This window comes from Pseudomonas sp. LBUM1658 (assembly GCF_059716055.1).
This window is the reverse complement of the sequence record NZ_CP166798.1, coordinates 516,226-746,911: the sequence shown is the minus strand read 5'-3', so window position 1 is coordinate 746,911 and position 230,686 is coordinate 516,226. Positions and strand designations below refer to the sequence as shown.

Below are 230,686 nucleotides of genomic sequence, written 5' to 3'. Positions count from 1 at the left end.
TTTGTCCCGGACTTTATCAATTCACACTGCACCGCGACAGAGCGAAATGTCGCATTTATGAATTTAAATGGTGCACTGGATATAAATTTGTCGGTTTTTTGGGCTTTTTCGCACCGATTTGGTAACAGCTGATCCGGATTGTGCACCAGCAGATATATCGCCATCGCGAGCAAGCCCGCTCCCACAAAAAAACGGAGCCCCTAAGGGCTCCGTTTTTCATGCAACCAGCCCGATCAGGCCAGTTTCTTGTGCCGTACCCGATGCGGCTGGGCAGCTGCTTCACCGAGACGCTTCTTGCGATCGGCTTCGTACTCGCTGTAGTTACCTTCGAAGAACACCGCTTGCGAGTCGTCTTCGTACGCCAGGATGTGAGTCGCGACGCGGTCAAGGAACCACCGATCGTGAGAGATCACAATGGCGGCGCCCGGGAAGTCGAGCAAGGCTTCTTCCAGGGAACGCAGGGTTTCGACGTCGAGGTCGTTGGACGGTTCGTCGAGCAGCAGGACGTTGCCGCCCTCTTTCAGGGTCAGCGCCAGGTGCAAGCGACCGCGCTCACCACCGGACAGGTCCTTGACGAACTTCTGCTGATCGCCGCCCTTGAAGTTGAAGCGACCGACATAGGTCCGCGACGGGATTTCATAGTTACCGATGCGGATCTGGTCGGAACCATCGGAGATCTGCTGGAATACCGTCTTGCTGCCGTCCAGATCTTCGCGGCTCTGATCCACGCAGGCCAGCTGCACGGTTTCACCGACTTCAATGGTGCCGGAATCCGGCGTTTCCTTGCCCATCAACATACGGAACAGCGTCGACTTACCGGCACCGTTACCACCGATTACGCCGACGATCGCGCCTTTAGGCATGGAGAACGACAGGTTGTCGATCAGCACGCGATCGCCATAACCCTTGGAAACGTTCTTGAATTCGATGACTTTGTCACCCAGGCGCGGACCGGCCGGGATGTAGATCTCGTTGGTTTCGCTGCGCTTCTGGAATTCCTGCGATTGCATTTCTTCGAAGCGTTGCAGACGGGCCTTGGATTTCGACTGACGGGCCTTGGCGCCTTTGCGCACCCATTCCAGCTCGTCTTTCATGGCCTTTTCGTGGGCCGACTGCTGCTTGGATTCCTGGGCCAGACGATCGGACTTGGCTTCCAGCCAACCCGAATAGTTGCCCTCATAAGGAATACCGGCGCCGCGGTCGAGCTCGAGGATCCAGCCAGCGACGTTGTCCAGGAAGTACCGGTCGTGCGTGATCGCAACCACAGTGCCCGGGAAGTCGTGGAGGAAATGCTCCAGCCAGGCCACGGAGTCGGCATCCAGGTGGTTGGTCGGTTCGTCGAGCAGCAGCATGTCCGGCGCGGACAGCAGCAGACGGCACAGGGCCACACGACGCTTTTCACCACCGGACAGGAATTCGATCTTCGCGTCCCAGGCCGGCAGACGCAGCGCATCGGCGGCGACTTCCAGTTGACGATCAAGGTTATGACCGTCGCCTGCTTGCAGGATGGCTTCGAGCTTGGCTTGTTCGGCCGCCAGCTTGTCAAAGTCGGCATCCGGGTCGGCGTATTCGGCGTAGACCTGATCCAGGCGCGCCTGGGCGTCCTTGATCACGCTGACCGCTTCCTCGACCACTTCACGCACGGTCTTGGTCGGATCCAGCAAGGGTTCTTGCGGCAGATAGCCGATGTTCAGCTCGGGCATTGGCCGTGCTTCGCCGTCGAACTCGGAGTCGACGCCCGCCATGATTTTCAACAGGGTGGACTTACCCGAACCGTTGAGGCCGAGCACGCCGATCTTGGCGCCGGGGAAGAATGACAGAGAAATGTTTTTCAGGATTTCCCGCTTCGGCGGAACAACTTTGCTCAGCCGATGCATGGTGAAGACGTATTGAGCCATGGAGAACCTAGCGTCAGTGACTGATGAATTAAAGCGCGAGCGAAGCTCGGGCCAGGCCATGCGCGGCGCCAGCGATTGATTGCAATCGATACCTGCGCGTGGAAAAAGCCTGAGTTCAGGAGCTGGAACGCCCCCGCGTAACCGGCAAAGCTACCCTAATGTAGGAAACCAGTCCAGCCAGCAGGGGCTGGCACTTTGCCACAGCTCAAGGCATGCTAGCCGCCCTTCGGGCGTCCGGCTTATAGTGCATGTCGCGCCAGTCCAGCCAAACCGCAGGATCTCAGCTTGCCCAATATCAATCCGCCATCTTCCGTGAGCGCGTCGATCCCTGCGCCCGGCTCGCCCCTGCGCGGCACCCTTAAAGGCGGGTTGGCGACGCTGGTCCTGCTGCTGCTCGCCCTGCTGTTCTGGCAGTTACTGGATCAGCTGCGGGACACTCAGAAAAACCAGCGCCAATACACCATCGACTACAGTGCCGACCTGGCTGCGCAGATCAGCCTGAATATGGCGCTGAACGCGCAAATCGCCCTGAATCTGCTACCGATCGTCGAACAACCGCAAAATGATGAACAACAGCAGGCGTTACTGCGCAAGCTCCAGCAGTCCTTGCCTGATCTGCGCAGCATTGCGCTGCTGAGTCCCTCGGGAACCCTCCTCAGCGACAGCGCCAACGACAGCCAGGACGCTGACTACCTGGGCGAGTTGGTCCGGCGCAGCCACGTCCAGGCACACTACTTCAGCAACACCAATGACAGTTCAGTGATGCATTTGCTGCTGCGTCAGACCAGTGGCAGCAGCCGTGGTTATTGGGTATTACGCCTGACTCCAACGTTTTTCTCCTCGCTGACCCAACAGGGCGAAGCCCGCATCCGCCCGCTATGGGTGGTGGAAAACCGCCTGACTCACCAGATCATCAGTCGTGACGATGCGCTGCCATCGCCCAAACCCGAGACGCTGACGCCCGATGACGAGGCCAATAGCGCTCTGGTGGTGCCGCTCAGTAACAGCGACTGGCAGTTGCGCGGACTGTTCGATCGGCAACGGGTAATTGAACAGCTGCTACCGGCGTTTATCGCTAAATGCCTGTTGGGCCTGGCATTCTCTCTGGTGCCGGTGATTACCCTGCTAAACATGCGCCGACGCCAGCGCCAGTTGCACGAAGGCCGCCGGCGTTATCAGGACATTTTCGAGGGCACTGGCGTGGCCTTGTGCGTGCTCGACCTGTCAGGGTTGCACGCGCTCTTCGACAAAGCGCAACTGCATGACAGCCAACAGCTGCGGCGCTGGCTGGAGAGCCGGGAGCAGCGCCAGCAATTGTTGCAGGAACTGCGCATCACCGAGGTCAATCAGGTCGCCTTGCACCTGCTCAATGTTGAATCCTGCGAGCAGGCCTGGCGGCTGCTGATCGAAGGCCGGCCGCTGGACAACAGTGCCATCGGCGACCAATTGCTCGACGCCGTGCTCAATCAACAGAAGCAGCTTGAACTGGAACTCAAGCTCAAGGACGCCCAAGGCAATGATCAGCACCTGTGGCTGGTCCTGCGCCTGCCGGAAGATCAGCACGATTATCAGGCGGTGATCCTCAGCATCAGCGACATCACCAGTCGCAAACTCATCGAATTGTCCCTGCTGGAGCGCGAAGGTTTTTGGTCGGATGTGGTGCGCACCGTCCCCGATCATCTGTATGTGCAGGATGTAATCAGCCAGCGGATGATCTACAGCAACCACCACCTGGGCCAGACACTCGGTTACAACAAGACCGAACTGCAGCAGATGGGCGAGTACTTCTGGGAGATTCTGCTGCACCCGGAAGACTCCGATCACTATCACCGCCTGCGTCAGGAACAGCGCCAGTCCGGCTACGCGCAATTAATGCAATGCCAGCTGCGTTTCCGTCATCGCAACAATCAATGGCGGCGCTTCGATATCCGCGAACAGGCGCTGGCTCGCGACAAGCATGATCAGGTCACGCGCATCATCGGTGTGGCCAAGGACATTACCGACCAGATCGAAGCCAGCGAGTCCCTGCGCGACAGCGAGCAGCGCTACCGCATGCTCGCAGAAAGCATCAGCGACGTGATTTTCTCCACCGACAGCAAGCTGGCGCTCAATTACGTCAGCCCGTCGGTGCAGGCGGTACTCGGGTATGAGGCCGAGTGGTTTTTTTCCAACGGCTGGCAATCGATCATCGCCAACCCGCAACAGCTGACCGGCATCTACACCCTGATGGAACGCGTCAGCAAGGCCCTGGACCAACCCGAACAACTGGCTCAATTGCGCAGTCAGGTGCAAACCCAACTGTTCCTGTTCGACTGCCTGCGGGACGACGGACGCAAGATTCCGATCGAGCTGCGCCTGGTGCTGGTATGGGGCGAACACGGTGGCTTCGAAGGCGTGCTCGGGGTCGGGCGCGACATCAGCCAGCAACGCCGCGCGGAAAAAGACTTGCGCATGGCGGCCACGGTATTCGAACACTCGACCTCGGCGATTCTGATCACCGACCCGGCCGGTTATATCGTCCAGGCCAACGAGGCCTTCAGCCGCGTCAGCGGTTATGCGGTGGCGCAGGTCCTCGATCAGTTGCCGAATATGCTCACCGTCGATGAGCAGCAGGAAGCTCATCTGCGTTATGTGCTCAAGCAGCTTCACCAGAACAGCACCTGGGAAGGCGAAGTCTGGCTCAAGCGGCGTAATGGCGAACATTACCCGGCCTGGGTCGGGATCACTGCAGTGCTCGACGACGAAGGCGACCTGGCCAGCTACGTCTGCTTCTTCAGCGACATCAGCGAGCGCAAGGCCAGTGAACAGCGCATCCACCGCCTAGCCTATTACGACGCCCTGACCCACCTGCCCAACCGCACGCTGTTCCAGGACCGTCTGCACACCGCGCTGCAATCGGCCGAACGGCAGAAGTCCTGGGTGGTACTGATGTTCCTCGACCTCGACCGCTTCAAACCGATCAACGACTCCCTCGGCCACGCCGCCGGCGATCGCATGCTCAAGGAAATGGCTACTCGTCTGCTCGGCTGCGTCGACGATGACGACACCGTGGCACGCATGGGCGGCGATGAGTTCACCTTGCTCCTGCAACCGCGAGCGACCCGCGAAATAGCGCTGAACCGGGCAATCCACGTGGCCGAACAAATTCTCGCCAGCCTGGTCAAGCCGTTCGTCCTCGAAGGCCGGGAATTCTTTGTCACCGCCAGTATCGGCATTGCCTTGAGTCCGCAGGACGGCAATGAGCTGAGCCAACTGATGAAGAACGCCGACACCGCGATGTACCACGCCAAGGAGCGCGGCAAAAATAACTTCCAGTTCTACCAGGCCGACATGAACGCCAGCGCCCTGGAGCGCCTGGAGCTGGAAAGCGATCTGCGCCACGCCCTTGAGCAAAATGAATTCGTTCTTTACTACCAGCCGCAATTCAGTGGCGACGGTAAACGCCTGACCGGTGCCGAAGCCCTGTTGCGCTGGCGTCATCCGCGACGCGGGCTGGTGCCGCCGGGAGACTTCATTCCGGTGCTCGAAGAGCTCGGGCTGGTGGTGGATGTCGGCGACTGGGTGATCAGCGAAGCCTGTCGTCAGCTCAAAAGCTGGCACCAGGCCAAGGTCCGGGTACCGAAAGTCTCGGTGAACATCTCGGCCCGACAGTTCTCCGACGGCCAGCTTGGCACGCGGATCGCGACCATCCTCAGGGAAACCGGCTTGCCACCGGCCTGTCTGGAGCTGGAGCTGACCGAAAGTATTCTGATGCGCGAAGTCAATGAGGCACTGCAGATCCTCGCCAGCCTGAAAAACCTCGGCCTGAGTATTGCGGTTGATGACTTCGGGACTGGCTATTCATCACTGAACTACCTCAAGCAGTTTCCGATCGACGTGCTGAAAATCGACCGGACCTTCGTTGACGGCCTGCCGTCCGGCGAACAGGATGCCCAGATCGCCCGAGCCATTATCGCCATGGCCCACAGTCTGAACCTGGCAGTGATCGCCGAGGGCGTGGAAACCCATGAGCAGCTCGACTTCCTGCGCGAGCATGGCTGCGATGAGGTTCAGGGCTACCTGTTCGGCCGCCCGATGCCGGCCAGCCGCTTCGAAGCGCAGTTCAGCAATGATGCACTCTTCATATTCGATTGATTGGAGCCGCTTGCAGCGGCTTTAATCAATGGAACATGAAGAGCAGCTACAAGATTCAAGCGGCAAGCTACAAGCTACAAGCAGGAGCCAGTCCGCTTTTAACTTACAGCTTGTGGCTTGCAGCTTGAAGCTGAATCCCATTCGTCTGCGACATGACGTCCTTTCATATGCCATCTAAAACCCATTGGGTTAGAATACCCTCCTTTTCTGCCCCCGATCCTTGAGGACCGCCATGTTCAGCCGTGATTTGACTATTGCCAAGTACGACGCCGATCTCTTTGCCGCCATGGAGCAAGAAGCTCAGCGCCAGGAAGAGCACATTGAGCTGATCGCTTCGGAAAACTACACCAGCCCAGCGGTGATGGAAGCTCAAGGCTCGGTACTGACCAACAAGTACGCCGAAGGTTACCCAGGCAAGCGCTACTACGGTGGTTGCGAGTTCGTCGACGTAGTCGAGCAGCTGGCAATCGATCGCGCCAAAGAGCTGTTCGGCGCCGATTACGCCAACGTTCAACCACACGCCGGCTCCCAGGCCAATAGCGCGGTTTACCTGGCACTGCTGCAAGCCGGTGACACCATCCTGGGCATGAGTCTGGCCCATGGCGGTCACCTGACCCACGGTGCCAGCGTTTCTTCCTCCGGCAAGCTGTACAACGCCGTGCAGTATGGCATCGACGGCAATGGCCTGATCGACTACGACGAAGTCGAGCGTCTGGCGGTTGAGCACAAACCGAAAATGATCATCGCCGGCTTCTCGGCTTATTCGCAGATCCTCGACTTCCCGCGCTTTCGCGAAATCGCTGACAAGGTTGGTGCCTACCTGTTCGTCGACATGGCTCACGTAGCCGGTCTGGTCGCCGCTGGCGTCTACCCGAACCCGGTACCTTTCGCTGACGTCGTGACCACCACCACGCACAAGACCCTGCGCGGTCCACGTGGCGGCCTGATCCTGGCCCGTGCCAACGCCGACATCGAGAAGAAGCTGAACTCCGCGGTATTCCCGGGCGCCCAAGGTGGCCCGCTGGAGCACGTGATCGCCGCCAAAGCGATCTGCTTCAAGGAAGCGCTGCAGCCTGAGTTCAAGACTTACCAGCAACAAGTGGTCAAGAACGCCAAGGCCATGGCCGGGGTGTTCATCGAACGCGGTTTCGACGTGGTTTCCGGTGGTACCGAGAACCACCTGTTCCTGCTGTCGTTGATCAAGCAGGATATCTCCGGCAAAGATGCCGACGCCGCTCTGGGCAAGGCGTTCATCACCGTGAACAAGAACTCGGTACCGAACGATCCACGCTCCCCGTTCGTCACCTCTGGCCTGCGCTTCGGTACTCCGGCAGTCACCACTCGTGGCTTCAAAGAGGCTGAGTGCAAAGAACTGGCCGGCTGGATCTGCGACATCCTGGCTGACCTGAACAACGACGCCGTCATCGACGCCGTTCGCGAGAAGGTCAAGACCATCTGCGCCAAGCTGCCGGTATACGGCGCTTAATCAGCCCGTAAACCACAGCACAAAAAAGCCCGGCCAGTGATGGTCGGGCTTTTTTGTGCCTGAGATTTACAGACGAGCATATAAAAGACACTTGGTTATCCAAACTGTAAGACACCTTCACAGCATAACTATTAACGCCTTACCTTAAATACCCCGCCCTCGTGCCTACTGGTACAGACCTAAACTCGCAACAACTTGTAGAACTTGGCTTGAACATAAACCACTCATGCACCTCAAAGTCGCCCTATTCTAACAGGACAACTAACACTTCGAGCCCGAGGAGCCCTAACCCTCAAGCGACGAACTTCAACCAAACGAATACTGAGATGACACCATGAGTACCGATCGACAAAAATCATTTATTGCGACTATTGGCACTGAAACCAGCCTATTACACTTCCTTGACTTACTGTACGGTAAACCGGCAATCGTAACGTCCTCATTCGGCAGTGGCGGCTTCTTTACCGGGAGACCACAAAGTCGGGATGATTCACATTTTCTGGGCTTGCGCCCTGAAGTCCCGGTGGACGCCAAGCCCCGCCTGCTACTTTACTTCAGGTATACCGGCAGTGATTACAGGCTCTATATACGAACACCTGGTCCGCATTACGGAAAATGCCTCAGCATCAGCGATGAAGGACTTCTTGGAGCTTTTCCGCCCGCCGGTTCGACAACCTTTAACCTGATAGATAACCGAGGAAACGTCTTGACCCTTGATACTATAAAAGCAGAAACCTTGAGTGTTTATCTACAACCCAAAAACTCTGGACTTTTGCATACACACAAAGTGCATGACTCCAAATATATTTACATCGCTGACAAGGGTGGAGCCCGGTCAAGTTTCAACTTAATGATTCAAGAAAGAAACGCCCCCTACCTGAGTTACCCCGACGAAATTTAACTTTTCAGGCTCGCACCTTGGTACTTCGTCTGCCACTACTCAAAGCTGCAGAGTGCAAAAAACCGGCCGACTGGAGTCGCGACATCCTGGCGGACATGAACAACGACGCCGTTCGCGAGAACGGTCAAGGCCGTCTGCAAGAAGTTACCGGTATACGGCATCTGATCGGCAACACCGCAGCGAAAAAACCGGTCAATGATGGCCTATGCCAGTCGGTAAGGATTTTGAGACGTACATTGCACTTTTGTGGCGAGGGAGCTTGCTCCCGCTCGGCTGCGAAGCAGTCGCAAAACTGGCTACCGAGTTCTGCCTGACAAAACTCGGTAGCCGATTTCAGGGCCGCTGCGCGCCCCAGCGGGAGCAAGCTCCCTCGCCACAGGGAGCGCTGATGCTCTCAATTTTTCACCCGGCCTCGACCCGCGCAAACCCCGCACGAATCTTCTCTTCCGGCAACTCATCGGCAATGAACACGATCACGCTTTCCCGCGCTTCGCCTTCCGCCCACTCGGTATCCCAGTCGAAACCATAAAGTTTCAGCACCCCCTGAAACACCATGCGCCGTGGCTCGCCGACGATGTTCAGCACGCCTTTGTAACGCAGCAATTGCTTGCCGTGCTCTTCCAGCAGTTCGTTCATGAACTCGCTGAGTTTGTCGATATCCAGCGGCTTGTCGGTGCGCAGCACCAGGCTGGAGATGCGGTCGATGCTCGGCGCCTTGTTCACCGGCCGCAGGCTCAAACCACCACCCAGATCGGCGTTGAGGTTGAAACCGCGGACATCCAGCAGTTCGGCCAGATCGATCTTGCCATGCTCGACCACGCGAATGGGCGCTCGCCGGTTGATCCGGGTCAGGCGTTCACTGAGGGCGACAAAGCTTGGCTCGTCCACCAGGTCCCGCTTGCTTACCAGCAAACGGTCGGCGAAACCGATCTGCGCCTGGGCGATGGTCTGGGTCAGGTGGTGCTCTGCATGAGCCGCGTCGACCAGGGTAATGATGCCGTCGAGGATATAGCGCTCGCGCAGTTCTTCATCGATGAAAAAAGTCTGTGCAACAGGTGCAGGATCCGCAAGCCCGGTGCATTCGATCACCAGCCGGTCGAAGGCGATTTCGCCGCTGTCCAGGCGCTCCAATAACAGGTACAGCGCCTTGGTCAGGTCGGTGTGAATAGTGCAGCAGACACAGCCATTGGACAGTGTCATGACTTGCACAGGTTCGTCGCCCAATAGCTGGGTGTCGATACCGGCGTCGCTGAATTCATTTTCGATCACGGCGATTTTCAAGCCGTGTTCGGCCTTGAGAAGATGGCGCAACAGCGTGGTTTTGCCGGCGCCGAGAAAGCCGCTGAGGATCGTGACGGGGATGGGAGAGGACAAACTCGATTCTCCTGGTTCACATAAATAAAAAATGGGAGGGGGCTTGTGTGGGAGCGGGAAAGCCCGACGCTCACACAAGCCCCCTCCCACATCATTGCATCATATGACCATGCATAGCGTGCTCAGCAACACTTCGGACCACCCTTGCTGCCGTAGCGTGCCTCCTGGCGCTCCCGAAAGAACGCCTCGTAGGTCATCACCGGCTTGTCCGGGTGCTTGCTTTGCATATGCTCGACGTAGTTGTCGTAGTCGGGCATGCCGACCATCAGGCGCGCGGCCTGACCGAGGTATTTACCGAGGCGACTCAGGTCGTTGAACATGGCTGCAATCCTCGATCACGCATCCGGCACAGCCTGGTACGGCGCTTCTTTATCCGTGCGTTCTTTGGTGCCCCAGGCGGCGATACCGACCTTGAGCGCATAGAACAGGATGCTGAACACCACGAACAGGAACAGCGCCGTCAGGGTGGCGTTGGTGTAAGCGTTGTAGATCACGTGCTGCATCTGCTCAATGCTCTTGGCCGGTGCCAGCACCTGACCGTTGGCCAAGGCGTCACTGTACTTTTTGGCCAGAGACAGGAAGCCAATCGCCGGGTTGGCGTCGAACAGCTTGATGAAGCCGGCGGTGGTGGTGCAGATCAGCAGCCACACGGCGGGCAACATGGTGACCCAGACGTAGCGCTGGCGCTTCATCTTGATCAGCACCACCGTCGCCAGCATCAGCGCGATACCGGCCAGCATCTGGTTGGAGATACCGAACAGCGGCCACAAGGTGTTGATGCCGCCCAACGGGTCGATCACACCTTGATACAGCAGGTAACCCCACATCGCCACGCAACCTGCAGTCGCGATCAGGTTGGCGGTCCAGGATTCCGTACGCTTGAGCGCCGGAACGAAGGAGCCGAGCAAGTCCTGCAGCATGAAGCGCCCGGCACGGGTGCCGGCATCGACCGCGGTCAGGATGAACAGCGCCTCGAACAGAATCGCGAAGTGGTACCAGAACGCCATGGTGTTCTCACCCGGCAGTAGATGGTGCAGGATTTGCGCGATACCGACTGCCAGGGTCGGAGCACCGCCGGCACGGGCCAGGATGGTGGTTTCACCGATGTCCTTGGCCACTGCTTGCAGGGCTTCCGGGGTAATGAGGAAGCCCCAGCTGCTGACCGTCTGGGCCACCGCAACCACGTCGCCACCGACGATAGCCGCAGGGCTGTTCATGGCAAAGTAGACGCCCGGCTCGATCACCGAGGCGGCCACCATCGCCATGATGGCCACGAAGGACTCCATCAGCATGCCGCCGTAACCGATGTAACGGGCATGACTTTCGTTAGCCAGCAGCTTGGGGGTAGTCCCGGAAGCAATCAGTGCGTGGAAACCGGACACCGCACCGCAGGCAATGGTAATGAACAGGAACGGGAACAGCCCGCCTTTCCAGACCGGTCCGGTACCGTCGGTGAATTGGGTCAGCGCCGGCATTTTCAGCTCGGGCATGGTGATCAGAATGCCAATCGCCAGGGCGACGATGGTACCGATCTTGAGGAAGGTCGACAGGTAGTCGCGCGGCGCCAGAATCAGCCACACCGGCAGGACCGCGGCCACGAAGCCGTAGCCGATCAGCATCCAGGTAATCTGCAGTCCGGTGAAGGTAAAGGCTTTGGCCCAGACCGGATCGGCGGCAATTTGTCCGCCCAGCCAGATCGAACCCAGCAGCAACAGCACCCCGACAACGGAGATTTCACCGATGCGGCCCGGGCGGATGTAGCGCATGTAAATGCCCATGAACATCGCAATCGGGATGGTCGCCATCACCGTAAAGATGCCCCATGGACTCTCGGCCAGCGCCTTGACCACGATCAGCGCCAGCACCGCGAGGATGATGACCATGATCAGGAAGCAGCCAAACAGCGCGATGGTGCCGGGGACACGGCCCATTTCTTCACGGACCATGTCACCCAGGGAACGACCGTTGCGGCGGGTCGACATGAACAGGACCATGAAGTCCTGAACCGCACCGGCAAACACTACGCCGGCAATCAGCCAGAGCGTGCCGGGCAGGTAGCCCATTTGCGCCGCCAGCACCGGGCCGACCAGTGGCCCTGCGCCCGCAATGGCTGCAAAGTGGTGACCGAAAAGCACATGTTTGTTGGTCGGCACATAGTCCAGACCATCATTATTGAGCACGGCGGGGGTGGCCCGAAGCGGATCGAGCTGCATCACATGCTTAGCGATGAACAGACTGTAATAGCGGTAGGCAACAAGGTAGATAGCGACTGCGGCAACGACGATCCAAAGGGCGTTGATCGCTTCACCGCGGCGCAAGGCCACGACACTCAACGCGACCGCTCCAATGACAGCAAGCGCAAACCAGGCGAGGTGTTTCACCAGACGGGACATTGCGTCTCTCCTGCCGACAGCCGGTGGACTGCGGCGGTAATTATTATAAGAGTGCCGCGTTATGCGCAGCCCGCCTAATATCCGCGCATGTCCTCCATAACGAAATCCGCAGTACTACGTAAGATCTTTCTACGTAGTACTACTGAGACGGGTCGTAGCAACGTCGATACGCTTGCAGGATCGAAGCCTTTTTGACATATCATGCCCAATCCCTGATACCCCGCCGACAGCCCTGCCGCACCGCCGCCCGGTCTGGACAGGAGTAACCATGCAGCTCAAATACAAAATCGTAGCCTTGGGTATTTTGCCGCTGATATTGGCCGTTGCAGTCATTTGCGCGCTGGTGATTTTCCAGAATCGCCAACTGGGCGATCAACAGGCACAACTCATCGAAGACAGCATCCTCGCCAGCAAACGCGCGGAACTGAAAAACTACGTTGAAATGGCCAAAAGCCTGATCGACCCCTTGTATGCCGGAGGTCAGGGCGATGAGCTGGCGCAACAGCGAGTACTCGAAGAATTACGCAAACTCAGCTTTGGTATCGATGGCTACTTCTTTGTCTATGACCGGCAGGGCCGCAGTCTGATGCACGCCCGGCAATCGGAACTGGTTGGCAAATATCTGTGGGAGATGACCGATCCACACGGTTTGCCAGTTATCCAGGCATTATTGAAAAGCGCTGAATCCGGAGAAGGTTTCCAGCGTTACGCCTGGAAGAAGCCATCGTCGGGTCAGGTCACGGATAAACTGGCCTATGTCGTCATGCTTGAGCGTTGGGGCTGGATGCTCGGCACCGGCATCTACCTCGAAGACGTCGAACTGGCCACTCAGCAAGCTCGCGACGAAGTCGCGCAAGGCATTCATGCAACCATGCTGGCGATCGCAGCCGTTGCGCTGGTCGCTGTGCTACTGGTCTTCGCCAGTGGCATGACCTTGAACGTCAGTGAACACCGCCTGGCCGACAAAAAGCTTCAACGACTCAATCAACGAATCGTCAGCCTGCAGGAAGAAGAGCGGTCGCGTGTATCCCGCGAACTGCATGACGGTATCAGTCAGTTGCTGGTCTCGATAAAATTTCAATTCGAACTGGCAACCCATGTGCTCGAAGCTGGTCGCGATAATGGCCTGAGTATTTTGCGCGAGGCCACCGAGCGTTTGGGTAGCGCTATAGGGGAGGTCCGCACTATTTCCCACGACCTGCGCTCATCGTTACTCGACACTCTGGGGCTGCCCGCAGCCATTGGGCAGTTGACGGCCGAATTTGAAAAGCGCAGCGGCCTGCTCGTGAACTATGAAAGCAATCTGGTCGATTGCCATCTGGTCGACGGTGCCGCAGTCGCCTTGTTCCGCATAGCGCAAGAAGCACTGACCAATATTGAGCGGCATGCCCAGGCCCGCAATGTAACCATCACTCTGCACGGTTCTGCAGAGGCTTTACGCTTGATCGTCCTCGACGACGGTATCGGTTTTAATGTCACTCGAGTCGAGCGCCTGCATGGCGGTATCGGACTGCGCAACATACGTGAAAGGGTCGAACATTTCGGCGGCCGATTCGATCTTCATTCAGTGCCTGGAAGGAGTGAACTGGACGTCCTGCTGCCTATGGTCATAACCAACACCTGAAGTTGATCCTTGTGCGATAACAACAAGAGTGAATGCCCCTATGAGCCTGCCCTACCCGATCCGCATCGCCCTGGTCGACGATCATTCACTTGTCCGCGAAGGCATCCGCGCCTTGCTGGCGGTGATGGAACCTTTAGAAGTAGTGGGCGAAGCCGAGAGCGGCGCGCAGGCGTTGGAAATGGTCGGTCGGACCCTCCCCGACCTCCTGCTGGTCGACATCGGCTTGAAAGACATGAATGGGCTGGAACTGACCCGGGCGTTGCGACAGCAATACCCATCGATCAAGATTCTCATACTGAGCATGTACGACAACCAGGAGTACGTGAGCGAATCCGTACGTTCAGGGGCCAGTGGCTATGTGCTGAAAAATGCACCTTCGCGGGAAATCATCGCAGCGATCGACGCGATTGCCAGTGGCGGTACCTTCTACAGTGCTGAAATTGCGCAAAAACTGGCCGCGGAGAAACACCCCCATAACGAACTGACACCACGGGAAAATCAGGTACTGGCGAGGATGGTTCAGGGGCTGAACAATAAGGAAATGGCTCGGGAACTCGACATTAGCGTGCGCACCATCGAAACCCATCGTCTGAGCATTCGCCGCAAACTGAATATCGACAAGCCCGCCGCGTTGCTCAATTACGCGATGGAGCATGGGTTGATTGTCCGTTGAAAATGCCCGCCCTGCCTGACGATTCCAGAAAATGAAAAATGGAGCGGGCGTGTGGGAGCGGGCTTGCTCGCGATGGTATCACCTCGGTTTAAACGTTAAACCGAGTCGCCAGCATCGCGAGCAATCGAGCGTCGACCGGCTGCTCCTACAGGGGGGTCAGCAACACTTCGGCCCCCCTTTGCCGCCGTAACGAGCCTCCTGGCGCTCCCGAAAGAACGCCTCGTAGGACATCATCGGCTTGTCCGGGTGTTTGCTTTGCATATGCTCGACGTAGTTGTCGTAGTCGGGCATGCCAACCATCAGGCGCGCGGCCTGACCGAGGTATTTACCGAGGCGACTCAGGTCATTGAACATGTCTGCAATCCTCGATTACGCGTCTGGCTGGGCCTGGAATGGCGTTTCTTTATCCGTGCGCTCTTTAGTGCCCCAGGCGGCGATACCGACCTTGAGCGCATAGAACAGGATGCTGAACACCACGAACAGGAACAGCGCCGTCAGGGTGGCGTTGGTGTAAGCGTTGTAGATCACATGCTGCATCTGAGTGATGTCCTTGGCCGGGGCCAGGATCTGACCGTTGGCCAAGGCGTCACTGTACTTTTTGGCCAGAGACAGGAAGCCAATCGCCGGGTTGGCGTCGAACAGCTTGATGAAGCCGGCGGTCGTGGTGCAGATCAGCAGCCACACGGCGGGCAACATGGTGACCCAGACGTAGCGTTGGCGCTTCATTTTGATCAGCACCACCGTCGCCAGCATCAGTGCGATACCGGCCAGCATCTGGTTGGAGATACCAAACAGCGGCCACAAGGTGTTGATGCCGCCCAATGGGTCGATCACACCTTGATACAGCAGGTAACCCCACATCGCCACGCAACCTGCGGTCGCGATAAGGTTGGCGGTCCAGGATTCCGTACGCCGCAGGGCCGGAACGAAGGAGCCGAGCAAGTCCTGCAGCATGAAACGCCCGGCACGGGTGCCGGCGTCGACCGCGGTCAGGATGAACAGCGCCTCGAACAGAATCGCGAAGTGATACCAGAACGCCATGGTGTTTTCACCCGGCAGCACCGTGTGCAAAATCTGCGCGATCCCGACCGCCAGGGTCGGCGCACCACCGGCACGGGCCAGGATGGTGGTTTCACCGATGTCCTTGGCCACTGCTTGCAGGGCTTCTGGAGTAATGGCGAAGCCCCAACTGCTGACCGTCTGCGCCACCGCGACCACATCGCCACCGACGATAGCCGCCGGGCTGTTCATCGCGAAGTAGACGCCCGGTTCGATCACCGAAGCAGCCACCATCGCCATGATGGCCACGAAGGACTCCATCAGCATGCCGCCGTAACCGATGTAACGGGCATGACCTTCGTTAGCCAGCAGCTTGGGGGTAGTCCCGGAAGCAATCAGTGCGTGGAAACCGGACACTGCACCGCAGGCAATGGTGATGAACAGGAACGGGAACAGCCCGCCTTTCCAGACCGGCCCGGTACCGTCGGTGAATTGGGTCAGCGCCGGCATTTTCAGATCGGGCATGGTGACCAGGATGCCGATCGCCAGGGCGACGATGGTACCGATCTTGAGGAAGGTCGACAGGTAGTCGCGCGGCGCCAGAATCAGCCATACCGGCAGGACCGCAGCCACGAAACCGTAGCCGATCAGCATCCAGGTGATCTGGATCCCGGTGAAGGTGAAGGCTTTGGCCCACACCGGATCAGCGGCAATTTGCCCGCCCAGCCAGATCGAACCCAGCAGCAACAGCACCCCGACAACGGAGATTTCACCGATGCGGCCCGGGCGGATGTAGCGCATGTAAATGCCCATGAACATCGCAATCGGGATGGTCGCCATCACCGTAAAGATGCCCCATGGACTCTCGGCCAGCGCCTTGACCACGATCAGCGCCAGCACCGCGAGGATGATGACCATGATCAGGAAGCAGCCAAACAGCGCGATGGTGCCGGGGACACGGCCCATTTCTTCACGGACCATGTCACCCAGGGAACGACCGTTTCGGCGGGTCGACATGAACAGGACCATGAAGTCCTGAACCGCACCGGCAAACACTACGCCGGCAATCAGCCAGAGCGTGCCGGGCAGGTAGCCCATTTGCGCCGCCAGCACCGGGCCGACCAATGGCCCTGCGCCCGCAATGGCTGCGAAGTGGTGACCGAAAAGGATGTGTTTGTTGGTCGGCACATAGTCCAGACCATCATTATTGAGCACGGCGGGGGTGGCCCGAAGTGGATCGAGCTGCATCACATGGTTAGCGATGAACAGACTGTAGTAACGATAAGCAACCAGATAAATGGCCACTGCCGCGACCACAATCCACAAGGCATTGATCGCCTCGCCGCGGCGCAAGGCCACTACGCCCAGGGCGCATGCTCCCAGGATTGCCAGCAGCAGCCAGGGTAAGTGGCGGAGCAGGCTATTATTATTTTTCATCTTATTTATTCCAGCCAGGGTGGACTTGAGATAAAGCCATCCCGAGTTTAGCCCCGATTGCACCAAAGGCCATACCCTAGTGGCCTGTGTGGCCACTAGAGCCTTGTTTCGAGTACGTAGCTTTCGACGTCGCGAATGAACCGCGGTAGCGACTCTTGCAAATGCCGGTCTATAGTCAGCGCACATAAAGAGGATTGCGCCATGAGCGACCACACTGCAGATCGCCGCCGCTTCAAACGTATTGCCTTCGATGCCAGGACTGAACTGAGTCAGGGTGAGCATCGCTGGCCGGTGCAGTTGATTGATCTGTCCCTCAAAGGTCTGCTGGTCCAACGCCCCGATCCCTGGACGGGTGATGAAACGCAACCTTTCGCAGCGGATATACATTTGAGCGACGACGTCGAAGTCAGGATGGACGTACAACTGACCCACATCGATCACGGCCAGTTGGGTTTCGTCTGTCTGCACATCGGCCTGGAATCAATCGAACACCTGCGACGGCTGATCGAATTGAATCTGGGGGATAAAGAAGAATTGGAGCGGGAATTGGGAGCGCTGATCGAAGTTTGATCATCGCTCCAATTCGCCAAGTGTATTTATGCGAACAACGCATCCAATGCCTGCTCGAGGCGTGTCACCGCAATAATTTCCAGCCCGGGCGGCGCCTCTTTCGGTGCATTGCCCTTGGGTACGATGGCCCGCTTAAAGCCGTGCTTGGCGGCTTCTTTCAGCCGTTCCTGACCGCTGGGCACCGGCCGTACTTCGCCGGACAGGCCCACTTCGCCAAACACCAGCAGGTCATGGGGTAACGGCCGATTGCGCAAACTGGACATCACCGCCGCCATCAAGGCCAGGTCGGAAGCCGTTTCCAACACCTTGACTCCGCCGACCACGTTGAGGAAGACATCCTGATCGTGGGTCGGAATACCACCATGTCGATGCAGAACCGCCAAGAGCATGGCCAGTCGATTCTGATCCAGGCCCAAGGTCACCCGACGCGGGTTGGCCAGATGGCTATCGTCCACCAGGGCCTGGACCTCCACCAGCATCGGCCGGGTACCTTCCCAGGTTGCCATCACTACACTGCCCGGCACTTCTTCCTGCGCTCGTGTCAGGAAAATCGCCGACGGGTTGGAGACTTCCTTCAGCCCTTTGTCGGTCATGCCGAACACACCCAGTTCGTTGACTGCGCCAAAACGGTTTTTTACCGCCCGCAGCAGACGCAGACGACCATCCGATTCGCCTTCGAAATACAGCACAGTATCGACCATGTGCTCCAGCACCCGAGGCCCGGCCAGCGCGCCCTCTTTTGTGACATGACCGACCAGAAAAATCGCGGTACCGCTCTGTTTCGCATAGCGCACCAGCAACGCCGCACTTTCGCGCACCTGAGACACGCCACCCGGTGCCGATTGCAGCTGTTCGGTGAAGATTGTCTGAATCGAGTCGATCACCATGACTTTCGGCTTTTCTACCCGCGCCGTGGCAATGATGGTCTCGATGCAGGTTTCAGTCATGACCCGCAGCTTGTCCTGAGGCAGCCCCAGGCGACGGGCACGCATGGCCACTTGCTGCTGGGATTCTTCGCCGGTCACATACAGGGCGGGCATGCGCGCGGCGAGACTGCACAAGGTCTGCAATAAAATGGTCGACTTGCCGATGCCCGGGTCGCCGCCGATCAGCACCACCGAACCATCCACCAGACCGCCGCCCAAGACTCGGTCGAGTTCACCGCAAGCCGTGGAAAAACGCGGAATCTCTTCGACGCTGACTTCGGCCAGGGTCTTGATCTGAGCCTGCTGCCCGGTCCATCCGGTACGACCACTGGGGGCCGCTGCGCCCCCACTTTCAACCATAGTTTCGGTCAGCGTGTTCCAGGCGCCGCACTCGCCGCATTGACCACCCCACTTGGGGAAGGTTGCGCCGCACTCGGTGCAGCCGTACATGCGCTTTGCCTTGGCCATCGGAACTCCAACGAAAAACCGCGATGATAGCTCAGCTGGCGGCGATCAGTGCCCTTGACTGGCAAAGCGTCGAATATTGGCAGCCAAACGGCAGCAAACTGGCCGCTGTCATGACAACTTGCCTGATTAATAGAGGCGGATATGATTCAGTGCCATGCATCCAACTTTTTTGTTCATCCATACCCAGCGCCCAACGGATGAAAAACAAAAAACTTCTACATGCCTTGCCAAATCAGAAGTTGAATGTATAAGTTTTAGCCTCGGACAAACACCTTGATAAAAGTGCTACACCCAACAGCAGTCATATGCCAACCGTCCTCGCCCTGAATACTGGCAACTACTTCAGGTTCAAGATTATTGACACCTTATAAACTGTTGCAATGAAATCTATGTGACGCACTTCACCTTTTAATAGACCCATCCAGGCAGATAGAGCAACCGATCTCCCTGAAATCCGAACATGTACGCGGTACTTTGGTCTATGGAATAGAAATCGAATCGCCGTAAAGATGCACGCCCGCGGCGAAGCCCTTGGCCTTGCTCGAATCCTTGAGGTTTCGATCACGCACGAAGCTGGAGCGTCTGTGGCCGAGCTTCCATCGTGTAGCAGCACCGAATCGCGCAGTAAGTAGTTGTTTCGAGCAAGATGCATAATGCTGATTTACACTGCACTCACCAACCTCATCTGTAACAAGGAATAACCTATGGGCGTGATAAGTGAGTTCAAGGCCTTCGCGGTCAAAGGTAACGTGGTCGACATGGCCGTCGGGATCATTATCGGCGCAGCCTTCGGCAAAATCGTTTCGTCATTTGTAGGCGACGTGGTAATGCCGCCCATAGGCCTGATGATCGGCGGGGTGGATTTCACCGATTTGGCAATCACCCTCAAGGCAGCGCAAGGCGAGGCACCGGCGGTGATGCTGGCCTACGGCAAGTTCATCCAAAGCATGATCGACTTCGTGATCGTCGCCTTTGCGATTTTCATGGGGGTCAAAGCCATCAATCGTCTGAAACGCGAAGAGGCCATTGCGCCAACCCTGCCACCGGTTCCGACCAAGGAAGAGGAGTTGCTGGAGGAAATCCGCGACCTGCTCAAAGCGCAGAACAACAACAACAACAACAACAACAGACCCTGAACGGTTTTGTCGCCATGGTAAACGGCGTCCCCACGGTGCTTCTCTTACCAGTAGTTCTCCACCGCAACCTGCCCGGGCTTGCGGCTCAGGCTTAGCCGCATATCGCGCGCTTTAAGCAGTTTGCGCGTGTCATCGATCATTTGCGGGTTACCGCAGAGCATCACCCGCGAATGCTCGGCCGTCAGCTCCACGCCTGCGGCACGTTCCAGTTCACCATTTTCTATCAACCGGGTAATCCGCCCGTTCAACGCACCTGGGTGCTGCTCTCGGGTGACTGTCGCAATGAACTGCAGTTTATGTCCGTACTCAGCCAGGTATTCGCGCTGTGCCAGTCCGGCGATCAACTCCTGGTAGGCGAGTTCTATTGCTTCGCGCGCACTGTAGATCAGGATGATTCGCTCGAATTTTTCCCAGACTTCGAAGTCCTGAAGGATCGACAAAAACGGCGCAACACCGGTACCTGTGGCCATCAACCACAGATCACGGCCATCGGCAAAGCGATCCAGGGTCAGAAAGCCGAACGCCTGCCGGTCGACCAGTAACTTATCGCCCTCGACCAAACGACTCAACTCACTGGTGAACTCGCCACCCGGCACCACGATGGAAAAGAACTCAAGAAACTCGTCATGGGGCGAGGAGACCATGGAATAGGCCCGCCAGACCACGCTGCCATCAGCCTTGCAAACACCCAGGCGCGCGAACTGCCCAGCCCGAAAGCGGAAGCCAGGATCTCGCGTGGTACGCAAGGTGAACAGGCCTGGGGTCAATGGCTGAACGTCGAGCAGGGTTTGCCGGGTGAACTTTTCGGCAGTGGCTGTCATGGGGTACTCCTAGGGTCAGGTACCCCCAGTGTCGCGCAAAGCCAGCCAGATAAACACCGTGAGATTGAAGTGTTAAAGCAGCCAGGGAGCTGGGTAATTAACCAAATTAAACTAAAATACTCGAAACCCACCTCGCCGCTACATTAATATCTTAGAACAGTCTCCAGCTATACAATTATTCACAAATGCTGGCTTATCGCCATTGACCCTTGATCCTTACTTTGCATAGGTAAATATCTACGTACTATATGACAAGCGTCATTCAAAAAAACATGAATTCATCATACGGCTTAGAATCAAACAAGAACCAAATCCTCCACTTTAAGAATAAAATAATCATTAAGTCTTTGTAGGACCTGTCCTACACTGCACACTTCTCGAATTGGATCCAAAAACCAACAAGAACGCATGGAGAGTCGTATGGAGATCTGGACGGAGGCCCAGTTGAAACGGTTGAATCAAGAGCATGACTTACAGATCGTTTTTGAAATCGCCTTGAACTTGGCCCGTGACATAGGCTTTGAATTTTGTGCATTCACGATGAACGCTCCCACGTCCCATCACCAGACACATTCCTTGAGAATCAATAATTACTCGAGCGCCTGGAACGAAAAATACGAAACCTCCAACTATGTAGCGATCGACCCGATTGTTCATCACTGCAATCAATCGGTCGTCCCCATCGTCTGGAGCCGCCAGGCCTTCGCCAACACCCCGGCCTACTGGGAGGACGTGCAAAACCATGGTATGCACCATGGCATTTCGCAGTCAGTGCATGACCCTCGCGGGGTCTGCAGCATGCTGAGCCTTTCTCGAGGCCGTGAGCCCATCCGTGGACGCGAGCTCTATGAAAAATCCGCCCATATCATTTGGCTTTGCCATGCCTTGCACACTGCCGTTGTCGATCAGTTGTTGCGTGACTCTACTTTTCGCCCCTCCAACAAATTGTCGACCCGGGAAACCGAAGTCCTGAAATGGTCGGCCGAAGGCAAGACAGCCTCGGACATCGCCACCATTCTCAACCTCTCGGAACGGACCGTGAATTTCCACGTGAGCACTGCAATAAAGAAGATGGGGGTCAACAATAAGATCGCAGCCGTCGTACATGCGGTCATGGAGGGATTGCTTGACCCATACCGTACGACAGCTACAGCACCACGGAGGCGCACGTTGCAAACCGATAAAACCTGCAAGTAATCCAGAAGAAAAAAACGTACCATTTACCACCCTATCTGAGTGATGACGCAGGTTGCCCGGCACCGCGACGCAGTTTACTCAGACGGTCCTGCAAGCACCCATGCCGCCAAGGCACCTGCGGGACACCCGTTGATTATCCAGAGTCCCCGTCTCATGCCCCTGCTCGAAAGCCCTTTCACCCAACTCGACCTGATCCGCCAGCCTGAACAACAGAATGAACCCTTGCAGGCCTTTGATGCAGCCGATGAATACCTGCTCAATCATCTGGCCGAACAAACGCCGGCAGCGGATACCCGGGTGTTGGTGCTCAATGACAGCTTCGGCGCTCTGGCTGCCAGTCTGGTCGGGCATGTGCAAGTCAGCAGCAGCGGCGACTCGTTTCTAGCCAGGCAGGCACTGGAGAAGAATCTGCTGCGCAACGGCCGGGCCTTCGACGCCGTGGCGTTCGTTCCTGCCAGCAAAATACCGGTCGGGCCGTTCGACCGGGTGTTGATCCGGGTGCCGAAAACCCTGGCTTTGCTCGAAGAACAACTGATTCGCCTGCAAGACCAACTGGCTCCCGGCGCCCAAGTGATTGCCGGCGCCATGGTCAAGCACCTGCCCCGCGCCGCCGGCGATCTACTGGAACGTTATATCGGCCCGGTGCAGGCTTCATTGGCGATGAAAAAAGCCAGACTGCTGATTGCTACTGCCGAAAGCAAAAAACCGAGCGTATCGCCCTACCCGACTCGCTACACCCTCGACCAACCTGCGATCGAATTGTTGAATCATGCCAATGTGTTCTGTCGCGAAGGGCTGGATATCGGTACGCGGGCGTTTCTCCCACACCTGCCGAAAAACCTTGGCAGCGCACAGGTTGCGGATCTGGGATGTGGTAACGGCGTACTGGCCATCGCCAGTGCGCTGCAGAACCCTCAGGCCCGGTACACGCTGGTCGACGAATCCTTCATGGCGGTGCAATCAGCGAGCGAAAACTGGCGTGCCGCACTCGGTGAGCGCGAAGTGATCGTTCGTGCAGGCGATGGTCTGGCAGGGCAAGAATCGCAATCCCTTGATGTGGTGCTGTGCAACCCGCCGTTTCACCAGCAACAGGTGGTCGGTGACTTCCTTGCCTGGCGGATGTTTCAGCAAGCCCGTGAAGCGCTGGTGGTCGGCGGCGCACTGTATATCGTCGGCAATCGTCATCTGGGTTATCACAGTAAACTGGCGCGGTTGTTCCGTGGCGTCGAACAAGTGGCAGCCACTCCCAAGTTTGTGATTCTCAAAGCCCGGAAATAATCAGTCGCTCTTCATGGGTGTTCACCGAAATGCTCTTAAAAAAAACCCTCCATCAGGAGGGCTATAAATCCGTGCCGCAAGGCAACGGGATGGGATTGGGTGGGGCGAATCAGTGAGTGGTCAGGCCGGCAGCGTTCATGAACATACGCATCAGGCCGGCAACAATGGCCAGGGCCAGCACACTGCCGGTCCAGATCAGCGCCAGCCAGCCGAGTCGCTGCCAGAGAGGCTTTTTCTCGGCTTGTTCGATTTCTTGCAAGGAATGTTTGCCGGTCATTGTCTGGAATCCACTCTGGGGTTCGGTGGTGCCTATCGCGAGCAAGGCTAGCGTGGAAAAGATCTAGATCAAGATCAAGATCAAAAGATCGCAGCCTATCGGCAGCTCCTACCTAGTGATAACCGTCTTCGTGGGTGACCTTGCCGCGGAACACGTAGTAGCTCCAGAAGGTGTACCCCAAAATGAACGGGATGATGAACAACGTGCCAACCAGCATGAAGCCCTGGCTCTGCGGCGGTGCGGCGGCGTCCCAGATCGAGATCGACGGCGGCACGATGTTCGGCCACAGGCTGATGCCCAAGCCGCTGTAGCCTAGGAAGATCAGCACCAGGGTCAACAGGAACGGCGTGTAATGGGCATTGCGGGCCACGGCGCGGACCAGACCGTACATGGTCACCAGCACCAGAATCGGTACCGGCAGGAACCAGAACAGGTTCGGTAGGGTAAACCAGCGGGCAGCGATCTCGGCATGGGCCAGCGGCGTCCAGATACTGACGATTCCGATCAGCGCCAGCACCACGAAAGCCAACGGCCGCGCCAGGTCATGCATTTGCTCCTGCAACTTGCCTTCGGTCTTCATGATCAGCCAAGTGCAGCCGAGCAAGGCATAAGCCACCACCAGCGCCGCGCCGCAGAACAGCGTGAAGGGCGTGAACCAGTCCAGGGAGCCGCCAGCGAACTGGCGATTGACCACTGGAAAACCATCTATGAACGCTCCCAGCGCCACGCCCTGAAAGAAAGTTGCCGTGATGGAGCCACCGATAAAGGCCTTGTCCCAGAGGTGGCGTTTGTCGTCCCTGGCCTTGAAGCGAAACTCGAAGGCCACTCCGCGAAAAATCAGCCCGATCAACATCAGGATCAGCGGCAGGTACAGCGCCGAGAGCACTACCGAGTAGGCCAGCGGGAACGCGCCAAAGAGCGCTGCACCACCCAGCACCAGCCAGGTTTCATTACCATCCCAGACCGGCGCGACGGTGTTCATCATCACGTCGCGGTCGCGCTTGCCCTTGATGAAGGGGAAAAGAATCCCGATCCCCAGATCGAAGCCATCCATGACCACATACATCATGATGCCGAAGATGATAATCACGGCCCAGATCAGCGGAAGATCAATACCCATGACTCAATTCCCCTTGTTCAGGCTGTCGCTGTGATGGCCATCATCATCAGCGGCGGAAAGCGGACGGGCCGGCGTACGTTTCTGACCGGGACCACCGTGGCTCGGCTCGGCGCCTTCGTTGATCACCGGACCTTTGCGCACCAGGCGCATCATGTAACCCAGGCCCGCGCCAAACAGCGAGAAATACACCACGACGAACAGCACCAGAGTGATGCTCATCTGGGTAAAGCTATGCCCGGAGGAAGCGTCCGCCGTACGCATCAATCCGTAGACCACCCACGGCTGACGACCGATTTCGGTAGTGAACCAGCCAGCGAGGATCGCGATCAGGCCGGACGGCCCCATCCACAACGCCAGATACAGGAACGGACGGGACGAGTAGAGGGCGTCACGCTTGCGTAACCAGAGGCTCCACAAACCGGTGAAAATCATCAGCATGCCCAGCCCGACCATGATCCGGAACGACCAGAACACAATGGTCGAATTCGGCCGATCCTCCGGTGGAAATTCCTTGAGCGCCGGCACTTGCTTGTCCAGCGAGTGGGTCAGAATCAGGCTGCCCAGGTAGGGCACCTCGACGGCAAAACGAGTCTTCTCGGCCTTCATGTCTGGCCAGCCGAACAGGATCAACGGGGTCGGCTCATTACCGTGATTTTCCCAGTGGCCTTCGATAGCGGCAATTTTCGCCGGTTGGTGCTTGAGGGTATTGAGGCCATGAAAGTCGCCGATCACCGCCTGGATCGGCGCCACGATCAGCGCCATCCACATCGCCATCGACAGCATCGTGCGGATCGCCGGGTTGTCACGGCCGCGCAACAGATGCCAGGCGGCGGAGGAACCGACGAAGAAAGCAGTAGCGACGAAGGCCGCCGTGGACATGTGTATCAGGCGGTACGGGAAGGACGGATTGAAAATCACCGCCAGCCAGTCCACCGGAATCACTTGGCCATTGACGATTTCATAGCCTTGCGGGGTCTGCATCCAGCTGTTGGACGCGAGAATCCAAAAAGTCGAGATCAGCGTACCTATGGCCACCATGACGGTGGCGAAGAAGTGCAGTTTGCGCCCGACCTTGTTCCAGCCGAACAGCATCACTCCGAGGAAGCCGGCTTCAAGAAAGAATGCCGTCAGCACTTCATAAGTCAGCAGCGGCCCGGTGACCGAGCCGGCGAAATCCGAGAAGCGGCTCCAGTTGGTCCCGAACTGATAGGCCATGACCAGCCCGGACACCACCCCCATGCCGAAGTTGACGGCAAAGATCTTCGACCAGAAGTGATACAGGTCGCGGTAGGTATCGTTATGGGTCTTCAGCCACAGGCCTTCAAGCACCGCGAGGTAACTCGCCAGGCCAATGGTGATGGCCGGAAACAGGATGTGGAACGAGATGGTGAACGCGAACTGAATTCGGGCGAGATCAAGTGCCTCCAAACCGAACATAAGTCTTCCTCTGTCAGGTAATACCGGCTGCCGGCTAAAGGCCTGCACCCACTGCCCCCACGGATATGGAGTGCGGCGAATTCGAATTCGTTCTTTTTAAAACAGCACAACGCAGGGATTCTGGCCATCTGGCCGCCAGAGCCTTTCCGAAATGGAATTGATCTGGATCAAGTAACGATCAAAGAGTAGTCCCATTTTCAGGCATGGACTGTGTGGTCTTTTGTCGCGTGACAGGTTGCCTCACCGGCCACAGGGGATAGGGTTGCTGGTGAAATAGGTGCTTAGCTAACTAAATTTCCTGAGCCTGCAACTTCTGGTTACACCTTAATGATAATCTCGACCTTCCCCCACACCCAGACCTGCCTTCAGATGCCTAGCCCAGCCCCGCTGCTGTTGCGCCATCACCGCCCTTTCATTGCGTTCTGGCTGGCTCGGGTGTTTACCGCCAGTGGTTTCCAGATGCTCACCGTGGCCATCGGCTGGAATCTCTACCAACTGACTGGCAATGTTCTGGACCTCGGCTGGGTCGGGCTGGTGGAGTTCGCACCGCGGGTGCTGTTCATGCTCCACACCGGGCATGTGGCGGATCGTTATGACCGACGCAAGGTCGCGGCCCTCTGCCAATCCCTGCAAGCCTTGATCGCCCTGGCGCTGGTCATCGGCAGCGCCACCGACAACGTCACCCGGGAAATGATCTTCATCCTCGCCTTCCTGCTGGGGGCCGCCCGCTCGTTCGAAATGCCGACGACTCAAGCCTTGCTGCCAAGCATTGTCCCCAGCGCGCTGTTCCCCCGAGCCGTTGCCGCTTCACAGTCGGCCCAGCAATCGGCGACCATCGTCGCCCCGGCCCTGGGCGGTCTGCTTTACGCCTTCGGCAGCGTCTGGGTCTACGGCCCGACGGTGATTTTGTACCTCATCGCCTGCCTGCTGATGCTCAACCTGCCAGCCCGGCAAACGCCGCTGAACAAAGGCAAAGCCACGCTCGATTCGTTACTGGCCGGAATTCGCTTCATTCGCAGTCGTCCGGACATCCTCGGGGCAATTTCCCTGGACCTGTTTGCCGTACTGCTGGGCGGTGCGACAGCGCTGCTGCCGGTATTCGCCAAAGACATCCTGCTCACCGGGCCTTGGGGGCTCGGATTACTGCGCTCCGCCCCTGCGGTCGGTGCCTTGTTGATGTCGTTGTGGCTGGCGCGTTTCGCCGTGGAACGCCAGGTCGGGCGAATCATGTTCACCGCGGTCGGCGTGTTCGGTGTCGCAACTATCGCCTTCGGCCTGTCGACCTCGTTCTGGTTCTCTCTCGCGGTGCTGGTGGTGCTGGGCGCGGCGGACATGATCAGCATGGTGATCCGCGCCTCCTTCGTACAACTGGAAACCCCGGACGAAATGCGTGGCCGGGTCAGCGCCGTGAATGGATTGTTCATAGGCGCTTCGAACCAGTTGGGCGAATTCGAATCCGGGGTAACCGCCCATTGGCTGGGCACCGTGCCGGCGGTAGTGCTCGGAGGGATCGGCACCCTGGTGGTCACCGGGGTATGGGTCAAGCTGTTCCCGACCCTGGCCCGGCGCGACCACATGCATGTGCAGGCAGAAGAAGCGAAAGCTTGAAGCTGTCCATGCCTGAACGCCGCTAAACCAGCAAATCCCCTGCCACCGCCGCCCGTTTGCCCTTGCCGCACAATTGCTCCACCAGAGTCAGAGCCAACTCCAGCGTCGCGCCGGATCCCTGGGCAGTGATGCAGTTGCCGTCCACCACGATCGGTTGGTCGATGAAGGTGCAGCCGGACAAATAATGGCTAACCGTTGGCAGGCAGGTCATGCGGCGCTGGCGCAGAACGCCGTAAGTCTGCAACGCCACCGCCGGAGCTTCGGCGATGCCTGCGAACAGGCGTCCGGCCGCTGCCTGGTCCTTGACCAATTGCAGCAAGGGTTGATAGGCCGCCAGATGCTGCACGCCAACCATTCCTCCGGGCAATACGATCAAGTCGAAATGCTGTGCCAGCACATCCACCAGCATGCCGTCGGCGGTCACCCGGGTACCACGGGCGCAGGTGAGCATGCGCCGCCCCTCGATGCTGGCCACTACCACTTCTATCTTGGCGCGGCGCAACACATCGATCAGCGTCACGCTTTGCAGGTCGTCGATACCTTCGGCGAGGGTGATCAGGGCTCTAAAGGTCATGGGCTATTTCCACTCAATGATCGTTCAAGCTTAGTCAGCTTTCCCGACAAAGGTCCGGGCAGTTCGATTACTTGATGTAGATCTGCGCTGACAGAGTGTTTTGCGGCGCATTGATCGATGTGTTGCTGAAGGTAAAATGCCCTTGCTGCCTGCCGGCCAGATCGAAGATATACAGATAGCCGACGATTTTCCCTGTTGCCGAGCACTCCACCAGATTGTCGCTGGCGTTTGCGCAAACCCGCGTACGAGTACCGTCAACGCCACCCCCATCCAGTGCAACCCTCGGCTCGCGGCCATAGCCCTGCTCCAGCACATAGACCTTGATGCTCGGCCCCTGGTGATCGCAGCGCGTCTGCGCCTGGCCTTGCGCTATATCTTCAAAGCCACAGGCCGGCGATTCGACCTTGAGAACCCTGACCTCAGTCAAGGGCGCGGCCGAGGCCGCCGAAGCGGTTTGCCCGCCTGTCAGCAAGGCTCCCAATAGCCCAAGGCCGACAACCACGCGGTTGTGTGTGCAATACATAACTACCCCCAAAACCTGCGCGCAGTATGCCCCACTCCCCGCCATGGCAAAACAAAGCCGACGATCGCAGCCATTGGCCCACGCTGCTGGTATGATGCGCGGCTTTTTCCGACCCGCAGAAAATCCACAGGTGCTTCAGGCAGTCTGTGTTTTGCTGTCTAGGTCGATACATTCACGGCGCCCGGCGCGCCACGGGGAGCGGACATGCTGGAAAGGCTGTTTCAACTCAAGGAACACAACACCAACGTGCGGACCGAGATTCTTGCGGGCCTCACGACCTTCCTGGCCATGGCCTACATTCTGTTCGTCAACCCGAGCATCCTCGGCGAGACTGGCATGGACAAGGGTGCGGTGTTTGTCGCGACCTGTCTGGCGGCGGCCATCGGTTCGACCGTGATGGGCCTGATCGCCAACTACCCGATCGCCCTGGCGCCGGGCATGGGCTTGAACGCCTTCTTTACCTACACCGTGGTCCTTAACATGGGCCATACCTGGCAAGTGGCGCTGGGGGCGGTGTTCATCTCGGCGGTGATGTTTTTCCTGTTGTCGATCTTCCGCATTCGCGAATGGATCATCAACAGCATCCCGCTGGCGTTGCGCTCGGCAATTGCCGCCGGTATTGGCTTGTTTCTGGCGCTGATTGCCCTGCACAACGCCGGCATCGTGGTCAGCAACCCGGCCACCATGGTTGGCCTGGGCGACCTGAAACAACCGGCGCCAATCCTCGCCACCCTCGGTTTCGCCCTGATCGTCGCCCTTGAAGCACTGAAGATTCGCGGCGCGGTGCTGATCGGTATTCTCTCGGTGACTGTCGTTTCCATTGCACTGGGCTTCACCCCGTTCGGCGGCGTGATGTCGATGCCGCCCTCGCTGGCGCCGACCTTCCTGCAACTGGACATCATGGGCGCGCTGGACATCGGGCTGGTCAGCGTGATCTTTGCCTTCCTGTTCGTTGACCTGTTCGACAACTCCGGCACGCTGATCGGTGTGGCCAAACGTGCCGGGTTGATGGGCAAGGACGGCCACATGCCGAAAATGGGCCGTGCGTTGATCGCCGACAGTACCGCGGCCATGGCCGGTTCCTTGCTGGGCACCTCGACCACCACCAGTTACATCGAGTCGGCTGCAGGCGTCAGCGCCGGTGGCCGTACCGGTTTGACCGCCGTTGTCGTAGCGATCCTGTTCCTCTTGGCGCTGTTCTTTTCGCCACTGGCCGCCAGCATTCCAGCCTTCGCTACCGCACCCGCCTTGCTGTTCGTCGCGGTATTGATGACCTCCGGCCTGGCTGAAATAGACTGGGACGACATCACCGTCGCCGCGCCTGTGGTAGTCACCGCCCTGGCCATGCCGTTCACCTACTCCATCGCCAACGGCATTGCCTTCGGTTTCATTTCCTGGACCGCCATCAAGCTGTTGTCCGGTCGTGGCCGTGAACTGAACTCGGCGCTGGTGATTCTGTCGATTCTGTTCGTGATCAAGTTGGGTTGGTTCAACGCATGAGTGCTCCGTCTTTCGATTCCGGGTCCTACACCCTTCAGCTCGATGAAAAAGCTGCGCGCCTGCGCGAATTGCTGGCACCGTTCGATGCGCCCGAGCCTGAGGTGTTCGATTCACCGCTGAAAAATTACCGGCTGCGCGCCGAATTCCGCCTGTGGCGCGAGGACGGCCAGCGCCACTACGCAATGTTCGCCCCGGGGAACAATCGCACGGCGATTCTGATCGAAGAGTTCCCGATCGCCAGCCTGCGCATCAATCAATTGATGCCGCAGCTCAAAGCCGCGTGGCAAGCCAGCGCAGCCTTGAGTCACAAGCTGTTTCAGGTGGATTTCCTGACCACCCTGGCCGGCGATGCCGTGATTACCCTGTGCTACCACCGCACGCTGGACGAACACTGGCATGTGGCGGCCAAGCAGTTGGCTGCCGATTTGAATGTCAGCGTGATCGGCCGCTCCAAGGGCAAACGTGAAGTGATCGGCCGCGATTATGTGGTCGAGAAGTTTGATGTCGGCGGCCGCACCTTCAGCTACCGCCAACCAGAAGGCGCCTTCACCCAGCCCAACGGCACGGTCAACCAGAAGATGCTCAACTGGGCCTTCGACGCCCTCGGCGAACGCTCAGATGATTTGCTCGAGTTGTATTGCGGCAACGGCAACTTCACCCTGCCGCTGGCGACCCGCGTGCGCAAGGTGCTGGCCACCGAAATCAGCAAGACCTCGGTGAGTGCTGCTCTGAGCAACCTCAGCGAAAATGCTGTGGATAATGTCAGCCTGGTGCGTTTGTCCGCCGAAGAACTGACCGAAGCGCTGAACGAGGTTCGCCCGTTTCGACGCCTGCATGGCATCGACCTCAAGAGCTACGAATTCGGCAGCGTGTTCGTCGATCCGCCGCGCGCCGGCATGGACCCGGACACCTGCGAGCTGACCCGGCGCTTCGAGAATATCCTTTATATCTCGTGCAACCCGGAAACCCTCGCAGCCAACATTGCGCAACTGCATGACACCCACCGCATCAGCCAATGTGCGATGTTCGACCAGTTTCCGTGGACTCATCATATGGAGTCCGGGGTGTTGTTGACCCGGCGTTGAAACCGATCCGACAAACAACAACAGCCGTCGCAATGACGGCTGTTTGGTCTGGATCATCCGGGCTTTTCAAAGAGCAACATCGACTTTGCACGGGCGACCACCCTTCCTGCCATTGGCACGCGCCGCCTGCGCTTTGGCCTCACTGCTCTGACGACCATTACGCGAGGCGATCACGACCGCTGCCATGTCCATCAACGGCTTGCTGGCCGATATCAGGCCGGCAATGGAAACCTGTAAATCCCGCGTCTCATGACTGATCGCGGCACCTGCAAAACCGACCTCCAAGCCGTCGAAATCTGCGACTGAGAAATCATTGAATTCCGGGTAGTTCTTTATCGGCAGGAGAATTCTGCTGCCATCGGCAAAACCGATAGACAGGCACTGTTCCTGAAGTTTCACCGTGGTCGCATTCACCCCAGCGCTGCGGCGCGCCTGACCAGTTTTTCCACACTGCCAGGGTCTTGAGATTAGTTCTGGCAACAGCCAACGGTTCTCGCCTCACGCCGCAAAAGTAGTAAGCAATCCTTACAGCCTTGCTCTTGGCCCTGGAGCTGAATGTCCGATCAGCGAACACTTCTTTGCATCCTTCGCCATTTGCGGTCAGGTCTTCAATTGACCGAATTAACCAGTTAGTACATTTTATCTCCACAGGCTGATTTCCCCGGCCAAAGCCAAAAACAACAACGGAGATACCCCATGCCCCCTATCGTTCTGGTGCTCAACGGCCCCAACCTGAACCTGCTCGGCACCCGCGAGCCGGCGACTTATGGCCATGAAACCCTGGCGGACATTGCGGTTTTGTGCGGTCATGCCGCAGAGGAGTTGGGTCTGACCGTGGAGTTTCGCCAGACCAACCACGAAGGCGAGTTGCTCGACTGGATTCAGGGCGCCCGCAGGCGTTGCGCCGGTATCGTGATCAACCCGGCTGCCTGGACCCACACCTCGGTGGCGATCCGCGATGCCTTGGTGGCGAGTGAACTGCCAGTGATCGAGGTACATCTGTCCAACGTCCACGCCCGCGAGCCGTTCCGTCATCACTCGTTCGTATCAGCGATCGCCACGGCGGTGCTCTGTGGATTTGGCAGCAATGGCTATCGTCTGGCGCTGGCACATCTCAGCCAGCGGTTGAAAGGGTGATCGATATGTCACAGAACAATTGCGTACTGGCAGGACTGATTGGCGCCGGCATCCAGGCCTCACGCACCCCCTCGCTGCACGAACACGAAGGCGATGCCCAGGGCCTGCGCTACCTCTATCGGCTGATCGACCTGGATCAGTTGAAGCTCGACAGCAGTGCCCTGCCCGACCTGCTGCTGGCCGCCGAACGCATGAACTTCACCGGGCTGAATATCACATTCCCATGCAAGCAAGTGATCCTGCCATTGCTCGATGAACTCTCAGCGCAAGCCCGCGGCATTGGCGCGGTGAACACCGTGGTGCTCAAGGAGGGCAAACGCATCGGCCACAACACCGACTGCCTGGGCTTCGCCGAGGGGTTTCGGCGTGGCTTGAACGGCGTCGTCCGGGAGCGCGTGGTGCAAATGGGCGCTGGCGGTGCGGGGGCAGCGGTGGCCCATGCGTTGCTGAGCGAAGGGGTACAACAGCTGAGCATTTTCGATGTGGAAACCAGTCGCGCACAAAGCCTGGCAGATAATCTCAACAAGCACTTCGGTGCTGGCCGCGCCCGTGCGGGAAGCGACCTGCCGAGCACGATGGTGCATGCCGATGGCTTGGTGAACACCACGCCGATGGGCATGGCCAAGCTGCCTGGGATGCCAGTACCGGTGGAATTGCTGCGCGCGCAAATGTGGGTCGCGGAGATCGTCTACTTCCCGTTGGAAACCGAACTGCTGCGCAACGCCCGCGCCTTGGGTTGTCGCACGCTGGATGGCGGCACCATGGCGGTGTTCCAGGCGGTGAAGGCGTTTGAATTATTCAGTGGGGTGGTACCGGATGCGCAGCGGATGCTGGAGCATTTTCAGAGCATGAATGGTTGAACATACCTTGTGGCGAGGGGGCTTGCCCCCGCTGGGGCGCGCAGCGGCCCTAAAACCTGCAAGCGGGTTGCATCAGGCACACCGCGTGCACCGATTTTACGACTGCTTCGCAGCCGAGCGGGGGCAAGCCCCCTCGCCACAGCAAGCCCCCTCGCCACAGGTCCTGTCTTCACCCACGGATCAGGCCTGTAGATACCTCAACACCGACTCGCAAATCATCTCGCGATGGCGCTGTTTGATCGCTTCGTCCGGCAAGTCGATCTGAAAGATTTCGCCGAAAGTATGGCGGTTCGAGACCCGGTAGAAGCAGAACGAACTGATCAGCAGATGCACGTCCAGCGGCTCAAGCCCGCTGCGGAACACCCCATCCTCGACCCCGCGCCGCAGAATCTCGCCCAGTGCATGGAGGATGGTGTTGTTCATCGCCTTGATCGCGTCTGAGTGCTTCACATACTCGGCGTTGTGAATGTTTTCGATGCTGACGATGCGCACGAAATCGACATTGCGGTCGTGGTGATCGAAGGTGAACTCCACCAGCCGCCGAATCGCCTCGCGGGGTTCCAGTTCAGTCAGGTGCAGACGGCTCTCGGTGTTGCGGATATCACCGTAGAGTTTTTCCAGAACCTCGACGTAGAGCTGCTCCTTACTGCCGAAGTAGTAATAGATCATGCGTTTCGAGGTGTGGGTGCGCTCGGCGATGGCATCGACACGAGCACCCGAAAGCCCCTGCTGGACGAACTCGACAATGGCTTCTTGAAGAATGTTCTCGCGGGTCTTTTCCGGGTTGTTCTTGCGACTCTTGCGCGGCGCGAGAGCAGGCTCGGCGGGCGCTACAGAGAGCTCTGGGGTCATTGTCATTCCGGGCTCAAGGTCATCACTGTACTGACTGCCGATTATGGGCCGCACCGCCCCGTGAAAGAAAGCACGGAGGTGGCGGTTTACCACCTCCCATTACCAAACGCCTACAACTTGGCGTGACGTATAGCCCCACTGCGCGACTTGGCCATCGCAGCCAGACGCACCGCGACGTTGGCCGCGCCATAACCCGCGTAACCATTCTTGCGCTGGATAATCTCGAAGAAGAAACGCCCTTCGAAGGGTTCGGTGTAAACGTGGAACAGCTCGCCACCTTGTGCGTCGCGGTCATACAAAACGTTGTAGTACGCCAGTTGGCTGAGGAATTCGTCGTCGAAATCGAAGCGTGCTGCAAGGTCGTCATAGTAGTTGAGCGGGATGTCCAGCAGTGGCACACCCGCCTCCTTGGCCCGACTGACTTCGACGAAGATGTCCTCACAATCAAAGGCGATGTGGTGCACGCCGGAGCCGCGATAACTGGACAGAGCATGAGAAATCGCCGTGTTGCGATTCTCGGAGATATTCAGCGGCAAACGAATCGAGCTGCATCGACTGCGCAGCGCACGACTCTTCACCAGGCCATAAGGATCGGGCAGCACCACTTCATCATCGGCCTCGAAATCCAGCAGGCTTTTGTAGAACAGCACCCAACTGTCGAGGCTGTCGGCCGGCAGCGCCATGGCCATATGGTCGATGCGTTTGAGGCCACCGCTGGCAGTCAATGCTGGTTGCAGGTTGAAGTCAGTGTCATAGAGGGTTTTGCCGTCGGCGTCCCGATCCACCAGGTAAATCAGGCTGCCATCCGGCGCCCGCACCGCCACCAGCTCAAGCTCGTTCGGCCCGACCAGGCCGCGATAGGGTTGACCCTTGTAAGCCACTGCCCGGGTCAGTGCGCTAGCGCTATCCTTGACCCGGATCGCCGTGGCGCACAACGATGGGCCGTGGGCTTCGAAAAAGCTGTGGGCAAAGGAATAGGGTTCGGAGTTGAGGATCAGGTTGATATCGCCCTGACGCAGCAGGCTGACGCTTTTGGAGCGATGCTGACCGGCCTTGACGAAACCCAGCCGCTCAAGCCAATGGGACAGCTTGGCACCAAGGCTTTCATCCACGGCGAACTCAAGAAACTCGATGCCGTCGTACTCGCTGGCCGCAGGCGTGGCGAACAGCGTATCGAGGTTGGCCACAGGCGCTGCTTCTTGTTGCAGGCGTTCGCGAGTCTTTTCTTCCAGATAGAGCAGCGAGCGCAAACCATCGGCAGCATTGGCCCTGGGCGGTGCGGCGCGGAAACCGTCATTGAAGATTTCCAGCGACAGCGGTCCGTTGTAACCGCTCTTGATGATTGGTGCGAGGAAACCTGGCAAGTCAAACTCGCCTTGTCCAGGGAAGCAGCGAAAGTGCCGGCTCCACTCCAGAACGTCCATGGCCAGAATCGGTGCATCGGCCATTTGCACGAAGAAGATTTTGTCGCCGGGAATCTCGGCAATGGCACTCGGATCACCCTTGAGCGACAAGGTGTGAAAGCTGTCCAGCAACACCCCGAGGCTCGGGTGATCGGCCTGACGAACGATGTTCCAGACCTGTTGATAAGTGTTCACATGCCGGCCCCAGGCCAGGGCTTCATAACCGATGCGCAAACCACGAGCACCAGCGCACTCGGCCAGCAGATGCAAGTCGTCGATCAGAATCTGCTCATCGCCGACACTGTCTGCCGAGGCGTTGCTGCACACCAGCACCAGGTCGGTACCCAGTTCCTGCATCAGGTCGAACTTGCGCTCGGCCCGTTCGAGATTGCGTGGCAAGCGCTCGCGACGGCAGCCTTCAAAATCGCGGAAGGGTTGAAACAGCGTGATGGCGATACCGAGGTCCGCGCACATCTGCCTGATTTCGCGCGGGCTGCCATCGTAGTAGAGAAGGTCATTCTCGAAAATTTCCACCCCGTCGAAACCGGCGGCGGCAATGGCTTCAAGCTTCTCCGGCAGGGTACCGCTCAAAGAAACGGTGGCAATGGAGCGCTGCATGTTTCAACTCCCGATGAAATGGGCTGATCTTGTTAGAGGACCTGCACGCTTTTCGTAGCAGCTGGCGAAGCCTGCGTTCGGCAGCTGCTACGGGTTAGCGATGTGAATTATTGAGCCGGCCCATCCATACAGCAATCCAAAGTGTACGAACTGGTTAGTTTTATGGGCGATTATCGAACACAATGGCCGTTGATGAATTGACGATTTTTCGCCCACTGCTCAACATCGACAGCACATTGAGCCCGCTGGAAAAAGCGCGCCTCAATGACCAAGACCCAGAACAGACCATAAAAATTTCAAAAATCGGGTACACGCTCATGCTCACATTCAACGCCTTGCTCACTTCCTCTACTTACTCTGCGCCCCGCCAGGCGCCCACCCACAAACCTCATCCAGACGCTTCACATGCCTTGGGCTGAACCGTGCCTGTCTGCTGAATAAACCGCTTTCGTCCGCTCAGCCCAGGCTTGAGTCGACGAGAACACTCAGCCGATCAATCATTGAGTTCGCCCAGGGTTTGCCCGCGCACCCTGACGATTGATCACGCGCCCTTGAAGTCCCGACGAGCATCGCTCGTCAGTCATTGAACGGATGTCCCACATGATTCCTACTCAAAGCTCACGCATGGCCTCTGGCCTGGGTGCCACGTCCAGCAGCGTAGGTGACAAGATTCGCTCGGCAATGGCCGTCGGCAAGACCCGTTGGGGCATGCTGGCACTGGTGTTTTTTGCCACTACGCTGAACTACATCGACCGCGCCGCACTGGGTGTGATGCAGCCAATCCTGGCCAAGGAAATGAGCTGGACGGCGATGGACTATGCCAACATCAACTTCTGGTTCCAGGTCGGCTATGCCATCGGCTTTGTACTGCAGGGTCGATTGATCGACCGGGTCGGCGTCAAGCGGGTGTTTTTCTGCGCAGTGCTGCTCTGGAGCCTGGCGACCGGTGCCCACGGCCTGGCGACTTCCGCGGTCGGCTTCATGGTCTGCAGATTCATCCTCGGCCTGACCGAGGCGGCCAACTATCCGGCCTGCGTTAAAACCACCCGGCTGTGGTTCCCCGCCGGTGAGCGCGCCGTGGCCACCGGCATCTTCAACGCCGGGACTAACGTCGGGGCGATGTTCACCCCCATGCTGCTACCGCTGATCCTCCAGGTTTGGGGCTGGCAGGCAGCGTTCCTCTGTATGTCGGCGCTGGGCGGGGTCTGGCTGGTGTTCTGGGGTCTGAAATACTTCAACCCGGAAGAACACCTTTCGGTCAAACAATCCGAACTGGACTACATCCAGCAGGAAGTCGAACCGGAACAAACCCGCGTGCCCTTCTCGCGAATCCTGCGTATGCGTGGCACCTGGGCCTTCGCCCTGGCCTACTCGATGACCGCCCCGGTGTTCTGGTTCTACCTGTACTGGCTGCCGCCTTTCCTGAACCAGCAATACAGCCTGGGCATCAACGTGACCCAAATGGGTATCCCGCTGATCATCATTTACCTGACCGCCGACTTCGGCAGCATCGGCGGCGGCATTCTGTCCTCGTTCATGATCGGTCGCGGGATCAACCCGATCAAGGCGCGGCTGATGTCGATGCTGCTGTTCGCCTGCTGCATCATCGGCGTGATCATGGCGGCCGGTTCGAGCAACCTATGGGTCGCGGTGTTCGCCATCTCCCTGGCCATCGGTGCGCACCAGGCCTGGACCGCGAACATCTGGAGCCTGGTGATGGACTACACGCCCAAGCACATGATGAGCACGGTGTTCGGCTTCGGTGGCATGTGCGCCGCCATCGGCGGGATGTTCATGACCCAGTTGGTCGGCCATATCCTGACCATCACCAACAACAACTACACCGTGCTGTTCACCATGATTCCGGCGATGTACTTCATCGCACTGATCTGGATGTACTTCATGGCACCGCGCAAGATCCCGAAAATCGAAGACTGATCCAGCCTCCCGCAGGCCTGGTCCCAGGCCTGCGCATCTCTGCGGCGTTGATCCATCACTGACGCCGCTGCTGCCAGACCGCCGCCAGACCGCTGAGACAAATCACTCCGATGCCAAACACCGTGGTCAGGCTCGGCGTGTGGGAAAACAGCAGCCAACCGAGCAAGCCGGCAAAGACAATCTGGCAATAACCAAAGGGCGCCAGCAAAGCCGGTGCCGCGTGGCGGAACGCCTGAGTCAGGAACAGATGCGCGGTCATGCCAAAGGCACCCAGCGCCACCATCAGCAAACCATGTACAAACCCTGGCGCTTGCCAGAAAAACGGAACCAAAGCACTCATCACCAGGGTGTTGCACAGACCGGCAAAAAAGTTGCTGGTAGTCGGGCTGTCGATTTCGCTGAGCTTGCGCGTGAGCAATTGATAGAAGCAGAAAAACAGCGCCGAGCAGAATGGCAACAGCACCGCCGGCGTGAACAACTCGCCGCCGGGATGGACAATGACCAACACCCCGATAAACCCACAGATCACCGCCAGCCATTGGCCGCGGGTAACGTGCTCGCCGAGCAGTGGCACCGACAGCGCCGTGACTAATACCGGTGCAAGAAAGTTGACGGCCGTGGCTTCAGCCAACGGAATGAACAACAACCCCGTGGTGAATAGCAGACTGGTACTGAGCAGGCACAGCGCCCGCAAAAACTGCAACAGCGGACGTTTACTGCGCAACACCCGCAAGCCCGATTGCGGCAGGAAAATCCCGGCCATCAGCAAGGTGTGAACCAGATACCGTGCCCAGACCACCATTACTACCGGATAGAAACCGGAGAGGTATTTCGACAAAGCGTCATGACTGGAAAACAGAAAGGTCGCCAGGAGGACCAGCAGAATACCCTTGAGGGGCTGATTGATACCGGATAAGGGCGTGCTGACGGTCATAAGGGCTCTCTTGAGTAACGCATAAGGGTTATTTAGAACTCAGTTCCAATTTCAATCAAGAGACGAACAAAAAGCTGTGCGATCAGCGAACACTATCAGGAAGAACCGGATGATTTGTCAGGCGAAGGGAAATGGATCAATTAAACAACTCCGACGCCTGGCTCGCCACCGACAACTCGTCAGCAAACTTCAGCAGCAGCGGCGCCAGATCATGGAGCCTTGCCTGGGGCATCCGCGCACTTGGCCCGGCGATGCTGAGCACCCCGACCACTCGCCCATCCAGCGGATGGCGCACCACCGCGGCAATCGCCGAAGTACCGACCGCCGAACTTTCCTCGACCCAGGCATAGCCGTGTTCGCGGGCCAGACGCAGACGTTCGAGCAGCTCGATGTTGGAACGTGGCGCATTCGGGCCCAGCTCCAACGGAACATCCGCAGCCTGCCGTTCAACCAGCGACAGAGCTTCGGCATCGCTCAGACACGCCAGCCAGGCATGTCCGGAAGCGGTGTAGAACAACGGCGCATCGCGGCCCATGTCCGGATCGTAACGTAGGCCGGAACGAGCCCCCTGAGACTTGGCGATCCAGGTCTGGCGTTCGCCCTCGATCACTCCCAGGCGCACCAATTCACCGGTTTCCTGCGCCAGACGATCGAGCACCGGCTGAACGATATCAGCACCGCTGCTGGCCAGGTAACGAAAGCCCATGGCGACCAGCTTGGTCGACAAGTGATAACGCAGATTGTCTGGGTTCTGCCGTACGTAGCCCAGGCGAATCAGCTCGGCGAGCAGCCGGTGGGTAGCACTTTTCGGGATATCCAACTGCTCCGCCAGGGTCTGCATCGGCAGGCCCCGCGGGTCACTGGTGAGACTTTCCAGAACGCTGAAAACGCGTTCGATTTGACTGCCGGCCATGGGAGGGTCCAAAAATATTGGAATAAAGTTCCATAATATAACAATCCACTTCTGGCGAGTCGGCCTGTCAGCGGCCTGGCGTTATCTGCGATTACACATTTTTCCATCCTCGAAACGACATTCGGACTATCTATAGAACAAGGCGATTCACGCCGATCCCGCTATGGAGAGCACGATCAATGTTATGGAACAAAGCAAGACGCAGTGACAACGTGGAAGATGTACGTGATAACCGGCCAATGCGCCCATCGAGTGGTAAAAAACTGGGACTGGGTCTCGGCGCCATCAGCGTGCTGGGTATCGGCCTGTATGCCAGCGTCAACCCGCTGGTCGATGAGGGCAAACTGGACACCGCCTCCGTCGAAGTGCTCGACTCCCCGGCCATCGATTCGTCCGTTGTCGAAGATACCCGGCTGGCGTTTGTCGAGTCGGTGCTCGGTGATACCGAAGACACCTGGCGGCCGATATTCGAACAAATGGGTGAACGCTACCCGGAACCGACCCTGACCCTGTTCGACAATGGAGTGGTTTCGGGTTGTGGTTATGCCCGCTCCGCCATTGGCCCCTTCTATTGCCCCCAGGACCAGCAGGTGTATCTGGATCTTCAGTTTTTCCGCGATATGGCGCAGCGCTATGCAGTGGTCGGCGACTTCGCCCAGGCCTATGTGATCGCCCACGAGGTCGGGCATCATGTGCAGAACGTGCTCGGTCTGACGCAAGCTTTCAACGATGCGCTGGACGCCGGTCAGCCAGTGAATGGCGCCAATGGCCTGGAAGTTCGTTCAGAACTGCAGGCCGATTGCCTGGCTGGCGTCTGGGCCCACCATGCGCAGCAGCGCCTGAGCTGGCTGGAGCCCGGAGATATCGAAGAGGCACTGCATGCCGCAGCAGTATTTGGCGACGACTATGCTCAGCGCAACCCTAATCGAGCACAATCGCCAGAGACGTTCAGCCATGGCACCTCGGATCAGCGTGCAGAATGGTTCCAGACCGGCTTTGTCGAAGGTCGGATCAGCCAGTGCGACACCTTCGCCGCTGACCTGTAATACCATCACCGGGGCGCAAAACCTCCCGCTCGCTATGCTGAAGCAGTGGGATGCGGCCCGCGACTGAACTTTGTTCCCCGTCACTGTCTGACAACCGGACTGGCATCAGTCCCGCTCAGCAGCAACACTCATCAGCAAACCAACCAGAGGATTCCCACATGCTATGGAAAAAAGGCCGGCGCAGTGACAACGTGGTGGATGCTCGCGGTGACGATACTGGTGGCGGTGGTGGCGGGATGCGTTTCGGCGGTGGCAAGGGCCTGAGCCTGACGGCCATCGTATTGATTGTCGGCATTGGCTGGTTGACCGGTCAGGATCCGATGCAGATTCTCGGGGAGCTGACCGGGCAGATGACCGAGCAATCGGCACCAGCCACTCAACAGACTCGCAAGGCGCCACCGGCCAACGATGAGCAGGCGGAATTCGTCCGTTCCATCCTGGGGGACACCGAGGACACCTGGGGGCAGATTTTCCAGCAGGCCGGGCGCAACTATAAGAACCCGACGCTGATCCTGTTCAGCAACGGGGTGAACTCCGCCTGCGGCTTTGCCACCTCAGCTACCGGCCCCTTCTATTGCCCGGCGGACCAGAAGGTTTACCTGGACATGAGTTTCTTCCGGGAGATGTCCCAGCGCTTTTCTGCAGCTGGCGACTTTGCTCAGGCCTATGTGATCGCCCACGAAATCGGCCATCACGTACAAACCCTGCTCGGGGTTTCCGCTAAAATTCAAACCGCACGGCAACAGGGCCAACGCATGGAAGGCGACGGTGGTCTGCTGGTGCGGCAGGAACTGCAGGCTGACTGCCTTGCGGGTGTCTGGGCCAACAATGCGCAGAAACGTTTGAACTGGCTGGAGCCGGGCGACATCGAGGAAGCGCTGAACGCGGCCAACGCCATTGGTGACGACCGCTTGCAACAGCAGGGTCAGGGTCGCGTGGTGCCGGACTCGTTCACCCATGGCTCCTCGGCGCAACGGGTTCGCTGGTTCAAGACCGGATTTTCTCAAGGCCAGGTCAGCCAGTGCGACACCTTTGCCGCGAGGAACCTGTAATGCGTATTTGGCTGCTGGCTCTACTGATTATCTGCGCCAGCACCCAGGCTGCCGAGCCTGGAGTTGAGGCGATCAGCTCAGGGCGCCTGCAGTTGAAAGGCGGCGAGATGGCGGTGAGCGTAGGCCCGTCACCGTTGAAAATCGAGCGTATGCTGATCGTCATTCATGGTCGTTCACGGGACGCTGAAACCTACCGCAAGAGCGCTGAACACGCGGCCGACCAGGCCGGGCAAAGCATGACCACTCTGGTGATCGTCCCGCAATTTCTCAATGAAACCGATATCGCTCGCCATCAACTGCCTGAAAAGGTGTTGCGCTGGCAGGGCGATGACTGGATGGCCGGTGGCTTATCCGCAGGTCAAAACCCTTTGAGTTCCTACACTGTTATCGACGAAATCGTCGCCCGGCTGGGTGATCACCAACAGTTTCCGGACGTGAAGGAAGTCGTCATCGCCGGTCACTCCGGCGGCGCTCAGGTGGTTCAGCGTTACGCATTGTTGAGTCAGGATCAGCCAGCCCTCAAGACAGCCGGCGTGCAAGTGCGCTACGTGATCGCCAATCCTTCTTCGTACGCCTATTTCAATGAGCAACGGCCGGTGGCCTTCAATCATGCTGGTTGTCCGAATTTCAACCGATGGAAGTACGGACTGAAGGACTTGCCCGCCTATGCCGGGGGGCAAACACCTGCACAACTGGAAGAAATCTACGTCAAACGTGACATCAGTTATTTACTCGGGCAGCAGGACAACGACCCGAATCAACCGGCGCTGGATAAACGTTGTGAGGCTCAAGCCCAGGGCGCGAATCGGTTGATCCGCGGGCATAATTATTTTAACTATCTGAAGCGGCGCCACCCTCAAGGGCTCACTCAGCAGCTGATTGAAGTGCCCGGTGTCGGGCATGACGGGGACGGGATGTTTACCTCGCCTGAGGGGCAGAAGGCGTTGTTCAGGCAATAGAACCCAGGTGCCTGACCTGACGCCTTCGCGGGCAAATCGGATCGCCGCACCGCCGCTCCCACATTTGACCGCGTTCCCCCGTAGGAGCTGCCGCAGGCTGCGATCTTTTGATCTTCAAGCGGACAACATTTGCCGCAACGCCAGACAATCCTGCGCATGCCAATCGGTCAATTCCGGCCACGGATTATCCGGCAGATTGACCAACACGGTCCGCGCACCAGCCGCACGACCGCAGTCCAGGTCAAAGCGATAATCACCGACCATCACCAACTCGCTGGGCGCCACATTCCAGGCCTGGGCCAGTTTCAGCAATCCACCTGGGTGAGGTTTTGGCGGGGCTTCATCGCGGCCCAGCACATCCTCCACTGCAAAGCAGTCCGCCAGACCGATCGCCTCCAGGGTCACATGGGCCAGCTCACGGGCGTTGCGGGTCAGGATGCCAAGGCGATATCCACGCCCCGCCAACTCGCGCACCAACTCCACCGCGCCGGGTGCCGGCCGCGAGCCCAGCGCCAGATCCCGTTCGTGCTCAAGCAACCAGGCATGTTTGGCCGCCGCCTCATCGGCCGGCAGCGCGGCGAGGTGGGTCAGGATGTCGTGTTCAGCGGGGATCGCCAGTGCCTCGCGGATTGCCGCGAAGTCATGCACGGCAATCGTCAGCGTGCCGTCCATGTCGAACACCCAATACCGCACCTCACCCAGACTCATGCCCAATCCTTGCGATGACGAATCAAGCCTTCTTGAGTAACCGACGCCACCAGCTGCCCGGCGCGATTGAACACGCTGCCACGGGAGAACCCACGGGAATTTCCGGCCCAAGGGCTGTCCATCGCGTAGAGCAGCCAGTCATCGGCACGCAGGTCACCGTGGAACCACAAGGCATGGTCGAGGCTGGCGACTTGCATGTCTTTCTGCCAGACCGACTTGCCATGGGGCATCAACGAGGTGGTCAACAGGCCGAAGTCCGATGCGTAGGCCAGCAGATACTTGTGCAGTGCCGGCGAGTCGGCCAAGGCACCGTCGGCGCGGAACCAGACGTATTTGATCGGGTCGGTGGGTTGCGGGTTGTAGGGGTCTTTTTCCGTCACCGGGCGTACTTCAATCGGCTTGGCGCACAGCAGTTTATCGCGCATGTGTTCCGGGATCAGATGCGCATACTGTTGGGTGATCTCCAGTTCCGACGGCAGATTCTCCGGGCCGACCACTTGCGGCATCTGCTGCTGGTGTTCGAAACCTTTTTCGTCAAACTGAAACGACGCGCTGCAGGTGAAGATCGGATTGCCCTTCTGGATCGCCGTGACGCGACGGGTACTGAAGCTACCGCCATCGCGCACCCGATCAACCTGATAGACCACTGGCAGACCGGCGTCGCCGGGGCGCAGAAAATAACCGTGCATCGAATGCACATGACGCGCTTCTTCGACAGTCTGGCTAGCGGCCGACAACGACTGGCCAAGAACCTGGCCGCCGAACAGCTGACGGAAGCCCAGGTCCTGGCTGCGACCGCGAAAGAGGTTTTCTTCGATCGGTTCCAGGGTCAGCAGGTCGACCAGATCTTCCAACACGTGGCTCATTCAGACTCTCCTCACACAGAGCAATGCCGCGCAGTCTTGGCTGCGGCGGTCGATTCAGTTTTTGGCCCGAGCCAACATTGGACCCATTGTAAACGTCCAGGCAGGCTTATCCATGCAAGGTTTCCAGCCATTGCTCACGAGTGATGCGGTACAGCACATGATGGCGCAACGGATCATCGCTGCCGAGCTTCGGATGCTCGAAGTCGTGCACAGGGTCGTGTTGCATGCCAATCGCCTGCATGACTTTCTGCGACGGCAGGTTGCTCGCGGTGGTAAACGCCACGACATCCTTCAGCAACAACCGGTCAAAGCCGCAGCGCAGAGCGGTCCAGGCCGCTTCGCTGGCATAACCCAATCCCCAATGTTCGCGAGCCAGACGCCAGCCGATTTCGGTCGCTGGGGTAAACGGTGCATCGAATCCCACCTCGGCGAGCCCGGTAAAACCGATAAACGCACCGGTATCCTTGCGCTCCAGTGCCCAGAATCCGAAGCCATGTTCAGCAAAATGACCGCGTATTCGCCCGATCAATCCCGCACTTTCCAGACGACTCAAGGGCGCCGGAAAATAGCGCATGACCTGGGGATCGGCGCACATGGCTGCAAATTCCGGCAAATCACCATCTTGCCACTGACGCAACAGCAGTCGTGCGCTCTCAAGTTGCAGTATCGGCTCCATCGTTCCCCCCTCCCGTTTCCATGTCGCAAGTCTACATCGCTGGTAGGATCCTTCACTCATTCCTACACGAATTCGCCATGCCGCTGCCGCTGATCTATCACGAAGACTACAGTCCCGAGTTTCCGGCGGAACATCGCTTCCCCATGGACAAATTTCGCCTGCTGCGCGATCACCTGATCGACAGTGGACTGACCCGTGACCCAGAACTGTTGCGTCCGCAACTATGCCCGTCGGAGATTCTCGCCCTCGCACATGACCCGGGTTATATCGAACGTTATATGAGCGGCGAGCTATCCCGCGAAGATCAACGACGTCTCGGTCTGCCCTGGAGCGAAGCACTGGCCCGGCGCACCGTGCGTGCGGTCGGCGGCTCACTGCTGGCCGCCGAGCAGGCGCTGGAACATGGCCTGGCCTGCCACTTGGCTGGCGGTACTCATCACGCCCATTACGACCATCCGGCCGGGTTCTGCATTTTCAACGACCTGGCAGTGATCAGCCGCTACCTGCTGGAAAGCGGCCGGGTGGGCCGGGTGCTGATCTTCGATTGCGATGTGCACCAGGGCGACGGCACTGCACGCATTCTGGAAAATACACCGGACGCCGTGACCGTATCCCTGCATTGCGAAAAGAATTTTCCGGCACGTAAAGCCCAAAGCGATTGGGACATCCCATTGCCCATGGGCATGGGTGATGAGGACTACCTCAAGGTAGTCGACGATGCCTTGAACTACCTGCTGCCGCTCTACCAGCCGGACCTGGTGCTGTATGACGCCGGGGTGGATGTGCATAAGGATGACGCGCTGGGTTACCTGAAGCTGACCGACCAAGGCGTCGCCGCTCGTGATGAAAGCGTGCTGCGCCACTGTCTGGGGCGCGACATTCCGGTGGTCGGGGTGATTGGTGGCGGTTACAGCAAGGACCGCAAAGCGCTGGCGCGACGCCATGGAATTCTCCATCACAGTGCGCAACGGGTCTGGGTGTCATCAGGTTGTCATTGAGTTGTGGATGCTTTACCCACAATGCCTGTGGAACTGCCTGTGGATAACCTGAGCGAAAGCCCCTGCAGGCCAGAGTGTATATAGCCTGCAGACTGCTGGTTGTTTTTTGATCAGCCAAAAGCTTCGCAGGCAAGTCGGATCGCCGCAGCGCCGCTCCCACAGAAGCGGTGCAGCGCGATTGTGCTGATAGAATGCCCGCCCTATTCCGCCGAACCGCAGCTCACGCCATGACCCAGTCCTCCGCCAGCCTTCCCCATCACGCCACCATCATCGGCGGCGGCCCCGCCGGCTTGATGGCGGCCGAGGTATTGAGCCAGGCCGGGGTCAAGGTCGAACTGTACGACGGCATGCCCTCCGTGGGTCGCAAGTTCCTGCTGGCTGGCGTTGGCGGGATGAACATCACCCATTCCGAAGCCTACCCGGCATTTCTCTCGCGCTATGCCGAACGGGCGCCGCAGATTGCTCCGCTGCTGCGCGAGTTCGGCGCCGAGGCGCTGTGCCAGTGGATTCACGGGTTAGGAATCGAAACCTTTGTCGGCAGCTCCGGCCGGGTGTTTCCAACCGACATGAAAGCAGCTCCCCTGCTACGCGCCTGGCTCAAACGTCTGCGCGAAGCCGGCGTAGTTATCCACACCCGTCACCGCTGGCTCGGCTGGAACTCCGATGGCAGCCTGCGCATCGACAGCCCGGAAGGCGAAAAATCGCTGCAAACCGATGCGCTGTTACTGGCCCTTGGCGGCGGAAGTTGGGCACGCCTGGGCTCGGATGGCGCATGGATGCTGCCCCTGGAGCAACGCGGAATTTCACTGACGCCCCTGCAGCCGAGCAACTGCGGTTTCGACGTGACGGCCTGGAGCGATCTGCTACTCAGCAAATTTGCCGGCGCGCCGCTGAAAAACATCGCCATCGGCCTGAATGACGATGTCCCGCGACTGGGAGAATGCGTGATCACCGCGACCGGCATCGAAGGCAGCCTGATTTATGCGCTGTCTGCACCGATCCGCGAGGCCATCAATCAAAATGGCACCGCGACTATTCACCTCGACCTGCTGCCGGGCAAAACCCTCGACAGGATTCAAGCAGCGCTGGCCAAGCCTCGTGGCTCTCGTTCAATGAGCAAGCACCTGCACAGCCAGCTTGGCATCGACGGAGTGAAAGGCGCCTTGCTGCGGGAACTGACACCTGCCGCATGCTTTGCCGATCCGCTGCTGTTGGCCGGCGCAATCAAGGCCCTGCCCCTGACCCTGGTAAAAACCCGGCCACTGGACGAAGCCATCAGCAGTGCCGGCGGCGTGCCGTTCGAAGCGATGAATGAAGGTTTGATGCTCAAGCAGTTGCCCGGCGTTTTTTGCGCCGGCGAAATGCTCGACTGGGAAGCGCCGACTGGCGGCTACCTGCTCACCGCCTGCTTTGCCAGTGGCCGCGCGGCAGGATTGGGGATGGTGGAGTGGCTGAGGAGCAGCGGCAGGCTATAAGTTGCAAGCTGCAAGCTAAAAGCGCATTGGCTTGCAGCTTGCAGCTAGAAGCTTGCAGCTGTTTTCAGGGCTTTCGCTTACGCGGCCCGGTGTTGAACACCGGCACCTTGCGCACTGGCTTGATCGCTGGCGCTTCAACCGCCACTTCGCCGCTGTCCACCCATTTGCCCAGGTTGCGCTTGCCGCCACCCGATACTTTTGGTTTCTTCGGCTTTTTCGGTTTCTTGATCACCTGTCCGCTGGCATCGGTGTCCGGCACGCGGTGCTCAGGTTCGAAATCCTGCTCTTCGTGACGGGTCAGTGTCTGACGGGTCAAGGTCTCGATGGCCGACAGCAAATTCACTTCATCAGCACAGACCAGCGAAATCGCCTCGCCGGTAGCACCCGCACGACCGGTACGGCCGATACGGTGGATGTAGTCCTCGGCCACAATCGGCAAGTCGAAGTTCACTACCAACGGCAGGTCTTCGATATCCAGACCACGGGCCGCGACATCGGTGGCCACCAGAATCTGAATCTCGCTGGCCTTGAACCGATCCAGCGCACGCTGGCGAGTGGCTTGTGGTTTATCGCCGTGGATACCGTCGGCATTCACACTCAGGCCCTGGAGTTTTTCCACCAACTGATCGACGCCGTTACGGGTCTTGGCGAACACCAGCACCTGCTTCCAGCGATTTTTGCGCATCAGGTGAATGAACAGCTCCGCCTTGCGCTTCTTGTCGGCGGTCACCACCCACTGCTTGACGGTGTTGGCGGCGACGTTGCGCGGGCTGACCTCAATGGTCAACGGGTCATTGAGCATCTGCCCGGCCAGCAAGCGGATCGCATCAGAGAAGGTCGCGGAGAACAACAGTGTCTGACGTTGCTTCGGCAGGACCCGGTAAATGTTCCCCAGCTCTTCGGAAAATCCGAGGTCGAGCATGCGATCGGCTTCGTCGAGGATCAGGGTTTGCAGCTGGTTGAACTTCAGCGCTTTCTGCCGGTACAAATCCAGCAAGCGGCCCGGAGTCGCCACCAGCACGTCAACGCCCTTGCGCAGCTTCATCATCTGCGGGTTGATGCTGACGCCGCCGTACACCGCATAGGTGCTCAGTGGCAGGTGCTCGGCATATTGGCGAACGCTTTCGTGAACCTGTTCGGCCAGCTCGCGGGTCGGCACCAGGATCAGCGCGCGCACCGAGTTACTGGCGACCTTCGGCCCTTCCATGGCGAGCAACTGCAGCAGCGGCACGGCGAAACCGGCGGTCTTGCCCGTGCCGGTCTGGGCCGCGGCCATCAAGTCACGACCGGCCAGCACCGCCGGGATGGCTTGCACCTGCACCGGCGTCGGGGTCTGGTAACCGAGCGTCTCAAGGGCGCGCAGCAAGGGTTCGATCAAGCCAAGAGTGGCGAAAGTCATGGGGGTACCGTAGGGAAATGTCAGCGCATGTGAGCAATGCGCCGCAGTTTACCCTAATTCACTGCGGATTCTGCCTGCGCCACTGCGGCAAGCCGATCAACACCACGGCACTGATGATTACCGCCATCGCCAGAGCCTCTTCGATCCCGATGCTTTCACCGGCAAAGACGATGCCCAGCAATACGGCCACCGCCGGATTGACATAGGCATAGCTGGTCGCCGCTGCCGGACGGACATTTTTCAGCAGGTACATATAGGCGTTGAAGGCGATGATCGAGCCGAAGCCGATCAGGTAGGCCAGGGCAAGCCAGCCCTCCATTGGCGGCAGGCGGTCCAGGTGTTCGCCACTGAGCGTACTGGCAATCATCAGCACCACACCGCCGACCAGCATCTGCGCGGCACTGGCCATCGCTCCCTGAGGCAGCGGCAAATGCTTGCTCAAGACCGAGCCGAATGCCCAGGCTGCTGCCGCGAACACCAGCAACGCCGCGCCCAGCGGGCTCGACTGCAAGTTGGAACCGAGATTGAGCATGGCAATGCCGATCAGCCCGAGAGCAATCCCGGCCCATTCCAGTCGAGTATTACGCGCCCCCCAGAAGTAACCGCAGAGCAAGGTGAATAGCGGTACCGTCGCCACCGCCAGCGCCGCGACGCCGGAGGCCACGCCCATATGCTCCGCCACCGTCACCGCGCCGTTCCCGCAACTGAGCAGCAGGATTCCGATCACCCCCGCCGCCTTCCATTGCGGCCAGGTCGGCGCGGGCACCCCACGCCAACGCAGAAAGCCATACATCAAGGCTCCGGCAATAATGAAACGAATTCCGCCGAGCATCAGCGGCGGCCAATACTGCACGCCGATTCGAATCACCAGATAGGTGGATCCCCAAATCACATACAACGCAAAAAACGCAGAAATCAGCGGCAACGTAATTCGGCGTGGGCCAGGCATGGAAAGCTCGACGGCAGACATGGGAAGCTCGAATCTGGACAGGTGGAGCGCTAGTTTAGAAAGCAGTGGGGCAAAATTTAAGTTACAAAACCTGTTTATAGTGCCCGTACACTTTTCAAAACACAGAGATCACGGCTATAAACCGTGTTTTCGAAAGTCGCGCATTCCAGGAGCCGAATCATGGACAAATACGACCGCATGCTCCTCAATGCCCTGCTGGAAAACGGCCGTGCGACCTATGCGCAACTGGCGCGCAAGGTCAACCTGTCCGCCCCGGCCGTCGCCGAGCGCGTGGCCAAACTCGAAGCCTGCGGGGTGATCACTGGCTACCAGGCGAAAATCGACATGGCCAAGGTCGGCCTGCCGATCCAGTGCGTCATCGAACTGCGCCTGAGCCACCACGGCAGCCAGAAAACCTACGATGAGCTGATCAAGATCCCGCAACTGACCGAATGCCACCGAGTCACCGGCGACCCCTGCGTCATCATGCAAGCCGCTGTCGGTTCGATGGCGGAACTCGAAGACCTGATCAACCGCATCGCTCAGTTCGGGTTCAGCAAAACCTCGATCGTGCTATCGAGCGCGATTGAAAAACGCGTGCCTCTTGGGCATCTGGAAGGGAATGGCAGGAATGGTGGGTGACGCTAAAAGATCGCAGGCTTCGGGTAGGAGCTGCCGCAGGCTGCGATCTTTTGATCTTGCTTCTAGAAACCCCGATGGCGCTTCAAATGCTCATTGATCTTCGCCGCCGGCACCTTCTGCAGGCTGCACAACAGATCATGGGACAACTCCCGCAGACCATGCCGTTGCCGCAGTTCCTGAGCCAGATGCGTCGTCAGGTTGGCGGCCATTTCCGCGTCAGCCATGGCCCGGTGAGCCTGGCCGGTGTGGGGCAGTTGGGCGAAGGTGGTGAGGGTGCCGAGCTTGTGGTTCGGCGCGGCCGGCATCAGGCGCCGGGCGAGTAACAGGGAGCAGGCAAAGTTCTGCAGGCGTGTGCGCTTGATCCGCCCCAGTTCGTAGTCCCAGAACTTCTGGTCGAACGCGGCGTTGTGGGCCAACAGCGGCGTGGTGCCGACGAACTCGTTGACTTCGTTCATCACCTGTTCTGCCGAGGGTGCGGTGCGCAACATGGCGTTGCTGATACCGGTCAGGCTTTCGATAAACCCCGGGACGCGCACGCCGGCGTTCATCAAGCTCTGGTAACGCTCGACAATGCGCCCCTGTTCAAGGATCACCACGGCAATTTCCGTGGCCCGGCAGGAGCTGCTCGGGGAGATCCCGGTGGTTTCAAAGTCGATGACCGCTATCCGTTCCAAACCTGTTCCCACTCCATCAAAAATATAATCAGTTTCAGTTTTTAAGCAGCAGTGCGCCTTCGATCGGCACATAGCGGCTGGCGGCGCGTATCAACGAGTTGGCGGTCAGGCCCGGCACGCCGTAGGCGACTGCTTCAACTCCGTGCTTGCTGATGATGCGTTCAAGCAGCATGTCGAAATCACCATCGCCAGAGGCCAGCACCACCTCATCGACGTTCGCCGCGGCGTCCATGATATCGATGGTGATGCCCACGTCCCAGTCGCCCTTGGCCGAACCGTCGCTGCGCTGGATATAGGGCTTGAGCTTCACCGTGAAGCCGAGGTTGCGCAGGATCTGCTGGAACTGCTGCTGCTTGCTGTCACCGCGATCGATGGCATAGGCATACGCTTCGACAATCTGCCCGCGCTGACTGATGTCAGCCCACAGGGCCGCATAGTTGAAGTGACAGCCATAAGCCTGGCGCACGGTGTAGTAGAGGTTCTGGACATCGGCGAACACCGCGATTTTTTTCACCGCAAATCCTCAAGGCGCAAGCACGCGCAGGCTGGATCAGGCGCAAAGCCCGAAAAGTCGCCCAGTATGCCAGCCAGAAGGAAATTTCCGCGAATAATCGGACCGGAGCGCCAAGGCGCTCCGGACGAATGGTGCATCAGACGAAGGAATCGTCGTCGCTGAAGGATGAGCTGTCATCGCTGTAGTCGGCGTCGGCAAACCCGCCCTGGTCATTTCCGTAGGAATCGTTACCGACCATGCGCTGATCGTCATTGCCCACGTCATTGCCGCTGTCATTGACCGGGGCCGGCTCTTCCTTGGCGACTTCGGCGACTTCCGGCGGTTGCTGATTGCTGTGAAACAGACTGCTGATGCCTTGGGCCAGCATCACCCCACCGGCCACCCCGGCCGCGGTTCTTAATGCGCCACCAAGGAAGCTGTTGCCACCTGCCTGCTGCTGCGGTGCCGCATAGTTCTGTTGCGGGCCACCAAAGTTTTGCCGCGGCGCTACGCCCGGCTGGGCGTTGAACGACGGCCGCGCCGGCTCACGCCAGCCACCGGTCGAGGCCGGAGCGCCAGCGGCAGAAGCCGGTTGCGAGTCACGGGAACCACCGCCGAAGATGCTCGACAGGAAACCGCCGCCACCGCTTGGCGCGGGTGCAACCACCTGGGCCTTGGCTTGTTGCAGTTCGGCCTGCAGTTGCTGGTTTTGTTGAGCCAGTTGTTTGTTCTGTTCGTCGAGGCTTTTAAGCGCAGCCTCCTGCACCAGAATCGCCTGGGTCATGAAATACCCTGCCGCAGGCTGGCGATTCAGATGTTCCTTGATCCGTGTCTCGGCCTGGGCGTCGCGCGGGGCTGAATCCGCTTCGGCTTGCTGCAGCCGTGAAAACAGGCCATCGATCAGGGTTTGTTCTTCGCTGTTCATGGCGACCTCGTTAGATTGCCGAAAAAATCATCGCCCTTTCCGTTGTGGATAAGGTGCCCAGCAGTAATGGGGGGTGCTGCGCCGCCTTTCAATGGCCTTTACCCAACGTTTACGTTTGCTCCTGCGGGCCCTGCATCGGTTAAAGTGTCGAACTGCTTTTTACCTGCGATACCGACTGATGAATCCGTTAGATGTGCTCCGCGACTCTTTGTACTTCTTCAAGCGCAACCTGGGCCAGATCGTGCCGTTGTGCCTGCCGTTGGTGGTGCTCGAAGCGCTGCTGCAACAACTGGTCGAACACTCCCAGGGCCCGGATGCCTTTCCCGGTTATAGCGTGATCGTTGGGCTGCTGATTTATCCGTTGTACACCGCTGCGCTGATCCTTTTTCTGGATGCCCGCAGTCGTGGTGAATCACCGCGAACCCGTGATCTGCTGGCGATGTCGACCAGTCTGTGGCCGCGCTTCGCGTTGCTGACGGCGATCAATACCCTGTTGATACTCGTGGGGCTGTCTCTGTATTTCCTGCCGGGGCTGTGGCTGATGGTGACACTGGCCTTTGCCGAATACCTGCTGGTACTGCGAGGCCTGCAACCACTGGCTGCGATCAAGGAAAGCTTTCGCCTGACCCGTGGCAATTTCCTGCGCATCCTGATCTGCATTCTGTGCGTCATGGCACCGCTGTGGGTACTCAAGGGCGCAAGTCTTTCGGTGTATCCCGAGCCGCAGAACCCTGCATTCGCACTGTTGATCGACAGCGTTCACAGTTTTCTGCAACTCTTTACCAGCGTGGTGCTGTTCCGCCTGTTCATGTTGATTAGCGAAGCATCCGACAAAAATGATGGAAAGGTCTGACAGACCTGCCCTTTGGATCCGACACGGCTCTCGGGTATGCTCGAACTCAATCCTGCAACGCCATAAGCCGAGCCGATGACCCGTCTATTGCGCTACACCCTGCTGGGCCTGCTGATAATTACCGGTCTGTTGTCAGTCGTGATCTATAGCCTGACCTGGCGCCCGGGAGCCAAAGAGCCACTACCGGTCAGTTGTAGCGCCAAGGCACCGACTCTGGTGCCCGGCCAGGCGCTCACGGTGATGACCTGGAACGTCCAGTACCTGGCGGGCAAACGCTATGTATTCTGGAATGACCTGGCCAACGGAATCGACGAACGCCCCACTACCGAAGACATGGCTTTCAGCCTCGATGAAGTGGCGCGGGTGATCCGCGATGAGCAACCGGACATCGTCCTGCTGCAAGAGCTCGATGAAGGCGCCAAGGCCAGCGACTATCAACACCAGTTGAAACTGCTCCAGGAACGCGTGACCGATCTTTACCCCTGCAGCGCTTATGCGTTCGACTGGAAGGCTGACTTCATTCCAGATCCGCATATTTTCGGCAGCGTCGGCCGGCAACTGGCGACATTGAGCCGCTACCAGATCGAACACGCCGAACGTCTGCAACTACCCGAGGCACCGGCCAATATCATCAGCCGTCAATTCCAGCCGAAAAACGCGCTACTAGTGAGTTATCTGCCGTTGAGCGACGGCGGGCAAATGGCGGTGCTCAATACCCATCTGGACCGATCAATGCAGGCTGACGACACTCTGCGAGTACAAGTGAGCGCCGTCGCCAAGGTGCTCGACAAGTTCGAAGGTCGTGGCACACCCTGGTTGATCGGCGGCGACTTCAATCTGTTACCGCTAGGCCAGTATCAACGGCTCGCCCCCGAACAACGCTCCCCCTACTCCGCCGACAGCGCGCTGCATGTTCTCTGGGACAAGTACCCGATGATTCCCACCAACAGCGAAGCCAGTGGCATTGACCGCGCGCACTGGCTGACTCACTACCCCAATGACCTGACACTCACCGGCCCGGACCGGACCCTTGACTACCTGTTTTACAGCCCACGGATCAAACGGGTCGAGGCTCAGGTGAGGCAGGACGATACGCTGCGGATCTCCGATCACCTGCCGGTGATTGCACGGTTCCTGTTGCCAGCTGCGCTGTAGATCAAAACTGTGGCGAGGGAGCTTGCTCCCGTTCGGCTGCGCAGCAGCCGCAAAGCCTGTGAATGCGGTATACCTGACAAACTGTGATTGCAGGTTTTAGGGCCGCTGCGCGCCCCAGCGGCGGCAAGCCCCCTCGCCACAGCAAGCTCCTTCGCCACAAAATAGCTGGCTTACTTGCGCGGTTTGATCCGCGCCGTCGCTTCAGCCACCAACGGATCATCCGGCCAGTAATGCTTCGGATAACGCCCCTTCAGATCCTTCTTCACCTCGGCATAAGTACTGCGCCAGAAGTTCGCCAGGTCCTGGGTTACCTGCACCGGACGCCGCGCCGGTGACAATAGATGCAACTTGACCACTTGCCGGCCGCCGGCAATGCGCGGAGTTTCTGCCAGGCCGAACAACTCCTGCAAACGCACCGCCAGAATCGGCGGTTGCTCGCTGTAGTCCAGGCGAATCGACGAGCCGGAAGGCACCGTCAGATGATGTGGCGCCAGCTCATCCAGGCGTTGCGGCAATGGCCACGGCAGCAAGTTATGGACGATGCTGGACAGCTCCAGATTGGCGAAGTGGCTGAGTCTCGAGACCCGTCCCAGATACGGCAACAACCAATGCTCCAGACTCGCCAGCAACGTCGCATCGCTGACATCCGGCCATTCGCTCTGTCCTTTCCCCTCGATATCCAGCTGGCGCAGCAAAGCCACCCGTGCCTGCCACTGGCGCAATTCCGGCGTCCATGGCAGCAGCTCAAGCCCTTTACGCCGCACCAGATTAACCAACGCCTGGCTGCGTGCGGCCTCGTCCAGCCCGGTCAGTGGTTCGCGGCTCAGTATCAACTCGCCAACCTTGCGCTGACGCTCGGCCCGCAGCACACCTTCGCGTTCATCCCAATCGAGCTGATCGACCGTGCGCACTTGTTCAGCCAGCACCGAGTCGAACAGCGCCGGATCAAAATCAGCCGCCAGATAAATTCGTTCTTCGCGTTGCCCCTGACGACTGCCCAGATCGGCAATTACCAGCCAGGGTTGCTTCATCAGGCTATCGGCCTCGGCGAACAGCGCCGCGCGACCGTTGGCCAGGCGATATTCGGCACCACCGGCCCTTCGCTGCTGTGCGACGCGATCCGGATAGGCCAGGGCCAGCAGCGCCCCAAGCCAGCGCGGATGATCAGGATCGCTGACCGGTTGCTGTGCCTTGCCTCGCAGATAACCGCGGTATTGCCGAGCCAGTTGCCGGGCCCGCTGAACGCCACCCTGAGCACCGCGCGCCGCTCGCTCTTCACCGGACAACAGCACCAGCCGGCTGTGCAGATCCGCACCGGCGCCGCGCAAGATATCCCGCTCACCCAACAATGCGGCGACGTCGCAGGCCATGTCGGCCAACCCCAGCGCCTGCCCTCGCAACAACAAATGAGCGATGCGCGGATGAGCCGGCAGTTCCGCCATCGCTTGACCGTGACGGGTCAGTTTCCAGTCCTCGGCAGCCTTGCCCTCAAGTGCGCCCAAACGCTCAAGCAGATCCTGGGCCTGTGCATAAGCCGCCGCCGGTGGCACATCGAGCCAGATCAATTGGCCAGGCAGAACGCCCCAACGCCCCAATTGCAGGGCCAGGCTGGCAAGGTCAGCCGAAAGAATCTCGGCACTGGCGTAAGCCGCCAACTGCTCATGCTGGTCCTGGGACCACAGGCGATAACACACGCCTGGCTCCAGGCGCCCCGCTCGCCCGGCGCGCTGTGTCGCACTGGCGCGGGAGATCCGTTGCGTGTCGAGACGAGTCATGCCGCTGCCAGGATCGAAACGCGGCACCCGCGCCAACCCGGCATCGATCACCACCCGCACGCCATCAATGGTCAGACTGGTCTCGGCGATATTAGTGGCCAGCACCACTTTGCGCTGACCGGGCGGTGCCGGGTCGATGGCGGCGCGTTGCGCGTTCAGGTCAAGCTCACCATGCAGCGGACAGAGCAGCACTTCAGTACGCTCGCCCAGCGCCTCGACCAACTGTTGATGGACCCGACGGATCTCCGCTTGGCCCGGCAGAAACACCAGCAGGCTGCCGCTTTCGTCGTTCAAGGCCTCGAGGATGGTCTGCACCACCCGTGGTTCGATAAATTCCCCCGGCTGAAACGCTCGGCCCCAGCGCATCGTCACCGGGTACATACGCCCTTCGCTGCGCAGAATAGGCGCGTCATCCAGCAGGCTTGCGAGGCGCTCGCCTTCCAGGGTCGCCGACATCAAGAGAATTTTCAGCGGCTGCTCGTCACGAAACAGGTCGCGACCATTCAGGCTCAGGGCCAGCGCCAGATCAGCGTCTAGGCTGCGCTCGTGGAACTCGTCGAAGATCAGCAGACCGACACCTTCCAGTGCCGGGTCATCTTGCAGACGTCGAGTGAGAATCCCCTCGGTGACCACTTCGATACGGGTCTTGGGCCCCACTTTGCTGTCGAGACGAATGCGATAGCCCACCGTTTCGCCGACCTTTTCCCCCAGCTCGCTAGCCAGTCGTTCGGCGGCCGCGCGGGCGGCGAGGCGACGCGGTTCGAGCATCAGGATGGTTTGCCCGGCCAGCCACGGCTCATGCAACAACGCCAACGGCACGCGGGTGGTTTTACCGGCGCCGGGCGGTGCTTCGAGCACGGCTTCGTGGCGTGTCGCCAAGGCTTCACGCAACGCGGGTAGAACTTCATCAATCGGCAGAGAAATCATGCTGGCTCCAAAACAGAGCGGCGAGTATAACGGCGAACTGCGTGGCGTTAATCACGGTCTGTATTGATACCAAGGACGCCTTTTCACTTCGAATTTGTTCAGGAGATTTATATGCGTATTCCCTTCCGTGTTGTTGGCGGCGTTCTGCTCGCTACCCTGCTGACCCAAATGACCGCTTGCGGGACGATCTTCTTCCCGGACCGCCGCGGCCAGATCGAAGGCAAGATCGACCCGGTGGTGGCTGCCCTCGACGCCGTGGGTATATTGTTCTATGTCATTCCAGGATTGATCGCCTTTGGCGTGGACTTCGCCACGGGTGCCATTTACCTGGAACCCGGCAGGAACGCCCAGGTTGCCCCGGAAAAACTCCAGCAGGCCATCGGTGCCGACGGCAAGGTCGATAACGGCAAGTTGCAGGCTATTCTCGAAAGCGAGTTGGGCCGCAGCTTCCCACTGGATGATCCACGGCTGATCCAGCACAAAGGCAGCACACAGCAACTGGCCATGTACGGTCTGCAACCCGCAGCTTGAAGTGGCGTATTCGAAGGAACGTAAACGCCTATGACCAGTAGTCCCGAACACGCTCGCCTGTTGCGTCTGGCGACCCGCGCTTCGCTGGCGGTGGCGAGCATTCTGATCGTGACCAAGGCGATCGCCTGGTGGATGAGCGGTTCGGTCAGCCTGCTGGCCGGTCTGACTGACTCCCTGCTCGACGGTGCCGCGTCGTTTCTCAATCTGCTGGCGGTGCATTACGCGCTGCGTCCGGCCGACGAGGATCACCGTTACGGGCATGGCAAGGCCGAGTCACTCTCAGGCATGGCCCAGGCGCTGTTCATTGCCGTCAGTGCGGTTTTGATTGGCGTACAGGCGGTTGAACGTCTGCAGAACCCGGAACCCTTGGGGGCGCCGTGGGTGGGTATCGGCGTGATGCTGCTGTCACTGGCGTTGACAGTCGCGCTGCTGATGCTGCAACACCGGGTGGTCCGCGAAACCGGTTCGACTGCGGTACGTGCCGACTCGCTGCATTACCGTTCCGATTTGCTGCTCAATTCCAGCATCCTGGTGGCGCTGGCACTGGCCAGTTTCGGTTGGGAACAATTGGATGCCTGGTTTGGTCTGGCAATAGCGGCGTACATCCTCTGGAGCGCCGTGCACATTGCCAAGGAAAGTGTTGCGGTGTTGATGGACGAAGAATTGCCGCCGGACGTCAGCCAGCACATGCTCGAACTGGCCTGCAGCGTGCCCGGGGTGCTCGGCGCCCATGACCTGCGCACGCGGATCTCCGGCACTCACTGGTTCGTGCAATTGCATCTGGAGTTGCCGGGTGAGTTGACCTTATCCGTCGCCCACAGCATCAGCGATCGCGCCGCCGAAGCGATCACCGCCGCTTACCCAAGGGCCGAGGTGCTGGTGCACGCCGACCCGCAGGAAGTAGTGAACGCTGCAAAGACCTGAGGTTTTCGACCTAATAGCTGACCTGGTAACCGCGACTGCTCAGACAGTTGCCTTGGGCCTGGCGATAGATTTGCACCACCGCAGGCGCCGGTTGATAGGTGACCGCCGCCGGATCGAAGCCGCTCTGCTCGACCGCCCAGCGGTAGCACTCGTAGCCATCCTGATTAACCTGCTCGGGCGCCTGTCCGTTCGCGGGGTAGGCGACTACGTCGTAGCCATTGCTGACCGGTTGCGCAGCCACCGGCGGATCAACCACCACGTACTGTTGCGTACTCGCTTCGTACGCATAATAGGAGCCGGCCGCCAAAAACAATAACGCACTGCCGACCCAGACTTCCTGGGCGTAATCCGGCAGATAGCTGACGCGGATCCCGTGCGGAGGCCTGACCACTACATAACGCGGGCCTTGCGGGCGATACCAGTAGCCGCCGGAGTAGAAGTAGTCCTGACCGCGATACGGCACGCGGTAATTGCGATCCGGGAACCGATCGATCACATAGCCCGGACGATATTGCGGGCCCGGGCCCCAACCGTTGCCATGCCCGTCCGGGCGACCCGGCCAGCGATGGTCATTGGAATAGCCGTTGGAGCCTGAGCGCGAACCGGGGCCGCCTGTCTGCCGATGCTGGTTGTTATCGTTGCGCCGAGGAACGTCCTGGTAATAACCACGCTGTGGCTGCTGGGTCTGGCGGACGGTGTCCGGGTGGCTTTGAATCGGCAGGTTATTGCTCGTCTGCGATGCAGGCCGGCCCTGCCCATTGGCATCATGCTGGCCACGGCTCTGCCCTTGACCGCCCGGATTCTGGCCGTTGTACTCGAACTGTTGGCTGTTGTCGCCGCGAATAATCTGGTTCTGCGGGCGTGGTTGGTTATTTTGCGCACGTGGCTGATTGTTTTCCGGACGCTGTTGATTGTATCCCGACCGCCCTTCGGCATTATGATCACGCTGGCCACCGCTATTGGAATCATTGTGTTGGGGACGTTGCCCGTCATCCCGCTCATCGGCCAGTAACTGCGCGCCGACACTCATGCAAAGCAAACCAACACCTGCCAAACGCCAGATGCGCGACTTCATGGGACTCCTCACTGCGGTTCAGGACCTATCCATCAGACTGGAAACGCCTGGGGCGGTTCTGCAACAGGTTATCAGTCACCAGACTTATTTCGCAGGCATTAAAAAAGGGAGACCCGTCGGCCTCCCCTTGAGAACTTCGTCCGTGCTCGACGCTTATGACGCCGGCTCACCTCACTCCGTCTTCTGGACAGTGTGTAGCCCGGGGGCCGACTCAACCCTGTGGGGTTGGCGACCGCAGCTGGCCTGATTCGGCGAGCCGCACTGGACTGTTTGTCCGGGCAGTGATTCTGTTAATAAGAATAGGCTTGAGGCGCCGGCAGAGGATTGCGAAGATTGCTCAAACAAACATAGCTTGCGCAATTTTTAACTAAAGATAGATAATTAGCCGCAATAGTTATGACAAAGGACTGATCCATGAGCAAACTCGACCGATACGACCTGAGCATTTTGGCGGAATTGCAGCGGGACGCGCGCATCTCCAATCAGGAGCTGGCCGAGCGTATCGGTCTGTCTCCCTCGCCCTGCTCGCGGCGGGTCAAGCAACTGGAAGACGACGGCTATATTTCCCGCCAGGTCGCCCTGCTCGACCGCAAGAAGCTCGGCCTGAGCCTGACCGCCTATGTGCTGATCGGCATGGACCGGCATACCCCCGAGCGCTTTGAGAACTTCGAAGCGGCGATTCGCAACCTGCCTCAGGTGCTCGAATGCAGCCTGGTGACAGGTATGGATGCCGACTATCAACTCAAGGTGGTGGTACCGGACATGGATCACTACCAGAAGCTGTTGCTCGGCCACCTGACCCGCATCGAAGGCGTGACCAGCGTGCGCTCGAGCTTTGTACTCAATCAGGTGCTCAACAGCACCGAGTTGCCGTTGACGCACCTGCGCAGCTAAAAGATCGCAGCCTGCGGCAGCTCCTACGCCGACCGCATACATTCGCGCTCTCGCAGGTGGACGCAAATCCCGTAGGAGCTGCCGCAGGCTGCGATCTTTTCCAGCCGACACAGGTCAATACACCAGCAATCCCCCTTGGCGTATACTCCCCCGGCCTTTTTTTGCCCTGCCGCGCTGGAGAGTTTCAATGGATCCTGCAGTATTCGAAGAGTGGATGATGACCGGTCTGGTGACCATCCTGATCATATTCATGGGTTTTATCGTCTGGGATCTGGCGAAGAAGTCCAAGGCCGGGCGGTTCGGCTCTTTTATCCTGTTCTTCGTCCTGGGCCTGGGCGTTGCCGCCTTCGTGATCAAAAGCGTGGTCATCGGGCTGATCGAATCCGGCACCTTATAAACGCGCGGGGACTTCTTTCCACTGGCCCTGATCAAGCCCTTCGATAGACCAGTCGCCGATTCGCACCCGCACCAGACGCAGGGTCGGCAAGCCCACCGCAGCAGTCATCCGTCGCACCTGGCGGTTGCGCCCTTCGCGAATCACCAGCTCCAGCCAACTGGTCGGCACACTCTTGCGGAACCGCACTGGCGGATTGCGCGGCCATAGCTGCGGCTCTTCAAGCTGCCGCGCCTCGGCGGGCAAGGTCATGCCGTCATTCAACTCGACGCCGTCGCGCAACCGCTGCAATTGTTCAGCGCTGGGCTCACCTTCCACCTGCACCCAATAGGTCTTGGCCAGTTTGTGTTTCGGATCGGCGATCCGCGCCTGAAGCTGGCCGTCGTTGGTCAGCAGCAGCAAGCCTTCGCTGTCCCGATCCAGCCGGCCCGCCGGATAAATGCCGGGAATCTCGATAAAGTCCTTGAGCGTCGCCCGCCCTTCGCCGTCGCTGAATTGAGTCAGCACGTCAAATGGCTTGTTGAACAGGATCAGCTTCGGCTCGGCCGGTGGCGCTTTGGCGACACGTCGTGGGGCTGAGGAGGATTGCGGTTTATTCGCGCCAAGGGGGCGGGAAGCGGGACGAGGTGGACGAGGCATGGCGAAAAAACATCTAACGGTCAGGACTCACCATGCTAGTGGCCCAACCGTTAAATGACCATCCTGCAATCAGCGGAACGGCGGTTCGTCGAAGCTGCGCAGCTTGCGTGAATGCAGCGAGTTGAGCTCGGTGCGCAGCAGATCCACCGCGGCGATGCCGATCTTCAAGTGCTGGCTGACCGCACGTTCATAGAACGCGTTGGCCGAGCCTGGCAGTTTGATTTCGCTGTGCAGCGGCTTGTCCGAAACACACAGCAAGGTGCCGTAAGGCACCCGCAAACGATATCCCTGGGCCGCAATGGTGCCGCTTTCCATGTCCACCGCCACGGCTCGCGACAGGTTGATCAGCGGACGCTCCTGAGCCCAGCGCAGCTCCCAGTTACGGTCATCGTAGGTCAGCACCGTGCCGGTTCGCAGGCGTTTTTTCAGATCATCGCCTTTCTCGCCGGTTACGTAGGCCGCCGCTTGCTGCAAGGCCATCTGCACTTCGGCCAGGGCCGGGATTGGAATATTCGGCGGCACGACCCGATCGAGGATCCCGTCGCGACGCATATAGGCGTGAGCCAGTACGTAGTCGCCAATGGTTTGCGACTGACGCAAGCCGCCGCAGTGCCCGATCATCAGCCAGCAGTGCGGACGCAGTACGGCCAAATGGTCGGTGATGTTTTTCGCGTTGGACGGGCCGACACCGATATTCACCAGGGTCACCCCATGACCGTCACTGGCTTGCAGGTGATAGGCCGGCATCTGGTAACGGTGCCAGACAACTCCAGCGGCAATCGCCGAGGCTTCGCCGTGGTCCATGCTCTTTTCGATGATCACATTGCCCGGCAACACCATGCGCACGAAGCGCGGATCGCTACGCAATTGCTCGAGACCATGAACGATGAACTGGTCGACGTAGCGATGGTAGTTGGTCAGCAGGATCCACGGCTGCACATGCCGCCAGTCGCTGCCGGTGTAATGCACCAGACGACGCAGCGAGAAGTCGACCCGCGCCGCGTCGAACAGCGCCAATGGCAGCGGATCGGTGTTTTCCCAATCGTACAAGCCATCGGCGATGCCATCGGTGGCGGCCGACAGGTCGGTGCTGGGGAACACCCGCGCCAACGCCGCAGCAGTGACGCCGGAGCCGCCAAGCTCATCGCCCTGCTCGACCACATAGGGATAAGGGATGTTCTGCTCGCTGACGCCTACTTCCACTGTCACGGTGAAGTCGTGCATCAGCGGCACCAGTTGCTCCAGCAAATAATTACGGAAGGCTGAAGGATGGGTGACGGTGACGCTGTAGGTGCCGGGTAGCTGGACCTTGGCGTAAGCCCGAGTGGTCTGTGGGACCTCGCCCTGGCAGAGATAGGTCAAGCGCAGTTCAGGGTAACGAAACAGGGCGCGCTGCTCGGCGTCCGGTTCGATGCGATCCTTCATGTACTGCTTGAGGGCCTGGCTCAGCGCGGTGGTAGCACGTTCGTGCAGAGCGGCAAGCCGGTCCACGGCTTGCTCGGCGGTTTGAACGACAATAAAAGCTTCGGTCACGATAAGCATCCTGTGTTCTGATCTGCAGGCTTTCATCTTGCCTGCAACTCAGCCCGATCAGAAGCCCTGAGGTGTCGATCGCGCAACAATCGCTTCTACGTCCAGACCTCGTGGCAGCGTGCCATAGACCCGACCGGCGGTTCCCAGGCGACTGGCAATGAATGCATCGCTGACACTGGCATTGCCCGCCTCCAGCAACAGCTTGGCTTGCAGCCCCAGTGCGATATCTTCGGTCAACTGCCGAGCGCGGTACTGAATGTCACTGGTGTCCTTGAACGCCGTCTGCAATTGGCTGATGTGCGCAGCCAGGCGCTTGTCTCCATGGCCGTCGCCCAATTCGCTGAACAACACATCCAGCACCCCCGGCTCTTTCGACAAGGCCCGCAAGACGTCGAGACACTGCACGTTGCCGGAACCTTCCCACGTCGAGTTCACCGGCGCCTCTCGGTACAGACGCGGCAGGATGCTTTCCTCGACATAACCGGCACCGCCCATGCATTCGGCGGCTTCGTTGATCATCGCCGGCGCCCGTTTGCAGATCCAGTACTTGCCCACTGCCGTCACCAGCCGGGCGAATTTGGCTTCCTGGGAGTCATCCAGTTGATCCAGCGCCCGTCCCATGCGCAGGCTCAAGGCCAGGGCGGCCTCGCTTTCCAGGGCCAGATCGGCCAGCACGTTTTGCATCAAGGGTTGTTCGCTGAGCAGCTTGCCGCCAACCATCCGGTGCGCACAGTGATGGCTGGCCTGGGTCAGCGCCTGACGCATCAGGGCGCTGGAACCGACCATGCAATCGAAGCGGGTCATGGCGACCATTTCGATGATGGTCGGCACGCCGCGGCCTTCCTCGCCGACCATCCAGGCCAGAGCGCCGCGGAACTCCACTTCGCTGGAGGCGTTGGAGCAATTGCCGAGTTTGTTTTTCAGGCGCTGGATGTAGAACTGGTTGCGAGTGTCGTCCGGGCGATGGCGCGGCAGCAGGAAACAGGTCAAGCCCTTGTCGGTCTGGGCCAGGGTCAGGAAGGCATCGCACATCGGCGCCGAACAGAACCATTTGTGGCCGATCAGTTCATAAGCCTGGCCCGGCCCGGCAGCCCCCACCGGAAAAGCCTTGGTGGTGTTGGCCCGGACATCGGTGCCGCCCTGCTTCTCGGTCATCGCCATGCCGATGGTGGCGCCGGCCTTGTGGGCGATGCCGACGTTACGCGGGTCATATTCGGTGGCGAGAACTTTCGGTAGCCATTGTTCGGCGATGTCCGGCTGCAAGCGTAGCGCCGGCACCGAGGCGAAGGTCATGGTCAACGGGCAACCGCTGCCAGCCTCGGCCTGGCTATGCAAGTAGGTCATGGCCGCACGGGCCACATGGGCTCCGGACTGCGGATCGGTCCAGGGCAATGAGGTCAAACCATGTTCGATGGCGGTCTGCATCAGCTGATGGTAGGCCGGGTGAAACTCCACCAGATCGATGCGATGACCATAACGGTCATGGCTGACGAACACCGGCTTGTTCTGATTGGCCAGAAACCCTGCTTCCATCAACGGCCCACCCGCCAGCGCGCCATAGCCATCAATCCGCGATTCGGCCCAACCAGCGCCAAATCGCCGCGCCCATTCCTGTAATGGCAGGTCAATGCGATAGAGGTTGGTGCCATCCAGAGAGGGCGGCTGATTGGTGACCTCGTGGGTTTCGGCGAACTGATGCAGGTTCATGGCGGGCTCCTTCGGGGTGGACCAGATCCCCAGTTAAGCACCACCTCTGCGCCGAACAAAGTGGCATATACGCCTAAATATCGGCGCTTTCACCTTGTTTCGGACATAGCACTCGACGATACAAAATTGCCTGCAATTCTTCGAATTTTACCGGCTTGCTCAAATACTCGGTCATCCCCACCGCCTGACAACGCTCGCGTTCGGCGTTCGGTGTCACCGCCAGCACTGGCAGCTGCGCGTAACCTGGCAGCGCCCGCAATTGGCAGCAGAGCGAGACGCCGTCGAGTCGCGCCAGTTGGCTATCAAGCAACACGGCGTCGAAGGATTCGCGCTGAAGCAGATCCAGCGTCGCCCGAGCGCTGTCCACGGTGCGCACCCGATAGCCCAACTTGAGCAGCATGCCACGCACTACCAGTTGATTGATGCTGCTGTCATCGACCAACAACACACGGCACTCCTGGGGCGCACGGAGGGTTTTCGGCCGGTGTCCCTGGAAACATTGCTCGATCACCAAAGGTTGTGCGCTATCGGTATCGAACTCGACGTCCAGCTGGAAACAACTGCCGCGGCCGGGCTCTGATTGATGGGTCAGACGCCCACCGAGCAACTCGATCAGTTGTCGGCAAATTGCCAGGCCGACACCCAGCCCGCCGTATTCGCGAGTCATCGAACCATCGAGCTGGAAGAATCGTTGATACAGGGTGGCTTCATCCAGATGGGTGAAACCGATACCGGTGTCGATCACCGCGAAGCACAGCGCCACCCGGCCCTCACTCGCCGGCTTCCCGGTGACTCGCAGTACCAACCCACCCACTCGGGTAAACTTGATGGCGTTATCAAGCAAACATTCCAGGCATTGGGTCAATTTTTTGCTATCGCCTTGCAGACGATCCGGCAACCCCTTTGCCACCTCGACCTGAAAATCCAGCGCCTTGCCCATGGCATTTGCGGCGAACTGCATTTGCAGTGCATCGAGCACCCCCCGCAGGCTGAAGTCTTGCTGTTGCACCTTGAGCCTGCCGGCCTGCAACTCAGTCAGGGTGAGGATCCCATTGACCATGCGCATCATGTCCCGCGCCGAGCCCGCGGCGGTCTGCTGGTACTGCTCCAGCTCCGGGCTGAGGTCGACGGTTTGCATCAGTTCCAGCGAGCCGATCACTCCGTTCATCGGCGTGCGCAACTCATGGGTCAGGGTCGCGAGGAATTCGTCCTTGAGCCGGTTGCTGTGGGCCAATTGCTGGTTCAACACTTCGAGTTTCTGACCGGCATCGAACAAGATCTGGGCCTGCTGCTCGCGCATCGAGTTAATGCGATCGGCCAGGGCCAGTGACAGCAATGCCACCTCAAGTGCCGAGCCGATCTGGCTGGCATACATGGTCAGGAACACGTTCGGCAGATAGCCCAGCACCATCAGGGTGTTGATCACTCCACCGAACAGAAATGCCGACCAGGCGATGATGAAATACCGGGCCACCCGCAGACCGCGGCACCAGGCGAACACCCCGGCGGCAAATATCGTCACGGTAAAGGCCAGGGCCAACGCCGTCGCCAGCCGCAAGGCCAGGGCATAGCTGGCCATCAACGACAGTGCCACCACGACCGCGCTGCATGCGATCAGCACCAGCAGCAGCCGGTCGAGCCAGCGACTGTGGCTGGCGGTCTGCAAAAAGCTGCGGGCAAACTGACTGCCGAACAGCCCTGCGGCGCCGATGAAGAAGGGGGTCGAGGCGTTGGCCCACCAGGGACTGTCTGGCCAGAAATACTCGACCGCGGCGCCGTTCACCGACAGCTGGTACAAACCGAACGATGCTATGTAGAAGATGTAATAGAGGTAGCTGGTGTCACGGACGGCAAGGTAGATGAACAGGTTGTAGATCAGCATGCCCAGCAACACGCCATAGATCAAACCCAGTATGTACAGACGCTGTGGCTGGTCTTCCAGGTAGGCGGTACTCGACCAAAGGGTCAGGGGGGCCTGGATCGAACCCTGGCTTTGCAGGCGCAAGTACAGGGTTTTGCGTTGATCAGGGGCGAAATCCAGGTTGAATAGATAGTTGTTCTGGCGGATCTGCCGACTGGAGAACGGCAAGGCATCGCCCGTACGCTGGGCCAATTGATAGGCGCCAGTTGCATCAGGCAAATACAAGTCGAGATGATCGAGTGGTGGATAGGCCAGCTCCAGCAGCCAGGTGCGCTGGGCCGCCGGATCGCCCGGACGATAATGCAGGTCGATTTTCAGCCAGAACGCCGAGCGCGAGTAACCGGCATTGAGGGTGCTCTTATCATGAGTCTTGAAGCTTGCGGCCAAAGCCTGCGAGCTGACATCGGCGATAGTTGCCTCGCCGCTCACGTCTTCGAACACCTGCATCATTCGTCCCAACGGGAGGCTTTGAGTGTTCTCGTTAAACTCGGCTGCACCGGCCAGCATCGGCAAGCTCAGCAGCAACATCAGCAAATAGCGCATAGAGCCCCAGCATGGCCTGTCCGGTTGAGTCAGGAAGCCCCCCCATTTCCCTTGAGTAGACGCAAGACCGGCAATTCTGTTATCGATTTGGATCCACTCTAGCATAGCCGTTGATGGCCATTGAGCACCATCGAATATTTAAGTTTAAAGGCTCTAGTACAGGCGTCTCAGCGCCATCCATTGATCTAGAGCTGTTTGCCTGATTCAGGTCGGGCAATGCCATAAAAAGTAAACCCGCTGCGATGCGGACAGCCCCGAAAAAAAGCGTTTGGTGGTAAGCTCGCGCACCATGAATATCTACAGCTCTCGCCCCGTTGTCCTCTGTCTCTCCGGCCACGACCCAAGTGGTGGCGCCGGCCTGCAGGCAGATATCGAAGCCCTGCTCGCTCAGGGTTGTCATGCTGCCCCGGCAGTCACCGCGCTGACTGTGCAAGACACGGTCAACGTCAGCGACTTCCGCGTCCTCGACCGTGAGTGGGTATTGGCCCAGGCCAATGCCGTGCTCAACGACTCGACCGTCGCGGCGGTCAAGCTGGGCATGCTCGGCTCGCTGGAAATGGTCGACACCGTAGTCGAACTGCTCCAGGCGCATCCGCATTTGCCGCTGGTCTGCGACCCGGTATTGCGCGCCGGCGGCGGCGGGCGCCTGGGCAAGGATGAAGTCGGCTACGCCATGCGCGAACGCCTGCTGCCGCTGGCGACCATTGCCACCCCTAACCTTCCCGAAGCCCGCATCCTCGCCGAACTGCCTGAAGGCACCCCTGACGAGTGCGCAGAAAAACTCCTGCCTTACTGCAAACACCTGCTGATCACGGGCGGCCATGGTGATGAGCATGAAGTGCACAACCGCCTGTACAGCCGCGATGGCAGCCGCCAGACCTACACCTGCCAGCGCTTGCCGGGCAGTTATCACGGCTCGGGCTGCACCCTGGCCAGCGCACTGGCCGGTCGCCTGGCCTTGGGTGAAAACCTCGCCAGCGCCGTGCAATCGGCACTGAACTACACTTGGCGCACCCTGCGCGATGCCGAACAGCTCGGCAAAGGCCAGTTCGTTCCACGCCGGCTGCCGCTGGATTTTTGCTCGTAACGCCATGAGGCTTGCTCGATGAAACTACGTGGCCTGTATGCCATTACCGACAGTCAACTGTTGGCCGGCAAGTTCCTGCCTTTTGTGGAAGCGGCACTGGAGGGCGGTGTCACACTGCTGCAGTACCGCGACAAGAGCTCCGACGAAGCCCGTCGGCTGCGCGAAGCCGAAACCCTGCGCACTTTGTGTGAGCGCTACAACGCCCAGTTGATCATCAATGACGATGCCGAACTGGCCGCGCGCCTTGGCGTCGGCGTCCACCTGGGGCAGACTGACGGCCCGCTGACCCCGGCTCGGGCCCTGCTCGGGCGCAAGGCGATTATCGGCTCGACCTGCCACGCTCAACTCGAGCTCGCCGAACAAGCCGCCAAAGAAGGCGCCAGCTATGTCGCCTTCGGCCGCTTCTTCAACTCCAACACCAAGCCCGGCGCGCCGGCGGCCACCCTCGACTTGCTCGACCAGGCCCGCAGCAAATTGCACCTGCCGATCTGCGTGATCGGTGGCATCACTCTGGAAAACGCCGCCCCGCTGGTGGCCCATGGAGCCGACCTGCTGGCCGTGGTCCACGGTCTGTTCGGTGCCGCGACTACCCAGGAAGTGACGCAGCGCGCGCGCGCCTTCAAAGCCCTGTTTGATATCTAAATAGCCGAATCCTGATTCAGAGAACCCCATCATGTCTCGTTCCGAAACCCTGTTTGCCAATGCCCAGAAACACATTCCCGGCGGTGTGAACTCGCCCGTTCGTGCCTTCAAGAGCGTCGGCGGCACCCCGTTGTTCTTCAAGCACGCAGAAGGCGCCTATGTAACGGACGAAGATGACAAGCGTTACGTCGACTACGTCGGCTCCTGGGGACCGATGATCCTCGGCCATAGCCACCCCGAAGTGCTCGACGCGGTGCGCAAGCAGCTCGAACACGGGTTGTCCTATGGCGCCCCGACCGAAATGGAAACCCAGATGGCCGATCTGGTCTGCTCCATCGTGCCCTCGATGGAAATGGTCCGCATGGTCAGCTCCGGCACTGAAGCAACCATGAGTGCGATTCGTCTGGCCCGTGGCTTCACCGGCCGCGACAGCATCATCAAGTTCGAAGGTTGCTACCACGGCCACTCCGACAGCCTGCTGGTCAAGGCCGGCTCTGGCGCACTGACCCAAGGCGTTCCCAGCTCTGCCGGGGTACCCGCCGCATTTGCCAGACACACCCTGACCTTGCCCTTCAACGATATCGACGCCGTCGAACAGATGCTCAGCGAAGTCGGCCAGGAAGTGGCCTGCATCATTGTCGAGCCGGTGGCCGGCAACATGAACTGCGTGCCACCGGCACCGGGCTTCCTCGAAGGCCTGCGCACGCTCTGCGACAAACACAGCGTGGTGCTGATTTTCGACGAAGTGATGACCGGTTTCCGCGTCGCCCTGGGTGGCGCCCAGGCCCACTACGGCGTCATTCCGGACCTGAGCACGTTCGGCAAGATCATTGGCGGCGGCATGCCAGTGGGCTGCTTCGGTGGTAAGCGCGAAATCATGTCGCATATCGCCCCATTGGGGCCTGTCTACCAGGCCGGCACCCTGTCCGGCAACCCGCTGGCCATGGCTGCGGGCCTGACCACCCTGCGCCTGATCAGCCGCCCGGGCTTCCACGCCGAGTTGAGCGACTACACCAGTCGCCTGCTCGACGGCCTGCAACAGCGTGCCGACGCGGCTGGCATTCCGTTCGTGACCACCCAGGCCGGCGGCATGTTCGGCCTGTACTTCAGCGGCGCTGACGACATCGTCACCTTCGATGACGTCATGGCCAGCGACGCCGGCCTGTTCAAACGCTTCTTCCACCTGATGCTCGAGGGCGGCGTGTACCTGGCACCCAGCGCCTTTGAAGCCGGTTTCACCTCGATCGCCCATGGCGATGCCGAACTGCAACTGACCCTCGATGCTGCCGAACGTGCTTTTGCTGCACTGAAGTAAGCCTCTCTGGACTGATGCCGGTGGACGCCGGCGTCAGTTTTGCCTCCTGCCAAAGCCGATTTACCTGCCGCGCAGTGGCAAAATCGCCGAAAGCGGCAGATATAGCCCCCGCGTAGCAGAAAAACGAGTAAAGACTTTGTAAGGTTGGCCCTGCTTATTTCATAATGCGCGCTTATTGGATCCCCCAGTGGATCCACGCGCCCCTCAGAGGTACGTCGATTCCCATGAACCGCACCGGCCGCACCCTTGCATTGGGCTGCCTGTTGCTCCTTCAGCCCCTGCTCGCGCACGCACAAGCAGGTGGCAACTCGTTGTTGATCCCAGCGATGGGTCGTTGCACCCTCAATACTCAGCCGCAAGACTTGGCCGAGGCGCTCGCCGCCTGCAAGCAAGCGGCGGATGCAGGGGATGCACAGGCACAATACGAGTTGGGCGAATTCTATTACGACGGCAAAAATACGCCGCGCGACCTCAATCAAGCCCTGAGTTACTACGAGAAAGCCTCTCTGCAAGGCCACGCCCAGGCGCAATTCAAGCTCGGCAGCATGTTCTTCCATGGCGAAGGTGTGCCCGCGAACAACGTCCAGGCCTATATCGTGCTGAAGATGGCGGCGGTCAATGGCGCCGAAGATGCGCTGGACACCGCCGACGAAGTCGCCGAGCACATGCAGCGCGACGAACTGGAAGTCGCGACCCAGGTACTGGGGCAGATTTTCCGCAAATACCTACTGGAATTGCAAAGCGCCGATGGGCGTTCGCCTTTTGCGCCGTTGCCTTGAATCCTGCCTGATCGAACGCTTGGCGTGCTTTTGTGGCAAAGGGGGCGTTCTGTGGCGAGGGGGCTTGCCCCCGTTCGGCTGCGCAGCAGTCGCAGAGCCGGCGAATGCGGTCCGTCAAACAGAACTCGACTTCAGGTTTCAGGACCGCTTCGCGCTCCAGCGGGGGCAAGCCCCCTCGCCACTAGAAGGCTCCACTCACCACAAAGTACTGAGTGTTACTTATCCGGCATCGGCATCGGAAACGGCATGACATTACTCATACCGCGGGCTTCGGTGATCTTCGGCGTACCCAGACGTTCGACTTCGTCGATGCGCACGATCGAATGCATCGGCACAAAACTGCGTACCACGCCTTCGAACTGCGCCTTGAGCTTCTCTTCGCCAGGGTCGACGACCAGCTGTGTGCGCTCGCCAAAGACGAACTCTTCCACTTCCAGGAAGCCCCACAGATCACTTTGATAGATCTGCTTGGCGTACATTTCGAACACCTGGCCCTGGTTAAGGAAAATCACCTTGTAGATTGGAGCTTCACGTTTGGTCATGGTGGGCGGGCAACAAATCGGGGGATATATATGAGGGCGCGAACTATAGCATAGCCGCCGGACGCACAGCGGTAGGAACCTTGGGACATGTTCCCTATAATGCGCGGTTCTTTGAACCAGTTGATGAACCCCCATGGCCAAGAAGCTCTATATCGAAACCCACGGCTGCCAGATGAACGAGTATGACAGCTCGCGCATGGTCGATCTGCTGGGTGAACATCAGGCCCTGGAAGTAACCGCCCGCGCCGAAGACGCGGACGTCATCCTGCTCAACACCTGCTCCATTCGCGAGCGCGCCCAGGACCGGGTGTACTCCCAGCTTGGCCGCTGGCGCGAACTGAAACTGGCCAACCCGGACATGGTGATCGCCGTCGGCGGTTGCGTGGCCAGCCAGGAAGGCGCGGCAATCCGCGACCGCGCACCCTACGTCGACGTGGTGTTCGGTCCGCAAACCTTGCACCGCCTGCCGGAAATGATCGACGCCGCACGCTTGACCAAGCTGCCGCAGGTCGACGTCTCGTTCCCGGAAATCGAAAAATTCGACCACCTGCCGGAACCGCGCATCGACGGCCCGAGCGCCTACGTCTCGGTCATGGAAGGCTGCAGCAAGTACTGCACGTTCTGCGTGGTGCCCTACACCCGCGGCGAAGAAGTCAGCCGTCCGTTCGACGACGTACTGGCGGAAATCATCCACCTGGCGGAAAACGGCGTGCGCGAAGTCACCCTGCTTGGCCAGAACGTCAACGGCTATCGCGGCCAGACCCATGACGGCCGCCTGGCGGACCTCGCCGAGCTGATCCGGGTGGTTGCCGCCGTCGACGGTATCGAGCGCATCCGCTACACCACCTCGCACCCGCTGGAGTTTTCCGACAGCCTGATTCAGGCCCACGCTGAAGTGCCGGAACTGGTCAAACACCTGCATTTGCCGGTGCAATCGGGTTCGGACCGCATTCTGGCGGCGATGAAGCGCAACCACACTGCGCTGGAATACAAGTCCAAGCTGCGTAAGCTGCGAGCTGCTGTACCGGGCATCTGCATCAGCTCGGATTTCATTGTCGGTTTCCCTGGCGAGACTGAAAAAGACTTCCAGCAGACCATGAAGCTGATCGAAGACGTCGGCTTCGATTTTTCCTATTCATTCGTCTATAGCCAGCGCCCAGGCACCCCGGCCGCCGATTTGCCCGACGAAACACCGGAAGAACTGAAAAAAGAACGCCTGAATGCCCTGCAACATCGACTCAACCAGCAAGGTTTCGAGATCAGCCGACAAATGGTCGGCTCGATCCAGCGCATTCTGGTGACCGATTATTCGAAGAAAGACCCGGGCGAATTGCAGGGGCGGACCGAGAACAACCGTATCGTCAACTTCCGTTGCGACAATCCGCAACTGATCGGGCAGTTCGCCGACGTGCATATCGATGCCGCGCAACCGCACTCGCTGCGCGGTTCTTTGTTGCAATAAGTGTCGGCACGCGCTTCTGTGGCGAGGGGGCTTGCCCCCGCTCGGCTGCGAAGCAGTCGTAAAGTCAGGCAACTCGGCACTAACTGAAAGAACGTGTCGCCCAATTTGGGACCGCTTCGCGCTCCAGCGGGGGCAAGCCTCCTCGCCACAGGGGTAATCGTCGAACACAGCAAGTTATTTAAGAGCTTTCGCACCCGGCCCACTGGCGTTATCCTTGATTTCATCTTAATTGCCCCAGGGCGGCTAAAAACGACCTTGAACGCACCCATCGAACCACATCGTTTCATCCTCGAGCCCTTTGAGGCTCGCCGCTTCGCTAATCTGTGCGGGCAGCTCGACGAGCATCTGCGCCTGATCGAACAGCGGCTGACCATTGAAATCCGCAATCGCGGAAACCAGTTCGAACTGATCGGCGAACCCAAGCACACTTCCTCCGCGGAAAACCTTCTGCGCCGCCTGTATCGGGAAACCAAGAATACCGAGCTGTCGCCGGACGTGGTTCACCTGTTCCTGCAGGAATCGGCCGTGGAGGAACTGGACAGCCATACGGCCGAACCCGCCGTCGCGCTGCGCACCAAAAAAGGCATGATTCGCCCTCGCGGCTTGAATCAGCAGCGCTACGTGAAGGAAATTCTCGGTAACGATATCAACTTCGGCATCGGCCCCGCTGGTACTGGCAAGACCTATCTGGCGGTTGCCTGTGCGGTAGACGCATTGGAGCGCGAGCAAGTACGCCGCATCCTGCTGGTGCGTCCAGCGGTTGAAGCCGGTGAAAAGCTTGGTTTCCTGCCCGGCGACCTGGCGCAGAAAATCGATCCGTACCTGCGCCCGCTGTATGACGCGCTCTACGAAATGCTCGGCTTCGAACACGTCGCCAAACTGATCGAACGCCAGGTGATCGAAATCGCACCGCTGGCCTATATGCGCGGACGAACTCTGAACAACAGCTTCATCATTCTCGACGAAAGCCAGAACACCACCGTCGAACAGATGAAAATGTTTCTGACGCGGATCGGCTTCGGTTCCACGGCCGTTATCACCGGCGACATCACCCAGGTCGATCTGCCCAAAGGCACGCGCTCGGGGCTGTCCCATGTGATCGATGTGCTCAAGGGCGTGCCGGGCATCAGCTTTACGCACTTCATGCCCAAGGACGTGGTACGCCATCCATTGGTGCAGCGCATCGTCGAAGCCTACGAGCGCTTCGAGAATCGCGTCGACGACGATTCGACCCGACTCTCTACCGCCAGGGATACTCGCCGCGATGCTTGAGCTTGATCTGCAGCTTGCAAGCCAAAAAACCGCTCCCAGCGAAGCCGAGTTCCGCCAATGGTGCGAACTGGCCCTGCGCCAGCGCACGGCCGACTCGGAACTGACCATTCGTCTGGTCGACGAACCGGAAGGCCGGGAGCTGAACCACACCTGGCGGCATAAGGATTACGCCACCAATGTGTTGTCCTTCCCGGCCGATGTGCCAGACGAACTGCTGGACATCCCGCTGCTCGGTGACCTGGTGATCTGCGTACCGGTGGTCGAGCGCGAAGCCGCCGAGCAAGGCAAGGCACTCGATGCCCACTGGGCGCATCTGGTCATCCACGGCTGCTTGCATCTGCTGGGTTACGACCACATAGATGACGATGAAGCCGAAGAAATGGAAGCCCTGGAACGAACGTTGCTTGCCGAGCTGGGTCATCCTGACCCTTATGCGGACGACGAAACCGATTCCTCCCCCACCGATACAACAAAGGATTCAGAGTAATCGCTATGAGCGAAGATCGATCGAGCAACGGGCAAAAGTCCTGGCTGGGTAAACTCACCCAAGCTTTTGCCCACGAGCCGAAGAACCGTCAGGAGCTTCTGGAGCTGCTGCGCGAAGCCCACCAGAACAAGTTGCTGGACAGCGAAGCGCTGGCCATCGTCGAAGGCGCCATCCAGGTCGCGGACCTGCAAGTACGGGACATCATGGTTCCGCGCTCGCAGATGATCAGCATCAAGGCGACCCAGACACCTCGCGAGTTTCTCCCGGCGGTCATCGATTCCGCGCACTCGCGCTACCCGGTGATTGGTGAAAGCCACGACGACGTCATGGGCGTCTTGCTGGCAAAGGATCTGCTGCCGCTGATCCTCAAGGAAAACGGCGACAACTGTAACGTCAGGGACTTACTGCGTCCGGCAACCTTTGTCCCCGAGTCCAAGCGCTTGAACGTGCTGCTGCGTGAGTTCCGCGCCAACCATAACCATATGGCCATCGTCATCGATGAATACGGTGGTGTAGCCGGCCTGGTGACCATTGAAGACGTACTGGAACAGATAGTCGGCGACATCGAAGATGAACACGATGTCGAGGAAGACAGCTACATCAAGCCACTGCCCAGCGGTGACTTCCTGATCAAGGCGTTGACCCCGATCGAGAACTTCAACGAGTTTTTCGCCAGCGAGTTTTCCGACGATGAGTTCGACACGGTCGGCGGCCTGGTGATGAGTGCGTTCGGACACCTGCCTAAACGGAACGAGATCACCGAAATCGGTCCCTATCGCTTCCGTATCCTGAACGCCGATAGCCGGCGGATTCACCTGCTGCGCCTGACACCCATATCCCGTTAAGGATCGACATGCTGCGCTTAACCCGTCCCGGCTGGCCCGGTAATCTGCTGGCCGTGGCGGCCGGTGCACTCACCACCCTGACACTGGCGCCGTACGATATCTGGCCACTGGCGCTGCTCGCGCTGGGGATCTTCTATGCCGGCTTGCGCGATCTGACACCACGCCAGGCACTGGGTCGTGGCTGGTGCTATGGCTTCGGCCTGTTTGCCGCCGGCACCAGCTGGATCTACGTCAGCATCCACACCTACGGCGGTGCCTCTGCGTTGCTCGCCGGCCTGTTGATGTTTGCCTTCTTTGCCGCCATCGCCTGGTTTTTTGCCCTGCCTGCCTGGATTTGGGCACGCTGGCTGCGGCGTAACGAAGCGCCCCTGGCCGACGCCCTGGCCTTTGCCGCGCTGTGGCTGGCCCAGGAAGCTTTCCGTGGCTGGTTTCTCACGGGCTTCCCTTGGCTGTATTCCGGTTACAGCCAGCTCGACGGACCTCTCGCCGGCCTCGCACCGCTGGGCGGCATGTGGCTGATTTCCTTCACCCTGGCCCTGACGGCGGCGCTGCTGTACAACCTGCCGCGCCTGGTCCGCAACGGACGCAAGGCGTTCATCGCCGCCGGCCTGTTGTTGCTGATCGCGCCCTGGGGCATTGGCCTGGCACTCAAAGGTCACGCCTGGACCAGCCCCTCTGGCGACCCGCTGTCCGTCGCGGCGATCCAAGGCAATATCGAGCAAAGCATGAAGTGGGACCCGGAGCAGTTGAACTCGCAACTGGCCCTGTACCGCGACATGAGCTTCAGCTCCAAGCGTGTCGACTTGCTGATCTGGCCAGAAACGGCGATCCCGGTACTAAAGGAATCGGCCGAAGGCTACCTGAGCATGCTCGGCAACTTCGCCGCAGAGCGCAATTCCGCACTGATTACCGGGGTACCGATCCGCGAGGTGGTGCATAAGGAAAAGCGCTACTTCAATGGCATCACCGTGGTCGGCGAAGGCGATGGCACCTACCTGAAACAGAAACTGGTGCCGTTTGGCGAGTACGTACCGTTGCAGGATCTGTTGCGCGGGCTGATCGCCTTCTTTGACCTGCCGATGTCGGACTTCGCACGCGGCCCGGCCGATCAGCCAATGCTGCAAGCCAAGGGTTACCAGATTGCGCCGTTCATCTGCTATGAAGTGGTTTACCCGGAGTTCGCCGCCAGCCTTTCGGCCCGCAGCGACCTGCTGCTGACCATCAGCAACGACACCTGGTTCGGCACCTCCATCGGTCCGCTGCAACACTTGCAGATGGCACAGATGCGCGCACTGGAAGCCGGACGCTGGATGATTCGTGCCACCAATAACGGCGTCACCGGGCTGATCGACCCGTTTGGCAAGATCACCGTGCAAATCCCGCAGTTCCAGCGTGGGATTCTCTATGGCGAAGTGGTACCGATGCACAACCTGACGCCGTACCTGCAATGGCGTTCGTGGCCGCTGATCATTGTCTGCGTGCTGCTGTTCGGCTGGGCGTTGCTGGCCAGCCGGATCGCCAAGACGGTTTAGGGGTGCCGCAAAAAGATCGCAGCCTTCGGCAGCTCCTACACGGACCGCATTCACCCGTGATTTTCGGGTGTACGTAAATCCAAGGAGCTGCCGCAGGCTGCGATCTTTTGACTTTAACGGTAAAACAACGAATACCCGACCTGCCCCACCGCCTCATTCAGCAACTGCCCTGATTGCCAGATCGACTTGAACTCCGGCATCCAGCCACCCAATGGCCGGGCATTATCAACCCCTAAAAACCCCACTGGTGCCGCTACGACGGTGAACCCTGCCTGCTCGAAACTCCACACCGAACGCGGCATGTGCGAGGCATGAGTCACCACGACCACCCGCTTGATGCCCAGCGGCTGAAGCACCTCTGCGGTGAACCGGGCGTTTTCCCAGGTCGTGCGGCTGCGTCCTTCCTGCCACCGGACCGTCACGCCAAAATCGTCCTGCATCGACTCCGCCATCAGCGCCGCCTCGGTAGGCGGTGTTCCGTAATGCAAACCGCCACTGGTCAACACCGGCAGGCCCGAGGCCTTGGCCAGACGCGCCGCATAGCGCTCGCGCTCCAGACCGATACCGGTCGGCTGATCCGAGCCCCAAGCCGGGTCGCCATGTTCGCGCCCCGAGCCCAATACCACAATCGCATCCGCGCGCCCGGCCAGCGTCGCCCATTCGCTCCGCGCCAGTGGCGGCTCACGTTCCAGCGCGCGGGCACTCCACTCGACGACGATCGGCAAGCTCATCAGCCAGAAACCACCCACCCCCAGTACAAAGCACAAACCCGCGAGACGGGGTCGCGATCGCCGAAACCACCAGGCAAACAGAAGCAGCAGCAAAAGAATGCCGGGAGGCAGAAGAAGTTGTTTAACGAAATAGCGAAAAGGCATCGAGCATCTCCATAGATGCCCGAAGCCTAAGGGGGTTAAAGCCATGCAACAACAGTTGCTGAAGGCGTTTCTTTCGAAAGCCTTTACTTTTGATGTCATGCAGAGTGCCCGAAAGGGCTGCATACACTTATTTGAACTGCAGGGACCGGACCTTTACCGCGTCCCCGCCGGTTGCCTTGTCTCGCAACCAGATGATCTTGGCCGAACGTGGTGCTTCTTTATGTTTGATAGCTTCCAATACGCTGGAATGTGCTTCACGTTCACTACGGTCCAGATATGCCTTGATCAACTCGAACTCAGCGCGAGTCAAACCACGTAGTTCCAACTCGACAGGACGTTCATCGCGCAACCGGCCTGCCGTTTTTGCCACATCCAAGGCTAGACCCAAACGATCTATCAACCTTTCGTACAGCTCGGGTTTTGTTGCTTTTCGCTGCGACTCAACCATCCGCTCACCTCATTGAAGATAAGACTCGCTCCCCCTCTAAGAGCTTAGTCTCGCTGAAGCAACAGGTCCGCTGCCGCGACCAACGGCCCGCGCAGTACCCCGCAGGTGCAATCAGGGTTTCCCTCGGCAGAGCGCGGTCATGTATGCTACGGCGCTTCCTGTAACTCCACTTCCAGCTCGACTGGACACCGAAAACGCCACATTTGGCGTCGTCACCGTCCAGCGTCGCATCGAAGAGGATTAGGCCACCCCTATTCAGTTCAAAAGTAGCCATGCACGAACAATATCAGCCCCGTGAAATCGAAGCCGCCGCCCAGTCATTCTGGGACGAGCAAAAGTCCTTTGAAGTCAGTGAACAGCCAGGCAAGGAGACTTTCTACTGCCTGTCGATGTTCCCTTACCCCAGCGGCAAGCTACACATGGGGCATGTGCGCAACTACACCATCGGCGACGTGATCTCCCGCTATCAGCGCATGCAAGGCAAAAACGTCCTGCAACCCATGGGTTGGGACGCCTTCGGCATGCCGGCGGAAAACGCCGCGATGAAAAACAACGTCGCACCGGCGAAGTGGACTTACGAAAACATCGCCTACATGAAGACCCAGCTGCGTAGCCTGGGCCTGGGCGTCGACTGGTCGCGGGAAATCACCACCTGCAAACCCGATTACTATCGCTGGGAACAATGGCTGTTCACTCGCCTGTTCGAAAAAGGCGTGATCTATCGCAAGAACGGCACCGTCAACTGGGACCCGGTCGACCAGACCGTTCTGGCCAACGAACAAGTGATCGACGGCCGCGGCTGGCGTTCCGGCGCACTGATCGAGAAGCGCGAAATCCCGATGTACTACTTCAAGATCACCGCCTATGCGGATGAACTGCTGGAGAGTCTCGACGATTTGACGGGCTGGCCCGAGCAAGTCAAAACCATGCAGCGCAACTGGATTGGCAAATCCCGTGGCATGGAAGTGCAGTTTCCTTTCGACCAGGCCTCCATCGGCGAAGCCGGCGTTCTGAAAGTCTTCACCACCCGGCCGGACACCCTGATGGGCGCGACCTACGTCGCAGTGGCCGCCGAACATCATCTGGCGACCCTGGCCGCCAAAGGCAATCCTGAGCTGCAAGCCTTCATCGCTGAATGCAAAGGCGGCAGCGTGGCGGAAGCCGACATCGCCACTCAAGAGAAGAAAGGCCTGCCGACTTCGCTGTTCGTAGAGCACCCGTTGACCGGCGAAAAACTGCCGGTGTGGGTCGCCAACTATGTGCTCATGCACTACGGCGACGGCGCGGTCATGGCCGTACCGGCCCACGACGAGCGCGATTTCGAATTCGCCACCAAGTACAGCCTGCCGATCAAACCCGTGGTGCGTACCAGCACCGGCGATGAAACGCCCGCTCCCTGGCAGGACGCCTACGGCGAGCATGGCCAACTGATCAACTCCGGCGAGTTCGACGGTCTGGACTTCCCTGGCGCTTTCGATGCGATCGAAGTGGCACTGATCAAGAAGAACCTTGGCGCTTCCCGCACCCAGTTCCGCCTGCGCGACTGGGGCATCAGCCGTCAGCGCTACTGGGGCTGCCCGATCCCGATCGTCCACTGCGATAGCTGTGGTGATGTGCCGGTGCCGGAAGACCAACTGCCGGTGGTGCTGCCCGAAGACGTCGTCCCCGACGGCGCCGGTTCGCCATTGGCGCGCATGCCCGAGTTCTACGAATGCAGCTGCCCGAAATGCGGCAAGCCGGCCAAGCGCGAAACCGACACCATGGACACCTTTGTCGAGTCGTCCTGGTACTACGCCCGCTACGCCTCGCCACATTATGAGGGTGGTCTGGTCGACCCGGCCGCAGCCAATCACTGGTTGCCGGTCGATCAGTACATCGGCGGTATTGAACACGCGATTCTTCACCTGCTCTACGCTCGCTTCTTCCACAAACTGATGCGCGACGAAGGCCTGGTCAGTTCCAACGAGCCGTTCAAGAACCTGCTGACCCAAGGCATGGTGATCGCCGAGACTTACTTCCGTCGCGAAGCCAACGGCAGCCTGACCTGGTTCAACCCGGCGGATGTCGAGCTGGAACGCGACAGCAAAGCCAAAATCATCGGCGCCAAGCTGATCAGCGACGGTCTGCCGGTAGAAATCGGTGGCACCGAGAAAATGGCCAAGTCGAAGAACAACGGCGTTGACCCGCAATCGATGATCGACCAGTACGGCGCCGATACCTGCCGCCTGTTCATGATGTTCGCCTCGCCACCAGACATGAGCCTGGAATGGTCCGACTCCGGCGTCGAAGGCTCCCATCGCTTCCTCAAGCGTGTCTGGCGCCTGGCGCAATCCCACGTCAGCCAGGGCCTGCCGGGCGCGCTGGATCTCGCTACGCTGAATGACGAGCAGAAGGTCATTCGCCGGTCGATACATCTGGCCATCAAACAAGCCAGCCAGGATGTCGGCCTGCATCACAAATTCAACACCGCCATCGCTCAGGTGATGACGCTGATGAACGTACTGGAGAAAGCCCCGCAAACCACCGGCCAGGACCGCGCGCTGATGCACGAAGGTCTGGAGACTGTGGCCCTGCTGTTGGCGCCGATCACTCCGCATATCAGTCATGAGCTGTGGCACCAGCTGGGCCACACCGGCGCGGTCATCGATGCCAACTGGCCAGCGCTGGACGACAGCGCCCTGGTGCAGGACAGCCTGCAGCTGGTGATCCAGGTCAACGGCAAGTTGCGCGGTCACATCGAAATGCCCGCCAGCGCCAGCCGCGAAGAGGTGGAAGCTGCAGCACGGACCAATGAAAACGTACTGCGTTTCACCGAAGGTCTGACCATTCGCAAGGTTATTGTAGTGCCTGGCAAACTGGTCAATATCGTCGCTAGCTAATTGGATCAGGCGTCAGGTCCCGGACTTGGCGCCGAACAAAACCTCCAGGGCCGCGCAGTCGACCCAAATGGTTTCAAGGGGAGCAACAAGATGATCAAACGTAATCTGCTGGTTATGGGCCTCGCGGTACTGCTGAGCGCCTGCGGCTTCCAGCTGCGCGGTACCGGCACTACCGATCTCGCTATCAGAGAGCTCGACCTGAGTGCCCGTAACGCCTACGGCGCGACCGTTACCCAGCTGCGCCAGGTATTGCAAGGCAGTGGCGTCAAAGTCTATGCCGGCGCACCGTACAAGCTGACGCTGACCGATGAACAGGAATCCCGGCGCACGCTCAGCTATGCCGGCGCAGGGCGCTCGGGCGAGTATGAGATGACCACCGTGCTGTCCTATGAAATCCAGGGGCACGACAATCTGCCGTTGCTCAGTGACAATCTGCAAGTGCAGAAGGTCTTCGTCCACGACGGTAACAACCTGGTAGGTTCTGATCAGGAAGCCGCCCAAGTGCGCGAGGAATTGCGTCGCGACCTGGTGCAACGGATGATGCTGCGTCTGCAACAGCTGACCCCGACGCAACTGGATCAACTGCAGCAAACCGCCGATGCCAGAGCCAAGGCTGAGGCCCAGGCATTGGAAGCGGCCCAAAAGGCAGAAGCGGAAACGCCACGCCAGTCGCCTCTGCAACTGCAGAACCAGTAAGTCGTACGGGGCGCGCCAAGCGCGCCCCGCTCGCCTCTTCTTATGAAACTCGCCCCCGCCCAACTCGCCAAACACCTGCAAGGCAAGCTCGCGCCTGTGTACATCATCAGCGGTGATGATCCGCTGCTGTGCCAGGAAGCCGCCGATGCCATCCGTACCGCTGCCCGTCAGCAAGGCTTCGATGAGCGCCAGGTGTTCAGCGCCGACGCCAGCTTCGATTGGGGCTCGCTGCTGCAAGCGGGCGCCAGCATGTCGCTGTTCGCCGAAAAACGCTTGCTGGAACTGCGCCTGCCTTCCGGCAAGCCTGGTGACAAGGGCGCCGCGGCGTTCATCGAATACTGCTCGCGCCCTCCTGAAGACACCTTGCTGCTGATCAGCCTGCCCAAGCTCGACGGCAGTGCGCAGAAGACCAAGTGGGGCAAGGCACTGATCGAAGGTCAGCAGACCCAGTTCTTGCAGATTTGGCCGGTAGACGTCAACCAGTTACCGCAATGGATTCGTCAACGCCTGTCCCAGGCGGGGCTTTCCGCCAGCCAGGACGCCGTCGAGCTAATTGCTGCGCGCGTGGAAGGCAACCTGCTGGCGGCCGCGCAGGAAATCGAAAAACTCAAGCTGATGGCCGAAGGCGGTCAGATCACCGTCGAGACGGTGCAAGCGGCTGTTGCTGATAGTGCGCGCTTTGATGTATTCGGCCTGGTGGATGCAATTCTCAACGGCGAAGCCGCCCACGCCTTGCGCATGCTCGAAGGCCTGCGCGGGGAAGGCGTCGAACCACCGGTGATTCTCTGGGCGCTGGCCCGGGAGCTGCGCCTGCTGGCCAACCTGTCGCTGCAATACAGCCAGGGCATACCGCTGGACAAAGCCTTCAGCCAGGCCCGTCCGCCAGTCTGGGACAAGCGCAAGCCTCTGATGAGCAAAGCCCTGCAACGCCACTCAGCGCAGCGCTGGGGGCAATTGCTGCTCGATGCTCAGCGTATCGATGCACAGATCAAAGGCCAGGCGGCGGGCTCGCCGTGGATGAGCCTTAGCCGTTTGTCGCTGTTGATGGCCGGTCAGCGGTTGGCATTGCCGGCGGAATGATCGAACAATGTGGCAAGGGAGCTTGCTCCCTCGCCACAGGTCGTCATTTCCTACACATCGCAGGGTCTGGACAGATTCCCCGCGTTGTCCGATGATCGGCAGCGCAAAAACCCATCCACCAGCGAGACCTCATCATGAGCAAGAAGCCATCAACGCATGGCCCCAACAAGGCCAAATCCATTATCGCCCAGCCTCTGTTCCGCAGCCGTCAGGAACACCCAGGCAAGGGCAAAGGCAGCTACCGCCGCGAAGCCTTCCAGTCTAAAAGCTGGGAGGCTTCTTACTTTCAGACCGCCTGAAAGCAAGCAACCCCTCAACATGTTAAGGTCGGCACCTGATTCGTATTTTCTGGACCTGTGCATGCCCTTTTGTCTTTCCCGTCGTTGGCATTTACGCCAATTGATCGCTGCCTCCAGCCTTATTCTGTTAGTCGCCTGCGCGGAAAAACCCACCGCTGCCGACGCCCAACCGCTTCAGAATGTTGCTGTCGTCCCCGCGCCCGCGGTGATTCCTCCAGTCGTCCCGACTGGCGAGAACCTGGAAATCCAGCCGACGCAGACGTTCAATGAATGGCAGACCGCGTTTCGCCAGGACGCCCTGGTCGCTGGCATCAGCCCCAGCCTGTTCGATCGTGCGTTTGCCGGTGTTACACCGGATATGAGTGTGATCCGCGCCGACCGCAGCCAACCGGAGTTTGCCCGTCCGGTATGGGAATACCTCAATGGCGCGCTGTCTGCCATGCGGGTCCGCAAAGGCCAGGGGCTGCTCTACGAATACGCCGACACCCTGCAAAGCATCGAACAGCGTTATGGCGTTGATCGCCAGGCGCTGGTCGCGGTCTGGGGCATGGAAAGCAACTTCGGCAGTTTCCAGGGCGACAAATCGGTGATCCGCTCCCTGGCCACCCTGGCCTACGAAGGCCGGCGTCCAGGCTTTGCCCATGCCCAATTGCTGGCCGCGCTGCAGATTCTTCAGAACGGTGATATCGAACCCGAGAAGATGCTCGGTTCCTGGGCCGGCGCCATGGGGCAGACCCAGTTCATCCCGACCACCTACAACACCCACGCAGTGGACTTCGATGGCGATGGACGGCGCGATATCTGGGGCAGCCCGGCCGATGCCCTGGCCTCGACCGCCCATTACCTGCAAAGCTCCGGCTGGCAGAAAGGCCAGCCCTGGGGCTTTGAGGTGCAATTGGCGAGCGGTTTCGACTATGCACTGGCCGATGGCTCGATCCGCAAGTCCGTCGCCGAGTGGATGCAGCTCGGACTCAAGCTGCCTGAAGGGACGAGCATACCGACCGGCTCCGAACAGCTGTCCGCGGCCCTGTTGCTGCCGGCCGGTTATCGCGGCCCGGCATTCCTGATCCTCGATAACTTCCGGGCCATTCTCAAGTACAACAACTCGTCGTCCTATGCCTTGGCCGTCAGTCTTCTGTCCGAGCGCTTCAGTGGTGCCGGGCTGATCAGCGGTGAATGGCCCAAGGATGACCTGCCGTTGAGCCGCTCCGAGAGGATCGAGCTGCAAAGCCTGCTCAGCATGAACAACTACGATGCCGGCACTGCCGATGGCATCATCGGCGCCAATACCCGCAAGGCGATACGCGCGGCGCAGCAGTCGTTTGGCTGGCCGGCGGATGGTTATCCGACGCACAAGCTGCTGGAGAGTTTGCGTAGCCGCTAAGCAAAGATCGCAGCCTGCGGCAGCTCCTACACCGACCGCGTACACCCGTTAATCCCGGGTGTACGCAAATTCCGTAGGAGCTGCCGCAGGCTGCGATCTTTTCTGCTATGCCCACGCTCTCGCATGGGAATGATAACCTAGAAGCGAACCACCACATCCTGCTCCAGCACCAACTCTTGAGCCCCCGCATCCAACCGGACCATCGCCCCCATTGGCAGGGTCAGGTTCGGGTCGCAATGGCCACTGCGCCAGCCAGCCAGTACCGGAATCCACAGCGGTTCGAAGGTTTGCTTGAGCAACCCGGCCAATGCCTGCGAGTCCACCCCGGCAACATCGCCCACCAAGACCCCAGAGAGCTTGCTCAGCACGCCCGCGAGTCGCAGATGGGTCAGTAGCCGGTCTATGCGGTACAGCGGCTCGTTGATGTCCTCAACGAACAAAATGACGCCGTCGGCATCGATCTCGTAAGGCGTGCCCAGGGTGCCGGCAATCAGCGAGAGATTGCCTCCCAGCAAACGACCGCGCGCAACACCCGGCACAATCGTGGTCAATGGATAAGCCGGCGGATGGGGCAACACGCTCCCGGACGTTAAATCCCCTCTGAGCATGCCGAGCAACGAGGATTCGGTGGGCTGCTGTTTATCCCCCAGCAGATCGGCATTGAGCATCGGTCCATGGAAGGTCACGAAGCCCGCATAACGACTGATCGCCAGATGCAGTGCCGTGAGATCGCTGTAGCCGACAAAAGGTTTGGCATTGCGACGCAGCAACTCGAAATCGATCCGGTCCAGCAGCCGCGGGCTTCCATAACCGCCACGCAGGCACAGGATCGCGTCGATGCGGCTGTCGGCGAACGCCGCATGCAGGTCGTTCAAGCGGACCTCGTCACTTCCGGCCAGGTAACCGTCTTTCTGTTCGACACCGGGAAAGATCCGCAGCCCGTAGCCCCTGGCCTGCATCCATTGCACAGCCTTCTCGGCATCCAGCGCTGCGGGACCGGCCGGTGCGATCAAGCCGATCACGCCATTGGCTGGCAATGCAGGCACTGGCGTGTGAGCGCAGGCTTTGTCTGTTGATCGAATCGTCATCCATGGTTCTCCCTGCGTAGACTCTTCAACGCACAGTAGACACGAATGCAGGCAAATAGAAGGGGATAAGCACTACAGGACGCGAAGGAAAAGTCTGGTTTGCGGTGGCAATGTTGTTCTGCCCAGCTAAAAATCAGACCGCCCGCCAGAATGAAGATTCTGGCGGGCGGTTGCAGATCAGGACATCAAGCTGGCTTTAACCAGTTTCGCCTGTTCGTCGGCGTGGTACGAGGAACGTACCAGCGGGCCCGACGCAACGTTCTTGAAGCCCATCTTGTAGCCTTCTTCGGCGAACCAGGCGAACACGTCCGGGTGCACGAAGCGCTGCACCGGCAAGTGGCTGCGCGATGGCTGCAGGTACTGGCCGAGGGTCAGCATGTCGATGTCGTGTTCGCGCATGCGCTTCATGACTTCGATGACTTCTTCGTCGGTCTCGCCCAGACCCAGCATCAGGCCGGACTTGGTCGGAATGTGCGGCATCATCTGCTTGAAGCGTTGCAGCAGGGTCAGAGACCACTGGTAATCCGAACCCGGACGCGCAGCCTTGTACAGGCGCGGTACGGTTTCCAGGTTGTGGTTGAACACATCCGGCGGCTCGGCGGCGGTGATTTCCAGCGCCACATCCATGCGGCCACGGTAGTCCGGAACCAGGGTTTCGAGTTGCACGTTCGGCGACAGTTTGCGGATCTCGCGGATGCAGTCGGCAAAGTGCTGGGCACCGCCGTCACGCAGGTCGTCGCGGTCTACCGAGGTGATCACTACGTACTTCAATTTCAGGTCGGCGATGGCAATGGCCAGGCTTTCCGGCTCATTGACGTCCAGTGGCTTCGGTCGACCGTGACCGACGTCGCAGAACGGGCAGCGACGGGTGCAGATGTCGCCCATGATCATGAAGGTCGCGGTGCCGCCGGAGAAGCACTCACCCAGGTTAGGGCAGGAGGCTTCCTCACAGACGCTGTGCAACTTGTGTTTGCGCAACAACGCCTTGATACGGTCGACTTCCGGCGAAACCGGGATACGCACACGAATCCAGTCGGGTTTTTTCGGCAGTTCGGTGGTTGGAATGATCTTCACCGGAATGCGTGCAACCTTCTCGGCGCCGCGCAGCTTGACGCCGGCTTCTACCTTGGCACGCGGGGCCGGACGCTCGGTGACATCCAGCGTCGGGATCATGGTTTGCACTGCATCAGTAGTCATATCAGTCGATTCCGCCCGTTAGGGTCGTCTGCTCAGCATAGTCGAGGTGTTTGACGAGCTGCACGCGCAGCCGGGCACTTACCTCGGCAAATTCAATCGGTCCTGTGTGATCGCGCAGCTGGGTCATCGCCAGCCCCGCGTAGCCACAGGGATTAATTCGTCGGAACGGCTCCAGATCCATATCCACGTTCAACGCCAGGCCATGAAAGGAACAACCGTGGCGAATCCGCAGACCCAGAGAGGCGATTTTCGCGCCGTCGACGTAAACGCCCGGCGCATCGGCCTTGGCCAGCGCCGTGACGCCATAACTGGCCAGCAGCTCGATCAGGCACAGCTCCATCCGGCTGACCAGCTCGCGCACGCCAAATCCCAGCTTGCGCACATCCAGCAGCAGATAAGCCACCAGCTGACCAGGGCCGTGATAGGTCACTTGCCCGCCGCGGTCGACCTTCACTACCGGAATATCCCCGGGTAGCAGCAGGTGCTCGGGCTTGCCCGCCTGACCTTGAGTGAAGACCGGAGGATGCTGAACCAGCCAGACTTCGTCCGGCGCAGTGCTGCCGCGCTCATTGGTGAAGCGCTGCATGGCCTGCCAGACCGGCTCGTAAGCCATCTGGCCGAGCTCGCGAAAGCCCAGCGTGCCGGACATCACAGCACCATGTGCACGAAACCGGTAGCCCGCAACTCGCTGTTGATGTCGTACAGCTGCTCTTGACCGGTGGCGATGATGTGCAACTGGATGGTCGTGTACTTGCCGTTGGTACTCTGGCGCTCGGCGAGGGTCTGATGGTCAACGGTTGCGTGTTTTTCAAGGATCGCGATGATCTTGTCCTTGAAACCCACGCCGGTGTCGCCGATTACCTTTATCGGGTAATCCGCGCAGGGGAATTCGATTTTTGGCGCCTTTACTTCAGTATCTGTCATGGCGTAACGGCCTCGTAAGCCGTGGCGACGGACATACCCCCCGCTCCATGTCGGAGCGAGAGGCACGCTGGACCACAATAATCAGTTGAACAAGCCGTAGAAGAATAGACGGATGCTATCCCACATGCGGCGGAAGATACCACCCTCGTCGACGGCGTCCAGTGCGATCAGGTCGGCGCTGTGCACGACTTTATCGTCCAGTTTCACTTCGACTTTACCAATCACGTCGCCCTTGGCGATCGGTGCGATCAGTTGCGGGGTCATGCTCATGCTGGCCTGCAGCTTTTTCAGCTGGCCTTTAGGCAAAGTCATGGTCAGGTCTTGAGCCAGACCGGCCTTGACCTGATTGGTGGTGCCTTTCCAGACTGGAGCCTGAGCCAGCTCGGTACCTTTCTGGTAGAAGGTCTGGGTTTCGAAGAAGCGGAAACCGTAAGTCAGCAGCTTCTGGGTTTCAGCCGCACGAGACTGTTCGCTGTTGGTGCCAAAGACCACTGCGATCAAACGCATGCCGTCACGTACCGCCGAAGACACCATGCAGTAGCCGGCTTCGTCGGTGTGACCGGTTTTCAGGCCGTCGACAGTCTTGTCACGCCACAGCAGCAGGTTGCGGTTCGGTTGTTTGATGCCGTTCCAGAAGAACTCCTTCTGCGAGTAGATCGCGTAGTGAGCCGGGTCTTCATGGATGATTGCGCGGGCCAGCACGGCCATGTCATGAGCCGACGAGTAATGCTCCGGGTTCGGCAGACCGGTCGGGTTCATGAAGTGACTGTTGGTCATGCCCAGATCGGCGACGGTTTTGTTCATCATGTCGGCGAACGCGTCTTCGCTACCGGCGATGTGCTCGGCAAGCGCAACGCTGGCGTCGTTGCCCGACTGGATGATGATCCCGTGCAGCAAGTCGCTGACCGTTACCTGCGTGCCAACCTTGATGAACATCCGCGAACCGCCGGTACGCCAGGCGTTCTCGCTGACGGTTACCGGATCGTTTTCACCGATCTGGCCACGACGGATTTCCAGGGTCGCCAGGTAGGCGGTCATCAGCTTGGTCAGGCTGGCCGGCGGCAGACGCTGGTCACCATTGTTCTCGACCAGCACATTGCCGCTGCTGGCGTCCATGAGCACATAGGATTTGGCGGCCAGTTGCGGTGGCGACGGCATCATCTCGATCGCCCAGGCGGCAGGCGTGATGATCAGCGGGACAAGCAGGCACAGGCGTTTGGCAAAGGTGGTGATGTTCATCCGTCTCTCGAAATTGCTAATGGAAACTTGCCCTCGCGGGCAAAACTAATCAGACAACCGGTCCCGGTTGTCGCGTGTTCAGTTGTTCGCCTTGAACCCTATGTGGGCTTTTGTTCTTTGACGAGCCAACAACCGGAACCCGGCCCCCCAGGGCCAAGTCCTCAATCTGATGTCACTTATTCCGCTGTTACCAGCTTTGGCTGGCCGAGATTGGCCATTCGCACGCTGTTTTGCACTTGCTGGATTTCACCTGGCGTACCGATCGGCCCCAGACGTACCCGATGGAGTGTCTGTTGATTACGCACGATCGAGCTGATGAACACCGGAGCCTGCACCATCCCGCTCAGCTTCGACCTCAGCAGTTCGGCAGCGTCCGGGTTGGCGAAGGCGCCCACCTGAAGATACTGGCCAGAGGCTGTTGCAGAAGCGTTTTTTTTTGCATCCAGCGGCACTGGCACAACGGGCGCGGCGTGCTGCTGCGGTGGCGGCGTCCATTGCTCCACGGTGCCAGCCGAAGCCGTCATCACCGGAGCGGCAGCTTGCGCCACCCGCGGCTCGTTGAGCATCAGCGGTGCCGGCCGGCCGCGCTGGGCCCACCATTGCTGCGGATCGATCCCCTCGACCTTGACCCGCGCGGTACCGGTTTCGGCATAACCGAGCTTCTTGGCGGCAGCATAGGACAAATCGATGATCCGGTCCGAATAGAACGGCCCACGATCGTTGACCCGCAGAATCACGCTCTTGTTGTTGTCCAGGTTGGTCACCCGGACATAGCTCGGCAGCGGCAGGGTCTTGTGCGCGGCACTCATGCCGTACAGGTCATAGACTTCGCCGTTGGCGGTATTCTGGCCATGGAACTTGGTGCCATACCAGGAGGCCGTACCCGAGGCGACGTAATTCTTCGATTCGCTCAGCGGAAAGTAGCTTTTACCCAGCACCGTATAGGGGTTGGCCTTGTAAGGGCCGGTATGCAGGGTCGGCGTGGCATCGGGGATGCGCGAAACATCGACATCCCACCACGGCGCACCATCTTTATGGGCGCGGTTGATGTCCAGGCCAGGCGTTGCACGAACGACGGTCGGTGATTTCTGCTGCGGCGCGCGGCTGGTCGAACAACTGACCACCAACAACGACAGTGCAGCAACAGCCGCCAGCTTCAGGGGTTTATGTATCGGCATTGCCCGCATTACTTGACGCCCCGTGCTTGGACCAGCAAATCAGACAGCTGATGCACGGCCATGGCGTACATCACACTGCGGTTATAGCGCGTAATCGCGTAAAAATTATTCAACCCCATCCAGTACTCGGGGCCGTTGTCGCCTTCCAGTCGAAAAGCCGTGACCGGCATATCATCACGCAGCGCATCATGACTCGACCAGCCCAGCGCCCGCAACTCCCCGACCGTTTTGACCGGTTCGATTCCCTGGGTCAAACCTTCGTCGACCCGGTCACCACGCACCGTGGCCAGGCTGACCACCGGCTCGCGGGCTACCCAGCCGTGGTGCTTGAAGTAACTGGCGACACTGCCAATGGCGTCGTCCGGGTTGGTCCAGATATTAATGTGGCCATCGCCGTCGAAATCCACAGCATAGGCGCGAAAACTGCTCGGCATGAACTGCGGCAAGCCCATGGCCCCGGCATAAGACCCCTTGAGCGTCATTGGGTCGACCTGCTCTTCACGGGCCAGCAGCAGGAACTCACGCAGTTCCTTGCGGAAAAAGTCGGCGCGCGGCGGGTAGTCGAAGCCCAGGGTCGACAGTGCATCGATCACCCGGTAATTGCCGGTATTACGACCGAAAAAGGTCTCAACGCCGATGATCGAGACGATAACCTGGGCCGGCACTCCGTATTCCTGTTCGGCGCGGGCCAGCGTCGCTTCGTGCTGACGCCAGAAATCCACGCCACGGGCGATCCGCGCATCGGTGAGGAACATCGGGCGGTACTCTTTCCACTGCTTGACCCGCTCGGCAGGCCGGGAAATCGCGTCAAGAATCGACTGCTTGCGCTCGGCTTCGCGGAACACCCCCATCAGCTGTTCTCCGGCGAATCCGTAGTCGCGGGTCATTTCACCGACGAATTCGGCCACCTGCGGCGCGCCTTCATAATCGCCGGCCAGCGCCTCCTGCGCTGCACCAAGGATGCCTACCAGGCCGACCCACGGAGCGTATCGAGTCGCCCAGCCATGCATAACTTGCATTGAAATCTTCACCTTATTCAAACCTGCGCGATCCACTTACGATGGGTATGGACCGACATCAAAACCCCAAACGCTGACAGCAGCGTCACCAGTGAGGTTCCGCCATAGCTAATGAATGGCAATGGCACCCCTACTACCGGCAACAGGCCACTGACCATACCGATGTTGACGAAAACATAAACAAAAAACGTCATGGTCAGGCTGCCCGCGAGCAATTTGCCGAACAGCGTCTGCGCCTGAGCAGTAATGACCAGCCCGCGACCGATCAACAACAAATAGATCAGCAGCAAGGCACAGATGCCCACCAGCCCGAACTCTTCGCCCAGGACCGCAATGATGAAGTCGGTGTGGCTCTCCGGCAAAAAGTCCAGATGGGACTGGGTGCCGAGCAGCCAGCCTTTACCGAATACGCCGCCGGAACCGATGGCCGCCTTGGATTGGATGATGTTCCAGCCAGTGCCCAGCGGATCGCTTTCCGGGTCCAGGAAGGTCAGGACCCGTTGTTTCTGGTACTCGTGCATGACGAAATACCACATCGCAACGGCCACCGGCACTGCGGCAGCGATCACGCTGACGATCCAGCGCCAGCGCAGGCCACCCATGAACAGTACGAAGGCGCCGCCGGCGAGAATCAGCAGTGAAGTACCGAGATCGGGCTGACGCACGATCAGGATAAACGGGATCCCGATCAGCATCAGGCTGATGCCGACATGCTTGAGTTGCGGTGGCAGTGAGCGCTTGGCCAGATACCAGGCGATAGTCGCCGGCATGATGATCTTCATGAACTCCGATGGCTGGAAGCGAATCACCCCGGGAATATTGATCCAGCGCGTAGCGCCCATGGCGTTGTGGCCCATGACGTCCACCACCACCAACAGCACCACACCGCATACATAGGCCAATGGCACCCAGCGCGCCATAAAGCGCGGCTCGAGCTGGGCAATGATGAACATCGACACCAGGCCGATGCCGAAAGAAGTCGCTTGCTTGCCCAGCAGGTCCCAGCTCTTGCCGCTGGCCGAATACAGCACGAACAGGCTGCCCGCCGCGAGGGTCAGCAACAGAATCAGCAAAGGCCCGTCGATATGCATGCGTTGCAACAGCGTCGCGCGGCGGCGCATCACATCCTCACTGGAGAGGATGCGATCAAAATTACTCTTCACGGGCCGTAGCCTCCGCGCTTATAGGGCTGGCGAACTCAGGCTTGAGTCGGCCGTCCTGGTCAAGCAACCAGGCGTCCATGATCTGGCGAACCACCGGAGCGGCCACGCCGGAGCCGGACTCGCCGTTCTCAACCATGACCGCGACGGTGATTTTCGGGTTATCGGCAGGGGCAAAACCGACGAACAAGGCATGGTCACGATGGCGCTCCTGAACCTTGGAGCGGTCGTACTTCTCGCCTTGCTTGATGGCAACCACCTGGGCCGTACCACTTTTGCCGGCAATCCGGTATTGCGCGCCGATAGCCGCTTTGCGTGCCGTACCGCGCGCGCCATGCATCACCTGCTGCATACCGTGATTGACCCTGGTCCAATCGGCCGGATCGCGCAGGATGATGTCCGGCATCGGGTTTTCATCGAGCGGCTTCTCGCCTTCGATGGTTTTCGCCAGGTGCGGGCGATACCACTTGCCCTTGCTTGCCACCAGCGCAGTGGCCTGGGCCAGTTGCAGCGGGGTTGATTGCATGTAGCCCTGGCCGATACCGAGAATCAGTGTTTCGCCCGGGAACCAGGCCTGACGCCGGGTTGCGCGCTTCCACTCACGCGAAGGCATCAGCCCCGGCGATTCTTCGAACATGTCCAGCGAGACCTTCTGGCCGATACCGAACTTGCCCATATAGGCCGACAGCCGATCGATCCCCAGCTTGTGGGCCAGGTCGTAGAAATAGGTATCGTTGGAACGCATGATCGCCGTATCCAGATCAACAAAGCCGTCGCCGGTACGGTTCCAGTTACGATATTTGTGATCGTAGTTGGGCAGCTGGTAGTAACCCGGATCGTAGACCCGCGTCGAAGCGCTGACCACGCCCGAGTCGAGCCCGGCAATTGCCACTGCCGGCTTGATGGTCGAGCCAGGTGGATAGAGGCCGCGCAACACACGGTTGAACAGTGGACGGTCGATCGAATCACGCAACTCGGCATAGGCCTTGAAGCTGATGCCGGTGACGAACAGGTTCGGGTCGAAACTCGGCTGACTGACCATCGCCAGCACTTCGCCGGTGTTCGGGTCCAGCGCCACCACCGCGCCACGCCGGCCACCCAGCGCGAGCTCGGCGGCTTCCTGCAGCTTGATGTCCAGGCTCAGGACGATGTCCTTGCCGGGAATCGGATCGGTCCGCTTGAGCACCCGCAATACGCGGCCACGGGCGTTGGTCTCGACCTCTTCATAACCCACCTGGCCATGCAGCTCCGGCTCGTAGAAGCGCTCGATGCCGGTTTTGCCGATATGGTGGGTGCCGCTGTAATTGACCGGATCGAGGCTTTTGAGCTCTTTCTCGTTGATCCGACCCATGTAACCCACGGAGTGCGCGAAGTGCGCTCCTTGCGGATAATGCCGCACAAGCTGCGCGACCACTTCCACGCCCGGCAAACGGAACTGATTGACGGCGATGCGGGCGATCTGCTCTTCGTTCAGCTCGAACAGTATCGGCACCGGCTCGAACGGCCGGCGCCCCTGCTTCATGCGTTTCTCGAACAGCTGCCGATCTTCCGGCGTCAGCTCCAGCACTTCGACTATCACATCGAGTATTTGCTGCCAGTCCCCCGAACGCTCGCGGGTCATGCTTAGGCTGAAGCTGGGCCGGTTATCGGCCACCACCACGCCATTGCGGTCGAAAATCAACCCGCGGGTCGGCGGAATCGGCTGCACATGGACGCGGTTGTTCTCCGACAGCGTGGAGTGATACTCGTACTGGATCACCTGAAGGAAATACAGCCGGGCAATCAGCACCCCGATCAGACACACCACTGCTATTGCACCGAACACGACCCGGCCACGCACCAGACGGGCGTCTTTCTCGTGGTCCTTGATGCGGATCGGTTGGGACATTTAGTAGGGCGCGATGCTATTTGTGATAAGGGTGCCCGGACAGAACTGTCCAGGCGCGATACAGCTGTTCACCGATCAGAATCCGCACCAGCGGATGCGGCAACGTCAGAGGCGACAGCGACCAGCGCTGATCGGCCCGCGCACAGACTTCCGGCGCCAGCCCCTCGGGACCACCGACCATGAAATTCACCGTGCGCGAATCCAGCCGCCAGCGATCCAGTTCGACCGCCAGTTGCTCGGTGCTCCAGGGCTTGCCATGCACCTCGAGCGTGACAATCCGCTCATTCGGGCCGACCTTGGCCAGCATGGCTTCGCCTTCCTGACGGATAAAGCGCGCCACGTCAGCGTTCTTGCCACGGGTATTGAGCGGTATTTCCACCAGTTCCAGCGCCAGTTCGGATGGCAGACGCTTGGCATATTCATGCCAGCCTTCTTCCACCCATTTGGGCATGCGGGATCCGACGGCGATCAGACGCAGTCGCACAGCGATGATCCCTTATTGCTGGTCTTTGTTGAGCTTGATGAAGTGCTCGTGGGTGTTTTCCGGGCTGTGGTGCGCAGCGTTCATCGCACGGCTTTGTTCCGCACCCGACCACAGACGCTCCAGGTCGTAGAACTGACGAGCGTTGGCGGTCATCATATGAACGATGACAGTGTCCAGGTCCAACAGAACCCAGTCGCTGTCGCCCTTGCCTTCTTCGCCCAGCGGCTTGACGCCTTTCTCTTTGACCATTTCGCGGACCTTGTCCAACATCGCGCCGATCTGGCGGTTGGAGGTACCGGTAGCGATGATCATGTAATCGGTGATGCTCTGCTTTTCGCGAACGTCGATCACCAGAATGTCCTGGCCCTTGACGTCTTCCAGGGCCGTTACGGCAACCTTGACCAGTTCTTCGCCGGCGAGTATCAAGCCGGTTTCAGCCGCTACTGGCAGCGGGGCGCTCTTGAACGTGCCTTTGCGCTTTACTTTAGTTACGTCTTTGTCAGTCATATAAAACTCGTTTTGCTCGTATGTTCGGGCGCTTCAATACACGGTGATTCGTGCCTTGAAGCGCTCCTTTTCAGTTCGACGCACGGTAAAGACCGTGCGCATCTATGTAGGCCAGGACCGCGTCAGGCACCAGGAAACGTACCGACTTACCGCTGGCCAGCAGTTGACGGATCTGGGTAGCGGATACCGCGAGCGGTGTCTGCCAGACGAATGCAATCTGTCCGCTCGGCCCTTTGAGGGCCAGCGGGTCGCTCACCGAACGCGCTGCCAGCAGGTTGCGCAAGGCATCCGGCGGTTCGCTGTCGGCATCCGGGCGTTGCAGCACCAGGATGTGGCAATGCTGGAGCAACTCCTCCCAGCGGTGCCAAGTGGGCAGGCCGCAAAATGCGTCCCAGCCCAAAAGCAGAAACAACTGGTCATCAGCGGCCAACTCGGCTCGCATCAGCTCCAGGGTGTCGATGGTGTACGACGGTTTGTCCCGTTGCAGCTCACGGGCATCCACCACCAGCGGCGCAATACCTGCCACCGCACACTCGACCATCGCCAGACGATCGACGGCCGACACTTGTGGCGTACCACGATGCGGCGGCCTGGCACTGGGTGTCAGACGCAGCTCATCGAGCGCCAGCGATTCGGCCACCTCCAGCGCACTGCGCAAATGGCCGATGTGTACCGGATCGAAGGTCCCGCCCAGCACGCCAATGCGTCGAGGCTGGGGTTCGCTTGGGGTCACGGCAGCTGACTGGCGGATATCGGCCAAGTCAGACCGACTCCTGACCGCGCAACTGGCCATCACCGACCACGATGTACTTCTCGCAGGTCAGACCTTCGAGGCCCACCGGGCCGCGGGCGTGCAGCTTATCAGTAGAAATGCCAATCTCGGCACCCAATCCATACTCGAAGCCATCGGCAAAGCAGGTCGGGGTGTTGATCATCACCGAACTTGAGTCGACCTCAGCAACGAAACGCCGGGCTTGGCCCTGGTGCTCGGTGACGATCGAGTCGGTGTGATGGGAGCCGTAATGGTTGATGTGTTCGATGGCCTGGTCCAGCCCATCGACCACGCGGATCGACAAGATCGGCGCCAGGTATTCGGTATTCCAGTCATCGATGGTGGCCGCCACCGCCTCGATGATCGCCCGCGTGCGTTCGCAACCGCGCAGCTCGACGCCCTTGGCGCGGAATTGCTCGGCCATCGCTGGCAGGAAGTCGGCGGCTACCGCCTGGTCAACCAGCAGGGTTTCCATGGCGCCGCAAATGCCGTAACGGTAAGTCTTGGCGTTGAATGCGATGCGCTGGGCCTTTGGCAGTTCGGCGTGGGCACTGACATAAACGTGGCAGATGCCGTCCAGGTGCTTGATCACCGGCACCCGGGCATCACGGCTGACCCGTTCGATCAGGCCCTTGCCGCCACGGGGCACGATCACATCGACGTACTCGGGCATGGTAATCAGCGCGCCAACGGCAGCACGGTCGGTCACTTCGACCACTTGCACCACGGCGGCCGGCAAACCGGCCTCGGCCAGGCCCTGCTGAATGCAGATAGCAATCGCGCGGTTGGAATGAATCGCCTCGGAACCGCCACGCAGGATGGTCGCGTTACCCGACTTCAGGCACAGGCTGGCGGCGTCGATGGTCACGTTGGGCCGCGACTCGTAGATGATCCCGACCACGCCCAGCGGTACACGCATCTTGCCGACCTGGATTCCCGACGGCCGATAGCTCATGTCGCGGATCGCCCCAATCGGGTCCGGCAGGCTGGCCACCTGACGCAAACCGACAATCATGCTGTCGATCCGTGCCGGGGTCAGCGCCAGACGCTCAAGCATGGCCGGCTCCAGACCATTGGCCCGGCCAGCGGCCAGGTCCAGTTCATTGGCGGCGGTCAACTCGGCGCGAGCAGCATCCAAAGCCGCGGCGGCAGCGTGCAGCGCGCGGTTTTTCTGCGCGGTGCTGGCACGGCCGATCACGCGGGAGGCTTCGCGGGCAGCGCGACCCAGGCGGGTCATGTAGTCAAGAACGGACTCAGTCATGGTCTCAATGGTCTTGGCAAAGAGGAAAGCGGCAGATTATAGCTGTCGCGCTCTCCTACTAACAGCAGTGACGGGCGGATGGTCGAAATGGACAGCAAATAGAGGACGTTCAGCCGTAATTAAGCTTGAAATTGCTATCATCGCGACTCAATTAGCCGCAATTGCCGTTAGTCACCATGTCAAATCCGACCGCTCCGAGCATGCCCAAGGCACTGCCTGATGAGTTTTTTAACCGTGATGCCCAGGTGCTGGCCCGCGATCTGTTGGGCAAAATCATCCGCCATCGGATCGGCGATCTGTGGCTCAGCGCGCGAATCATCGAGACCGAAGCCTATTATTGTGCCGAAAAAGGCAGCCATGCCTCCCTTGGCTACACAGAAAAACGTAAGGCTTTGTTTCTCGATGGCGGCCACATCTATATGTATTACGCCCGTGGTGGCGACTCGCTGAACTTCAGCGCACACGGGCCGGGCAATGCAGTCCTGATCAAATCCGCCTATCCGTGGATCGACGAGGCTTCCGGCCCGGCCAGCCTGGCCCAGATGCTGTTGAACAATCCCCATTCCAATGGCCACCCGCGCCCGTCGCAGAAGCTCTGCGCCGGGCAAACCTTGCTCTGCAAGGCGCTGGGCCTGAAAGTACCGCGCTGGGACGCCAAACGCTTCGATCATGAGCTGCTGTTTGTCGAAGATGTCGGCATTCCACCGATCCACATCATTCAAACCACTCGCCTGGGCATCCCTAACGGACGCGACGAGCACTTGATGTACCGCTTCGTCGATGCCGCCTACGCCCCATACTGCACGCTAAACCCGCTGCGCCGCGGCCAGGTCGAAGGTCGCGACTATTTTCTGATCTGAACACGACCCCCCGGTCAATAAACAATGATGGAGTTGAATCTATGGGCCCATGGCTCGATGGCCTGACCGGATGGTTGACGGCAAACCCGCAATGGCTGGCCGCCGCGGTTTTCATAGTGGCCTGCGTCGAGTGCCTGGCAATTGCCGGGTTGATCGTGCCGGGTACGGTCTTGTTGTTCGCCGTCGCGGTATTGGCCGGCAGTGGCGCGCTGTCCCTGGGCGAGACCCTGCTGCTGGGATTTGTCGGCGGCTTACTGGGAGACCTGGTGTCGTATTTCCTGGGGCGGCGCTTCCACCAGAACATTCGCCGCCTGCCGGGGTTGCGCCATCACCCGGAATGGATGGCGGGAGCCGAGGCGTACTTCCAGCGTTACGGCATCGCCAGCCTGCTGGTCGGGCGCTTTATTGGTCCTTTACGCCCGATGCTGCCGATGGTTGCGGGAATGTTCGACATGCCGTTTCCGCGATTTGCCGCTGTCAGTTTGCTGGCGGCAGCGGGCTGGACCGTGGCGTATCTATTGCCGGGCTGGGCGACCGGTGCGGCAATCCGCCTGCCCCTGCCGGAAGGGTTCTGGCCGCAAGCCGGAGTCGTTGTCGGCAGCATCGTCGTGCTGATCGGGCTGAGCATCAACAGCACCTTGCGCCGTCACCGCAGTGCCACAGTACTGATCACGGCCCTGAGCTTCGCGATTCTGGCCGGGATGTTCATCGGCTATCGCTACCTCAATCAGTTCGACCAGGGGCTGATGACCCTGATCCAGGAACACCGCAGCAGCGCCGTAGACTCCGCCGCCGTGCTGGTGACCCGCCTCGGCGACTTCCAAACGCTGCTCTTTGCCAGCAGCCTTTTGACGATTTTGCTGCTGGTGGCGCGCCAATGGCGCCACGCGATCTTCGCCGGCAGCGCCCTGCTCTGCACGTCCCTGGCCAATACCGGGACCAAATGGTTTTTCGCCCGTATGCGCCCGGAAGTGCTGAGCGACCCGCTGACCACCTTCAGCATGCCCAGTGGCCACAGCTCCGGTTCGTTCGCGTTATTCCTGACCTTGGCGGTCCTCGCCGGCCGCGGCCAACCACCCCGGATGCGTCTGACCTGGCTGTTGGTCGGGTGCTTGCCTGCGATGGCGATTGCTATCTCGCGGGTTTATCTCGGAGCGCACTGGCCGACCGATGTGCTGGCCGGCGCCATGCTTGCGGCCTGCCTCTGCGCCGCCAGCCTGAACCTGAACCAACGCCAGACCTCCTTGAGTGCTATGTCGGCCAAGGTCTGGTGGCTGGTACTGCCGGCGCTGGTGGCGTTGTTCGGGTTCTTTGCACTGCGGCATTTGCCTGATGCGATAGTGCGTTATGCGTATTGAGCAAGTACTGATGTTTGCCCGCTAAAAGATCGCAGCCTGCGGCAGCTCCTACAGATTTTGCGTATATCCGCACATTCACGGGTGTACTCGCTCGGCGCAGGAGCTGCCGCAGGCTGCGATCTTTTCAAGGCCCACCCGGTTTTCTGTATACCCTCGCAAGACAACTCTCTTTCCTTTGAAGGACGTTTCCTAGAAAATCCCAGCCCGCTTGTGCCCACCCAATCTCGTGGCTAGTCTTCGGCCGTCGCTGCAAAACAGCGAACGGGTTTAGTCGCCCGAACTTGTAACATTGGGCGCACAAGCTCCACCTCCAGCAGAGCGTTTTTTACGCCTGCGCTTTATGGTGGCTGTGCGCAGGGCACTTTCGGGTGCGCCGGGTTCCCAATGTTCCGGTCGACTAACCTGCGTACGGCTGCCACTCCATCGTTTAGTCGCGATTTCTGGCAGCTCCTGAAAACTTACATTGGAGCTCCACAATCATGGACAAAATCACCCCCGACCCACCCATTCCACCCGTCACCCCATCAATGGACAACGCCTTCACCCGCGACCTGCTCAAGGACCGCGCCGCGCTGTACCGTGCCCTGGATCACTACCTGCCCGATGCCAACCCAACCTCGCCTGATGCCATGCGCTTTTACAACGTCAGCAAGGATGTGAGCATCGAAGACACGATGCTCTACACCGCCGACTTGCTGCGCTGCGCATCGGTCACCGCTTACGAGTGTGGGGAACACTTCAAAGGCACGGAGCGCGCCATGGTCTTCGCCGTGTGGCACCTGCTGGAAATCGCCAAAGCCATGGTCGACCAATCCATCGAACACATGTGGCCACATACCCGCTGAAGCGCCGTTCGATCGTTCCCATGCTCTGCGCGGGAACGATCTTTACAGTGCTGATGCACTCAGGCAAACAACTCCCCCTGCAACTCATCAAGCAACGCTTGAATCGCATCCAGGCGCTGTTGCGGATCATCGAGTTGCAGCAGGTCGATCTTGTCCAGTTCGGAGAATGGCAGCAGGTAAGCCAACTGATTGGCCAGGGATTGCTGGCCGGTGGCTTCGGTGCCCATGTTCAGGGCTTCGACCATCGGGTGCTCGGCCAGCGCCTTGAGCAAGGCCACCAGGTCGGCGTCTTCATCCTGCAGCGGTTGTTCGGGCACGTCGTCGAGCCACTCGACGTCGGCCACCATCAGCTGATCGCGCTGCACTTCGGTGCGCAGCACCCGGAACCTGCGTCCGCCCTCGACGCGAATGCCCAGCAGGCCGTTTTCCTGCTGTTTGAAATCACGGATCAGCGCCTCGCAACCGACCAGGGCATAGCCTTCAGGCGCGACGCCCACCTCTTCCCCCTCGATAATGCACACCACACCAAAACCGCCGTTCTGCTTCATGCAGCGGCTGATCATGTCCAGGTAGCGCGCCTCGAAAATCTGCAGATCGAGGGTGCAACCGGGGAACAACACCGTGTTCAGGGGGAAAAGCGCCAGGCTCATATAGGTTTCCTTAAACCATCATTGACACAGCCAGCGGCAGGAACACCGCCGTGGCCACGCCCATCAAACTCATCGCCAATGCGGCGAACGCGCCGCATTCCTCACTTTCCTGCAAGGCGACCGAAGTACCGACCGCATGCGCCGTCATGCCCAATGCCATGCCGCGGGCTTCAGGGCTATGGACACCCAAACGAGTCAAAATACTCGGCCCGAAAATCGCTCCGATCACTCCGGTGATCAACACGAAGACAGCGGCCAGCGCCGCCACACCACCAATTTGCTCGGCCACCAGCATGGCGATCGGTGAGGTTACCGACTTCGGTGCCATGGTCATTAGAATCATGTGCTCGGCACCGAACCACCAACCCAGCACCACGCCGAGACTAGTCGCCACCACACCACCTATCACCAGCGTAGTAAATATCGGCCAGAACAACTGCCGAATCCGCCGCAGATTGAGATAGAGCGGTACTGCCAGGGCGACAGTGGCCGGCCCCAGCAGAATGCTGAGAATCTCGGTGCTTTTGCGGTATTCGGTGTAACTCAGGCCGCAACCGACCAGCACGCCGATCACCAGCAGCATAGACACCAGCACTGGCTGCAAGAAAATCCAGCGGGTTTTCTCATACCCTATCAGCACCAGCTGGTAGGCTCCCAAGGTGATGCCGATGCCGAACAACGGATGATGAATCACTGCCGCCCACGCGCCCTGCCAATCGAAGGTCATTGTGCATCCTCGCGACGAGCCTGACGCTGGATCATCTTGTGCATCAGTACGCCAACGAAGGCCATGGAGATCACCAGCGACAACACCAACGCGCCGACGATCGCCCAGAAGTCCGCAGCAATGTCGCTGGCGTAAACCATTACCCCCACCGCTGGCGGCACTAGCAGCAACGGCAAATAACGCAACAGACTGCTGGCCGCCAGGTTCAGCGGCTCACCGACTTGCCCGCGACTAATCAGAAACACCAGCAATAGCAGGAGGCCGACAATCGGCCCCGGCAACACCGGTAAAAATAAATGGTTGATAGCCGTGCCGAGTAATTGAAACAGCACCAGCCAGGTCAAACCGCGTAACAACATTCGTCATCTCCCGCAAAATCGCGCCGGGCATTATAAGCATGCCTCACGCTATGAACCGCCATTCGCAAACACCATAAATGGTTGACCGCAGCCATTGGCCATGATGATCTAACGCGGTTGCCAGGGGGCTGGAGCCCCCACCCCAAAAACTATAAAACCGATGAACCCAAGGAGAGTCTCAATGCCCTATGTTCCAGTTGCAGAGCTCAAAGATTATGTCGGCAAAGAACTCGGACGTTCCGAATGGCTCACTATCGATCAGGAACGCATCAACCTGTTCGCCGAAGCCACGGGTGATTTTCAGTTCATTCACGTTGATCCGGTAAAGGCTGCACAAACACCCTTTGGCGGTACGATTGCCCACGGCTTTCTGTCTCTGTCGCTGATCCCCAAACTGATGGAAGACATTCTGGTATTGCCGGAAGGTTTGAAGATGGTCGTCAACTACGGCCTGGACAGCGTGCGCTTCATCCAGCCGGTCAAGGTCGACTCCAGGGTTCGACTCAAGGTCGATCTGGCCGAAGTCACTGAAAAGAAACCCGGTCAATGGCTGCTCAAAGCCACCGCAACCCTGGAAATCGAAGGCCAGGAAAAGCCCGCCTACATCGCTGAACCGCTGTCCCTCTGCTTCGTTTAAGCCTTCCCGGATGCGGAACAGCTCCCATGCTGTTTCGCTCGGCGCTATATATGCGACACATAGCTGCGGCATACTCGGTCGCCTAATTGCCCGGATCCCGCTATGCGCTCACTTGTACCCCTCGCTCTAATCCTGTTGCTCACCGCATGCGGCGACGGCGAATCGCTGTTGCCGCCCGATGCCCGCTTGCCGGACGGCGGACGTTATCGCGGTGATATGGTCGATGGATTGCTACAGGGCCAGGGTCGCATCGACTACCCGAATGGCGGCTGGTACGCCGGTCAATTCGACAAGGGGCAGTGGCATGGCCGGGGCGAATGGCACGGCAGCAATGGCGAGGTGTACCGCGGCCAGTTCGAGCACGGGCTGTTCCACGGCCAGGGCACCCTGACCACCAGCGGTAGCAGTTATACCGGCGGCTTCAAGCTCGGTCGGCGCGACGGTGAAGGCACGCTCAAAGAAGGCGGCATGACCTACCGCGGTGAATTCAAGGCCGACCAGTATTCCGGGCTCGGTCGTCTGGAACTCGAAGACGGCAGCCAGTACCAGGGTCAGTTCGCCCACGGCAAACCCAACGGTGAAGGCCAGCGTGGCGATGCCAGCGGTAATCTGTTCACCGGGCACTTCGTCAATGGCCAACTGGAGGGCAACGGCACCTTCAACAGCGCCGAAGGCGACCAGTATGTCGGCGCTTTCAAGCAAAACCAGTTGCACGGCAAAGGTCGCTACGAAAATGCTGACGGCGATGTCTGGATCGGCCAGTTCAAGGAAGGTGCGCTAACCGGCAAAGGTGAGCTGATCGGTGTCGATGGCAGCCATTACGTCGGTCAGTTCAGTGACTGGCGCCTATCCGGCCAAGGCCGCTTGAACCTCAGCGATGGCAGTTTCTATGTCGGCCAGTTCGATAATGACAACTACCAGGGCTCTGGCACCCTGGTGCGCCACGATGGCGCGGTGCAAAGCGGCTATTGGGTCAACGGCCAACGGGTGCGCGATGCCAGCGGCAAGCTGCTGCCAGACACCCTGGAGGTCGGCGTGTTGGCTCAGGGCCGCTTGCTCGAACAGGATCTGGCCAACGTGCCCGCGTCCACCCCGGCGGTGGAGCTGTACAGCCTGACGCTGGCTGGTGATGGCAAACAAAGTGTGTTCCTGCGCGAGGCTGACTACGTCAGCAACATGCTCGCCAGGCGCTTTGGCGCCTATGGCCAGATCCGCCTGGTCAATCATCGCGACCATATGGGCGACCGCCCCATGGCGAGCCGAGAGAGCCTGCGACGCGCAGCACTGACGCTGGCTGCGCGCAGCGGCCCGGAAGATTTGCTGTTCATCTACCTGACCAGCCACGGCACCCACCAGCATGAACTGGTGCTGGATCAGCCGCGCCTGGAACTGGCCGACCTACCGGCCGACGAACTGGCCTCCGTGCTCGCACCATTGAAAAATCGTGACAAGATCATTGTGATCTCGGCCTGTTATTCAGGTGGTTTTATCCCTGCACTCAAAGATGACCGGACGCTGATCATGACCGCCTCGCGGACTGATCGGGTGTCCTTCGGTTGCTCGGAAGAGGCCGACTTCACCTACTTCGGCGACGCATTGTTTGCCCAGGCATTGAACCAGACCGACGACCTGCAGCAAGCCTTCGTCCTGGCCAGGGCAACGGTCGCCGAACGGGAACTGGCCGACAACTTCGAAGCCTCGGAACCGCAGATCTGGGCACCCAAGGCGGTCCTGGCGCGCTGGCAGCTGTTACGCAAGCAACAAGCACGAAAGGCACTCGAAAACGCCTCGTTGAAAGGCCCGCAAGCACAAAAAGAACTCGAAAGCGTCCCGATGAAAGGCACACATGCAAAGAACAACTAAGCTGAACAGTATCAAGGGAGAAACACTATGTACTTGACGCCTCAGCATGTCTTGCTTGCCGGAGCCACCGGTCTTATCGGTGAACATCTACTTGACCGGCTGCTCAACGAGCCGACCATCAGCCGTGTATTAGCCCCAACTCGCAGGCCACTGGCCAAACATCCTCATCTGGAAAACCCGGTGGGCGACCCCGAAGTCTTTCTTCCACAGCTCAGCGGGCGCGTCGATATCGCTTACTGCTGCCTGGGGACCACGATCAAAAAGGCCGGCTCCGAGAAAGCCTTCCGTGCGGTGGACTTCGACATGGTCGTGGCCTTCGGCAAGCGTGCCCGGGAGATGGGCGCGCGACACCTGATCGTGATCAGTGCCATCGGCGCCGATCGGAGGTCTTCGGTGCTCTACAACCGGGTCAAAGGCGAAATGGAATATGCCTTGAAGGATCAAAACTGGCCGCAGCTGACCATCGTCCGCCCTTCCCTATTGCTGGGCGAGCGTCGGGAGCCGCGCCTGGCCGAACAACTGGCAGCGCCGTTTTCCAAACTGTTACCCGGCAAATACCACGGCATCGAAGCCTGCCAACTGGCCCGAGCCATGTGGCGCCTGGCGCTGGAAGAACAGGATGGAGTGCGAATCGTCGAGTCGGATGAGTTGCGCAGGCTGGGCAAGTAAGATCAAAAGATCGCAGCCTATCGGCAGCTCCTACAGATGTACGTAGGAGCTGCCGAAGGCTGCGATCTTTTAGCGGCTACAACCCACCCGTCGCCTGAAACTCAACCCCAATTACCGTCAACAACGACAGTGGCAACAGCAAGGTGTCGAGCAAGGCGCTGGCCGGCAGGTCGACACCGGGATAGCTCGGCGCTTCGGCGCCGAAACGGTCCATGGCACAACACCCGCCCTGCATCGCATACAAATCCAGACGCGTGCCCGCGTACACGATCGGCGCCCCCGGTTTGGCAGCGTCCAGGGTTCGGGCCGTGGCGCAACCGGCCAATTGCAGGGCCAGGACCAGGCTCAGTAGTTTATTCATCGCTGCTCAAATGGTGTTCGCCCCAACGCGGCAGCATGTCTTGCGGGATGTTCAAGAGATTGAGAATCCGCGCCACTACGAAGTCGACCAGGTCGTCGATGGTTTGCGGCTGGTGATAGAAACCCGGCGAAGCCGGCAGAATGGTCACGCCCATGTTCGACAGCTTGAGCATGTTTTCCAGGTGGATGCTGGAATACGGCGCTTCACGAGGCACCAGAATCAGCTGCCGACGCTCCTTCAAGGTGACGTCCGCGGCACGCTCGATCAAGTTGTTGCAGGCGCCGCTGGCGATCGCCGACAAGGTCCCGGTGGAACAGGGCACCACCACCATCGCACTCGGCGAGCCAGAACCGGAAGCCACGGGTGACATCCAGTCTTCCTTGCCATACACGCGAATCTGCCCGGCGGCAGCCCCGGTGTATTCGGTGAGGAAGGCCTGCATCATCTGGGTCTTGGGCGGCAGCGTAACGTCGGTTTCGGTGGCCATTACCAGTTGGGCGGCCTTGGAGATCAGGAAATGCACCTCGCGGTCCTCACGCACCAGACAGTCAAGCAGGCGTAAACCGTATTGCGCGCCAGAGGCGCCGGTCATTGCCAGGGTGATGCGTTCCGGACCGTTGTTCATAGCAGCGCCTCGGCCAGTTTGCCGTGCAGGCCGCCGAAGCCGCCGTTGCTCATGATCACCACGTGGGTGCCGGGTTGGGCCTGGCTTTTTACCCGAGCGATGATGCCTTCCAGCGAATCGCTGACGATCGACGGCACAGTGCACAGCGCCGCGGTCGCACCCAGGTCCCAACCGAGGTTGGCCGGCGCGTACCAGATTACCTGATCGGCATCGACCACACTTTCCGGCAAACCATCACGGTGCGCGCCGAGCTTCATGGAATTGGAGCGTGGCTCGATGATCGCAATCAGCGGGGCATCGCCGATGCGTTTGCGCAGGCCATCAAGGGTGGTGGCAATCGCTGTCGGGTGGTGGGCGAAGTCGTCGTAGATGGTAATGCCGCGGACTTCTGCAACCTTTTCCATTCTTCGCTTGACGCTTTTGAAAGCGCTCAACGCGGCGATGCCGATGGCCGGCACTACGCCGACATGCCGCGCGGCCGCCAGGGTAGCCAGGGCGTTGGCGACGTTGTGCTGACCGGTCATGTCCCAGTCGACCACGCCTTGAGCCACACCTTCGAACATCACTTCAAACTTCGAACCGTCTGCGCTGAGCAGCTTGACCTGCCATTGGCCGCCTACGCCAGTGGTTTGCACCGGGGTCCAGCAGCCCATCTCGATCACTCGCTGCAAGGCCGCCTCAGTGGTCGGATGGATCACCAGGCCTTCGCTCGGGATAATCCGCACCAAGTGGTGGAATTGACGCTCGATGGCTGGCAGATCGGGGAAGATGTCCGCATGATCGAACTCAAGATTGTTCAGAATCGCCGTGCGCGGGCGGTAATGCACAAACTTCGAGCGCTTGTCGAAGAAAGCGCTGTCATATTCATCGGCCTCGATCACGAAGAACGGTGTATCGCCCAAGCGCGCCGATACCGCGAAGTTCTGCGGCACTCCGCCGATCAGGAAGCCCGGGCTCATACCTGCGTATTCCAATACCCAGGCCAGCATACTGCTGGTGGTGGTCTTGCCGTGCGTACCGGCTACCGCCAGCACCCAGCGACCTTGCAGCACATGGTCGGCCAGCCATTGCGGACCGGAAACGTACGGCAGGCCTTTGTTCAATACGTACTCGACCGCCGGATTGCCACGGGACATGGCATTGCCGATCACCACCAGATCCGGGGCCGGATCGAGCTGAGCAGGATCATAGCCTTGAGTCAGCTCAATGCCCTGCGCCTGCAACTGGGTGCTCATCGGCGGATAGACATTGGCATCGGAGCCGGTCACGCGATGGCCCAGCTCTTTGGCCAGAACTGCCATCGAACCCATGAAGGTGCCGCAAATACCAAGAATATGAATGTGCATAGTCGACCTCGTAAAACATCGAGGCAGGTTAGCGTAGGGTGGGGAAAATCGCACTCTTTAGTAAGCGTGACGCGATCCCCACAAAAGCGAATCCGGCTCCGTTAGCGGGCGATCCCATGCTTGCGCAGCTTTCTATAAAGCGTATTACGGCTGACCCCCAACTGCTCGGCGGTATGGGTCATGTGCCAGCGCTGTTGCTCCAGGGTGTTAAGCAACGCCAGGCGTTCGGCGTCGTCCAGCGGGCGTTCGGAAGGTTCGTCGACGGCCATCAGCAGCGGAGCTGGCCGGCGCTGGCGAATCATCACCGGCAAATCCTCAAAAACGATCCGCTCGTCCTCGCACAGCGCTGCCAAAGTCCGCAGCACGTTGCGCAATTGCCGCACATTGCCCGGCCAGGCGAAGTCCAGCAGCGCCTGGCGCGCCGCCCCGTCGAGCAGGACGTTTTGTTCACCGGCTTCTTCGGCCAGCAGGAAGTCCAACAACTGCGACTTGTCGCTGCGATCGCGCAACGCCGGCAAGGCGATTTCCAGGCCGTTGAGCCGATAATATAAGTCCTCGCGAAAACTGCCGTCCTGCACCCGATCGAGCAAATTCCGGTGGGTCGCGCTGATGATTCGCACGTTGACCGCCTGGGGCTCGCCGCCGATGGGCACCACCAGCCGATCCTCCAGCACCCTTAATAGACGGGTCTGCAAGGCCAACGGCATATCGCCGATTTCATCAAGGAACAAGGTGCCGCCATCGGCCTGTTGCAACTTGCCGCGCATGCCCTCTTTGCGGGCCCCGGTAAAACTGCCGCCGCGATAGCCGAACAGTTCACTCTCGATCAGACTTTCCGGGATCGCCGCGCAATTGAGCGCAACGAAGGCTTTATTCGCCCGTTGGCTGGCGTGGTGCACGGCCTTGGCAAAGGCTTCTTTGCCGGAGCCGGTTTCGCCATTGATCAACAGCGGCACATCACGCTCGAACACCCGCAAGGCTTTGCGGAAGTCGTTCTGCAGCGCCGCATCGCCCAGACAGATGCCGGACAGCCGTGGACGCTCGGTCACCAGCGGAGTTGGAATAACCGGCACTGGAACACTTCGCGGCTGCCCCCGCAACACTGCGAACAAGCCGCGCCCATCGCGGGTGCGCAGTGGCCAACTGGCGCTGGCGTTCACGCTGGCACGACCCAGCAGTTCATCCAGAGAGCAATCGAAAAAAGCTTCCACAGGTTTGCCCAGCAGCCCGCCGCGCACATGCCCCAGCAGGTTCAAGGCACTCTGGTTGACCGCACTGATCCGCCCGTCGCCGTCGAACGCCAGCAATCCTTCGCTGAACAGCCCCACGGACTCGGCTTGCAAGTGAAAGCGCAGCAACCATTGGTTGTCGAAGTAACGCAGGAAATAACAGCTCTCGATCATCTTCGCCGAGAGATTGACCAGTGCCATGGTGTGGAATTGGCTCTGCCGCGAGACTTCATGGCGCGCCGATGACACATCGAGTACCGCCAGCAGCTCGCCATGGGGATCGAACACCGGGCTCGCCGAGCAGGTCAGCCCGGTGTGACGACCGCGAAAATGCTCGTCCTGATGGATGGTCAGCGACTGGCGCTCCACCAGGCAGGTGCCGATACCGTTGGTGCCTTCGCAGGCTTCACTCCAGTCCGCACCGAGCCAGAGCCCGGCGCGTTCGAAAATCTTCCGTTCGGCGGGCGCGGTGACGCAGTTGAGGATCACCCCACGGGAGTCGGTCAGCAACACGGCATGGCCGGCACCGGAGAGTTGCTGATGCAGGCTGGCCATTTCGTTGCCGGCGATCTGCAGCACTTGCTGCAAGCGCTCGCGGCTTTCCAGCACCCGCCCATGCTCCAGCACCGTCGGCGCGATGCTCAGGGCCGGGTCGAGGTGATAGTCCTCAAGACAGCGCAGCCAGGAACGGGCAATGGATGGATCGCTGCCCGGGCCCTGCAAGTGGGCTTTGCCCTGAGTCACGGTCAACACCTGCTGGGCGTGTCGACTCAGATGATTGTTGTGCATTTCTTATCGTTCTCCGCGCGGGGCTGCTTGGCGAAAGGTGATGCCCAGCATCCTCCAGCCTCTGGTGCATTGCAATCCCGGCTCGAGCGGCGAGTCACAGGCCGTACCGCTTATGGCACAAAGTGTCACTCAGGTCGTGCCACAACTGTCACAACGCAGGTCCGCTCACCTCCCGATTAATTCGTAACCCATTGATTTACTTGACCTGCAAAGCACTGGCCCAACCTTTGCTCTAAGCTTATATAAGCGCTACAGCGCGTCCTCCCCAATAACAAAAGCCAGGAGATACCCACCATGCGTTACGCTCACCCCGGTACTGAAGGCGCAATCGTTTCGTTCAAGAGCAAATACGGTAACTACATCGGCGGCGAATTCGTCGCGCCTGTCAAAGGTCAGTACTTCACCAATACCTCGCCGGTAAACGGCCAACCTATTGCAGAATTCCCGCGCTCCACCGCCGAAGATATCGACAAAGCGCTGGACGCCGCCCACGCTGCTGCGGACGCCTGGGGCTCGACCTCGGTGCAGGCCCGCTCACTGGTGCTGCTGAAAATCGCCGATCGCATCGAACAGAACCTGGAAGTCCTCGCCGTCAGCGAATCCTGGGACAACGGCAAAGCCGTACGCGAAACCCTGAACGCCGATATCCCGCTGGCCGCTGACCACTTCCGCTACTTCGCCGGCTGCATTCGCGCCCAGGAAGGCAGCGCCGCGGAAATCGACGGCAATACCGTCGCTTATCACATTCATGAACCACTGGGCGTGGTCGGGCAGATCATCCCGTGGAACTTCCCGATCCTGATGGCCGCCTGGAAACTCGCTCCGGCCCTGGCCGCCGGTAACTGCGTAGTCCTCAAGCCTGCAGAGCAAACCCCGCTAGGCATCACCGTGCTGATGGAACTGATCGGCGATCTGCTGCCGCCTGGTGTGCTCAACGTGGTGCAAGGTTTCGGCCGTGAAGCCGGTGAAGCCCTGGCCACCAGCAAACGCATCGCCAAGATCGCGTTCACCGGTTCCACCCCGATCGGCTCGCACATCATGAAATGCGCGGCTGAAAACATCATCCCGTCGACCGTTGAGCTGGGCGGCAAGTCGCCGAACATCTTCTTCGAAGACATCATGCAAGCCGAACCGACCTTTATCGAAAAAGCCGCCGAAGGCCTGGTGCTGGCGTTCTTCAACCAGGGCGAAGTCTGCACCTGTCCATCACGGGCACTGGTGCAAGAGTCGATCTACGACGACTTCATGAAAGTGGTAATGAAGAAAGTCCTGGAAATCAAACGTGGCGACCCGCTGGACACCGACACCATGGTCGGCGCCCAGGCGTCCGAGCAGCAATTCGACAAGATCCTGTCCTACCTGGAAATCGCCAAGGGTGAAGGCGCCGAGCTGCTGACCGGCGGCAAGGTGGAAAAACTCGAGGGCAACCTGGCGACCGGGTATTACATCCAGCCGACCCTGCTCAAGGGCACCAACAAAATGCGCGTATTCCAGGAAGAAATCTTCGGCCCAGTGGTGAGCATCACCACCTTCAAGGACGAAGCCGAAGCCCTGGCGATTGCCAACGACACCGAGTTCGGCCTTGGCGCCGGTCTCTGGACCCGCGACATCAACCGCGCCTACCGCATGGGCCGGGCGATCAAGGCCGGTCGCGTCTGGACCAACTGCTACCACCTGTATCCGGCTCACGCCGCGTTTGGTGGCTACAAAAAATCCGGCGTCGGCCGTGAAAACCACAAAATGATGCTCGATCACTACCAACAGACCAAAAACCTGCTGGTGAGCTACGACATCAATCCACTGGGCTTCTTCTAAGCAAGCCCGCACCCCTGTAGGAGCGAGCTTGCTCGCGATGGACGTTAACGATAACGCGTGTTTTCTGAATGAACGCGCCGTCCTTGGGTCCATCGCGAGCAAGCTCGCTCCTACATAGGGCTTGCCCGCGAAAGCGGTCTTCCAGGCAACAAAGATTCAGCCCCGCTACACCGATCCGCCCAAAAGGTCGGACAAAAAATAAAAACAGGTGAACTGCTATGCCTAGCGAACCTATCGGCGCCCCGGCGGCCGGCTCTTCCGTCGACTTCGAAAAAGTCGGCTCCGAATACTTTCAGCAACGTGAATTGAAAAAAGGTGCCGCTGGCTGGGTCCTGCTGGTCGGCCTGGGCGTTGCCTATGTGATTTCCGGTGACTATGCCGGATGGAACTTCGGCCTGGCGCAAGGCGGCTGGGGCGGGATGTTTCTCGCCACCCTGCTGATGGCTACCATGTATCTGTGCATGTGCTTCTCGCTCGCCGAATTGTCTTCGATGATTCCCACTGCAGGCGGCGGTTACGGCTTTGCCCGCAGCGCCTTCGGCCCTTGGGGCGGTTTCCTGACCGGCACCGCGATACTGATCGAATACGCCATCGCGCCCGCGGCGATTGCGGTTTTCATCGGTGCCTATTGCGAGTCGCTGTTTGGTATCGGCGGCTGGATGATCTATCTGGCGTTCTACATCATCTTCATCGGCATCCATATTTTCGGGGTCGGTGAAGCGCTCAAGCTGATGTTCATCATCACCGCCGTGGCGGCCATCGCCCTTGCGGTGTTCCTGATGGCGATGGTTCCGCACTTCAGCGTCGCCAATCTGCTGGACATCCCGGTCACCAACGCCAAAGGCGCCAGCAGCTTCCTGCCTTTCGGTTATGTCGGCGTGTGGGCGGCGATTCCCTACGCGATCTGGTTTTTCCTGGCTGTCGAAGGCGTGCCACTGGCGGCCGAAGAAACCAAAAACCCGAAACGCGACCTGCCACGCGGCTTGATCGGCGCGATGCTGGTGCTGGTGAGCTTTGCCTTGCTGATTCTGGTAATAGGTCCCGGCGGTGCCGGTGCCAATGCGCTGATGACGTCCGGCAATCCGTTGGTGGAAGCCCTGTCCAAGGCCTATGGCGGCTCGACCTGGATGGGCCATTTCGTCAATCTGGTGGGCCTGGCTGGTTTGATCGCCAGCTTCTTCTCGATCATTTACGCCTACTCGCGGCAGATTTTTGCCCTGTCCCGCGCCGGTTACCTGCCGCGCAAGCTGTCCGAGACCAACAAAAGCAAAGCGCCGGTATTGGCACTGATCATCCCCGGCATCATCGGTTTCGGCCTGTCGCTGACCGGCCAGGGCGATTTGCTGATTCTGGTGGCCGTATTTGGCGCAACCATCTCCTACGTGCTGATGATGGCCGCCCACATCACCCTGCGCATTCGCCGCCCCAAAATGGAGCGTCCATACCGTACGCCGGGTGGCATCTTCACCTCCGGCGTGGCCTTGGTGTTGGCCTGTATCGCTGTCGTGGCAGGCTTCCTGGTCGATCCGCGGGTGGTCATTGGTGCAGCGGTCATCTATGGAGTATTAATTGCTTACTTTGCTTTCTACAGTCGGCATCACTTGGTAGCAGGCACGCCGGAAGAAGAATTCGCGGCCATTCAGAACGCTGAAAAAGCCTTGCACTAATCGCCGAAAACCACGACGCAGGCATTGACTGCGTCGTCATGGAGAACCTGTATGGCAAGTTTTTCCCACTCGGTCGGCACCCAGACCTATCGCTTCGACAGCCTCAAGGAGGTCATGGCCAAGGCCAGCCCGGCCCGCTCGGGGGATTTCCTGGCCGGTGTCGCCGCGCTCAACGATGGCGAACGGGTCGCAGCGCAGATGGCCCTGGCCAATATCGAACTCAAGCACTTCCTCGAAGAGATGCTGATCCCCTATGAAGCCGATGAAGTGACCCGGCTGATTATCGACAGCCACGACTCAGCCGCTTTTTCCGTGGTCAGTCACCTCACTGTCGGCGGTTTTCGCGACTGGCTGCTCAGCGACGCGGCCGACGAGCAAAGCCTGCGTGCCCTGGCGCCGGGCCTGACCCCGGAAATGGTCGCTGCCGTGTCGAAAATCATGCGCGTACAGGACCTGGTACTGGTGGCGCAAAAAATTCGCGTGGTGACCAAATTCCGCGGCACCATGGGCCTGCGCGGGCGCCTGTCGACCCGCCTGCAACCGAACCACCCGACCGACGAACCGGCCGGGATCGCCGCGAGCATCCTCGACGGCCTGCTTTACGGTAATGGCGACGCGATGATCGGCATCAACCCGGCCACCGACAGCACCGCCTCGATCTGCGCGATGCTGGAGATGCTCGACGCAATCATCCAGCGCTACGAAATCCCCACCCAGGCCTGCGTGCTGACCCACGTCACCACCTCCATCGAGGCAATCAATCGCGGCGTACCGCTGGATCTGGTATTCCAATCGATTGCCGGCACCGAAGCGGCCAACGCCAGTTTCGGGATCAATCTGAATGTCCTGCAGGAAGGTTACGACGCCGGCTTAAGCCTCAATCGCGGGACGCTGGGGCAGAACCTGATGTACTTCGAGACCGGCCAGGGCAGCGCGCTGTCGGCCAACGCCCACCATGGCATCGACCAGCAGACCTGCGAAACCCGCGCCTACGCCGTGGCACGGCACTTCAAGCCGTTTCTGGTGAACACCGTGGTCGGCTTCATCGGCCCGGAATACCTCTATAACGGTAAGCAAATCATCCGCGCCGGGCTGGAAGATCACTTCTGCGGCAAGTTGCTGGGTGTACCCATGGGCTGCGACATTTGCTACACCAACCATGCCGAGGCCGACCAGGACGACATGGACACCCTGCTGACCCTGCTCGGCGTAGCGGGGATCAACTTCATCATGGGTATTCCCGGCTCCGATGACATCATGCTCAACTACCAGACCACCTCGTTCCACGATGCGCTCTACGCTCGGCAGACCCTTGGCCTCAAGCCGGCACCGGAATTCGAGCAATGGCTGGCGAAAATGGGCATCTTTACTCAGGCGGATGGCAAGGTGAAGTTCGGCAACAGCCTGCCGCCGGCCTTCCGCCAAGCCATGGCGCAACTGGGATGAGTGATCTATCGATGGATAAACCCCTTACCGACAGCCAGAACCCCTGGCTGGAACTGCGCCGCCTGACCCCGGCCCGGATTGCCCTCGGCCGCACCGGCACCAGCCTGCCGACCGCTGCGCAGCTGGATTTCCAGTACGCACATGCGCAGGCCCGGGATGCGGTGCATCTGCCCTTCGATCACGCGGGCCTGGGCACGCAACTGGCCGAGCGTGGGCGCGACAGCCTGTTGCTGCACAGCGCAGCTACCGATCGCAATAGCTACCTGCAGCGTCCCGACCTCGGCCGACGCCTGAGCGACGACTCGGCGCAGAAGCTGCGCGAGCATGCCCAGGCCAATCCCGGCGGCATCGATCTGGCGGTGGTAGTGGCCGATGGTTTGTCGGCGTTGGCGGTACATCGCCATACCCTGCCCTTCCTGGCACGCATGGAAGAACAGATCCAGGCCGAAGGCTGGTCGCAGTCGCCGGTCATCCTGGTGGAACAGGGCCGGGTCGCGGTGGCCGATGAAATCGGCGAACTGCTCGGCGCCAGGATGGTAGTGATTCTGATCGGCGAACGCCCCGGCCTCAGCTCGCCGGACAGCCTCGGCCTGTACTTCACCTACGCGCCCAAGGTCGGCCTGACCGACGCCTACCGCAACTGCATCTCCAATGTGCGGCGGGAAGGGTTGAGTTATGGCATGGCCACCCATCGTCTGCTGTACTTGATGCGTGAAGCCTGTCGCCGGCAGCTGTCGGGGGTCAATTTGAAAGACGAAGCGCAAGTTCAGACACTGGAATCGGATACTGCCACTCACTCAAATGGCAACTTCCTACTCTCGAAACCGCTGTAATGGCAGTATGCTGATTGTGCTTTTTGCAGGCTTTAGGCAGCATCGGATCACAGCTGCACGAGTAATGATCCGTTTTGCCGTACCCACTTCAAGTTGAGGCCAATCATGCGGATTACTCAAGCGACCCTGGAACACCTGGACTTGCTGACCCCCTTATTCGTCAAATACCGCGAATTCTATGGTGCGCTGGCGTATCCCGACTCCTCCCGGACCTTTCTCGAAAAGCGCCTGCGACGCAAGGAGTCGGTGATCTACCTGGCCCTGTCCGATGAAGACAACGGCAAGTTGCTGGGCTTTTGTCAGCTGTACCCGAGCTTCTCCTCCCTGTCGCTGAAACGCGTGTGGATCCTCAACGATATTTATGTCGCCGAAGAATCCCGTCGACAGTTGGTGGCCGACAACCTGATCCGCACCGCAAAAAAAATGGCCAAGGAAACCCATGCCGTGCGCATGCGGGTGTCCACCAGCAGCAATAATGAAGTGGCGCAGAAAACCTACGAATCCATCGGCTTTCGCGAAGACACCGAGTTCAAGAACTACATACTGCCTATCAGCGACGAGTAGTCATCCCGCGAGCTGTGGCGAGGGGGCTTGCCTTGATGCCATGTAGGAGCGAGCTTGCTCGCGATGGACGTTAACGATAACGCGTGTTGCCTGAATAAACGCGCCGCCCTTGAGCCCATCGCGAGCAAGCTCGCTCCTACACAGGGCGTATGTCCAACCCCTTCAGATCCCTGAAAGCCCCACCTCGCCTCCCCCAGGCGAAATCCCCCGCTACAATCTCGGCACGCAATTCACCTCCCAGCCCGTATAATGCCGACCGTTACAGCCTGTAAGAAAAACTACACCACGCTGTAGCCATTTTATTTCGAAGCCTTCGCACGGACCTGCCGAGTCGGGTCATCACCACAGGTACCCTCATGGATTTCAACCCGCTCGACCTTATCTTGCATCTCGACGTCTATCTCGATTTGCTGGTAACCAACTACGGGTCATGGATCTACGCCATCCTGTTTCTGGTGATCTTCTGCGAAACCGGTCTGGTGGTGATGCCGTTCCTGCCTGGCGATTCGCTGCTGTTCATCGCTGGCGCCGTGGCAGCAGGCGGCGGCATGGACCCGGTATTACTGGCGGGCCTGCTGATGCTGGCGGCGATCCTCGGTGACAGCACCAACTATGTGATTGGTCGAACCGTGGGCGAGCGCCTGTTCAGCAATCCCGACTCGAAAATCTTCCGCCGCGACTATCTGCAGCAAACCCACGATTTCTATGACAAGCATGGCGGCAAGACAGTGACCCTCGCGCGTTTCATGCCCATCATTCGGACCTTCGCGCCGTTCGTCGCCGGTGTCGCGAAAATGCCATACCCGCGGTTTCTGACTTTCAGCGTAGTCGGCACTCTGCTTTGGGTTGGCGGGCTGGTGACACTCGGTTACTTCTTCGGCAACGTACCGTTTATCAAGAAGAATCTGTCGCTGCTGGTCGTGGGCATTATCCTGGTGTCGCTGCTGCCGATGATTATCGGCATCATCCGCAGCCGTTTGGCCAACTCAGCCTCAAAAGCCGGATCGCGCTGATCGCCCATGTGGTCACTCAATGCCTGGCGCCGCCAGCGCACGCTGGCCAAGCATCCCGTTGCTGCGCAAACCTGGCAGCGAGTGCGTGAACACCTGAGCTTTCTCGATGGCCTGAGCGACGCCGAAGACCAATGGCTGCGCGAGTCCAGCGTGCTGTTCCTGCAAGCCAAGCACCTCACCACACTGACCGGTGTTGAACTTCACCAAGAGGAGCGGCTGTTGCTGGCGGCACAGGCGCAATTGCCGCTGTTGCATCTGGGGGAACTGAACTGGTATCAGGGATTTCACGAAATCGTGCTGTATCCGGACGACTTCGTCAGCCCCCAGCGGCATCGCGATGCCAGCGGCGTCGAGCATGAGTGGAACGGTGAACACAGCGGCGAAGCCTGGCAACAGGGCCCAGTGATTCTGGCCTGGCCCGGAGTCCTTGCCAGCGGCGGCTGGGAAGGTTACAACTTGGTCATCCACGAACTGGCGCACAAACTCGACATGCTCAACGGCGACGCTAATGGCCTGCCGCCACTGCACAGCGACATGCGCGTCAGTGAATGGTCAGCGGTGATGCAACAGGCCTATGACGACCTCAATCGCCAACTGGATCGCAATCCGGACGCCGACACACTGATCGATCCATACGCCGCGGAAAATCCCGCCGAGTTCTTTGCCGTCACCAGCGAGTATTTCTTCAGCGCTCCGGACCTGCTCAATGGCGCCTATCCGCAGGTCTACCGGCAATTGCAGCTGTTTTATCGTCAGGACCCACTGGCCCGACTCAAGCAACTGCAGGCAGTCCATCCGGACTACCGGGTACACGACTAAGGTCTACACGACCTCTGGTACGTGGCATCGACGGCGGAATATGCCTATAATCGCCGCCACTTTTAGGTCAATCCGGCCAAGTCCTTTGGCCAATCACGGGGGCACCGCCCAATGAGCTACAGCAAGATTCCGGCTGGCAAAGACCTGCCGAACGACATCTACGTCGCCATCGAGATTCCGGCCAACCACGCGCCGATCAAATACGAAATCGACAAAGACAGCGACTGCCTGTTCGTTGACCGTTTCATGGCCACCCCAATGTTCTACCCGGCCAACTACGGTTTCATCCCCAATACCCTGGCCGACGACGGTGACCCCCTCGACGTGCTGGTCGTGACCCCTTACCCGGTTGCTCCGGGCTCGGTGATCCGCGCACGTCCAGTCGGCATCCTGCACATGACCGACGATGGCGGCGGCGATGCCAAAGTGATCGCAGTTCCACACGACAAGCTGTCCCAGCTGTACGTCGACGTCAAAGAGTACACCGACCTGCCAGGTCTGCTGCTGGAGCAGATCAAGCACTTCTTCGAGAACTACAAAGATCTCGAAAAAGGCAAATGGGTGAAGATCGAAGGTTGGGGCGACGCAGAAGCCGCTCGCACCGAGATCATGAAGTCGGTTGCAGCCTATAAAGGCTGAGTCTGCCTTCACTCGCAAGCGTCGCAGCATTAAAAAACCCCGGTTATCCGGGGTTTTTTATTGGCTTGAATAACACCACAACCCACCCAACCCTCGGCAATTAAACACAAATAGTACTACCCGTTTATATCGCAGTTAATACCTTCAAAAACAGCTTAAACTTTACTAACTAATTCCTATAAAAATTGAACGCTTTGTTTATTTAAACAATTATCGCTCCTCCGTAAAATCCGTGGTCATGAATACATCCGGCGATCGCTTCAAGGCACTCCTCAAAGAGGTCAACCTCAAGCCCACAGAATTTGCAAAGTTTTGCAATGCAAAGCCTCAGCACGTGAACAACTGGTACAAACGCGGCGTCCCTCTCTGGCGCATGGACGAATTTGCCCGGCTGTTATCCGTCAACAGCAAGTGGCTGTACAACGGCGAAGGGCCGAAGTACCCAACTAAATTTGCAACAACAGAAACTATCGGCGTTTATAACGACAACCTGCAATACACGGATGTAGACATCCCTTGTTATAAAGAAGCTTCCACCCAAGCAGATTCAAACACCATCGAAATAACCGGTCACTGCGTGCGATTGCCGAGGCACTATCTGGAATCACTGGAGGTTGATCCGGATAAAGCCGTTTGCGCACCAATGATCGGCAACAACATGGCGGAAAAGATTCAGGACGGCTACACCATCGCCATTGACCGGGGCCTGACCCAGATCGTGGACGGCGAAATCTACGTCCTCCAGCACCAGGGCAGGCTGCGCGTGAACTACCTGTACCGACTCCCAGCTGACGCGCTTCGACTGTGCAGCCACAACAACTCCGAATACCCGGATGAAATATTCAGCGCCGAACAGATCAAGGCGCAGAACATCCAGGTCCTGGGCTGGGTATTCTGGTGGTCGACACTCAACAAACGCCGCCCGAACCTACTGTCCAAGTGAGCCTTGGGCCGGTTGTTCATCACGCGATAGCTCTGGATCGCCCTTTGGGCTGGGAATTTTTCAAAAAAATCAGTATGCTGCGCCCCACATTTGCGAATCGACCGTCCAGCACGGCCAGATCGCCCCGACGCGGCAGATGATTTTCTCGCCAAGTCCCACAGCCGGACGCAAGATCCGGGTGTACGTTTTGAAGGCTGGCGCGGCTTACCAAAAATGAGCCAAGCCAGTCCCCGAGAAGCCGGCCACAAGCCGGCTTTTTAATGCCCGAAATAAAGTGATTCACGACGTGAAATCGCTCAGACCTCATCTGCATTCAGCGCATAAAACTCATGCAACTTGGCCTGCAACAGCTTCTTGTCCGGCAGCTGAGTTTGATATTCTGCGATCAATGCTGGCGAAAGTGAACGGTTGAGAGCGTACTCGACGACCTCATCATCTTTGCTGGCGCACAGCAAAACCCCGAGCGCCGGGTTTTCATGGGGTTTGCGGACATTACGATCCAGAGCCTCAAGATAGAAATCCAGCTTGCCCAGGTACTCTGGCTCGAAGCGACCGACCTTTAGTTCTATCGCCACCAGGCAATTCAGCCCTCGATGGAAGAACAGCAAATCCAACGCAAAATCGCGACCTCCCACCTGCAACGGATACTGCGAGCCGACGAAACAAAAATCCCTTCCCAACTCGATCAGAAAATCCCTGAGCCTTCGCAGCAACCCACCATGCAAATCAGCCTCGACATGCCCATGCGCCAGGTCGAGAAATTCGACCATGTACGTGTCCTTGAACACACTCAAGGCTTCTGGATGCATTTGTCTCACCAATGGCGAGACTTTTGCCGGACTTATGACGGAGCGCTCAAATAGCGCGGCCTTGAACTGGCGCTCAAGCTCCCGGCTCGACCATTTCTCCTGAATCGCCATCCGCAGGTAAAACTCGCGCTCTTCCGGGCGTTTGCTTTGGTTGAGGATGATCAGGTTTTGGGTCCAGGGTAATTGTCTCAGCAGTGCTGAGACTTTTGCGTCATGCCTGTACGCCTCGTAAAACTGGCGCATACGGAAGAGGTTAGGACGTGTAAAGCCACGCAATCCGGGCTGAGTGCGCGCGAGGTGAGTAGCCAATTGAGCTACCACGCCATCGCCCCACTCCGCGGCCTCGATCTTGCCGCTGATATAGGCCCCTACCTGCCAGTGCAGCTCGATCAACTCCGTATTGACAGCCTGCACCGCTCGCTGCCGAGCGGCAACAATCAGCTGGGTGATTTCGTTAAAGCTTGCATCCGGGGACGGGGTATTGGAGCTGAGGTCATTCACGTGAGGGCGTTCCTGTTCAGAAGACAACGCCCTTTCTAGTACTCCCACCCCTTACAAAATGAAAATCACAAAGTGTGTCGAAGTGAAACGATCCTACAAAGAACCAGGATTGGAAAGTGTAAATCCAGGGCGACCGGTCATAAGCACTTATAACGACTTGAAAAAAAAGACCATCAGTGAAATTCACTGATGGTCTTTGGCGATTCGAAGCTCTGCCTATGAAAGTCTTTTTATTAGACTCCAGGGCAGGCTTTAGTCGCATACTTCGCTGCGCCACTGTACTTGCAAACCCAATCACCAGTGGTGGCGGTTCGCGTCCAGGTAATATTACCTGCCGCTGCCGCGGCATTTTTAAGGGCACATGCGATTGTGCCGGCACCAGTAGTTGCCCCGGTAGCCGTAATGTCGCAGTTGTCGGTACTAGATTTCAATCCAATTATTTCGGCAGCGGTGGCACCGGTGATAGTAGCCCCATTCCCTTCAATGACCACGGCTTCATACATGGCCTTGCCAGAAGAAATCTCCGCAAGCCCGGCTACGACTTTGGCTCTGGCCATGTAATCCGAGTAAGCCGGGATAGCAAAGGTAGCCAAAATGCCGATGATCGCAACAACGATCATGAGCTCGATGAGCGTAAAACCTTTCTGCATGGATTTCAAAGGGACTTCCTTCTAGGCGACGATTTAATGGTGTAGAGCATTTTATTTATTTTCGGCGCAAGCGTCATGCCAGCTTCGGCTGAGCTTTGGGATCTCGCGGGATGACACAATCTGACCGGCAATGGCACTGACGTTGCGCAATCCTGCCGGCAATCGTAGTCCGAAAATGGAAGGGGTAAATCCAGCGCTGCCGATCTTAAGTACTCATGACGACTTGAAAAAAAGACCATCAGTGAAATTCACTGATGGTCTTTGGCGCTTCGAAGCTCTGGCTATGAAAGGCTTTTTGTCAGTCTTAAGGTACAACAGGTCCAGGGCAGCCTTTAGTCGCATACTTCGCCAGGCCACTGTACGCGCAAGACCACGCACCGGCGGTGGCGGTTCGCGTCCAGGTAATATTACCTGCCGCCGCCGCGGCATTTTTAAGGGCACATGCGATAGTGCCGGCACCATCAGCTGCCCCGGTAGTCGTAATGGTGCAGTTTTCGGTACTAGCTTTCAATCCAATCACAGGGCCGGAGGTGATAGAAGCCCCATTCCCTTCAATGACCACGGCTTCATACATGGCCTTGCCAGAAGAAATCTCCGCAAGCCCGGCTACGACTTTGGATCTGGCCACGTAATCTGAATAAGCAGGGATAGCAAAGGTAGCCAAAATGCCGATGATCGCAACAACGATCATGAGCTCGATAAGCGTAAAACCTTTCTGCATGGATTTCAAAGGGACTTCCTTCTAGGCGACGATTTAATGGCGTTGAGGATTATATTTATTTCCGGAGCAAGCGTCATGCCAGCCTCGGCTGAGTTGTGAGATCTCGCGGAATGACACAATCTGATCGGCAATGGCCATCCTGGCATGCGTCAGATCGTGCCTGGCCACGTATTGGCCCAGCCTGGCCCATGCCAGATGGTCAGCGCGCATTTGCGTTGGGAAGGGCCGAAGAGAGTTCATTAGCGTTCCTGCTACAACATGCCCAATGGACGCAACCTTGGCAAGCCCATAAACATCGTCGCGCCGTGCAAGGATCTTTTTATCCTCTCCTCGTGTCGCCACGCCGAAAGATCCTTAGCAACGGCTGAGCCCCCCTCGCCTATGAATCCCTAGACGATGAGCCAAATACCCCACACAATCGGCTCACAAAATGAGCCGAATAAACCCCTTATTCGGCTCATCGTTCAGAGTACGAGCCCATGAAACACCCACGCTGGATCTGGCAACAACCTGACTGGCCGCGTTTCCACTCGCAATCGGAGCGCCTGGCGCCCTTGTTGCGCGAGTGCGGGCAGGCGCAAGGACGGTTGTTGGGCATGTCCGGTTCAGCAGGTAGAGACTTCAGCGCGCAAAGCGAGCTGGACGCGCTGTTGCAGAACATCGTGACCTCATCCGCCATTGAAGGCGAGCAGTTGAACGTCGGTTCGGTGCGCTCCTCTCTGGCCCGTCGCTTGGGCATGGAACAGATCGACGGCAATTACGTGAGCAAGCGTAGTGAGGGACTGGCGGAGTTGATGCTGGACGCGACCCAGCATGTCGACCCGCCACTGACTCTCGCGCGCTTGTTGCATTGGCATGAATGGCTGTTTCCCGCTGAAGACGACGGAATCATTGCGCGACACATTCGAGTTGGCGCACTGCGTGGCGATGAACCGATGCAGGTGGTATCGGGTCGCCTGGACAGGCCCACTGTGCATTTCGAAGCCCCTGCGCGCCAAGGCCTGGAACAGCAGCTCGACGTCTTCCTTGACTGGTTCGAAACCAGCCGTAGCCAACCCCAGCTCGATCCCCTGTTGCGGGCAGGCATCGCTCACTTCTGGTTCGTCACGCTCCACCCCTTTGACGACGGCAACGGTCGCCTGACTAGGGCTATCACCGACCTGGCCCTCGCCCAGGCCGAAGACGAGGCCATCCGCTTTTATGCCATGTCGGCGAGCATTCTCGACGATCGTTCCGGCTACTACCGTGTATTGGAAACCAGCCAGAAAGCCACCCTGGATATCACTGACTGGCTCGAATGGTTCCTGCAGACGTTATTGCGCAGCCTGCAACAAGCCATGGCCCGTATCGAGTTGGTACTCGGCAAGGCCCGCTTCTGGCAGAACCACCGGAGTCAGGCTCTGTCCTCGGAACAGGCCAAGGTGCTCAACCGCCTGCTGGATGGTGGCGAGAAAGGATTTGAAGAGGGAATCAGCGCCGCCCAGTACCAGGCCGTGGCAAAAGTCTCCAAGGCCACTGCAACTCGCCACTTGGCCGACCTGCTGGACAAGAGTTGCTTGATCCGTTTGCCCGGCGGCGGCCGTAGTACCCGCTACCAGATCAACTATCCGGGCGATGGAAAACGCTGAATCGGTGAGCCGCGCGCAAGGCACTCCAGGTCCATCTATACGTCCACTCATTTGCCCAAAAAGCCTCTCTCTGCTAGTGTCGCGCCGGTTTACCGTCAACCGGAATTGCCGCCATGGCCCGCAAAAAAGCTGCACTGGATTTCGAACAATCCCTCGCTGACCTGCAAACGCTGGTTGAGCGGCTGGAGAACGGCGAGCTGTCGCTGGAAGACTCGTTGACGGCCTTCGAGCAAGGCATCGGTCTGACCCGCGATTGCCAGGCGGCGCTGGCCCAGGCTGAGCAGAAGGTGCAAATCCTGCTGGAACGCGATGGCGAGCTGGCCGAGGAACCCTTCGACCCGGAACAGCCGGAATGATTGCCGCTTATCAGGCCAGCAGTCAGGCCCGGGTCAATGCTGCACTGGAAACCCTGTTCCGCGCGCCAAGCCCCGAGCTGGCCCGTCTCTATGAAGCCATGCGCTACAGCGTGATGAATGGCGGCAAACGTGTGCGGCCGCTGCTGGCTTACGCGGCCTGCGAAGCCCTCGGTGGCGCAGCGGAACAAGCCAATGGCGCCGCCTGTGCGGTGGAGTTGATTCACGCTTATTCGCTGGTGCATGACGATTTGCCAGCGATGGACGACGATGATCTGCGTCGCGGCCAGCCGACTACTCACAAGGCTTTCGACGAAGCCTGCGCGATTCTCGCCGGTGACGGCCTGCAAAGCCTGGCGTTCAGTGCCTTGCTCGACCCGCAGCTGAGCGTTGTGGATAGTGATACCCGTTTGCGCATGGTCAGCTCCCTGGCGTTGGCGGCGGGTCCGGCGGGCATGGTTGGCGGTCAAGCCATCGACCTCGGTTCGGTCGGTCTCAAGCTCGATCAGCAAGCACTCGAATACATGCATCGGCACAAGACCGGCGCGCTGATCGAAGCCAGCGTCAAGCTCGGCGCCCTGGCCAGTGGTCGTGCGCAACCAGACGAACTGAAATCCTTGCAGACCTATGCCCAAGCCATCGGCCTGGCGTTTCAGGTGCAGGACGACATACTCGATGTCGAGAGTGATACCGCGACACTCGGCAAACGTCAGGGCGCCGATATCGCCCGGGACAAACCGACCTACCCGGCCCTGCTCGGCCTGGACGCGGCTAAAGCCTATGCCCTGGAGCTGCGCGATCAAGCTTTGCACGCCCTGCGACCGTTCGACGCGGCGGCCGAGCCGTTGCGGGGCCTGGCGCGCTATATCGTTGAACGTCGCAGCTAAAACCGTGGCTACGCCCGAATGCATATTGTTGGCCAACTTCCGAGCTCTGCGTGGGCAGCTTGCGATCCATAAGGTAAACTGCCGCCTCTTCTATACCTATAACGATTCGCCTGATGCCCACGACGTTTCATGAGATTCCACGCAAACGCCCGACCACGCCCCTGCTCGACCGTGCCGACACGCCGGCCGGCCTGCGCCGGTTGGGTGAAGCCGAGCTCGAAACCCTGGCCGATGAGTTGCGCCAGGAGCTGCTCTATACGGTAGGCCAGACGGGCGGGCATTTCGGTGCCGGCCTGGGCGTCATTGAGCTGACCGTTGCGCTGCACTACGTCTTCGACACCCCGGACGACCGGCTGGTGTGGGACGTCGGCCATCAGGCTTATCCGCACAAGATCCTCACCGGCCGTCGCGAGCGCATGGGCACCCTGCGCCAAAAGGACGGCATCGCGGCATTCCCGCGTCGTTCCGAGAGCGAGTACGACACCTTTGGCGTTGGCCACTCCAGCACCTCGATCAGTGCAGCGCTGGGCATGGCGATTGCCGCCCGCCTGCAAAACAGCGAGCGCAAGGCCATCGCGGTGATCGGCGACGGCGCATTGACCGCGGGCATGGCCTTCGAAGCGCTGAACCACGCGCCGGAAGTCAACGCCAACATGCTGGTGATACTCAACGACAACGACATGTCGATCTCGCGCAATGTCGGCGGCCTGTCCAACTATCTGGCGAAAATCCTTTCCAGCCGCACTTACGCGAGCATGCGTGAAGGCAGCAAGAAAGTGCTGTCGCGCCTGCCCGGCGCCTGGGAGATTGCCCGGCGTACCGAAGAATACGCCAAGGGCATGCTGGTCCCGGGCACGCTGTTCGAAGAGCTGGGCTGGAACTATATCGGCCCGATTGACGGCCATGACCTGCCGACGCTGATCGCCACCCTGCGCAACATGCGCGACCTCAAGGGTCCGCAATTCCTGCATGTGGTCACCAAGAAAGGCAAAGGTTTCGCCCCGGCGGAAGTCGACCCGATCGGTTACCACGCGATCACCAAGCTCGACCCCCTGGACGCTCCGGCGGCTGCGCCGAAAAAAGCCGGCGGGCCGAAATATTCCAGCGTGTTCGGCGAGTGGCTGTGCGACATGGCCAGCGCCGATCCGCGGCTGGTCGGGATCACCCCCGCGATGAAGGAAGGCTCCGACCTGGTGGCCTTCAGCGAGCGTTTCCCGCAGCGCTACTTCGACGTTGCGATCGCCGAGCAACACGCCGTGACCCTCGCCGCCGGTATGGCCTGCGAAGGCGCCAAACCCGTGGTGGCGATCTATTCGACTTTCCTGCAACGCGGTTACGACCAGTTGGTACATGACGTTGCGGTGCAGAACCTCGATGTGTTGTTCGCCATCGACCGAGCGGGCCTGGTAGGCGAAGACGGTCCGACCCACGCCGGAAGTTTCGATCTGTCGTTCCTGCGCTGCATTCCCGGCATGCTGGTGATGACCCCGAGCGATGAAAACGAACTGCGCAAAATGCTCAGCACCGGCCACCTCTACAACGGCCCGGCCGCAGTGCGCTACCCGCGCGGCACCGGCCCGAATGCGACGATCGAGAAAAACCTCGAACCGATCGAGATCGGCAAGGGCGTGATTCGCCGTCAGGGCAGCAACGTCGCCCTGCTGGTGTTCGGTGTGCAACTGGCCGAAGCGCTGAAAGTCGCCGAGAAGCTCGACGCGACAGTGGTCGATATGCGCTTCGTCAAACCATTGGACGAAGCCCTGACTCGCGAAATCGCCAACAGCCATGAACTGCTGGTGACCATCGAAGAAAACGCGATCATGGGCGGCGCCGGTGGCGCGGTCAGCGAATTCCTCGCTCGCGAGAACATCCTCAAGTCGATGCTGCATCTGGGGTTGCCGGACGCCTATGTCGAACATGCCAAGCCGGCACAGATGCTGGCCGAATGCGGGCTGGACGAAGCCGGGATCGAAGCTGCGGTTCGCGAGCGCTTGCAACTTCTAGGGTTGTAACCCAATCCCCCGTAGGAGCTGCCGCAGGCTGCGATCTTTTGATCCTGCCCTTCGGCAGCTCCAGAATCACCATAAGATCAACATCAAAAGATCGCAGCCTGCGGCAGCTCCTACAAGGGGCAGCGTCGCATTTGAAAGTAGTGCCCATGAGTCTCTCCCGCATCGCCCTGACGTTGACCCTTTTGCCTGCCGGACAGCTTTTGGCTGACACCTTCGAACGCGAACAAGCCCTGAAACTGCCCGACGTGCTGATCAGCGCCAATCGCCAGGTTGAAGCCCGTAACGACAGCAGCGCCGCCAATACGGTGTTCACCCGTGAAGACATCGACCGCCTGCAACCGAGCAGTGTGACTGAGTTGCTGAGTCGGGTACCCGGTGTACAGGTCGCGCAAGCGGGCGGGCGTGGCAGTCTGCCGGGGATTTTCATCCGCGGTACCAAATCGGCGCAGAGCCTGGTGCTGGTGGACGGCCAGCGCATCGGCAACTCGACTTCCGGCGACAGCAACCTGCAACACCTGAACATCGATCAGATCGAACGCGTGGAAGTACTGCGCGGCTCGCGCTCGGTGATCTACGGCAGCGACGCAATTGGCGGAGTGATTCAGATCTTCACCCGCCGTGGCGCCGAACAAGGCCTGCAACCGCGGATGCATGTGGGCTTTGGCAGCAATCAGACCTGGGAACGCAGCGTGGGGCTGTCCGGCGGCGATGAACAAACCCGCTTCAATCTCGGCGCCAGCCTTGACGAAACTGCCGGGATTAATCGCACTCATGAGTCCTTCCCCAGCGACAGCGACCACGACGCTTACCGCAACAAGTCCCTGAGCCTGAGCCTTAGTCACGCCTTCAACGATGACCTTGAAGCAGGCCTGAATCTGCTGGATAACCGTGGCAAGAGCGAGTTCGACAGCCCGTTCGGCCGCTTTGACATGAACACCTTCGAGTCAGTCCAGCAGCAGCCCTACAGCGATTTCACCGTGAGCAGCGTCAACAGCTACGTCGACGCGCGTATCAATGACATCTGGAAATCCCGTGTCGAGTTCGGCCACAGCGAAAACCGCGAGAAAACCATCGACAAGCTCAGCGACGAGCGCAGCGTATTCAACACCTATCGCGACTCGCTCAACTGGCAGAACGACCTGACGCTCGATGAGCGCAACAGTCTGATTCTCGGCGCCGACTGGTACGAAGACCGGATCAACAGCAGCACCCGCTTCGACGAAGACAGCCGCTGGAACCGCGCCGCGTTTATCCAGCATCGCTTCCAGGCAGAAAACTTCTCAACCGAGCTGGGCCTGCGCCGTGACCAGAATCAGCAGTTCGGCAGCCAGAACAGCTGGAGCGGCACCTTCACCCTGCCGCTGAACCCGGACAACGATGTGCTGCTGACCTACAGCGAGGGCTTTCGCGCACCGACCTTCAATGACCTCTACTACCCCGATTTCAGCAACCCGGACCTCAAGCCCGAGACCTCGAAAAGCTATGAGTTGCAGTGGCGCAGCCAGTTGAGCGATACCCGTCGCCTGGAAGCTTCGCTGTACCGCACCGACCTTGAAGACGCGATTATCTTCGGCCAGAACTCTCGCCCGGAAAACGTCGCCTCGGCACGGATCAATGGCTTCGAAGCCGCGCTCAAACAAGAGTTGTTTGGCTGGCAGAGCAACCTCGGCCTGGCGATCATTGACCCGCGCGACCGCAATACCGGCCATACCCTGAGCCGCCGCGCCCGACGCACCTTGAGCCTGGACCTGGATCGGCAATTCGATCGACTCGGCGTCGGCGCCAGCTGGCAAGCGGTTAGCAGCAGCTACGACGACGAGGACAACCAGGAGCCGCTGGGCGGTTATGCCTTGTTCGGCTTGCGCAGCAGTTGGGCGGTGAATCGCGAGATCCGGCTGGAGCTGAAAGTCGATAACCTGCTGGACAAGGCCTACAGTCGGGCGCTCTACAGCTTTGACGGGAATAACTATGGTTATCGCGAAGAAGGTCGGGCGTGGATGTTTGGGGTGACTTGGACGCCGGAGATCTAGCCACGAATTGTTGGTGTCTGGACTGGCCTCATCGTCGGAACGCCGTCCGGAGCAAGCCCGCTCCCACAGGGTATGAGCCTGACATCAATTCCGTGAACGCCAGATAACTTGTGGGAGCGAGCCTGCTCGCGATGAATTCACCTCGGTCTCACCGACCCGGCGCTATCAACTCACACAGCTTGGCCGTAGCATTGATCATCTGCCCACTCGGCCGCTCCAGCCCCTTGTCCGCCACCAACAACAATCGCCCCTGAGCCACTGCCCGCACCTGCGGCCAGGCTTTCCAGGCATCGAGCTGCGCCTGATCGCCGGCCAGGATGACCTCGGGATTGCGCTGCAGAACCGACTCCAGATTGACCTGCGGTGCCGGCAGTTGCAGCTCGGCAAACACATTGCGGGCGCCGCAGGCTTCCAGCGCATCGCTGATGATCTGCCCGCCGCCGACGGTGTACAGCGGCTGATCCCAGACCTGATAGAACACCTGCAACGGCTCATCCCGCTGATAACGCTGGCGCAGGTCTGCCAGCTGCTTGCGCAAGTCCCCAGCGAGCTTCTGGCCGCGCTGCGGCCGCCCGAGTTGTTCGGCAATCACTTCGATCTGGCTGGTGAGTTGTTCGAGGCTGTGGGGTTCGGCGACGTAGGTGGGAATATTCAACCGCTTGAGTTGCTCGCGCTGCGCCGGACCGACACTCCCAGGCCAGAGCAGCAACAAGTCAGGCTTGAGGCTGAGCAGGCGCTCCATGTCCAGCTGACCGTAGCGCCCGACCGAGGGCAGGCTTTTCAACTCGGGAGGTCGTTCGCCGGCGTCGAGCACGCCGACCAGCAGATCGGCAGAGCCCAGCTCTACGACAATTTCAGAGAGCGATGGCGCGAGGCTGACTACCCGCTCCACCGCCAGCGCCGAACCACTGACGGCCAGCAGCAGGAGCGCCAGCCAAACGCGCATCAACCGAGCTGACGCGGGATACGGTAGAGGTAGAACAGCACCGTCGTCGACAGCGCCAGCAGAATCAGCGGCAGCGCTTCCAGGCCGACGAACACTGCTAATGCAGCGATCCAGGCAGGGAGCCCGGCAGCCAGGAATGCCGTGCGCCGCTTGGCCGCCAAATTCACCCAGGCGGCAGGTTCTTCAGGGGTGTCGAGGGCTTTCTGGGTAGCGATCAAGCCGTGCTTGTAGCCACCAAAGAAACGCAGACTGACAAACATCGACGCCAGGCCGGCGATAAAGAATGGCATGGCCAGCACCGGCAATACGGGCTCGGTCTGGCCGAATACCGCATTGATCACGAACAGCGGTAGCAAGGCCATCGCCAGATACTGCCACCAGTTGACGGACAGGCGCCGCTTTACTTGACCGCGGGTCACGCCCGATCAGCCTCGCCCTGGTGCTCGTTACCCATCATGTGGTCGAGCTTGCTGGCCTTGGTCGCCAGGTAGAGTTTGTTGTGCGGGTTGTGGCCGGTGTGCAGCGGAACGCGCTCGGCGACCACGATGCCCATGTCGGTCATGGCCTTGACCTTGCGCGGATTGTTGGTCATCAGCCGCAGGGATTTCACCCCCAGGTGCTCGAGCATCGGCAGGCAGATGGCGTAGTCACGCTGATCGGCGGCAAAGCCCAGGCGCTCATTGGCCTCGACCGTGTCAGCACCGCCATCCTGCAATTCATAGGCGCGGATCTTGTTCAGCAGGCCAATGCCACGGCCTTCCTGACGCAGATACAGCAACACACCACGGCCTTCGCGGGCAATGGCCTGCAAGGCCGCCTCGAGTTGCGAACCGCAGTCGCAGCGCTGGCTGAACAATGCATCGCCGGTCAGGCATTCGGAGTGCAACCGGCCGAGCACCGGTGCACCATCAGCGAACTCACCCAGGCTGAGTACAACGTGCTCGCGGCCAGTGGCTTCATCGAGGAAGCCATGCATGGTGAATTGCGCAAAAGGGGTTGGCAGCTTGGAAGCAGCGACGAAAACGACGGGCACCGTGTGCTCCTGATCTGTAAGAGGACTGGAGATTCGCAGAGGCGGCATTGTAACAGCAGGTTCCAGCAGACGCTTAGGCTGAATTATCGGCCATAAAGATCAAGATGTTCGATCACTGCCCCATAGGCGGGCTGGTTTCTTCGAATGGGTAAGGCTGTTTCCAGCGCTCGAAGATCGATCGCAACTGCCCGCTTTTCACCAATAACTCCATGCGCCGATCGAACAACACCAAGAGTGCCCGCCCCCCGGGAGTGTCGGAAAACCCCAGAAACAGCGGCAATCGAGCCAGGTAGGTGCGTTTGTATACCGAAGGATCCGGCGCTTCGCTCAGCACGTAGTCGATCTCGCTCCGGGCGTCGAGGTAGTAGTCGGCCCGACCATGCTCGAGCATCGGCAAAATGCCAGTGCGGCGCTCGATTTGATTGAAGCCGTGGATATTCGGCAAGTACTTCTCGTACTTGTAGCCGCGGACCCAGGCCAGTCGGTATTTGCCCAGAGTGGCCAGCGTCGGCGCCGGATTGCTGGCAAGACCCAGTGCGTAGATCGGGTCGGAATCGTAATGCCAGTGTGGATACAGAACATCGCCGACCTCATCGCGGTAGGATCCAACCACGGCATCCGTCTCGCGGCGCTGCACCAGCCCGATCGAGCGAGTGTAAGGCACAATGCGAATCTGCAGGGTGACCCCGGCCGGCTCGAAGACTGCGCGCAACACATCCCAGGCCAGACCACGGCCATCGGCGCCGGTGTAGTCGATCCACTCCTCACTGGCCAGGCGGATCTGGGTGGGCATCGACGGCGATTCATTCGCCCGTGCCGCAGTGCACGACAATACGCAAAACAGTATCAACAGCCAGCGGCCACTCATCCTTGATCCCTCAGACGAAAAACCACACCAAGCCTTGCATTGCCAACCAGGCAAATACCCCTGCCAAAACATCGTCGAGCATGATCCCGACGCCACCGTGTACATGCCGATCGATCCAGTGAATCGGCCACGGTTTCAGAATGTCGAAGAAGCGGAACATCAGAAAACCCGCCAGCAGCCAATACCAACCTTCCGGGACCAGCCACAGGGTTATCCACATCCCGACCATTTCGTCCCAGACGATGCCTTCGTGGTCATGTACCCGCAGGTCATCCGCCACCTTGCCGCACAACCAGAAGCCGAACAGCATGGTGATGCCCAGCATCAGCCAGTAACCCCAGTCCGGCAACATCTGCCACAACGGGATAAAGGGTAGCGCCACCAGAGAACCCCAGGTGCCCGGTGCTTTGGGCAGGGTGCCGGAACCGAAGCCGAACGCCAGGAAATGCCAGGGATTACGCCAGACCGAAGGCGGCACGAACTCTGCGGGGACCTGTTTGGGGTGATCTGTCACGGTGTCTCCCGAAAATGTTGATAACCCCGATTTGCCGGGGTGATATCTCGCCCATCGGCGGCCAGAAGCGTTACGCCCTGTCCGCACACGACCCGACCGAGCACATGCACCGGCCAGCCATCGGCCAGTAAGAGCGGCAGCTCGACGGGAGGCAAAGTAAAGGCCAGCACGTAATCGTCACCACCGCTCAAGGCGGCCTCTTCGGCGGCTTGCTGGCCGAGAAACGCTACCAACGCCCTGGACAGCGGCAGCTTGTCCCGCTCGACCTGCAAACCGACGCCGGAGGCGAGCGCGATGTGCCCACAGTCCGCCAGCAATCCGTCCGAAATATCCAGTGCCGAGGTCGCTTTGCCACGCAGTGCCAGGCCCAACGCCAGCTGTGGCTGCGGCGACCAGTAGTGCGCCAGCAACGGCTCGGCAACAGCAGGTTCGGCTGTACGCTGCCCCAACACCAGCGGCAAGGCGCCCGCCCCATTCCCCAGTTCGCCACCGACGCACAACAGATCCCCCGGCTGCGCGCCGCTGCGGGTCAAGGCCAAACCGGCAGGCACACGGCCGAAGACGGTCATGGTCAGGCTCAGCGGGCCACGGGTGGTATCGCCGCCCACCAGACGCACACCGCAGTTTTGCGCCATGGTGTTCAAACCGCTGGCAAAGGCTTGCAGCCAATCGGCAGCAACCGTCGGCAAGGTCAGGGCAAGGGTAAACGCGAGGGGTGCTGCACCCATGGCTGCCAGATCACTGACCGCCACCGCCAGCGAACGCTGGCCGAGCAGAAAAGGCTCACAGGGGTCTGCGAAATGTACACCGGCCACCAGGGTGTCGGTGGAGACAGCCAACTGTTCCCCCGGGGAAACAGCCAGCAGGGCGCAGTCATCACCGATCCCCAATGCCACGCCAGCGCCGACCAGCGCACAAGGCGCGGTGGCGAAGTAGTTACGGATCAGCTCAAACTCGCCCATGGCTTTGTGTCCTGTCTCACCAATACTGTTCCTTTTGGGCGGCAGGACACTCCAAGCGCGAATCAGCGCTTGAACGCCTTCACTTCAGCTTCACGCAGACGCGGAGCCAGCTTGTCGAGCACACCGTTGACGAACTTGTGGCCATCGGTGGAACCGTAGACCTTGGCCAGTTCGATCCCTTCGTTGATCACCACGCGGTACGGCACGTCGACGCGCTTGAGCAGCTCCCAGGTGGACAGGCGCAGAACCGCCAGTTCAACCGGATCGAGCTCGTCGATGGTGATGTCCAGGCATGGAGCGAGCGCAGAATCGATCTCGGTCTTGTGCGCCGGCACGCCGTGCAGGATGTCGTGGAAGTAGGCGGCATCGACATCGCTGAAATCGTTATCGACCCGGAACTGCGCTTCGATTTCGTTCAGCGAAGTTTTAGCCATGTGCCATTGGTACAGCGCCTGAGTCGCGAGCTGACGGGCTTCGCGACGCTTGACGCTCTTGGATGGCTTGCCAGCGTCCGCAGGTTTCGGATCGCGCGGGTTGAAACGATCGCTTTCGTCGCTAATCACTTGGCCTCCAACTGCGCCAGCAGGCTGACCATTTCCAGAGCGGACAAAGCCGCTTCGGCACCTTTGTTACCGGCCTTGGTGCCGGAACGCTCAATGGCTTGCTCGATCGAGTCGACTGTCAGCACGCCGAAGGCAACCGGTACACCGAACTCCATGGACACCTGGGACAGGCCCTTGGTGCACTCGCCCGCCACGTATTCGAAGTGCGGAGTGCCGCCACGAATGACCGCGCCCAGGGCGATGATTGCCGCGTATTCGCCCTTCTGAGCGACTTTCTGCGCCACCAGCGGAATCTCGAAGGCGCCAGGCGCACGGATGATGGTGATGTCGCTTTCGCTCACGCCATGGCGAACCAGGGCATCAACGGCACCGCTCACCAGGCTTTCGACGACGAAGCTGTTGAAGCGGCCAACCACCAGGGCATAGCGGCCTTTAGGGGCGATGAAGGTACCTTCGATGGTCTTCAGGGTCATTCGATAAATCTCTTAAAGAGCCAGAGCGCGCTCAGTACGCGCTCTTTAGTGATATTTGAACCGCGAATCAAAGGCCGGAACAGCCGGTCTTTATTCGGAGGGCACGTATTCTACAACTTCCAGATCGAAACCGGATATCGCATTAAATTTCATCGGCGCGCTCATCAGGCGCATTTTGCGCACTCCGAGGTCACGCAGGATCTGCGAACCGGCACCGACGATGCTGTAGGTGGTCGGTTTTTTTGCCGGAATGTGTTCCGCGGTTTCGCGGATATGCGCCAGTACCACGTCACCATCGAGCGGGTGGCCGAGCAATAGCACCACACCGCTGCCGGCTTCGGCCACTGCGCTCATGGCGGCCCGCAGGCTCCAGCGGCCGGGCTGTTTGACCATCAGCAGGTCACGCAGCGGGTCCATGTTGTGCACACGAACCAGGGTCGGCTCATCGGCGCAAATGGTGCCCAGGGTCAGCGCCATGTGCACGTCGCCTTCCACTGAATCACGATAGGTCACCAGGTTGAACTGGCCCAGTTCGCTGTCCAATGGCTGCTCGGCAATCCGCTGAACGGTACGTTCGTGGATCATCCGGTAATGAATCAGGTCGGCGATGGTGCCGATCTTGATGTTGTGTTCGGCGGCAAAGGCTTCCAGCTCGGTGCGACGGGACATCGTGCCATCGTCGTTCATCACTTCGCAGATCACCCCGCTCGGCTCGAAACCGGCCATCCGCGCCAGATCGCAGGCGGCTTCGGTGTGACCGGCGCGAGCAAGGGTGCCGCCGGCCTGGGCCATCAGCGGGAAGATGTGGCCGGGGCTGACGATATCTTCGGCCTTGGCGTCTTTCGCGGCAGCGGCTTGAACGGTGCGCGCACGGTCGGCTGCGGAGATGCCGGTGGTCACGCCTTCAGCGGCTTCAATAGAGACGGTGAACTTGGTGCCGAAGCCGGAACCGTTGCGCGGAGCCATCAATGGCAGCTTGAGCAGTTCGCAGCGCTCGCGGCTCATTGGCATGCAGATCAGGCCGCGGGCGTGCTTGGCCATGAAGTTGATGTGCTCGGGCAGGCAGCACTCGGCGGCCATGATCAGATCGCCTTCGTTCTCGCGGTCTTCGTCATCCATGAGGATGACCATCTTGCCTTGGCGGATGTCTTCGACCAGTTCTTCGATGCTATTGAGCGCCACGCGGCACCCCCTTGGGTCAGGATTTGAGGTAGCCGTTGGCGGCCAGAAAGCTTTCGGTAATGTTACCAGCGCTGGGCTCTGCGGCCTTGTCGCCGAGTAGCAGGCGTTCCAGATAACGTGCCAGCAAGTCGACTTCGAGGTTCACCCGGCGACCTGGCTGGTAAGACGCCATGATCGTTTCGCTCAGGGTGTGGGGAATGATCGTCAGCAAGAACTCGGCGCCATCGACCGCGTTCACGGTCAGGCTGGTGCCGTCGACGGTGATCGAGCCTTTATGGGCAATGTACTTGGCCAGGTCTTTCGGAGCACGGATGCGAAATTCCACGGCGCGAGCGTTTTCGGTACGGGCAACCACTTCACCCACGCCATCGACGTGACCGCTGACCAGATGCCCGCCGAGGCGAGTAGTCGGTGTCAGGGCTTTTTCCAGGTTCACCGGGCTGCCGCTTTTCAAGTCATTCATCGCGGTGCAGTCGAGGGTTTCGCGACTGACGTCTGCCGCAAAGCCATTGCCTGGCAGCTCGACCGCGGTCAGGCAGACGCCGTTTACCGCAATGCTGTCACCCAGTTTGACGTCGCTCAGATCGAGCTTGCCGGTTTCTACGTATACCCGTACATCTCCGCCTTTCGGGGTCAATGCACGGATACTGCCGATGGATTCGATGATGCCGGTAAACATGGAGTCCTCCTCGAGAACGGACCGTCGCTTAGCGAAAGCCGGGAATTATACGCCTGCTGATGGCACAGGAATCGCTGTGACTCGCCAATCATCGCCAACCGCGCGCATTTCAATGATTTTCAACTGTGGCGCCTCGCTCATCAGCTCCAGCGGCCAATCCAGCAATGGACGTGCCGATGATCCGAGAAACTTGCCGGCGATGAAGATTTGATATTCGTCCACCAGCCCCTGATGAGCGAAAGCCCCCGCCAGACGCGGGCCTGCTTCCACCAACACATCGTTGACGCCACGGGCCGCCAGTGCGATCAGCAGCTTGCGCAGGTCAACCTGGCCATCGTCACCGGGCACGATCAGGCACTCGGGGCCATTGGCGTACTGCTCTTCCACCGCGACACAGGTGGCAACCAGCGCCGGTCCGGCCTTGAAAAACGGCGCGTCGAGGGGTACCCGCAAGCGGCCGTCGATCAGCACGCGCAAGGGCGGCCGGCTCAGTGCCAGCGCGGTTTGCTCGGTATCCAGCCCCAGTTCAGCAGCACGCACCGTCAACCGGGCACCGTCCGCCAACACCGTGTCGGCGCCGGTCAGAACCACACTGGCCCGGGCTCGCAGACGCTGCACCGCAGAACGCGCGGCGGGGCCGGTGATCCATTGGCTTTCACCGCTGGCCATGGCCGTACGACCGTCCAGGCTCATGGCCAGCTTGACCCGCACAAAGGGCAGGCCGTGTTCCATGCGTTTGAGGAAACCCTGATTGATCGCCCGAGCTTCGCCTTCGAGCACGCCGCTGTGGATCGCGATGCCGGCCCGAGCCAGACGCTGCATGCCCCGGCCGGCAACCTGAGGGTTGGGGTCCTGCATGGCCGCGACAACCCGCGCCACGCCGGCATTCACCAGCGCATCGGAACACGGCGGCGTACGGCCGTGATGGCTGCAAGGCTCGAGCGTCACATAGACGGTAGCACCCCGGGCGTTTACCCCGGCAGCGCGCAAGGCGTGGACTTCGGCGTGTGGTTCGCCGGTGCGCACATGCCAGCCTTCACCGACGATCTGCCCGTCACGCACGATCACGCAACCGACCCGCGGATTCGGGTGGGTGGTGTAAAGGCCTTTGCGCGCCAGTTCCAGGGCTCGCGCCATGTAGTGGGCGTCGAGAACGGCCTGTTCTGAGGAAATAGTCATTCTTTGGCGGGCTCACGGGCGAGGCGGTCGATCTCTTCGCGGAACTCGTTGAGGTCCTGGAAGCGTCGATACACCGAAGCGAAGCGGATATAGGCGACTTCATCGAGCTTTTGCAGCTCAGCCATCACCAGTTCACCGACAACCAGGGATTTGACCTCGCGCTCGCCCGTGGCTCGCAGTTTGTGTTTGATGTGCACCAGCGACGACTCCAGGCGCTCGACGCTTACTGGACGTTTTTCCAGGGCGCGTTGCATACCGGCACGCAGTTTTTCTTCGTCGAACGGCTGACGGCTGCCGTCGGTTTTGATCAGGCGCGGCAACACCAGTTCGGCGGTTTCGAAGGTGGTGAAACGCTCACCGCAGGCCAGGCATTCACGCCGGCGGCGCACCTGTTCGCCCTCGGCGACCAGACGCGAGTCGATGACCTTGGTGTCGTTGGCACCGCAGAAGGGACAGTGCATGGTGGCAGGCAACAAAAAAAGGGAGGGCCATGGTAGCGCATCCCACTGGCAAGACAAGCCATAGGCTTTACGGTATATAGACTGGCTACTATGTATGCACACGGAACTTAGCCTTGCTGGAGCTACACATGCCGCTACGACCGCTCGTTTTGCTCAGCCTTTTCAGCCTGCTGGTCGCGTGCAGCAGCGCACCCAAACCTGCGCCACCGGTACCGGGGCCCGCGCCAGAGCAGGCGCAGAAAAAAGCCCGGGCGTCGGCGGATCTCGGTCCGCTGCCAGCCTATCAACGGGAATTGAGCGGCAGCCTGCAAGGGGTGCCGGCCGACGCTGAAGTCGAACTCGCGCTGCTGGTGATCGACGAACGCGGCCGACCACAACAATTGCTCGCCAGCTCCAGCCTGATCGGCAACAACCAGGTGCTGGCGTTTCGTCTGCGTTTCAATCCGGAATCCTTCCCGGTCGGTGCTCGCGTCGAATTGCGGGGGCGCGCCAGCCAGTCCGGGCAGCTGATTCTGCACCTGCCAACGCAACGTATCAGCCAACCGACCACCCAGGCCCTGGGTCAGCTGCAATTTGTCAAAGCGCCATGAATGCACCGCTCGACCTGCAACGGGCGCTGGGCGAATTGCTCGGTGACGCGAAACTTGTTTCCTGTCCGTTGCCAGAGACCGAGCTTCGGCTCTGGCTAATCGATGCCGAAAACATGGATCGCGCCTTCACCCCGGACGAAACCCGGCGAATCCTGCATGAACCGCCCTACTGGAGTTTCTGCTGGGCCAGCGGCCTGGCGTTGGCCCGTTATCTCGCCGAACGTCCGCAGTGGGTCGAAGGTAAACGGGTGCTGGATTTCGGCGCCGGTTCCGGGGTTGCCGGCATTGCTGCGGCCAGGGCCGGTGCGCTGGAGGTGGTGGCCTGCGATCTTGATCCCCTGGCCATTGCCGCCTGTCGGGCGAATGCCGAGCTCAACAATGTGCAACTGAGCTATTCGGCGGACTTTTTCGCCGAGGCGGATCGTTTTGATCTGATTCTAGTGGCTGACGTGCTCTACGACCGCGCCAACCTGCCATTGCTCGATGAGTTCTTGAGTCGTGGGCGGGAGGCATTGGTAGCAGATTCGCGAGTTCGGGATTTCCGACATCCGCTGTATCAGCGACTGGAAATGCTCGAAGCCATGACCTTGCCGGATCTGGCCGAGCCGCAAGAGTTTCGGCATGTGAGCCTGTACCACGCGCGGCGTGGCTGAAACCGCAAAAGATCGCAGCCTGCGGCAGCTCCTACGCCGACCGCGATCTTTTTCGGTATCTGCGTGTAAACCCGATCCGTAGGAGCTGCCGTAGGCTGCGATCTTTTGCGCCAACCTTTATAGTGAGCGAATTCACGCTCCCAAGAGATCCCCCATGAGTCAGGACACGCCGTATATCTTCGACGCCAGCACTGCCGATTTCGACCAGTCGGTGATCGAGAGCTCTTTCCACAAACCGGTGCTGGTGGATTTCTGGGCCGAATGGTGCGCGCCATGCAAGGCGCTGATGCCGATGCTGCAGCAGATCGCCGAGAGCTATCAGGGCGAGTTGCTGCTGGCCAAGGTCAATTGCGACGCCGAGCCGGACATCGTTGCCCGCTTCGGCATTCGCAGCCTGCCGACCGTGGTGCTGTTCAAGGATGGCCAACCGGTCGACGGCTTTGCCGGTGCGCAACCGGAGTCCGCGGTCCGGGCACTGCTCGAGCCCCATGTACAGATGCCGCCGCCAGTGGCTGCCGATCCCTTCGAGCAGGCACAGGCACTGTTCAGCGAAGGTCGTTTCGCTGACGCCGAAGCGGCACTGAAAACCCTATTGAGCGAAGACAACAGCAACGCCAAGGCACTGATTCTCTACGCCCGCTGCCTGGCCGAACGGGGCGAGCTGAGCGAAGCACAGACCGTGCTCGACTCAGTCCAGGGCGACGAACACAAAGCCGCGCTGGCCGGGGCCAAGGCGCAGCTGAAATTTCTCGGCCAAGCCGCTGACTTGCCGGATGTCGCCGACCTGAAAACCCGGCTGGCGCAAAACCCGCTGGACGATGAAGCGGTCTACCAACTCGCTATCCAGCAACTGGCTCGTCAGCAGTACGACGCGGCGCTGGACGGGTTGCTCAAGCTGTTCATCCGCAATCGCAGCTACAACGAAGGCCTGCCGCACAAGACCTTGCTGCAAGTGTTCGACCTGCTGGGCAACGATCACCCTCTGGTGACCACGTACCGCCGCAAGCTGTTCGCCGCGTTGTATTGAGCGGATTTACACGCGGACGGCGTAGGAGCTGGCGTAGCCTGCGATCTTTTGATCTTCAGGCGATTCAACCGCCGCAAAAACAAGATCAAAAGATCGCAGCCTGCGGCAGCTCCTACGTTGGCTCGCGCCAGCTGTAAATCGGCGTATCCCCGCCGCTCACCACCTTGACCTCGGCGCTATGGCGCAAGCGCACCAGCAAGCGTTTGCCGGCCGCTGCACTGCCGGTCAGGGCCTCCATCTGCTCAAGCAGGTCCGGCCCGCTCATTTGCCCGGCCTTGCGCAGCAGGTCCTTGGCGGTCTGCAACAGGGCTTCGTCCTGATTCGCCGGTCTGGCCGCAGGCAGAGCACTCTCAGGCTTGGCCGCCTGCAACTGCGCACCCAGCTGCGCCCAATCCCCTTCATCGAGCTCCAGGGTCAAGTCCACCGGCCATTCGCCGATATTTCCACGAATCCGCAACATAGGTTTTCCCTCAAGTTTCTGATGAGCATGCTCCCATGCGCCTTGCATAACGCCAAGTAGGCGGTCAAACTCTCGCCGATACTGTTATAAGATCACATAACAAAATCTTCATCTTCCATCCCGGAGACTTGCCATGCGCCGTCTGCTTCTCGCCTTGCCGTTTGCCCTGTTGCCGCTGGTTGTCGCCCATGCCGCCGAGGTCCATGACCATGATCACGAGCATGAACATGGCAGCCTCGGCGCCCACGAACATGGCGTCGGTCGATTGAATGCAGCGCTGGACGGTCAGACCCTGGAACTGGAACTGGAAAGCCCGGCGATGAATCTGGTGGGCTTCGAACATGTGGCCACTTCGGATGCCGATAAGGCCAAGGTCGCCACCACCCGTGCGCAACTGGAAAAACCCCTGGTGCTGTTCAACCTGCCGAAAGCCGCCGGGTGCGTTTTAGCCAGTCAGAAACTGGAAAGCCCGTTGTTCGGTGGCAAGCCGGATGCCGATGACGACCACGACGAAGATGCCAAGGGCTCCGACGGCCATGAGCATCACCATGACCACAGCGAAATCCACGCTCATTACCAATTCACCTGTGCGGAACCAGGTGCGCTGAAGACCCTGGACCTGGCGAACATCTTCAATACCTTCCCGGCGACCCAGAAAATTCAGGTACAACTGATCAGCCCAGGCGGGCAGCAAGGAGTTGAAGTAACAGCGAAGGCTGCGGCACTGAAATTCTGATTCCACCCCAATCCTGATGGGTTCACTTTCATCCTGACCGGTTTCACATGACCCAAGCACTTATCGAACTGTCCGACCTGGGCTTCAGTTGGCCAGGACATCCGCAATTGCTGGACATCCCGGCGTTTCGCCTGGAACCCGGTGAAACGCTGTTCCTCAAAGGGCCCAGCGGTAGCGGCAAGACCACCCTGCTCGGCCTGCTCGGCGGGGTGCAGAAGCCCGATCGCGGCAGCATTCGCCTGCTTGGCCAGGAACTGACCGAACTCTCGGCCGGTGCCCGCGACCACTTTCGGGTCGATCACACCGGCTATATCTTCCAGCAGTTCAACCTGCTGCCGTTTCTCTCGGTGCGCGAGAACGTCGAGCTGCCCTGCCATTTTTCGAAACTGCGCACCAGCCGCGCGATCCAGCGCCATGGCAGTGTCGATCAGGCCGCCGCCACGCTGCTCGCCCACCTGGGTCTGAAAGATCCGGCACTGCTCGGCCGACGTGCGGATTCGTTGTCCATCGGCCAGCAACAACGGGTTGCCGCGGCCCGGGCGCTGATCGGCCAGCCGGAACTGGTGATCGCCGACGAGCCGACTTCAGCCCTGGACTATGACGCTCGCGAGGCGTTTATCCGTTTGTTGTTCGCCGAATGCCGCGAGGCCGGGGCCAGCCTGCTGTTCGTCAGCCATGATCAAAGCCTGGCGCCGTTGTTCGATCGCAATCTGTCGCTGGCCGAACTCAATCGCGCCGCCACGCCTGCAGAGGTTTGAGATGTATTTGTTTCGTCTAGCCATGGCCAGCCTGGCTAATCGCCGCTTCACCGCGATCCTCACTGCGTTCGCCATCGCCTTGTCAGTGTGCTTGTTGCTGGCGGTCGAACGTGTGCGCACCGAAGCCCGCGCCAGTTTCGCCAGCACTATCAGCGGCACTGACCTGATCGTCGGCGCCCGTTCCGGCTCGGTCAATCTGCTGCTGTACTCGGTGTTCCGTATCGGCAACGCCACCAACAATATCCGTTGGGACAGCTTCGAACAGTTCGCCAACAACCCGAAGGTGAAGTGGGCGATCCCGATGTCCCTCGGCGACTCCCATCGTGGTTACCGGGTGATGGGCACCACCGACGCCTACTTCCAGCATTACCAATACGGTCGTCAACAAAGCCTGCAACTGGCCAGCGGCCGCGCCTTCGCCAGCGACCCCTTCGAAGTGGTACTCGGTGCCGAGGTGGCTGATGCGTTGCATTACAAACTCGGTGACAAACTGGTGCTGGCCCACGGCGTGGCGGTGATCAGCCTGGTCAAGCATGACGACAAGCCGTTCACCGTGGTCGGCATTCTCAAACGCACCGGCACTCCGGTGGACCGCACGCTGCACATCAGCCTCGGCGGCATGGAAGCCATCCACATCGACTGGCAGAACGGCGCGCCGGCCCGGGGTAATGGTCGCATCAGCGCCGATCAAGCACGCAACATGGACCTGACGCCGCAAGCCATTACCGCATTCATGCTCGGCCTCAACAGCAAAATTTCGACCTTTGCCGTGCAGCGCGAGATCAATGAATTCCGTGGCGAGCCGCTGCTGGCGATCCTCCCGGGCGTGGCCCTGCAGGAGCTCTGGAGCCTGATGGGCACGGCTGAAAAAGCCCTGTTTGTGATTTCCTTGTTCGTGGTGCTGACCGGATTGATCGGCATGCTCACGGCGATTCTCACCAGTCTCAACGAACGTCGTCGAGAGATGGCGATCCTGCGTTCGGTCGGCGCCCGGCCGTGGCACATCGCAACATTGTTGGTACTGGAGGCCTTCGCCCTGGCGCTGTCCGGGGTGATTGTCGGGCTCGGCCTGCTTTACCTGAGCATCGCCGTGGCGCAAGGTTATGTGCAGGCGACTTACGGTTTGTACCTGCCTTTGGCCTGGCCGAGCGAATATGAGTGGACGCTGCTTGGCGGTATCCTGCTCGCCGCGTTGCTGATGGGCAGCGTGCCGGCCTGGCGCGCCTATCGACAATCGTTGGCCGATGGCCTGTCCATTCGTTTATGAGCATCCGTTTTATGGCTCTTTGTTTATGAGGAAGCACGTCATGTCACGCGCCCTGCTTGCGCTGTTATTGCTGGTCGCCATGCCGTCGTGGGCCGCCGAGCCGATCGACCTGACTTGGCAGGAGATGATCCCGCCGGATGCCGCACCGGAAGTCCCGAACATGACGCCGCTGCACGACCTGTCAAAGCTCGGCGACGCCTTGGCCGCCGAGGCTGCCCCGGTGGCCAAACAGGACATGCCCAACGCACCGGTGGTGAAAAGCCTTGATGGCAAAGAAATCAGACTGCCTGGCTATATCGTACCGCTGGAAGTCAGCGAAGAAGGCCGCACCACGGAGTTTCTGCTGGTACCGTATTTCGGCGCCTGCATTCACGTGCCGCCACCGCCATCGAACCAGATCGTCCACGTCAAAAGCGAGGTCGGGGTAAAACTCGATGAGCTGTATCAGCCGTACTGGATCGAAGGAGCGCTGCAGGTCAAGGCCTCTACCAGCGAACTGGCGGATGCGGGGTATCAGATGGATGCCGAGAAGATTTACATGTACGAATTGCCGGAGTAAGACCGTCAGTTACGCGTCGCCAGCGATGACGCCAAGATCGCAGCCTGCGGCAGCTCCTACAGAGTGCGCGTACACCCATGAGTCAGCGGTGGTACTCAATCGGCGTAGGAGCTGGCGCAGGCTGCGATCTTTTTTGGCCATCACCGTTTCATTGAGCTGAGTCAAAGCCTCGTTCCTGATGCTCTCTACCATTGGACGCAGATAACTTGAATCGTCCTTCGGAGCCTCCATGCACAAGTCTTTGCTTAGCGCTTCCCTGTTTGCCCTCGCGCTCGCAGCCCCGCTCGCTCACGCTTACCAGTCCGGTGACTTCATCGCCCGTGCTGGTGCGATTACCACCGCGCCTAACGAAAACAGCGGTGAGCTAAAGCTTGACGGTGCGAAAATTGCCGGTACCAAAGCGACCCTGACCAGCGACACCCAGTTGGGTCTGACATTCGCCTACATGATCACTGACCACGTCGGTCTCGAACTGCTGGCGGCCACACCGTTCCAGCACGAAGTCGGCGTCAAAGGCCTTGGCCCGGCGCTGGACGGCAAGCTTGCCGACGTCAAACAACTTCCCCCGACCTTGTCGTTGCAGTACTACCCGCTGGACGCTTCGTCCAAGTTCCAGCCCTATGTCGGTGTCGGTATCAACTACACCCTGTTCTTCGATGAAGAACTGACCAGCCAGCGTAAAAACGAAGGTTTCAGCAACCTGAAGCTGAAGGATTCGGTGGGGATCTCCGGACAATTGGGCTTCGACTACCTGCTCACCGAGCACGTGCTGGTCAATGCTTCGGTCTGGTACGTCGATATCGACACCGAAGCCAGCGTTGACGGCCCGACTGCCCTGGGCGTCGGCCGCACCAAGGTCGACGTTGATGTCGATCCATGGGTCTACATGGTAGGTATCGGTTACAAGTTCTGATTCAAACGACAATAAAAAAGGCGCCTCAACCGGGCGCTTTTTTCATGTTTTCAATAAAGCCTCAACGCCCCAGCAACCGCGCCAGCCCGACACTCATCGGTGTCTGCTCCGGAAACTTGAAACGTTGCAGCAGCCGTTGGTTATTCGCCCGCGAGTGACGGATATCACCGGAACGCGCCGGACCATAGGTCACCGGCGGCAACTCTCCCACCACCTCGGCCAGGGCTGCAAGCATTTGCTTGAGCGTGGTCGCCTGGTTCAACCCGACATTGACCGCGCCCGCTTCCACCTGCGGCGCTTCAATGGCTTGCACCAGTACGTCCACCAGGTCTTCGACATACACGAAATCGCGAGTCTGCTCACCGTCACCGAACACAGTGATCGGCAGTCCTTTTTGCGCCCGCTCGCTGAAAATGCTGATCACCCCGGAATACGGCGATGACGGATCCTGGCGCGGACCGAAGATATTGAAGAAACGGAACACCACTGGCTCCAGCCCGTGCTGACGGCGGTAGAAGTCCAGGTAGTACTCACTTGCCAGTTTGTCCGAGGCGTAAGGTGTCAACGGTGCCTTGGGCGTGTCTTCGTCGATCGACGCACCCTCGCCATTGTTGCCATAGACCGCTGCACTCGAGGCGAACAGCACACGCTTGACCCCGGCCTGACGCATCGCTTCGCAGACATTCAGGGTGCCAATGAAGTTGCTCTGATGAGTCCGTACAGGGTCATCCACCGAGGCCTGCACCGACGCCACGGCCGCGAGATGGGCGACTGCCTGGCAACCGAGCATGGCCCGCGCCACCAGCGCGGCGTCAGCGACATCACCTTCGAGGAGTTCGAGCCGAGGGTTGTCCAGCGCCAGGTTGCTGCGTTTGCCGGTGGACAAATCATCGAGGATCCGCACCGAATGCCCCTTGGCGAGCAAGGCGTCGACCAGATGCGAACCAATAAACCCGGCACCGCCGGTGATCAAAACAGGGCCGTCAGCCATGGCGATAAAACCTATCCAGTAAGCCCGGGAGTGCCGCACGCCAGGCGCGGGGCTTGATCCCGAAGGTGTGGAGAATCTTCTTGCAAGCCAAAACCGCGTGCTGTGGCTCTTCGGCAGCATCCGGGCGCGCGGCATGGGCTTGTGCAGTCGGCGACTCAATCGCTAACGAGTGTAGCTGACGCGCCTCGGTCAGGATCGCCTGGCCCAATGCCAGCGGCGTGGTCGCCTCCTGCCCGGCGTAGTGGTAGGTGCCCCACAGCGGTGCCGAGCAATCAAGTTGCTTGAGCACTGAGATAATCACTCGCGCCGCATCATCCACCGGCGTCGGGTTGCCTCGCCGGTCATCAGCCATCAGTAATGCTTCAGGTTGTTCGGCACGCGCGAGGAAACGCCCGAGGGTCCCGTCGGAGCTGTCATCAAGCAGCCAGCCAAATCGCAACAAGACATGTTGTGGACAGGTCGCACGGACACTCTGCTCCATCCGCCACAAGGCCTGGCCACGCGAGCCTAGCGGTATCGGCTCGTCTTTTTCGCTATAGGCCGTGGCTCGCGAACCATCGAACACCCGGTAGCTGGAAGGTTGCATCAAGACGATGTTGTGATGCTTGCACAGCTCGGCAAGGCGTTCGATCGCCCGTTCCTGGCCGGCCAGACGCGCCTCGGGTACCGACTCCGCCTGAAACCAGTCGAAGTAGTACGCAAGGTTGATCAAGGCATCCGGCCGGGTGTCGTCGAGCAGTTGCGTCAGGCTCGCGGCATCCCAGCCGGTTTCTGGCGGGCGGGGGGCGAGGAAACCGATATCTTCCTCCGCACCGAGGCGAATCAGCGCCTGCCCAAGGGCATTTCCGCCGCCCAGTAACATAAGGCGCATTCGCATAAAGTCAGCAGGCCCAGTCTGTGTAGAACGATGGTTTTTATCACAAAGCCTTGGGGCCTTGCCGTTGATAATTACCAGAATCGTTGCATTTTGCGGGTTTCCAGCGCAACCGTCACTTATAAAGTGCTGCAGAGCATCCCGGCTACGGGACTCTCTAGCCTTAGGGTTGCAAGTTCTGCCCATCGGCCGCATAAATCTCTGCATGAATCTTCCCGAATCAGCGGACAACGCCCTGACGGGCTTTCACCCCGCCGTCAGCGCCTGGTTCAACGCAACTTTCCCGTCGGTCACCGCCGCCCAGGCCCGGGCGTGGCCGTTGATCCGCCAGCGCCGCTCGACTCTGGTCGCCGCGCCCACCGGCTCGGGGAAAACCCTTACCGCGTTTCTCGCGGTGCTGGATGACCTGGTCCATCGCGCACTGGAGCACGGCGGCCAACTGCCGGACGAGACGCTGGTGGTCTACGTCTCACCGCTCAAGGCGCTGTCCAACGACATTCAGATCAACCTGCAAAACCCGCTGGCGGGGATTACCGAGCAATTGCGGCGCATGGGTTTGCCTCAATTGCAGATCAACACCGCAGTGCGTACCGGCGACACCCCGCAAAAAGACCGCACGGCAATGCGCAAAAGTGCGCCGCATATTCTGGTGACGACCCCGGAATCGTTGTACGTATTACTCGGTTCGGACTCCGGCCGACGCATGCTCGGCAGCGTGCGCACGTTAATCGTCGACGAAATTCACGCGATCGCTGGCAGCAAGCGCGGCAGTCATCTGGCCTTGAGCCTGGAACGTTTGCAGGCGCTGTGTGGCGAACCCTTGATGCGCATCGGCCTGTCGGCCACGCAAAAACCCATCGAAACGGTGTCGCGCTTTCTGGTGGGGCGCGAGCGTCCTTGCGAGATTGTCGACATTGGCCACGCCCGCCCCCGGGATCTGGCCATCGAGGTGCCGCCGGTGCCGTTGTCGGCAGTGATGGCCAATGACGTCTGGGAATTGGTGTATGACCGCCTCGCCGCGCTCGCCCGCGAACACCGGACCACGCTGATTTTCGTCAACACCCGGCGCCTGGCCGAACGCCTGAGCCGGCACTTGAGCGAACGCCTCGGCAAACAGGCGGTGGCGGCCCACCACGGCAGCCTGGCCAAGGAGTTCCGCCTGGACGCCGAACAACGGCTCAAGCGCGGCGACTTGCAAGTGCTGATCGCCACCGCGTCGCTGGAACTGGGCATCGATATCGGCGATGTCGATCTGGTCTGTCAGATCGGTTCGCCACGTTCGATCGCCGCCTTCCTGCAACGGGTCGGTCGCTCCGGGCACCAGGTCGGCGGCACCCCCAAGGGGCGGTTGTTTGCCACCACCCGCGATGACCTGATCGAATGCACGGCCCTGCTCGACTGCGTGCGCCGTGGTGAACTCGACACCCTGTTGATCCCCACCGCACCGTTGGATGTTCTGGCTCAGCAAATCGTTGCCGAGGTCAGCTGCCAGGAATGGCAGGAGCAACCGCTGCTGGAGATGATCCGCCGTGCCTGGCCCTATGCCGATCTTGATGAAGAGCACTACCAGGCCATCTTGCGGATGCTCGCCGAGGGCTACAACAGTCGGCAGGGCATCCGCAGTGCCTACCTGCATCGCGATGCGCTGACCCGCACCCTGCGTGGCCGGCGCGGCAGCAAGCTGACCGCCGTGACCAGCGGCGGAACCATCCCGGACAATGCTGACTACAGCGTACTGCTGGAGCCCCAGAGCCTGAACATCGGCAGCGTCAACGAGGACTTTGCCGTTGAAAGCATCGCTGGCGATATCTTCCAGCTGGGTAATACCTCGTACCGGATCCTGCGGGTCGAAACCGGCAAGGTTCGGGTCGAAGACGCTCAGGGACAACCACCGACCATTCCCTTCTGGCTCGGCGAAGCGCCGGGACGCAGTGCGGAGCTGTCGTTCGCCGTGGCGCGCTTGCAAGCCCACCTCGATGAAATGCTCAGCGCCAAGCCCGGCGATTTACAGAGCAGCCTCGACTGGTTGACCGACAGCCTCGCCCTGAATGTCGCCAGCGCCGAGCAGTTGGTGGAATACCTCGCGCGTGCACGTACGACCCTGGGCGCCTTGCCGTCCCGGGACACGCTGATCATGGAGCGGTTTTTCGATGAGTCCGGCGGTACCCAGCTGATCATCCACAGCCCGTTCGGCAGTCGGATTAATCGCGCCTGGGGCCTGGCGCTGCGCAAGCGTTTTTGCCGCACCTTCAACTTCGAGTTGCAGGCCGCCGCCAGCGAGGACGCCATCGTGTTGTCGCTGTCCAGCGGCCACAGCTTTGAGCTGGAGGAGGTCTGGCACTACCTCAACAGCAACAGCGCCGAGCACATCTTGACTCAAGCCGTGCTGGAGGCGCCGCTGTTCGGCGTGCGCTGGCGCTGGAATGCCGGAGTCGCGCTAGCGCTCCCACGCTATAGCGGCGGACGCAAAGTCCCGCCGCAGATCCAGCGAATGAAAAGCGAAGACCTGATCGCCAGCGTATTCCCCGATCAGATCGCCTGCCTGGAAAACCTCGCCGGGGAACGGGAAATTCCCGAGCATCCGCTGGTAGAACAAACTCTCGACGATTGCTTGCACGAGGCAATGGACAGCGAAGGCTGGCTCGCCTTGCTGCGACGGATGGAGAACGGCGAAGTCCGGCTGATCAGCCGCGACCTGCCGGCCCCCTCGCCCCTGGCCGCGGAGATTTTGAGCGCTCGGCCCTATACCTTTCTCGATGACGCACCGCTGGAGGAACGGCGCACCCAGGCCGTGCTCAACCGGCGTTGGAGCGATCCGCAATCGACCGATGACCTCGGTGCCCTGGATACCGAGGCGATTCAAGCGGTGCGCGACGAGGCCTGGCCGGCACCCACCGGTGTCGATGAAATGCACGAAGCGCTGATGAGCCTGGCGTGCATCACTGATGCCGAGGCGCAAGCCAATGAGCAGTGGCTGACCTGGCTGCAGGCACTGGCCGACACGGGCCGCGCCAGCCGCTTGCAGATCAATGCCAAGCAGTCGTTATGGCTGTCACTGGAGCGGCTGACGCTGCTGCGGGCGCTCTACCCTGAGGCCACGTTACACCCCGAGTTACAGGCCTTGCCCGGCTTCGATGAAGCCTGGGATGTCGATGAAGCATTGGTGGAAGTGCTCCGCGCCCGACTCAGCGGGTTCGGGCCGCTGCCATTAAGCGAGATCGCCGAACCACTGGCATTGCCGCCGGCCCGCATCACTCAGGCCCTGGCGCAACTGGAAGGTGAAGGATACGTGCTGCGCGGACACTTCAGCCCCGGCGTCACCCAGGAACAATGGTGCGAGCGACATTTGCTCGCGCGCATTCATCGCTACACGATCAGACGCCTGCGCCGGGAAATCGAACCGGTGGCATTGCAGGATTTCATGCGGTTTCTATTCGACTGGCAGCATGTGTCCAATGCGACCCAGGGCCAGGGCAGTGCCGTTTTGCCAGAAATCGTCAGCCAGTTCGAAGGCTATCCGGCGGCGGCCTCGGCCTGGGACAGCGATATTCTGCCGGCCCGGCTCAAGGGTTATAGCGCCAGTTGGCTGGATGACCTGTGCCGCAGCGGCAAACTGGTCTGGAGCCGTTTGACTGCCCACAACAAACCGGCGAGTGCGGCGCTGCGCAGTACTCCGATCGTGTTGCTGCCGCGTAGCCAGGTGGCGCTCTGGAGCAGTTTGACTGAGCAGACCGACAACAGCGAGTTGTCGCCAAAAACCCAAAAAGTCCACCAGGCCTTGAGTCAACATGGCGCGTTGTTTTTCGACGAACTGCTGCACGAAGCCCATCTGCTGCGCAGCGAACTGGAAAGCGCATTGCAGGAACTGGTGGGCGCCGGTTTGGTGAATGCCGATAGCTTCGCCGGGCTGCGCGCGCTGATTACTCCGGCCAGCAAACGCCAGGCCCGCAGCGGTCGTCGTGGACGCGGGGCGTTTATCGGCGGCATGGACGATGCCGGGCGCTGGGCCCTGTTACGTCGTCCAACGCCGACTGCGGTGAGCGAAGTCACTCGTCCCGGGCAAACGCCCGCGGCGACCCTGGAGCATGTCGCAATGACCTTGCTGCGGCGTTATGGCGTGGTGTTCTGGCGCCTGCTGGAGCGAGAGGCAGACTGGCTGCCCAGCTGGCGCGAGCTGCTGCGCACCTTCCATCGACTGGAGGCCAGAGGCGAGATTCGCGGTGGGCGTTTTGTCAGTGGCCTGGCGGGCGAGCAATTCGCGTTGCCAGAGGCGATTCCTCTGTTGCGTGAAGTGCGTCGACGGCCCAATGACGGCAGCCTGATCGGAGTCTGCGGTGTCGATCCATTGAACCTCGCTGGCACGCTGCTGCCAGGCAACAAAGTCCCGGCGCTGGCCAGCAATCGGCTGGTATACCGCGACGGCCTGCCCGCTGCAGCGGAAATTGCCGGCAAGCAGTACTACTGGCTGGAACTGGAGCAACAGGCCAGTGCTGAACTGCGCAACAAACTGATCCAGCATCGCACCTGAGAACAACATCGCTCCTACAGGGTCGCAGCTTTGACTTAACTGACTGGCAATTGGGCAAGCCCGCTCCCACAGGTGTTGCGCAGTCCTGATTATTGCGTGCTTGGCCGATCCGGCAGCAACAGCGTATGACTGTCCGCCGGCGGCCCCTCAACCTCAGGCTCATCCACTTGCCCGCCTCGGACCGGCAGCAAAACCTGCTGTGGATAAGTTTGCGCGAAATGCACCCAAGGGCTGTTATCCACAAGCTTTTTCAGGCGCTGGTTGAATGCCCGGTTCACCACGTATTGTCCACCCGACACCGTGCGGAACTGCGCGGTCAGCACCACGCCGTTGAGGTCCATCTTGTCCACGCCGAATACCTCCAGCGGCCCTTGCAGATTGTATTTGAGGAATGGATCTTCACTGATGGAACGCCCTGCCTCATGGATCAGTTCAATAGCTTTGTCGACATCGGTATCGTAGTTGAACTGCACCGAGAAGAACGCATAGGCGAACTGCCGCGACTGGTTGGTGACCGCCTTGATCTGACCGAACGGCACCGAATGCACGAAACCCTTGCCATCACGCAGACGCAGGGTGCGAATGGTCAGGCCCTCGACCGTGCCGGCGTGGCCGGAATCGAGCACCACCCAATCGCCAATCGACAGCGTGTCTTCGATGATGATGAACAGCCCGGTGATCACGTCCTGCACCAATTGCTGCGAACCGAACCCGATCGCCAGCCCGACCACCCCGGCACCGGCCAGCAGTGGCGCGACGTTAATCCCCAGGTTGGCCATGGTGGTGATCGCACAGATCACCACCAGAATGATTTTGATCGCGTTGCGCAGCAGCGGCAGGATGGTTTTCACCCGTGTGCTCGGCTGACGCGCCGAGCGCTTGCTGACCGGTGGTTTCAAAGCCTCCTGAATCGCCGTATCGAGTACCACCCACAACAGCCAGGTCACCAGCAGGATCAACCCGATGCTGCTCAACGAGTCACTGATGGCGCGGCCCATCGAATTGCGCTCAGCGAACTCGAACAATGACACGCCCCAGATCCGCCCCAGCGCTTCGATGAACGCGATGGCCAGGACAATCCTCAGCAACGCATGCAACAGGCTGAGGAATCGCTCCCTGTAAGCGCTGATTCGCTGAACAGTCGAGGCACTGCGAGGTTTGAACAAATGCTGGAGCAAGGTGCTCAAGAACACCATGGCGATCAGCAGTACGGTGGTCATCAACGCACAGCGCAGCGCCTTCTGGCTGTCTTCACCGGCGCCGATCACGTTGATTGCCGAGACCAGCACCATCAGCAGGATCGGCCAGTACCAGAGCCCGGAAAAAATCCGTAACGACTCCTGTAACGCCGGCTGCTTCATACGCTGGGACAGCGATCGATTGCGAATCAGATGGGCGACCGGGCGACGCAGACGGATCACCAGCACACCGAAGATTATCGAAGCGAAAAACCCGGTGAACACCGCGACGCTGCTGGTGATATTGCCGCCTACCTGACGGGCGATCTGCGGGCTGGTCAGGGCATCGCTCAGCGCGGCGAAAAAGCCGATCAGGAACAACGGCAGCGCCGAATAGCCACGGATGATACGCACGGCCGGGCGCTTGTGTCCGACGTTGAACATCACGATCAGACACAGCAATGCCGAGGTCGAGAAAATACCGCTGCTGGTGGCGTAGGCAAAACACAATGCCAGCGCCTTGCCGATCGAGGCTTGCAGAAAGTGGCTGACGAACAGCATCAATGGCAGGCAGATAACGGCCGGCAAGGTGTACGGCAGCAGGTAGCGGAGCAGCGCCCGGCTGCGCGCACGGGTACTCAGCCATCGATGCTGGTTGAGGCGCTTGACGAACATGCCGCCGAGCAGGCTGAGAAGCGCAAAAGCGCCGGCCCACACACCGGACAACAACAGGAAATCACCGACCAGACTCCAGGTCGAACGCGACGAGGGCTGGTTGACCAGCCGGTCCACCTCACTCACGGCCCGATCGGCCCGCAGGCGCCAAGCGTCCACCAAGTCCTCATTGAGGTCGAGTTGGTCCTGGACTTCATCGATGCTTGAACTGATTGCCCCGAGCAACCCGCCCTCGACCAACAGTTCCGGTTTTTCCGGTGGTGGGGCAACGGTCGGGGTCGTTGCCGCCTCCATTTCGCCGCTGCCGAAGATCAGCAGCGTTCCAAGCAGTAACGCGGTCCTGAACTTGGACAAAATGCAGGGCTCCTTCAGCTGAGTGGGTAAAGAACTGATCGGGAAAAGCCAGACAAGTTCGCCTTAGCGACGCCATTGCCTGAAAAACCCGACCATCTTCACCCTTTAAGCACCTGTCAGCCCAGTCTTTATGCCCTCACATCAGAATTCGATCCGTACATCACCCTTCGGCACGCTGCAGCACGAGAGAATAAAACCTTCGGCCTCGTCCTCTTCGGTAATCCCGCCGTTGTGCTCCATTTCGACTTCTCCGCCGAGTTTCATCACCTTGCAGGTGCCGCAGATGCCCATACCGCAGGCTTTGGGAATCAACAGGCCAAGCTTGGCGGCGGCGGCATGGACGGTTTCGCCCGGTGCGACGCGAATGCTTTTGCCGGAGGCAGTGAATTCCACCTGATGCAGGTCGGCCACGTCGATTTCCGGGGCGTCGGCTGCCTGTTCGGCTTGTTCCACCGCATCGGCCCGCGCTTCCGGCGGAGTCGCGCCGAAGGATTCTTCGTGATAACGCGACATGTCGAAGCCGTTGGCTTCGAGCATGCGTTTGACCGCGTTCATGTACGGCGTCGGGCCGCAGCAGAACACTTCGCGCTCAAGGAAGTCCGGCGCCATCAACTCGAGCATCTTCTGGTTCAGGTAACCGCGATAACCGGCCCAGGGCTCGCCCAGACCATGTTTCTCGCAGATCAGGTGCAGGCTGAAGTTGTCGATTCGCGATGCCATATGTTCCAGCTCGCGGTGATAAATGATGTCTTTGGGCGAGCGGGCGCTGTGGATAAACACCATGTCGACATTGCCGTTGGTGTCGTAGAACCAGCGGGCCATGGACATCACCGGGGTGATACCGACGCCGCCACTGAGGTAGAGCACTTTCGGCGCGGTGAAGTCCATGGCGTTGAACAGCCCGACCGGGCCGTGCACCGCCAGCTCCTGGCCTTCATGCAAGGTGTCGTGCAACCAGTTCGAAACCTTGCCGCCGGGCACACGCTTGATGGTCACGGAAAAACTGTAAGGTACCGAAGGCGAGCTGGAAATGGTATAGGAGCGCATGGTCGGCACACCGTCGATTTCCAGCTCCAGGGTGACGAACTGCCCGGGCTTGAAGAAGAACAGGATGGGCTGATCGGCCATGAAACAAAAGGTGCGCACGTCCCAGGTTTCCTGGATGACTTTGACGCAACGGACGATGTGCCGACCATTGGCCCAGGTCTGGGTTGTTACCGGGTTCAGGAAGCTGTTGGACATGCGGGTCTCCACGGCCGACTGTCGGCCTCATGTTGTCAATTCTGCGTAAGGCGCAGTGCGACCACTTACCTATCTACGACATTCACATACTTATCGCGACCAGCCCCCAACCACCGGGGCTTGCGCGTCGGGAACAGATTGGGCCATGTCGCCCATGGATAAGGTTCCGGACGCGCGCGACCGCACACTCGATGCCACATAAAGACACTTTATTTACGCCTTGCGTCGCAACCCTGATTAGCCACTTTCGCCGGCCACACAGAATGGCCATGAGGACTTAAACGATGGACGTCACCGCAACCCTGAGCTTGGGCGATCCGCTGGAACCCGCACGCAAGGCCACCGCAGAGATGCTGCAAAGCCGCGAGCGGACTTTCTCTCTGCCGCAGCCGTTTTACTCTGATGAGCGGTTGTTCGATATCGATATGCAGGAAATCTTCCAGAAAGAGTGGTTGATCGCCGGCATGACCTGCGAGATCCCGACCAAGGGCAACTTCCTTACCCTGCAGATCGGCAAGAACCCGATCATCGTCATTCGTGGCGCCGAAGGTCAGGTGCATGCGTTCCACAACGTCTGCCGCCACCGCGGTTCACGGCTGTGCACCAGCGAAAAAGGCAAGGTCGCCAAGCTGGTTTGCCACTACCACCAGTGGACCTACGAGCTGGACGGGCGCCTGCTGTTCGCCGGCACCGAGATGGGCGCCGACTTCGACATGAAGCAGTACGGCCTCAAGCCGGTGAACGTGAAGACGGCCGGCGGTTACATCTTTATCAGCCTGGCGCAGAACCCACCGGCCATTGATGACTTCCTGTCGACGCTGAACCATTACATGGAACCGTACGACATGGAGAACACCAAGGTGGCGATTCAGACCACCTTGTTCGAAAAAGCCAACTGGAAGCTGGTGCTGGAAAACAACCGCGAGTGCTACCACTGCAACGCCGCGCACCCGGAACTGCTGAAAACCCTGCTGGAATGGGACGACGTCACCGACCCACGCGCCGACCAGGCGTTCAAGGACCACGTGGCCGCCTCCGCTGCCTCCTGGGAAGCCGAGAAGATTCCTTACGCTCATGCCAGTTTTGGCCTGCGTAACCGCATCGTGCGCATGCCGCTGCTCAAGGGCGCCGTATCGATGACCATCGATGGCAAGCAAGGCTGCAAAAAACTCATGGGCCGTATTCAGAACCCGGACCTGGGATCGATGCGCATCCTGCACCTGCCGCACTCCTGGAACCACTGCATGGGCGATCACATCATCGTCTTTACTGTGTGGCCGATCAGCGCCCAGGAAACCATGGTCACCACCAAGTGGGTCGTGCACAAGGACGCGGTCGAGGGTGTGGATTACGACGTCGAGCGCATGCGTCAGGTCTGGGATGCGACCAACGATCAGGACCGTCGTCTGGCCGAAGAAAACCAGCGAGGTATCAACTCCACCGCCTATCAGCCAGGTCCGTACTCCAAGACCTATGAGTTCGGTGTGGTGAACTTCGTGGACTGGTACAGCGAGCGTCTGCTGAACAACCTGGGCGCCGAGGCTCCGGCCTACCTCAAGGGCGTCGCGGCGCAGTAAAAGCTTCGCGGGCGAGCCCGCTCTCACAGGGATATCGAACGGTCACAATATTGCGGCCGGACATTGACCTTGTGGTAGCGAGCTTGCCCGGTACAAACCAGGGGTTTGCGGCGCGTGCCAAATCGCCAAGATCGCAGCCTGCGGCAGCTCCTACGCCAAGCCAGTTCACCTTTGAGATAACAGGTGATATGCAAAACCTGTAGGAGCTGCCGCAGGCTGCGATCTTTTTGGAACACCCCGGGCCTTAGAACTGTACGAAATATGATCTATCGCTGCCGAGCCTATACGCAGCACAGCTCCTGACGCTTCGCCAACAAGTTATCCACAGAGCCACCCACAGTTAATGTGGGCAAGTCGAGATTCACCCTCTATTTTATTCACACAAACCGAAGAAAATCCGTGACTTATCCAAAAGCAGGGTTTTTACCAGGAACTGGCTGTTTTTTGATCATATCGCGCAAAGCCACGCAGAACGTGGCCTGTAGAGGAAGGCAAACACCTTATCCACAGAAGCGCCAACAGACTTTGGGGGCAACTTTGGATAAATCGCTTTTGCTTGTGGAAAAACGCTGCGAGCCGCGAAAAATCTAGGTTTCAATGGTGTTCTGGAGGTAAAAAGGCCTGATTGGTCGTTTTTTAATCAAATCTCTGAAAGCGACGTTTTACTTGGGCTACAGGTGATAGCGAACATCTTATCCACAGAACCGCCAACAGACTTTGGGGGCAAGTATTCACCGGAAGAAAGCCTGTGGATTTCCTTATCCACAGGAAAAAGCTCGGAAAAACGGGAAGTTAAGCTGGTCGATTTTCGTACAGAGGGCTGAGAGGGTTGATTGCCGTGGTGTGCAGAGAAGCGCGAACATCTTATCCACAGAAGTGCTAACAGAGATTGTAGATAACTAGTCCCGAGCACATGCTAAATATGGATCGAATAGGGATCCCTGCGGTTTAGCTCTGGAGCTCTTATGTCGTTGCGAGATACCACTGCGATGCTTTCCAAAGGCACGTCTGGAGTAGGGATCCTATGCGGAACCTGACCTATAAGCTGCCCTCGGACCAAGTTGTAGCCAGTGACCTCCTTGACTGTTTCAAAAGCCACCCGCCCTAAGGATTGACCCGTTTCGCGAGCTTTTGTCAGCGTTGTCCGAGCCAAATTGAAGTTCGAGATGGACCCACCTGCGAAGGTTAAACCCTGGCTGACAGCATTGCCCCCGACGGAGGTAGTCTGCATTAGATTGGGTATTGCTGCGGATAGAGCAGCAGGAATTCCTAGTGGACGAGCGCCGACGGCCGAAACGCCGCCATAAAAACTCAATACGTTGGACAACCGTGTACTGAAAGCCGGTGCTAGGCGGTGTACAACTGCATTTGCCGTTCTGGTCATCGCTGCGAATGTAAAAAGCCCACCCACAGCAGTGCCTATAGCCTGCCCTACGACCGAAACCCACCACGCTCCGGAGGGATCAACCCGATTCATGGGAGAGCCACCACAGTATGCGTAGGCATTGACGCCCCCCTTACCAAACGGACTCAACCGATCCGGGCTGTGAAACCGCATCAGCACCGGGTTATACACACGATGACCATTCCCGAGGTGATACCAACCAGTATGACGCTCTCTAAGCTGTCCATTGAATCCCAGGTGGCTACCCGCTGTACGCTGGCCGCTTTGCGACCCATAGGCGGTATAAGCAAGACGGTTCGGCCCGCTACGGTCCAGTTCGGCGAGGATGCTTTGCTGCAGATCGGGAGCCAGCAACAAGGTTCGCGAGAGCGCGATATCCGCAACTGGAGGGTGGGCAGGATCTTGAGTTTTACGGGATGCGGGCATCAACAACGTCCTTATACAGACCTGATTGACCCGCAGCGTTATGCGTTTTTCGCGGGCTGAACCTGTGGTCAACCCCGCTCACGACAAGCGGGCATCACCTGTTCAATACCCTAACAAACAGCCGATGAAACCAACACTAGCAGTTCTGCTAGGGTCTCCTCAGGCCTGGCACACCGGGTCTCCGTCAATCAACAATCGGGAAACAATCCCGGAACTAGCGAACCACCCCCTCTTCGATCAGCAGCTTCAAGATCGCCTCGGCGCCCTCTTGGGCACTTACGCCTTTGAGCACCTGCCCACCGCCGCCACTGGCCTTGGCCGTCGCGGCTTTCATGCGATCAGCACCGCTCTTGGACTTGATCACTTTCAAGCGTTTTGGCCGTGGCTTGGCCGGTTGCAGCGTTGCGACTGCGAGCAGCTCATCGTCGACGACTTCAACTTCATCGGCCTGCAATACCCCGCGTCGCGCCGGGCCATAGGCGCTCTGCCGAGGCTTGGGCGCAGCGTTATCCACAGTCGCGAGGAACGGCAGACGGACTTTCAGGCGTCGACGCTGGCCCCGCGGCAAGGCTTGCAGTACCAGCGCCACGCCACCGTTGATGGACTCGACCTGGGCCAGGCCTACCACCAGCGGCCAACCCAGATTCTCGGCCAAGAGGAACGGCAGCATGCCCGAACCTTCACCGGTTTCTGCCTGGCTGCCGGTGAGCACCACTTGAACTCCGGCACCGCGCAAATACTCGGTCAATGCCGGCAGCGCATCGGCGCCCTGTGGTTGTTCCAGCACGTGCAGCTGCTCCAGGCCCATGCCCAGATAGGCCCGCAGCGCCGGTTCGGCGATATCGCCGGCGTGCAGCACTTGCAGCTTGTCTCCCGCCAGTTGCAGACCCAGCTCAACCGCCCGGGCATCCTGTTCGGCACGCCGAGGGCGGCCGGAGGCCGGGTGGGCGCCGATGGACACCAGACTGATCACATTGGTACTCATTAGCTAAGTCCTTTCCTTAAGCCGCATCGCGCTTGGCTTCGTTGCGGTAAGCCTCTACCGCCGCGATCAAGGCTTGAAGAATCTCTGCACTCTCGCCGATCACCGACAGGTCGGCGCGTTTGATCATGTCGCAACCCGGGTCAAGGTTGATCGCCACCACCTTGTCGCAGGCACCGATGCCTTGCAGGTGCTGGATCGCCCCGGAGATACCCACGGCGACATAGACCCGCGCCGTGACCCAGGTGCCGCTGGCCCCGACCTGACGGTCGCGAGCCATGAAGCCATCATCCACCGCCACCCGCGAAGCACCTTCGGTCGCGCCGAGGGCCGCTGCGGTCTTGTGGAACAGCGGCCAGTCCTTGACCCCGTTGCCACCGGAGAAAATGAATTCGGCTTCGGCCATCGGAATCGCCGCCGGATCGACCGCCACCGCTCCGAGGTCTTCGATACGCGACAAACTGCGCGCAGCCGCTGTGGATAACTCCACCGGCAAGGCTTCGTGACGGGTTTCGCTGACCGGTTCGGCGCACTCGGCAGCCGCCAGAATCAAGCGTGCCACCGGCCGTGCCAGGTCCTGCAGGCCGGCACCGGCGCGGCCGATACATTCCTCGCCCTTGACCTGCCAGACCCGAGTCGCCGGGCGTTCGCCCAGGGCAGCAGCAAAGCGCCGGCCCAATTCGCCACCACCGCTGCGACTGTCCGGCAACAACCAGTGCCGCGGATTGAACTGGTTATCCACAGACCGCAGTCCCTGGACCCGCTGTTCCGGTGCATAACCGCTGAATTCATCGCCTTCGAGCACCAGCAAGCGGTCGACGCCAGCCGTGGCGAAAGCGTTTTCTTTGTGCTCGCCAAAGACCACAGCCAGCACCGCGCCCTCCTTGCCCGCCAATTGATGGGCCAGCCCCAGCAAGTCGCGGTCGTGGCTGCTCAAGCGGCCGCCGACCATATCCGGAACGACGCTGATGTAGAACGCCGGTTGCACCACTTGATGCAGCGGCAATTGCACTTCGACCGTGGCCGAACGCTTGGCCGCACCGCCCTGCTGGGCGCCGCTGCGGTCGATGCGCTTGATGCCGTTGGGGCCGATGAAGCCAATGCCGTGGGGATTCTTGCGAATGATGCCGTTAGGTCCCATCCAGCTGTGTTGCACCGGCTGCATGGCCGCATGCAGCGGGTGCAGGCGGTTGCGGGCGATCCATTCAGCGCGAGGGTCGCGGCGGATAATATCGCTCATCAATGCACCTCCGCAGGTTCACGTTTGGCCGGTGCCGATGGCTTTCCCGGCGTTGCGTCTTCGAGCAACGCATCGGCTACCAGTTCGGCGATGTCCTTGATCAGCGGCCGTGGCTCGACCACGCCTTCCAGCATCGCGGTGCACTGTGGGCAACCCACTGCCACCAGCTCGGCGCCGGTTTCGCGGATGTCTTCCATGCGCATGTCGGGGATCCGCTGCTTGCCGGGAATATCGGTGATCGGCGCACCGCCACCGCCGCCGCAGCAGCGCGAGCGGAAACCGGAGCGTTGCATTTCCTTGATCTCGATCCCCAGTGCCCGCAGCACTTCACGGGGCGCCTCGTATTCGCCGTTGTAGCGGCCGAGGTAGCAAGGATCGTGATAGGTCACGCTGCTGCCTTTGTGCTGGCCGAGGTTGAGCGCCCCTGCACCGATGATTTCCGCCATGTAGGTGCTGTGGTGCTGCACCACATAGTTACCGTCGAAGGCGCCGTATTCGTTTTTCAACACATGGAAACTGTGGGGGTCGCAGGTGACGATGCGCTTGAAGCTGTACTTGGCCAGGGTCTGGATATTGCGTTTGGCCAAGGTCTGGAAGGTCGCTTCATCACCCAGGCGTCGCGCCACGTCGCCGCTGTCGCGCTCTTCGAGACCCAGCACCGCGAAGTCGACCTTGGCCGCTTTCAGTACTTTGACGAAGGCGCGCAGGGTGCGCTGGTTGCGCATATCGAACGCACCGTCGCCGACCCAGAACAGCACGTCGGTGGTTTTCTTCTCGCTGAGCAGGCTCAGGTTCAAGTCCGCCGCCCAGTTCATCCGCCCGCCCGGAGCGAAACCGCCAGGGTTGTCGGTGGCAATCAGGTTTTCCAGGACTTCGGCGCCCTTGTTCGGTGTGGCGCCTTTTTCCAGGGTCAGGTGACGACGCATGTCGACGATCGCATCGACGTGCTCGATCATCATCGGGCACTCCTCGACGCAAGCGCGACAAGTGGTGCAGGACCACAGGGTTTCAGCGTCCACCAGACCATTGACGATCGGTTGATGCGGATTGCCCGCGTGTTCGCCAATGGCCTTGCCCGGATACGGGCTGCCAGCGAATTTGGCGTCGGTGCCGCCGGCGAGGCCGACGACCATGTCCTGTATCAGCTTTTTCGGGTTCAGCGGCTGGCCTGCGGCGAACGCCGGGCACGCGGCCTCGCACTTACCGCACTGCACGCAGGCGTCGAAGCCGAGCAGCTGATTCCAGGTGAAATCCTTGGGTTTCTCTACGCCCAGCGGTGCGTTTGGATCGTTCAGGTCCAGCGGTTTCAAACCGGTGGAACGACCACCGCCGAAGCGTTCGGCGCGGCGGTGCCAGGCCAGGTGCAAAGCACCGGCGAAGGCGTGCTTCATCGGCCCGCCCCAGGTCATGCCAAAGAACATTTCCGACACGCCCCACAGCACACCCAGACCCAACACGGCGGCCAGCAGCCAGCCGCCGAAGTCGGCAGGGAGAATCCCGGCCACCGGCAAGGTCACCAGGAAGAAGCTGACGGAAAACGCCATCAGGCTTTTCGGCAGACGCATCCACGGGCCTTTTGACAGCCGTGCCGGCGGGTTGCGCCGACGCAGGGCAACGAAGACCGCGCCGACAAACATCAGCACCGAGGCGAACAGCAAGGCGTAACCGAGGATGCGATTATGCAGGCCGAAACCGTGGACCAGAATCGCCAGCACAGCCGCCAGCACAAAACCGCCAGCAGTGGCGACGTGGGTGTTGGCGATGTATTTGTCCCGCGCGACGACATGGTGCAAGTCGACCATGTAACGCTTGGGCATGGCGAACAGGCCGCCGAGCAGGTCGACTTTCGAAGCCCGGCCCCGGCGCCACATAGCCACCCGCCGCAACGCGCCGAGGACAGCCAGGCCCAGGGCAGCGAACAACAGGATTGGAAGAAGGGTGTTTAACATGGTGAAGCTCCCACCAGTACATCTCGGAAAAACACGGTCGGCGTAGGAGCTGCCGAAGGCTGCGATCTTTTGAACTTCATGACGCACGAAACATCAAGATCAAAAGATCGCAGCCTACGGCAGCTCCTACACAGGGGGTTCGCCAGGCTTAGAAATCCTTGCACAACCGCAGCGCGTCGTAGATCGCCGCGTGGGTGTTGCGCTGGGCCACGCAGTCGCCGATGCGGAACAGCAAGTAGCCGTCACCCGCCTGGCTCAGCGAAGGCTGTGGTTTGATCGCGAACAGGGCTTCGATGTCCATCTGGCCCTTGTTGCGCGAACCTTCCTTCAGCGCGTAGTAGATTTCTTCGTCAGGACGCACGCCGTTTTCCACCACCACCTGGTCGACCACCCGCTCCTCTTTGGCGCCGGTGTATTCGTTTTCCAGCACCGCAATCAGCTTGTCGCCTTCGCGGTAGACCTTCTCCAGCATCATGTCGCCGGTCATGATCACTTCTTTGGGGTACATGCTGCGGTAGTAAGTCGGGAACGACGTACCACCGATGGCCACGCCCGGCTTGATGTCGTCGGTGACGATTTCGACCTGACTGCCTTTGTCGGCCAGGAAGTCGGCGACCGACATCCCGGTGAATTCACAAATGGTGTCGTAGACCAGCACGTTCTTGCCCGGCGCGACTTTGCCGTCGAGCACGTCCCAGCTGCTGACCACCAGGCCTTCAGCGGCGCCCCAATGTTCGTTCTGCTCCAGGAATGGATGACCGCCATTGGCGAGCACCACCACATCCGGACGCAGGTCGAGAATGGTCGCGGCATCGGCCGCGGTGCCCAGGCGCACATCCACTTTCAAACGCGCCAGTTCCAGCTGGAACCAGCGGGTAATACCGGCAATCTGGTCCCGTTGCGGGGCTTTCGACGCGGTAGTGATTTGCCCGCCCAGGGTGTCTTTCTTCTCGAACAGGGTCACGTCGTGGCCACGCTCGGCAGATACCCGTGCGGCTTCCAGACCGGCAGGACCGGCACCGACCACCACCACCTTGCGTTTCACACCAGTCGATTTCTCGATGATGTGCGGTACGCCCATGTATTCACGGGAGGTCGCGGCATTCTGGATGCACAGCACATCCAGGCCCTGGTACTGACGGTCGATGCAGTAGTTGGCGCCGACGCACTGTTTGATCTGGTCGACCTGGCCCATCTTGATCTTGGCGATCAAGTGCGGGTCGGCGATGTGGGCGCGAGTCATGCCGACCATGTCGACGTAGCCGCCTTCCAGAATCCGTGTGGCCTGGTTCGGGTCCTTGATGTTCTGCGCGTGCAGCACCGGGGCCTTGACCACTTCTTTGATACCGGCGGCCAGGTGCAGGAACGGCTCCGGTGGATAACTCATGTTCGGGATAACGTTGGCCAGGGTGTTGTGGGTGTCACAACCCGAACCGACCACCCCGATGAAGTCGACCATGCCAGTGTCGTCGTAGTACTTGGCGATCTGCTTCATGTCCTCATGGCTCAGGCCATCGGGATGGAACTCGTCGCCGCACAGACGGATGCCGACGCAGAAGTCCGGACCGACTTCCTTGCGCACCGCCTTGAGGACTTCCAGGCCGAAACGCATGCGGTTCTCGAAGCTGCCGCCCCATTCGTCGGTACGCTTGTTGACGCGCGGGCTCCAGAACTGGTCGATCATGTGCTGGTGCACCGCCGACAATTCAACACCATCCAGGCCACCGGCCTTGGCCCGCCCGGCAGCGGTGGCGTAGTTGCCGATCACTCGCCAGATTTCTTCCGGTTCGATGGTTTTACAGGTCGCACGGTGCACCGGTTCACGAATGCCCGACGGCGATAGCAGGGTTGGCCAATGCTCGCCATCCCAGCGCGAACGACGGCCCATGTGGGTAATCTGAATCATGATCTTGGCGCCATGCTTATGCATGGCATCGGCCAGATTCTGGAAATGCGGAATGATCCGGTCGTCGGCCAGGTTGACCGACTTCCACCAGCCTTGCGGGCTGTCGATGGCCACGCTGGAAGATCCGCCGCAAATCGCCAGGCCGATCCCGCCCTTGGCTTTCTCTTCGTAGTACTTCACATACCGATCGGTGGTCATCCCGCCGTCGGTGGCGTAGACCTCGGCGTGCGCGGTGCTGAGCACGCGGTTGCGGATGGTCAGTTTGCCGATCTGGATCGGTTGGAACATTGCTTCGAAAGCCATGGCGGGGTCCTCGACTTACAACGGCTTGACGGTGAACAAACCGTCGTCGTGGCCTTCTTCGGAGCCACCGTAAACCTGTTCTGCTACGGTACGGATCGAGCTGCCGCGGGCCTGGAGAATCTGGTCCATGGCGCCGGCGAACCAGCCAGTGAACATGTAGTCGACCTTGCGCCCGACCTTGCCGTAGACGTAGACGAACGCCGAATGCTCGAGCTTGACGCTGGCAGTGCCTTTTTCCAGGTCGATGTCCTGGATCTTGAACAACCCCCAGCCGCGTTGCGACAGGCGTTTCATGTAGTGTTCGAATACTGCGACACCTTCCAGGCCGTGGCATTCAGCCTCTTTCTCGCACCAGTGCCAGGCGGATTTGTAGCCGGCCTTGTAGAGGATTTCGGCGTAGGCGTCGGCGCCCAGTACTTCTTCGATACCCATGTGGTTGTTAACGAAGAAATGACGTGGCACATACAGCATCGGCAGGGCGTCAGAGGTCCAGACACCGGTCTCACTGTCGACTTCGATAGGCAATTGCGGGGCGATCTTGGCCATGGAAACTTAACTCCAGAAAATTCGGTTTGTTGCCCCCTGCGCGGACGGCAGGGGGAAATGGATTAGGTGGAGGGCTTATTCGCCCCAGACATCCTTGAGGACGCTGACCCAGTTTTCGCCCATGATCTTGCGCACCACGCGCTCAGGGTGACCGCGCTTGAGCAGGGTCTCGGTGAGGTTCGGGAACTCGCCCACGGTGCGGATGCCCAGCGGGTTGATGATCTTGCCGAAACTGGTCAGACGGCGGGCGTAGCCCTTGTCGTGGGTCAGGTACTCGAAGAAGTCCTGGCCATGGCCTTGGGTGAAGTCGGTGCCGATACCGATGGCGTCTTCGCCGACGATGTTCATGGTGTATTCGATGGCTTCGGCGTAGTCGTCGATGGTCGAATCAATACCCTTGGCCAGGAACGGCGCGAACATGGTCACGCCGACGAAACCGCCGTGGTCGGCGATGAACTTCAGCTCTTCATCGGATTTGTTGCGTGGGTGCTCTTTAAGACCCGACGGCAGGCAGTGGGAGTAGCAGACCCGCTTCTTGGACTCGAGAATGACTTCCTCGGAGGTCTTGGAACCGACGTGGGACAGGTCGCACATGACCCCGACGCGGTTCATTTCGGCAACGATCTCGCGACCGAAACCCGACAGGCCGCCATCACGCTCGTAGCAACCGGTGCCCACCAGATTCTGGGTGTTGTAGCACATCTGCACGATACCGACGCCCAGCTGCTTGAAGATCTCGACGTAGCCGATCTGGTCCTCGAAGGCGTGGGCATTCTGGAAACCGAAGAGGATGCCGGTCTTGCCCTGTTCCTTGGCCTTGCGAATATCGGCGGTGGTGCGCACCGGAATCACCAGGTCGCTGTTCTCGCGGATCAACTTCTGGCTGGCGGCGATGTTGTTGACGGTGGCCTGGAAGCCCTCCCACACCGACACGGTGCAGTTGGCCGCGGTCAGACCGCCCTTGCGCATGTCTTCAAACAGCTCACGGTTCCACTTGGCAATGATCAGCCCGTCGATAACGATGCTGTCGGCGTGCAATTCGGCTGGGCTCATCAGGCTGTCCCCTTATTAGCGATTCATGCGCCGAATCGTCTGCCGGCGCTTTGGGGTCAGCATATGCCTGAGGGCCGGGGCAGCCGGGTGCAAAAACGACAGGGGAATTGCCGAAAGCGTCAATCAGCGACAAAGGGTCTCGAGACAGGACTAAAGCTCATCTGTTCTTTGCCTTGCGCTTGGGCCAGAATTCGTCGCATCAACGAATTTGGGGCGGCGCAATGAAATCGATCTTCCTGGCTTTGGCACTGATAGCGACCGGCGTACAGGCGGCTGAAGAAGCCGAAAACACGCCATGCGATGACGTGGAACATGACCAACAGACGCTGGAATGCGCGACATTCAACAAGACTACCGCCGAACAACTGCTCAGCGACAACGTCCAGGCCCTGCTCGAGCGGCTGAATACCCTGTACGGCAACGACAAGGCCCAGCTCAACGACATCACTGGCAAGATCAAAACCGCCCAGCAACTGTGGCAAAAACAACGCGATGCCGACTGTGCCGTGGAGTCCTTCCCCGCCAAACCCGGCAGCAAGGCCTACACCATTGCGCAAAATGATTGTGTGGCGCGGATGAGTGACGAACGGTCGGAGTTTCTGGAGTCGATCGGGCAGGAGTAGTTTTGCGCATTACCTGCGGGATCGGGCTTGTGTGGGAGCGGCGGTGCGGCAATCCGACTTGCCCGCGAAAACGATAGAGCGAACAACGCTCCATCCAACGAATTCAAAGGATTTACATGAAAATCTGCGGCATCGAAATCAAAGGCAGCGAGGCAATCATCGCCGTCGCCTCCCTCGACAATCAGGTCCTGACCCACGTCGCCCTGGCCACCAGGAAAATCGCCCTCGACGACGATGACGAAGCCGCCAACGTCAAAATCTTTGCCGCTCAGGTAGGGTCTTTTGTTCGCGAAAACAGCATCGACCGGATCGCCATCAAGAAACGCAGCAAAAAAGGCGAATTCGCCGGCGGGCCGACCACGTTCAAGATCGAAGGGATTTTCCAGTTACTGGAAAACTGCGAGGTCACCCTGCTTTCCCCGCAGACCATTAACGCACAGAACAAGAAATTCGACTTCGAACTGCCAGCGACGCTGCACAAGTATCAGCATGAGGCGTTTAAAGCGGCGTGTTCGGCGCTGATGAAGAAGTAAGCCTAGCGGCCCTTCTGCCCGTGATAGTGCTTGAGCCAGTCGGCAAACGATTTGTCCTCAAGCGCATAGGCCCCGCGATTCGACTTCCAGACCAGCTCCTTGTCGCGAAGGGCGTCAATACAGGACTGAATCGTCTGGGTACCAGGCACCACATCACTGCCCATCGCCTCCAGAGTTTTGCCCACTGCCAACACGGTCGCGTCGGTAAAGGGAGCAAAGGGTTCGTTGCTCTGCGAACGGTCTACCATGACTTCCAGCACCGCTCGCTGAGGAATGGTCAGGGCATTCCAGGCGCTTTCGAACTCGGTCCAGACACCAGCGCGTAGCAATTGGGCGCTGTTACGCAATAACTCACTCAAATTGCTGGCTTCACCCAGCTCCAGAGCAACCTCACCGATGATGCTTCGCAGCATTTCCGGACGACGCCCTACCAACTCAAAGGCTTCATCAATGTCTTCGGCGGTGAACTGGTTGGTCTGCGCCAAGTGCGCGTTCAGATGGACGGTATATGCTTTAGTGAATTCTTTGCCCAGCAGCGGGAACGGCGTAATGCTCGATCCATAGAACGGCTGGTTTCGGCTGAGTACCAAATGGGCGAGCTTGTCGCGATTGGAACCCGTGAACACCAGACGCAAGCCGCTCGTGTCGCCTTCGCGGCCCTGATTAAGCTGGTCCCGCGCGGCCTTGAGGGCGAACATCGCGTTGACCCCTGCGTCGGTCGTCAACGCATGCTGTGCTTCATCAATGATCAGCACCACCGTCTTACCGGCGACGCTATGCAGAAGCTCCAGAGCTTGAGTCAGTGTTGCGCCTTCCGGCAATTGAGGCTTGCTGAAGTCCCAGGACAGCGTTCGCAAGAAGCTGAGCTTTTCGATGCCCATAGACTTGGCCAACTTGCGAATGCCTTTCTCATAGGACACCAGTGCACCGGCGATGGCCGCAGCGATCAGATCTGCGGGATCTTTTTCCTTGTTGGCCCAGAGATCGACGTAGACCGCCAGCCAGCCACGATTTTCGCACTCGGGCATCAGGTCTTCGCGCAGGAAGGTACTTTTACCTGTGCGCCGCGGCGCGGCCAGAAATAGACCCGAGGTGTAATCCTGAATTCCGGAACCGACCAATCCATCGGCAATGTTGAGAGCCAGACCTGGACGACGGAACACAAAACCGGTGTTTTTCGACATGGTTTTATACTCAATTATTGCGACGACTATAATTTATAGTAGCGAGTATAATTGACTATAAATGACTGTCAAACCACCTCTCGTCCATCCCCTAAACGCCGCCGATCCTCCCGCGGACACCGTGCAAACCTCGCCCGATAACTCCTGGTGAAATACGACGGCGACTCAAAGCCGCAGGCAATACTCACCTCCAGCACGCTCATGTCGGTCTGGCGCAACAACTGCTGTGCCTTCTCCAACCGCAATCGCAGATAGAAATTGCTCGGCGTGTCGTTGAGGTGCAGCCGGAACAGTCGCTCCAGCTGGCGACGGGTGACCTTGATCGAGTCCGCCAGCTCCAGAGTGCTCAAGGGCGGTTCGCTGTGTTGTTCCATTTCACCAATCACATGCACCAGTTTCTTGTTGCTGATGCCGTAACGGGTAGCGATCTGCATGCGCTGGTGGTCTTTGCGCGGACGGATGCGCCCTAGCACGAACTGTTCGGACACCTGGATCGCCAGTTCCGGGCCGTGGGCCTGGCCAATCAGGTCGAGCATCAGGTCGATGGACGCGGTGCCGCCAGCGGAGGTGATGCGCCGGCGGTCGATTTCGAAGAGTTCCTGGGTAACTTCCAGCTGTGGATAAGACTCCTTGAAGGCATCGATGGCTTCCCAGTGCAGGGTAACCCGATGGCCTTCGAGCAACCCGGCCTCGGCCAACAGCACACTGCCGGTGTCGATCCCGCCGAGGATCACGCCTTCATGGTCGAGACGGCGCAGCCAGTGTTCCAATGCGGGCGTGGCGAATTTAAGCGGCTCGAAACCGGCCACCACCAATAAGGTCGCGCCTTTCTTCAACGGCTCAAGCGCTGCATCGGCGTTGACCGACATGCCATTGCTGGCCAGCACCGCCCCGCCGTCGGCGCTCAGCACATGCCAGCGGTATAGCTCGCTACGAAAGCGATTGGCCACGCGCAGCGGCTCGATGGCCGAGATAAAGCCGATGGCCGAGAAACCCGGCATGAGCAAGAAGTAGAAATCCTGGGACATGGAGCGCACTCGGTTGGCGGGTAGCGTGTGGACGTTGATACGCCAGTTGCAAGCGGCATTCAAGAGCGCAGGTCGCTGCAGTGCAAGAGCTGGTCGCCGCTGTGCGCTTTCACGAGCCTTGAGCTGCGTAACTTGGCATCACCGGCGCACGAAGATGCCGGAACCCACAATAACGAACTGCCGAGGAACCCACCATGAAACGACTGATCAGCAGCTGTGTTCTTGCACTCAGCGGTACCGCTTTCTTGAGCTCCGGCGCCATGGCGGCCGACGCCGCCGCGTGCCAGAACGTGCGCATGGGCGTGGTGAACTGGACCGACGTAATCGCCACCAGTGCCATGACTCAAGTCCTGCTCGACGGCCTCGGCTACAAGACCAAACAAACCAGCGCCTCCCAGCAAATCATCTTCGCCGGCATCCGCGACCAGCGCCTGGACATGTTCCTCGGCTACTGGAACCCATTGATGACCCAGACCATCACCCCGTTCGTCGAGGGCAAGCAAGTCGAAGTCCTGGCCGAGCCAAGCCTCAAAGATGCCCGCGCCACCCTGGCGGTACCGACTTACCTCGCCGACAAGGGCCTGAAAACCTTCGCCGACATCGCCAAATTCGAGAAAGAACTGGGCGGCAAGATCTACGGCATCGAGCCCGGCTCAGGCGCCAATACCCAGATCAAAGCGATGATTGCCAAGAACCAGTTTGGCCTGGGCAAGTTCCAGTTGGTCGAATCCAGTGAAGCCGGGATGCTCTCGGCAGTGACTCGCGCAGTGAAACGCAATGAAGCCATCGTGTTCTTCGGTTGGGCGCCGCACCCGATGAACGTCAACCAGAAGATGACCTACCTCACCGGCAGCCAGGACGCCCTTGGCCCGAATGAAGGCATGGCCACCGTCTGGACCGTCACCGCGCCTAAGTACGCCGAGCAATGCCCGAACGTCAGCCGCCTGCTGAGCAACCTGACCTTCACCGCGGAAGACGAGAGCCGGATGATGCAACCGCTGCTCGATCACAAAGACGCGTTCGAATCAGCCGTACAGTGGCTCAAGGATCACCCGCAAGACCAGCAGCGCTGGCTTGAAGGCGTGACCACCTTCGACGGCAAGCCGGCTGCTGAAAACCTGAAACTGACCAGCAAATAACCCGAACCAAATCAATCTGCGCAGCGCCAAACGGCTGCGCAGTGACTCACAACGCCTGAAGGAAACCGCCTCATGAACCACGACGTCATCATCACCTGCGCACTCACCGGTGCTGGCGACACGACCGGCAGAAGCCCACACGTGCCAGTCACTCCGAAACAAATCGCCGCTGCTGCGGTGGAAGCCGCCAAGGCCGGCGCCACTGTAGTCCACTGCCACGTTCGCGACCCCGAGACCGGCAAGTTCAGCCGTGATGTGGCGCTGTACCGCGAGGTGATGGAGCGCATTCGTGAAGCCGACGTCGACATCATCGTCAATCTCACGGCGGGCATGGGCGGCGATCTGGAAATCGGCGCCGGTGAAAACCCGATGGAATTCGGCCCGAACACCGATCTGGTGGGTCCGCTGACCCGTCTGGCCCACGTTGAAGCACTGCTGCCGGAAATCTGCACCCTGGACTGCGGCACCCTGAATTTCGGCGACGGCGACACCATTTACGTCTCCACTCCGGCGCAACTGCGCGCTGGCGCCAAACGCATTCAAGAACTGGGCGTGAAGGCCGAGCTGGAAATTTTCGACACCGGTCACCTGTGGTTCGCCAAACAGATGATCAAGGAAGGCTTGCTGGACGATCCGCTGTTCCAGCTGTGCCTGGGTATCCCATGGGGCGCACCGGCCGACACCACCACCATGAAAGCCATGGTCGACAATCTGCCGGCCAATGCGGTCTGGGCCGGGTTCGGCATCGGCCGCATGCAAATGCCGATGGCGGCTCAAGCGGTACTGCTCGGCGGTAACGTGCGGGTCGGGCTGGAAGACAACCTCTGGCTGGACAAAGGTGTGCTGGCGACCAACGGCCAACTGGTTGAACGCGCTTCGGAAATCCTCAGCCGCCTGGGCGCCCGCGTCCTGACCCCGGCCGAGGGCCGGACAAAGATGGGCCTGACCAAGCGCGGTTAAACCGAACTTACACCTCACCTGTGGGAGAGGGCTTATGTGGCGAGGGGGCAAGCCCCCTCGCCACACAAGCTCGCTCCCACAAGGGAATCACCGAATTTCTTCAGGAAGTCACCATGAGCTTTATCACCGAAATCAAAACCTTCGCCGCGCTGGGCAGCGGTGTCATCGGCAGTGGCTGGGTGTCCCGCGCCCTCGCCCACGGCCTGGATGTAGTGGCCTGGGACCCGGCGCCGGGTGCCGAAGCGGCCTTGCGCAAACGAGTCGCCAATGCCTGGGGCGCGCTTGAGAAACAAGGGCTCGCACCGGGCGCTTCGCAGGATCGTCTGCGCTTTGTCGCGACCATCGAAGAATGCGTGAAGGACGCCGACTTTATTCAGGAAAGCGCCCCGGAACGGCTGGAACTGAAACTCGAACTGCACGGTAAAATCAGTGCCGCGGCCAAGCCCAATGCACTGATTGGCTCCAGCACCTCGGGACTGCTGCCCAGCGAATTTTACGAGGGATCTACCCATCCGGAACGCTGCGTGGTCGGTCATCCGTTCAACCCGGTTTATCTGCTGCCGTTGGTGGAAGTGGTTGGCGGCAAAAACACCGCGCCAGAAGCCGTACAAGCGGCGATGAAAGTCTACGAATCCCTCGGTATGCGTCCGCTGCATGTGCGCAAGGAAGTTCCTGGATTCATTGCCGACCGCCTGCTCGAAGCCTTGTGGCGTGAAGCGCTGCACCTGGTCAACGATGGCGTGGCAACCACTGGCGAAATCGACGATGCGATTCGTTTTGGCGCGGGTCTGCGCTGGTCGTTCATGGGCACGTTCCTGACTTACACCCTGGCCGGTGGCGACGCCGGCATGCGGCACTTCATGGCCCAGTTCGGCCCGGCGCTGAAACTACCCTGGACCTACCTGCCCGCACCGGAGTTGACCGACAAACTGATCGACGACGTGGTCGATGGCACCAGCGATCAACTCGGAACACACAGCATTTCGGCGCTGGAGCGCTATCGTGATGATTGCCTGCTGGCGGTGCTTGAGGCGGTGAAGACCACCAAAGAGAAACATGGCATGGCGTTTAGCGAATAACCCCCAGGCTTATCGGCCAGCAGGTCTGGCCCCATCGCGAGCAAGCTCGCTCCCACAGTTGATTTGTGGTGTGAACACTCTCAATGTCACCCAGCCGATCCCCTGTGGGAGCGAGCTTGCTCGCGATAGCGGCAGTCCAGCCACCACCAACATCGGACCCCACATCATGCCCGCCCTCACCACTTACCAAACCCAAATCATCCCCGACTGGGTCGACTACAACGGCCATCTGCGCGATGCGTTTTATCTATTGATCTTCAGCTACGCCACCGACGCGCTGATGGATCAACTGGGCATGGACAGCAACAACCGCGAAGCCAGCGGCAACTCGCTGTTCACCCTCGAGCTGCACCTCAACTACCTGCATGAAGTGAAACTCGATGCCGAGGTCGAGGTACACACCCAGATCATCGGTCACGACCGTAAACGCCTGCACCTCTATCACAGCCTGCACCTGGTCGGCGAAGAACAGGAACTGGCAGGCAATGAGCAAATGCTGCTTCATGTCGACCTCGCAGGGCCACGTTCCGCGCCATTCAGCGAAGCGGTGCTGGACAAGCTGCTGGCCATCACGGCCCGGCAAGTCGACTTGCCAAAACCCGCCTACATCGGCCGGGTAATCGGCCTGCCCGCGGAAAAATAACCAATTGAAATCAAGGAGATCGAATGAACACCGCCGCCGCTTTTGCCGACTTCCGCAGTTATCCGCTGATCAGTGCCCTGACCGCCGCGCAAACCCTGGCGGACCACGTTCAGGTGCAGTGGGCCGATGGCCGATTGAGCCCGTTTCACCATCAGTGGCTACGGGACAATTGCCCCTGCCCGGTCTGCGTCTACAGCGTGACCCGTGAGCAGGTCCTGGAAATCGTCGACGTCGCCGAAGACCTCGCGCCCGTCCTGACCCATATCGATGCCGACGGTTGCCTGTGCATCGATTGGCAGGACGGCCACGGCAGCCGCTTCGATCCCGGTTGGTTGCGAGCCCATGCTTACGACGATGAATCTCGTGCAGAACGGCGCGCCAGCAGGCCAAAAACCCAGCTATGGAACAGTGACCTGAAGCTGCCAGTGTTCGACTATCAAGCCGTGATGGACGATCCCCGGGCGCTGCTGCAATGGCTGCTGGCGCTGCGTGATATCGGCCTCACACAAGTACGTGGCGTGCCCACCGAACCAGGCTCGCTGACGCAGATCGCCAAGCGGATTTCCTTTATTCGCGAGAGCAACTTCGGCGTGCTGTTCAACGTGCAATCCAAGGCTGACGCCGACAGCAATGCTTACACCGCTTTCAACCTGCCACTGCACAGCGACCTGCCGACCCGCGAGTTGCAACCGGGGCTGCAATTTCTGCATTGCCTGGTCAACGAGGCGGACGGTGGCGAGAGCATTTTTGTCGATGGTTTTGCCGTCGCCGAAGCCTTGCGCCAGGAAGATCCGCAGGCCTTTCGCAGCCTCTGCGAAATCCCCGTGGAGTTTCGCAATAAAGACCGTCACAGCGACTACCGCTGCCTGGCGCCGATCATTGCGCTGGACGCACTTGGCCGGGTCAGCGAGATCCGCATGGCGAACTTCCTGCGCGGACCGTTCGATGCGTCGGCGGAGCAAATGCCTCAGCTGTATCACGCCTACCGCCGCTTTATCGCCATGACCCGTGAAGCGCGTTTCCGCCTGATGAGCCGGCTCAACCCCGGCGAAATGTGGTGCTTCGACAATCGCCGCACCCTCCACGCCCGCAACGCCTTCGACCCCGCCACCGGCGCCCGGCACTTCCAGGGCTGCTACATCGACCGTGATGAGCTGTTGTCGCGGATATTGGTGTTGCAGCGCTAGACCCTGTGGGAGCGGCGGTGCGGCGATCCAACTTGCTCGCGATAGCGTCCTGCCAGACAACAGAGATCGACCTGCCCCTCCCCAATCCCCAGACAAAAAAAGCCCCGATCAAGCCGTGACAAGATCGAGGCAGAGGTTTGTTGCTGAGGAGCTTTGCGCGGAGGGTGACCAAACCGTTCGACACATGAGCTGAGGTCCAGTGTGCCCACTCATATCCCCTGTGAGTTAGCCGAAAACGACCTGTTCATAGGTATTGCGGCCATAACGACAAATCGCCCTTGCCGACGCCCCCGAGTGCCAACCAGAATCGAGCCACGACCACACTCCCTGAATAAGGATAAGCGTCATGATGCACGCGGATTTGATTGACCAGGACGACCTGCTGAGCCAGTTGAGGGCCCTGGGGTTTGAAGTATCCAGCGGTTCGACCGCCGAGCAAGCCTGCGAGTGCGCAGTACGCGGTTTGAGCGATGCACGAGCCCAGGCACTCAAAGGAATGGTCGAGCAGATGTACACCGGCAGCGCGACGATTCTACCGGCGGTGCGTCAGGCTATCGACCGGCAATTGTTGCCAGCTTTGGCGCAATACAAACAAAGTCGTAGCGCCTGATGGATCGCCTCTCCCGCTAATACTGGAGCAGAAGATGACACCGACCTGTGGCGAGGGGGCTTGCCCCCGCTCGAGCGCGCAGCGGTCGTAATCCGGCTGATGCGTTTCATCTGATAAAAATGCATCAGCCGATTTTAGGTCTGCTTCGCAGCCCAGCGGGGGCAAGCCCCCTCGCCACAATGGGCTATAGCCTCACACTGGCAAACGTCGACTCATTCCTCGCCTGGCTCAACGCCGACAACGGTCCGGACAACGGCGCCAATACCAGTGCCTGCGGAATCGGCATCATCGCCACCTGTTGGGCGGTGTTGGAGCCGACGCGCTCATCCCGTGGTGGAATGCCGAAGTATTCGCGGTAGCACTTGGAGAAGTGTGGCGTTGAGACGAAGCCACAGACCGAGGCCACTTCGATGATCGACATTGGCGTTTGCTTGAGCAGCTGCCGGGCGCGAATCAGGCGCAGTTTCAGGTAGTAACGCGACGGCGAGCAGTGCAGGTATTTCTGGAACAGGCGCTCCAGCTGACGCCGCGACACGGCGACATATACCGCCAGCTCGTCGAGATCGATCGGTTCTTCCAGATTTGCTTCCATCAGCGCGACGATTTCCTGCAACTTCGGCTGGTTGGTGCCAAGCATGTGCTTGAGCGGCACGCGCTGGTGATCCTGCTCGTTACGGATACGCTCGTAGACGAACATCTCGGAGATCGCTGCCGACAGCTCACGACCGTGATCGCGACTGATCAGGTGCAGCATCATGTCCAGCGGAGCGGTGCCGCCGGAACTGGTGAAACGGTTACGATCGAGGGTGAACAACCGGGTGCTCATGGAGACCCGCGGGAACGCTTCCTGCATCGACGCCAGGCATTCCCAGTGCACGCTGCAATCAAAGCCGTCCAGCAGACCGGCGCAGGCCAGGGCCCAGCTGCCGGTGCAGACCGCACCGAGGCGACGGGACTGGCGCGCCTGGCTTTGCAGCCACGACACGTGCTCACGGGTTACGGTGCGTTGAATACCGACTCCGCCGCAGACAATGATAGTGTCCATGGCGGGCGCTTTGTGCATCGAGGCGTCCGGGGTGATCTGCAAGCCATCGCTGGCCCAGACCTGGCCGCCGTCGGCGGTGAGAGTCGTCCAGCGATACAGCTCGCGACCGGACAATTGGTTGGCCATGCGCAGGGGTTCTACTGCGGAAGCCAGAGAAATAAGCGTGAAATTGTCCAGCAGCAAAAAGCCGATGGATTGAGGCGCACGGTTCTGGGGTTGGGCCCCGGAGTTGAACGACGTCATCGCGGTATCTCCTCACACAAAGCGGGTGATGGCCTCAGGCGGAGGCTCTTGTTATTGCCATCGTTCTCGCGTGGGAGACGGGCTTTGTTATGACAGAGCAATTGCCATGCCTAAAGTTGAATGGCCATTCAATAACTCCTGAAAACGACGTCGCGATGTCTCTATATAAGCCTGCGTCGAGTGGGGAGATATAAGTGCCATTAAGGCAGGCAAGTGCTCTAGCCCGTTGCATGTGAGCAAATCGGTAGCACTTTTGGGAACGGTGTGAGAACCGTCGTAAAAGAGTGTCACCACAAGCACGGGTGACCGACGGTCAGGGTCGAATTCGAGCCCTGACCCGAGGATGATTCACGTATCTGTAAGCGACGCGCCAAAAGGTGGCGCGCTTGAAAGCGGGTGTTCACTTAGCGCGCAGTTTTGACTGGTCCTGTGGCGAGGGGGCTTGCCCCCGCTGGGGCGCGCAGCGGCCCTGAAACCTGCAACCGCGATCTACCAGACAGAACGCATCAGCTGATTTTACGACTGCTGCGCAGCCGAACGGGGCGATGCGGCGTTCCGACAAGCCCCCTCGCCACAGAATTTTGCTAATCCCTCAACACTCCACCGCACTCACCGCCAACCCACCGCGCGATGTCTCTTTATATTTATCATGCATGTCGGCACCGGTATCGCGCATGGTGCGGATCACCCGGTCCAGGGAGATAAAGTGCTGTCCGTCGCCACGCAAAGCCATTTGCGCCGCGTTGATAGCCTTCACTGCGGCAATCGCATTGCGCTCGATGCACGGCACCTGCACCAGGCCACCGACCGGATCACAGGTCAGGCCCAGGTTGTGCTCCAGGCCGATTTCCGCCGCGTTGCACAGTTGCTCGGGCGTCGCGCCGAGAATCTCCGCGAGCCCTGCCGCAGCCATGGCACAGGCCGAACCGACCTCGCCCTGGCAGCCGACTTCGGCCCCGGAAATCGAGGCGTTCTTTTTACACAGGATCCCTACCGCCGCCGCGCTCAGGAAGTAGTCGACGACATTGGCGTCAGTCACCACTTCGCTGAATTTCATGAAGTAGTGCAACACTGCCGGAATGATCCCGGCCGCACCGTTGGTCGGTGCGGTGACCATGCGCCCACCGGCGGCGTTTTCTTCGTTGACCGCCAGGGCGAACAGGTTGACCCACTCCATGGCGCTCAAGGTCGAGCCGATCACATTGGGCTTGTTCAGCTCCTGCAGGCTGCGATGCAGTTTGGCTGCACGGCGCCGCACATTCAGACCGCCAGGCAGAATGCCTTCGTGCTTGAGCCCTTGCTCGACACAGTCTTGCATGGCGCGCCAGAGCGTCATCAGACCGCTGCGAATCTCTTCTTCCGAGCGCCAGACCTTCTCGTTGGCCAGCATCAGTTCGGCAACTCGCAGGTTGTGCTTGCGGCAGAGGCTGAGCAATTCGACCGCGCTGGAGAAATCGTACGGCAGCACGGTGCGATCAAGGTCCGCTACACCACTGCTGGCCTGCGCCTCATCGACGACAAAGCCGCCACCGATCGAGTAATAAGTGTCGCGATGCAGCTCGCCATTCTCGCCTTCGGCAACCAGGGTCATGGCATTGGGATGGAACGGCAGGTTCTCATCGATCAGACGCATGTCCCGCGCCCAAACGAAGGGGATCGGTAAACGACTGTCGAGCAGCAAGGTGTCGGTTTCGCGCAGGGTCTCGATACGCACGCCGATCTGCGACGGATCGATCGCGTCCGGCCATTCGCCCATCAGGCCCATGATCACTGCGTTGTCGCTGCCGTGACCGATGCCGGTGGCCGACAGCGAACCATAAAGCTGAACTTCGATGCGCTGCACTTGTTCCAATACATTACGGTCACGTAAAACCTGCACGAAGAGCGCGGCTGCGCGCATCGGCCCAACCGTATGTGAACTGGACGGGCCGATACCAATCTTGAACAGGTCAAACACACTGATAGCCATTACCGCGAACCTCCTGATGAGCACACTCCAGACGCCAAAGCGCCCGGTGACGGAGCTGCTACGCTCAACGCCGAGACCACCGCATCATCAGGCTTTTGCAGCAAGGCACGACGTCTGACACCGACTCACTCATGCCCACTAACGTCGCTATCTGCCAACAGCAGGTTCCGGCCGTTTTTTGCGGTGCAGATGGGCAAAAAGTGCGGTTGTCGGGCTGAAAAAATCTGTAAGCGACGTCACCGACACTGGATGCGACCCTCCCTGTACTGGATACGACGCACCCTGTAGGCGTTTGAATTTCACTGTTACATGATCAGTGTCGACTCGATTGCAAGGCGCCGTGGTAGAGCTGTTTTCAAAACGCCATCCAACCGCAACATATAAGCGCGGTCGTCCAGTCGGAACACCGCCGAAAAAAACACCAAGGAGTCCACCCATGAAAGGTTCCCCGTCGTTGTTGTTGGCCGCCATGCTGAGTCTGCCGGTTCTGGCTCAAGCCGCAGAACCGGCTCAATGCAGCACCGTAAACTTCTCTGATGTCGGTTGGACCGACATCACGGTCACCACCGCGACCACCAGCGTCGTCCTCGATGCGCTGGGCTACAAAACCAAAACCACGATGATTTCCGTGCCAGTGACCTACAAGTCCCTGGCCGACGGCAAGAACATGGACATCTTCCTTGGTAACTGGATGCCGACCATGGAGAACGACATCAAGGCCTACCGCGATGCCGGCACCGTGGACACCGTGCGCGCCAACCTGGAAAACGCCAAGTACACCCTGGCGGTGCCTGAAGAGCTGTACAACAAGGGTCTGAAGGATTTTTCCGACATTGCCAAGTTCAAGAAGGAACTCGACGGCAAGATCTACGGCATCGAACCGGGTAACGACGGTAACCGCCTGATCCAGAGCATGATCGACAAGAACGCCTTCGGCCTCAAGGACGCCGGCTTCAAGGTGGTCGAGTCCAGCGAAGCAGGCATGCTTTCGCAGGTCGATCGCGCCCAGCGCCGCAACACCGCGGTGGTCTTCCTGGGCTGGGAGCCGCACCCGATGAACACTCGCTTCAAGATGAAGTACCTGACTGGCGGTGACGACTATTTCGGCCCGAACTTCGGTCAGGCAACCATCTACACCAACACCCGCAAGGGCTATACCCAGGAATGCAGCAACGTTGGCCAGTTGCTGAAAAACCTGTCGTTCACCCTGAACATGGAAAGCACCCTGATGGGCAACGTCCTGGACGACAAGATGAAGCCTGATGTGGCAGCCAAGGCCTGGCTGAAGAAAAACCCAGAGGTGCTCGACACCTGGCTGGCTGGCGTCACCACCATTGACGGTAAACCAGGCCTGGAGGCCGTTAAAGCCAAGCTGGCGCAGTAACCGCAGGCTCCCGGCGGGCTAGCCCGCCTGGATACGTACTTTTCCTTGCATGTGGACATTCAATACCATGCTGACTGATCACAAAATCCCCTTGGGCCAGTACATCTCTGCCTTCGTTGAATGGTTGACGCTAAACGGCGCCAGCACCTTCGATGCGATCGCCGTGACACTGGAAACGATGATCCACGGCGTGACGTTTGCGCTGACCTGGTTCAATCCGCTGGCTTTGATCGGCCTGATCGCGCTACTGGCACATTTCATTCAACGTAAATTGGGGCTGACGGCCTTTGTCGCACTGTCCCTCCTGCTGATCCTGAACCTGGGTTACTGGCAGGAAACCATGGAGACCCTGGCCCAGGTGCTGTTCGCGACACTGGTCTGCGTGGTCATCGGCGTGCCGTTGGGCATCGTCGCGGCGCACAAGCCCATGTTCTATACTTTCATGCGTCCGGTACTCGATCTGATGCAGACCGTACCGACCTTCGTTTATCTCATTCCTACCCTGACCCTGTTCGGCCTGGGTGTGGTACCCGGTCTGATTTCAACGGTGGTGTTCGCGATTGCCGCGCCCATCCGCCTGACTTACCTGGGTATCCGCGATGTACCGCAAGAGTTGATGGACGCCGGCAAGGCCTTTGGCTGCTCGCGCCGTCAGTTGCTCTCGCGCATTGAACTGCCCCACGCCATGCCAAGCATCGCTGCCGGCATCACCCAGTGCATCATGCTCTCACTGTCGATGGTGGTGATTGCGGCACTGGTGGGTGCTGATGGCTTGGGTAAACCCGTGGTCAACGCACTGAACACTGCCGATATCGCCCTGGGCTTCGAAGCCGGCCTGGCGATCGTATTGCTGGCGATCATGCTCGACCGTATCTGCAAACAACCCGACGCTAAAGTAGGGGGTGACGCATGAGCATAATCCGCTTCGACAAGGTAGACGTTGTCTTCTCCAAAGATCCGCGTGAGGCCCTCAAGCTGCTGGACAAGGGCATGACGCGTGACCAGATCCTGAAACAGACCGGGCAGATCGTCGGTGTCGAAAAGGCCAGCCTGGACGTCGACAAAGGCGAAATCTGTGTACTGATGGGCCTCTCCGGTTCCGGCAAATCCAGTCTGCTGCGCTGCATCAACGGCTTGAACACCGTCAGCCGCGGGCAACTGTTCGTCGAGCATGAAGGCAAGCAAATCGACATCGCCTCCTGCACCCCGGCCGAACTGAAAATGATGCGCACCAAGCGCATTGCCATGGTCTTCCAGAAATTCGCCCTGATGCCTTGGCTGACGGTGCGCGAGAACATCAGCTTCGGCCTCGAGATGCAGGGCCGGCCCGAGAAGGAACGGCGCAAGCTGGTCGATGAAAAGCTCGAACTGGTGGGCCTGACCCAATGGCGCAACAAGAAGCCCGATGAACTCTCCGGCGGTATGCAGCAACGAGTCGGCCTGGCCCGTGCGCTGGCGATGGACGCCGACATCCTGCTGATGGACGAACCCTTCTCGGCCCTCGATCCGCTGATCCGCCAGGGCCTGCAGGATGAATTGCTGGAACTGCAAAACAAGCTGAACAAAACCATCGTGTTCGTCAGCCACGACCTCGATGAAGCCCTGAAGCTGGGCAGCCGCATTGCGATCATGAAAGACGGCCGGATTGTCCAGTACAGCAAACCGGAAGAAATCGTCCTGAACCCGGCCGATGACTATGTACGGACCTTCGTCGCCCATACCAATCCGCTCAACGTTCTCTGCGGTCGCAGCCTGATGCGCACCCTGGACAACTGCAAACGCATCAACGGTTCGGTATGCCTGGACCCGGGCGGCGACTCCTGGCTCGACCTGGCCGAAGGCAACACCATCAAGGGCGCACGCCAGAACGGCGCCAGCCTTGATCTGCAGAACTGGGTACCGGGTCAGGCAGTGGAAGGCCTGGGCCGTCGGCCGACCCTGGTGGACTCCAACATCGGCATGCGCGAAGCGCTGCAGATCCGCTACCAGACCGGCAACAAACTGGTGTTGCATGACAACCAGCACGTAGTCGGGATACTCGGCGACAGCGAGCTCTACCATGCGTTGCTAGGGAAGAATCTGGGGTAAGGACAAGACACACAAAAACGCCGCGAAGATCGCGGCGTTTTTGTTTTATCTGTCATGGACGATTACGCCGCATCAAAAGATCGCAGCCTGCGGCAGCTCCTACACCGACCCAGTACACCCGCCGATCCGCAGGTGAACACATTTCCCGGAGCTGCCGAAGGCTGCGATCTTTTAAGGAGCAACGCGGTGTAACTGATAGACACCGCGCCCACTCAAACCTCAGCTATACACCCGGCCAAGGAGCTGCCGATGGCTTTCAAACTGATCGAGCACGTCACGGGTGATCTGATCCTGAGTGAAGCCCATCAAGTCATAGTCCTGGCTGCCGTTGTGCAGATACACCTCGGCGCGGTAGTAACGCTGACGCGCCTCATCGGACTGAGCCGACTCGGTCGGTGTAGCAAGGTAACCTTCCAGGCTCACTTCGTAGACAAAAGGGTTGCCCTCTTCCATCTCGAGCCGCATGCCCATGCAACGCTTGGCTTTGCCCAACAACGTTTGCACGTCCAGCCCCTGAGCGCGCAGTTGAGCAGCGGCATCTTCCAACGCCGGGCTGACTTGCTTGTCCATGAAGCGCTGAACAATCGATTGGCTCGGTTGCAAGTCCAGCTGAGTCAAACGCTCGCTGAAACCACGGCGACCGCGAGCGGCCAGTTCCGCTTGCTCCTGTTCGACCTGCACGTCCTGGCGCATGGCCTTGTGCAAGCCGAACATGAACAGCACCAGCACCACCGAGAACGGCAGCCCCGCCAGCACCACCATGGTCTGCATGGCTTCGAAGTTGCCGGCGAACAACAGACCGATGGTCACCAGAGTGATCACCATCGACCAGAAGATCCGCAACCAGTGCGGCGCGTCTTCGTCGACATTGCCGCCCTTGCAGGAAAGGTTGGCCATCATTACCGCGCCGGAATCCGCCGGGGTCAGGAACAGCACGAAGCCGACAAAGATCGACACACCGATCACCACCTTCGAAGCCGGGTAATGCTCAAGCAGCTGGTAGATCGCCATGGACGGTTGCTCCAGGGCTGTTCGCCCGAGCTCCACCGCCCCATGGTTCATGACCAGGTCCAGTGCCGAGTTACCAAAGATCGACAGCCAGGCCAGGGTGAAGCCCAGCGGGATCAGCAGCACGCCGGCCACCAGCTCACGCACGGTACGACCTCGGGAAATACGTGCGATGAACATGCCGACGAATGGGGCCCAGGAAATCCACCAGGCCCAATAGAACAGGGTCCACAGGCCCAGCCAGCGGTCGGACTTGTCGCTGTCGCCTTCGTACACATAGAGGTCGAAGGTCTTCAGCACCACACCGTTGAGGTAGTCACCGATGTTCTGCACGAAACCGTTGAGCAGGTGCAGGGTGGGGCCGAACAGCAGCACAAAAATCAGCAAGCCGCTGAACAGCACGATGTTCAGGTTGGACAGCCGGCGGATGCCGTTTTCGACCCCGGACACGGCAGCGATGGTCGCCACGGTGCTCATCACAATGATCACGATCAGCAGATTGGTATTGCTGTGTTCCATGCCGAACAGGTTTTCCAGCCCCGACGACACCTGCAGCGAGCCTATCCCCAGGTTGGTCACCAGACCCAGCAGGGTCACGAACATGCCGAAACCGTCAACCGCGTGACCGGCCGCGCCCTTGACCCAACGCTCGCCCACCAGCGGGTACAGCGCCGAACGCAGTGCCAGCGGCTGGTTGTGACGATAAGCAAAGTAGGCCACGGCCAGACCGACCAGGGCGTAAATCGCCCAGCCGTGCAGGCCCCAGTGCAGGAATGTCAATTGCACCGCCTGACGCGCAGCGAGGTTGCTGCCCGCGACACCTTCCGGCGGATTGAAATAGTGGTCCAGCGGCTCGGACGCGCCGAAGTACAGCAGCGAGATGCCGATTCCCGACGAGAACAGCATCCCGGCCCAGGCGCCGTAACTGAAGTCCGGGGTGTCGTCCTTGCTGCCCAGCTTGAGCTTGCCGTAGGAGGAGAATGCCAGACCAACGACGAACACCAGATAGGCGGCAATCACCACCATGTAGTACCAGCCGAAGCTGCGGGACAACCAGGCCTGCGCCATTCCGAGCATTCTGCCGGCCTCTTGCGGGGCGATGATCAGAATGGCGGTCAACAGCAGGATCAGCGCGGTAGAGGTGTAGAACACCCAACCGTTGACCGTCACCTTCTCGGGTGGGGTCTTAATGAGAGAGGCAGAACTCATGGCACAGATGCTCCAGGCAGTGCGAGAGAAAGACACAAGGCAGTGCATCACCCGACCAATCGCTTAGTTGGCGGCCGACCGACGGGTGATATAAAGACACCCCGAAAAAAGCCCGAACCCACAGAGACTGCGTGGAGAACCGACTACGAAGACCTGGCACGAACAATTGCCAGCTTTTTGGGCCGCAGTGTCCAACACCTCGGTCTTCGGCGGTTCACGCCATGCCCTGCTTGGGTTTCGAGCTTTTCGGGATGTCACTTTTTCGCCATTTACACGTAGGAAAAAGCTGTAAGCAGCGACGAATTGTCGCAGATCTTATTCTTTGTTGATTGAACGTTCAATCAAAACAAAATAGACTGGCCTTCACGCCGGTAGCCGTTTGACGACTGCTGGCAGGCCTAAGGAGATGTGCAAGATGCCCAAGGTCGGTATGCAACCCATACGCCGCCAGCAATTGATCGAAGCCACATTGCAGGCCGTCGATCAGGTCGGAATGGGGGACGCCAGCATTGCGCTGATCGCCCGTTTGGCCGGTGTCTCGAATGGCATCATCAGTCACTACTTTCAGGACAAGAACGGCCTGATCGCTGCCACGGCGCAGTATCTGATGAGTGTCCTCAGCGAGAACGTCACCGCGCGCCGTCAGGCGCTGGAGGACAACAGCCCACGGGCCCACCTCCAGGTGATTATCGAAGGCAACTTCGACGCCAGCCAGGTCAATGGCCCGGCAATGAAAACCTGGCTGGCCTTCTGGGCCACCAGCATGCACCACCCGTCTTTGCACAGGTTGCAGCGGATCAACGATCACCGCCTGTATTCCAACCTGTGCTGCCAGTTCCGCCGTGTGTTGCCGCTTGATCAAGCGCGCAGCGCCGCCCGCGGCCTGGCAGCCCTCATTGACGGTTTGTGGTTACGCGGCGCGCTGTCGGGAGATGCTTTCGACACCGAGCAGGCGCACCAGATCGCTTACGAATACATGGATTTACAACTGGCCAAGCAGGTGAGTTAGAGCACACATAACCGCTCAGCCCCTGAACTGCCACTGACCGGCGCCGCCCGAGCTACACGGCGCGACCAGTGGTCAACGCCAACCACTTATGCACTTGCGAGGACACTATGGCCCGTTTCGAACTGCAAAAACTCTACATCGATGGCGGTTACTCCGACGCCAGCAGCGACGCCACCTTCGAAGCCATCAACCCGGCTAACGGTGAAGTTCTCGCTCAAGTGCAGCGTGCGTCTAAAGAAGACGTCGAGCGTGCAGTGGTCGCTGCCGAAAAAGGCCAGAAAGTCTGGGCTGCGATGACGGCCATGGAGCGTTCGCGCATCCTGCGTCGTGCCGTTGATATCCTGCGTGAACGCAACGATGAACTGGCCGCTCTGGAAACACTGGACACCGGCAAGTCCTACTCCGAAACCCGTTACGTCGACATCGTTACCGGCGCTGACGTGCTGGAGTACTACGCAGGTCTGGTGCCGGCCATCGAAGGTGAGCAAATCCCGCTGCGCACCACTTCTTTCGTCTACACCCGTCGCGAGCCGCTGGGCGTCGTGGCCGGTATCGGCGCGTGGAACTACCCGATCCAGATCGCGCTGTGGAAATCCGCCCCAGCCCTGGCAGCCGGTAACGCGATGATCTTCAAGCCGAGCGAAGTCACTTCCCTGACGACTCTGAAACTGGCCGAGATCTACACCGAAGCCGGCGTTCCGGCTGGCGTGTTCAACGTCCTGACCGGTAGCGGCCGTGAAGTCGGCACCTGGCTGACCGAACACCCACGCATCGAAAAAATCTCTTTCACCGGCGGCACCGACACCGGCAAGAAAGTCATGGCCAGCGCTTCCGGCTCTTCGCTGAAAGATGTGACCATGGAACTGGGCGGCAAATCCCCGCTGATCATCTTCGACGACGCTGACCTCGATCGCGCCGCCGACACCGCGATGATGGCCAACTTCTACAGCTCCGGTCAGGTCTGCACCAACGGCACTCGCGTTTTCGTGCCGAGCCACCTGAAAGCCGCTTTCGAAGCCAAGATCGTTGAACGCGTTGCGCGCATCCGCGTCGGCAACCCGCAAGACGAGAACACCAACTTCGGCCCGCTGGTCAGCTTCGCCCACATGGAAAGCGTACTCGGCTACATCGCCAAAGGTAAGGAAGAAGGCGCTCGCGTTCTGTGCGGCGGCGGTCGCCTGACCGAAGGCGAGTTCGCCAAAGGCGCATTCGTCGCACCGACCGTGTTCACCGATTGCACCGACGAGATGACCATCGTTCGCGAGGAAATCTTTGGCCCGGTGATGAGTATTCTCACCTACGAAACCGAAGAAGAAGTCATCCGTCGTGCCAACGACACCGACTTCGGCCTGGCCGCTGGCGTCGTTACCAAAGACTTGAACCGCGCTCACCGCGTGATTCATCAACTGGAAGCCGGTATCTGCTGGATCAACGCCTGGGGCGAGTCCGACGCCAAGATGCCGGTCGGCGGTTACAAGCAGTCGGGCGTGGGCCGTGAAAACGGCATCAGCTCGCTGAACAACTTCACTCGCATCAAATCGGTACAGGTCGAACTGGGCGATTACAGCTCAGTGTTCTGAGCAGTTGCAAGCGGCAAGCTACTAGCTTCAAGTTAGAAGCAAGATCAAAAGCAGCAAGTGCTTGCCGCTCGACTCAATCGCACAGACACCGCTCGCTGCTTTTACTTGCAGCTTGAAGCTTGGAGCTTGCAGCTCCCGGAGATCTCATGACCACAGAATATGATTACATCATCATCGGGGCCGGTTCTGCCGGTAACACCCTGGCGACCCGACTGACTGAAGACGAAGGCGTCACCGTGCTGCTGCTCGAAGCAGGCGGCCCGGACTATCGCCTGGACTTCCGCACGCAAATGCCTGCGGCTCTGGCGTTTCCGCTACAAGGCCGGCGCTACAACTGGGCCTACGAGACCGATCCGGAGCCACACATGGACGGTCGCAAGATGGAATGCGGTCGCGGCAAGGGCCTGGGCGGCTCGTCGCTGATCAACGGCATGTGCTACATCCGCGGCAACGCCATGGACTACGACAACTGGGCCAAGCTTCCAGGACTTGAAGACTGGGACTACCTGAACTGCCTGCCGTATTTCAGAAAAGCGGAAACTCGGGACATCGGCCCGAACGACTACCACGGTGGCGATGGCCCGGTCAGCGTGACCACGCCAAAAGCCGGCAACAACCCGCTATTCAGTGCCATGGTCGAAGCCGGCGTGCAAGCCGGTTACCCGCGGACGGAAGACCTGAACGGCTACCAGCAGGAAGGTTTCGGTCCGATGGACCGTACCGTGACACCCAACGGCCGTCGCGCCAGCACCGCTCGCGGTTACCTGGACATCGCCAAGAAGCGCTCGACCCTGACCATCGTCACCCATGCCTTGACCGACAAGATCCTGTTCGAAGGCAAGCGTGCAGTCGGTGTACGCTATCTGGTGGGCGACGCTGAAGAGCGCGTTGAAGCCAAGGCCCGCAAGGAAGTGCTGCTGTGCTCCGGCGCCATCGCTTCGCCGCAGATCCTGCAACGCTCGGGTGTCGGCCCAGCCGAGCTGCTGAACAAGCTCGACATCCCGGTGGTCCACGACCTGCCGGGTGTCGGTGAAAACCTGCAAGACCACCTTGAGCTGTATCTGCAATACGCCTGCACTCAACCCGTCTCGCTGTACCCGTCGCTGCTGATGCACAACCAGCCGGCCATCGGTGCCGAGTGGCTGTTCAACGGCACCGGTATCGGTGCCAGCAACCAGTTCGAAGCTGGCGGCTTCATCCGCACTCGTCCGGAATTCGATTGGCCGAACATCCAGTACCACTTCCTGCCGGTTGCGATTAACTACAACGGCAGCAATGGCGTGAAAGAACACGGCTTCCAGGCGCACATGGGTTCCATGCGTTCGCCAAGCCGCGGGCGCATCCAGGTCAAGTCCAAGGACCCGCGCCAGCACCCGAGCATCCTGTTCAACTACATGGCCACCGAGCAGGACTGGCAGGAATTTCGCGATGGCATCCGCCTGACCCGGGAAATCATGCAACAGCCGGCTCTCGACGCTTACCGTGGTCGTGAGATCAGCCCGGGCATCGAGGTGCAATCCGACGAGCAGTTGGACACCTTTATCCGCGAGCACGCCGAAACCGCGTTCCACCCGTCCTGCTCGTGCAAGATGGGTACCGACGAGATGGCCGTGGTCGATGCCGAAGGTCGTGTGCATGGCATGCAAGCTCTGCGCGTGGTCGATGCCTCGATCATGCCGATCATCACCACCGGCAATCTGAACGCACCGACGATCATGATCGCCGAGAAAATCGCCGACAAGATCCGTGGCCGTAAACCACTGCCACGCAGCACCGCCGACTACTTCGTCGCAGGTGATGCGCCGGTGCGCGGCAAGCCGCTGCGGGAAGTGAGCCGGACTGCGCAATAACCGTTACACCGCGGCGCGGCCATCGCGAGCAAGCTCGCTCCCACAGGATATTTGGCGGATCACAAATTTGTGATCCGCCCGGATACTGTGGGAGCGAGCCTGCTCGCGATAGCGTCCTCCCAAAACACCACATCACTCCCTGCCTGACACCTCATAAACCCACCCCACACCGCTTCACCCTTGATCCTACCCCCTGTGCAGGCCTAATCTAGTGCCGCGCAATCGTTTCACCCCCGCCCCAATCGACAAGCCGCCACTAGACTGGCCACGAGGCTTTCTCATGTTTGATGTCGTATCTTCGAGCAAATGGCCCACCGGCTACATGATCAATCCAAACGCTGAACCCCTCGACCCAAAATGGCTCAAGGAATTCAGCAAGATCCCCGCCGCTGCCGTCAGCGACTGCCTGGGCCGCAACGTCGGTGGTCTGGGCCTCAAGGCCTTCCATGGCAACGCCCCGATGCTCGGCAGCGCGCTGACCGTACGCGTACGCCCTGGCGATAACCTGATGATCCTCAAAGCCATGCAGATGGCTCGCCCCGGCGATGTGCTGGTGATCGACGGCAGCGCCGACCTGACCCGCGCCGTGTTCGGCGGCATTATGCGCGCCATGGCCCTCAAGGCCGGGATCGTCGGCGTGGTGATCAACGGCGCCCTGCGCGACCTCGACGAATGGCTGACCGGTGAGTTGCCGGCCTACGCCATCGGCGGCGTACACCGTGGCCCGAGCACCGATGGTGGCGGCGAAATCAACGTGCCGATTTCCTGCGCCGGGATGCTCGTTGCACCGGGCGACCTGATGATCGGCGACGGTGACGGCGTGGTCGCGGCTTCGCGCTCCGAGCTGCCGGAACTGCTGATTCGCTGCCACGACCTGCTGGCCCGCGAAAAAGCCACGCTGGCAGCGATCGAAGCCGGCACCCTGGACCCGGATCGGTTTGATGCGATTCTGCGAGCCAAGGGTTGTCCGGTCTAAGCCCAAAGCAAAAGCTTCGCGGGCAAGTCAAGCGAAAGGTGCGCCCCTACAATAGAAACCTCTTTCCTTAACTGACTGGCATTGGGGCTTGCCCGCGAAGAGGCCCTCAAGGCCACCGCGTATTCACAAGGAGGTTCTCCGAATGTTCGATTTCCACCCCCAACTCAAGCAGCGCTTTGCCGCCTTGCGCACAGGCGCCGAGTTCTTTTCGCTGCGCTATGTGCGCGAGTCGGGCCAGTACCTGTCGGTGCGCAAGAACGTTGCGGAGCCTCCACACCTTGGCCGTGACGAAGGCGCGATGCTGACCGCGCGGGTCAATGGCGTCGAAGCCTACGCCGCGACCAACGACCTGTCCCAAACCGGCCTGCAAGCCGCCCTCGAACGGGCCGAACAGCAAGCCCGGTTGATTGCCGCCCACGCCCTGCTCGACCTGCGCCAACAACCAGTCTCCAGCGAGCGCGCCGATTACCTTTCGCCAAACCTCGAACAGCCCTTCCCTTCCCTCAGCGACTGCTACCAAATGCTCGGTGACGAGTCCGCCGCCGTGCCGAAAGACGAACGGCTGGTGAATTGGGAAGTGAGTATCGGCATCACCCACGTCGAACAGATCTACCTCAACAGTGCGGGAGCCGAACTGCGCCAGGCGCAACGCTTCGTCTACCCGAGCCTGGAGGTCACCGCCTACGACGGCAACGACAGCCAGACCCGCAGCCTGGGCCGCGAGAACTTCGGCCAGCAAGGCGGCTTTGACGTAGTCAGCCGCTGTGGGCTGGTGGGTGCCGGCCCCAAAGTCGCCGACCAGGCCCTGCAACTGCTGCTGGCGCCGAATACCCCGAAAGGTCCGCTCGACCTGCTGCTGATGCCGGACCAGATGATGCTGCAGATCCACGAGTCCATCGGCCACCCGCTGGAGCTGGACCGAATTCTCGGCGACGAACGCAATTACGCCGGTACCAGTTTCGTCAAAGCCAGCGACTTCGGTGGCCTGCAATATGGCTCCAAACTGCTCAACGTCACCTTCGACCCGGATATCCCCGAACAGCTCGCCAGCTACGCCCATGACGACGACGGCACAGCCGCGAGCAAACAATTCCTGATCCGCGAAGGGTTGTTGCTGCGCCCATTGGGTGGCGCGCTGTCGCAATACCGTTCGGGCCTCGACGGCGTCGCCAACAGCCGCGCCTGCGGCTGGAACCGTCCGCCGATCGATCGCATGGCCAACCTGAACATCGAGCCAGGTGATCAATCGCTGGAGCAGCTGATCAGCGGCATCGAGCACGGTGTGCTGATGTCGACCAACCGCTCCTGGTCTATCGACGATGCGCGCAACAAATTCCAGTTCGGCTGCGAATGGGGCCAGCTGATCGAAAACGGAGAACTCAAGGGCGTGGTAAAGAACCCCAACTACCGGGCGATTTCCGCGCAGTTCTGGCGCAACCTCAGCGCCGTTGGCGACGCCAGCACCTTCAAGGTCCTCGGCACGCCGAACTGCGGCAAGGGCGAACCGAATCAGGTGATCCGCGTAGGCCACGCGTCGCCCGCCTGTGTGTTCAGCAACGTTGATGTGTTTGGAGGAGATGCCTGATGAGTACTGCCATGAGTCAGGCCCAACAATTTCAGACACTGGTCGATTGGCTGCGCGGTAACCTGCGCGAGCCGGAACAGTTCACCCTCGGCTACGATGCCGAGTCCTCGGACTTCATCCGCTTCAACCACGCCAAGGTGCGTCAGGCCGGGCATGTGCAGCAGGCCAGCCTGAGTTTCAAGCTGATCAACGACGGACGTCATGCGGACCTTGGCATCACCCTGGCAGGCGACCCGGAAGTCGATCGCCAACGCTTGGCCGAGGGTCTGCAGCAGCTGCGCGAAACCTTGCCATTGTTGCCGCAGGACCCGTACCTGCTGCTCAATCACAACGGCTGGCAGAGCAAGAATGTGCAGGATCACCCGCTACCGGACACCGAACAGGTGGTCGCCGAAATCGCTCGCGCCGCTGAAGGACTCGATCTGGTCGGTTTTTATGCCGCCGGCCCCATCAGCCGTGGTTTTGCCAGTTCTGCCGGAGCGTTCGGCTGGCACCAGGCCAATAGTTTCAACTTCGATTTCAGTCTGTTCCACACCAAAGGTCAGGCGGTGAAAGCCAGCTACGCCGGGCATGACTGGAGCAGCGAGGGTTTTGCCAAACGCTTCGAGCAAGCCCGCCGGCAGCTGGACTACCTGAGCCGGCCACTGCGCACCCTGGCACCGGGACAGTACCGCGCGTACCTCGCCCCGGCCGCCCTCGAGGAAATCATCGGCATGCTCTGCTGGGGTGGTTTCTCGGCGCAGTCGATTGCCAGCAAGAACAGCCCGCTGCAACGACTGTACGGCGGCGAAAGCCATTTCAGCCCCTTGGTATCCCTTGATGAAAAAGTGACGGGGTCGTTGAGTCCGGCGTTCTCCAATGAAGGTTATCCGCGCAGCGATCTGACGCTGATCAACGCCGGCAAGGCCGATGCCCAACTGGTCAACTCCCGCAGCGCCGCCGAATACGGCCTCAGCGCCAACGGCGCCAGCGGCGGCGAATCGCCCAGTGCGTTGAACATGGCGGCGGGTTCGCTGGCGCAGGAAGAGATTCTCAAGCAACTGGGAACCGGCCTGTATATCAGCAACCTCTGGTACCTGAACTACTCGGACCAGCCGGCCGCACGCCTGACCGGCATGACCCGCTTCGCCACCTTCTGGGTGGAAAACGGCGAGATCCAGGCGCCGGTCAGCACCATGCGTTTCGACGACAGCGCCTACAGCCTGCTCGGTTCGCAATTGGAGGCGCTGACCCGCGAGCGGGAACTTATCCTGTCGGCCAGCACCTACAGCCAGCGGCAAACCGCCTCGGCGCTGCTGCCGGGAGCGCTGGTCAGCCGACTTACCTTGACCCTGTGACACCATGAAAGATCGCAGCCTGCGGCAGCTCCTACGCCGGCCGGGTACACCCGCAACGGGTGAGTGAACGCAGAACCTGTAGGAGCTGCCGCAGGCTGCGATCTTTTCAAGGCACACACGAAAACAACAGACTCACACCCACAAGAGGTCCCATGCCCGACCGCCCGGCTCTCGACGCAACAACCGCCTACTGGGTGCCCTGGGTGGTGGCCATCGCGTTTTTCATGCAGTCCCTCGATGGGACGATCCTCAACACGGCGCTACCCGCCATGGCCAGTGATCTGGCGGAAGACCCGCTGCGCATGCAAGGCGTGATCATCGCGTACATGCTCACCGTGGCCCTGCTGATCCCCGCGTCGGGCTGGATCGCCGACCGCTTCGGCACCAAGAAGATATTCTTCAGCGCGATTCTGCTGTTCAGCCTCGGTTCGCTGCTCTGCGCGCTGTCGAGCTCCTTGAGCATGCTGATCGGCGCCCGGGTCGTACAAGGTCTCGGCGGCGCGCTGATGCTGCCGGTGGGCAGGCTGGTGGTGCTGCGGGCCTACCCACGCTCGGAACTGGTGCGGATCATGGGCTTCATCACCATCCCCGGCTTGCTCGGTCCGCTGCTCGGCCCGACCATGGGTGGCTGGATGGTGCAGTACCTGACCTGGCACTGGATCTTCCTGATCAACCTGCCGGTCGGCATGATCGGTTGCTATGCCGTGTGGCGCTTCATTCCCGACTTGCGCGGCAGCGAGCGCACACGCTTCGACGGCGTGGGCTTTGTGCTGTTCGGCGCGGCGATGGTGTTGATCACCATCGCCATGGAAGGTCTCGGCGAACTGCATTTGCCGCACCTGCGGGTGATGCTGCTGCTGTTCGCCGGCATGGCCTGCCTCGCGGCGTACTGGCTGCGCGCCGGGCACGTCGACAACCCCTTGTTCGCTCCCTCGCTGTTCAAGACCCGGACCTTTGCCGTGGGCATTCTCGGCAATCTGTTCGCTCGCCTGGGCAGCGGCGCCTTGCCGTTCCTGGTGCCGCTGTTGCTGCAGATCGCCTTGGGTTATTCACCGTCCCAGGCCGGGATGAGCATGCTGCCGCTGGCGGCGGCGGCGATGATCGCCAAATCCGTCGCCCGACCGCTGATCGAGCGCCTCGGCTATCGCATCGTGCTCACCGGCAACACCCTGGCGCTCGGCCTGATGCTGGCAAGCATGGGTCTGGTCAGCGAGCAGACGCCTTATTGGTTGCTGTTGTTCCAGCTCGCCATATTGGGTGCGATCAACTCCTTGCAGTTCACCGCCATGAACACCGTGACTCTGATCGACCTGGACGACGCCAGCGCCAGCAGCGGCAACAGCCTGCTGTCGGTGGTCGCGCAATTGTCCCTGAGCCTGGGCGTGGCCTGCGCAGGCGCCCTCCTGGGGGGCTTTACCGCGCAGGACGGCAACGACGGCGTGAACAGCGTGCTGGAGGCGTTTCAGCTGACCTTCGTGACCGTCGGCGTCATGGCGATGCTGGCCGCGGCGATCTTTTCCCAGCTGTCGCCCACGGACGGCAGGCGGGTTCGGCGCCCGCAGGAGCACATCGAACCCTGATTTCTGACAAAAGGTGCCTGACCTGGCTACTTTTCGTCCAGAACTTGCAGGGAAAATGCTGGGGGCTGGTACACTGCGCGACATTTTGTTTTGCAGGCCAGTCCCGTGACCACCATTGCCACCGCTTTTAATACTTTGCCGCTGTCCGCCGCCATGCTGGCTAACCTCGACTCCCTCGGTTATGCCCAGATGACGCCGATCCAGGCGCAAAGCTTGCCGGTGATCCTCAAAGGGATGGATCTGATCGCCCAGGCCAAGACCGGCAGCGGCAAGACCGCGGCCTTCGGTATCGGCCTGCTGAACCCGATCAATCCGCGCTTCTTCGGTTGCCAGGCGCTGGTCATTTGCCCGACCCGTGAGCTGGCTGACCAGGTCGCCAAGGAAATCCGTCGTCTGGCCCGCTCCGAAGACAACATCAAGGTCCTGACCCTGTGCGGCGGCGTGTCATTCGGCCCGCAGATCGGCTCGCTTGAGCACGGCGCGCACATCATCGTCGGCACCCCAGGGCGCATCCAGCAGCACCTGCGCAAGGGTTCGCTGGTGCTCCACGGCCTGAACACCCTGATCCTCGACGAAGCCGACCGCATGCTCGACATGGGTTTCTACGATTCTATCGAAGAAATCATCGCCCAGACCCCGGAGCGTCGTCAGACCCTGCTGTTCTCCGCCACCTATCCGGTGGGCATCAAGCAACTGGCATCGAAGTTCATGCGCAACCCGCAGCAAGTGAAGTCCGAGGCGATGCACGCCGACAGCCAGATCGAGCAGCGTTTCTACGAAATCTCGCCGGAAGAGCGCATGGACGCAGTAGTCAAAGTCCTCGCGCATTTCCGTCCCCAATCCACTGTGGCGTTCTGCTTCACCAAGCAGCAGGTCCAGGAAACCGTTGACCATCTGACCGCCAAAGGCATTTCCGCCGTCGGCCTGCATGGCGACCTGGAACAGCGCGATCGCGATCAAGTGCTGGCGATGTTTGCCAACCGCAGCACCTCGGTACTGGTCGCCACTGACGTCGCCGCTCGCGGCCTGGACATCGATGCACTGGACATGGTGGTCAACGTCGAGCTGGCCCGTGACTCGGAAATCCACATCCACCGTGTCGGCCGTACCGGTCGTGCTGGCGAGAAAGGCATTGCGATCAGTCTGGTCGCGCCGTCCGAAGCCCATCGCGCCCAGGCCATCGAGCAGCTGCAGAAATCGCCACTGAGCTGGGACCAGCTGGACAACCTGAAATCCCAGGGCGGCGCCCCGCTGCTGCCGGCCATGAGCACCCTGTGCATCGGCGCTGGCCGTAAAGACAAGGTTCGCCCAGGCGATATCCTCGGCGCCCTGACCGGCGATGCCGGCATCCCGGGTGCCCAGGTCGGCAAAATCGCCATCTTCGACTTCCAGGCCTACGTGGCCGTGGAACGCAGCATGGCCAAGCAGGCGGTGCAGCGTTTGAGCGAAGGTAAAATCAAAGGCCGCTCGTTGCGCGTGCGGATTTTGTAAGGATTCTTCGCCCCAACGAAGATCCCCTGTGGGAGCGAGCTTGCTCGCGATGGCGGACTGTCAGACAACATCTATGTTGAATGTGCAGGCCTCATCGCGAGCAAGCTCGCTCCCACAGTTAGTTTTGTAGTGAAACATTAAGAGGACACCGTTTTGCGCTCTACCGAAGTCGTGATCATTGGCGCTGGCGCCGCAGGTTTGATGTGCGCACTGACCGCTGCCGGGCGTGGACGCAAGGTGATGCTGATCGACCATGCGAACAAGGCCGGCAAAAAAATCCTGATGTCCGGCGGTGGACGCTGCAATTTCACCAACATGTACACCGAACCGAACAATTTTCTCTCGCAGAACGCGCACTTCTGCAAATCCGCCCTGGCCCGCTACACCCAATGGGATTTCATCGGGATGGTGGCCAAGCACGGCGTGCCCTACCACGAGAAAAAACTCGGCCAGTTGTTTTGCGATAACAAATCCAGCGACATCCTCGGCATGCTGCTCGAGGAGTGTGATCAGGTCGGCGTCAGCCTGCACCTGGACACCTCGGTCCAGAACATTGAAAAACTCGAAAGCGGCTATCTGCTGGAAACCACTTTAGGCCAGTTGACCTGCGAGTCCCTGGTGATTGCCACCGGTGGCCTGTCGATCCCGACGCTGGGTGCTACCGGCTTCGGCTACCAAGTGGCCAGGCAATTCGGTCACGAGCTGCTGCCAACCCGCGCCGGGCTGGTGCCGTTCACCATCACCGATCAGCTCAAGGAACTGTGCACCGAGCTGTCCGGTACTTCGGTGGATTGCCTGGTGAGCTGCAACGATCAGAGCTTTCGCGAGAACATCCTGTTCACCCACCGTGGCCTCAGCGGCCCGGCGATTCTGCAGATTTCCTCGTATTGGGAATCGGGCGACTCGGTGGAAATCAACCTGCTGCCGGATCATGACGTACCAAACTGGTTGCAGCAGCAACAGGCCGAACGCCCCAATAGCGAGCTGAAAACCCTGCTCGGCGAGATCTTTACCAAGAAGATGGCCAACTTGCTCGCCGACACCTGGTTCGTTTCCAAGCCAATGAAGCAGTACACCCATGCTGAATTGGCCGCTATCGCCGAAAAACTCGCGAGCTGGCAGCTGGTGCCGGCGGGTACTGAAGGCTATCGCACCGCGGAGGTGACCCTGGGTGGCGTCGATACCCGCGAGGTCTCGTCGAAAACCATGGAGTCGCTGAAAAGCCCGGGCCTGTACTTTATCGGCGAAGTGCTGGACGTCACCGGCCACCTCGGTGGTTTCAACTTCCAGTGGGCCTGGGCCTCGGGCTACGCTGCTGCGCAATACGCCTAACCCAAGGATGTACACAAATCAAATGTGGGAGCGGGCTTGCTCGCGATAGCGGTCTGACGGTCAACATCGATGTTGAATGTTATGGCCTCATCGCGAGCAAGCCCGCTCCCACATTTGACCTGCGGTGTTTTTATAGATCGCATTTCAAATGCCAATCTCACCATCGACGGAACAGATTTTGCTGTCAGATGTGATCGACGCCATTGCGTCGACGTCATTACTGGCTCAATTTAGCTGCATTGCCCCGGAAGGCCCGCGTACTTCATGTCATCGACCTCGCTTCATCAGTCTCTGCGTCGCCTCTGGGCGCTGGATAAATTCAGCTACAGCGTTCGGGTATTCATCGCTCTGACCGGCAGCATGGCGCTGTGTTGGTACCTGGATGAAATGGCGCTGCTGATCCCGTTGTTCCTGGGGATTATCGCCAGCGCCCTGGCCGAGACCGATGACAGTTGGCAAGGCCGCCTGAATGCCCTGGCCGTAACCCTGGTGTGCTTCAGCGTCGCGGCGTTTTCCGTCGAACTGCTGTTCCCCTACCCGCTGATTTTTGTCGTGTTCCTGGCACTGGCCAGTTTCGGCCTGACCATGCTCGGTGCATTGGGCGAACGCTATGGGGCGATTGCTTCGGCAACCCTGATTCTCTCGGTCTACACCATGATCGGCGTGGAGCAGCGCGGTGGCGAGGTCACCGACCTCTGGCATGAGCCGGTGCTGCTGGTGGCCGGGGCAGCCTGGTACGGCTTGCTGTCGGTGCTGTGGCAGGTACTGTTTTCCAACCAGCCGGTGCAGCAGAGCCTGGCGCGACTGTTCCGGGAGCTGGGGTACTACCTGAAACTGAAGTCGTCGCTGCTCGAGCCGATCCGCCAACTGGATGTCGAAGCACGGCGTCTGGAACTGGCCCAGCAAAACGGTCGGGTCGTCGCCGCACTCAACACCACCAAGGAAATCATCCTGCACCGGGTCGGCGACGGCCGGCCGGGGGCGAAAGTCAGTCGTTACCTGAAGCTGTACTTCCTCGCTCAAGATATCCATGAACGCGCCAGCTCCTCCCATTACCCCTACAACGCCCTGGCGGAAGCGTTCTACCATAGCGACGTGATGTTCCGCTGCCAGCGCCTGTTGCGCCAACAAGGCAAGGCTTGCCGAGCGCTGGCGGAATCGATCCAGATGCGTCAGCCGTTCGTCTACGATGCCAGCTTCGCCGAAGCCCTGAGCGACCTGCATGCCTCCCTCGACCACCTGCGCACCCAGAACAACCCGGCCTGGCGCGGCCTGCTGCGCTCTTTGCGTGCACTGGCGGCGAACCTGGGTACCCTCGATCGGCTGATCGGCGACGCGAGTAACCCGGACACCCTCGCCGACGCCACCGACAGCAGCCTGCTGGACCGTTCGCCACGCAATCTCAAGGACGTCTGGACCCGCCTGCGGACCCAGCTGACGCCGACGTCGCTGCTCTTCCGGCATGCCCTGCGCTTGCCCCTGGCGCTTAGCATCGGCTACGGCATGGTGCACTTGATCCATCCGTCCCAGGGTTACTGGATCATCCTTACCACGCTGTTCGTCTGCCAACCGAACTATGGCGCCACGCGCCTCAAGCTCGGCCAGCGGATCATCGGCACTGCTATCGGCCTGATCGTGGCCTGGGCGCTGTTCGACCTGTTCCCGAGCCCCTTGGTCCAGTCGCTGTTCGCGATTGCCGCCGGGGTAGTGTTCTTTATCCACCGCACTACCCGCTACACCCTGGCGACCGCCGCGATTACCATCATGGTGCTGTTCTGTTTCAACCAGGTGGGCGACGGCTACGGCCTGTTACTGCCACGGTTGTTCGATACTCTGTTGGGCAGTCTGATTGCCGGCTTGGCGGTATTCCTGTTCCTGCCGGACTGGCAGGGTCGCCGCCTGAACAAGGTGCTGGCCAATACCCTGACCTGCAACAGCATCTACCTGCGGCAAATCATGCAGCAATACGCGGCCGGCAAAAGCGACGATCTGGCCTATCGCCTGGCCCGACGCAATGCCCACAACGCCGATGCAGCGTTGTCGACCACCCTGGCCAATATGCTGATGGAGCCGGGGCATTTTCGAAAGGAAGCCGATGTCGGCTTCCGCTTCCTGGTGCTCTCCCACACCTTGCTCAGCTACCTGTCGGGCCTCGGTGCCCACCGTGAAACCCAGCTACCCGGCGAGGTGCGCGAGCATTTGATCAACGGTGCCGGTGTCAGCCTGGCAGCAAGCATCGATGAGATCGCGCAGGGGCTGGCCAGCAAACTACCGATAGCGATTCAGAGCGATGCCGAAGAAGCGCTGGCCAATGAGCTTGAGCAGATGCCCGATGAAGTCGACGAAGGCCAGCGGCTGGTGCATACCCAACTGGCGCTGATCTGCCGCCAACTCGGCCCGTTGCGGACCCTGGCGGCGCATTTGATCAAGGAAACAGACGAGGCGTAGTACTGGCCTGCAGATCTTTATCGACTGCCAGGCTGCCTTATCGCGAGCAGGCTCGCTCCCACATTGGATTGTGGTGCTCTTCAAACCATCTTCACTACATCCCATGCCGCCTGAGCAATTTGTCATAACTGCCATCGGCCTTCATCGCCGCTATCTCGCGGTCGAAACCGGCGACGATCTGTTGGTGTTTGGGGTTCTTCAGGCTGACCAGAATGTGCAGGCTGTTTTCGCTCAGTGGCTTGGGCAAAAATTCCACCGAATCGCGCACCGATGGCGACTCGCGGGCCAGGTAGTAGCGCGCGACGTATTCATCTTCCAGAGTCAATTTCACTCGTTCGGCAGCCAGCATGCGCACGGCCATTGAGAAGTTGTGCACCGGGATTTTATGCAAGCCAGGATCATCGTCGAACGCCGACGAATAGGCATAACCGCGCACCACGGCGATCGGATACCCATGCAATTGCTGCAAATTGTCGTATTCGATCGGCTCATCCTTGCGCTTGATAAAGCGCACACGGTTGAGTAGATACTCACCGGAAAATTGGCCCAATTGGGTCCTGGCCTCGTTGAACCAGGCATTCACCAGTACGTCGTAACGCCCCTCGCCAACCCCAAGCAAGGCTCTGGCCCAAGGCACTTGCTCGAATTCACTGGCATAGCCGGCGCGCGTCAGAGCAGTACTGACAATATCAGTGGCTAATCCGCCATTGACCAGCGTGGAGTCGGTGAACGGCGGCCAGGCATCGGCTACCAGACGCAATTTTTCCGCAGAAGCGCTCTGGCCCAGCAAGAGCAATCCAATCAATGCAAAGGCTCGAAGCAATCGCGGCATGCTAAAACATCCTTGGCGGGCGGACTGCCCAGCGTGTTTTTAGCCAAAACTCGAAGGTCCGGGCGCCGGTCAACGACAACAATCCGGTCCTGACTTTAGCTCATGAGAGCCATTGCGAAGAGCTACAAAGCAGATTACACAAAGAAGACAGCGCCGAGCAAAATGAATGATGTCAATTTGACTGCGTTCACATAAACAACATTTGCCGCCAGCAGAAATCCATTTGGATGGCATTTAGTATCAGAACCAGAGTTCTTACAGGGTGAAGTGATGACAATCGATTGGGTTTGCAAACACCACAGCGATCTGGGCAAGGAGCAGTTGTACGCCATTCTGCAACTGCGTACGGAAGTCTTCGTTGTCGAGCAAAAATGCGCTTACCAGGATGTCGATGGCCAGGACCTGGAGGGCGACACCTGCCATTTGATGGGCTGGGAGGGGGATCGGCTGGTGGCTTATTTACGCTTGCTCGACCCGGCTTCCCAAGGCGGTGATGTGGTCATCGGGCGTGTAGTGATTGCGCCAGAGGCGCGAGGCAAAGGCCTGGGTCATGAACTGATGGCCAATGCCTTGAAACAGGCTGAAAAGCACTGGCCTGAATTGCCTGTTTATCTTTCGGCGCAGGCGCATTTGCAGAACTATTACGGGCGATACGGGTTTGTCGTGGCGGGTGAGGAATTTCTTGAAGATGATATTCCGCATATCGGGATGCGTAAGCCTTAAAAATGCTTTCAGGTGAACGCTAAACCTGTGGCGAGGGAGCTTGCTCCCGCGCCACAGGTGGTCGCCAGGCTTCAGGGATACCCTAAAACCGCCTTTACCTGCCCCAGATGTTGGGTAATCCAGCCCTTGTCGATCGCCCCCCAACTGTGGATCTGATAACGCCCGGCATGGTTGCGCGCGCCATCCTGCTGCTCGAACTCGCAAATGATATCCAGATCCGCCAACGCGGCAATCGTATCCTGCGCCGTGCGCCGAGGCATGCCGGTAAGCTCGGTGATTGCCGGAACGCTGCTGGCCAGCTGGCTGTCGATCAGATAAGCCACGTACAAACGCCGGTAAAAGCTGCTCTTGGTCTTGCTCACGTCCATTCACAAACTCCTTGTCGGTCACAGCTACAGGGCCACGACAGCCTTGCCCTGCATATCCCGATAAGTCAGGTAGATGCGCAGGTCGAATTCCAGTTGGTGGTAGCCCGGCAGCATGTGCTCGCAGAGCTGATAAAACGCCTTGTTATGATCGGACTCTTTGAAGTGCGCCAGTTCATGCACCACGATCATGCGCAGAAATTCCGGCGCCGCATCCTTGAACAATGCGGCGATGCGGATTTCCTTCTTGGCCTTGAGCTTGCCGCCCTGCACCCGGGAAATCGCCGTATGCAGGCCAAGAGCACGATGAGTCAGGTCCAGACGGTTATCGAACAACACTTTGTCGATGGTCGGCGCGTTACGCAGGTGTTCCTGCTTCAAGGCCAAAGCATAGCTGTATAGCGCCTTGTCGCTCTGCACCGCATGTTTATCGGGATAACGCTGGCTCAGATAGTCGCCCAACCGATCCTGCGCGATCAGCTGGTGCACTTGCTCTTGCAATGCAGCGGGATAAGCCTGGAGGTACTTCAGCGCGGTCATGGGAGCGGCAACACAGTCACGAAAGGTCACCAGTGTAGCGAATTCAGCCTCTCAGTGCGCTCCAGTCAAACGGCTGTGCGAAGCGGCTGGCATCACCGGCCATCAGCGGTTGCGCCACCAACAAACCTTGCACGTACTCGCAACCATGTCTGCGCAACCAATGGAATTGGTCGAGTGTTTCCACGCCTTCAGCGATCACCTGCAAACCGAACTGCTTGCACAACTCAATAATGCTATGGACCATCGCGGCATCGCGTGGCGAGTCGAGCAGACGGGCGATCAACTGCCGATCGAGCTTGAGGGTGTCGAGCTCCAGGTCACGCAGGTGAGCCAAGGAGCAGTTGCCCACACCAAAATCATCGAGAGCGACTCGCACCCCTAGATTACGCAGCAGGCGTAACTGTTTGCGAGACTCCTCGAAATTCTGCATCAGCGCTTCCTCGGTCACTTCGACTTCCAGCTGGCGCGCCTGCAAGCCATAACGCTCAAGTACCTGACGAAACTCGGTGACCAGATTTGGCATGCTGAACTGAGTCCCGCTCAGGCTTACACAGAGCACCATGTCGTCACCGAACACCCCTTCCCAGGCGCTGCGCTGAGCCGCACTCTGCTGATAAATCCAACTGCTCAGACGGCTGATCAGCCGTGCCTCTTCCAGCAATGGCAAAAACAGTCCAGGCGGTACGTCCCCGACACTCGGGTGCTGCCAGCGCAGTAATGCTTCGAAGCCGCGCAGCCGGCCATCGGCTATCGCCACCTGAGGCTGGTACACCAGATTGAAATCCTTGTTCTCAATCGCGGAGCGCACGCTTTCTTCAAGCATCAAGCGCGAACGGGCGCGGCCGTTCATTTCGTGATCATAGAACCGATACTGCTGACGTCCCGCGCGCTTGGCTTCGTACATGGCTATATCGGCAGCCCGCAGCAAGCCATCAAGATTGAAGCCGCAGTCCGGGTAGGTGGCGATCCCGATACTCACGCCGAGCGTCATGTCCAGACCCTCGATCTGCTGACAGATTGACACTCGCTCTATGAGCTTTTCCGCTATTTTCGCCGCCTGTTCGGGGAATTCCAGATCGAGCAGCGCGGTGAACTCATCACCCCCCATGCGTGCCAGAATATCGGCGGAGCGCAAGCACGCTTTCAATTGCTCGGACACCCAGCGCAGCACCCGATCCCCGGCATCATGCCCCAAGGAATCATTGACCCGTTTGAAACCATCGAGGTCCAGATACAGCAGCACCGGCGTGGTGTCCGAACGCTCGGCGCGCAAGAGAAGACTCTCAACTGTCTGGTAGAACCCACGGCGGTTGAGCAGCCCGGTCAAGGGGTCGGTGACAGCCTGGAATTCCAGTTGCTGATGCAGATGGCGCACCACCGACATATCCAGCACCGTTACCACCATGGCTTTCTGTTCGGCCGGCAACGGCGCGCATGAGAGTGCCACGGGCACCTGCTGACCAGGGACGGTGCGCAACATGGCATCATGCAAGCGCCAGGTTTCGCCGCGGCGGTAGCCGGTATAAAGCTCTGAATCGACCCAACTGGGCACATGGGGATTTTGCAGAAAACTTACAAACTCCGCGCCCTTCAACTCGGCCACCGGAGCATTGAGCAAGCGCGAGATCGCCGGGTTGGCATAGCGGATCAAGCCGTCTTCATCCACCACCAGAATCCCTTCTGCCGCATTGTCCAGTACCGAGGCATTAAACGCCCGCGCTGCCTCCAGCTCATGACTCAGGCGCTGCAGGGCGCGACGATTGCGCTGATGCTCGAGCAATGCCTGGACTTTCGGTTTGAGAATCTGGGGGTCGAACGGCTTGAACAGGTAATCCACCGCGCCACTGGCATAGCCCTTGATCACGGAGGCCTGGGACTGCTCGTTGGCGGTAAGGAAAATGATCGGGGTCAGTTGAGTGCGTTGGCTGCCACGCATCAGGCGCGCCACTTCAAAACCGTCCATGCCGGGCATCTGCACATCGAGCAGCACCAGGTCGACTTCATGCTCAAGCAACAAGCCCAGCGCCTCGACCCCGGAGGCCGCCGTCATGACATGCCAATCCTGGCGCTGCAACAGCGCACGCATGCTGATCAAATTTTCGGGATAGTCATCAACTATCAAAAGGACTGAGCGGCCTTCACCTGGCTTGGGTTGCGCGCATTCCATGCTGCTTCTCTTATCAATGCCTCATACCGGTTACCGGAGGGAAAACCGGACAAATACTGAGCCTTCACTCTAGCCTCGGATCCGCCAAAGCAGTAGGTGTCATCACGCCATCATTCTAACAAACCCCCAGGCACCCGACTAACGGTATGGCCCACAGGCCCCGAAAACCGGGGAGGATGGCATTTCGCCGGAAGGTTGACGTCAACTCTCCGCCAGATGGACTTAACAAAGGGTTGTTCTGCGATTATAAAGACCGACCTCAAAAGCGCGAGCCAAAGCCTCTGGCTGCTTGCGTACAGCATGAATCAGCAAAAGGTTTGAATATGATCGATATGGCATCCTGGAACCTGAGCGTTCCCGTCGGCAGCCCCCCGGCGACCATCGAAACCTCCGAACTGGTGAGTGGTTTCAAGGATCAGTACTTCAATTCCGATGGCAGCACCGTTTATTTCTGGACACCCGTGACCGGTACACGCACTGAAAATGCCACATATCCGCGTACCGAATTACGCGAAACCTACTCCAACGGCACCTTGCGTAATTGGCTCTACCCCGACGCTGATAATTCGCTGCACGCCACCCTGGTGGTGAACCAGGTGCCGTCCTCGGGCAAGGTCGTCATTGGCCAGATCCATGCCTACGGAAGCACCAGACCCATGGTGAAAGTCGAGTACCAATACAGTGAAAGCACACAGAGCGGCAACATCGTCGCCAAAGTGCGCATGCGCCCCGAAGATAACGAAGGCCGGGTAATCAATATCGCCGAAGGTGTGAAACTGGACAGGGAGTTCTCCTACCAGATCCACCTCGGCCGCAGCGGCACCCTGAGCGTCTCCGCGGCGGGTTATCAGTGGGACACCCAGATCGGCGCCGCCTGGCGCGACAAACCGCTGTACTTCAAGGCAGGGGTTTATGTGCAGGACAACTCGGGCTACAAAAGCGAAGGTGGGAAAGCGACGTTCTCCAGGCTGGATATTGATCACAATAAGTAGTGATGGGTCTTGGGTAACCGTCGCTGAAAAACTGAAGGAACGCGGCCTTTTGTGGCGAGGGAGCTTGCTCCCGCTGGCCTGCGCAGCAGGCCAAAAACCGGCAATCGCGTTTCATCAGCTAGAACGCATCCGCCGGTTTCGCGAGTGCTGCGCACTCGATCGGGAGCAAGCTCCCTCGCCACAGGGGAACGCGCACTACCTACTGCCTGATTGCAGACACGCCAGAACGCTCCCACAATAAAAACCGCATCACTGCGGTTTTTATTACCCGTGATAAAACTTGAGCACTGCTTTTATTTAACGCACATCAACATAAAGCTCAATGAAGTATCACCCGCCGCTCCAGTATTCCCGACCGCCAGCGATAGAACATTTATATAACTTGAAGTAGGACTTCCACTCAGCTTCGCATGCCCGTAGAAAATACCATCATAAGAGCCGACATCCGTTACAGAAACCGTGCAAAAACCCGGAGCATGGCTGAAGATCCCAGGTACAAACTTTACCTTGTAATCGGAAAAGTAGTCGAGCTGAACGTTATGCTCGACTCCGGCAATCCACTCAGGTGATTGCACCAGTACTTTACCCTGGCTATCAATTGAAGCCGTAAACACCTTGGCGCCCGCATTTACGGGCATGACCACTGCGCAGATGCCTAGAACAGCCAATAAGCCTGCACACCTCAACGCTTTATTCACGTCCATATGATTAGTCATCCTTCGATGGTTAATTGAGCCATCGGCTAAATTACCGAGACTCACAAACTCATCTAAGACATCCTGCATAGCATTGTCAAAGACTCACATCACAACAAGAAAACAAGCCTAAATCCGATTAACAAATCCTACGACCACTAAAGAAACATCCGACTTCCTCAAGTACGCTCAAGCACTTTGTTCCACCCATAAAAAACCCGCATCTCTGCGGGTTTTTTAACGCCATTAAACACTCAGGCTTAGTTAACCTTGGCGTTCAACTCACCTTTGGCATAACGCTGGAACATCGCTTCCAACGAAACCGGCTTGATCTTCGAGCCGTTGCCCGCAGTACCGAAAGCTTCGTAACGTGCGATACACACGTCACGCATGGCAGTCACGGTAGCGCCGAAGAATTTACGTGGGTCGAATTCGCTCGGATTGGTGGCCATCAGGCGACGCATTGCGCCAGTGGATGCCAGACGCAGGTCGGTGTCGATGTTGATCTTGCGCACGCCGTGCTTGATGCCTTCGACGATTTCTTCAACCGGCACACCATAGGTTTCTTTGATGTCGCCGCCGTACTGGTTGATGATCGCCAGCCACTCTTGCGGAACCGAAGAAGAACCGTGCATCACCAGGTGGGTGTTAGGGATGCGTTTGTGGATTTCTTTGATGCGGTCGATGGCCAACACGTCGCCGGTAGGTGGCTTGGTGAATTTGTAGGCGCCGTGGCTGGTGCCGATGGCGATGGCCAAGGCGTCGACCTGGGTGCGCTTGACGAAGTCAGCGGCTTCTTCCGGGTCGGTGAGCATCTGGCTGTGATCGAGCACGCCTTCTGCGCCGATGCCGTCTTCTTCACCGGCCATGCCGGTTTCCAGCGAACCCAGGCAGCCCAGCTCGCCTTCTACCGAAACGCCACAGGCGTGAGCCATGGCTACGGTTTGTTGGGTCACACGGACGTTGTAGTCGTAGTCGGTCGGGGTCTTGCCGTCTTCGCCCAGGGAACCGTCCATCATCACCGAACTGAAGCCCAGTTGGATGGAGCGCTGGCAGACGTCAGGGCTGGTACCGTGGTCCTGGTGCATGCACACCGGGATGTGCGGGAATTCTTCGATCGCCGCCAGGATCAGGTGACGCAGGAAGGGCGCACCGGCGTATTTACGCGCACCGGCGCTAGCCTGGACGATCACCGGGGAGTCAGTCTTGTCAGCGGCTTCCATGATGGCGCGCATCTGCTCAAGGTTGTTGACGTTGAAGGCTGGAACGCCGTAGCCGTATTCGGCTGCGTGGTCCAGCATCTGGCGCATGCTGATAAGTGCCATTAGGTGTGTATCTCCCGGTTGAGGGTCGTTAATCGTGCAAGCCTGCCGTAGCGGTGGCTGCTATTCAAGTTATTGCAGATCGGGGGTAAGCCCTGGCTGCCAATTCGGTGGTGCATAAATTCTAGAGCCAACACAGTTTTAGTGTGGGAGCGGCGGTGCATCAATTCCGTGTTCGTCTCAGCCCTACTGCGCTTTACAGCCGCGGCCGATCAAGTCGTTGGTGGCGACCCAGTAAACCAGGCCTTCCTCACCTTTTACGTGAAACGCCAACATGTCATTGCTGTACAGCGAGCCCGAGCCGCTTGGTTCCAGTTTCAGACGATAGACCTGCTCGGCACCGCCCAGGCGTAAATCAACTTCCGTACGGTTGCTGTCGGTGTAGCGCCAGACCACTTGTGCCTGACTATCGCAGATCCAGGTCGTCCAGCTGTCCTGCTGCGGCGACTCAAACATGTTCAAGCTGCCGCAACCTGCGAGCAATACCAGCGCCGTCACGGCGATAAGGCCTTTCATCGGCGTTCCTCGACTTGCGGCTGACAGCCGCAAGCACCGCGCGTTAATGAATCTGACCCGTCAAGGACAGCCATGTTCCTTGGCCTTGGCCGGAGTCTCGTATTTATCCAGAGCTTCCGGCCCTGAGCGCTTGTTGATCACCGGGGCGGTTTCGGCCTGCCAATCGGCCTGATAGCAGCCTTTTTCCGGCTCGTTCGCGGCAGGTTCAGGCTGGGCCTGCGGAGTGCTCCCGCAGCCTGCCAGCAACCCCGCGAAAAACAACAGCAGTAACGTCTTGACCATTTGAATGTTCCTTTTTCAGGCCAGATAAACCCTTAGGCTTTCGCGCGGCTTTCCAGCACTTCAACAGCAGGCAGCACTTTGCCCTCGACGAACTCGAGGAACGCGCCGCCGCCGGTAGAAATGTAGGAGATTTGCTCGGCAACGCCATATTTATCGATGGCGGCCAGTGTGTCACCACCGCCTGCAATGGAGAACGCCGAGCTTTCGGCGATAGCCTTGGCCAGGACTTTGGTGCCGTTACCGAACTGGTCGAATTCGAATACGCCGACCGGACCGTTCCACAGAATGGTCTTGGAAGATTTCAGCAATTCAGCGAAGTTCGCTGCGGTTTGCGGCCCGATATCGAGGATCATATCGTCATCGGCGACGTCCGCGATCAACTTGACGGTGGCCACAGCGCTTTCGGCGAATTCCTTGGCCACTACCACGTCGACCGGCAATGGCACGCTGACTTTGGCAGCGATGGCGCGGGCGGTGTCCAGCAGGTCCGGCTCGTACAGCGACTTGCCGACCGGGTGACCGGCCGCAGCGAGGAAGGTGTTGGCAATGCCGCCGCCGACGATCAGCTGGTTGCAGATCTGGCTCAGGCTGTTGAGCACGTCGAGCTTGGTGGAAACCTTGGAGCCGGCGACGATGGCGGCCATTGGCTGGGCCGGTGCGCCAAGGGCTTTGCCCAGCGCGTCCAGTTCGGCAGCCAGCAACGGGCCAGCCGCCGCGACCTTGGCGAACTTGGCCACGCCGTGAGTCGAGCCTTCAGCGCGGTGAGCGGTGCCGAAGGCGTCCATCACGAACACGTCGCACAAGGCGGCGTACTGTTGGGCCAATTCGTCGGCGTTCTTTTTCTCGCCTTTGTTGAAACGCACGTTTTCGAACAACACGATGTCGCCGGCTTTAACGTCGACGCCGCCCAGGTAATCGGAGACCAGCGGCACTTCGCGGCCCAGAGCCTTGCTCAAGTAGTCGGCAACCGGTTTGAGGCTGTTCTCGGCCGAGAACTCGCCTTCGGTCGGACGGCCAAGATGCGAGCAGACCATCACGGCCGCGCCTTTTTCCAGGGCCAGCTTGATGGTCGGCAGCGAAGCCAGGATTCGCGCATCGCTGGTGACAACACCGTCCTTGACTGGGACGTTGAGGTCTTCGCGGATCAGTACGCGTTTACCTTGCAGATCGAGGTCGGTCATCTTCAACACGGTCATGGGTCGCATTTCCTGAATTACTGCTTTTGAGAAGCAAATAGTGGAGTAGCGGTGTGCAGATAGTGCTCTGCAACATCCAGCATTCGGTTGGCAAACCCCCATTCGTTGTCGAACCAGGCCAGCAGGTTTACCAGCCGTGGGCCGGAAACGCGGGTCTGACTGGCATCGACAATCGCCGAATGAGGGTCGTGGTTGAAATCACAACTGGCGTGAGGCAACTCGGTATAGGCCAAAAGGCCTTTGAGCGGGCCGCTGGTGGCGGCCTCGCGCAGAATCCGGTTGACCTCGGTGGCGTCGGTGTCGCGTGCAGTCTGGATAGTAATATCCAGGCAAGACACGTTAACGGTCGGCACTCGCACTGCTTTGGCCTGAATTCGCCCCGCAAGTTCCGGCAACAGCCGTTCGATGCCACGCGCCAGACCAGTGGACACCGGAATCACCGACTGAAACGCCGAACGGGTACGACGCAAGTCTTCGTGATGATAGGCGTCAATCACCGGTTGATCGTTCATCGCCGAGTGAATGGTGGTAATCGACACGTACTCCAGGCCGATGGCCTGATCCAGCAGGCGCAACAGCGGCACACCGCAATTGGTGGTGCAGGAGGCATTGGACACCAGCAACTCGTCACCGGTCAGGCAATCCTGATTGACGCCATAGACGATGGTGGCGTCGACATCCGCCTCGCTGGCCATCGGCTGGGAGAACAGCACCCGTGGCGCGCCGGCATCCAGGAAGCGCTGGCCGTCGGCCCGGGTGTGGTAGGCGCCCGAGCATTCGAGCACCAGATCGACACCGAGGGCTGCCCAATCGATGCCTTCAGGGGTGGCACTGCGCAGGACCCTCACGCAGTCGCCATTAATATGCAGACAATCGCCGTCGACCTTCACCTCTCCGGGAAAACGCCCGTGAGTGGAGTCGAAGCGTGTCAGGTATTCGATGCTGGCCATGTCGGCCAGATCGTTGATCGCAACAATTTCAAACCCGGCCGCCGCCCCTCGCTCGAACAAAGCACGCAAGACGCAACGACCAATCCGGCCGTAGCCGTTGAGTGCAACTTTGTAGGGACGCGGTTGAGGCATGGGGTTCTCGATAGACGCGGTAGACGAATTCTCGTTAACAACACAATCCCTTGTAGGAGCTGCCGAGTGAAACGAGGCTGCGATCTTTTGATCTTGCTTCAAAAACCAGATCAAAAGATCGCAGCCTGCGGCAGCTCCTACGGGGGACCGCGGCGGTCATAAAACCGCCGCGTTGTGTTTTAGTCTTCCAACAGCTCTTCAGCCTGACCCAGGATGTTTTCCAGGGTGAAGCCGAACTCTTCGAACAAGGCCGGCGCAGGCGCCGACTCGCCGTAGGTGGTCATGCCGATGACGCGACCTTCCAGGCCCACGTATTTGTACCAGTAGTCGGCGTGAGCGGCTTCGATAGCGATCCGGGCGCTGACCTGCAACGGCAGGACTGCTTGCTTGTAGCCGGCATCCTGAGCATCGAAGACGCTGGTGCATGGCATGGAAACCACGCGCACCTTGCGGCCTTGTTCGGTCAGCTTGTCGAAGGCTTGAACCGCCAGGCCGACTTCGGAACCGGTGGCAATCAGGATCAACTCCGGCTCGCCTGCGCAGTCCTTGAGCACGTAACCACCACGGTTGATGCACTCGATCTGCACCGCATCGCGGGTTTGGTGCTGCAGGTTCTGACGGGAGAAGATCAGTGCCGACGGACCATCGTCACGCTCCAGCGCGAATTTCCAGGCCACCGCCGATTCAACCGCATCGGCCGGACGCCAGGTGTCGAGGTTCGGTGTGCAGCGCAGGCTGGACAGTTGCTCCACCGGCTGGTGAGTCGGGCCGTCTTCGCCCAGACCGATGGAGTCGTGGGTGTAGACGAAGATCACGCGCTTTTTCATCAGCGCCGACATGCGCACTGCGTTGCGAGCGTATTCCATGAACATCAGGAAAGTCGCGCCGTAAGGCAGCAGACCGCCGTGCAGTGTCACGCCGTTCATGATTGCGCTCATGCCGAACTCGCGAACGCCGTAGTACATATAGTTGCCACTGGCGTCTTCGGCGTTGACGCCTTTGCAGCCTTTCCACAGGGTCAGATTGGAACCGGCCAGGTCAGCGGAACCGCCCAGCAGTTCCGGCAGCAGCGGGCCATAGGCATTCAAGGCATTCTGGCTGGCTTTGCGGCTGGCGATGGATTCGCCTTTGGCCGCCACTTCAGCGATGTAGGCCGCAGCTTTCTCGGAGAAATCTTCCGGCAATTCACCGCTCAGACGACGGATCAACTCATTGGCCAGCTGAGGGAATTCAGCGGAGTAGGCAGCGAACCGCTGGTCCCACTCGGCTTCGGCGGCACGACCGGCTTCCTTGGCATCCCACTCGGCATAGATATCGGCCGGGATTTCGAACGGGCCATGGTTCCACTTCAGCGCAGTGCGGGTCAGCGCGATTTCCGCGTCACCCAGTGGGGCGCCGTGGCAATCTTCCTTGCCTTGCTTGTTCGGCGAACCGAAACCAATAGTGGTTTTGCAGCAGATCAGCGTCGGTTGCTCGCTTTTGCGCGCAGTCTCGATCGCGATCTTGATTTCTTCCGGGTCATGGCCGTCGACATTGCGGATCACTTGCCAGTTGTAGGCTTCGAAACGCTTGGCGGTGTCGTCGGTGAACCAGCCTTCGACTTCGCCGTCGATGGAGATGCCGTTGTCATCGTAGAAGGCGATCAGCTTGCCCAGGCCCAGGGTACCGGCCAGGGAACTGACTTCGTGGGAAATGCCTTCCATCATGCAACCGTCACCCAGGAACACATAGGTGTGGTGGTCGACAATGTTGTGGCCAGGACGGTTGAACTGCGCCGCCAGGACTTTTTCCGCCAGGGCGAAACCGACGGCGTTGGCCAGACCCTGACCCAATGGGCCGGTAGTGGTCTCGACGCCTGGGGTGTAACCGTATTCCGGGTGACCCGGGGTGCGGCTGTGCAGTTGACGGAAGTTTTTCAGGTCATCGATCGACAGGTCGTAGCCGGTCAGGTGCAGCAGCGAGTAGATCAACATCGAGCCGTGACCGTTGGACATGATGAACCGGTCACGGTCGGCAAACGATGGATTGCTCGGGTTGTGCTTGAGGTAGTCACGCCAAAGTACTTCGGCGATATCCGCCATACCCATGGGGGCACCTGGATGGCCGCTGTTGGCTTTTTGCACGGCATCCATGCTGAGGGCACGAATGGCGTTGGCACGCTCACGACGGCTGGGCATCGCTGATCTCCTGAGGATTAAGTAAAAACGAAACGGAAAAAAGGCGAGCATTTTCCCCCAGCGGACAGCCTGGGGGCAATCACAGATAGTCACTCAAGCGACTTTTTCCTGTGGATAACCGCCTAATCTTTTGGTGAAACCATTCTGCTGTACGTTTGTAGAGTGAACCCGGGCTCAAGAAGTGCCATCTATCGAGCAATATCAAAACTTATTGATATTGCTCTTGCGAGGAGTCAGAGCCCTCACTAGACTGCCAGCCCTATGAACCTACGCGTGCCCTCCATTCGCCATGACGACTGTGATGAGCTGGCTGCCCTGTGCAAAGCCGGCGGCGATCCGTTGCGGCTGAATGTGTTGCGGGCACTGGCCAACGATTCGTTCGGCGTGCTGGAACTGGCGCAGATCTTCGCCATTGGTCAGTCCGGCATGAGCCACCATTTAAAGGTCCTGGCCCAGGCCGACCTGGTGGCGAGCCGGCGTGAAGGCAATGCGATTTTCTACCGCCGCGCCCTGCCCCACAGCGAATTGCTGGGCGGCAAGTTGCACGCAGCACTGCTCGATGAAGTGGATAACCTGACACTGCCGGCCGACGTGCAGTCGCGGATCAGTCAGGTCCACAGCCAACGGGCCGCAGCCAGCCAGGATTTCTTCTCGCGGGTCGCGGAAAAGTTTCGCGCACAGCAGGATTTGATTGCCGGCCTGGCGCAGTACCGCGAAAGCGTCGTGACGCTGCTCGACAAGTTGAGTTTCGGCGACGGGGCCACGGCCATTGAAGTCGGCCCCGGCGACGGCGGTTTTCTGCCGGAGCTGGCGCGTCGGTTCGGCCAGGTCACGGCGCTGGACAACAGCCCGGCGATGCTCGAGCTGGCGCGTCAGGTGTGTGAGCGTGAAGCGCTGGCGAACGTCAGCCTGCAACTGGCCGATGCATTGAATGGCGTGAGCCTTCAGGCCGATTGCGTAGTACTGAACATGGTGCTGCACCATTTCGCGGCACCGGCCGATGCGCTCAAGCACATGGCCAAATTGCTGCAACCAGGCGGTAGCCTGTTAGTGACAGAGTTGTGTAGCCACAATCAAAGTTGGGCCAAGGAGGCCTGCGGTGATCTTTGGTTGGGTTTTGAACAGGACGATTTGGCCCGCTGGGCCACCGCTGCGGGACTCGTTCCCGGGGAAAGCCTCTATGTAGGCTTACGTAATGGTTTCCAGATCCAGGTCCGCCACTTTCAGCGACCGGCTGGCGACACTCACCATCGGTAAATTCAGGAAAACATCGAGATGAGCGAATACTCCCTCTTCACCTCCGAGTCCGTGTCTGAAGGGCATCCGGACAAAATCGCCGACCAGATTTCTGATGCGGTGCTGGACGCCATCATTGCTGAAGACAAGTTCGCCCGTGTGGCGTGCGAGACCCTGGTGAAAACCGGCGTAGCGATCATTGCAGGCGAAGTCACCACTTCGGCCTGGGTTGACCTCGAAGACATCGTCCGTAAAGTCATCATCGACATCGGTTACGACAGCTCCGACGTCGGCTTCGATGGCGCCACCTGCGCGGTAATGAACATCATCGGCAAGCAGTCGATAGACATCGCCCAGGGCGTTGACCGCAGCAAGCCAGAAGACCAGGGTGCCGGCGATCAGGGCCTGATGTTCGGCTACGCCAGCAACGAAACCGAGGTGCTGATGCCAGCGCCAATCACCTTCTCTCACCAGTTGGTGCACCGCCAGGCCGAAGCCCGTAAATCCGGCCTGCTGCCGTGGTTGCGTCCGGACGCCAAATCCCAAGTCACCTGCCGCTATGAAAACGGCAAGGTCGTGGGCATCGACGCCATTGTTCTGTCGACCCAGCACAACCCGGAAGTGTCTTACAAAGACCTGCGCGAAGGCGTGATGGAGCTGATCGTCAAGCACGTGCTGCCTGCCGAACTGCTGCACAAGGACACCCAGTTCCACATCAACCCGACCGGCAACTTCATCATCGGCGGCCCGGTGGGCGACTGCGGCCTGACCGGTCGCAAGATCATCGTCGACACCTACGGCGGCATGGCCCGTCACGGCGGCGGCGCATTCTCCGGTAAAGATCCATCGAAGGTTGACCGTTCCGCGGCTTACGCCGGTCGTTACGTGGCGAAAAACATCGTCGCTGCTGGCCTGGCCGAGCGTTGCGAGATTCAGGTTTCCTACGCCATCGGCGTCGCACAGCCGACTTCGATCTCGTTGAACACCTTCGGCACCGGCAAGATCGGCGATGACAAGATCGTCAAACTGGTCCGCGAGTGCTTCGATCTGCGTCCATACGCGATCACCACCATGCTCGACCTGCTGCACCCGATGTACCAGGAAACCGCAGCCTACGGCCACTTCGGTCGTACGCCAGAAGTGAAGACCGTCGGCGACGACACCTTCACCACGTTCACCTGGGAAAAAACCGACCGCGTCGACGCCTTGCGCGCTGCTGCCGGTTTGTAAGCGTTCTTCGGCTGCACTAAAGCCCCGCACGGTTCGCCCTGTGGGGCTTTTTCATGCCCCCCTTGTGAGAGCGGCGGTGCGGCGATCCGACTTGCCCGCGAACACGACCTGACAGCCGACAACTATTTCAACCCGTTTCGATATCTACCAGCCGACACACCCGGCAAAATACCTGTCTGATTCCATCGTTTCAGCTGATATAGCCTTAAGCATCCCACCCGAGCAAGGATGCTTGCGATGCTCCCCTCTGCACGCCTGTTAATCGGTTTATGGCTGGCCCTCTATTACCTGAATGCCAACGCGAACACCTGCCCCGACTGGTCGTTCAGCCGCGCCAAGGAAGAAATCACTCAACTGCGACAACAGCTCAACCGCTGGGACGACAGCTATCACCGGCAAGGTCGCTCGCTGGTGTCCGACGAACTTTACGATCAATCCCGCGCTTTGTTCAGCCAATGGCGTGAGTGCTTTCCGACAATCCATGGGCAAGCCGCCAATCCTCTGCGCACCGCGGGGGGCCCGATTGCCCACCCCATCCCGCAGACCGGCCTGGAAAAACTCGCCGACGGCCGTGCCGTAGAAGCCTGGCTCAAGGACCGCGAGGACGTCTGGGTTCAACCTAAAGTCGATGGCGTAGCCGTGACGGTGATCTATCACCAGGGCCAATTGGAGCGAGTGATCAGTCGCGGCAATGGCGTGCGTGGGCAAGACTGGACCGCCTCGGCGCGCAAGATCGGAGCCATTCCTGCTCAACTGCCGCAACCGCTGGATCTGCTCCTTCAAGGCGAACTCTATTGGCGTCTCACCGACCATATCCAGGCCACCGCCGGTAGCCTCAACGCCCGCGGCAGTGTCGCCCGGCTGATGGCACGCAAGGAGCTCAGTGACGTAGACGCCGGCGGTATCGGGCTGTTTGTCTGGGATTGGCCGCAAGGCCCGGCCACCTTGCCCGAACGGCTGGCCGGCTTGAAAGCGCTGGGTTTTACCCAGAGCGCGCAATACAGCCAACCGATCAGCAATTTCGCCGACGCCGAACGATGGCGCGACCACTGGTACAACTCGCCCTTGCCGTTTGCCAGCGACGGCCTGGTACTGCGTCAGAGTCAGCGCCCGCCCGCGCAGCGCTGGCAGGTAAAAGCCCCCTATTGGATCGTCGCCTGGAAATACCCCTTCGCCCAGGCACTGGCAGAGGTGCGCGGAGTGAAATTCAGTATTGGTCGCACCGGGCGAATTACCCCCGTACTGGAGCTCAAACCATTGACCCTCGATGACCGGCAGGTCAAACACGTGAGCGTCGGTTCACTGCAACGCTGGCAGACCCTGGATATCCGCCCCGGCGATCAAGTGGCGATCAGCCTGGCAGGCCTGACCATTCCCCGCCTCGACAGTGTCGTTTTACGCGGTACCAAACGCCCGGAGGTGGTTGCGCCACGGGCAGAGGATTTTCATCAACTGAGCTGCTGGCAGCCCACCCCGGGGTGCGAGAGCCAATTCCTGGCACGCCTGACCTGGCTCAGTGGCGCGCAGGGACTGGCGCTGCCGCATATCGGCCCCGGCACCTGGGAAAAACTGATCAGCGCCGGGCGCATCAACAGCCTGCTCGATTGGTTGACCCTCGATGCGCAAGAGCTTGCTAACATTGACGGCTTCGGCGAGCGCAGCAGTGCCCGTTTGCTGAGCAGTTTGCAGAGCGCCAGGCAGCGTCCCTTCGAACACTGGCTCAAAGCCTTGGGCATGCCACCGACAGCCGACGTCGACCTGACCGGTCCATGGCAGACGCTGGCGCCAAGAACTACCGAACAATGGCAGACCGAGGGCGGGATCGGGCCGGGACGCGCAGCGCAATTAAGCGCATTTTTTCGCGACCCGCAGGTACTGGCCCTGAGTGAAGAATTACGCGCTGCCGGGATCGATGGTTTCTAGAAGCCAGGATGCCCGGCAGCTTTGAACCCAAGGGTACAGATGAACTCCAATAGCGATCTGTACACTGACCTGACAGCGATATTTTTTACGGAGCCCTCATGAATTTTTTGTCACCGCTCGCCCTGCTCACCGTTTGCAGCCTGCTGGCCACCCCTCTGCTGGCCGTTGAAGAAACCCCAGAGCTCACCGGCTGTGCGGCTAAACGTCAGGCTATCAGCGCCCAGATCGAGCAGGCCAAAGCCCATGGCAACAGTGATCAGCAAGCGGGCCTGGAAAAAGCCCTGAGCGAAGTTACTGCCAATTGCTCCGAGGCGTCCTTGAAGAAAGAACGGGAAAACAAGGTGCTGGATGCCAAGCACGAAGTCAGCCGCCGTCAGAGCGACCTTGAGAAGGCCATGAAAAAGGACGACTCGGAGAAGATCAACAAACTCAAAGACAAACTCGCCAAGTCCCGCAAAGAACTGCAGGAAGCGCTGGATGAGTTGGAAAAGTAAGTCTGAGAAAGACCGGTGCTAGCTGTGGCAAGAGGCTTTTGTGGTGAGAGGGCTGTTGTGGCGAGGGGGCTTGCCCCCGCTCGGCTGCGAAGCAGTCGTAAATGCGAGGAATGCGTTGTATCTGGCAAACCGCGGTTACCGGTTTTAGGGCCGCTCCGCGACCCAGCGGGGGCAAGCCCCCTCGCCACAGCAAGCTCCCTCGCCACAGGTTATATGTCGGACCTCAGAATCAATGATCACGAAACTGTTTATGGCACGCGCTACAAGCGTCTTCGACTTTCTGCACTGCCGGGCCCAGGTTATTGGCATTGTAGGGCTGAACCTGGCTGGCGATCACCAATTCACCGGTGGCCGCTTCCAGCGTGCGGGCCAGCTCCTGAAAGCGTGCCTGCTGCTGCCAGACATCGTCCTTGGCGCTGGTGTGGTCTTCTTCTCTGACTTGGGGAAAATGCTTCCACGGTTCATGGGACAAGCTGTCCAGCTTCACCGCGCCCTCGGCAAAACGCGCTCCGTCGAAGGGAATTCGCTCGCGCAACATGCCGCCCAGGTCTTCGCTGGTCTTGAGCATTTGCTTGAAGATCGCCTTGCGCTGACCCAGCGGCGAATTCGGGTCGACACCACCGCAGGCGGACAACATCAGGCAGGCCAGCAATACAACTGAAAGTCTTTTAAAAGTCATGGGGGCTTCAGGTCACGGGAAACGGCGCCCAGTATCCTCGCGTCACCCGCAAAGACCAATAGCCCTATTAACAATACGGATTGTTTGAACGCTTCGAGCGCTTGGACAACCTGCAAAGGAAGTACCGAATGAACAGTCATTTCAAGGCATGGCGTCGCAACCTGGCCTGGACCCTACCGATGGTCGCTTTGCTCGCCGGTTGCAACGGTGGCGACAGCACCAAGCCACAAACACATGCCCTTGCAACCTATGTCAGCGCGACCTGGGAGGGCCTGCCGGCTGTTTCCGACGATGATTTGCTGGCCGGATTCGGCTCCTGGCGCAGCGCCTGCACTCGACTCAAGGCCGACCCGATCTGGGCCACCACCTGCGCGGCCGCGGCCAATGTGCCGCAGACGGCTGGCGATGTCCGCGGTTTTCTCAAGGAGCGTCTGGATGTATATGGCCTGCGCTCTGCCAATGGCAGCGGTAACGGCCTGATTACCGGCTATTACGAACCGGTTTATCCGGGAAGCCTGACCCAGACTGCGCAAGCAAGCGTTCCGGTCTACGGCGTGCCCGAAGACATGATCATCGTGTCGCTGGACAGCATTTACCCAGAGCTCAAAGGCAAGCGACTGCGCGGCCGACTCGAAGGCCGGGTGCTCAAGCCTTATGACGACGCCGCCGCGATTGATGCCAAAGGCGTCAAGGCACCGGTCATTGCCTGGCTCACCGATCCGATGAACCTGCAATTTCTGCAGATCCAGGGCTCGGGGCGCATTCGACTGGAGGACGGCCGTCAGTTGCGCATCGGTTATGCCGATCAGAACGGCCATCCGTATCGGCCCATCGGCCGCTGGCTGGTGGACCAGGGTGAGCTGAAAAAAGAACAAGTGACCATGGGCACCATCAGTGCCTGGGCCAAGGCGAACCCGACACGGATACCCGAGTTGCTTGGCAGCAATCCCAGCTACGTGTTCTTCAATCGCAACCCCGACAGTAATGAAGGCCCGCGCGGCTCGCTGAACGTGCCGCTGACCGCAGGCTACAGCGTCGCGGTGGACCGCAAGGTGATTCCGCTGGGCAGCCTGTTATGGCTCTCGACCACCCGCCCTGACGGTACCGGACTGGTACGTCCGGTGGCAGCACAGGACACTGGCGGCGCTATTGCCGGCGAAGTCCGTGCCGACCTGTTCTGGGGCACCGGCGATGCAGCGGGGCAATTGGCCGGGGACATGAAGCAGCAGGGGCAGATCTGGATGCTGTGGCCCAGAGGCGCGGTGTTGCCGAAGGTGCCGGATGTGATCGATCCAAAATAAACCGAGGCGCCCCCTTCGCGGGCAAGCCCCAATGTAGGAGCGCGCTTGCTCGCGATGGACTCAAGGGTGACGCGTTTATTCAGAAAACACGCGTTATCGTTAACGTCCATCGCGAGCAAGCTCGCTCCTACAAGCGCCCTCAAATCGATACAAAAAAGAAACTCGCAATCAGCCCCATACCCACAAACCACACCAGCGAACGCAAGACTGCCCAGTCCGCCAGGTAGCAAATGATGTAGAGCAAGCGGCTGGTGATAAACAACACCGCCAACACATCGATGATCACCAGATCGGCATTTTCGCTGATGTAGGCAATGATCACCGCTACGGCAAACGCCGGGGTCACTTCGAAGCTGTTCAGCTGTGCAGAGTGAGCGCGCCGGGCGAAGCCCTCAAGATTGTCGAGAAAGGCCCGCGGATCATGGTTCTGTTGCAGCCCGAATTTGCCGCCGCTGAACTTGGCAACACCGGTGCATAGATAGGGAAGAAAAATGGCGATCAACACACACCAAAATGCGACAGTCATTGCAGATTCCTTTTTAGAGTCCTATTGATGTCCGGTTCAAAACTTCATGACCAGCATGCCGATCAGTACCAGCCCACAGGCTAAGAGCCGCGGCCGGCCGAAAGGTTCTTTCAAGTAGCGCATCCCGAACAGCACCACCAGAATCACGCTGATTTCGCGCAGCGCCGCCGCTTCGGCAATCGAGCCCAGCTGCATGGCCCATAGCACCAAAGCGTAGCTGAACAGCACACAGAATCCGACGCTCAACCCCAGCCGCCATTGCTCGCGCCAGAACAACAGGAACGCCGGACGCTTGCGCACCAGCGCCAGCAAGGGAAACGGCCAGGCGCTGAGCAGCGTCACCCACACCAGGTAATCCAGGGGGTGCGACCAGCGCCGCAACGCCTGACCATCGATGAAGGTGTAACAGCCGATGCACAGGCCGATCAACGCCACCACCGGCAGCATCGACCACGGCAGGCGCTCGCCGCCGCCTCCTTGCCAGAGCAGGCAGAGCATGCCGAACGGGATCAGCAGAATGCCGAAGATCTGCTGGGTACTCAGCACCTCACCGGCGAAAATCAGGGTCAAGGCCAGCACCACCAACGGTGACAACCCACGCATCAGCGGATACACCAGCCCCAGATCGCCGACCCGATAGGCCTGGATCAGCAGATAGCGATAGAGCAACTCGAACGCCGCCGAGGCCAGGATCCACGGCCAGATCTCAACCGGAGGCAGCGATACGAAAGGCAGCATCAGCGCCACGAACAGCATCGCCACGCTGTCCATGCAAGCCACCACCAGCAATCGCTCGCCGCTGAATTTGATCAGGGTATTCCAGGCCGCATGCAACAGCGCCGCCACCAATACCAGAGCCGTCGCAAGCACGGCATACTCCTTATCCGGATTGAGAGAATTGATTCGCCATATGTCGGCAGCCGTTTATACTGCGACCGACCACGCCGCACTCAGTTGCGCACATACCTATTCCAATAAATTTTTGCTGCTGCCCCACTCCATCGGAGAAGGCAGCTGGCATGCGTATGCCTGATCAGAGCGTCAAGACTACAGACAGAGACCTTGCGCATGCCACTCGCTTTACTTGCACTGGCTGTTGCCGCTTTCGGCATCGGCACCACTGAATTCGTCATCATGGGTTTGCTTCCCGACGTCGCCAGAGACCTTGGCGTAAGTATTCCCGACGCCGGATTGTTGATCACCGGCTACGCCCTGGGCGTGGTGTTCGGCGCACCGATCCTGGCGATCGGTACCGCCAATATGCCGCGCAAGGCCACCCTGCTGGGCATGACCTTGATGTTCATCCTCGGCAATATCCTCTGCGCCCTGGCACCGAACTACGCCACCTTGATGGCCGCGCGGGTAATCACCGCGCTATGCCATGGCGCGTTCTTCGGCATCGGCTCGGTGGTTGCCGCGGGGCTGGTGGCGCCGAACAAACGGGCGCAGGCGATTGCCATGATGTTCACCGGCCTGACCCTGGCCAACGTGCTCGGCGTACCGCTTGGCACGGCGCTGGGTCAATACGCCGGTTGGCGCTCGACCTTCTGGGCAGTGTCGGTGATCGGTGTGATTGCGGCCATTGCCCAGTGGGTCTGGTTGCCGAAGCACATCGCCATGGACAAAGCCAACCTGGCCAGCGAGTTCAAAGTGCTGGGCAAGGTCAATGTGCTATTGGCGCTGGGCATGAGCGTGCTGGCATCCACCAGTCTGTTCAGCGTCTTCACCTACATCGCGCCGATCCTGCAGGACATCACCGGCGTCAGCCCCCACGGCGTGACCATCATGTTGCTGTTGTTCGGCGTCGGCCTGACCGCCGGCAGCATGCTCGGCGGACGCCTGGCGGACAGCCGGTTGTTACCGTCATTGGTGGGCATGGCGTTGGCGGTGGTGATCGTCCTGGCCGCGTTCAGCCAGACCAGCCACTCGGTGATTCCAGCGGCGATCACTCTGGTGTTGTGGGGCATCTTCGCTTTCGCCCTGTGCCCGATCCTGCAACTGCTGATCATCGACCAGGCCCATGAAGCACCGAACCTCGGCTCAACCCTGAACCAGAGCGCATTCAACCTGGGCAATGCCGCGGGCGCCTGGATCGGAGGCCTGGTAGTCGCCAGCGGCGCCGACCTCGCCGACCTGCCCTGGACCGGCGCCCTGGTCGGCGGCCTGACCGTGCTCACCGCGCTGTTCTTCATCTATCTGCAGCGTCGTGAGACTGCTGCGGTCAATGTATCCGCCTGAGGCTCTAGCCCGCATAGCTGCCTAAGCCGCTTTCGCGAGCAAGCTGCATCCCTGTAGGAGCGAGCTTGCTCGCGATAGACGTTAACTATAACGCGTGTTTTCTGAATGAACGCACCGCCCTTGAGTCCATCGCGAGCAAGCTCGCTCCTACAATAGAGACCTCATTTCCTTACCTCACTGACATTGGGGCAAGCCTGCTCCCACAGTAGATCGCTGGCGTGCACAAAAAGGTGTGCTCAACCCAGATCCGCAGTCCGCCCGATCAAACTAAAGCGACTGAACAATAATCTGGCTTTTCAGATCATTAACCATCGCATCGATCGCTGGTTTCATCGCTATGAAGTCCTCAGGACTGCACACCGCGCTCGGATGTTTGAAGATGAAGCGGCGATGCACAACCACGGCATTGGCCTCTTTCACATAGGTCGAGGTGTAATCGAAGTTGGTGTGGCGCAACGTCACTGGCTTAGGGGCGGCGAGAATGCCGACGTCCGCTGGAAACTCGAACCGCGCATGTTCCTCGGTCACGCCGGAGATACAGGTGAATGCCTGGAGTCGTTCATTTTCCACGGCGAAACCAAACACGTTCTGTGCGATGCCACCGGCAAAGCTGCTCAGCGTTGGAACGCCAATGGGGCCCGGCAGGTTGACCAGGTTTTCGGTACGGCCTGCCATCTTTATCTGAAAGTCGGTCGTATTACCTTCCAGCACTCCAGTCTCCAGCTTGCCGCTGCCCGTCTGACCAAAAGCCGTGAGCATCTGCTGGACTATCAAATTTCGGTCTGCAGGGTTCATGGATTTGAGTACGTATCTATTAAATTCCGCAGCCCATCCTTCTACATTGGAGGAGTGCGTGAAATCTGCAGCACCCGTCGAGCCAACCTTGAAGACTGTTGCGTTTTCGACTTTGCCTTGCTGCGTAAACGGTGTGCGCCCCAGCTCGCCGGACTTGGTGAGAACCACCGGTTTATCCAGTTCAGGAATCGGTAAATAACCGCCCGCGATTTCTCCAGCGGTCGAGTCCAGGTACAGGTCCAGGCTCGGTATATAGGTGATGACGTGATCGAGTACGCCAAGGGTCGGGACCTTGGGCAGAACATAGGCATTCCCGGCATTGATCAAGGCTGGCGAGCTTTCAATTCCCGCCGCAGACAATAACGCCTCCAGCAAGGCGACGTGATCCTTACAGTCCCCATAACGATTGGCCAGAATGGTATCAACGGAATGAGGAACGACGCCGCCGGCACCGATGTAGACGGCAACATAACGAATGTTCCTGCGTACCCAATCACTCAGCGCAATCGCCTTGGCCCGCGGGCTGTCGAGCTTGGCGGTGAGGGTTGTTGCCAGCTCAATGACCTCGGGCGTTATCTTGCTCTGGGCTCGGGCATCGTAGGCTTGTGCAAAAGCCTTGAAGTTGGCGAAGGTCGAAACCGCCAGATACCGGCCATAGTCCAGGTAAGAAACCGCGCCTTGTTCAATCCGGGCATTTTTCCCTGGAACATAGTCCCATCGATAGATTTTGCGGCCTGGCGCAGCGGTCGGGCTGATCGCCGCAAAGCCTCTGGCATCGGCATACAACGCCATGCTTCCGGCAAGTCATAAACAAGGGTGAACTGCTGGGTAGGATGGAACGCCGGAAAGGAAAGATCCTCGAAGTGCTCGGGGAACAATGCGATTGTGCGGTGTTTTTTATATTGAAGGACCAACCGATCGCCAACGGCGACCTCTGGAAATATCACGACCTTGACCAGCGTGTCCTGAAACATCGGCGCATTCGAAGACTGGCGCTCTTGCTGCTCCTTGATCTGGTCAGACTTGACCAACACCTTCCGGCCATCCGGCTTCTGGGTGTAGGCCTCGACGACGTCCAGGGTTTCCAGCGTGCGGTTGTAACTCAATGAGCGTTGCGCTTGCGCCTTGATGGCTCGATCTTCGTTAATGAGCATTACCGAGTCGTTGGTCAAGATGAAGCTGCCATCAGCATTGATGACATTGGTTTGAATCTCTTTCTCTATAGTGACCGACAGATCGGTGCCGTCATCCTTGGCCTGCGCCGTACTCAGCGCCAAAAGAAACACCAGCAAGCCGCTTATCAGGCGAGAGGGAAAGAAACCAGGCAACGCCATAAAGATCCTTCTTTTTTTGAATGGGATACATTCGCACCATACAGCAGCCCCTCTCCTGCCGCGATCCACTCCAACTGAAAAATTCCCTATTTTTAGTTGCTTACAACTAAATCAGAACTGTCCTACCCGAATCTACTCCTTCGGCGCACCACCACTCTCACTACGAATCTGAGCATGGCTGATCAAGGCAAAGATAAAGCTGCCGCCGATGATATTCCCGGCCAGCGTCGGTCCGGCGAAGACCAGCCAGAAGTCCTTCCACGGCAACTCGCCGGCGAATACCAGATAGGACACCTCGACCGTGCCGGCGACGATATGGGTGAAATCCCCCAAGGCCATGAGGTAGGTGATGAGGATGATGATCCACATCTTGGCGCTTTCCATGGACGGGATCATCCAGACCATGGTGGCGATCATCCAGCCGGAGACGATGCCTTTGGCGAACATCTGGCTGGGGTCGTTTTCCATGATCTTGCGGCCAATGTCGAGGAAGGCCAGATCGGTCTTGCGGTCGAATATCGGCAAATGCAACATGACGTAGGCCACCAGTAAGGTGCCGACGAGGTTGCCGAACAGCACCACGCCCCATAAACGAAACAAGCGGCCGAAGTTACCCAGCGTCGGCTTGCTCATGATCGGCAGAACGGCGGTCAGGGTATTTTCAGTAAAAAGTTGCTGGCGGGCGAGGATCACCGCGAGAAAGCCTGCGCTGTAACCGAAGCTGGCGATCACCTTGAAGCCTTCACCGTCCGGCAGGCGCGAGTTGAGTAGCCCCATGGCCATCAACGACAGGCCCATGGTCAAACCGGCGGCCAGCGCCGACCACCACAACGCCGCGACGCTGCGCTCCAGTTCCTGATTGCCCTGGGTGCGGATGATTTCATGCAGTACCACTGCGCGCGGTGACTGGCTCTTGTCGACTTCGTGCTGTTCCTTGGTCGAAAGGGCGGGGGTCTTGCCGTCTTTTTGCGTGTCCATAGAGCTCCTGAACGGTGGGCGTGTCATGTAGGTACGACACGCTGGGTTCGGAGCTGTTCAGTTCTGGAGCTGCCGAAGGCTTCGATCCTTTCGGCTTGGCGTCGATCTTGAAGATCAAAAGATCGCAGCCTGCGGCAGCTCCTACGGGCTCGCATTACTCGCTGACAATGTCATCCTTGAACTGATCTTCCACATATTTGATTGCGGTCCGCCCGTGAGCCGCGGGCAAACCGTCTTCACCCAGATTGACGAAGACCATTCGTTCGACCGTGAGGATACTTTTACGGGTGATCTTGTTGCGCACTTCGCAGGTCAGGGTGATCGAGGTGCGGCCGAATTCGGTGGCGGTGATGCCCAGTTCGATGATGTCGCCCTGACGTGAGGCGCTGACGAAGTTGATTTCGGAAATGTATTTGGTGACCACGCGCTGGTTGCCCAGCTGGACGATGGCGTAGATCGCCGCTTCTTCGTCGATCCAGCGCAACAGACTGCCACCGAACAGCGTGCCGTTGGGGTTGAGGTCTTCGGGTTTTACCCATTTGCGGGTGTGGAAATTCATGTTCACTCCAGAGAAGCAGTTGTGAGCAGCAAGCTACAAGCTGCAAGTGAAAAGCCGAGCGGCTCGTTCTTGTAGCTTGCCGCTTGCAACTTGTCGCTGCAACTCGCAACTTGTCGCTTGCAGCTTGCAACTTGCCGCTCAAAGAAAGCTATAATCGCCTCCGTTTCAAAACGGTCATCTTCAATTGATACCGTTTTCCCGCCACCTGTCCGAGGGGCGCTGCAGCAGGCTCGACCTGTCAGGCTCGGATGGGGCGTTGTCTGACCAGGATGATCCGGTCAGGCTTTAAACGCACAACGGCGCCCATTCGCATATCTACGAATGGAGGCTCTTCATGAGCGCTGTAATCACGCCTGCAGATTTTAACGACTACAAAGTCGCCGACATGTCCCTGGCTGCCTGGGGTCGTCGCGAAACCATCATCGCCGAATCGGAAATGCCGGCCCTGATGGGTCTGCGTCGCAAGTACGCTGGTGAGCAGCCGCTCAAGGGCGCGAAAATCCTCGGCTGCATCCACATGACCATTCAGACTGCCGTGCTGATCGAAACCCTGGTTGCCCTGGGTGCCGAAGTACGCTGGTCGTCCTGCAACATTTTCTCGACTCAGGACCAGGCCGCTGCCGCTATCGCTGCTGCCGGCATCGCGGTTTTCGCCTGGAAAGGCGAGACTGAAGAAGAGTACGAGTGGTGCCTGGAGCAAACCATCCTCAAAGATGGCCAGCCTTGGGACGCCAACATGGTCCTCGACGACGGTGGCGACCTGACCGAACTGCTGCACAAGAAATACCCGGCGATCCTGGACCGCGTCCACGGCGTTACCGAAGAGACCACCACCGGCGTTCACCGCCTGCTGGACATGCTGGCCAAGGGCGAGCTGAAAATCCCGGCCATCAACGTCAACGACTCGGTTACCAAGAGCAAGAACGACAACAAGTACGGCTGCCGTCACAGCCTGAACGATGCGATCAAGCGCGGCACCGACCACCTGCTGTCCGGCAAACAAGCGCTGGTCATCGGCTACGGCGACGTGGGCAAGGGCTCTTCGCAGTCCCTGCGTCAGGAAGGCATGATCGTTAAGGTCTCCGAAGTCGACCCGATCTGCGCCATGCAGGCCTGCATGGACGGCTTCGAACTGGTTTCGCCGTTCATCGACGGGATCAACGACGGCACCGAAGCGAGCATCGACAAAGCACTGCTGGGCAAGATCGACCTGATCGTGACCACCACCGGCAACGTGAATGTTTGCGACTCGAACATGCTCAAAGCCCTGAAGAAGCGCGCTGTTGTCTGCAACATCGGCCACTTCGACAACGAAATCGACACTGCTTTCATGCGCAAGAACTGGGCATGGGAAGAAGTGAAGCCACAGGTTCACAAGGTTCACCGTACTGGCGCGGGCGATTTCGACCCACAGAACGACGACTACCTGATCCTGCTGGCCGAAGGTCGCCTGGTTAACCTGGGCAACGCCACTGGCCACCCAAGCCGGATCATGGACGGTTCGTTCGCCAACCAGGTACTGGCGCAGATCTTCCTGTTCGGCCAGAAGTACGCCGACCTGTCGCCAGCCCAGAAAGCCGAGCGCCTGACGGTTGAAGTACTGCCGAAGAAACTCGACGAAGAAGTGGCCCTGGAAATGGTCCGCGGTTTCGGCGGTGTGGTCACTCAACTGACCAAGCAACAGGCTGACTACATCGGCGTAACCGTCGAAGGCCCGTTCAAGCCGCACGCTTACCGTTACTGATCCATACGCGATCCGCTCCCTGTGGAGCTGGCTGCCTGCGATAGCATCACCCCGGTGTTCCTGAAGCACTGCGGCGCCTGTATCGCGGGCAAGCCCGGCTCCCACAGGTTTTCGAGTTTCCAAGGATACGACCATGTCCCAAGATCGTCGCTACAGCTTTGAGTTCTTCCCGACCAAGACCGATGCCGGGCATGAAAAGCTCCTCGCCACTGCCCGTCAGCTGGCCAGCTACAACCCCGATTTCTTCTCCTGCACCTATGGCGCAGGCGGATCCACCCGTGATCGCACGATGAATACCGTGTTGCAGCTGGAGCACGAAGTAAAAATCCCTGCGGCGCCGCATATGTCCTGCGTCGGCGACAGCAAGAACGATCTGCGCGGCCTATTGAGCCAGTACAAGGATGCGGGTATCACTCGTATCGTCGCCCTGCGCGGTGACCTGCCGTCGGGCATGGGCATGGCCAGCGGTGAAATGCGCCACGCCAATGACCTGGTGAGCTTCATTCGTGAAGAGACCGGCAGCCACTTCCACATCGAAGTCGCCGCTTACCCGGAAATGCACCCGCAGGCGCGCAATTTCGAAGAAGATTTAATCAACTTCGTGCGCAAGGCCAACTCTGGCGCCGACAGTGCGATTACCCAGTACTTCTTCAACGCCGACAGCTACTTCTATTTCGTCGAGCGTGTACGGGCGATGGGCGTGAACATCCCGATCGTGCCGGGCATCATGCCGATCACCAACTACAGCAAACTGGCACGGTTCTCCGATGCGTGCGGCGCGGAAATCCCACGCTGGATCCGCAAGCAGCTGGAAGCCTACGGCGATGATACCCAAAGCATTCAGGCATTTGGTGAGCAGGTCATTACGCAGATGTGCGAACGTTTGCTGCAAGGCGGCGCACCGGGGTTGCACTTTTATACCCTGAACCAGGCCGAACCTAGCCTGGCGGTATGGAACAACCTGAAGTTGCCGCGTTGAAGCAGCAACTAGCTACAAGTTGAAAGCTACAAGCAAGATCAAAAGATCGCAGCCTGCGGCAGTTCCTGCATGAGGTGTATGTATCCTCTGTAGGCGCTTTCGCAGGCTGCGATCTTTTGCTTTTAACGCCTGAACCAGAGCTTCTGGATCCAGCTTCTGGCTCTTTACGGCTTCTCGTCGTAATCTCAAGCAATGCCCCTTATCACCCAGTTGCTGACCGTCCTTATTTTCACTTGCCTGAGCTTCGCAGCCCGGGGCGAGAAGCTGCGCATTGTCACCGAACCCTGGGCCCCTTATGTGTATGAGGAAAATGGCCAGATTCTAGGTCTGGACTACGAAACCACGGCGATTGTCTTCCAGCGCCTCGGAATCGAAGTGGAGTGGCAGTTTCTACCCTGGAAGCGCTGTCTGGCCATGCTCGAGCAAGGTCAGGCCGATGGCGTCCTGGATATATTCCACAGCCACGAACGCGAAAGCACACTGCTTTATCCCAGCGAGCCGCTGTCACAAGTGGAATTCGTGATGTTCTACGCTAATGAGCGACCTCACCTCTTTCGCACCCTCGACGACTTGCGCGGCCTCACCGTCGGGACCTCGCCGGGTTACCTGTACGGTCAGGACTTCAGCGAATCGCCCCTATTCCTGCGCGAACCCGCCCCCAGCCATGAAGCCAACTTCGGCAAACTGATGCGCGGGCGAATCGATCTGTTGATTACTGATCGCCGGGTTGGCCAGTACCTGCTCAACCAACTGAAATTACGGGACCAGATCAGCGAAAATCCGACAGTGATCAGTAGCAATAGCCAGTTTCTGGCGCTGCGGCGCAATGCCGGGATGGATTTGCTGGTGCAGCGGTTCGGTGCCGAGCTCAAGCGCTTCAAGCGTGAACCAGGCTATGCCGCGCTCAGCGCCCGGTATGCTGGCAACGAGAGCCTCGCGGCCCAGCAAGCGATAACGTCAGGCACCCTGGAAAAAACCGTTGAGCAGCAGGAAAGCGGCGCGCAGTGATTGCTCTGTTATACTCCGGCCTTCCCGCCAGGCTCACGCCCGGACGCTCGGTCTTGTAAAAGGCATCTCGACACCGCTACAGCGCAGCTTCTGGCCCGCGCGGGCGCTTTCAGATGAGCCTTCAAGCCTAGCAGGACCGGACGGGATTGCGTCCTCTTAAACGCCATTCGCGCCAGGCAAGACTATCCCTTTGGGCCAAGCCCTAACTAAAACAGGATTACTCATGTCCTTTGCTTCCCTCGGTCTCTCCGAGGCTTTAGTCCGCGCCATCGAGGCAGCGGGCTATACCGAGCCTACTCCGGTGCAACAGCGGGCCATTCCCGCCGTGTTGCAAGGTCGCGACTTGATGGTCGCGGCACAGACAGGTACTGGTAAAACCGGCGGCTTCGCCCTTCCGATTCTGGAGCGGTTGTTCCCCAACGGTCACCCGGACAAATCCCAGCGTCACGGCCCGCGCCAACCACGCGTACTGGTCCTGACCCCGACTCGCGAACTCGCGGCACAAGTGCACGAGAGCTTCAAGGTCTATGCCCGCGACTTGAAGTTCGTCAGCGCCTGCATCTTCGGCGGCGTCGGCATGAACCCACAGGTTCAGGCCATGTCCCGTGGCGTTGACGTGCTGGTGGCCTGCCCTGGCCGCCTGCTCGACCTCGCCGGTCAAGGCAGCGTCGACCTGTCCCACGTGGAAATCCTCGTGCTGGACGAAGCTGACCGGATGCTCGACATGGGCTTCGTCCATGACGTGAAAAAGGTCCTGGCCCGTTTGCCGGCCAAGCGTCAGAACC

The 230,686-nt window shown here is 59.6% G+C and carries 208 protein-coding genes, 2 pseudogenes and 1 riboswitch (1 of these 211 cut by a window edge); of the genes and pseudogenes, 106 read left to right on the top strand and 104 right to left on the bottom strand.

The annotated features are described in order from the left end of the window. Positions 1-233 precede the first annotated feature (233 nt). Positions 234-1,898: an energy-dependent translational throttle protein EttA gene (ettA, locus tag ACA064_RS03380; protein ID WP_150803269.1), complete on the bottom strand. Its 1,665-nt coding sequence runs from the start codon at positions 1,896-1,898 to the stop codon at positions 234-236. Between the two features lie 285 nt (positions 1,899-2,183). On the opposite strand from ettA, the gene ACA064_RS03375 reads away from it, so the two are divergent. The 3 genes from ACA064_RS03375 (at position 2,184) to ACA064_RS03365 (ending at position 8,419) form a co-directional block, all read left to right on the top strand. Continuing rightward, the gene (locus ACA064_RS03375; RefSeq protein WP_497672126.1) at positions 2,184-6,032 is read left to right on the top strand and encodes a sensor domain-containing protein; all 3,849 of its coding nucleotides are present in this window, start codon (positions 2,184-2,186) and stop codon (positions 6,030-6,032) included. A gap of 232 nt (positions 6,033-6,264) precedes the next feature. After that, the gene (glyA, locus tag ACA064_RS03370) at positions 6,265-7,518 is read left to right on the top strand and encodes a serine hydroxymethyltransferase (RefSeq protein ID WP_497672125.1); all 1,254 of its coding nucleotides are present in this window, start codon (positions 6,265-6,267) and stop codon (positions 7,516-7,518) included. Positions 7,519-7,852: 334 nt separating this feature from the next. Next, positions 7,853-8,419: a hypothetical protein gene (locus ACA064_RS03365; protein ID WP_497672124.1), complete on the top strand. Its 567-nt coding sequence runs from the start codon at positions 7,853-7,855 to the stop codon at positions 8,417-8,419. A 402-nt stretch (positions 8,420-8,821) separates the two neighbouring features. Here the strand turns inward: ACA064_RS03365 and yjiA are convergent, their stop codons facing one another. The 3 genes from yjiA to ACA064_RS03350 all read right to left on the bottom strand — a co-directional run bounded on the left by yjiA (position 8,822) and on the right by ACA064_RS03350 (position 12,186). Beyond that, positions 8,822-9,793: a GTPase gene (gene yjiA / locus ACA064_RS03360; RefSeq protein ID WP_497672123.1), complete on the bottom strand. Its 972-nt coding sequence runs from the start codon at positions 9,791-9,793 to the stop codon at positions 8,822-8,824. A gap of 122 nt (positions 9,794-9,915) precedes the next feature. After that, on the bottom strand, positions 9,916-10,113 hold the full coding sequence (locus ACA064_RS03355) for a YbdD/YjiX family protein (protein ID WP_497672122.1): 198 nt from the start codon (positions 10,111-10,113) through the stop codon (positions 9,916-9,918). 15 nt (positions 10,114-10,128) lie between these two features. Then, positions 10,129-12,186 carry a carbon starvation CstA family protein gene (locus ACA064_RS03350; protein WP_497672121.1) on the bottom strand — a complete coding sequence of 686 codons (2,058 nt, stop codon included), beginning with the start codon at positions 12,184-12,186 and terminating at the stop codon, positions 10,129-10,131. Between the two features lie 268 nt (positions 12,187-12,454). On the opposite strand from ACA064_RS03350, the gene ACA064_RS03345 reads away from it, so the two are divergent. Then, positions 12,455-13,810: a cache domain-containing protein gene (locus ACA064_RS03345; protein WP_497672120.1), complete on the top strand. Its 1,356-nt coding sequence runs from the start codon at positions 12,455-12,457 to the stop codon at positions 13,808-13,810. A gap of 40 nt (positions 13,811-13,850) precedes the next feature. Further along, the gene (locus tag ACA064_RS03340; RefSeq protein ID WP_497672119.1) at positions 13,851-14,483 is read left to right on the top strand and encodes a response regulator; all 633 of its coding nucleotides are present in this window, start codon (positions 13,851-13,853) and stop codon (positions 14,481-14,483) included. Positions 14,484-14,639: 156 nt separating this feature from the next. Here the strand turns inward: ACA064_RS03340 and ACA064_RS03335 are convergent, their stop codons facing one another. Next, positions 14,640-14,837, bottom strand: coding sequence for a YbdD/YjiX family protein (locus ACA064_RS03335; protein WP_497672118.1), 198 nt, complete (start codon positions 14,835-14,837; stop codon positions 14,640-14,642). 15 nt (positions 14,838-14,852) lie between these two features. Further along, positions 14,853-16,919, bottom strand: a complete 2,067-nt coding sequence (locus ACA064_RS03330; RefSeq protein WP_497672117.1) for a carbon starvation CstA family protein — start codon at positions 16,917-16,919, stop codon at positions 14,853-14,855. A gap of 201 nt (positions 16,920-17,120) precedes the next feature. Here ACA064_RS03330 and ACA064_RS03325 point away from each other — a divergent pair, with 201 nt between their 5' ends. Continuing rightward, a complete protein-coding gene (locus ACA064_RS03325; RefSeq protein ID WP_497672116.1) occupies positions 17,121-17,489 on the top strand; it encodes a PilZ domain-containing protein in 369 nt (122 codons plus the stop codon). Positions 17,490-17,515: 26 nt separating this feature from the next. Here the strand turns inward: ACA064_RS03325 and radA are convergent, their stop codons facing one another. Continuing rightward, entirely contained in the window at positions 17,516-18,883 is a 1,368-nt protein-coding gene (radA, locus tag ACA064_RS03320) for a DNA repair protein RadA (RefSeq protein ID WP_497672115.1), read from the bottom strand. Between the two features lie 704 nt (positions 18,884-19,587). Between radA and mscL the strand changes: the two genes are divergently transcribed. Next, on the top strand, positions 19,588-20,019 hold the full coding sequence (gene mscL, locus ACA064_RS03315; RefSeq protein ID WP_497672114.1) for a large-conductance mechanosensitive channel protein MscL: 432 nt from the start codon (positions 19,588-19,590) through the stop codon (positions 20,017-20,019). Positions 20,020-20,063: 44 nt separating this feature from the next. Here the strand turns inward: mscL and ACA064_RS03310 are convergent, their stop codons facing one another. Next, positions 20,064-20,840 (bottom strand): ferredoxin--NADP reductase, encoded by a 777-nt coding sequence (locus ACA064_RS03310; RefSeq protein WP_497672113.1) that lies wholly within the window; start codon positions 20,838-20,840, stop codon positions 20,064-20,066. Between the two features lie 420 nt (positions 20,841-21,260). On the opposite strand from ACA064_RS03310, the gene ACA064_RS03305 reads away from it, so the two are divergent. Both ACA064_RS03305 and ACA064_RS03300 read left to right on the top strand, forming a co-directional pair. Further along, positions 21,261-22,037 carry an autoinducer binding domain-containing protein gene (locus tag ACA064_RS03305; RefSeq protein WP_497672112.1) on the top strand — a complete coding sequence of 259 codons (777 nt, stop codon included), beginning with the start codon at positions 21,261-21,263 and terminating at the stop codon, positions 22,035-22,037. 153 nt (positions 22,038-22,190) lie between these two features. Further along, positions 22,191-23,315 (top strand): methyltransferase, encoded by a 1,125-nt coding sequence (locus ACA064_RS03300; RefSeq protein WP_497672111.1) that lies wholly within the window; start codon positions 22,191-22,193, stop codon positions 23,313-23,315. A gap of 109 nt (positions 23,316-23,424) precedes the next feature. Here ACA064_RS03300 and ACA064_RS03295 read toward each other — a convergent pair whose 3' ends face one another. The 3 genes from ACA064_RS03295 to ACA064_RS03285 form a co-directional block, all read right to left on the bottom strand. After that, the gene (locus ACA064_RS03295) at positions 23,425-23,592 is read right to left on the bottom strand and encodes a DUF2474 domain-containing protein (RefSeq protein ID WP_150641156.1); all 168 of its coding nucleotides are present in this window, start codon (positions 23,590-23,592) and stop codon (positions 23,425-23,427) included. 112 nt (positions 23,593-23,704) lie between these two features. Continuing rightward, positions 23,705-24,712 (bottom strand): cytochrome d ubiquinol oxidase subunit II, encoded by a 1,008-nt coding sequence (gene cydB / locus ACA064_RS03290; RefSeq protein WP_150641157.1) that lies wholly within the window; start codon positions 24,710-24,712, stop codon positions 23,705-23,707. A gap of 3 nt (positions 24,713-24,715) precedes the next feature. Further along, on the bottom strand, positions 24,716-26,149 hold the full coding sequence (locus ACA064_RS03285; protein ID WP_497672110.1) for a cytochrome ubiquinol oxidase subunit I: 1,434 nt from the start codon (positions 26,147-26,149) through the stop codon (positions 24,716-24,718). A gap of 369 nt (positions 26,150-26,518) precedes the next feature. Between ACA064_RS03285 and ACA064_RS03280 the strand changes: the two genes are divergently transcribed. Then, the gene (locus ACA064_RS03280) at positions 26,519-27,757 is read left to right on the top strand and encodes an MFS transporter (protein WP_497672109.1); all 1,239 of its coding nucleotides are present in this window, start codon (positions 26,519-26,521) and stop codon (positions 27,755-27,757) included. 22 nt (positions 27,758-27,779) lie between these two features. Here the strand turns inward: ACA064_RS03280 and ACA064_RS03275 are convergent, their stop codons facing one another. Beyond that, complete coding sequence (locus tag ACA064_RS03275; protein WP_497672108.1) at positions 27,780-28,331, bottom strand: DJ-1 family glyoxalase III; 552 nt, start codon at positions 28,329-28,331, stop codon at positions 27,780-27,782. A 67-nt stretch (positions 28,332-28,398) separates the two neighbouring features. Then, complete coding sequence (locus tag ACA064_RS03270; protein WP_497672107.1) at positions 28,399-28,854, bottom strand: DUF4879 domain-containing protein; 456 nt, start codon at positions 28,852-28,854, stop codon at positions 28,399-28,401. A gap of 204 nt (positions 28,855-29,058) precedes the next feature. Between ACA064_RS03270 and ACA064_RS03265 the strand changes: the two genes are divergently transcribed. After that, complete coding sequence (locus ACA064_RS03265) at positions 29,059-30,354, top strand: NCS2 family permease (RefSeq protein WP_497672106.1); 1,296 nt, start codon at positions 29,059-29,061, stop codon at positions 30,352-30,354. Then, positions 30,351-31,439: a tRNA (uridine(54)-C5)-methyltransferase TrmA gene (gene trmA / locus ACA064_RS03260; protein WP_497672105.1), complete on the top strand. Its 1,089-nt coding sequence runs from the start codon at positions 30,351-30,353 to the stop codon at positions 31,437-31,439. Before ACA064_RS03265 ends, trmA begins: the two co-directional genes overlap by 4 nt. Positions 31,440-31,505: 66 nt before the next feature. Here the strand turns inward: trmA and ACA064_RS03255 are convergent. Then, positions 31,506-31,877 (bottom strand): annotated as a pseudogene (locus tag ACA064_RS03255) (DUF2442 domain-containing protein); the annotation flags it as partial. Between the two features lie 258 nt (positions 31,878-32,135). Here ACA064_RS03255 and aroQ point away from each other — a divergent pair. Together aroQ and ACA064_RS03245 are read left to right on the top strand one after the other, a co-directional pair. Next, complete coding sequence (aroQ, locus tag ACA064_RS03250; protein WP_497672104.1) at positions 32,136-32,576, top strand: type II 3-dehydroquinate dehydratase; 441 nt, start codon at positions 32,136-32,138, stop codon at positions 32,574-32,576. Between the two features lie 5 nt (positions 32,577-32,581). Next, positions 32,582-33,436: a shikimate dehydrogenase gene (locus ACA064_RS03245; protein WP_497672103.1), complete on the top strand. Its 855-nt coding sequence runs from the start codon at positions 32,582-32,584 to the stop codon at positions 33,434-33,436. Positions 33,437-33,616: 180 nt separating this feature from the next. Here the strand turns inward: ACA064_RS03245 and ACA064_RS03240 are convergent, their stop codons facing one another. Then, positions 33,617-34,294, bottom strand: coding sequence for a TetR/AcrR family transcriptional regulator (locus ACA064_RS03240; RefSeq protein ID WP_497672102.1), 678 nt, complete (start codon positions 34,292-34,294; stop codon positions 33,617-33,619). A gap of 104 nt (positions 34,295-34,398) precedes the next feature. Beyond that, entirely contained in the window at positions 34,399-36,309 is a 1,911-nt protein-coding gene (gene quiC, locus ACA064_RS03235) for a 3-dehydroshikimate dehydratase QuiC (protein WP_497672101.1), read from the bottom strand. Between the two features lie 182 nt (positions 36,310-36,491). Here quiC and ACA064_RS03230 point away from each other — a divergent pair, with 182 nt between their 5' ends. Further along, positions 36,492-36,728 (top strand): hypothetical protein, encoded by a 237-nt coding sequence (locus tag ACA064_RS03230; protein ID WP_497672100.1) that lies wholly within the window; start codon positions 36,492-36,494, stop codon positions 36,726-36,728. Positions 36,729-36,909: 181 nt separating this feature from the next. Further along, positions 36,910-38,247, top strand: a complete 1,338-nt coding sequence (locus ACA064_RS03225; RefSeq protein ID WP_497672099.1) for an MFS transporter — start codon at positions 36,910-36,912, stop codon at positions 38,245-38,247. A gap of 55 nt (positions 38,248-38,302) precedes the next feature. On the opposite strand, the gene ACA064_RS03220 is transcribed toward ACA064_RS03225, so the two are convergent. Together ACA064_RS03220 and ACA064_RS03215 are read right to left on the bottom strand one after the other, a co-directional pair. After that, entirely contained in the window at positions 38,303-39,181 is an 879-nt protein-coding gene (locus ACA064_RS03220; RefSeq protein ID WP_497672098.1) for a DMT family transporter, read from the bottom strand. Between the two features lie 136 nt (positions 39,182-39,317). Next, positions 39,318-40,094: an IclR family transcriptional regulator gene (locus tag ACA064_RS03215; RefSeq protein WP_497672097.1), complete on the bottom strand. Its 777-nt coding sequence runs from the start codon at positions 40,092-40,094 to the stop codon at positions 39,318-39,320. Positions 40,095-40,273: 179 nt separating this feature from the next. Between ACA064_RS03215 and ypfJ (ACA064_RS03210) the strand changes: the two genes are divergently transcribed. The 3 genes from ypfJ (ACA064_RS03210) to ACA064_RS03200 all read left to right on the top strand — a co-directional run bounded on the left by ypfJ (ACA064_RS03210) (position 40,274) and on the right by ACA064_RS03200 (position 43,151). Continuing rightward, on the top strand, positions 40,274-41,140 hold the full coding sequence (gene ypfJ / locus ACA064_RS03210) for a KPN_02809 family neutral zinc metallopeptidase (protein WP_497672096.1): 867 nt from the start codon (positions 40,274-40,276) through the stop codon (positions 41,138-41,140). A gap of 158 nt (positions 41,141-41,298) precedes the next feature. Beyond that, positions 41,299-42,192: a KPN_02809 family neutral zinc metallopeptidase gene (gene ypfJ, locus ACA064_RS03205; RefSeq protein WP_497672095.1), complete on the top strand. Its 894-nt coding sequence runs from the start codon at positions 41,299-41,301 to the stop codon at positions 42,190-42,192. Next, entirely contained in the window at positions 42,192-43,151 is a 960-nt protein-coding gene (locus tag ACA064_RS03200) for an alpha/beta hydrolase (RefSeq protein WP_497672094.1), read from the top strand. Before ypfJ (ACA064_RS03205) ends, ACA064_RS03200 begins: the two co-directional genes overlap by 1 nt. Positions 43,152-43,265: 114 nt before the next feature. On the opposite strand, the gene ACA064_RS03195 is transcribed toward ACA064_RS03200, so the two are convergent. From ACA064_RS03195 to ACA064_RS03185, 3 genes are all read right to left on the bottom strand, one after another. Beyond that, positions 43,266-43,859 carry an HAD family hydrolase gene (locus tag ACA064_RS03195; RefSeq protein WP_497672093.1) on the bottom strand — a complete coding sequence of 198 codons (594 nt, stop codon included), beginning with the start codon at positions 43,857-43,859 and terminating at the stop codon, positions 43,266-43,268. Further along, positions 43,856-44,725, bottom strand: coding sequence for an acyl-CoA thioesterase II (gene tesB, locus ACA064_RS03190; RefSeq protein WP_497672092.1), 870 nt, complete (start codon positions 44,723-44,725; stop codon positions 43,856-43,858). Before tesB ends, ACA064_RS03195 begins: the two co-directional genes overlap by 4 nt. 106 nt (positions 44,726-44,831) lie before the next feature. After that, a complete protein-coding gene (locus ACA064_RS03185) occupies positions 44,832-45,401 on the bottom strand; it encodes a GNAT family N-acetyltransferase (protein ID WP_497672091.1) in 570 nt (189 codons plus the stop codon). 77 nt (positions 45,402-45,478) lie between these two features. Between ACA064_RS03185 and ACA064_RS03180 the strand changes: the two genes are divergently transcribed. Beyond that, entirely contained in the window at positions 45,479-46,399 is a 921-nt protein-coding gene (locus ACA064_RS03180) for a histone deacetylase family protein (protein ID WP_497672090.1), read from the top strand. A 227-nt stretch (positions 46,400-46,626) separates the two neighbouring features. Continuing rightward, the gene (locus ACA064_RS03175; RefSeq protein WP_497672089.1) at positions 46,627-47,874 is read left to right on the top strand and encodes a TIGR03862 family flavoprotein; all 1,248 of its coding nucleotides are present in this window, start codon (positions 46,627-46,629) and stop codon (positions 47,872-47,874) included. A 64-nt stretch (positions 47,875-47,938) separates the two neighbouring features. Here the strand turns inward: ACA064_RS03175 and rhlE1 are convergent, their stop codons facing one another. Together rhlE1 and yedA are read right to left on the bottom strand one after the other, a co-directional pair. After that, complete coding sequence (gene rhlE1, locus ACA064_RS03170) at positions 47,939-49,273, bottom strand: RNA helicase RhlE1 (protein WP_497672088.1); 1,335 nt, start codon at positions 49,271-49,273, stop codon at positions 47,939-47,941. Positions 49,274-49,331: 58 nt separating this feature from the next. Continuing rightward, entirely contained in the window at positions 49,332-50,222 is an 891-nt protein-coding gene (yedA, locus tag ACA064_RS03165; protein ID WP_497672087.1) for a drug/metabolite exporter YedA, read from the bottom strand. A 180-nt stretch (positions 50,223-50,402) separates the two neighbouring features. Here yedA and ACA064_RS03160 point away from each other — a divergent pair, with 180 nt between their 5' ends. Next, the gene (locus tag ACA064_RS03160; protein WP_497672086.1) at positions 50,403-50,864 is read left to right on the top strand and encodes an Lrp/AsnC family transcriptional regulator; all 462 of its coding nucleotides are present in this window, start codon (positions 50,403-50,405) and stop codon (positions 50,862-50,864) included. A gap of 62 nt (positions 50,865-50,926) precedes the next feature. Here the strand turns inward: ACA064_RS03160 and ACA064_RS03155 are convergent, their stop codons facing one another. The 3 genes from ACA064_RS03155 to ACA064_RS03145 form a co-directional block, all read right to left on the bottom strand. Next, positions 50,927-51,538 carry a 3'-5' exonuclease gene (locus ACA064_RS03155; protein ID WP_497672085.1) on the bottom strand — a complete coding sequence of 204 codons (612 nt, stop codon included), beginning with the start codon at positions 51,536-51,538 and terminating at the stop codon, positions 50,927-50,929. Between the two features lie 34 nt (positions 51,539-51,572). Continuing rightward, positions 51,573-52,052 (bottom strand): LabA-like NYN domain-containing protein, encoded by a 480-nt coding sequence (locus ACA064_RS03150; protein WP_497672084.1) that lies wholly within the window; start codon positions 52,050-52,052, stop codon positions 51,573-51,575. A 136-nt stretch (positions 52,053-52,188) separates the two neighbouring features. Beyond that, positions 52,189-52,956: a DUF2076 domain-containing protein gene (locus ACA064_RS03145; protein WP_497672083.1), complete on the bottom strand. Its 768-nt coding sequence runs from the start codon at positions 52,954-52,956 to the stop codon at positions 52,189-52,191. 178 nt (positions 52,957-53,134) lie between these two features. Here ACA064_RS03145 and ACA064_RS03140 point away from each other — a divergent pair, with 178 nt between their 5' ends. Further along, entirely contained in the window at positions 53,135-53,809 is a 675-nt protein-coding gene (locus tag ACA064_RS03140; protein WP_497672082.1) for a YciC family protein, read from the top strand. A gap of 75 nt (positions 53,810-53,884) precedes the next feature. After that, positions 53,885-54,964, top strand: coding sequence for an endonuclease/exonuclease/phosphatase family protein (locus ACA064_RS03135; protein ID WP_497672081.1), 1,080 nt, complete (start codon positions 53,885-53,887; stop codon positions 54,962-54,964). A gap of 170 nt (positions 54,965-55,134) precedes the next feature. Here ACA064_RS03135 and hrpB read toward each other — a convergent pair whose 3' ends face one another. Continuing rightward, on the bottom strand, positions 55,135-57,666 hold the full coding sequence (hrpB, locus tag ACA064_RS03130) for an ATP-dependent helicase HrpB (RefSeq protein WP_497672080.1): 2,532 nt from the start codon (positions 57,664-57,666) through the stop codon (positions 55,135-55,137). Between the two features lie 111 nt (positions 57,667-57,777). Between hrpB and pmcY the strand changes: the two genes are divergently transcribed. Continuing rightward, complete coding sequence (gene pmcY / locus ACA064_RS03125; protein WP_497672079.1) at positions 57,778-58,197, top strand: periplasmic Zn2+ metallochaperone PmcY; 420 nt, start codon at positions 57,778-57,780, stop codon at positions 58,195-58,197. Between the two features lie 30 nt (positions 58,198-58,227). Continuing rightward, positions 58,228-59,121 carry a cation diffusion facilitator family transporter gene (locus ACA064_RS03120; protein ID WP_497672078.1) on the top strand — a complete coding sequence of 298 codons (894 nt, stop codon included), beginning with the start codon at positions 58,228-58,230 and terminating at the stop codon, positions 59,119-59,121. A 10-nt stretch (positions 59,122-59,131) separates the two neighbouring features. On the opposite strand, the gene ACA064_RS03115 is transcribed toward ACA064_RS03120, so the two are convergent. Continuing rightward, positions 59,132-60,196: a DUF6515 family protein gene (locus ACA064_RS03115; RefSeq protein WP_497672077.1), complete on the bottom strand. Its 1,065-nt coding sequence runs from the start codon at positions 60,194-60,196 to the stop codon at positions 59,132-59,134. 414 nt (positions 60,197-60,610) lie between these two features. On the opposite strand from ACA064_RS03115, the gene ACA064_RS03110 reads away from it, so the two are divergent. Both ACA064_RS03110 and ACA064_RS03105 read left to right on the top strand, forming a co-directional pair. Further along, positions 60,611-61,090, top strand: a complete 480-nt coding sequence (locus ACA064_RS03110; protein WP_489374984.1) for an Lrp/AsnC family transcriptional regulator — start codon at positions 60,611-60,613, stop codon at positions 61,088-61,090. Between the two features lie 187 nt (positions 61,091-61,277). After that, on the top strand, positions 61,278-61,487 hold the full coding sequence (locus ACA064_RS03105) for a DUF2788 domain-containing protein (RefSeq protein WP_008022976.1): 210 nt from the start codon (positions 61,278-61,280) through the stop codon (positions 61,485-61,487). Here ACA064_RS03105 and ACA064_RS03100 read toward each other — a convergent pair. The 4 genes from ACA064_RS03100 to ACA064_RS03085 all read right to left on the bottom strand — a co-directional run bounded on the left by ACA064_RS03100 (position 61,482) and on the right by ACA064_RS03085 (position 67,827). Then, complete coding sequence (locus ACA064_RS03100; RefSeq protein WP_497672076.1) at positions 61,482-62,123, bottom strand: pseudouridine synthase; 642 nt, start codon at positions 62,121-62,123, stop codon at positions 61,482-61,484. The two genes, ACA064_RS03105 and ACA064_RS03100, sit on opposite strands and share 6 nt — an antisense overlap. A 69-nt stretch (positions 62,124-62,192) precedes the next feature. Next, positions 62,193-63,692: an AMP nucleosidase gene (amn, locus tag ACA064_RS03095; RefSeq protein WP_497672075.1), complete on the bottom strand. Its 1,500-nt coding sequence runs from the start codon at positions 63,690-63,692 to the stop codon at positions 62,193-62,195. Positions 63,693-63,713: 21 nt separating this feature from the next. After that, positions 63,714-65,363: an acyl-CoA dehydrogenase family protein gene (locus tag ACA064_RS03090; RefSeq protein WP_497672074.1), complete on the bottom strand. Its 1,650-nt coding sequence runs from the start codon at positions 65,361-65,363 to the stop codon at positions 63,714-63,716. 73 nt (positions 65,364-65,436) lie between these two features. Beyond that, positions 65,437-67,827 (bottom strand): hybrid sensor histidine kinase/response regulator, encoded by a 2,391-nt coding sequence (locus ACA064_RS03085; protein ID WP_497672073.1) that lies wholly within the window; start codon positions 67,825-67,827, stop codon positions 65,437-65,439. Positions 67,828-68,116: 289 nt separating this feature from the next. Here ACA064_RS03085 and ACA064_RS03080 point away from each other — a divergent pair, with 289 nt between their 5' ends. The 4 genes from ACA064_RS03080 to ACA064_RS03065 all read left to right on the top strand — a co-directional run bounded on the left by ACA064_RS03080 (position 68,117) and on the right by ACA064_RS03065 (position 71,650). Further along, positions 68,117-68,914 carry a hydroxymethylpyrimidine/phosphomethylpyrimidine kinase gene (locus ACA064_RS03080; protein WP_489359056.1) on the top strand — a complete coding sequence of 266 codons (798 nt, stop codon included), beginning with the start codon at positions 68,117-68,119 and terminating at the stop codon, positions 68,912-68,914. An 18-nt stretch (positions 68,915-68,932) separates the two neighbouring features. Beyond that, positions 68,933-69,556 (top strand): thiamine phosphate synthase, encoded by a 624-nt coding sequence (gene thiE / locus ACA064_RS03075; RefSeq protein WP_497672072.1) that lies wholly within the window; start codon positions 68,933-68,935, stop codon positions 69,554-69,556. Positions 69,557-69,587: 31 nt separating this feature from the next. After that, positions 69,588-70,871, top strand: a complete 1,284-nt coding sequence (gene hemL / locus ACA064_RS03070; RefSeq protein ID WP_497672071.1) for a glutamate-1-semialdehyde 2,1-aminomutase — start codon at positions 69,588-69,590, stop codon at positions 70,869-70,871. A 224-nt stretch (positions 70,872-71,095) separates the two neighbouring features. After that, positions 71,096-71,650: a tetratricopeptide repeat protein gene (locus tag ACA064_RS03065; protein WP_497672070.1), complete on the top strand. Its 555-nt coding sequence runs from the start codon at positions 71,096-71,098 to the stop codon at positions 71,648-71,650. Positions 71,651-71,865: 215 nt separating this feature from the next. Here the strand turns inward: ACA064_RS03065 and ACA064_RS03060 are convergent, their stop codons facing one another. Further along, the gene (locus tag ACA064_RS03060; protein ID WP_150641200.1) at positions 71,866-72,192 is read right to left on the bottom strand and encodes a DUF1820 family protein; all 327 of its coding nucleotides are present in this window, start codon (positions 72,190-72,192) and stop codon (positions 71,866-71,868) included. 133 nt (positions 72,193-72,325) lie between these two features. On the opposite strand from ACA064_RS03060, the gene miaB reads away from it, so the two are divergent. From miaB to lnt, 5 genes are all read left to right on the top strand, one after another. Continuing rightward, entirely contained in the window at positions 72,326-73,654 is a 1,329-nt protein-coding gene (gene miaB, locus ACA064_RS03055; protein WP_489359052.1) for a tRNA (N6-isopentenyl adenosine(37)-C2)-methylthiotransferase MiaB, read from the top strand. Positions 73,655-73,909: 255 nt separating this feature from the next. Then, on the top strand, positions 73,910-74,926 hold the full coding sequence (locus ACA064_RS03050) for a PhoH family protein (protein ID WP_497672069.1): 1,017 nt from the start codon (positions 73,910-73,912) through the stop codon (positions 74,924-74,926). After that, entirely contained in the window at positions 74,919-75,413 is a 495-nt protein-coding gene (gene ybeY, locus ACA064_RS03045) for an rRNA maturation RNase YbeY (RefSeq protein WP_497672068.1), read from the top strand. The genes ACA064_RS03050 and ybeY overlap by 8 nt, the downstream gene beginning before the upstream one ends. 5 nt (positions 75,414-75,418) lie before the next feature. Next, positions 75,419-76,258: a CorC family transporter gene (locus tag ACA064_RS03040; protein WP_497672067.1), complete on the top strand. Its 840-nt coding sequence runs from the start codon at positions 75,419-75,421 to the stop codon at positions 76,256-76,258. 8 nt (positions 76,259-76,266) lie between these two features. Further along, positions 76,267-77,790, top strand: coding sequence for an apolipoprotein N-acyltransferase (gene lnt / locus ACA064_RS03035; protein ID WP_497672066.1), 1,524 nt, complete (start codon positions 76,267-76,269; stop codon positions 77,788-77,790). A 113-nt stretch (positions 77,791-77,903) separates the two neighbouring features. Here lnt and ACA064_RS03030 read toward each other — a convergent pair whose 3' ends face one another. Both ACA064_RS03030 and ACA064_RS03025 read right to left on the bottom strand, forming a co-directional pair. Next, on the bottom strand, positions 77,904-78,665 hold the full coding sequence (locus tag ACA064_RS03030) for a YdcF family protein (protein ID WP_497672065.1): 762 nt from the start codon (positions 78,663-78,665) through the stop codon (positions 77,904-77,906). Positions 78,666-78,792: 127 nt separating this feature from the next. Further along, entirely contained in the window at positions 78,793-79,113 is a 321-nt protein-coding gene (locus ACA064_RS03025) for a hypothetical protein (protein ID WP_497672064.1), read from the bottom strand. A gap of 272 nt (positions 79,114-79,385) precedes the next feature. On the opposite strand from ACA064_RS03025, the gene leuS reads away from it, so the two are divergent. The 5 genes from leuS (at position 79,386) to ACA064_RS03000 (ending at position 85,451) form a co-directional block, all read left to right on the top strand. Beyond that, a complete protein-coding gene (leuS, locus tag ACA064_RS03020) occupies positions 79,386-81,992 on the top strand; it encodes a leucine--tRNA ligase (RefSeq protein WP_497672063.1) in 2,607 nt (868 codons plus the stop codon). 90 nt (positions 81,993-82,082) lie between these two features. Then, the gene (locus ACA064_RS03015) at positions 82,083-82,688 is read left to right on the top strand and encodes an LPS-assembly lipoprotein LptE (protein ID WP_497672062.1); all 606 of its coding nucleotides are present in this window, start codon (positions 82,083-82,085) and stop codon (positions 82,686-82,688) included. Positions 82,689-82,730: 42 nt separating this feature from the next. Then, entirely contained in the window at positions 82,731-83,768 is a 1,038-nt protein-coding gene (gene holA / locus ACA064_RS03010) for a DNA polymerase III subunit delta (protein ID WP_497672061.1), read from the top strand. Between the two features lie 134 nt (positions 83,769-83,902). Further along, positions 83,903-84,067 (top strand): alternative ribosome rescue factor ArfA, encoded by a 165-nt coding sequence (gene arfA, locus ACA064_RS03005; RefSeq protein ID WP_497672060.1) that lies wholly within the window; start codon positions 83,903-83,905, stop codon positions 84,065-84,067. A 61-nt stretch (positions 84,068-84,128) separates the two neighbouring features. Then, on the top strand, positions 84,129-85,451 hold the full coding sequence (locus ACA064_RS03000) for a lytic murein transglycosylase (protein WP_497672059.1): 1,323 nt from the start codon (positions 84,129-84,131) through the stop codon (positions 85,449-85,451). 137 nt (positions 85,452-85,588) lie between these two features. Here the strand turns inward: ACA064_RS03000 and ACA064_RS02995 are convergent, their stop codons facing one another. The 13 genes from ACA064_RS02995 to ACA064_RS02935 form a co-directional block, all read right to left on the bottom strand. Next, entirely contained in the window at positions 85,589-86,539 is a 951-nt protein-coding gene (locus ACA064_RS02995; protein ID WP_497672058.1) for a S66 peptidase family protein, read from the bottom strand. A 177-nt stretch (positions 86,540-86,716) separates the two neighbouring features. Further along, entirely contained in the window at positions 86,717-87,736 is a 1,020-nt protein-coding gene (gene lipA / locus ACA064_RS02990; RefSeq protein ID WP_497672057.1) for a lipoyl synthase, read from the bottom strand. Between the two features lies 1 nt (position 87,737). Continuing rightward, positions 87,738-88,385 (bottom strand): lipoyl(octanoyl) transferase LipB, encoded by a 648-nt coding sequence (gene lipB / locus ACA064_RS02985; RefSeq protein ID WP_497672056.1) that lies wholly within the window; start codon positions 88,383-88,385, stop codon positions 87,738-87,740. Continuing rightward, entirely contained in the window at positions 88,385-88,660 is a 276-nt protein-coding gene (locus tag ACA064_RS02980) for a DUF493 domain-containing protein (protein WP_150641215.1), read from the bottom strand. The genes lipB and ACA064_RS02980 overlap by 1 nt, the downstream gene beginning before the upstream one ends. Positions 88,661-88,741: 81 nt before the next feature. Continuing rightward, on the bottom strand, positions 88,742-89,899 hold the full coding sequence (locus ACA064_RS02975) for a D-alanyl-D-alanine carboxypeptidase family protein (RefSeq protein WP_497672055.1): 1,158 nt from the start codon (positions 89,897-89,899) through the stop codon (positions 88,742-88,744). A gap of 176 nt (positions 89,900-90,075) precedes the next feature. Next, on the bottom strand, positions 90,076-91,086 hold the full coding sequence (locus tag ACA064_RS02970; RefSeq protein ID WP_497672054.1) for a septal ring lytic transglycosylase RlpA family protein: 1,011 nt from the start codon (positions 91,084-91,086) through the stop codon (positions 90,076-90,078). Continuing rightward, complete coding sequence (gene mltB / locus ACA064_RS02965; protein WP_497672053.1) at positions 91,086-92,096, bottom strand: lytic murein transglycosylase B; 1,011 nt, start codon at positions 92,094-92,096, stop codon at positions 91,086-91,088. The genes ACA064_RS02970 and mltB overlap by 1 nt, the downstream gene beginning before the upstream one ends. Before the next feature lie 17 nt (positions 92,097-92,113). Next, on the bottom strand, positions 92,114-93,217 hold the full coding sequence (rodA, locus tag ACA064_RS02960) for a rod shape-determining protein RodA (RefSeq protein WP_191624215.1): 1,104 nt from the start codon (positions 93,215-93,217) through the stop codon (positions 92,114-92,116). A gap of 31 nt (positions 93,218-93,248) precedes the next feature. Next, on the bottom strand, positions 93,249-95,144 hold the full coding sequence (gene mrdA / locus ACA064_RS02955) for a penicillin-binding protein 2 (protein WP_497672052.1): 1,896 nt from the start codon (positions 95,142-95,144) through the stop codon (positions 93,249-93,251). Positions 95,145-95,160: 16 nt separating this feature from the next. Continuing rightward, the gene (rlmH, locus tag ACA064_RS02950) at positions 95,161-95,628 is read right to left on the bottom strand and encodes a 23S rRNA (pseudouridine(1915)-N(3))-methyltransferase RlmH (protein WP_003185785.1); all 468 of its coding nucleotides are present in this window, start codon (positions 95,626-95,628) and stop codon (positions 95,161-95,163) included. 12 nt (positions 95,629-95,640) lie between these two features. After that, on the bottom strand, positions 95,641-96,135 hold the full coding sequence (gene rsfS / locus ACA064_RS02945; protein WP_497672051.1) for a ribosome silencing factor: 495 nt from the start codon (positions 96,133-96,135) through the stop codon (positions 95,641-95,643). Between the two features lie 70 nt (positions 96,136-96,205). Then, positions 96,206-96,928, bottom strand: coding sequence for a nicotinate-nucleotide adenylyltransferase (nadD, locus tag ACA064_RS02940; protein ID WP_497672050.1), 723 nt, complete (start codon positions 96,926-96,928; stop codon positions 96,206-96,208). Next, positions 96,897-98,168: a glutamate-5-semialdehyde dehydrogenase gene (locus ACA064_RS02935; protein WP_497672049.1), complete on the bottom strand. Its 1,272-nt coding sequence runs from the start codon at positions 98,166-98,168 to the stop codon at positions 96,897-96,899. Before ACA064_RS02935 ends, nadD begins: the two co-directional genes overlap by 32 nt. A gap of 176 nt (positions 98,169-98,344) precedes the next feature. Between ACA064_RS02935 and ACA064_RS02930 the strand changes: the two genes are divergently transcribed. From ACA064_RS02930 to ACA064_RS02920, 3 genes are all read left to right on the top strand, one after another. Then, positions 98,345-99,028, top strand: a complete 684-nt coding sequence (locus ACA064_RS02930) for a DNA-3-methyladenine glycosylase (RefSeq protein WP_497672048.1) — start codon at positions 98,345-98,347, stop codon at positions 99,026-99,028. Between the two features lie 41 nt (positions 99,029-99,069). Continuing rightward, positions 99,070-100,386, top strand: coding sequence for a bifunctional DedA family/phosphatase PAP2 family protein (locus ACA064_RS02925; protein WP_497672047.1), 1,317 nt, complete (start codon positions 99,070-99,072; stop codon positions 100,384-100,386). 479 nt (positions 100,387-100,865) lie between these two features. Next, entirely contained in the window at positions 100,866-101,231 is a 366-nt protein-coding gene (locus ACA064_RS02920) for a DUF6124 family protein (RefSeq protein WP_497672046.1), read from the top strand. Positions 101,232-101,290: 59 nt separating this feature from the next. Here the strand turns inward: ACA064_RS02920 and ACA064_RS02915 are convergent, their stop codons facing one another. From ACA064_RS02915 to ACA064_RS02905, 3 genes are read right to left on the bottom strand one after another with little or no spacing between them, the layout of a single operon-like run. After that, positions 101,291-101,881, bottom strand: coding sequence for an LON peptidase substrate-binding domain-containing protein (locus tag ACA064_RS02915; RefSeq protein WP_497672045.1), 591 nt, complete (start codon positions 101,879-101,881; stop codon positions 101,291-101,293). A 10-nt stretch (positions 101,882-101,891) separates the two neighbouring features. After that, positions 101,892-102,608 (bottom strand): LrgB family protein, encoded by a 717-nt coding sequence (locus ACA064_RS02910; protein WP_497672044.1) that lies wholly within the window; start codon positions 102,606-102,608, stop codon positions 101,892-101,894. Then, positions 102,605-102,967 carry a CidA/LrgA family protein gene (locus tag ACA064_RS02905; protein ID WP_497672043.1) on the bottom strand — a complete coding sequence of 121 codons (363 nt, stop codon included), beginning with the start codon at positions 102,965-102,967 and terminating at the stop codon, positions 102,605-102,607. The genes ACA064_RS02910 and ACA064_RS02905 overlap by 4 nt, the downstream gene beginning before the upstream one ends. A 181-nt stretch (positions 102,968-103,148) precedes the next feature. On the opposite strand from ACA064_RS02905, the gene ACA064_RS02900 reads away from it, so the two are divergent. The 3 genes from ACA064_RS02900 to ACA064_RS02890 all read left to right on the top strand — a co-directional run bounded on the left by ACA064_RS02900 (position 103,149) and on the right by ACA064_RS02890 (position 106,136). After that, on the top strand, positions 103,149-103,604 hold the full coding sequence (locus ACA064_RS02900) for a MaoC family dehydratase (protein ID WP_497672042.1): 456 nt from the start codon (positions 103,149-103,151) through the stop codon (positions 103,602-103,604). A gap of 102 nt (positions 103,605-103,706) precedes the next feature. Continuing rightward, entirely contained in the window at positions 103,707-105,467 is a 1,761-nt protein-coding gene (locus ACA064_RS02895; RefSeq protein ID WP_497672041.1) for a C13 family peptidase, read from the top strand. Positions 105,468-105,494: 27 nt separating this feature from the next. Then, positions 105,495-106,136 carry an oxidoreductase gene (locus ACA064_RS02890; RefSeq protein ID WP_497672040.1) on the top strand — a complete coding sequence of 214 codons (642 nt, stop codon included), beginning with the start codon at positions 105,495-105,497 and terminating at the stop codon, positions 106,134-106,136. Positions 106,137-106,212: 76 nt separating this feature from the next. On the opposite strand, the gene ACA064_RS02885 is transcribed toward ACA064_RS02890, so the two are convergent. The 4 genes from ACA064_RS02885 to ACA064_RS02870 all read right to left on the bottom strand — a co-directional run bounded on the left by ACA064_RS02885 (position 106,213) and on the right by ACA064_RS02870 (position 110,486). Then, entirely contained in the window at positions 106,213-106,497 is a 285-nt protein-coding gene (locus ACA064_RS02885; RefSeq protein WP_497672039.1) for a YceK/YidQ family lipoprotein, read from the bottom strand. Further along, on the bottom strand, positions 106,490-107,122 hold the full coding sequence (gene ubiX / locus ACA064_RS02880; protein WP_497672038.1) for a flavin prenyltransferase UbiX: 633 nt from the start codon (positions 107,120-107,122) through the stop codon (positions 106,490-106,492). The genes ACA064_RS02885 and ubiX overlap by 8 nt, the downstream gene beginning before the upstream one ends. Beyond that, on the bottom strand, positions 107,119-108,468 hold the full coding sequence (mpl, locus tag ACA064_RS02875; RefSeq protein WP_497672037.1) for a UDP-N-acetylmuramate:L-alanyl-gamma-D-glutamyl-meso-diaminopimelate ligase: 1,350 nt from the start codon (positions 108,466-108,468) through the stop codon (positions 107,119-107,121). The genes ubiX and mpl overlap by 4 nt, the downstream gene beginning before the upstream one ends. A 101-nt stretch (positions 108,469-108,569) precedes the next feature. After that, positions 108,570-110,486, bottom strand: coding sequence for a sigma-54-dependent Fis family transcriptional regulator (locus ACA064_RS02870; RefSeq protein ID WP_497672036.1), 1,917 nt, complete (start codon positions 110,484-110,486; stop codon positions 108,570-108,572). A 294-nt stretch (positions 110,487-110,780) separates the two neighbouring features. On the opposite strand from ACA064_RS02870, the gene exaC reads away from it, so the two are divergent. The 9 genes from exaC (at position 110,781) to ACA064_RS02825 (ending at position 120,225) form a co-directional block, all read left to right on the top strand. Then, positions 110,781-112,301, top strand: a complete 1,521-nt coding sequence (exaC, locus tag ACA064_RS02865; RefSeq protein ID WP_497672035.1) for an acetaldehyde dehydrogenase ExaC — start codon at positions 110,781-110,783, stop codon at positions 112,299-112,301. A 218-nt stretch (positions 112,302-112,519) separates the two neighbouring features. After that, positions 112,520-113,968 (top strand): ethanolamine permease, encoded by a 1,449-nt coding sequence (gene eat / locus ACA064_RS02860; protein ID WP_497672034.1) that lies wholly within the window; start codon positions 112,520-112,522, stop codon positions 113,966-113,968. A gap of 51 nt (positions 113,969-114,019) precedes the next feature. Then, entirely contained in the window at positions 114,020-115,414 is a 1,395-nt protein-coding gene (locus ACA064_RS02855) for an ethanolamine ammonia-lyase subunit EutB (protein ID WP_497672033.1), read from the top strand. An 11-nt stretch (positions 115,415-115,425) separates the two neighbouring features. Continuing rightward, positions 115,426-116,247: an ethanolamine ammonia-lyase subunit EutC gene (gene eutC / locus ACA064_RS02850; protein ID WP_497674163.1), complete on the top strand. Its 822-nt coding sequence runs from the start codon at positions 115,426-115,428 to the stop codon at positions 116,245-116,247. A 105-nt stretch (positions 116,248-116,352) separates the two neighbouring features. After that, on the top strand, positions 116,353-116,811 hold the full coding sequence (locus ACA064_RS02845) for a GNAT family N-acetyltransferase (protein WP_497672032.1): 459 nt from the start codon (positions 116,353-116,355) through the stop codon (positions 116,809-116,811). A gap of 356 nt (positions 116,812-117,167) precedes the next feature. Then, positions 117,168-117,824 carry a DedA family protein gene (locus ACA064_RS02840; RefSeq protein WP_497672031.1) on the top strand — a complete coding sequence of 219 codons (657 nt, stop codon included), beginning with the start codon at positions 117,168-117,170 and terminating at the stop codon, positions 117,822-117,824. A 6-nt stretch (positions 117,825-117,830) separates the two neighbouring features. After that, on the top strand, positions 117,831-118,643 hold the full coding sequence (locus tag ACA064_RS02835; RefSeq protein ID WP_497672030.1) for a M90 family metallopeptidase: 813 nt from the start codon (positions 117,831-117,833) through the stop codon (positions 118,641-118,643). A gap of 111 nt (positions 118,644-118,754) precedes the next feature. After that, positions 118,755-119,282: an inorganic diphosphatase gene (gene ppa, locus ACA064_RS02830; protein WP_150645456.1), complete on the top strand. Its 528-nt coding sequence runs from the start codon at positions 118,755-118,757 to the stop codon at positions 119,280-119,282. 232 nt (positions 119,283-119,514) lie between these two features. Further along, on the top strand, positions 119,515-120,225 hold the full coding sequence (locus tag ACA064_RS02825; protein WP_497672029.1) for a S24 family peptidase: 711 nt from the start codon (positions 119,515-119,517) through the stop codon (positions 120,223-120,225). A gap of 296 nt (positions 120,226-120,521) precedes the next feature. Here ACA064_RS02825 and ACA064_RS02820 read toward each other — a convergent pair whose 3' ends face one another. The 3 genes from ACA064_RS02820 to ACA064_RS02810 form a co-directional block, all read right to left on the bottom strand. Next, positions 120,522-121,535, bottom strand: coding sequence for a PDDEXK nuclease domain-containing protein (locus ACA064_RS02820; protein ID WP_497672028.1), 1,014 nt, complete (start codon positions 121,533-121,535; stop codon positions 120,522-120,524). 233 nt (positions 121,536-121,768) lie between these two features. Continuing rightward, entirely contained in the window at positions 121,769-122,185 is a 417-nt protein-coding gene (locus ACA064_RS02815) for a pilin (protein WP_497674162.1), read from the bottom strand. 304 nt (positions 122,186-122,489) lie between these two features. Then, the gene (locus ACA064_RS02810) at positions 122,490-122,906 is read right to left on the bottom strand and encodes a pilin (RefSeq protein ID WP_497674161.1); all 417 of its coding nucleotides are present in this window, start codon (positions 122,904-122,906) and stop codon (positions 122,490-122,492) included. Positions 122,907-123,385: 479 nt separating this feature from the next. Between ACA064_RS02810 and ACA064_RS02805 the strand changes: the two genes are divergently transcribed. From ACA064_RS02805 to ACA064_RS02785, 5 genes are all read left to right on the top strand, one after another. Further along, entirely contained in the window at positions 123,386-124,534 is a 1,149-nt protein-coding gene (locus tag ACA064_RS02805; protein WP_497672027.1) for a Fic family protein, read from the top strand. A gap of 113 nt (positions 124,535-124,647) precedes the next feature. Continuing rightward, positions 124,648-124,890 carry an exodeoxyribonuclease VII small subunit gene (locus ACA064_RS02800; protein WP_150643960.1) on the top strand — a complete coding sequence of 81 codons (243 nt, stop codon included), beginning with the start codon at positions 124,648-124,650 and terminating at the stop codon, positions 124,888-124,890. Beyond that, entirely contained in the window at positions 124,887-125,774 is an 888-nt protein-coding gene (gene ispA, locus ACA064_RS02795) for a (2E,6E)-farnesyl diphosphate synthase (RefSeq protein WP_497672026.1), read from the top strand. The genes ACA064_RS02800 and ispA overlap by 4 nt, the downstream gene beginning before the upstream one ends. A 113-nt stretch (positions 125,775-125,887) precedes the next feature. Continuing rightward, positions 125,888-127,786, top strand: a complete 1,899-nt coding sequence (gene dxs / locus ACA064_RS02790; RefSeq protein ID WP_497672025.1) for a 1-deoxy-D-xylulose-5-phosphate synthase — start codon at positions 125,888-125,890, stop codon at positions 127,784-127,786. A 146-nt stretch (positions 127,787-127,932) separates the two neighbouring features. Beyond that, entirely contained in the window at positions 127,933-129,816 is a 1,884-nt protein-coding gene (locus ACA064_RS02785) for a TonB-dependent receptor domain-containing protein (RefSeq protein WP_497672024.1), read from the top strand. Between the two features lie 148 nt (positions 129,817-129,964). On the opposite strand, the gene ACA064_RS02780 is transcribed toward ACA064_RS02785, so the two are convergent. From ACA064_RS02780 to nrdR, 12 genes are all read right to left on the bottom strand, one after another. Further along, positions 129,965-130,762, bottom strand: a complete 798-nt coding sequence (locus tag ACA064_RS02780) for a cobalamin-binding protein (protein ID WP_497672023.1) — start codon at positions 130,760-130,762, stop codon at positions 129,965-129,967. Beyond that, entirely contained in the window at positions 130,762-131,181 is a 420-nt protein-coding gene (locus ACA064_RS02775) for an MFS transporter (protein WP_497672022.1), read from the bottom strand. Before ACA064_RS02775 ends, ACA064_RS02780 begins: the two co-directional genes overlap by 1 nt. Beyond that, the gene (gene ribA / locus ACA064_RS02770) at positions 131,178-131,795 is read right to left on the bottom strand and encodes a GTP cyclohydrolase II (RefSeq protein ID WP_191624369.1); all 618 of its coding nucleotides are present in this window, start codon (positions 131,793-131,795) and stop codon (positions 131,178-131,180) included. The genes ACA064_RS02775 and ribA overlap by 4 nt, the downstream gene beginning before the upstream one ends. Before the next feature lie 112 nt (positions 131,796-131,907). Continuing rightward, on the bottom strand, positions 131,908-132,663 hold the full coding sequence (locus ACA064_RS02765) for a substrate-binding periplasmic protein (RefSeq protein ID WP_497672021.1): 756 nt from the start codon (positions 132,661-132,663) through the stop codon (positions 131,908-131,910). 10 nt (positions 132,664-132,673) lie between these two features. Beyond that, positions 132,674-133,177, bottom strand: a complete 504-nt coding sequence (locus tag ACA064_RS02760; RefSeq protein ID WP_008073949.1) for a phosphatidylglycerophosphatase A family protein — start codon at positions 133,175-133,177, stop codon at positions 132,674-132,676. After that, positions 133,174-134,139: a thiamine-phosphate kinase gene (gene thiL / locus ACA064_RS02755; protein ID WP_497672020.1), complete on the bottom strand. Its 966-nt coding sequence runs from the start codon at positions 134,137-134,139 to the stop codon at positions 133,174-133,176. Before thiL ends, ACA064_RS02760 begins: the two co-directional genes overlap by 4 nt. A gap of 62 nt (positions 134,140-134,201) precedes the next feature. Then, positions 134,202-134,702 (bottom strand): transcription antitermination factor NusB, encoded by a 501-nt coding sequence (gene nusB / locus ACA064_RS02750; RefSeq protein ID WP_489073749.1) that lies wholly within the window; start codon positions 134,700-134,702, stop codon positions 134,202-134,204. Then, entirely contained in the window at positions 134,699-135,175 is a 477-nt protein-coding gene (gene ribH, locus ACA064_RS02745; RefSeq protein WP_074871273.1) for a 6,7-dimethyl-8-ribityllumazine synthase, read from the bottom strand. Before ribH ends, nusB begins: the two co-directional genes overlap by 4 nt. Before the next feature lie 90 nt (positions 135,176-135,265). Beyond that, positions 135,266-136,357 carry a bifunctional 3,4-dihydroxy-2-butanone-4-phosphate synthase/GTP cyclohydrolase II gene (gene ribBA / locus ACA064_RS02740; RefSeq protein WP_150643971.1) on the bottom strand — a complete coding sequence of 364 codons (1,092 nt, stop codon included), beginning with the start codon at positions 136,355-136,357 and terminating at the stop codon, positions 135,266-135,268. A gap of 16 nt (positions 136,358-136,373) precedes the next feature. After that, on the bottom strand, positions 136,374-137,036 hold the full coding sequence (locus ACA064_RS02735; protein ID WP_497672019.1) for a riboflavin synthase: 663 nt from the start codon (positions 137,034-137,036) through the stop codon (positions 136,374-136,376). A 45-nt stretch (positions 137,037-137,081) separates the two neighbouring features. Then, positions 137,082-138,215, bottom strand: a complete 1,134-nt coding sequence (gene ribD / locus ACA064_RS02730) for a bifunctional diaminohydroxyphosphoribosylaminopyrimidine deaminase/5-amino-6-(5-phosphoribosylamino)uracil reductase RibD (RefSeq protein WP_497672018.1) — start codon at positions 138,213-138,215, stop codon at positions 137,082-137,084. Next, positions 138,212-138,676, bottom strand: a complete 465-nt coding sequence (gene nrdR, locus ACA064_RS02725) for a transcriptional regulator NrdR (RefSeq protein WP_191624370.1) — start codon at positions 138,674-138,676, stop codon at positions 138,212-138,214. The genes ribD and nrdR overlap by 4 nt, the downstream gene beginning before the upstream one ends. A 128-nt stretch (positions 138,677-138,804) precedes the next feature. Here nrdR and ACA064_RS02720 point away from each other — a divergent pair, with 128 nt between their 5' ends. The 3 genes from ACA064_RS02720 (at position 138,805) to trxA (ending at position 140,946) form a co-directional block, all read left to right on the top strand. After that, the gene (locus tag ACA064_RS02720) at positions 138,805-139,266 is read left to right on the top strand and encodes a hypothetical protein (protein WP_150643974.1); all 462 of its coding nucleotides are present in this window, start codon (positions 138,805-138,807) and stop codon (positions 139,264-139,266) included. Beyond that, positions 139,263-139,919: a class I SAM-dependent methyltransferase gene (locus ACA064_RS02715; RefSeq protein WP_497672017.1), complete on the top strand. Its 657-nt coding sequence runs from the start codon at positions 139,263-139,265 to the stop codon at positions 139,917-139,919. The genes ACA064_RS02720 and ACA064_RS02715 overlap by 4 nt, the downstream gene beginning before the upstream one ends. Before the next feature lie 154 nt (positions 139,920-140,073). Beyond that, positions 140,074-140,946 (top strand): thioredoxin, encoded by an 873-nt coding sequence (gene trxA / locus ACA064_RS02710; RefSeq protein WP_497672016.1) that lies wholly within the window; start codon positions 140,074-140,076, stop codon positions 140,944-140,946. 112 nt (positions 140,947-141,058) lie between these two features. On the opposite strand, the gene ACA064_RS02705 is transcribed toward trxA, so the two are convergent. Further along, the gene (locus ACA064_RS02705) at positions 141,059-141,406 is read right to left on the bottom strand and encodes a hypothetical protein (RefSeq protein ID WP_497672015.1); all 348 of its coding nucleotides are present in this window, start codon (positions 141,404-141,406) and stop codon (positions 141,059-141,061) included. A 133-nt stretch (positions 141,407-141,539) separates the two neighbouring features. Here ACA064_RS02705 and ACA064_RS02700 point away from each other — a divergent pair, with 133 nt between their 5' ends. The 5 genes from ACA064_RS02700 to ACA064_RS02680 all read left to right on the top strand — a co-directional run bounded on the left by ACA064_RS02700 (position 141,540) and on the right by ACA064_RS02680 (position 145,639). Further along, positions 141,540-142,142, top strand: coding sequence for a DUF2796 domain-containing protein (locus ACA064_RS02700; protein WP_497672014.1), 603 nt, complete (start codon positions 141,540-141,542; stop codon positions 142,140-142,142). A 47-nt stretch (positions 142,143-142,189) separates the two neighbouring features. After that, complete coding sequence (locus ACA064_RS02695) at positions 142,190-142,900, top strand: ABC transporter ATP-binding protein (protein WP_497672013.1); 711 nt, start codon at positions 142,190-142,192, stop codon at positions 142,898-142,900. 1 nt (position 142,901) lies between these two features. Then, positions 142,902-144,167, top strand: a complete 1,266-nt coding sequence (locus ACA064_RS02690) for an ABC transporter permease (protein ID WP_497672012.1) — start codon at positions 142,902-142,904, stop codon at positions 144,165-144,167. A gap of 40 nt (positions 144,168-144,207) precedes the next feature. Continuing rightward, the gene (locus ACA064_RS02685; RefSeq protein WP_497672011.1) at positions 144,208-144,726 is read left to right on the top strand and encodes a DUF3299 domain-containing protein; all 519 of its coding nucleotides are present in this window, start codon (positions 144,208-144,210) and stop codon (positions 144,724-144,726) included. Positions 144,727-144,955: 229 nt separating this feature from the next. Next, the gene (locus tag ACA064_RS02680) at positions 144,956-145,639 is read left to right on the top strand and encodes an OmpW/AlkL family protein (RefSeq protein WP_497672010.1); all 684 of its coding nucleotides are present in this window, start codon (positions 144,956-144,958) and stop codon (positions 145,637-145,639) included. 61 nt (positions 145,640-145,700) lie between these two features. Here the strand turns inward: ACA064_RS02680 and pgnE are convergent, their stop codons facing one another. Both pgnE and ACA064_RS02670 read right to left on the bottom strand, forming a co-directional pair. Next, entirely contained in the window at positions 145,701-146,630 is a 930-nt protein-coding gene (gene pgnE / locus ACA064_RS02675; RefSeq protein WP_497672009.1) for a UDP-N-acetylglucosamine epimerase PgnE, read from the bottom strand. After that, positions 146,623-147,507: a sugar nucleotide-binding protein gene (locus tag ACA064_RS02670; protein WP_497672008.1), complete on the bottom strand. Its 885-nt coding sequence runs from the start codon at positions 147,505-147,507 to the stop codon at positions 146,623-146,625. The genes pgnE and ACA064_RS02670 overlap by 8 nt, the downstream gene beginning before the upstream one ends. 202 nt (positions 147,508-147,709) lie before the next feature. Here ACA064_RS02670 and ACA064_RS02665 point away from each other — a divergent pair, with 202 nt between their 5' ends. Continuing rightward, positions 147,710-152,032, top strand: coding sequence for a DEAD/DEAH box helicase (locus tag ACA064_RS02665; RefSeq protein WP_497672007.1), 4,323 nt, complete (start codon positions 147,710-147,712; stop codon positions 152,030-152,032). 89 nt (positions 152,033-152,121) lie between these two features. On the opposite strand, the gene ACA064_RS02660 is transcribed toward ACA064_RS02665, so the two are convergent. Both ACA064_RS02660 and gbcB read right to left on the bottom strand, forming a co-directional pair. Continuing rightward, positions 152,122-154,239: a mechanosensitive ion channel family protein gene (locus ACA064_RS02660; RefSeq protein WP_497672006.1), complete on the bottom strand. Its 2,118-nt coding sequence runs from the start codon at positions 154,237-154,239 to the stop codon at positions 152,122-152,124. A gap of 141 nt (positions 154,240-154,380) precedes the next feature. Continuing rightward, positions 154,381-155,481 carry a glycine betaine monooxygenase reductase subunit gene (gene gbcB / locus ACA064_RS02655; RefSeq protein WP_497672005.1) on the bottom strand — a complete coding sequence of 367 codons (1,101 nt, stop codon included), beginning with the start codon at positions 155,479-155,481 and terminating at the stop codon, positions 154,381-154,383. Between the two features lie 284 nt (positions 155,482-155,765). Here gbcB and gbca point away from each other — a divergent pair, with 284 nt between their 5' ends. Continuing rightward, positions 155,766-157,058, top strand: coding sequence for a glycine betaine monooxygenase oxygenase subunit (gbca, locus tag ACA064_RS02650; RefSeq protein WP_497672004.1), 1,293 nt, complete (start codon positions 155,766-155,768; stop codon positions 157,056-157,058). A 916-nt stretch (positions 157,059-157,974) separates the two neighbouring features. On the opposite strand, the gene ACA064_RS02645 is transcribed toward gbca, so the two are convergent. Then, positions 157,975-158,700, bottom strand: coding sequence for an RHS repeat-associated core domain-containing protein (locus ACA064_RS02645; RefSeq protein ID WP_497674160.1), 726 nt, complete (start codon positions 158,698-158,700; stop codon positions 157,975-157,977). On the opposite strand from ACA064_RS02645, the gene ACA064_RS02640 reads away from it, so the two are divergent. Next, positions 158,638-158,949: a hypothetical protein gene (locus tag ACA064_RS02640; RefSeq protein ID WP_497674366.1), complete on the top strand. Its 312-nt coding sequence runs from the start codon at positions 158,638-158,640 to the stop codon at positions 158,947-158,949. The two genes, ACA064_RS02645 and ACA064_RS02640, sit on opposite strands and share 63 nt — an antisense overlap. 154 nt (positions 158,950-159,103) lie before the next feature. Here the strand turns inward: ACA064_RS02640 and etfB are convergent, their stop codons facing one another. The 6 genes from etfB to ACA064_RS02610 form a co-directional block, all read right to left on the bottom strand. Next, positions 159,104-159,874, bottom strand: a complete 771-nt coding sequence (etfB, locus tag ACA064_RS02635) for an electron transfer flavoprotein subunit beta (RefSeq protein WP_497672003.1) — start codon at positions 159,872-159,874, stop codon at positions 159,104-159,106. 16 nt (positions 159,875-159,890) lie between these two features. After that, positions 159,891-161,111, bottom strand: a complete 1,221-nt coding sequence (etfA, locus tag ACA064_RS02630; RefSeq protein WP_497672002.1) for an electron transfer flavoprotein subunit alpha — start codon at positions 161,109-161,111, stop codon at positions 159,891-159,893. Continuing rightward, positions 161,111-163,060 (bottom strand): dimethylglycine demethylation protein DgcB, encoded by a 1,950-nt coding sequence (gene dgcB, locus ACA064_RS02625; protein WP_497672001.1) that lies wholly within the window; start codon positions 163,058-163,060, stop codon positions 161,111-161,113. Before dgcB ends, etfA begins: the two co-directional genes overlap by 1 nt. A gap of 148 nt (positions 163,061-163,208) precedes the next feature. Next, positions 163,209-165,269, bottom strand: a complete 2,061-nt coding sequence (gene dgcA / locus ACA064_RS02620; RefSeq protein WP_497672000.1) for a dimethylglycine demethylation protein DgcA — start codon at positions 165,267-165,269, stop codon at positions 163,209-163,211. A 15-nt stretch (positions 165,270-165,284) separates the two neighbouring features. Next, positions 165,285-165,815 carry a DUF5943 domain-containing protein gene (locus ACA064_RS02615; protein WP_150807153.1) on the bottom strand — a complete coding sequence of 177 codons (531 nt, stop codon included), beginning with the start codon at positions 165,813-165,815 and terminating at the stop codon, positions 165,285-165,287. Between the two features lie 75 nt (positions 165,816-165,890). Further along, positions 165,891-166,868 (bottom strand): dipeptidase, encoded by a 978-nt coding sequence (locus tag ACA064_RS02610; RefSeq protein ID WP_150807152.1) that lies wholly within the window; start codon positions 166,866-166,868, stop codon positions 165,891-165,893. A gap of 221 nt (positions 166,869-167,089) precedes the next feature. On the opposite strand from ACA064_RS02610, the gene ACA064_RS02605 reads away from it, so the two are divergent. Then, positions 167,090-167,491, top strand: coding sequence for a lysozyme inhibitor LprI family protein (locus ACA064_RS02605; protein WP_497671999.1), 402 nt, complete (start codon positions 167,090-167,092; stop codon positions 167,489-167,491). Between the two features lie 116 nt (positions 167,492-167,607). Next, positions 167,608-168,024, top strand: a complete 417-nt coding sequence (locus ACA064_RS02600) for a DUF3010 family protein (RefSeq protein WP_497671998.1) — start codon at positions 167,608-167,610, stop codon at positions 168,022-168,024. Between the two features lie 2 nt (positions 168,025-168,026). Here the strand turns inward: ACA064_RS02600 and ACA064_RS02595 are convergent, their stop codons facing one another. Both ACA064_RS02595 and ACA064_RS02590 read right to left on the bottom strand, forming a co-directional pair. Then, positions 168,027-169,208: an AAA family ATPase gene (locus ACA064_RS02595; RefSeq protein WP_497671997.1), complete on the bottom strand. Its 1,182-nt coding sequence runs from the start codon at positions 169,206-169,208 to the stop codon at positions 168,027-168,029. A gap of 68 nt (positions 169,209-169,276) precedes the next feature. Continuing rightward, on the bottom strand, positions 169,277-170,236 hold the full coding sequence (locus ACA064_RS02590; RefSeq protein WP_497671996.1) for a GlxA family transcriptional regulator: 960 nt from the start codon (positions 170,234-170,236) through the stop codon (positions 169,277-169,279). 194 nt (positions 170,237-170,430) lie between these two features. On the opposite strand from ACA064_RS02590, the gene choX reads away from it, so the two are divergent. The 6 genes from choX to ACA064_RS02560 all read left to right on the top strand — a co-directional run bounded on the left by choX (position 170,431) and on the right by ACA064_RS02560 (position 175,854). Beyond that, on the top strand, positions 170,431-171,375 hold the full coding sequence (choX, locus tag ACA064_RS02585) for a choline ABC transporter substrate-binding protein (protein ID WP_497671995.1): 945 nt from the start codon (positions 170,431-170,433) through the stop codon (positions 171,373-171,375). Between the two features lie 72 nt (positions 171,376-171,447). Further along, positions 171,448-172,335 (top strand): 3-dehydrocarnitine:acetyl-CoA trimethylamine transferase CdhC, encoded by an 888-nt coding sequence (cdhC, locus tag ACA064_RS02580; protein ID WP_497671994.1) that lies wholly within the window; start codon positions 171,448-171,450, stop codon positions 172,333-172,335. Between the two features lie 113 nt (positions 172,336-172,448). After that, positions 172,449-173,414, top strand: a complete 966-nt coding sequence (locus ACA064_RS02575; RefSeq protein ID WP_497671993.1) for an L-carnitine dehydrogenase — start codon at positions 172,449-172,451, stop codon at positions 173,412-173,414. A gap of 166 nt (positions 173,415-173,580) precedes the next feature. Beyond that, a complete protein-coding gene (locus ACA064_RS02570) occupies positions 173,581-174,057 on the top strand; it encodes a thioesterase family protein (RefSeq protein WP_497674159.1) in 477 nt (158 codons plus the stop codon). 23 nt (positions 174,058-174,080) lie between these two features. Next, complete coding sequence (locus tag ACA064_RS02565; RefSeq protein ID WP_497671992.1) at positions 174,081-175,244, top strand: gamma-butyrobetaine dioxygenase; 1,164 nt, start codon at positions 174,081-174,083, stop codon at positions 175,242-175,244. A 346-nt stretch (positions 175,245-175,590) separates the two neighbouring features. Continuing rightward, the gene (locus ACA064_RS02560; RefSeq protein WP_497671991.1) at positions 175,591-175,854 is read left to right on the top strand and encodes a hypothetical protein; all 264 of its coding nucleotides are present in this window, start codon (positions 175,591-175,593) and stop codon (positions 175,852-175,854) included. Positions 175,855-176,038: 184 nt separating this feature from the next. On the opposite strand, the gene gbdR is transcribed toward ACA064_RS02560, so the two are convergent. Continuing rightward, positions 176,039-177,142 (bottom strand): choline metabolism transcriptional regulator GbdR, encoded by a 1,104-nt coding sequence (gene gbdR / locus ACA064_RS02555; RefSeq protein WP_497671990.1) that lies wholly within the window; start codon positions 177,140-177,142, stop codon positions 176,039-176,041. Positions 177,143-177,734: 592 nt separating this feature from the next. Beyond that, on the bottom strand, positions 177,735-179,111 hold the full coding sequence (locus ACA064_RS02550) for an L-serine ammonia-lyase (protein ID WP_497671989.1): 1,377 nt from the start codon (positions 179,109-179,111) through the stop codon (positions 177,735-177,737). Positions 179,112-179,547: 436 nt separating this feature from the next. On the opposite strand from ACA064_RS02550, the gene ACA064_RS02545 reads away from it, so the two are divergent. From ACA064_RS02545 to choV, 3 genes are all read left to right on the top strand, one after another. Next, the gene (locus ACA064_RS02545) at positions 179,548-180,495 is read left to right on the top strand and encodes a choline ABC transporter substrate-binding protein (RefSeq protein WP_497671988.1); all 948 of its coding nucleotides are present in this window, start codon (positions 179,548-179,550) and stop codon (positions 180,493-180,495) included. Between the two features lie 67 nt (positions 180,496-180,562). Next, the gene (gene choW / locus ACA064_RS02540) at positions 180,563-181,408 is read left to right on the top strand and encodes a choline ABC transporter permease subunit (RefSeq protein ID WP_497671987.1); all 846 of its coding nucleotides are present in this window, start codon (positions 180,563-180,565) and stop codon (positions 181,406-181,408) included. Then, entirely contained in the window at positions 181,405-182,583 is a 1,179-nt protein-coding gene (gene choV / locus ACA064_RS02535; protein ID WP_497671986.1) for a choline ABC transporter ATP-binding protein, read from the top strand. Before choW ends, choV begins: the two co-directional genes overlap by 4 nt. A 219-nt stretch (positions 182,584-182,802) precedes the next feature. Here choV and ACA064_RS02530 read toward each other — a convergent pair whose 3' ends face one another. Next, positions 182,803-184,743, bottom strand: a complete 1,941-nt coding sequence (locus ACA064_RS02530) for a BCCT family transporter (RefSeq protein WP_497674158.1) — start codon at positions 184,741-184,743, stop codon at positions 182,803-182,805. A 472-nt stretch (positions 184,744-185,215) separates the two neighbouring features. On the opposite strand from ACA064_RS02530, the gene betI reads away from it, so the two are divergent. The 10 genes from betI (at position 185,216) to yccS (ending at position 199,988) form a co-directional block, all read left to right on the top strand. After that, entirely contained in the window at positions 185,216-185,809 is a 594-nt protein-coding gene (gene betI / locus ACA064_RS02525; RefSeq protein ID WP_497671985.1) for a transcriptional regulator BetI, read from the top strand. Between the two features lie 107 nt (positions 185,810-185,916). Further along, a complete protein-coding gene (gene betB / locus ACA064_RS02520; protein ID WP_497671984.1) occupies positions 185,917-187,389 on the top strand; it encodes a betaine-aldehyde dehydrogenase in 1,473 nt (490 codons plus the stop codon). 146 nt (positions 187,390-187,535) lie between these two features. Then, positions 187,536-189,239 (top strand): choline dehydrogenase, encoded by a 1,704-nt coding sequence (gene betA / locus ACA064_RS02515; protein WP_497671983.1) that lies wholly within the window; start codon positions 187,536-187,538, stop codon positions 189,237-189,239. 280 nt (positions 189,240-189,519) lie between these two features. Continuing rightward, positions 189,520-190,215 (top strand): RraA family protein, encoded by a 696-nt coding sequence (locus ACA064_RS02510; RefSeq protein WP_150645414.1) that lies wholly within the window; start codon positions 189,520-189,522, stop codon positions 190,213-190,215. Between the two features lie 142 nt (positions 190,216-190,357). Further along, positions 190,358-191,800, top strand: coding sequence for a TldD/PmbA family protein (locus tag ACA064_RS02505; RefSeq protein WP_497671982.1), 1,443 nt, complete (start codon positions 190,358-190,360; stop codon positions 191,798-191,800). Continuing rightward, positions 191,800-193,137, top strand: a complete 1,338-nt coding sequence (locus ACA064_RS02500; protein WP_497671981.1) for a TldD/PmbA family protein — start codon at positions 191,800-191,802, stop codon at positions 193,135-193,137. Before ACA064_RS02505 ends, ACA064_RS02500 begins: the two co-directional genes overlap by 1 nt. A gap of 152 nt (positions 193,138-193,289) precedes the next feature. Further along, entirely contained in the window at positions 193,290-194,717 is a 1,428-nt protein-coding gene (gene mdtD / locus ACA064_RS02495) for a multidrug transporter subunit MdtD (protein WP_497671980.1), read from the top strand. A gap of 153 nt (positions 194,718-194,870) precedes the next feature. Continuing rightward, positions 194,871-196,208, top strand: a complete 1,338-nt coding sequence (dbpA, locus tag ACA064_RS02490) for an ATP-dependent RNA helicase DbpA (protein WP_497674157.1) — start codon at positions 194,871-194,873, stop codon at positions 196,206-196,208. Between the two features lie 153 nt (positions 196,209-196,361). Further along, a complete protein-coding gene (locus ACA064_RS02485; protein WP_497671979.1) occupies positions 196,362-197,540 on the top strand; it encodes a BaiN/RdsA family NAD(P)/FAD-dependent oxidoreductase in 1,179 nt (392 codons plus the stop codon). 264 nt (positions 197,541-197,804) lie between these two features. Then, complete coding sequence (gene yccS / locus ACA064_RS02480) at positions 197,805-199,988, top strand: YccS family putative transporter (protein ID WP_497671978.1); 2,184 nt, start codon at positions 197,805-197,807, stop codon at positions 199,986-199,988. A 94-nt stretch (positions 199,989-200,082) separates the two neighbouring features. On the opposite strand, the gene ACA064_RS02475 is transcribed toward yccS, so the two are convergent. Beyond that, positions 200,083-200,820, bottom strand: coding sequence for a substrate-binding periplasmic protein (locus ACA064_RS02475; RefSeq protein ID WP_497671977.1), 738 nt, complete (start codon positions 200,818-200,820; stop codon positions 200,083-200,085). A 270-nt stretch (positions 200,821-201,090) separates the two neighbouring features. On the opposite strand from ACA064_RS02475, the gene ACA064_RS02470 reads away from it, so the two are divergent. Next, a complete protein-coding gene (locus ACA064_RS02470; protein WP_497671976.1) occupies positions 201,091-201,543 on the top strand; it encodes a GNAT family N-acetyltransferase in 453 nt (150 codons plus the stop codon). 71 nt (positions 201,544-201,614) lie between these two features. On the opposite strand, the gene ACA064_RS02465 is transcribed toward ACA064_RS02470, so the two are convergent. From ACA064_RS02465 to ACA064_RS02455, 3 genes are read right to left on the bottom strand one after another with little or no spacing between them, the layout of a single operon-like run. Further along, positions 201,615-201,911 (bottom strand): winged helix-turn-helix domain-containing protein, encoded by a 297-nt coding sequence (locus ACA064_RS02465; RefSeq protein WP_497671975.1) that lies wholly within the window; start codon positions 201,909-201,911, stop codon positions 201,615-201,617. A 24-nt stretch (positions 201,912-201,935) separates the two neighbouring features. Then, positions 201,936-202,448, bottom strand: a complete 513-nt coding sequence (locus ACA064_RS02460; protein WP_497671974.1) for a M48 metallopeptidase family protein — start codon at positions 202,446-202,448, stop codon at positions 201,936-201,938. Positions 202,449-202,491: 43 nt separating this feature from the next. After that, on the bottom strand, positions 202,492-204,615 hold the full coding sequence (locus ACA064_RS02455; protein WP_497671973.1) for a putative bifunctional diguanylate cyclase/phosphodiesterase: 2,124 nt from the start codon (positions 204,613-204,615) through the stop codon (positions 202,492-202,494). 323 nt (positions 204,616-204,938) lie between these two features. On the opposite strand from ACA064_RS02455, the gene ACA064_RS02450 reads away from it, so the two are divergent. Next, a complete protein-coding gene (locus ACA064_RS02450) occupies positions 204,939-205,607 on the top strand; it encodes a polysaccharide lyase family 7 protein (RefSeq protein WP_497671972.1) in 669 nt (222 codons plus the stop codon). Between the two features lie 293 nt (positions 205,608-205,900). On the opposite strand, the gene ACA064_RS02445 is transcribed toward ACA064_RS02450, so the two are convergent. From ACA064_RS02445 to tkt, 7 genes are all read right to left on the bottom strand, one after another. Then, the gene (locus ACA064_RS02445) at positions 205,901-206,311 is read right to left on the bottom strand and encodes a hypothetical protein (protein ID WP_497671971.1); all 411 of its coding nucleotides are present in this window, start codon (positions 206,309-206,311) and stop codon (positions 205,901-205,903) included. A gap of 251 nt (positions 206,312-206,562) precedes the next feature. Beyond that, positions 206,563-207,627 (bottom strand): class II fructose-bisphosphate aldolase, encoded by a 1,065-nt coding sequence (gene fba, locus ACA064_RS02440; RefSeq protein ID WP_497671970.1) that lies wholly within the window; start codon positions 207,625-207,627, stop codon positions 206,563-206,565. Between the two features lie 183 nt (positions 207,628-207,810). After that, positions 207,811-208,140, bottom strand: a complete 330-nt coding sequence (locus ACA064_RS02435) for an MliC family protein (protein WP_497671969.1) — start codon at positions 208,138-208,140, stop codon at positions 207,811-207,813. A gap of 60 nt (positions 208,141-208,200) precedes the next feature. Beyond that, complete coding sequence (locus tag ACA064_RS02430; RefSeq protein WP_497671968.1) at positions 208,201-208,422, bottom strand: hypothetical protein; 222 nt, start codon at positions 208,420-208,422, stop codon at positions 208,201-208,203. A 32-nt stretch (positions 208,423-208,454) separates the two neighbouring features. Then, positions 208,455-209,618, bottom strand: coding sequence for a phosphoglycerate kinase (locus tag ACA064_RS02425; RefSeq protein ID WP_497671967.1), 1,164 nt, complete (start codon positions 209,616-209,618; stop codon positions 208,455-208,457). A gap of 17 nt (positions 209,619-209,635) precedes the next feature. After that, positions 209,636-210,700, bottom strand: coding sequence for an erythrose-4-phosphate dehydrogenase (epd, locus tag ACA064_RS02420; RefSeq protein WP_497671966.1), 1,065 nt, complete (start codon positions 210,698-210,700; stop codon positions 209,636-209,638). Positions 210,701-210,879: 179 nt separating this feature from the next. Beyond that, positions 210,880-212,877, bottom strand: coding sequence for a transketolase (tkt, locus tag ACA064_RS02415; protein WP_497671965.1), 1,998 nt, complete (start codon positions 212,875-212,877; stop codon positions 210,880-210,882). A gap of 261 nt (positions 212,878-213,138) precedes the next feature. On the opposite strand from tkt, the gene ACA064_RS02410 reads away from it, so the two are divergent. The 4 genes from ACA064_RS02410 to ACA064_RS02395 all read left to right on the top strand — a co-directional run bounded on the left by ACA064_RS02410 (position 213,139) and on the right by ACA064_RS02395 (position 217,760). Next, positions 213,139-214,134: an ArsR/SmtB family transcription factor gene (locus ACA064_RS02410; protein WP_497671964.1), complete on the top strand. Its 996-nt coding sequence runs from the start codon at positions 213,139-213,141 to the stop codon at positions 214,132-214,134. 18 nt (positions 214,135-214,152) lie between these two features. Further along, entirely contained in the window at positions 214,153-215,343 is a 1,191-nt protein-coding gene (gene metK, locus ACA064_RS02405) for a methionine adenosyltransferase (RefSeq protein ID WP_497671963.1), read from the top strand. A 237-nt stretch (positions 215,344-215,580) separates the two neighbouring features. Then, complete coding sequence (gene ligB, locus ACA064_RS02400; protein WP_497671962.1) at positions 215,581-217,266, top strand: NAD-dependent DNA ligase LigB; 1,686 nt, start codon at positions 215,581-215,583, stop codon at positions 217,264-217,266. A gap of 98 nt (positions 217,267-217,364) precedes the next feature. After that, entirely contained in the window at positions 217,365-217,760 is a 396-nt protein-coding gene (locus ACA064_RS02395; protein WP_497671961.1) for a DUF1090 domain-containing protein, read from the top strand. 229 nt (positions 217,761-217,989) lie between these two features. On the opposite strand, the gene ACA064_RS02390 is transcribed toward ACA064_RS02395, so the two are convergent. Beyond that, positions 217,990-218,439: a c-type cytochrome gene (locus ACA064_RS02390; RefSeq protein WP_497671960.1), complete on the bottom strand. Its 450-nt coding sequence runs from the start codon at positions 218,437-218,439 to the stop codon at positions 217,990-217,992. Between the two features lie 128 nt (positions 218,440-218,567). On the opposite strand from ACA064_RS02390, the gene mltA reads away from it, so the two are divergent. Beyond that, positions 218,568-219,740, top strand: a complete 1,173-nt coding sequence (gene mltA, locus ACA064_RS02385) for a murein transglycosylase A (protein ID WP_497671959.1) — start codon at positions 218,568-218,570, stop codon at positions 219,738-219,740. A 139-nt stretch (positions 219,741-219,879) separates the two neighbouring features. Here mltA and ACA064_RS02380 read toward each other — a convergent pair whose 3' ends face one another. Together ACA064_RS02380 and ACA064_RS02375 are read right to left on the bottom strand one after the other, a co-directional pair. Continuing rightward, positions 219,880-220,266, bottom strand: coding sequence for an MAPEG family protein (locus ACA064_RS02380; RefSeq protein WP_497671958.1), 387 nt, complete (start codon positions 220,264-220,266; stop codon positions 219,880-219,882). Between the two features lie 36 nt (positions 220,267-220,302). Then, the gene (locus ACA064_RS02375) at positions 220,303-221,136 is read right to left on the bottom strand and encodes an EamA family transporter (protein ID WP_497671957.1); all 834 of its coding nucleotides are present in this window, start codon (positions 221,134-221,136) and stop codon (positions 220,303-220,305) included. 198 nt (positions 221,137-221,334) lie between these two features. Between ACA064_RS02375 and ACA064_RS02370 the strand changes: the two genes are divergently transcribed. Then, the gene (locus ACA064_RS02370; protein ID WP_497671956.1) at positions 221,335-222,504 is read left to right on the top strand and encodes an MFS transporter; all 1,170 of its coding nucleotides are present in this window, start codon (positions 221,335-221,337) and stop codon (positions 222,502-222,504) included. A 267-nt stretch (positions 222,505-222,771) separates the two neighbouring features. On the opposite strand, the pseudogene ACA064_RS02365 reads toward ACA064_RS02370, so the two are convergent. From ACA064_RS02365 to ACA064_RS02355, 3 genes and pseudogenes are all read right to left on the bottom strand, one after another. Next, positions 222,772-224,633, bottom strand: a pseudogene (locus ACA064_RS02365) (DUF3857 domain-containing transglutaminase family protein). 132 nt (positions 224,634-224,765) lie between these two features. Continuing rightward, positions 224,766-225,611 carry a formate/nitrite transporter family protein gene (locus tag ACA064_RS02360; protein WP_497671955.1) on the bottom strand — a complete coding sequence of 282 codons (846 nt, stop codon included), beginning with the start codon at positions 225,609-225,611 and terminating at the stop codon, positions 224,766-224,768. A 154-nt stretch (positions 225,612-225,765) separates the two neighbouring features. Continuing rightward, positions 225,766-226,170 (bottom strand): acyl-CoA thioesterase, encoded by a 405-nt coding sequence (locus ACA064_RS02355; protein ID WP_497671954.1) that lies wholly within the window; start codon positions 226,168-226,170, stop codon positions 225,766-225,768. Positions 226,171-226,375: 205 nt separating this feature from the next. Beyond that, positions 226,376-226,482: riboswitch (S-adenosyl-L-homocysteine riboswitch) on the top strand. A gap of 22 nt (positions 226,483-226,504) precedes the next feature. On the opposite strand from ACA064_RS02355, the gene ahcY reads away from it, so the two are divergent. The 4 genes from ahcY to rhlE2 form a co-directional block, all read left to right on the top strand. After that, positions 226,505-227,914, top strand: coding sequence for an adenosylhomocysteinase (gene ahcY / locus ACA064_RS02350; protein WP_489358923.1), 1,410 nt, complete (start codon positions 226,505-226,507; stop codon positions 227,912-227,914). A gap of 133 nt (positions 227,915-228,047) precedes the next feature. Next, a complete protein-coding gene (metF, locus tag ACA064_RS02345; RefSeq protein WP_497671953.1) occupies positions 228,048-228,893 on the top strand; it encodes a methylenetetrahydrofolate reductase [NAD(P)H] in 846 nt (281 codons plus the stop codon). 192 nt (positions 228,894-229,085) lie between these two features. Continuing rightward, complete coding sequence (locus tag ACA064_RS02340) at positions 229,086-229,901, top strand: substrate-binding periplasmic protein (protein WP_497671952.1); 816 nt, start codon at positions 229,086-229,088, stop codon at positions 229,899-229,901. A gap of 223 nt (positions 229,902-230,124) precedes the next feature. Further along, positions 230,125-230,686 carry the beginning of an RNA helicase RhlE2 gene (rhlE2, locus tag ACA064_RS02335; RefSeq protein ID WP_497671951.1) on the top strand. Its footprint extends 1,316 nt past the window's final position, so only the first 562 of its 1,878 coding nucleotides appear in the window; the start codon lies at positions 230,125-230,127; the stop codon falls past the right edge of the window.

Excerpts from the sequence above, each read along its gene's own strand:
- ettA (WP_150803269.1), bottom strand. The coding sequence starts at position 1,898 with ATGGCTCAATACGTCTTCACCATGCATCGGCTGAGCAAAGTTGTTCCG.
- glyA (WP_497672125.1), top strand. The coding sequence starts at position 6,265 with ATGTTCAGCCGTGATTTGACTATTGCCAAGTACGACGCCGATCTCTTT.
- ACA064_RS03365 (WP_497672124.1), top strand. The coding sequence starts at position 7,853 with ATGAGTACCGATCGACAAAAATCATTTATTGCGACTATTGGCACTGAA.
- ACA064_RS03355 (WP_497672122.1), bottom strand. The coding sequence starts at position 10,113 with ATGTTCAACGACCTGAGTCGCCTCGGTAAATACCTCGGTCAGGCCGCG.
- ACA064_RS03350 (WP_497672121.1), bottom strand. The coding sequence starts at position 12,186 with ATGTCCCGTCTGGTGAAACACCTCGCCTGGTTTGCGCTTGCTGTCATT.
- ACA064_RS03345 (WP_497672120.1), top strand. The coding sequence starts at position 12,455 with ATGCAGCTCAAATACAAAATCGTAGCCTTGGGTATTTTGCCGCTGATA.
- ACA064_RS03340 (WP_497672119.1), top strand. The coding sequence starts at position 13,851 with ATGAGCCTGCCCTACCCGATCCGCATCGCCCTGGTCGACGATCATTCA.
- ACA064_RS03335 (WP_497672118.1), bottom strand. The coding sequence starts at position 14,837 with ATGTTCAATGACCTGAGTCGCCTCGGTAAATACCTCGGTCAGGCCGCG.
- ACA064_RS03330 (WP_497672117.1), bottom strand. The coding sequence starts at position 16,919 with ATGAAAAATAATAATAGCCTGCTCCGCCACTTACCCTGGCTGCTGCTG.
- ACA064_RS03325 (WP_497672116.1), top strand. The coding sequence starts at position 17,121 with ATGAGCGACCACACTGCAGATCGCCGCCGCTTCAAACGTATTGCCTTC.
- radA (WP_497672115.1), bottom strand. The coding sequence starts at position 18,883 with ATGGCCAAGGCAAAGCGCATGTACGGCTGCACCGAGTGCGGCGCAACC.
- mscL (WP_497672114.1), top strand. The coding sequence starts at position 19,588 with ATGGGCGTGATAAGTGAGTTCAAGGCCTTCGCGGTCAAAGGTAACGTG.
- ACA064_RS03310 (WP_497672113.1), bottom strand. The coding sequence starts at position 20,840 with ATGACAGCCACTGCCGAAAAGTTCACCCGGCAAACCCTGCTCGACGTT.
- ACA064_RS03305 (WP_497672112.1), top strand. The coding sequence starts at position 21,261 with ATGGAGATCTGGACGGAGGCCCAGTTGAAACGGTTGAATCAAGAGCAT.
- ACA064_RS03300 (WP_497672111.1), top strand. The coding sequence starts at position 22,191 with ATGCCCCTGCTCGAAAGCCCTTTCACCCAACTCGACCTGATCCGCCAG.
- ACA064_RS03295 (WP_150641156.1), bottom strand. The coding sequence starts at position 23,592 with ATGACCGGCAAACATTCCTTGCAAGAAATCGAACAAGCCGAGAAAAAG.
- cydB (WP_150641157.1), bottom strand. The coding sequence starts at position 24,712 with ATGGGTATTGATCTTCCGCTGATCTGGGCCGTGATTATCATCTTCGGC.
- ACA064_RS03285 (WP_497672110.1), bottom strand. The coding sequence starts at position 26,149 with ATGTTCGGTTTGGAGGCACTTGATCTCGCCCGAATTCAGTTCGCGTTC.
- ACA064_RS03280 (WP_497672109.1), top strand. The coding sequence starts at position 26,519 with ATGCCTAGCCCAGCCCCGCTGCTGTTGCGCCATCACCGCCCTTTCATT.
- ACA064_RS03275 (WP_497672108.1), bottom strand. The coding sequence starts at position 28,331 with ATGACCTTTAGAGCCCTGATCACCCTCGCCGAAGGTATCGACGACCTG.
- ACA064_RS03270 (WP_497672107.1), bottom strand. The coding sequence starts at position 28,854 with ATGTATTGCACACACAACCGCGTGGTTGTCGGCCTTGGGCTATTGGGA.
- ACA064_RS03265 (WP_497672106.1), top strand. The coding sequence starts at position 29,059 with ATGCTGGAAAGGCTGTTTCAACTCAAGGAACACAACACCAACGTGCGG.
- trmA (WP_497672105.1), top strand. The coding sequence starts at position 30,351 with ATGAGTGCTCCGTCTTTCGATTCCGGGTCCTACACCCTTCAGCTCGAT.
- aroQ (WP_497672104.1), top strand. The coding sequence starts at position 32,136 with ATGCCCCCTATCGTTCTGGTGCTCAACGGCCCCAACCTGAACCTGCTC.
- ACA064_RS03245 (WP_497672103.1), top strand. The coding sequence starts at position 32,582 with ATGTCACAGAACAATTGCGTACTGGCAGGACTGATTGGCGCCGGCATC.
- ACA064_RS03240 (WP_497672102.1), bottom strand. The coding sequence starts at position 34,294 with ATGACAATGACCCCAGAGCTCTCTGTAGCGCCCGCCGAGCCTGCTCTC.
- quiC (WP_497672101.1), bottom strand. The coding sequence starts at position 36,309 with ATGCAGCGCTCCATTGCCACCGTTTCTTTGAGCGGTACCCTGCCGGAG.
- ACA064_RS03230 (WP_497672100.1), top strand. The coding sequence starts at position 36,492 with ATGGCCGTTGATGAATTGACGATTTTTCGCCCACTGCTCAACATCGAC.
- ACA064_RS03225 (WP_497672099.1), top strand. The coding sequence starts at position 36,910 with ATGATTCCTACTCAAAGCTCACGCATGGCCTCTGGCCTGGGTGCCACG.
- ACA064_RS03220 (WP_497672098.1), bottom strand. The coding sequence starts at position 39,181 with ATGACCGTCAGCACGCCCTTATCCGGTATCAATCAGCCCCTCAAGGGT.
- ACA064_RS03215 (WP_497672097.1), bottom strand. The coding sequence starts at position 40,094 with ATGGCCGGCAGTCAAATCGAACGCGTTTTCAGCGTTCTGGAAAGTCTC.
- ypfJ (WP_497672096.1), top strand. The coding sequence starts at position 40,274 with ATGTTATGGAACAAAGCAAGACGCAGTGACAACGTGGAAGATGTACGT.
- ypfJ (WP_497672095.1), top strand. The coding sequence starts at position 41,299 with ATGCTATGGAAAAAAGGCCGGCGCAGTGACAACGTGGTGGATGCTCGC.
- ACA064_RS03200 (WP_497672094.1), top strand. The coding sequence starts at position 42,192 with ATGCGTATTTGGCTGCTGGCTCTACTGATTATCTGCGCCAGCACCCAG.
- ACA064_RS03195 (WP_497672093.1), bottom strand. The coding sequence starts at position 43,859 with ATGAGTCTGGGTGAGGTGCGGTATTGGGTGTTCGACATGGACGGCACG.
- tesB (WP_497672092.1), bottom strand. The coding sequence starts at position 44,725 with ATGAGCCACGTGTTGGAAGATCTGGTCGACCTGCTGACCCTGGAACCG.
- ACA064_RS03185 (WP_497672091.1), bottom strand. The coding sequence starts at position 45,401 with ATGGAGCCGATACTGCAACTTGAGAGCGCACGACTGCTGTTGCGTCAG.
- ACA064_RS03180 (WP_497672090.1), top strand. The coding sequence starts at position 45,479 with ATGCCGCTGCCGCTGATCTATCACGAAGACTACAGTCCCGAGTTTCCG.
- ACA064_RS03175 (WP_497672089.1), top strand. The coding sequence starts at position 46,627 with ATGACCCAGTCCTCCGCCAGCCTTCCCCATCACGCCACCATCATCGGC.
- rhlE1 (WP_497672088.1), bottom strand. The coding sequence starts at position 49,273 with ATGACTTTCGCCACTCTTGGCTTGATCGAACCCTTGCTGCGCGCCCTT.
- yedA (WP_497672087.1), bottom strand. The coding sequence starts at position 50,222 with ATGCCTGGCCCACGCCGAATTACGTTGCCGCTGATTTCTGCGTTTTTT.
- ACA064_RS03160 (WP_497672086.1), top strand. The coding sequence starts at position 50,403 with ATGGACAAATACGACCGCATGCTCCTCAATGCCCTGCTGGAAAACGGC.
- ACA064_RS03145 (WP_497672083.1), bottom strand. The coding sequence starts at position 52,956 with ATGAACAGCGAAGAACAAACCCTGATCGATGGCCTGTTTTCACGGCTG.
- ACA064_RS03140 (WP_497672082.1), top strand. The coding sequence starts at position 53,135 with ATGAATCCGTTAGATGTGCTCCGCGACTCTTTGTACTTCTTCAAGCGC.
- ACA064_RS03135 (WP_497672081.1), top strand. The coding sequence starts at position 53,885 with ATGACCCGTCTATTGCGCTACACCCTGCTGGGCCTGCTGATAATTACC.
- hrpB (WP_497672080.1), bottom strand. The coding sequence starts at position 57,666 with ATGATTTCTCTGCCGATTGATGAAGTTCTACCCGCGTTGCGTGAAGCC.
- pmcY (WP_497672079.1), top strand. The coding sequence starts at position 57,778 with ATGCGTATTCCCTTCCGTGTTGTTGGCGGCGTTCTGCTCGCTACCCTG.
- ACA064_RS03120 (WP_497672078.1), top strand. The coding sequence starts at position 58,228 with ATGACCAGTAGTCCCGAACACGCTCGCCTGTTGCGTCTGGCGACCCGC.
- ACA064_RS03115 (WP_497672077.1), bottom strand. The coding sequence starts at position 60,196 with ATGAAGTCGCGCATCTGGCGTTTGGCAGGTGTTGGTTTGCTTTGCATG.
- ACA064_RS03110 (WP_489374984.1), top strand. The coding sequence starts at position 60,611 with ATGAGCAAACTCGACCGATACGACCTGAGCATTTTGGCGGAATTGCAG.
- ACA064_RS03105 (WP_008022976.1), top strand. The coding sequence starts at position 61,278 with ATGGATCCTGCAGTATTCGAAGAGTGGATGATGACCGGTCTGGTGACC.
- ACA064_RS03100 (WP_497672076.1), bottom strand. The coding sequence starts at position 62,123 with ATGCCTCGTCCACCTCGTCCCGCTTCCCGCCCCCTTGGCGCGAATAAA.
- amn (WP_497672075.1), bottom strand. The coding sequence starts at position 63,692 with ATGAAAGCCTGCAGATCAGAACACAGGATGCTTATCGTGACCGAAGCT.
- ACA064_RS03090 (WP_497672074.1), bottom strand. The coding sequence starts at position 65,363 with ATGAACCTGCATCAGTTCGCCGAAACCCACGAGGTCACCAATCAGCCG.
- ACA064_RS03085 (WP_497672073.1), bottom strand. The coding sequence starts at position 67,827 with ATGCGCTATTTGCTGATGTTGCTGCTGAGCTTGCCGATGCTGGCCGGT.
- ACA064_RS03080 (WP_489359056.1), top strand. The coding sequence starts at position 68,117 with ATGAATATCTACAGCTCTCGCCCCGTTGTCCTCTGTCTCTCCGGCCAC.
- thiE (WP_497672072.1), top strand. The coding sequence starts at position 68,933 with ATGAAACTACGTGGCCTGTATGCCATTACCGACAGTCAACTGTTGGCC.
- hemL (WP_497672071.1), top strand. The coding sequence starts at position 69,588 with ATGTCTCGTTCCGAAACCCTGTTTGCCAATGCCCAGAAACACATTCCC.
- ACA064_RS03065 (WP_497672070.1), top strand. The coding sequence starts at position 71,096 with ATGAACCGCACCGGCCGCACCCTTGCATTGGGCTGCCTGTTGCTCCTT.
- ACA064_RS03060 (WP_150641200.1), bottom strand. The coding sequence starts at position 72,192 with ATGACCAAACGTGAAGCTCCAATCTACAAGGTGATTTTCCTTAACCAG.
- miaB (WP_489359052.1), top strand. The coding sequence starts at position 72,326 with ATGGCCAAGAAGCTCTATATCGAAACCCACGGCTGCCAGATGAACGAG.
- ybeY (WP_497672068.1), top strand. The coding sequence starts at position 74,919 with ATGCTTGAGCTTGATCTGCAGCTTGCAAGCCAAAAAACCGCTCCCAGC.
- ACA064_RS03040 (WP_497672067.1), top strand. The coding sequence starts at position 75,419 with ATGAGCGAAGATCGATCGAGCAACGGGCAAAAGTCCTGGCTGGGTAAA.
- lnt (WP_497672066.1), top strand. The coding sequence starts at position 76,267 with ATGCTGCGCTTAACCCGTCCCGGCTGGCCCGGTAATCTGCTGGCCGTG.
- ACA064_RS03030 (WP_497672065.1), bottom strand. The coding sequence starts at position 78,665 with ATGCCTTTTCGCTATTTCGTTAAACAACTTCTTCTGCCTCCCGGCATT.
- ACA064_RS03025 (WP_497672064.1), bottom strand. The coding sequence starts at position 79,113 with ATGGTTGAGTCGCAGCGAAAAGCAACAAAACCCGAGCTGTACGAAAGG.
- leuS (WP_497672063.1), top strand. The coding sequence starts at position 79,386 with ATGCACGAACAATATCAGCCCCGTGAAATCGAAGCCGCCGCCCAGTCA.
- ACA064_RS03015 (WP_497672062.1), top strand. The coding sequence starts at position 82,083 with ATGATCAAACGTAATCTGCTGGTTATGGGCCTCGCGGTACTGCTGAGC.
- holA (WP_497672061.1), top strand. The coding sequence starts at position 82,731 with ATGAAACTCGCCCCCGCCCAACTCGCCAAACACCTGCAAGGCAAGCTC.
- arfA (WP_497672060.1), top strand. The coding sequence starts at position 83,903 with ATGAGCAAGAAGCCATCAACGCATGGCCCCAACAAGGCCAAATCCATT.
- ACA064_RS03000 (WP_497672059.1), top strand. The coding sequence starts at position 84,129 with ATGCCCTTTTGTCTTTCCCGTCGTTGGCATTTACGCCAATTGATCGCT.
- ACA064_RS02995 (WP_497672058.1), bottom strand. The coding sequence starts at position 86,539 with ATGACGATTCGATCAACAGACAAAGCCTGCGCTCACACGCCAGTGCCT.
- lipA (WP_497672057.1), bottom strand. The coding sequence starts at position 87,736 with ATGACTACTGATGCAGTGCAAACCATGATCCCGACGCTGGATGTCACC.
- lipB (WP_497672056.1), bottom strand. The coding sequence starts at position 88,385 with ATGTCCGGCACGCTGGGCTTTCGCGAGCTCGGCCAGATGGCTTACGAG.
- ACA064_RS02980 (WP_150641215.1), bottom strand. The coding sequence starts at position 88,660 with ATGACAGATACTGAAGTAAAGGCGCCAAAAATCGAATTCCCCTGCGCG.
- ACA064_RS02975 (WP_497672055.1), bottom strand. The coding sequence starts at position 89,899 with ATGAACATCACCACCTTTGCCAAACGCCTGTGCCTGCTTGTCCCGCTG.
- ACA064_RS02970 (WP_497672054.1), bottom strand. The coding sequence starts at position 91,086 with ATGCGGGCAATGCCGATACATAAACCCCTGAAGCTGGCGGCTGTTGCT.
- mltB (WP_497672053.1), bottom strand. The coding sequence starts at position 92,096 with ATGCAAGTTATGCATGGCTGGGCGACTCGATACGCTCCGTGGGTCGGC.
- rodA (WP_191624215.1), bottom strand. The coding sequence starts at position 93,217 with ATGCGCCGCCGCGCGACGCTGTTGCAACGCATGCATATCGACGGGCCT.
- mrdA (WP_497672052.1), bottom strand. The coding sequence starts at position 95,144 with ATGTCCCAACCGATCCGCATCAAGGACCACGAGAAAGACGCCCGTCTG.
- rsfS (WP_497672051.1), bottom strand. The coding sequence starts at position 96,135 with ATGACTGACAAAGACGTAACTAAAGTAAAGCGCAAAGGCACGTTCAAG.
- nadD (WP_497672050.1), bottom strand. The coding sequence starts at position 96,928 with ATGGCCAGTTGCGCGGTCAGGAGTCGGTCTGACTTGGCCGATATCCGC.
- ACA064_RS02935 (WP_497672049.1), bottom strand. The coding sequence starts at position 98,168 with ATGACTGAGTCCGTTCTTGACTACATGACCCGCCTGGGTCGCGCTGCC.
- ACA064_RS02930 (WP_497672048.1), top strand. The coding sequence starts at position 98,345 with ATGTCAAATCCGACCGCTCCGAGCATGCCCAAGGCACTGCCTGATGAG.
- ACA064_RS02925 (WP_497672047.1), top strand. The coding sequence starts at position 99,070 with ATGGGCCCATGGCTCGATGGCCTGACCGGATGGTTGACGGCAAACCCG.
- ACA064_RS02920 (WP_497672046.1), top strand. The coding sequence starts at position 100,866 with ATGGACAAAATCACCCCCGACCCACCCATTCCACCCGTCACCCCATCA.
- ACA064_RS02915 (WP_497672045.1), bottom strand. The coding sequence starts at position 101,881 with ATGAGCCTGGCGCTTTTCCCCCTGAACACGGTGTTGTTCCCCGGTTGC.
- ACA064_RS02910 (WP_497672044.1), bottom strand. The coding sequence starts at position 102,608 with ATGACCTTCGATTGGCAGGGCGCGTGGGCGGCAGTGATTCATCATCCG.
- ACA064_RS02905 (WP_497672043.1), bottom strand. The coding sequence starts at position 102,967 with ATGTTGTTACGCGGTTTGACCTGGCTGGTGCTGTTTCAATTACTCGGC.
- ACA064_RS02900 (WP_497672042.1), top strand. The coding sequence starts at position 103,149 with ATGCCCTATGTTCCAGTTGCAGAGCTCAAAGATTATGTCGGCAAAGAA.
- ACA064_RS02895 (WP_497672041.1), top strand. The coding sequence starts at position 103,707 with ATGCGCTCACTTGTACCCCTCGCTCTAATCCTGTTGCTCACCGCATGC.
- ACA064_RS02890 (WP_497672040.1), top strand. The coding sequence starts at position 105,495 with ATGTACTTGACGCCTCAGCATGTCTTGCTTGCCGGAGCCACCGGTCTT.
- ACA064_RS02885 (WP_497672039.1), bottom strand. The coding sequence starts at position 106,497 with ATGAATAAACTACTGAGCCTGGTCCTGGCCCTGCAATTGGCCGGTTGC.
- ubiX (WP_497672038.1), bottom strand. The coding sequence starts at position 107,122 with ATGAACAACGGTCCGGAACGCATCACCCTGGCAATGACCGGCGCCTCT.
- mpl (WP_497672037.1), bottom strand. The coding sequence starts at position 108,468 with ATGCACATTCATATTCTTGGTATTTGCGGCACCTTCATGGGTTCGATG.
- ACA064_RS02870 (WP_497672036.1), bottom strand. The coding sequence starts at position 110,486 with ATGCACAACAATCATCTGAGTCGACACGCCCAGCAGGTGTTGACCGTG.
- exaC (WP_497672035.1), top strand. The coding sequence starts at position 110,781 with ATGCGTTACGCTCACCCCGGTACTGAAGGCGCAATCGTTTCGTTCAAG.
- eat (WP_497672034.1), top strand. The coding sequence starts at position 112,520 with ATGCCTAGCGAACCTATCGGCGCCCCGGCGGCCGGCTCTTCCGTCGAC.
- ACA064_RS02855 (WP_497672033.1), top strand. The coding sequence starts at position 114,020 with ATGGCAAGTTTTTCCCACTCGGTCGGCACCCAGACCTATCGCTTCGAC.
- eutC (WP_497674163.1), top strand. The coding sequence starts at position 115,426 with ATGGATAAACCCCTTACCGACAGCCAGAACCCCTGGCTGGAACTGCGC.
- ACA064_RS02845 (WP_497672032.1), top strand. The coding sequence starts at position 116,353 with ATGCGGATTACTCAAGCGACCCTGGAACACCTGGACTTGCTGACCCCC.
- ACA064_RS02840 (WP_497672031.1), top strand. The coding sequence starts at position 117,168 with ATGGATTTCAACCCGCTCGACCTTATCTTGCATCTCGACGTCTATCTC.
- ACA064_RS02835 (WP_497672030.1), top strand. The coding sequence starts at position 117,831 with ATGTGGTCACTCAATGCCTGGCGCCGCCAGCGCACGCTGGCCAAGCAT.
- ppa (WP_150645456.1), top strand. The coding sequence starts at position 118,755 with ATGAGCTACAGCAAGATTCCGGCTGGCAAAGACCTGCCGAACGACATC.
- ACA064_RS02815 (WP_497674162.1), bottom strand. The coding sequence starts at position 122,185 with ATGCAGAAAGGTTTTACGCTCATCGAGCTCATGATCGTTGTTGCGATC.
- ACA064_RS02810 (WP_497674161.1), bottom strand. The coding sequence starts at position 122,906 with ATGCAGAAAGGTTTTACGCTTATCGAGCTCATGATCGTTGTTGCGATC.
- ACA064_RS02805 (WP_497672027.1), top strand. The coding sequence starts at position 123,386 with ATGAAACACCCACGCTGGATCTGGCAACAACCTGACTGGCCGCGTTTC.
- ACA064_RS02800 (WP_150643960.1), top strand. The coding sequence starts at position 124,648 with ATGGCCCGCAAAAAAGCTGCACTGGATTTCGAACAATCCCTCGCTGAC.
- ispA (WP_497672026.1), top strand. The coding sequence starts at position 124,887 with ATGATTGCCGCTTATCAGGCCAGCAGTCAGGCCCGGGTCAATGCTGCA.
- dxs (WP_497672025.1), top strand. The coding sequence starts at position 125,888 with ATGCCCACGACGTTTCATGAGATTCCACGCAAACGCCCGACCACGCCC.
- ACA064_RS02785 (WP_497672024.1), top strand. The coding sequence starts at position 127,933 with ATGAGTCTCTCCCGCATCGCCCTGACGTTGACCCTTTTGCCTGCCGGA.
- ACA064_RS02780 (WP_497672023.1), bottom strand. The coding sequence starts at position 130,762 with ATGCGCGTTTGGCTGGCGCTCCTGCTGCTGGCCGTCAGTGGTTCGGCG.
- ACA064_RS02765 (WP_497672021.1), bottom strand. The coding sequence starts at position 132,663 with ATGAGTGGCCGCTGGCTGTTGATACTGTTTTGCGTATTGTCGTGCACT.
- thiL (WP_497672020.1), bottom strand. The coding sequence starts at position 134,139 with ATGGGCGAGTTTGAGCTGATCCGTAACTACTTCGCCACCGCGCCTTGT.
- ribH (WP_074871273.1), bottom strand. The coding sequence starts at position 135,175 with ATGACCCTGAAGACCATCGAAGGTACCTTCATCGCCCCTAAAGGCCGC.
- ACA064_RS02735 (WP_497672019.1), bottom strand. The coding sequence starts at position 137,036 with ATGTTTACCGGCATCATCGAATCCATCGGCAGTATCCGTGCATTGACC.
- ribD (WP_497672018.1), bottom strand. The coding sequence starts at position 138,215 with ATGACTATTTCCTCAGAACAGGCCGTTCTCGACGCCCACTACATGGCG.
- nrdR (WP_191624370.1), bottom strand. The coding sequence starts at position 138,676 with ATGCACTGTCCCTTCTGCGGTGCCAACGACACCAAGGTCATCGACTCG.
- ACA064_RS02720 (WP_150643974.1), top strand. The coding sequence starts at position 138,805 with ATGCCGCTACGACCGCTCGTTTTGCTCAGCCTTTTCAGCCTGCTGGTC.
- ACA064_RS02715 (WP_497672017.1), top strand. The coding sequence starts at position 139,263 with ATGAATGCACCGCTCGACCTGCAACGGGCGCTGGGCGAATTGCTCGGT.
- trxA (WP_497672016.1), top strand. The coding sequence starts at position 140,074 with ATGAGTCAGGACACGCCGTATATCTTCGACGCCAGCACTGCCGATTTC.
- ACA064_RS02705 (WP_497672015.1), bottom strand. The coding sequence starts at position 141,406 with ATGTTGCGGATTCGTGGAAATATCGGCGAATGGCCGGTGGACTTGACC.
- ACA064_RS02700 (WP_497672014.1), top strand. The coding sequence starts at position 141,540 with ATGCGCCGTCTGCTTCTCGCCTTGCCGTTTGCCCTGTTGCCGCTGGTT.
- ACA064_RS02695 (WP_497672013.1), top strand. The coding sequence starts at position 142,190 with ATGACCCAAGCACTTATCGAACTGTCCGACCTGGGCTTCAGTTGGCCA.
- ACA064_RS02690 (WP_497672012.1), top strand. The coding sequence starts at position 142,902 with ATGTATTTGTTTCGTCTAGCCATGGCCAGCCTGGCTAATCGCCGCTTC.
- ACA064_RS02685 (WP_497672011.1), top strand. The coding sequence starts at position 144,208 with ATGTCACGCGCCCTGCTTGCGCTGTTATTGCTGGTCGCCATGCCGTCG.
- ACA064_RS02680 (WP_497672010.1), top strand. The coding sequence starts at position 144,956 with ATGCACAAGTCTTTGCTTAGCGCTTCCCTGTTTGCCCTCGCGCTCGCA.
- pgnE (WP_497672009.1), bottom strand. The coding sequence starts at position 146,630 with ATGGCTGACGGCCCTGTTTTGATCACCGGCGGTGCCGGGTTTATTGGT.
- ACA064_RS02670 (WP_497672008.1), bottom strand. The coding sequence starts at position 147,507 with ATGCGAATGCGCCTTATGTTACTGGGCGGCGGAAATGCCCTTGGGCAG.
- ACA064_RS02665 (WP_497672007.1), top strand. The coding sequence starts at position 147,710 with ATGAATCTTCCCGAATCAGCGGACAACGCCCTGACGGGCTTTCACCCC.
- gbcB (WP_497672005.1), bottom strand. The coding sequence starts at position 155,481 with ATGTCCAACAGCTTCCTGAACCCGGTAACAACCCAGACCTGGGCCAAT.
- gbca (WP_497672004.1), top strand. The coding sequence starts at position 155,766 with ATGGACGTCACCGCAACCCTGAGCTTGGGCGATCCGCTGGAACCCGCA.
- ACA064_RS02640 (WP_497674366.1), top strand. The coding sequence starts at position 158,638 with ATGACCATTCCCGAGGTGATACCAACCAGTATGACGCTCTCTAAGCTG.
- etfB (WP_497672003.1), bottom strand. The coding sequence starts at position 159,874 with ATGAGTACCAATGTGATCAGTCTGGTGTCCATCGGCGCCCACCCGGCC.
- etfA (WP_497672002.1), bottom strand. The coding sequence starts at position 161,111 with ATGAGCGATATTATCCGCCGCGACCCTCGCGCTGAATGGATCGCCCGC.
- dgcB (WP_497672001.1), bottom strand. The coding sequence starts at position 163,060 with ATGTTAAACACCCTTCTTCCAATCCTGTTGTTCGCTGCCCTGGGCCTG.
- dgcA (WP_497672000.1), bottom strand. The coding sequence starts at position 165,269 with ATGGCTTTCGAAGCAATGTTCCAACCGATCCAGATCGGCAAACTGACC.
- ACA064_RS02615 (WP_150807153.1), bottom strand. The coding sequence starts at position 165,815 with ATGGCCAAGATCGCCCCGCAATTGCCTATCGAAGTCGACAGTGAGACC.
- ACA064_RS02610 (WP_150807152.1), bottom strand. The coding sequence starts at position 166,868 with ATGAGCCCAGCCGAATTGCACGCCGACAGCATCGTTATCGACGGGCTG.
- ACA064_RS02605 (WP_497671999.1), top strand. The coding sequence starts at position 167,090 with ATGAAATCGATCTTCCTGGCTTTGGCACTGATAGCGACCGGCGTACAG.
- ACA064_RS02600 (WP_497671998.1), top strand. The coding sequence starts at position 167,608 with ATGAAAATCTGCGGCATCGAAATCAAAGGCAGCGAGGCAATCATCGCC.
- ACA064_RS02595 (WP_497671997.1), bottom strand. The coding sequence starts at position 169,208 with ATGTCGAAAAACACCGGTTTTGTGTTCCGTCGTCCAGGTCTGGCTCTC.
- ACA064_RS02590 (WP_497671996.1), bottom strand. The coding sequence starts at position 170,236 with ATGTCCCAGGATTTCTACTTCTTGCTCATGCCGGGTTTCTCGGCCATC.
- choX (WP_497671995.1), top strand. The coding sequence starts at position 170,431 with ATGAAACGACTGATCAGCAGCTGTGTTCTTGCACTCAGCGGTACCGCT.
- cdhC (WP_497671994.1), top strand. The coding sequence starts at position 171,448 with ATGAACCACGACGTCATCATCACCTGCGCACTCACCGGTGCTGGCGAC.
- ACA064_RS02575 (WP_497671993.1), top strand. The coding sequence starts at position 172,449 with ATGAGCTTTATCACCGAAATCAAAACCTTCGCCGCGCTGGGCAGCGGT.
- ACA064_RS02570 (WP_497674159.1), top strand. The coding sequence starts at position 173,581 with ATGCCCGCCCTCACCACTTACCAAACCCAAATCATCCCCGACTGGGTC.
- ACA064_RS02565 (WP_497671992.1), top strand. The coding sequence starts at position 174,081 with ATGAACACCGCCGCCGCTTTTGCCGACTTCCGCAGTTATCCGCTGATC.
- ACA064_RS02560 (WP_497671991.1), top strand. The coding sequence starts at position 175,591 with ATGATGCACGCGGATTTGATTGACCAGGACGACCTGCTGAGCCAGTTG.
- gbdR (WP_497671990.1), bottom strand. The coding sequence starts at position 177,142 with ATGACGTCGTTCAACTCCGGGGCCCAACCCCAGAACCGTGCGCCTCAA.
- ACA064_RS02550 (WP_497671989.1), bottom strand. The coding sequence starts at position 179,111 with ATGGCTATCAGTGTGTTTGACCTGTTCAAGATTGGTATCGGCCCGTCC.
- ACA064_RS02545 (WP_497671988.1), top strand. The coding sequence starts at position 179,548 with ATGAAAGGTTCCCCGTCGTTGTTGTTGGCCGCCATGCTGAGTCTGCCG.
- choW (WP_497671987.1), top strand. The coding sequence starts at position 180,563 with ATGCTGACTGATCACAAAATCCCCTTGGGCCAGTACATCTCTGCCTTC.
- choV (WP_497671986.1), top strand. The coding sequence starts at position 181,405 with ATGAGCATAATCCGCTTCGACAAGGTAGACGTTGTCTTCTCCAAAGAT.
- betI (WP_497671985.1), top strand. The coding sequence starts at position 185,216 with ATGCCCAAGGTCGGTATGCAACCCATACGCCGCCAGCAATTGATCGAA.
- betB (WP_497671984.1), top strand. The coding sequence starts at position 185,917 with ATGGCCCGTTTCGAACTGCAAAAACTCTACATCGATGGCGGTTACTCC.
- betA (WP_497671983.1), top strand. The coding sequence starts at position 187,536 with ATGACCACAGAATATGATTACATCATCATCGGGGCCGGTTCTGCCGGT.
- ACA064_RS02510 (WP_150645414.1), top strand. The coding sequence starts at position 189,520 with ATGTTTGATGTCGTATCTTCGAGCAAATGGCCCACCGGCTACATGATC.
- ACA064_RS02505 (WP_497671982.1), top strand. The coding sequence starts at position 190,358 with ATGTTCGATTTCCACCCCCAACTCAAGCAGCGCTTTGCCGCCTTGCGC.
- ACA064_RS02500 (WP_497671981.1), top strand. The coding sequence starts at position 191,800 with ATGAGTACTGCCATGAGTCAGGCCCAACAATTTCAGACACTGGTCGAT.
- mdtD (WP_497671980.1), top strand. The coding sequence starts at position 193,290 with ATGCCCGACCGCCCGGCTCTCGACGCAACAACCGCCTACTGGGTGCCC.
- dbpA (WP_497674157.1), top strand. The coding sequence starts at position 194,871 with ATGCTGGCTAACCTCGACTCCCTCGGTTATGCCCAGATGACGCCGATC.
- yccS (WP_497671978.1), top strand. The coding sequence starts at position 197,805 with ATGTCATCGACCTCGCTTCATCAGTCTCTGCGTCGCCTCTGGGCGCTG.
- ACA064_RS02475 (WP_497671977.1), bottom strand. The coding sequence starts at position 200,820 with ATGCCGCGATTGCTTCGAGCCTTTGCATTGATTGGATTGCTCTTGCTG.
- ACA064_RS02470 (WP_497671976.1), top strand. The coding sequence starts at position 201,091 with ATGACAATCGATTGGGTTTGCAAACACCACAGCGATCTGGGCAAGGAG.
- ACA064_RS02465 (WP_497671975.1), bottom strand. The coding sequence starts at position 201,911 with ATGGACGTGAGCAAGACCAAGAGCAGCTTTTACCGGCGTTTGTACGTG.
- ACA064_RS02460 (WP_497671974.1), bottom strand. The coding sequence starts at position 202,448 with ATGACCGCGCTGAAGTACCTCCAGGCTTATCCCGCTGCATTGCAAGAG.
- ACA064_RS02455 (WP_497671973.1), bottom strand. The coding sequence starts at position 204,615 with ATGGAATGCGCGCAACCCAAGCCAGGTGAAGGCCGCTCAGTCCTTTTG.
- ACA064_RS02450 (WP_497671972.1), top strand. The coding sequence starts at position 204,939 with ATGATCGATATGGCATCCTGGAACCTGAGCGTTCCCGTCGGCAGCCCC.
- ACA064_RS02445 (WP_497671971.1), bottom strand. The coding sequence starts at position 206,311 with ATGGACGTGAATAAAGCGTTGAGGTGTGCAGGCTTATTGGCTGTTCTA.
- fba (WP_497671970.1), bottom strand. The coding sequence starts at position 207,627 with ATGGCACTTATCAGCATGCGCCAGATGCTGGACCACGCAGCCGAATAC.
- ACA064_RS02435 (WP_497671969.1), bottom strand. The coding sequence starts at position 208,140 with ATGAAAGGCCTTATCGCCGTGACGGCGCTGGTATTGCTCGCAGGTTGC.
- ACA064_RS02430 (WP_497671968.1), bottom strand. The coding sequence starts at position 208,422 with ATGGTCAAGACGTTACTGCTGTTGTTTTTCGCGGGGTTGCTGGCAGGC.
- ACA064_RS02425 (WP_497671967.1), bottom strand. The coding sequence starts at position 209,618 with ATGACCGTGTTGAAGATGACCGACCTCGATCTGCAAGGTAAACGCGTA.
- epd (WP_497671966.1), bottom strand. The coding sequence starts at position 210,700 with ATGCCTCAACCGCGTCCCTACAAAGTTGCACTCAACGGCTACGGCCGG.
- tkt (WP_497671965.1), bottom strand. The coding sequence starts at position 212,877 with ATGCCCAGCCGTCGTGAGCGTGCCAACGCCATTCGTGCCCTCAGCATG.
- ACA064_RS02410 (WP_497671964.1), top strand. The coding sequence starts at position 213,139 with ATGAACCTACGCGTGCCCTCCATTCGCCATGACGACTGTGATGAGCTG.
- metK (WP_497671963.1), top strand. The coding sequence starts at position 214,153 with ATGAGCGAATACTCCCTCTTCACCTCCGAGTCCGTGTCTGAAGGGCAT.
- ligB (WP_497671962.1), top strand. The coding sequence starts at position 215,581 with ATGCTCCCCTCTGCACGCCTGTTAATCGGTTTATGGCTGGCCCTCTAT.
- ACA064_RS02395 (WP_497671961.1), top strand. The coding sequence starts at position 217,365 with ATGAATTTTTTGTCACCGCTCGCCCTGCTCACCGTTTGCAGCCTGCTG.
- ACA064_RS02390 (WP_497671960.1), bottom strand. The coding sequence starts at position 218,439 with ATGACTTTTAAAAGACTTTCAGTTGTATTGCTGGCCTGCCTGATGTTG.
- mltA (WP_497671959.1), top strand. The coding sequence starts at position 218,568 with ATGAACAGTCATTTCAAGGCATGGCGTCGCAACCTGGCCTGGACCCTA.
- ACA064_RS02380 (WP_497671958.1), bottom strand. The coding sequence starts at position 220,266 with ATGACTGTCGCATTTTGGTGTGTGTTGATCGCCATTTTTCTTCCCTAT.
- ACA064_RS02370 (WP_497671956.1), top strand. The coding sequence starts at position 221,335 with ATGCCACTCGCTTTACTTGCACTGGCTGTTGCCGCTTTCGGCATCGGC.
- ACA064_RS02360 (WP_497671955.1), bottom strand. The coding sequence starts at position 225,611 with ATGGACACGCAAAAAGACGGCAAGACCCCCGCCCTTTCGACCAAGGAA.
- ACA064_RS02355 (WP_497671954.1), bottom strand. The coding sequence starts at position 226,170 with ATGAATTTCCACACCCGCAAATGGGTAAAACCCGAAGACCTCAACCCC.
- ahcY (WP_489358923.1), top strand. The coding sequence starts at position 226,505 with ATGAGCGCTGTAATCACGCCTGCAGATTTTAACGACTACAAAGTCGCC.
- metF (WP_497671953.1), top strand. The coding sequence starts at position 228,048 with ATGTCCCAAGATCGTCGCTACAGCTTTGAGTTCTTCCCGACCAAGACC.
- ACA064_RS02340 (WP_497671952.1), top strand. The coding sequence starts at position 229,086 with ATGCCCCTTATCACCCAGTTGCTGACCGTCCTTATTTTCACTTGCCTG.